The organism is Halorussus marinus (genome assembly GCF_004765795.1).
Taxonomy (GTDB): domain Archaea; phylum Halobacteriota; class Halobacteria; order Halobacteriales; family Haladaptataceae; genus Halorussus; species Halorussus marinus.
Genome location: NZ_SBIV01000001.1, coordinates 1 through 217359, shown reverse-complemented (window position 1 = coordinate 217359; position 217359 = coordinate 1). Strand labels below are relative to the sequence as shown.

The window sequence follows — 217359 nt, the reverse complement described above, 5'->3', positions numbered from 1 at the left end:
CCTCGTTTTCCCGGATCGCGATCAGCACCTTGCCGAACGGCGAGTGGATGATTCGTTGCATCGCGAAGTACGACGCCAGCACGACGAGCCCGATCATGTAGTACGACACCTCGGTCGCGGTGAACTCGAGCACGCCCAACAGCCCCTCGACGCTCTCGCCGGCGAGTTGGCCGATCGCGAGGTCCAGCGAGTCGACGCCCGGCACGCCGATCGAGAACGGCTCGGTGCGTCCGAGCACCGCGGGGCCGTCCCGGGGGTTCGACGCCAGATACCCCCAGTCGCGGACCAGCACGTACAGCACCTGCGAGAACCCGAGCGTGATCATCGCGAAGTAGACGCCGGTGAGCCGGAACGACACCGCGCCGATGAGGACCGCGAGCCCGACCGCGATCAGCCCGCCGATCACGAGCAAGGCGACAAACGACGTGTCCGGCCCGAGCAGGGGTATCTTGCCGTTGGCCGCGAGCACGACGAAGTACGCCCCGGTGCCGTAGAAGGCGGCGTGCCCGAACGAGAGATACCCCGTGTAGCCGCTGATGAAGTCGAACGACATCGCGAACAGGCCGAAGTAAAGCACCGCGACCATGGTCTCGACCTGCGGCAGGACCGTCTCCATCTCCGCGCCGACCGGGGAGTTCACCAGCACCGAGTAGAGCCCCGGATACGCCGCGAAGACGGCGATCACCGCGAGGTGCGCGAGGTGCTCGCGGAGGTACCGGACGGGCCACGACGCCGCCGTCTCCGAGTCGGTCTCGGGCGGGGCGTCCGCGGTTTCGGCGCTAATGGCCGCCCACCTCCTCGACGCCGAACAGCCCCTGGGGCCGGAGGATCAACATCACCACGAGGATGAGGAAGATGGTGATCTCGGGCAGTCCCGAGAACTCGATCTCGTTGACGAACCACCACGTCGTGACGGCGTCGGCCATCCCGACGATGAGGGCGGCGACCACGGTGCCCCGGAAGGTGCCGAGCCCACCGATGATGACCACGACGAACGCCGGCAGGAGCGTGTCGGCCGCGAGCGGGACGCTGGCGGCCCACGAGCCGTCCCACATCAGCAGGGTGCCGGCGACGCCGGCGACGCCCGCGCCGAGCGCGAACACCACCGTGAACACCCGGCGGACGTCGATCCCGAGCGCCTCGGTCATCTCGGCGTCCTCGCTACCGGCCCGGATCATCAGCCCGTACCGGGTCTTCGTGAGGAACGCCCACAGTCCCGCGACCGTGAGCGCGCCGATCGCGATCTCGAACAGGTCGAGGCCCGGCACCGAGACGAGTCCGAGATCGACCGACGAGTCGAGGACGCCGGGCTTGGTCGCGAGCGCGGCCTGCCAGTCGCTGGTGGGCTGCATCCCGTAGAACAGCACCACGATGCGGACGAGTTCGTCGAGCACGAGCGTGACCCCAAAGGTCAGGAGGATCTGGTACACCGGCGGCCGGTCGTAGAGCCGCCTGACAAGCCCGATCTCGATCGCGCCCCCGAGCCCGGCGAGGGCCGCGAACGTGACCGCGAGCGCGACGAAAAACAGCGCGAGCCGCGCCGCGTCGCCGGTGGCCTGCCCGACCGCCAACACCATCAGCAGGCCGCCCAGATACGCCCCGATCATCGTCATCGAGCCGTGGGCGAAGTTCAGGACGCCCATCAGGCCGAAGATGAGAGTGAGCCCGCCGGCGATCATCACGTACAGCGCGGCCTTCGCGAGGCCGTCGACGAACACCGACGCGAGGTTGCGCGGCCGGAGGAACTCCGCGAGCGCGTCGACGAAGCCCGCGAGCACGACGGGGTCGGCGAGCGCCGAGTCGAGCCCGACCGCGCCGACGGCGACCCCCGTCATGCCGAGAGATACCTCCTGAGCCGCTCGTCGTCGGCGGACGTCTCGGCGGCGTCCCCCTCGTCGACGACCGAGCCGTTGTCGATCACGTAAAAGCGGTCGGCCAGATCGAGCGCCAGCGGGAGGTTCTGCTCGACCAGCAGGAGGGTGGTGTCCTCGGCCGCGTCGGCCAGCGCCTCGGCGACGCGCTCGACGATCAGCGGCGCGAGCCCCTCGCTTGGCTCGTCGACCAGAAGCAGGTCGTTGTCTCCGACCAGCCCGCGGGCCAGCGCGAGCATCTGCTGTTGGCCCCCCGAGAGGGTGCCGGCGTCCCGGCTCCGGTGGTCCCGGAGGTCGGGGAACGTCTCGAACGCGCGGTCGAGCGCCGCGCCGACCGCCCGCCCGTCGGGGACCGCGACCCGGACGTTCTCCTCGACCGACAGCTGTGCGAAGATGCGTCGCTCCTCGGGGATCCAGCCGACGCCGCGGTCGGCGATCTCGTGGGTCTCCCGGCCGGTCACGTCCTCGCCGCGGAGCCGGACGGTCCCGCGCCGGGGCGGGGTGAGCTGGAGGACGGTTCGGAGCGTCGTGGTCTTGCCCACCCCGTTCCGGCCGACGAGCGCGACGACCTCGCCCTCCTCGACTTCGAGCGAGACGCCTTCGAGGATGTGGCTCTCGCCGTAGTAGGTGTGGGCGTCTTCGACTTCGAGCAGTGTCATTCGATCAGCTCCTTCGAGCAGTCGGTGGGTCCGTCTGCGCTCACGCCGTCCCCTCCTCCGGGTCGGTCCCGGCGGTTTCGCTTTCGGCCTCGCGGCGCAGACTCCCGGCCTCGTAGCCGCCGAGGTACGCCTCTTGGACCGCGGGATCGCCCCGCACGTCTTCCGGAGGACCGTCGGCGATGACCGCGCCCTGATTCAGGACCACGATGCGGTCCGAGACGTTCATCACGATGTCCATGTTGTGCTCGACCAGCAGGACCGCGTGGTCGGTCGCGACGTCCTCGATGAGCTCGATGATGCGGTCGACGCTCTCGGAGGAGACGCCGGCGTTCGGTTCATCGAGCAAGAGCACGTCGGGGTCGCCCGCGAGCGCGATGGCGACTTCGAGCTGGCGTTTCGCGCCGTGGCTCAGGCTGTCGGCGGTCGCCTCGGCCTCGTCGGCGAGCCCGACCCGGTCGAGGATGGCGCGGGCCTCCTCGATGTGGGCGTCGAACGCCCCGGCGTTGCGCCAGAGCTTCGCGCCGTCGGCGCTGGCGGCCTGAGCCGCGATCCGGACGTTCTCCAGCACCGTGCTCGTCGGGAAGACGTTGGTGATCTGGTACGACCGGTGGAGTCCGAGGTTCGCGGCCTCGTAGGGCGTCGCGTCGGTCACGTCGCGCCACCCCTCGTCGGCTCGGATCTCGATGGTTCCCCGCGTGGGGGTCAGTACGCCCGTCAGCAGGTCGAAGAACGTCGTCTTGCCCGCGCCGTTCGGCCCGATGAGCGAGCAGAGTTCGCCGTCTTCGAGTTCGAAATCGACGTCGTCGACGGCCGTGAGGCCGCCGAACTCCTTCGTCAGTCCGGCAGTCCGCAGCATGCCTACAGCGAACAGCCCATTTGGTTCCCCTCGGCGGGGATCGTGGTCTTGTCCTTCCCGATAGTCGAGAGGGGCTCGCTCGGCATCACGGCCGCGTCCCAGTTGTCGGCCCACTCGTCGCTCGTCGGCACGAGATCGGCCACGGTCATCGCCGACCGGGCCTGATTGTTGTACTCCTGGAACGTGTAGCCGCCCTCGCCCTTCGGGGTGTCTCGGACGGTCATCCCGCGCAGGGCCTGAGCGATGTCGGCGCCCTCGGTCGAGCCGCTCTCGGTGACCGCCTGCGAGATGGCCGACGCCGCGGTGAAACACCCCGACGTGAACAGGTCCGGCACCACGCCGTAGGTGTCGGTGTAGGTCTCGACGAACTCGGCGTTGATGTCGTTCTCGTACTGGTTCCAGTGGTACCGCGTCGTGAACGGGCCGAGTTTGGCGTCGGCGATCTTCTCGGCGGTCAGGTCCCCGAGCGCCTTCTGGAGGGTCTGGCCCACGACCTGATTGGTGATCCGGGTCGCGAGGCCGCCGAACACCCGGTAGTCGTAGTCGCCGTTGAGAAACGCGGTGAACAGTTTCGGGAGCGTCGCGACGGTGAACCCGCCGACGATGCCCTCCGCCCCGGCGTCCTGGGCGTTGTCGAGCAGTCCCTCCCACTCGGAGTACCCCTGCGGGACGAACTTCTTGTCGAGGATCTCGACGCCCTCCTCGCGGAGGACCTGCTCGTAGTTGTTCACGACCGCCCGGCCGAACGAGTAGTCGGCGCCGAACAGGTACACCGAGCTCACGTCGGTCTCCTCGGCGACGTACTTGCCGCCCGACCGGGCGTCCATCGCGGTGTTCTCGCTCGCGCGGAAGACGAGGTCGCCGCAGGTCTCGCCGCTCGCGGTCACGTCGGCCGACGCCGCGGGCCCGACCATGTACGGCACCTGGGCCTGCTTCGCGACCGTGTTGATGACGCGGTTGGCCGCCCCCGACGACGCACAGCCGAACAGCATGTCTACGTCCTCGCTCTGGACGAGATCGGTCGCGAGCGACTGGGCCCGATCGGCCGCGAACTGGGTGTCCCGTACCACGAGTTCGTAGTCGACGTCGCCGACCGACGTGGTGTAGGTCCCCGTGCTCGCGCTGTCGATCGGGTCGGTGTCGCCCTTGTACGCCAGCCCGGAGTAGAATCCCCACAGCGCCTGTTTCCCGTAGTACTGGAGGTCGCTGGAGGTCGGCTGGAGCACCCCGATCTTGACCGCGCCCGACGCGGTCGCCTGTTCGGTCGTCGTCGCCGTCGTTTCCGTCATGCCTGAGTCGCCTTCCGTAGTCGTCCCGTCGGTCGTCGTCTCCTGTTCGCCCTCGCCGCCCGTACAGCCGGCGAGTCCGGCCACACCGGCCCCGCCGAGTGCAGTGAGCCATCGCCGCCGTGAAACGCTGTCGTCCACCATGACGAGTCGAACAGAGGCGTTCTATCCGGCAAAGTTTGCGGGGTTAACATGTGAAGCACTGTCTCGCATTCATCAATTAACCCGCGGTTATTCACTGATTCGGTTCGCGTAGGGAGGTATGTCCGACGCCGACCACATCGACGTGCCGGAACTCTCGCTCGAGGACTTTCTCGTGCTCGAGGACGACCGATTCACCCCGGAGAACGTCTGTCTGGTGACGGGCGCGGCCTCCGGCATCGGGCGGGCGACCGCGCTCGCGATGGCCGCGAACGGGCTCACCGTCGTGGCCACGGACATCGACGAGGCCGGGCTCGACGGAACCGTCGAGACGGCCGCGGAACTCGGCGTCGAGGGCCGGGTCGAGACGGTCGCGGGCGACCTCCGGGAAGACGTTCCCGAGATCGTCGAGGCGGCCGCCGACCACGGAACCGTCGCCTTCCTCGCGAACGTCGCCGGGATGCAACACGTCGATCCCATCGAGGAGTTTCCGATGGACGTCTACGACGCGATGCAGGACGTGATGGTGCGCGCGCCGGTCGAACTCGCCAAGCACTGCCTGCCCCGGATGCGCGAGCGCGGGTTCGGCTGTGTCGGCAACATGGCGTCGGTCCACGGCCACTACACGACCGCCGACAAGGTCGCGTACAACGTCGCGAAGTTCGGACTTCGGGGGCTCACCCAGTCGATCGCGGCCGAGGGCGACGGCGACGTGCGGTCGTTCTCGGTCAGTACGGGCTACGTCAAGACGCCGCTCGTGACCGACCAGATACCGGAGACCGCCGACCAGCGGGGCGTCTCGGTTCGGGAGGTCGTCGAGGACGTGATGCTCGGCCAGTCGCGGACCGACGAGATGATGGCGCCCGCGGAGGTCGCGAACCTGTTCGCGTTCGGCTTCTCCCGGCACGCGAGTCACCTCAACGGCGGGGACCTGCGCTTCGACGGCGGGATGACGCTGACCTACGAGTAGGCTCACTCCAGTTCGTCCATCGCCTCGATGACTCGCTGGATCATCTTCTGTTGGCCCCGCCGGAGGTTCTTCGAGACCGCGGGCTTCGAGACGTCGAACTCGTCGGCGAGGTGGCCCAGCGTCGCCCCGCGGGGGCTCTCGAAGTAGCCGTCCGAGACCGCGGTCTCGAGGGTCTGGCGCTCGACGTCCGAGAGGTCCCGACACCCCTCGATGAGCGTCATCGCCGCGCCCGCGTTCTGGACGAAGTCCTGCATCTCGGGGAGCTCGGTGTTCTCGCGGTCGAGCACGTCGAACTCGTTGTCGCGTTCGAGCTCCGAGAGGGTGGTGTCGGCGGCCTCGACGTCGTCGAAGCCGACGTGCCAGATCTCGCTACCGTCCTCGATGTAGAACGGCCCCGTGATGTAGCCGCCGTTGTCCCTGATCGCGGCCATCGCGTCGGTCTCGCCGATGACGGTGCGGATGTGCGCGACGTTCCCCCGGCGGGTCAACAGCCCGTACTCGCGGACGTTCTCCCGGTCCCGGAGCGCCGAGAGTCCGACCGTGAGCGCCTCGCGGTCGTCGGCCTCGACGACCATCCGAGTCTCGAGTCGGTCTTCGACCCGGTCGAAGTCCCACTGGATGGCCGAGAAGCCGACGCCGTGCTCGTCGGTGGTGGCGATGAAGGGACAGTCGTACTGCTCGATGTCCAGCGTGGTGTCTATCATCGCTCTGACCTTGCTATTGAGCCACATACGGTAGCCGGGTTAAAAATATTTCCTTCGGTTCCGGCAGGTACTGCGAGCGGGCGCCGACGGCTCACGGCGCGGATTTCCGTTGTCGAAACCACTTTCCCCCGGCTGATCCAAGACCGGGACGCTATGGCTTCGACTGAACTCACCGACGACGAGATGTTAGACGAGATGCCGCGACTCGGTCTCGGAACGTGGCAGAACACCGAGGGCGACCAGTGTGCAGAGAGCGTCCGGACCGCGCTCGAAGCGGGGTACCGACACATCGACACGGCGCAGGCCTACGACAACGAGGAGTCGGTCGGCGAGGGGATCGCCGCCGCCGACGTCGACCGCGAGGACGTGTTCCTCGCCACCAAAATCTGGACGAGCAACCTCGCCCACGACGACGTGCTCTCGACGGCCGAGGAGAGCCTCGACAAGCTCGGGGTCGACTACGTCGACCTGCTGTACGTCCACTGGCCCGCCAACGAGTACGACCCCGAGGGCACCCTCTCGGCGTTCGATCAGCTCTACGAGGAGGGACTGATCGAGAACGTCGGGGTCTCGAACTTCGAGCCGCGCCACCTCGACGAGGCCCGCGAGATCCTCGACGCGCCCGTATTCGCGAATCAGGTCGAGATGCACCCCCTGCTCCCGCAGGACGAACTGGTCGAGTACGGCCGCGAACACGACATCAACCTCGTGGCGTACTCGCCGCTGGCCCGCGGCGAAGTGTTCGACGTGCCCGAGATTCAGGACGTCGCCGAGAAGCACGACGCCTCGCCCGCGCAGGTCAGCCTCGCGTGGCTCCTCCAGCGCGACGGCGTCGCCGCGATCCCGAAGGCGACCAGCGAGGAGCACATCCTCGACAACTGGGGCGCCCGCGACCTCGACCTCGACGACGAAGACGTCGCAAAGATCGAGTCGATCGACACCCGTGAGCGACAGGTCGACCCCGACTTCGGCCCCTGGAACTGAGCCGGAGGGTCGGACCGGTGACGGCTTTCGCACGCCGCGTTGCGTTTCCGCGGATTCAGTAAATCAACGCCGTTTGTGGACGTTTTGGGAATTCATCGCCGGGGGTAGCGCAGTCGCCGCCCTTTCTGTCCGAATCTCGCCTGCTCGTAGATCGTACGACAAACTGACGTGATTCCACCGAGGATGGTGTAGTGAAATGACAGACGACCGCCAGAACTATCGATTCCTCTCTTCGCTCGCGGCTTTTTTCGTCGTGTCCGTTCCACTGTTCTGGTACTTTCTCGGCGCCATCGCAGTACTGAGGCCGCGGTGGTGGCTTGCGATCGCTCTCGGGTATAGCGTGCTCGTCGGTCTGCTCTACACCCGCCGGTCGTACTCTCTTTCCCGATTGTGGGATCTGGCGTGGCGAGTCTGGAAAGGCCTCCTCGTCGCGTCCGTCGTGTTATCCGTCGTCGCCGGCCTCCTTTTCGACGTGCGTCTGCGACACCTGATCACGCCAACAAACGTCTCGGGCCGGATCTTCTTCGGGGGTCTCGGGTTCGTCCTGTTCGTTATCGTCTACGGGGCTTCGTATCACCATTCGTATCTCGAATAGGTGCGTCTGGCTCTGTTGGACCGCTTAGTAGGTGATCGGTTTGTATCCTCGATCGGTCGGTACAGACGAACCAATTAGCGACTCTACGCTGATCAGGGATGCTGATCCGAAGCCGTCTCGACAGCGTATTCATATCCGAGTTCCGCACGGAGCTGACGGAACGCATCCAGTATCCGTTCTCCGGCTTCACCAGTAGGTATCTCGACTCGTGCTGGTGGAGTAGCGCTCTCTGAATCTACGACTCGCCAAACCATTCGACCGAGTAACGACCCCTCGGATACCGGCTTCCAATCGAGACGGAGGACACCCGCAGAAAACAGTCCAATCACCTGCTTCAATCGTTCTAAATCGTACGACGCGCTCTTCTCGGTATCGGAGCAATAGAGCGAGTCCCATTTCAGATCGTACGTGGTACCGCCAGCAGTCCAAGAGGCGACCCCACCGAACGGAACAACAGCCGAACCTTGCACCTGAGCAAGTGTCTCGTTCAGTTTCTCAATCACTTCCTCCTGGCCCCCCGCGTTGATTTCTCGGATATGGGCCTCGTGGGGCACTGAGCGATACAGCCACGAGTGGTTGGTCAGAACTGCAAGTTCGACGACGGAGAACAGACGGTCCGTCCACCCATCAGTATCACCGTCCGGGATTTCGAGTAATGACTCGATCAACGGTCGGTCCTCGGGAAGCGACGCTCGAAATTCGTGCCCCGAACCGACAAAGATACGTTTCGAGTCGGGGACCTGCATGAGCTCCCGTTGTACCGTCTCAAATTGAGCGTGGTTTGGATCAAGCCCCAGATGGACGACGGTTCCGTAGTCCATCAGAACGCTAATCGCCCGGTTCTCGACTGTCACACTGCCGAGATCGTCCCAGTCCGTAACACCGGATAGATTCCGAGTGACGAGTCTATGTGTCGGTTCTGTAGCATCGAACCCCTCTGTAAACTCCATTGTTGTTCCGTATTTCCGGGACCGTTAAAATATTGAGCAGTGACATATTCTGATCCGGTTGCGGTCGATGCAGGATCGTAGTCTATCGGCACGTCTTATCGGTGAACTCGGATAAGTTCGTACGTTTCAGCGACCAGCTGTTTCGGACGAGAACGCATCTGAAGAAGATAATTTCGACAGGGACGTGGGGTTCTGTTAGCGACCCGCCCGCGCAGGCTCAGCAAACAGCGAGACCTCGTCGACTGCGCCCCGCGACTACTGGAACCGTCGGCGTTCGCGTCCGACCTCGTGGTTCGCCGGCCGGTGTGGCTCCCGCGCATCGGCACCGTCGACCGTCCGCCGCGGCGTTCACGACCCGCCCGCGCCGCCTCCAATCCCGAAACTTCATATCGGCCATCTCGTATGAAATGGTGGAGATGCACGGCGGAACCACCACGGGCTTCGCGGGGGCGATACGGTACGACCTGAAGCGACTGCACGAGAGCTGGATGGCGCTTTTCTTCCCGCGCCAGCGAGGGACCGAGACCGGCGTCCTCGGCAAGTGGGAGCCCTCGTCGACCTCGGGCAAGATCGCGTATCGGGCGTGGAGCGCGCTCGGCGCGCCGGTGGTCGCGGCGCTCTACCCCCTCGCTCTCGTCGGGTTCGCCGTCCGGTACTACACCCGGCGGATCGACGGCACCGCGACCCGGCTCGGCGCGCTCGGCGTGATTCTGGTCTCGATCCTGGTCTGGGGCGGGCTGACCGCGCTGGCCCGACTCCGGTTCTCGACGACCGGCTTTCTGGCGGTCGGGGCCGCCGGCGGGATCGCGACCGTCGCGGCCGCGCTGGCGTACCTCACCGGCACCCGAGGCGGCCGGGCGAGCACCGTCCTGCTCGCATACCCGTTCGCGATGAGCGCGCTGTTCCTGCCGCCGGTGGTGGCGGCGCTGTACTCGCCGACTCTCTCGTCGGTCGTGCTCGACAACAGCTACACGCTGGCGATCTGGATCCTCGACAACCCGCTCGACCTCTGGGGGCTCAACACCCTCCTGCGCGAGCAGTTCACGCTCGAAGGCGCCAACTACGTCGCGATGTGGTTCGGCATCTCGGTGCCGGTCGGGTGGCTGGTCGGCCTGCTGGTGACTCTGGCCGACGTGGTCCGGCCGAAGTCGGCGTAGAGCAACGTTTTTGGCGGTGTCGTCCCCACGTCCGGGTATGGAGTTCACGCTTGGCGCGACCGTCGGGGTACTGCTCGCGATCGTCGCCGTCGGGACCGCGGCGCTCATCGGGATGGGATTCATGGCGACGAGCACCGTGTTGATGATGGTGACCCCCTCGATGCTGGCGTTCGGCCTCGTGGCGCTGTTCGTCGGGGTCAAGCACGGCGAGTACCGGGCGACCCACTGACGAGCGGACCCGAGCTCAGCTTCTGTGGCCGCGCCCGACGCTGGCCGGATTCGGCCGGTCCCTCGGGAGCGAATTTCGAGAAGGAGGGCGTCGTGTATCGGGACGAAGAAATCGGAGCCGCTCTGGACGTTCGACGCGGTCTCACAACCGCCGCGAGCGAGGGCGTAGCCCGAGCGAGCGGACCGAGGAGCCCTCAAAATCACGCGCCTTGGCGCGTGATTGAGGGGGCGACGACGCGTTTTTCATGAACGTTTTGCAAGGGAGGCGCGTTTGTGCGCCGACCACTGCAAAAGGTTCTACATGTAGCCCAGATCGCGCAGGCGCTCCATCAGGTCTTCTTTGTCCTGGGCGCGGCCCGCCCGCTCGGTCGTGTCTTCGAGGTCCTGAAGCCACGCGGGCTCCTCGTCGGATTTCTCGGTGCTGACTTCGCTCCCCAGCGACCGGAAGCCGGCGAAGTACTTCGGACTGACCGGGATGTCGTCCTGAGTGAGTCCGTTGGGGAGGTCGTCGTCGGTCTGCGGGACGTAGCCTTCGTCGGGGAACTCCTCGACGGTGTCCGGCACGACGTAGTGCCAGAAGGTGTCCCAGACCGCCCGCTCGTCGAACTGGAGGATCGGCTGGACGCGGTCGTGGGGCGGGTAGATGTCGGGGTCGTGGCGCGGGCTGAAGAACGTCTCGTCGGCGCGGGCCTCCTGTTCGTCCCACCGGACGCCCGAGATGATGCCGTCGATGTCCTCGGCCTCGATGGCATCGTTGAGCGCGACGGTCTTCAGCAGGTGGTTGCCCACGTAGGTGTCGAGCAGGAACGGGAAGGTGTCTTCCTCGTACTCGAGGATCTCCCGGACGTGGTGTTGGTTGTGCTCGTTGAGCGCGTCGATCGGGATGTCGTCGCCCGGCGTCAGGTCGTTGGCCTCGACGTACTCGCCGACGTCCTCGTTGCGGGCGTAGACGACGTCGAGGTCCCACCGGTCGCCCCACTTCTCGACGAAGTCGTGGATCTCGTCGAAGTGCTGGTAGTGGTCGATGAACACCGCGGTCGGGGTGTCGTAGCCGTACTTCTCGGCGACTTCCTTGATGAAGTACAGCGTCAGCGTCGAGTCTTTCCCGCCGGTCCACATCACCGCGGGGTTCTCGTACTGTTCGAGCCCCTGGCGGGTGACTTCGATCGCCTTCTCGATCTTGTGCTCCATCGAGGCGTAGTCCTCGGGGTTCTCGCCTTCGCCGTCGGTGTAGTCTACGTCGACGTAGTCGGGGAAGTCTTCGGGCATCGTTCGTAATTACATCTAATTACGCGCCTAAAGTGCTTTTCGGCTCTCCGCGACGACAGGCCGAGCCTCCACCCCGTCAGGCCCCGTGTACTCGCATCTCAGGGTCTCTCTGTTGGGATGTCGGAACACGCTTTCGGCGCCGTTCGCACCCGAGAACGCGGCGGTAGTCGCGTGCGGTCGCGGCGCTGATGGTGTGGTCGCGGCGCTGATGGTGCGGTCGCGGCGCTGTTGGTGCAGTCGCGGCGCTGATGGTGCGGTCGCGATACTGCAAATGCGGTCGTAGTACTGAGCGGTGCAGTTGTCGGAAGCCGCTCTACCGCGAGCGAACGGCGAGAGAAGCGCCGGTTTTTGATCGAGCTTTTGCAAGGGCGGCGCGTTCATGCGCCGCCCCCAATAAAAGGTCGTCTTAGATGAACTCGTTGTCCCGCCAGTTGACGCCGCTGTCGCCCGAGGAGTTCGCGTTGGGGCCTTCGACGACCTCGATGGAGGCCGGACGGTCCTCGCCGTCGACGATCCGGGTCGCCTGAAGTTCGCCGTCGACCTCGGTGATCGCGGTGAGGGTGCCCTTCTCGGCCTGGCGCGCGAGGTCACAGAGCACGAGGAACATCGGGTACTGGACCGCGGTGTTCTGGAGGACGGTCTCGCGGTCGCCCTTGAACGCCGCGACCTCGATGAGTTCGCCGAGCGGTTCCTGATCTTCCTCGTCTTCGTCGAGGTCGTCGTTCCATCGGGGCCCGTTTCGAAGCTCCTGTTCTTCCTCGGTGTAGACGCGGGTCTCGGAGATGCTGGCCTTGAGCTGTGCGGTCGGCGTGTACTTGCTGATGGTCTCGTCGTCCGCGACGGCGCTGATGATCAGCGTGTTCTTGCGCCGCGTGATGTCGACGCTCGCGATCTCGGGCGGGAGGTCCGGGTCCTCCTCGAAGTAGTCGTATACGGTTTCTAGCGGCAGTTCGAGCGTCGAGTGAAGTCGATATACTTGCCCCGTCATTTGTAGTACTGAAGGTTCCCGGCTGACAACGCGGTACGCGGGTATGTAGGTGGTCCGAACATATATGAGCTACTCTTTTGGTCCCGTTTCTGGATCACGTAAAAACACTTACGCCGACAGCTCCGCCGCGAGTTCGCCGCGCTCGTCGAGTTCGGCCAGCACGTCGCTCCCGCCGACGAACTCCCCGTCGACGAACGTCTGGGGGATCGTCTCCCACCCACTGTGGTCTTCGAGGGCCGCCCGATAGGCGTCGAGCGCCTCGAGCACGTCGACGGTCTCGTAGTCGTCGCGGTGGGCCGAGATGAGCTCCAGGGCCTTCTGGGAGTAGCCACACTGGGGCATCAGCTCGTTGCCCTTCATGAACAGCACCACGTCGTTGTCGGCGATCGCCGAGTCGACGCGCTCGCGGACCTCTTCGTCGGTCAGGTCGCTCTCGGGTTGGAACGTCATGCGCTCCGATAGGTGCCCGGCGTGGAAAGAAGTTGCGACGTCAGTCGTCGTTGCCCACCCGGACGACGTTGATGAGCGAGTGGACCGGCACGCCCTCGATCTCGTCGACGCCCTGCTTGTCGACGAGGACACAGCACGCCACCGGCTCGCCGCCCTCCTGGCGGATCGCCTCGACGGTCTCGGTCATCGTCGTGCCGCTGGTGATGGTGTCGTCGACCACGTAACACTCCCGATCGCGGATCTGGGCGAAGTTCCGGGAGAAGGTGCCCCCGAGGTCGTCTATGTCGCCCTCCTCCCACTGGTGTTTGCGGGGCGCGTAGGTCCCGAGGTCCGTGTCGAGTTCGCGCGCGACCGACGTGGCGAGCGGCGCGCCCGCCTTCTCGACGCCGATGGTGAGATCGATCTCCTCGCCCTGCTTGGCGAGCAGATCGGCCATCGCGGCCGCGGCGTGGTGGAGCCGGGCGCTGTCCCGACCCAGCGCCGACCAGTCGACGTGGATGTCGTGCGGGCCGCCGCCCGCGGCGGGGCCGGGCTCGGACACCGATCGGGCGCCGTCCGCGCCCCCGCTTCGCTCGACCAGCCAGCTCGCGGTCTCTCGCGAGACGTTGAGCTCGTCGGCGATCTCGCCCTTCGACAGCCCCTGCTGGGCCAGCTCCGCCGCGCTCTCGATGAGGTCGTCGATGTTCTTCATATCTGATCGAATTGGACGGCGGTCTTTATTGTCGTTTCGTCGTGGTCCTCGAACGCGGTCTCGTACTCGTCGAGGTCGTAGACGCCGGTAACGAGGTCTTCGAGGAACCACTCGGGCAACTCCGCGAGCGTTTCGACCGCGGCGGCGAACTGCTCGCGGTTGGAGTTGACGCTCCCGACGACCGCCTTGTTGTGCATCACAAGCTCCTTGTGGAGGCGCCCGCCGTCGACCTCGAAGCGCCACGGCTCGGGGACCCCGAGCAGGGCCGCGACCCCGCCGGACGCGAGCGCTTGGACGCACTCGAAGGCGTGTTTCGCGTACCCCGTCGCCTCGTAGACGAAGTCCATCGGCTCGTGGGCCGCCGAGATCTCCGAGACCGGCGTCTCCCGGGAGTCGACGTACGTCCCGCCGAGCGCTTCGATGACGTCGATCGTCGGGTCGGGGCGGTCGCGCCGGCCGAGACAGTAGATGCGGTCGTACCCGCGCTGGTCGAGCATGGCGAGGGTGAGCAGTCCGAGGCTCCCGTTGCCGAGCACCAGTCCCGACTCGGGGGTCCAGTCGAACGCCGACCGCGAGGCCGCGGCGTGTGCGATCGCCTTCTCGGAGATGCTGATGGGCTCGATCAGAAAGCCCCACTCGGCGTACGAGTCGGGCATCGGGACGAGGTACTCGGCCGGGCTCGCGAAGTACTCGGCCATGAAGCCGTGAGCGCCGTCGATGCCGCGCTCGACGCAGGCCTCGGGCGGGGCCATGTCGGGCTCGCCGCGCTCGAAGTACTCGTTCGACCCCTCGGGCGGGGGCCGTCGGACCGTCGGGACGACGACATCGCCCTCCTCGAAGTCGGTGTCGTTCGGCTCGGCGACGACGCCGACCGCCTCGTGGCCGAGGACGAGGTGGTCCTCGCCCTCGGGGACCCCGCCGTGGCGGCCCTCGATGACCTCGTGGTCGGTCCCGTCGACGCCCACCCGCAGGGTCCGGACGAGCGCCTCGCCCGCCGAGGGGCTCGGACGGGGCTTCTCGACGACCGCGGGGGCGCTTTCGCCGCGGCGGATGACGACAGCGTGCATGGATAGCAGTTGGAACCCGGCCGGTAAAAGATTTATTCTATTACGAGTAAACGTTCGCCGTTCGGCTACTCCCAGAGGTCGTAGAGGTCGTCGCGGACGCTCCCGACGCGTTCGCCGTCGAGGTCGACGCCCGGAGCGTCAGTTTCGCGCGCGACGCCGATCTCGCTGGCCGCGACGCCCGCGTCGTCGAGCGCCGCGAGCGCGTCGTCAACCGCTTCCTCGGGGACCGCGGCCAACAGCGCCCCGGAGCCGAAAATCCGGAGGGGATCGACGTCCATCGTCGCGCAGAGCGCGGCGGTCTCCTCGCGGACCGGCACCGCGTCGCGGTCGACGTCGATCCGGACGCCCGAGGCGGTCGCCATCTCGACGGCCCCGGCGAGCAGGCCGCCTTCGGTCGGGTCGTGCATCGCGGTGGCGGTCCCCCGGAGGGCGGCGGCCTCGGGGACGACGCTGATCTCCTCGAAGAAGCCCTCGGCCCGCCGGAGCGTCGCCGCGTCGGCGCCGGTCGCCTCGCGGAAGTCGGTCGCGAGGATCGCGGTCCCCTCGATCCCCGCGCCCTTGGTCAGCAGGACGCGATCGCCCGGGTCGACGCCGCCGGTCGGGACGTACGCGTCGGCGGCCCCGAGCGCGGTCATCGACACCATCGGCCGGTCGAGCGCGGGGACGTACTCCGAGTGGCCGCCGACGATCGAGACGCCGAGCTCCCGGGCTTCGGCGTCGATCTGGTCGGTGAGCACGTCGAGAGTCTCGGGGTCGTCGTCGGGGAGGAAGACGACGTTCGTGAGCCACCGGGGGTCCGCGCCGCAGGCGGCCACGTCGTTGCACGCGACGTTGACCGCCAGCGTTCCGAGGCGCTCGCGGGCCAGCGAGAGGGGGTCGGAGCTGGCGACCAGCAGTCGGTCGCCGAACCGGATCGCGGCGGCGTCCTCGCCGTACGCCGGGCCCATCTCCACGTCGTCGTCGGGCGCGCCCGTCCGCGAGAGGACGAAGGCCGCCAGGTCGTCGGGGTCGAGTTTGCCGACCATAGTCGTGCTGAGAGGGCCGGGTACGTAAGTCCCCGCGAAGGGGCAGTCGCCGGCGCCGGCGGCTGGATCGGGCCGGCCGTCTCCGCCGAGCGTAGCGAGGCGGTTCCCCGACGGCTCGGCCTGCGGCCTCGCCGTCGGCTTTTTCGTCGACGTTTTGGCGGGGTCCTCGCTCGCTTCGCGCGCTCGAACCCCGTCAAAAACGTCGCGGTTCAAACCGCGTCACGGTCGGTGTAGGTCCACCGCTCGGCGATCCGGCCCTCCCCGTCGAACCGGTGGAAGTCCGCGAACCCGAACGACACCGCCTCGCCGTCCTGTTCGCCGGTGAAACTGCCCCGGACGGCGACCGTGTCGCCGTCGACCGCGAGGTCGTGGACCTCGTGGCTCCCGTCGTCGAGGGGCCGGTCTTCGAGGTAGAACTCCCGGAACGCCTCGATCCCGTCGAGCGACGCCTGACCGGGCCGCTCGTAGGTCACGTCGTCGGCGAACAGCGCGAACACCGCCTCGTAGTCTTCCTCGTCTACGTGGTCGTAGTAGTCCCGAACGACTTGCGGGTCGGCAGTTGCCATACCGGGAGATCGGACGGCGGCGGGGAGTCGCTTACGGAAGTGGCAAGCCGGACCGAGCGAAAGAAAGACTTGCTCGGCGTCCGAGGAGCCTGTATGGAGTACGACACGCCGCTGTTCTTCCGCGTGATGCAGTACGCGGCCGAGGCCGATCGCGACGTCGTGGACATGGTGAGCGGCAACCCCGACTGGGGGTCGCCCGACGCGATAAGCGAGGGCCTCCGCGAGTACGCCGACCTCGGAGGCGCCGACTTCCAGTACCCGCCGAGCGAGGGGCTGTTCGAGCTTCGAGAGGAGATCGCCCAGCGCCGGAACGTCGACCAGTCCCAGATCGTCGTGACCAACGGCGGCGGCGAGGCCAACTACCTCGCGATGGCCCGCGCCCTGGAGCGCGAGCGGGGCTCGGAGTTCCTGCTCACCGACCCCGTCTACCCCTACTACCCCGGCAAGACGACGATGCTGGGCGCGAGCGCCCGGTACGTTCCGGTCGCCGAGGACGGCACCCTCAACCCCGCGGCCGTGCGCGAGGCCGCCAGCGAGGAGACGGCCGCCATCGTCGTCAACACGCCGAACAACCCGACCGGCGCGGTGTACGACGAGGACACGATGGCCGAACTGGTGGCGATCGCCGAGGCCAACGACGCGTTGCTGATCAGCGACGAGGTGTACGACCACTTCGACTTCTCCGGGGAGTTCACCTCGGCGCTGGCGTTCGATTCGGACCACCGCGTGGTCACCAACTCCTACTCGAAGACGTTCGCCATCACGGGCTTTCGGGTCGGATACGCCGTCTTCCCCGAGTCGCTCGTCGACGTTGCCAAGACCCGTCACATGCTGACCAACGTCGCCACGACACGGCCGGGCCAGTACGCGGTCCTGGCGGCGCTCCGGAACACCGACCCGGCCTACTACGAGGCCAACCGCAAGCTCCTCGAAGAGCGCGTCGAGACGTTCACCGACGCGCTCGACGCGGCCGGCGCCGACTACTCCAGTCCCGACGGCGCGTTCTACGTGATGGCGCGGTTCCCCGAGTTCCCCGGCACGATCGAGAACGTCGAGGCGCTCATCGACGGCGCCGGCGTCGCCGGGATGCCCGGCGAGGCGTTCGGCGAGTCGCGGGCCGACTGGCTCCGGTTCGCGCTGGTGAGCCCGCGCGTCGAGGAGGCCGCCGACCGGCTGGCCGACTACTTCGGGTAGTCGCCGACGCCGGTGGCGGCGCTCCCGGCTACAACGCTTTTCAGCCCGTCCGACGCCCGTACTGTCGTGTCCGTCCCACCAGACCCGTCGGAGATTTTCGACCGGGCGGTCGAAGAGGGCGAGCGCCGACTCGACCAGTCGGCGCTCGAACTGATCTCGACGAGCTTCATCGCGGGGTTCACCGTCGTGTTCGGGATGGTCGCGCTCGGGATCGTCGAGGCCGCGGTCGAGCCCGCGATCGGCGAGGCCGCGAAGGTCGCGGGGGCGCTGGCGTTCGGCGTCGGCGTCGTGTTTCTGGTCGTCGGCCGGACCGAGCTGTTCAGCGAGAACTTCTTCGACCCGACCGCGTACGTGGCCGACCGGGCCGACTCGTGGCAGGCCGGCCCGCTCGTCCGACTGTGGACGCTCACCTTCGTGTTCAACCTCGTCGGCGGCGCGCCGTTCGTCTATCTCCTCTCGGTCGAGGGCGCGCTCCCGTCGGGCGCGCCGGCGGTCCTGCGAACGACGGGCGCCGAGATCGTCCACCGGACGGCCGCCGCCGAGTTCGTGAAGGCGCTCACCGGCGGGATGCTCGTCGCCCTGCTCTCGTTTCTGCTCTCGGCGGTCGACACCGTCGGGAGTCGGATGGCGCTCGCGTACGTCGTCGGGGTGCTGTTGACCCTCGGCCCCTTCGACCACGTCATCGTGACCGTGCTCCACGTCCTGTTCGGCGTCTTTCTGGGCGCGGAGGTGGGACTCGGGGCGCTGGCGGCGACGACCGCGGTCGTCACGGCGGGGAACCTCGTCGGCGGGCTCGGACTGGTCACGTTTAGCCACGTCGCGCAGGTGAAAGGCGCCCGCGAGTCCGGCGAGTGAGCGCCGCGACCGCCGTCCGGCGTCGGAAGAACCTTGACCGACGGCTCACAACCGCCACGCATGCAGGTAGACGCGGTCGTACTGGACATCGACGGCGTGGTCGTAGACGTGGCCGACTCCTACCGGCGAGCGATCGTGGAGTCGATCGAGCGCGTCCACGGCGACACCGTCGAGAAGGCCGACGTGCAGGCGTTCAAGGACGCGGGCGGGTTCAACAACGACTGGGAACTCACCTACGCCGCGGCCCTCTACGTCCTCGCGGGCCGGGAGGGGCTGGCGATGGACGTCGAGGCGTACACCGACCGGATCGAAGCGCGCGGCGGCGGACTCGCGGCCGCCGAGGCGGTCGTCGACGACGCCCTCCCGTCGGCGGCCCGCGAGCGCGCTCGCGCCGACTGGGACACCGACGCGCTCCGGGCGGTGTTCCAACAGCTCTACCTCGGCGCTGAGCTGTACGCCGACATCGAGGGCGAGGAGCCCGACATCGACGCGCCGGGATTCATCCACGACGAGCCGGTGATCCTCGAACGGGCGACCCTCGACGCGCTGGCCGACTACCCGCTCGGGATCGTCACGGGCCGACCCGCCGACGAGGCCGACATCGCCCAGCGCCGGGCGAACCTCGACGTGCCCGACGACCGACGGTTCACCATGGACGACTGGGAGCGGGGCAAACCCCACCCGCACGCCCTCGTGACGCTGGCCGAGCGCTTCGAGGCCGACGCCGCGAGCGCTTCGAGCGACCGGGGAGAGTCCGGCGGCGTCGAGACGGTCGTGTTCGTCGGCGACACCCTCGACGACGTGAAGACGGCGCGCAACGCCGCCGAGGCCGACCCCGACCGGGACTACTACGGCGTGGGCGTGCTGACCGGCGGCCTCACCGGCGAGGCGGGCCGCCGGAAGTACGAGGAGGCGGGCGCCGAGGCGGTCGTCGATTCGGTCAACGACCTGCCCGACCTGTTCGAATAGCGATCGCCCGCCGACGAGTCGTTCCCGGAGAACACAGGTGGTATCCGTCCCCGCGGACCGACCGAGCGGGCGTCGGAACGCTCGCCGCGGTGAGGAATACTTAATCCGTCCCCGGCCCGAACAGCCGGTATGCGAATCGCACTCCTCGGCGGGACCGGCGACATCGGACAGGCCCTCGCGTTGCGGTGGGCTCAGGACACCGACCACGAGATCCTGATCGGGTCTCGGGACGCGGGTCGGGCCCGCCAGAAGGCCGACGAGTACGTGACGGAACTCGACAGCCGCGGCGTCGACCGCGAGGTGAAGGGGTTCGCCAACGAGATGGCGGCCGACCGCGCCGACGTGGTGGTGCTTGCGGTGCCGGCCTATCACGTCCGGGACACGGTCGAGGCGGTCGCCGACCGGATCGGGGACGCCGACGCGCTGGTGAGCCCCGCGGTCGGGATGGACCGCGACGAGTCGGGCTTTCACTACAAGCCGCCCGGAGTCGGCTCGGTCACCGAACTGGTCGCCGAGACCGCGCCCGAAGGCGTGCCCGTGGTGGGGGCGTTCCACAATCTCTCGGCCGACCGGCTCGCGAACCTCGACGTCGAACTCGATCTGGACACGCTCGTGGTGGGCGACGACGAGGACGCCGTCGAGACGGTCGGGACCCTCGCCGACCAGATCGAAGGACTCCGAGCGCTGTCGGCCGGGCCGGCGGCCAACGCCGCCGAGGTCGAGAGCCTGACGCCGCTTCTGATCAACATCGCGATGGAGAACGAGGGGATGCACGACGTGGGCGTGACCTTCGAGTAGCCCAAGTAGCCTTATCTCGCTTCGGGACCTACCGACGGTCGAGATGACAAACTGGTACGCGGTCGCGGTCGGTTTCCTCGTCGAACTGGTAGTCGGCGGGATCGGCGCGCTGTTCCCGGGCGTCGGCCAGCTCGCGGCGGGACTGTTCGGCGGCCTCGTCGCGGGCGTGCTCGCGGGCGGCGGCTGGGCGAGGGGCGCGTGGCACGGCCTGCTCGCCGGCTCGATCGGCGGAATCGTCCTCGCGGTGATCCTCGGCGCGCTCGTCAGCGCGGTCGGCGCGGTGGGGCTCGGCCCGCTCGGGCCGATACTCGGCGGGAGCGTCTTCCTGTTCGCGCTGTTCGTCGCGGTCGTGATGGGCGTCGAGAGCGCGCTCGCCGGCGCAGTCGGCGGCTGGATCGCGACGAAGTAGTCCGACCCAACAGCTTTGCCGGTGGCGTCCCTCGAACCCGGTATGGTAGATCCGGACACGATCCTGCCGAACGAGCGGATGCGACAGGGCGCGCTGGACGGCGAGGTGACCCAGATCCACCGGGGTGACCAGTACGCCGACGAGGGCGATCGGTTCGAAATCGACGGCGAGGCGTTCGAAGTCGTCGCGGTCCGCGAGCGCCGGCTCGGCGACCTGACCGACGAGGACGCCCGCGCCGAGGGAATGCGGGATCTGGATCAGTACCGCGAGATACTCGATCGCGCCCACGACAACTTCGAGTGGGACGACGACAGCGAGGTCGTCCTCCACCGGTTCGAGCGCGTGGCGTAGCGCCCGACCGGCGGTCTTCTTCGGCGAGCGGATCAAGCGCCACCAGCGACGCCGCTGTCGGACCGGCGGGTACACTGTGACCGATAATCCGACGGACCAGTGTGTGACACGCCGACACGATCGCTCGGAGGGCCCGTTTCGGTCGCCGTCCCCGAGGCCGAGGACCGCCGCCGGTCGCCCCGCATTTCAGATATCCAAAAGAAATTTTTCCTTAAGGCAACCGAGACTACCCGAAATCACCTACTTTTTTGTAGTCGCGGTTCTCTTTTTGGAACGAGTGAAACCTACAAATGTCAGCAGATAATGCGAACCGCGAGCGCGACGAGGCTCGTTCGGACGACCTGACGGCGACCGACGAGACTGCGGAGGGCGATCTGTAATGGTGCGGAACAAAGACTGGTGGCCAGACCGGCTGGACCTCGACATCCTCGACCAGAACGACCGCGATCTGGGCCCCCACGACGAGGACTTCGACTACGCCGAGGCGTTCCAGAACCTCGACCTCGAAGAGGTGAAGGCGGACATCGAGGACGTGATGACGACGTCCCAGGACTGGTGGCCCGCCGACTACGGCCACTACGGACCGCTTTTCATCCGGATGGCGTGGCACAGCGCCGGTACGTACCGGACCTCCGACGGTCGCGGCGGCGCCTCCGAGGGCGCCCAGCGGCTCGCCCCGCTCAACAGCTGGCCCGACAACGCGAACCTCGACAAGGCGCGGCGACTCCTCGAGCCGGTCAAACAGAAGTACGGCCGCGAGCTCTCGTGGGCCGACCTGATCATTCTGGCCGGGAACGTCGCCATCGAGTCGATGGGCGCCCGGACGGTCGGCTTCGCCGGCGGCCGCGAGGACGCGTTCAAGTCCGATCAGGCGGTCGACTGGGGGCCCGAAGACGAGTGGGAGGCCTCCGAGCGCTTCGACGAGGAGGGCAAGCTCCACGAGGGGCTGGGCGCGACCGTGATGGGCCTCATCTACGTGAACCCCGAGGGGCCGGACGGTAACCCCGACCCGGAGGCGTCGGCGGAGAACATCCGGGAGTCGTTCAGCCGGATGGCGATGAACGACGAGGAGACGGTCGCACTCATCGCGGGCGGCCACACGTTCGGAAAGGTCCACGGCGCCGCCGACCCCGACGAGCACGTCGGCCCGGAGCCCGAGGCCGCCCCGATCGAGGCCCAGGGCCTCGGCTGGGAGAGCGACTACGGCTCGGGTAAGGGCCAAGACACCATCACCAGCGGCATCGAGGGCCCCTGGACGCAGGCGCCCACCCAGTGGGACACGGGCTACCTCGACAACCTAATCGACTACGAGTGGGCGGCCCAAAAGGGGCCGGGCGGCGCCTGGCAGTGGGTGCCGGTCGACGAGGAGATTCAGGACTCGGTGCCCGCGGCCCACGAGGACGGCGAGACGGTGACGCCGATGATGCTCACGACGGACATCGCGCTGAAGCGCGACCCGGACTACCGGGAGATCATCGAGCGCTTCCAGGACAACCCGATGGAGTTCGGCATCAACTTCGCGAAGGCCTGGTACAAGCTCACCCACCGCGACATGGGCCCGCCCGAGCGGTTCCTCGGTCCCGAGGTGCCCGACGAGGAGATGCTGTGGCAGGACCCGCTCCCCGACGCCGACTACGACGTGATCGGCGACGAGGAGATCGACGAGCTCAAAGCCGACCTCCTCGACTCCGAGCTGTCGGTCCCCCAGCTGGTCAAGACCGCGTGGGCGGCGGCGTCGACGTACCGCGAGAGCGACAAGCGCGGCGGCGCCAACGGCGCGCGCATCCGGCTCGAACCGCAGAAGAGTTGGGAAGTCAACGAGCCCGAACAGCTCGCGACCGTACTGGAGACGCTCGAAGAGATTCAGGCGGCGTTCAACGACTCGCGAGCCGACGACACGCGGGTCTCGCTCGCCGACCTCATCGTGCTGGGCGGCTGTGCGGCCGTCGAGCAGGCGGCCGCCGAGGCCGGCTACGACGTCGAGGTCCCGTTCGAGCCCGGTCGCGTCGACGCCACCGAGGACCAGACGGACGTCGAATCGTTCGAGGCGCTCAAGCCGAAAGTCGACGGGTTCCGTAACTACTTCGGCGGCCAGTACGACGGCCCCGCCGAGGACCTGCTGGTCGACAAGGCCGACCTCCTCGACCTGACGGCGACCGAGATGACGGTGCTGGTCGGCGGCATGCGCGCGCTGAACGCGAACTACCAGCAGTCCGAACTCGGCGTCTTCACCGACCGGCCGGGCACGCTGACCAACGACTTCTTCGAGAACCTGCTCGACATGAGCACCGAGTGGGAACAGGTCTCGGACTCCAAGGAGGTCTACGAGGGCTACGACCGCGAGACGGGCGAGCTCAAGTGGAAGGGCAGTCGCGTCGACCTCATCTTCGGGTCGAACTCCCGGCTCCGAGCCATCTCGCAGGTCTACGGCAGCGAGGACGGCGAGGAGAAGTTCGTCCGCGACTTCGTCGACGCGTGGAGCAAAGTGATGCACCTCGACCGCTTCGACCTCGAGTAACCGCCGATCCGGGCGACACCCGGGACGGCGACGACTCGATTTTTCCGTCCTCGGCTACGAGGCCCCCGCCGGGTCCGGATCGCCGATCCGTTCTCTCCGTATCGGGCGCAACCGACACTGAAAAATAGCGTAGCTCCCAACTCTCACTCGATGCTGGAGCTGGAGCACCGGTTTCGGGTGGTGGACGTTCACGCCCGCCTGAACGCGGACGCGGGCGGCGTGCAGACGCTCGGACGGGCCATCAGCCCCGACCGACTCGAACGAGAGATGCACCAGGCCGGCGTGGTGCGGTCGGTCGTGTTCCCGGGCGAGCGCCCCGACGGCGGGTACGTGAGCGCGAACAACGCGGTGGCTCGCCGGAGCGTCGAGCGACCGTTTCTCACCTTCGCCCGGATCAACGGACCGCGAGACCCCGGTGAGACGGCCTCCTCGCGGCTTCGAAACCTGACCGCGCGCCGAAAAGAACACCACACCTCGCCGGAGGACGTCGAGCAGTACGCCTACGACGACAGGTTTCACGGGTTCAAGCTCGACCCCGTCGCCGACGGCCTCCCGGACGAGGAGACCCTCGACCGGCTCGAGGCGGTCGACCTTCCGGTCCTCGTCCACGCCGGCGAGGGGTTCACGCCCGGTGCGGTCGCGGACACGCTCCTCTCGCGGTCGTTCCCGCTCGTGCTCGCACACTTCGGCGGCCACCCGCTGAACCGCGAACTCATGACCGAGGCCATCGACATGCTCGAACACCACGACGAGTGGTATCTCGACACCAGCTACGTCCGCTACCGGGACCTGCTGGAGCGGGCGGTGATGGAACACCCCGATCGGGTCCTGTTCGGGAGCGGTGCGCCGTCGGCCCACCCCAACGTGGCGGTGATGGAGATACTCACCCTCGACGTGCCCGAAGACGCGATGCGGAAAGTGTTCGACAAGAACCCCTCGCGAGTCATCGACGGCCTCTCGCCCGAGAGCGAGTGACTACGAGACTTCTCTGGAGGCGTGGTCGGCGACCGACCACTGTTCTACGTCGGGTTCGATCTCGCGGGGTCGGTCCAGAAACGGTTCGAGCACGGCGACGCCGTCGTCGGCCGCGACGAGGCCCGCCTCGCGTTCGTACTCGATCACGCCGGCGTCGGCGAGTTTCGGGAGGTGAGTGTGGACGAGCGACGCGGCCGCCCGTTCGGTGCTCTCGGCGACCCCCGACCGGGCGAGTCGCTCCGCGAGGCGGTCGACGGTGATCTCGTCGTTCGCCTCCAGCGCGTAGAGGACGCGTCGCCGGCGGACGTCGGCGAGAAGCCGATAGGACCGGTCGATTCGCTCGTGTGCATCTATATTTGCGAGCGCCATTCGATCGTATTTTCCCCGAGTGCGGACTTAACTTCGCGGTTCGTTCCCATTCGTTTCGTCACTTAAATCTTCGGTTCGTTTCGACCGTTTCACCCCGCGCAGTCGCTTCGAGAGACCCCGAAACGCCGCCGGGGTGTGGGCCGAATACCGGCGTTCGAGGCCGTCCGAGAGCGTCTCGACCGCCCGAACCGTCACTCAAAAGGCCGACTGCGCGGTCGGGTCGGTCCCGACCGCGTCACCGCCCGGACGCGTCGGACGCGACCGTCGAGGCGTCCGATCGATCCGACTCGCGCCAGTCGTAGCGCTCGACCGCCCGATCGGCCCGCGAGGAGAACCCGTAGGGGTTGTGGGTCTCGGTGCGGTCCCGGAGTCGGGCGACGAACCCGTCCTTCGAGCCGATGGCCGCGTTGACGAGCACGCGCTTGCCGTTGCCGAACCACGTCGACGGCGCACCGTCGCCCCGGACCACGTCGGCGGCGCTCTCGATCGCGTCGGCGGCCGCGTCGCGGCCGGTCCGCCCGAAGATTCCGGGACGGGGGCCGTAGTTCTTGACCAGGCGGTAGGCGAGCGCGCGGTACTTCCAGCCCCAGTCGCGGTCGTCTCGGTCGTCTTCCTCGTCCTCGCGGGTCACGCAGGCGGTCGGCGACCAGACGACCTCGTAGTCGGCGCCCGCCAGCCGGTGGGCGCAGTCGCGGGCGCCGCCGGTCGCCAGATACTCGTCGAACCCGTCGACGGCCTCGATCGCCTCCCGGGTGAACGCGACGTTGCCCCCGTCGAAGTAGGTGACCTCCCGGCCCCGGATCGTGCGGCGCTCGACGGACTCGGTCGTCATCCCCGCCCGCACCGCGCGGTGGACCGGGCCGGTGACGACCGCCGCGTCGGCCAGCGCCTCCCGGACCGCGTCGGCCCACGTCGCCTCGACGATCGTGTCCTGCCCGATCACCGCGATCGCGTCGCCGGTCGCCTCCGCGATGCCCGCGTTCCGAGCGACGTTCAGCTTCCTGTCTGCGACCTCCACGAGCACGTCGACGTCCTCGCGCTCCCGGACCATCCCGGTGGTTCCGTCGGCCGAGGGCCCGTTGGCGACGATGACCTCGGCGTCGGGGGCGTGGAGCGCCAGCGCGTCGAGGCACACCGCGAGGCGCTCGCGCCCGTTGAGCGTCGGAACCACCACGGATAGCTTCATACCACGCAACGTCCCGACGGAAGTTTAAAAACGGTTCGGCCTTCGTCGCGGGGTCGTCCCGACCGAACCGCGTCCGGCCAGAGAATGGCACACCGACCGCGGGACCGCGGGATCGCGGGTCACCGAACCCGAGCGGTCCAGTAGGAGACCGACGCGAACCGGTCCGCGAACGGGAGGTCGCCGATCGTCGTGTCGGCGTCGCGGATGGGGTCGGCGATCGACCCCGGAATCTTCCGGTAGAATCCGTAGGGGAGGATCCAGTCGTGCTCGGCGTTCACCAGTTCGAGGTTCGCGCCCTCGAGGAGCTTCTCGACCTCCGAGCGGGCGTAGAGCCGCGACCCCATCGGGAGCAACCAGTTGTAGATGCTTCGGGTGCTCGTCCCGTTGAACGTGTCGAAGACCACCCTGTCGGCGGCGACCCGGCACATCTCCGAGAGGAAGGCGGCGGGGGTGTCCGCGAGGTGGAAAAACCGCATCGCGAACACCGTATCGAAGTGGTCGTCGGGGAACGGGAGGCGCGCGGCGTCCCCGCGCATGAACTCGAGGTGGTCGGCGACACCGGCGTCGCGGGCCTTCTGGCGGCCCTGCTGGAGCATCGCCGCCGAGATATCGAGTCCGACGATGTCGGCGCCCCGCTCGGCGAGCATGACGGTAAATCGTCCGGTGCCGCACGCGATCTCGAGGACGTTCTGGTCGTCGACCGGCCCGATCGCGTCCAGAACGGCCTGCTTCTCACGGCGGTCGATGAGTCGCCCACCCCGAGAGAATCGCTTCTCCTCGTACTCCTCGGCGACCTCGTCGGCCTGGTACCACTCCTCTCCTTTCACGCTTCTCGTCTTCCCGTAGTCCACCGGGGGACTAAAACGGTAGGGATACGTCTCGACGCCGACCACTCCCGACGCCGACACCGGGGCCCGATCGGAGACGTCCCGAACGGGGCGCTCGCGGCGGCCGTCGGCGATTACTCCCCGCTCGTGACGACGCGGTCGGGGCGAATCCGGACGATCACTCGCGGCCCCGACTCCTCGCCGTGGTGGGGGTACTCTTCGACGTCCATGTACCGTCGGGCGAGGGCGTCGATGTGGTCGCCTGCGCCGTCCTCGGTCACCGCGACGACTTCGCCACGGACCGAGACGTACCGATACGGGTCGTCGGGGTCCAGCACGCAGACGCCCACCTCGGGGTCGCGCTCGACGTTGCGCTCTTTCCGGCGGCCGCGCGCGGTGTTGACGAGCAGGTGGCCGTCGTCCTCGTCGATCCAGACCGGCGTCACCTGCGGCGTCCCGTCCGGCATCAGCGTGGCGAAGCTCGCGAACGTCTCGCGCTCGAACAGGTCCGAGAACGCGTCGGGGATTTCCTCCATATCGGCTCTCGGGGTTCCGGCCACGTAGTTTTTGGTGGCGCCGATAGCGCCGGAACGAACGTCGCGGACGCCGATTCGTGTATTAGGTGTTTAAACAATACAGTCGGCCATATAGACAACATTTACTAGGGGTTCACGGAGTCGTGTCTGTATGAGCACGACCACGGACGAGCCCCCGGTCGCAGAACAGTCCGCAGACGAGTACCGCGAGCGCCTCCGCGACCTCCCCCCGAGCGCGAAACTGGTAGCGAAGGTCCTCGAAACGGACTCGCCGCTCTCGCAGGGCCAGCTCGCCGAGGAATCGCTGTTGCCCGACCGGACGGTCCGGTACGCGCTGAATCGGCTCGAAGAAGAGAGTCTCGTCGACTCGCGGTACAGCTTCCAGGACGCGCGCAAGCAGGTGTACTTCCTCGATCGGTAACGCCCACGCTTTTCTCTGTGCGGCCCCTCGCTCGGGACGTGAACGTCGAGCGCGTTCCGGTTCCGACCGAGACGCTGTCGCCATACGGTGTCACCAACGCCTACCTCGTCGGCCGCGAGCCGGCGGTGCTGGTCGACCCCGCCGGCAGGACCGACGCCCTCGACCGCGCGGTCGACGCGCGGGAGGTCGACCACGTCCTCGTCACCCACGCCCATCCCGACCACGTCGACGGGGTCGCCCACTACGCCGACGCCTGCGAGGCGACCGTCTGGGCGCGGGCGGGCCGCGAGTCGCGCTTCGAGCGTGCGACGGGCGTCGCGCCCGACCGGACGTTCCGTGAGGGGACCGGGGTCGGCCCCGCGACGGTGATGGAGACGCCGGGCCACGCGCCCGACCACGTCGCGCTCGTCGCGGGCGAGGCCGTCCTCGCCGGCGACCTCGTCGTCGCCGAGGGGAGCGTGCTGGTCGGCGCCGACGAGGGCGACCTCCGGGCGTACCTCGCGTCGCTCCGCCGACTCTACGCCCGGGACCCCGGCCGACTCCACCCGGGCCACGGTCCCGCGATCGACGACCCGCGGGCGAGGATCGAGCGACTGCTCGCCCACCGGCTCGACCGCGAGTCGAAGGTGCTGGCCGCGGTCAGAGGCGGCGCGTGCACGCTCGATGCGGTCACCGACGCCGCCTACGAGAAAGACGTCTCGGACGTCCGGGAGGCCGCCCGCCGGACCGTCGCGGCCCACCTCGAAAAGCTCGCCGTCGAGCGAGCGGTCCGCTGGGACGGGCGGCGGGCGGCGCCGCGATAGCACGGCTTTTGGTCGCGGGGCCCAAGTGTGAGGCGTGGAGAGTCTCGAAGCCGAACTCGAACGCGCCCGCGGGCTCGAGGTCGCCGAACTGGCCGACGCCATCGAGACGATCGGGTTCGAGTGTACGCGGTGTGGCGCGTGCTGTAAGTCCGAGGCCGACGATCCCCACACCGCGACCGTCTTCCCCGACGAGGTGCGGGCGCTTCAGGACGCCCCGAGTCGGGACCCCGACGGCTCGAACGATCTCCCGGACGCTCCCCGCGAGTGGCGAGACGTCGCCCGTCCCATGCCGTACGGCGTCGAGGACGGCGCGGGCGAGACGTTCGAGTGGGCGCTCCAGACCGACGCCTGCGGCGACTGCACGTTCTACGAGGAGAGCGAGGACGGCACCGGGGCGTGTTCGGTCCACGCCGACCGCCCGCTCATCTGCGAGACCTACCCCTTCTCGGTCGCGCTCGGGGGGACGAGCCAACCGATGGGCGAACCGGTCGACAGCGTCGCGCTGGGCGACCGGACGGACGCGACCGGGGACGACGAGGCCGGAGCGGTACGGGCCCACGAGTGTGAGGGGCTGGGCCGGGAGATCTCCCGCGAGGACGCCGAGGAGCTCGCGGCGGCGCTCAAGGCCCGAGCGGTCCGGGAGCTACGGGAGGCGATCGGCGTCCGGGACGCCTACGAGCCGATCGACCCCGACGGGGGCGTGGTCGTCCACGACTCGGAGGGCGCCAAACGACCGGACGGCTCGACCTACGACGGCTGAGAGCGATCGCCGATCGCCGTTCAACTCCGGCATCTGACAGTCCGGCCGCGAGTCTCGCCGGGTCGCGGAACTGCCGACAGGCGCTCGCTGGCCGCGGCTGGGCCGCCCGGCGGCGCTCGTTCGGCCAGATACTCTCGGGGATTTGAAAGGTCGGTGGTAAAGTTCTTTATGGCCTACTCCCTTGCGTCCGAACGGAGGCATATAACCTTGGAGATCTCTGACAAACTCCTGTGTCTGTTCAGTGCTGATGTCACTATCGAGGACGACAAGTACGTCGTAGAGGTGCCGCGTCGCGAGATCGAAACCGGCTCGGTCGAGCCGGGCGAGACCTATCGGGTCGCACTCATCGCGGACGACTCCGAGTCGTCGAGCGCCGAGTCGAGTTCGAAGAGCGAAAGCTCCGGCACTTCCACGTCGTCGGAACCGCAACCCCCCGTCGAGGAGGGCGAAATTCGCTACGTCGAGGTCGAAGACATCGGCAAGCAGGGCGACGGCATCGCCCGCGTCGAGCGCGGGTACGTCATCATCGTCCCCGACGCCGAGATCGGCGAGCGCGTGAAAGTCGAGATCACCGAAGTCAAGTCGAACTTCGCGGTCGGCGAGATCATCGAAGAAGAGTTCTAGGGCTCGCTCGCGATCGGAGCCGCGAGCGCGTCCCGGGGTTCTCTTTGGGACGCCCGTCGGAGAGCCACCGCCGACCTTCGCTCGCGGTCGGCCCGGTCGGACTCGTCGCCGACACCGAAACGACGCGTGGGACGCCGTCGCGGCCGATCTGGTCCCGACGGGCCGACGCCCCGTGGCGGGAAAGCATTGATAACGCTTCGCCCGGAACCTGTTGGTATGGCAACCGAATCGGCGGGGTGGACCGCACGCGACAAGCTCGCCGGGGTCGGCGCGCTCGTCATGCTGTCGGGGTACTTCGTGGATCCGATCGGGACCGCCGTCGGCGCCGGGATGCAGGCGGCGCTCGCGCCGGCGGCGTCGTTCGTCCCCTTCTCGGTGCTCGTCTTCCTGCTGGCGGGCACCGCGGGGCTGTCGTCGGCGCTACTCAACGCGAAGCTCCGGAACCAAGAGCGGATGGCGGAGCTTCGCGATCGGATGACCGAGATCCGCGACCGCGTCGAGAACGCCCGGGACCGCGGTGACGACGACGCCGTCGAGGAACTGCGCGCCGAACAGCAAGAGTTGATGGGCGACTGGCTGGCCCAGATGAAGACCCAGTTCCGGCCGATGGTCTGGAGCATGCTCGTCTCGGTGCCGGCGTTCCTCTACCTGCGGTGGGTGTTTCTGGCGCCGAGCGCCGCCGTCGCGCCCGCCGCGCTCGCGCTCCCCGTCGTGGGACACGTCGCGTGGACCGCGACGATCGTCGGCCCGCTCCAGGTGTGGCTCGCGTGGTACGTCGGCTGTTCGGTCTCGACCGGGATCGTCGCCAGAAAGATCGTCGCGCGAGTCGGGTAGTCAGTCCGCGCCTTCCGGGTTCTCCGCGGTCGCGAACGAGTCGAGATTCACGCTCACGTCCGCCGAGAGCTCGGTCGGCGACTCGTACGGCCGGTTCACGATGACGTTGCCCGCCCGCTGAGTGCCGAGTCCGGGGATCGCGGTGAGTTCGTCCATCGTCGCGCTGTTGAGATCGAGCGGATACGGCACGCCCGTCACCGACCGGTAGCCGTGGTCGACGACCGCCACGTCGATCGTCCGGCCGAGTTCGCGCTCGCCCGGGATGCCCACGAGCAGGGGGTAGGTGCCGAGCTGTCGACCGAACGTCCGGCCGTCGCGGTGGTATTCGAGGTGGACGTCGGGCAGGACGGTCCCCGCCGGCGCGAGCCGACGGAGCATCGGGTTGTCGATCTCCTCGCGGACCTCGGTCTTGTACTGCTTGAACAGCTTCTTGTGGTCCTTGGCGATGTCCGCGCCCACGTCGCTCATCTCGGTGCCGTCGAACGCCATCACCTGCCGGATGTTGACACGCCGGAGCATCAGGCCGGCGTCGTACACCCGTTCGAGAAACGCCTTGTTGTGCTCGAACGTCTCGCGGCGCTCGCCTTTCAGCCCGTGGAGGAGGTTGATGCCGGGCAGGAGCTTCGGGAGGCGGTTCGCGGCGTCCTCGCCGTGCGTCGGAGCGTTCTCGGGGTCCTCTCCAGGCCGCCACCCCGCTTCCTCGTTGACGATCTCCACTGCCCGGAAACACTCCTCGGCGGTGACGTTGAGGTTGTTCTCCTCCTGAACGAGGGGGTCGGCCGATTCGAGGCCGAACGCCGCGGTGTCGCCCGGCGTGTTGTGCTCGGCGATCACCCTGATGCCCTCCCGGGCCAGTTCGGGCCACTCCACCACGGTGATGGGGTTCATGTTGTCGAGGTGGAGGGTTTCGAGGTCGGGGGCGACCGACCGGATGCCGCCGTAGAGCTCGCGGAGGGCGTCGGGGTTGGGCTTCTCGCCGTCGCCGCCGTACGCGAGGATGTCGGCCTGCCGGCCGAGCCGGAAGTGGCGCGCCCCGCGGTCGTAGAGGGTCTCGACCTCCGCGACGACCGACTCGGGCCGCCGGAACGAGGGGTTGCCGTACAGGGGTTCGGTGCAGAACGAACACCGGTAGGGACACCCCCGGGAGGTCTCCATCTCGGCGATGAGGTAGTCGGGGTGGTTGGGGTGGTGTTCGATCACGAACGCCCCCTTCGCGGCCCACCGGTCGATCTCCTCGTTGTCGCGCATCCGGTTGTTGAACCCCTCGAACCCGCTGTCGAGCAAGTCGTAGGCGGCGGCCTCCACGTCGCCTTTCGCCACGAAGTCGAAGTCGAGGTCGTCGCGCTCGGTCTCGGTGCCGCCGGCGTTCTCGTCGCCGACGCCGAACTTGACGGGACCGCCCATCAGGCTGGTCCCGTCGGCGGTCCACGCCAGCTTTCGCACCTCGTCGGGTTCGGCGGGCGTGCCCCCGACGTACTTGCCGGGGACGGTCATGCCCCCGAGGTAGACGAACAGGTCGGCGTCCTCCACGTCGCGCCACCGCGCGCTGTCGTCGCGGAGTTCGTCGATGGTGTGATAGGTGACGTTGGCCTCGGGGACGCCGGCGTCCACGATCGCCCCGGCGGTGTATCGGGGGTACGTCGAGATGTACGGCGGGACGCCGAAGTGGGCGGGTTCGTCGACGTACCCGTCCACGAGCGTCACGTCGAGGTCCGCGAGGTCGGTCATGTAGTCACATTGCCCGCCGACGGGTAAAACAGTGACTACACGCTCGGGGCGCCGGGCCCGACGGGCGTCCCGACCGCGGACCGGCCCCGGGGCCGGAGCCGGCCGAGAGCAGCGTGGACTCGCCGAAGCCCGCGTGTTTATAGTCGCGCAGGCGTTAGGTTCAGCGTATGCCTGCCACCCTCGAAGTGAAGTGCACGAACGAGGACTGCGAACTCGACATGTTCGAACTGCACTACACCTACGACATGCCCGAGGAGACCGGCGTCTCCGACTTCCAGTGTCCGTACTGCGCCCAGACCGACTCGCTCGACGAAATCGAGCTATGAACGTCCGGGAACTCGGTCGGTCGGTCGGCGGCGCCGTCCTCCGCCGGGTCGGCCGCGGCGCGAGCAAGATCCACGAGTCCAAACCCCTCCCGGTCGACCTGCTCGAGAGCGACGACGCCTACCTCGTCGTGTTCGACGCGCCGGGCGCGACCGGTAGCGACGTGCAGGTCCGGTACGCCGACGGCTCGGTCCTCGTGCGCATCGACCGCTTCCGGGAGTTCCACGAGGGGTTCGAGATGGTGTTCCCGGGTCGCGGGCTCTCGCTCGACGGCGAGGCCGAACTCCCCGCAGACGCCGTCGTCGACGCCGAGGCCGCGACCGCGACGCTGGCCGAGAGCGGGACGCTCAAGGTCCAAGTCCCGAAGCGCGAGGCGTCGTCCGACGATTCGCCCACCGAGTCGGTCGAAGCCTGACCGGGCGGGTCAGTCGACCGCCATCCCCTCGACGATCTCGAACGCTTCGTCGCCGTCGAACCGCGTCGGATCGAACTCCGGGACCGGGCTGTCGCCGAGGACAGCCTCGGCGGCCGCCTCCCCGAGCGCCGGGGCTCGCATGAACCCGTGGCCCTGCCAGCCGGCCGCGACGAACACCCCGTCGCGGAGTTCGCCGACGAGCGGGTCGCGGTCGGGCGTCGCCACGCAGAGGCCGGCCCACGCGTCTTCGACCGGCCCGAAGTCGCCGACGCGGTGGTCGAGTCGCTCGCGGGTCGCGTCCACGAACGCCTCGTCGGCGTCTCGCTTCCACTCGTCGGGGTCGCTCTCGACCTCCTCGGTGCCGTCCCCGGAGAGCAGTCCGTCGGGATGGGGCCGGAGGTAGTACCCCTCGGTGGCGTCGTAGACCATGGGGAGCGAGCCCTTTTCGTCGTCGAAGCCCGCGGTGAGCGCCTGCACCCGGTAGGGCTTGAGCGGGACCGAAATCCCGGCCGCCGCGAGCAGTCGCTTGGTGTGGGCGCCCGCCGCGACCACCACCGCGTCGAACGACGCCGACCCCGCGTCGGTCTCGACGCTCGGGCCGTCGGGGTCGAGCCGGGCGGCGGTGTGTGTCCGGATCTCCGCGCCCGCCTCGCGGGCCTTCTCGGCCAGCAGGTCGGCGTACGCTCCCGGCAGGGTACAGCCGGCGTTCTCCGCGACGGCCGCGACGCCCACGTCGTCCCACTCGACCGCCGGGAACCGGTCGCGGAGCTCGTCGGGGTCGGCGAACGCCACCTCGCGGTCGGCCTCGCGCATCCGGGGCACCTGCTCGCGGATCGCATCGGCGCGCTTCCGGTCGCCCTCGCGGGCGAGCAAGACGTACGGCGTCTCGCGGAACTCGAACTCGCCCTCGCCGGAGAACGCCCGAAAGCGCTCGATCGCGCGGTCGCCGACGCGGGCGTCCTCGGGCGCGGCGAACGCGTCGTAGAGGACGCCCGCGGCCCGGCCGGTCGACGCGCCGCCGATCTCTCCCTTCTCGTAGAGGACCACGGACGCGCCGCGGTCGGCGAGGTCGTAGGCGGCGGTCGTGCCGACGGCGCCGCCGCCGACGACTGCGACTCTCATGGTCGCCTCCGGGGCGAGACGGCGGTCGCGCTCGGTGCTCGGTCTGTGTCTCGGACTCGGCGCATGGTCGAGCCGACGAAGTGCGGGCACTTAGGCGTACGCCCGCCGGAAAATCGGCTCTCGAGGCCGAACGCCCGAGCGGACGGCGTCGGTCAGTGTGAGTGGGGCCGGTCTCACTCCGGGGCGACCACGCGGTTCCGGAGCGTCCCGACGCCCTCGTAGGTGATCTCGACGGTCTCGCCGGGCTTGACCAGCCCGGGGTTGGCCGGGCTCCCGAACGCGACCACGTCGCCGGGCCGGAAGGTGAACCGCCGTGAGAGGTACGAGACGATCTCGTAGGGGTCGAACAGCATCAGCTCTGTGTTGGCCTCCTGTCGGCGCTCGCCGCCCACGTCGGTCCGCATGTCGACGTCCGTCGGGTCGATGTCCGTCTCGATCCACGGGCCGAGCGGCCCCGAGGCGTCGAAGGCCTTCCGGGCGGTCCGGCCCTGCTGGTCGAGGGCGTCGACGTCGTTCATCACGGTGTACCCTCGAACCACCTCGGGCACCGACTCGGGGGCGACCGCCCGACACCGCTCGCCGATGACCGCCGCGAGCTCGCCGGCGTAGGTCAGCTCGTCGGTGAACTCGGGGTACGGGATCGGTCTGCCGTGCCCGACCAGCGAGGCGGGCGGCTTCACGAAGAAGTCGGGCTCCTCGGGGCGCTCGTACTCCATCTGATCGAGCGTCTCGGCGTAGTTTCGCCCGACGCAGTACACCGCAGAGGGCTCGCAGGGCGGCAGGAGCCGGCCGTCGGTTCCGACCTCGTAGGTGCCGTCGTCGGCGCGGACGACGCCGTCGTCGTAGGTCCCACTCACCGGTCCGTCCGGCGTCAGCAGTCGTGCGAGTCGCATACGACCGCGTTCGAAACCGACCGCCAAAGGGGTACCGACCCGCGCCGGCGCTCGGCCCTAGTCGGGCCGATCGTCGACCGCCGATTCGAGCAGGAGTTCGGTCGCGGTCTGGGTCGGCGAGCCCGGCGCCGTCTCGCGGGCGAACCGGGCGATCGCCGCCTGGCCGTCCCGGACCGTCTCGTCCGCGCCGACCGCTTCCAGCAGGCGCCGATAGAGGCCGAGCTCGGCGTCGAGGGCGGTCAAAAGCTCCTCGCGAGCACCCTCGTAAGAGCGCTCCTCGTCGAGGAACACGTAGAGCTTCGTGCTGTACTCCCGGAGGCGCCGCTTGGTTCCGTCCGAGACCGCGGGGTGGGTGAGAAGGTCCTCGGCCGGGAGGTCGGCGGCGTCGTCTTCCCCGTCGCCGTCCTCGGCGACTTCGTCTCTGGCGAGCGACTTGGCGGTGTCGTACTTCGAGGCGAGTTCGGTCCTGGTCTCGCGGCTGGACTCGGTCCAGTCTTCGAGGACCGCGACCGCGTCGCCGACCGTCTCGATGCGTTCGGCGATGCGCCGTCGGAAGTCGGCGGGGTCGCCGACCGACTGGATCTCCGCGACGAAGGTGGGCATAGGGCGGGGTACGGGCTCGGGCCCCATCCGTGTTCGGAAACCCCCGCCAGCGTCAGGAGACCAACGCCTCGACGCCGCGGGCGGGGTAGCCGACCACGAGGTCGGCGCCGGCCTCCTTCAGCGCGGCGACCTGCTCGCCGACCGCCGTCGGGGTGCCGACCAGCGCGTAGTCGCGGGTCGCCGCCGTGAGGACCTCGCGGGCCCGTCCCGACGCCGTGTGGTCGGTCGCGGCGCCCTCGGGAAGCGCGCTCGCGACCGGCCCGCGCCGGGCCGCGTACGCGCCGACGGCGTCGAGCACCGCATCGTCGTCGTCGGTGAGGACCGTCGGGGCGTACACCGCGACCTCGCCGTCGAAGCCCCCTGCCCGGAGCGCCCGGAGGTCGCGCTCGGTCGACCGCGACAGGAGCTCGAACTGCGTCGCCCCGGTCGCGAGCGCCACGCGCTCGACGCCCTCGGTGCCGACCCACGCGTCGGGTGCGCGCTCGACAGCCGCCCCGAGCCGGGGCGCGACCGCCTTCGATCGCTCCTCGTCGGTGAGGTAGGCGGCGTGACCCGCGACCGCGACCCGTTTGACGCCCTCGGGGATGGCTCCGTAGAGGGCGTCGTCGCCGAGGGGATCGTACCCCGCGGCCCGGACCGGCGTGGTGAGCCGGACCGTCTTTTCGCTGGCGAGGGCCGCGAGCGTCTCCTCGCTCGGGCGGTGCTCGCGGCCCTCGTAATCTATCGTCACTCTCTCGAACGGGAGGTCGAGCGCGCGCGAGACGTCGCACTCGGCGGGCTTGAGCGCGACGGCGTCGAGCCCGGTCGTCGCGACGGACTCGCCAGTAGTCAGCACGCGCGACCACCGCCAGTAACAGTGAGAACTCTACGACCCGTGCGGAACGCGATCCATCGTCTGTGCGACCATGTACCCCACCGTACCCCGGGAGGACTCAAAAGCGTGTCGGCACTGTCGGTTCTTACCGGCCCGGCGGTGTCAGCGCCGCCCGACGTCGGCGTCGGGGTCGAGCACTCGGTCGATCGTCTCGGGCGCGCGCCAGTCGGTCGCAAGCTCCAGCAACTGGACGAGGATCCGGGCGGTCGCGCCCCAGACGGTGTAGCCATCGACCCGGAAGAAGTGGACGATCGCCTCGCCGTACTGGGGGTGCTCGCGGCGCTCGTTCTCGTAGTTGTCGGGATCGACCAGCCCCGAGACCGGCAGGACCGCGATCTCGGCGACCTCGCGCTCGTCGGGGGTGTACTGTCGGTCGGGCACCCGCGCGACGAACGGCGAGACCGCGTACCGGGTGGTCGTCCGGATGTCGTCGAGTCGCCCCACGACGTCGGCCTCGTCGGGCCCGAGTCCGATCTCCTCGTCGGCCTCCCGGAGCGCGGTCGCCAGCAGATCCTCGTCGCTGGGCTCGCGACCGCCGCCGGGGAAGCTCATCTGGCCGGCGTGTTCGCCGAGGTGGTCCGCGCGCTTGGTGAACACGAGGTGGGGCTCGCCGTCGCGGACCGCGACCGGCGCTAACACCGCCGCGTTGCGCTCCTCGTCGGTGACCGCTCGCGGGACGTACTCGGTCACGCGGCCCAGTTCCATATCCGGAACCTCGGACTCGCCGGCCTTAATTCGTGCGTTCGGCGCAGTCGGTGCCGGGCGACTCGAAGGCCCGATCCAGCGTCTCGCGCACGTCGGCGACCCCGACCGGCGCCCACGCTTCGAGGTCGTAGCTCACGTCGAGGAGTCGCTCGGCGCGGTCGGTCTCGCCCGCCGCGGCGACCGTCCGGCTCTCCTCGCGGAGGCGGTCGGCGACCGCCTCGCCGACCGCCTCGCGGTCGAGGTCGCGGTCGGGCACGTCCATGATGTGGGGCAGGTCCGGACCGTGTTCTGGCACCGCGGGGAAGGCGGCCGGGCCGGCGACCAGCAGGCGGTCGCCGTCGCGGTCGATCTCGACGAGGTGGTAGTCGGCGAGCGCACGCTCGATCTCGGCGGTCAGCGCCTCGTCGTCGACCGACTCGCCCCGCTTGAACGCGAGTTCCGAGAGCGCCTCCCGGAGTTCGTCGGCAGTCAGCGCGCCGAAGAGGTCGACCACCCCGGCGAGTTCGTCCGTCGTGTGGCTCATCCGTTGTCGGGTGAGGGTCCTCGCGGGGGCTTAGTTGTTCGGGAAGCGTCCGGCGGCGCCGGCTCTCTGTCCGGACCCACGCCGCGACCCAAACGTACATCCGGCGCCCCCGACACGGGGGAGTATGCTCGTTCGCGACGCGATGACGACCGACGTGGTGACGGTCCCGGCCGACGCGCCGCTCCGGCGCGCGGTGGGCGTGATGCTTCGGGAGGGCGTGGGGAGCGCCGTCGTCACCCGGGACGGCGATCCCGCCGGAATCGTGACCGAGACCGACGCGCTCAAGGCGGGCTATCGCTTCGAGCGGCCGTTCGGCGAGATCCCGGTGACGAAGGCCGGGAGCGACGGCGTCGTCACGATCTCGCCGGACGCGACCGTCCGGACGGCGGTCAGGCGGATGCGGGCCGAGGACGTGAAGAAGCTCCCGGCGGTCGAAGGTCTCGACGTGGTCGGCATCCTCACGATGACCGACGTGGTCCGCGAGCAGGAGACGCTCATCGACGAGGCGATCCGACTGGAGCAGGGCCGATCGGGATGGACGCCGGACCGGTAGCGGCCCCGAGCGACCGCGACTCACACCGATTCCGGTAGCCACCCGCCGTCGACCTCGACGTTCTCGCCGCTGATGTAGCCGCTGTCCTCGTCGAGGAAAAAGAGGACGGCCTGCGCGATGTCCTCGAAGCTCGCGGGTCGCCCGCGGGGGAGGTCGTCGGGGAACTCGTCGGAGTTCTCGACGACGTACGGCGACACCGCGTTCGCGGTGATCCCGTCGTCCCGGGTGTCGGCCGCCAGCATCCGGGTGAACATCAACACGCCCTGCTTGGCGATGAAGTACGGCGCGTTCTTCGGCGACATCAGCCCCTTCTCGGCGCTCGCGTAGCCGACGTTCACGATCCGGCCCCACGACTGGTCGCGCATCCCGGGGAGCGCGCGTTTACAGCACAGATACGTGCCGTTGACGTTCGCCTGCAGGACGGTGTTCCACTCCTCGTAGGAAAGGTCCTCCCAGTGGTCGGGCGCGAACGGGCCGACGTTGTTGACGAGCACGTCGACCGTCCCGAGGTCCGCCTCGACCGCCTCGAACATCGCCTCGACGTCGTCGGGATCGGCCACGTCGGCCTGCACGGTGGTCGCGTCGGGCGCGCCCCGCTCGCGGGCCGTCTCGGCGGTCGCCGCCGCGGCCTCGTCGCTCGTCCGATAGTGGACCGCGGTCGAGGCGCCCCGGTCGGCGAGCGCGAACACCAGTTCGCGGCCGACGCCCGTCGCGCTCCCGGTCACCAGCGCGGTCCGTCCCGACAGGTCAGGTCGTAGCATGGCCGTCGGTTGGGGCTCGATCCATATCGGTGTGCGGGAACCGGCTCGGGGTCGAGGACCGACTGTACTACTCGCCGGCGAGTAAACCGTCCCACACGCTTAATTGGTCGGGCCGCGGAGGAGGGCGTATGACGCTGGAAACGATACTGCTCGCGGTCGGACCCGGCGACGCCGACCGCACCGAGACGCTGGCGGACGCCGTCGCCGAGGTGGCCGAACCGACGGGCGCGACGGTGATCCTTGCTCATGTGTTCACCGACGAGGAGTACGACGAGGTCGTCGCGCGACTCGACTACGATCCGATGGGCGAGATCAACCCGGACGAGGTGGCCGCGCGCCACGCCACGATCCGCGAGCTAACCGACCGGCTCGCCGACGCCGGCATCACGTATCGGGTTCGGGGCGCGGTCGGCTCTCACGGCGAGACCATCGCGGACCTCGCCAGCGAGGTCGACGCCGACCGCGTGGTCGTGGGCGGTCGCACCAGATCGCCGACGGGGAAGGCCGTCTTCGGCTCGGTCGCCCAGACCGTGATGCTGTCCTCGCCGTGTCCGGTCACCTTCGTCCGGTCGGATTAGTCGCGTCGGCCCTTCCACTCGCGCTCCTGGCGGCGCTCGGCGACGTGGCGCCGGCCGTCCGAGACCGTCTCGCGGACGTCGGACTCGAACGCGGTCACGTCCGCGAGACAGCCGTCCTGAAACGTCTCGACCACGTCGTACGACCACGTCTGATCGAACACGCCGGTCGGGAGCAACTCCTCGCGGAGCCGGTCGGCCAGTTTGTCGTAGCCGCTCGCGCGCAACGTCGCCTCCGCGTCGGCGAGGTGGTCCATCGCGTGGCCCGTCGCGTGGTGGAATTCGACGAGACTGCCGTGGGCGCGGTGGAGCCACTCGAGGCCGAGTTCGACCTCGTGGAGCGCCTCGATCTCCGACTCCGAGAGGTCGCCGCCGGGTCTGTCGGGGTCGCGATCCATGACACTTACTAACATGCGCGAGGCCATAGGTCTGGCGTCTGCTCGAATCGCCCGTCCGGCGACCCGACGGTGTGAGGAAACCGCATACTCGATGCCGAGTAAATGATTGTTGTTAAGTGCGGCCGTCACGTCTTCCCGGCGTGAATGGCGTACTACGCGGGCGTTGACCTCGGTGCGACGAACGTCAGGGCGGCAGTCGCCGACGGGGACGGGGCGGTGGTGAGCGTTCACCGCGCGGACACGCCGAGGGGGCCGACCGGCATCGCGGTCACCGAGGCGGTGCTGTCGTGTCTCCGGGAGGCCTGCGGGGCCGTCGGCGTCGACCCCGACGAGATCGAGGCCGTCGGGATCGGTAGCATCGGGCCGCTCGACCTCGCGGAGGGGATCGTCGACGGCCCCGCGAACCTCCCCGACGCCGTCGGCCGGATCCCGCTTTCCGGACCGATCGGCCAGCTCGTCGACTCCGACCGGGTGTACCTCCACAACGACACCGTGGCGGGGGTCATCGGCGAGCGCTTCTACAGCGACCGCAATCCTGACGACATGGTGTATCTCACCATCTCGTCGGGCATCGGCGCCGGGGTCTGTGTCGACGGCGAGGTGCTGTCGGGGTGGGACGGCAACGCGGGCGAGGTCGGCCACATGGTCGTCGACCCCCGGGGACGGCGGACCTGCGGGTGCGGCCACGACGGCCACTGGGAGGCGTACTGCTCGGGCAACAACATCCCCGAGTACGCGACGATGCTGGCCGAGGACGACCCGGGACTGGACACCGCCCTCCCGATCGACGCCGCCGACTTCTCGGCGGCGGACGTGTTCGAGTACGCGGGTCAGGACGCGTTCGCCGACCACGTCGTCGAGCAGGTCGCCCACTGGAACACCCTCGGGGTGACGAACATCGTGCAGGCGTACGCTCCGCTGGTCGTCTACGTCGGGGGCGCGGTCGCGCTCAACAACGAGGAACTCGTCGTGGACCCGCTCCGCGAGCGCCTCCGGGAGACGGTGTTCAACAACGTCCCGGACGTCCAACTGACGAACCTCGGCGACGACGTGGTGTTGAAAGGCGCCATCGCCAGCGCGCTGACCGGCGGGACGGGCGACCGCTCGCGGGTCGCGTGAGGACGGCCGGGCCGGGGTCCGCCCCTTTTATCCCGCTGTGTCGCATCGGTAGACGCATGCGACGGCGCGAATTTCTGGGGGGCATCGTCGGGACGCTCGGTCTGTCGGCGGTCGGCACCGCCTCGGGCCACCCCGGCCCGTACCGGCCGTACGGGAGCGTCTCGGTAGCGAACGCGGCCGAAGCGGTCCCGGGTCCGGACGACGAGTACGTCTACGTCGCCGCGATGGACGGGTTCGCGGTCGTAGACGTGGCGCGCCCGGACGACCCGCAGGTCGTCGCGGAGCGCCGGGAACTGCTCGCCGACCGCGAGACCGGCCCGCTCCGGGGGCTCCAAGACGCGAAGGTCGAGGGCGACCGGCTGATCGTCGCCGGGCCCGCCGATCCGATCCCCGGCGACGTGCTTCGGGGCGTGCTGATCTACGACGTGAGCGAGCCGACCGACCCCGAGCGAGTCGCCTTCTTCGAGACCGACTACCCGATCCACAACTGCTTTCTCCGGGACGGGGTCGCCTACCTGACCGGCAACGACAACGCCGACAACCCCCTCGTGATGGTCGACGTGAGCGGCGACGACCCGACCGAGATCGGACGGTGGTCGATCCCCGGCCACGAGTCGGCGTGGACCGAGACCCCCTCGAACCTCCGGACGGTCCACGACGTGTGGGTCGGCGACGGACGGGCCTACCTCGCCCAGTGGGACGCCGGGACGTGGATCGTCGACGTGAGCGACCCCGCGGCCCCGTCGTTCGCCGGCCGGGTCGGGGGTCGGTCCCGCGAGGAACTCGCGGCCGTTTCCGACGAGTCGGTCCGGGCCCAGATACTCCGCAAGCCCGGCAACCACCACTTCTCGATGCCCAACGACGACGGCTCGCTACTCGGGATCAACAAGGAGGCGTGGGCCGTCGACGGCCGCGGGACCCCCGGCGAGCTCGAACTCTGGGACGTCTCGGACCTCGAGGACCCGACCCGGCTGTCGACCATCGACCCGCCGCCGACCCCCGACCCAAGCCTCAGCGGTACGTGGACCACCTCCCACAACTTCGACATCGTCGGCGACCGGCTGTTCTCCTCGTGGTATCAGGGCGGGGTCAAGATCCACGACATCTCCGACCCCGCGAACCCCGAGCTGTTGGCGTGGTGGCGCAAGCCCGACGAGGCGGCGTTCTGGACGGCGAGACCGGTCACCGACCGGTTTTTCGTCGCCAGCAGTGCGGGCCAACTGGAGGGGAGTCGAGGCGCGCTGTACACCTTCGGCAACCACGCCGGCGAGCAGAGGAATCCGCCGTCGCTGACGACGACCGCGGGGGGCGATACCGAGACCACGACCGCGACAGGAACCGAACAGGCCGCGCTCGCCGACGACGCCACGACCGACGACGGCGCCTCCTCGGGCGTCCCCGGCTTCGGCGTGCCGGCCGCCCTCGCGGGGCTGGTCGGGGCGGGCGCGTGGCGGCGGTTGCGGGACTGAGGTCGCCGGGGCCGAGAGCGAGAGAGTCGGCGATCGGGGAAACTTTTATATAGAAGTTCAATCATTTTTCGAACGGGGATACAGATGTCGGAGTCAGGATTCGGACAGCAGCGCATGGGCGGTCGACCGATGTTCGTCCTCGCGGAGGACACCGAGCGCACCCACGGACGCGATGCACAGACGTCGAACATCGACGCGGGCAAGGCGGTCAGCGAGGCCGTACGCACCACGCTCGGACCGCGAGGGATGGACAAGATGCTGGTGAGCGACACCGGCGACGTGACGATCACGAACGACGGGGCGACCATCCTGAACACGATGGACATCGACCACCCCGCGGCCCAGATGATCGTGGAGGTCGCCGAGTCCCAGGAGGCCGAGGTCGGCGACGGCACCACGACGGCCGCGGTGCTCGCGGGCGAACTCCTCGCGAAGGCCGAGGACCTGCTCGAGGACGACGTCCACCCGACGACGATCGTCGAGGGGTACGCCCGCGCCCGCGACATCGCGATCGAAGCCGTCGAGGAGCAGGTGCTCGACGCCGAGACCGACGACGAGTTGCTCGGGCAGGTCGCCGAGTCGAGCATGACCGGCAAGGGGACCGGCGACGTGACGACCGAGCGGCTCGCCGAGGTCGTGGTCGAGGCGATCCGCCACGTCGACGGCGAGGACGGCGTGGCCCGCGACGACGTCCGAGTCCACACCCAGACGGGGGCCTCCTCGTCGGCGACGGAGCTCGTCCCCGGAGTCGTCACCGACGAGGAGCCCGCCCACGCCAACATGCCCCGCGAGGTCTCCGACGCGACCATCGCGGTCGTCGACGAAGAGCTCGGGGTCCGCGAGGCCGAGATCGACGCCGAGTACAGCGTCGAGAGCGTCGAACAGCTCACCGCGGCGGTCGACGCCGAGCGGCGCGAACTGGAGTCGTACGCCGAGTCGCTGTCGGCGGCCGGCGTCGACGTGGTGCTGGCGACCGACTCGATCGCCGACGGCGCGGCGGCCGCGCTCGCCGACGCCGGCATCCTCGCGTTCGAGAGCGTCGACGACGACGAGGCCCGGGCGATCGCCTCCGCGACCGGCGCGAGCCGATCCGGCAAGGTCGAGGACGTGGAGGACGCGGATCTCGGTCGGGCCGAGACCGTCCGCGTCCGGACGTTCGGCGACGAGGACCTCGTGTTCGTCGAGGGCGGCGCGGCGGCCGAGTCGGTCACCGTCCTGATCCGGGGCGGCACCGAGCACGTCGTCGACGAACTCGAACGCGCCCTCTCGGACGCGCTCGACGTCGTGGCGGCCGCGCTCGACGCGGGCGGGGTCGTCCCGGGCGCGGGCGCGACCGAGATCGTCGTCGCCGACCGGGTTCGGGAGGCGGCCGCCGGCGTCGAGGGCCGCAGGCAACTCGCGGTCGAGGCGTTCGCCGACGCGGTCGACGTGCTCGCGCGCACGCTGGCCGAGAACACCGGGATGGACCCGATCGACGCACTGGTCGACCTCCGGGCCGAAAACGAGAGCCGCGACGGCCGGGCGGGCGTCATCGCCACCGGCCAGCACGGCGAGGTGGGCGACCCCGTCGAGGCGGGCGTCCTCGACCCGGTCGCGGTCAAGCGCGAGGCGTTCGAGTCCGCGACCGAGGCCGCGACGATGATCGCGCGCATCGACGACGTGATCGCCGCCGAGTAGGCGAGTCGTCGCGTCGAGACAGCAGTACTGTTTTCCCCGCCGCTTTCCCAAGATAGCCTAATGACCGAACGGCGCTCGTCGGAGACCGAGGACCGGAAAGACGACCACATTCAGATCGTGCAGGAACGAGACGTCGAGACCAGTGGAACCGGCTTCGAGGACGTCCGACTCGTCCACGAAGCGCTTCCGGAACTCGACCGCGACGCGATCGACACGTCCGTCGAGTTTCTGGGCCACGAGCTGTCGGCCCCGATCTTCATCGAGAGCATGACCGGCGGCCACCAAAACACCACCGAGATCAACCGAGCGCTGGCCCGGGCCGCCGGCGAGACCGGGATCGCGATGGGGCTCGGAAGTCAGCGAGCCGGCCTCGAACTCGACGACGAGGGCGTCCTCGAGTCGTACACGGTCGTGCGTGATGCCGCGCCAGACGCGTTCATCTACGGGAACCTCGGCGCCGCCCAGCTTCGAGAGTACGACATCGAGACGGTCGAGCGCGCGGTCGAGATGGTCGAGGCCGACGCGCTCGCGGTCCACCTGAACTTCCTCCAAGAGGCCGTCCAGCCCGAGGGCGACGTCGACGGGCGAAACTGCTTGAGCGCGATCGAACGAGTCGCCGCGGATCTCTCGGTGCCGCTCATCGTCAAGGAGACGGGCAACGGGATTTCCGGGGAGACCGCCCGGAAGCTGACCGCCGCAGGGGTCGATGCGATCGACGTCGCCGGAAAGGGCGGCACGACGTGGTCGGGGATCGAAGCCTACCGCGCGGCCACCGCGAACGCGCCCCGACAGGAGCGCATCGGGACCCTGTTCCGGGAGTGGGGGATCCCGACCGCGGCGAGCACGATCGAGTGCGGGGCCGAACACGACTGCGTGATCGCGAGCGGCGGCGTGCGCACGGGCCTGGACGTGGCCAAGGCGATCGCGCTTGGCGCGCGGGCCGGCGGGTTGGCGAAACCGTTCCTGAAACCCGCCACGGACGGCCCGGACGCCGTCGTCGAGCGGATCGAGGACCTGCGTGCCGAGCTGGAAACGGCGATGTTCGTCACCGGGTCGGGGTCGGTCCGAGCGCTTCGAGAGACCGACTACGTGTTGCAGGGAGCGACCCGCGAGTACGTCGACCAGCGAGCTATCGGCGAGTGACGCCCGGCTTCTCCGTCCCGCCGTGCTATCGGCTCCGTACGCTAATTCGGCGGTCGTAGACGAACAGCACGCGAGGAGCACAGACCGCGGTCATCGCAGGGACGCGCCGTCCGGACAGATTCGGGTCCGGTCGGGCAGTGTGCCCTCGACGCCGACCGCGAAGACGGTCTCGCCGACCATCGCCATGCTCGCGAGCCCGCCGGCGTTCTCGACCGACGCGACCGCCTCCCGGACCGCCGGCGTCGGGAGACCCGTCGCCTCGGCGAACGACCACGCCGCACGGGTCAGCTCCGAGAACGACGGGTCGGCCGGGAGCGCGTCGAGCGTTCGGGTCCCCGCCCGCTCGATCCGAGCCATCAGTTCGTCGTCGCCCAGCATCTCCTCGGTGGCGATCCCGCCGAACGAGTCGTACTCGATCGGCGCGTCGGTCCCGACCCGCCACCGGTCGCGCCCGTCGCCGACCACCAGCCCGCCCATCTCTTGGACGAACACGTCGCCGAGCCCGGTGCCGGCCGCCACCTCCGCGCGGTGGGCGACCGCGACCAGCTCCTCGCGCGTCCGCCCGAGATCGAACGCCTCGTTCGCCGCGAGGGCGGTCGCGAGCGTGGCGGCCCCGCTCGCGCCGAACCCGCACCCGATCGGGACCGACGAGGCGAGGTCGACCGCCGCCGCGACGTCGAGGGCGTCGAGCGCCAACTCGACGGGTTCGAAGTCGGTCGGCTCGCCGTCGACCGCGACCGCGGGTTCGTCGGCGGGACGGACGTCCGCGACCACGCCGTCCTCGATCGCGAAGCTCGCGCCCATCGACTCGTCGCCCGACTCAGCGGGCGCGAAGACGGCGGTGACGCTTCCGGGGGCGAAGGCCTTCATGGGTCGGTATGGGTGGCGGCGGCGTTTGAATCCTCTGAACGCGGCCGGCCGCGCCCTCGGGGTCACTCCCCGCGCTTCGGGAGGTCCTCGACCGCGGGGCCGTTCAGCACCTCGCCCTCCGGTGAGAACCGCGAGCCGTGACACGGACAGTCCCACGAACCCTCGGCGTCGTTCCACCGGACCAGACAGTCCAGATGCGTACAGACCGCCGACACCGCCCGGATGTCGCCGTCCTCGTCCCGAGAGACCGCCAGCGGCGTGTCCCCCCGCCTGAGGACCGTCCCCTCCCCGGGCGCGAGGTCCGCGCCGTCCGCGCTCGCGAGGGCGGCCGCGGTCCAGTCCCGGGCGAACTGCGCGCCGACGTCGACGTTCTCGGCGAGGAGGTCCCGGCCCGACGCCGCGGGGTCGAACCGCTGGGGGTCGAACGTTCCGGCCCACGGCCGCGACTCCCCCTGCGCGAGAGCCGCGAGTAACATCCCGGCCGCGGTGCCGTTGGTCATCCCCCAGCCGCCGAACCCGGTCGCGCCGTAGACGCGCTCGGACGTCGGACCGAGTCGCCCGACGAACGGCACGTCGTCGACCGAGACGAAGTCCTGGGTCGACCACCGGTACTCGACCGACTCGACGTCGAAGTGCTCGCGGGCCTGTTCGAGGAGCCGCCGGTAGCGCGCCGCCGTCGACCCGCCCTGTCCGGTCTTGTGGTTCTGGCCGCCGACCAGCGCCAGCGTGCCGTCGTCGGTCGGGTGCGGACGCACAGAGAAGTACGGCTCGGCGTCCCGGTAGAACAGCCCGTCCGGCGGGTCGTCGGCGAGCCGAACCGCCAGCACGTACGACCGCTTGGGGTACTGGCGCGCGAAGTAAAAGCCCGGGTCCTCGATCGGGAAGTGGGTCGCCACGATCACGTTCTCGGCGGTGACGGTCCCGCGCTCGGTCTCGACCTCGCAGGGCGAGCCGTCGTCGATCCCGGTCACCGCCGTCTCCTCGAGGACGTGCGAGCCCGCCTCCGGGATCGCCTCCGCGAGGTCGAGCAGGTACTTTCGGGGGTGAAACTGGGCCTGCTCGGCGAACTTCACGGCGCCGTGTGTCGCCCCGGGAAACGCCGGGTCGGGCACGTACGACGCCGGGAGCCCCAGACGCTCGGCGGCGGCCGCCTCGCGCTCGACGGCCCCACGCTGGTCCTCGTCGGCGGCGTAGGTGTAGGCGGGGACGCGCCGGAAGTCGCAGTCGATGTCGCGCTCGTCGACCCGGTCGGCGATCGCCTCGATCGCCGCCGCGTTGGCGTCGGCGTACCCCCGAGCGCGTTCGCGCCCGTGGGTCCGGAGCAGGTCGTCGTAGACGAGCCCGTGTAGGGCGGTGACCTTCGCGGTCGTCTTGCCCGTGACGCCCTCGACCACGCGATCGGCTTCGAGCAGCGCCACCTCCCGGCCCGCCTCCGCACACTCAAGCGCCGCGGTCACCCCGACGATCCCGCCGCCGACGACCGCGGTGTCGACCCGGCGGTCGCCGTCGAGCGGTGGGAAGTCGGTCCGCGGCGTCGTGCTCGTCCACAGCGATTCGTGTCGTCCCGGTAGCTCTCGTTCGTGCATGCCCGAACCCCCCAGAATGTGGGCGTGATTCGATCGGGGCGGCCTTATCCCCACCGGCCGGCGGGGTCTCACTCGGGCGCGGGGATCGTCTCGGGCGGGCCCGCCGCCGACTTCGCGTCCAGAAAGTCCCGTTCCTCGGCCGCGAGGTCCTCCCGTCCCCGGTAGGCGTCGAGGCCCGCCCGATAGGTCGCCGGCGAGCGGTCGCCGGGCCGCACCAACACCAGTTCGGCGAGCCCGGTCTCCTCGCCGGCGTACCCGAACCCGGCCTTGTAGAGGGCGTGGTAGGCGAAGGGGTTGTTGACCGCGATCTTCACCCGGTCGTACCCCCGCGCGTCGAGCCGGTCGGCCGCGAACGCCGCGAGCCGCGCGCCGATCCCCTCCCCGCGGCGGTCGGCCCGCACCGTGACGTACCGGAGCCACGCGGCGGCCGGGTCGGTGCGGTCCTCGTTGAACGCGATCGCCCCGAGGCGGTCGCCGTCGGCCCCGTCCTCGCGGGCGACCGCCTTCCCGGTGTTGGACATCACGAACTTCCCCGCGTAGCTGAACTCCCGGTGGTCGAGCCGGAGCTTGGGGTCGTCCTCGGGCCAGCCGACCAGCGCGTACTCCATGGCTTCGGGTTGGGGGGCCTCCGGCAACTGTCCTTCGCTCCGGCACCGGTCGGCGCGCACCGCGGGAATCATAACGCGTCGGCCCCAACCGCCGGCCATGAGCAACGCCGTCGACGGACTGTTCGGGTCGCGAGTCGAGCGCTCGACCGGGACGGTCGGCCTCGCGGTCGGGGATCTGCTCGTGCTCGCGAGCTTTCTCACGCTCGGATCGATCAACCACGGCGTCGACCCGGTCGCGATGCCCGGGCGAGTCGCGGGCACGATCGCGCCGTTCCTCGCCGGGTGGGTCGTCGGGGCGCTGGCGATCGGCGCGTACGCCCCCGGAACGACCCGACGGGTCCGCACCGCCGTGGTCCGCGCGGTCGGCGCGTGGATCGTCGCCGCGCCGATCGGCCTCGCGATCCGGTCGACCGCGTACTTCCACGGGAGCGCGCCGTGGACGTTCGCGCTCGTCGTGACGACCGTGGGCGCGGTCTCGTTCGCGGTCTGGCGGGCGGCCGCGGTGGGGCTTCGTTAGCCCGCGACGCGGCGGTGGACCAGATAGGAGTAGGCGGTCGCGTACGCCCCGACGGCGACGACCGGCACGACGATGAGGAGAATCGCGGCGGAGGGGACGACCGCCCCGAGCGCCGCCACGACGCCCGCGAGTTTGAACAGCGGGGCCGCGCGGTCGTGGGTCCGGCGCCACACCTCCTCGTCCGAGAGGGTCCAGGGGGTCCGGATGCCGACGAACCAGTTCTGCTCGGCGCGTTCTAACACGACGCCGGCGTAGTAGAAGACGACCCCCATCGCGGGCGCGAGCGCCTGGATCATCCCGAACTCGAAGCCGGCGTTCCAGGCGAGCACCAGGAGGTGGAGGTACGTCAGCATCCCGACGACCAACACGACGAACGCGTCGTACTGCTCGCGAAACGCCGCGACGTTCTCCCCGAGGGGGTCGAGCCGGGGGAGGACCGCGAACAGCGCGAGCAGTCCCGCCGACACCGCGGGGATGGTCGCGAGCGCGATGACCTTCGGAGTCCGGCCGTCGGCCACGCCCGCGGCGTTCCAGTGGGTCGCCATCCGCGCGGGCATCTCGGGGGACGCCAGCGCGCTCGCCACGACTCCGACCGCCACGAGCGCGAGGCCGACCGCGTAGCTCTGTCGGGTGTCCATAGCCGGGAGTTCTCCGTGGTCGAAGGTAAATGTGTGGCCGATCGCGAGGGTCAGATCCGGCCGCGGTCGCGCGTCGACTGCGCGTCGGTCGGATAACTCGTGAAAATATAGCGGCAATCGTGAGCTTCCCGGTATCGACGGTTTCGGATCAGGAGACGCTCGAAACACCCTCGTAACCAACTCATAACTTATGAGGACATTACAGGGAGAGTATTTCGAACCCACCAGAAATGCCCACCAGAGGTACGGGAAAGAATTATATACCCACGCCGCATAGAATGTAATAGATTATGACTGGGTACTACGACATCATTCTCGGACTCATCCCGCTCTCGCTGATCGGTATCACCGCCGCCATGAGCGCCATCGGCGTCTCGGTGACCGCCGCCGTCCCGGTCGCGGCGACCGTCCCGGTCGCGCTCATCGCTCACGCGCTGTTCGTCAACGGCCCCGTCGACCGGACGTCCGTCGCGACCACCCAGTCCGCGTCGGAGTCGAACGGCTTCGAGGCCGCCGACTGAACCGTCTCCCGACGACGCTATCCCCGTTTTTCTCCGGCGCCTCAACGGTTTTCAGGCTGGCCTGTGTTGGTTGGGCCATGAGCGACACGCTGTTTCTGACGAGCGAGGATGTGTCCGGACTCGCGAGCCCCGAGGAGTACGTCGAGGCGGTCCGAGAGGGTTACCGCCAGCGCGGCGAGGGCGCGCCCGCCGAACCCCGCACGAAGCTCCCCAACGCCGAACCGCCGGGGATGCTGACCGGCTACTCGGCGATCCTGCCCGAGACGGGCGCGATGGGCGGGTACATGTACGCCTCCGGGTTCGGCGCCAAGGACGCGTGGTTCGTGACGCCGGTGTTCGACGCCGAGTCGGGCGAGCCGATCGCGTTGCTCGACGGCGCGAGCATGAACCCGTTCAAGACCGGCGCGACCGGGGCGGTCGGCACCGACGCCCTCGCCCACGAGGACGCCGACACCCTCGGGATCGTCGGTAGCGGCTCGCAGGCCCGCGGGCAACTGCGCGCGATCGCGGCCGTCCGGGATCTCGACACCGTCCGGGTGTACTCCCCGACCAAGGCGTCCCGCGAGTCGTTCGCCGCCGAGATGAACGAACAGCTCGACGCCTCGGTGGCGGCGGTCGCCTCCAGCGCGGCCGCGATCGACGACGCGGGTATCGTGGTGACCGCGACCACCGCCAGCGACCCCGTCTTCGACGGCGACATGCTCGCCGACGGGGCCCACGTCACCGCGATGGGCCAGTACCACCCCGAAAAGCGGGAACTCGACGCGACGACGATCGAGCGGTCGACCTACGTCCCGGACCTCCGCGAGCGCGTCTCCCAGGACGCGGGGTCGTTCATCGCGGCGGTCGAGGCGGGCGTCGTCTCGGAGGACCACGTCCACGCCGAACTCGGCGAGGTCGTCGCCGGAGCGGCGCCCGGTCGGGAGACCGACGAGGAGATCACCGTCTTCGACTCCGGGGGCACCGCCATCGAGACGGTAGCGGCGGCCCACATGCTCTACGAGAAGGCCCGCGAGGAGGGACTGGGGTCGGAGATCTCGTTCGCGCCCGCGAGCGAGGCGCTCACCGGGAAGTAATCCGAGAGGCGTTCAGGCCGCGAGTACTATCGCGGCGACGAAGTTCGAGTCGGTGCCCGCTCTGGTCTCGTGTTGCTTGCGCTCGGCGTTCGACATGTTTCGGGGGTGCGTCCAGTTCATAGGCGGTTTAAATGTTTACTCGGGTTTGAGTATGTCGTTCCGGTGGCGCCCCGAGAACGGCTCCCGAGCCAGTCGCGGTGACACACCGCACCTTACAGTCCGAGCGCCTGGGTCAGCGTCAGCCCGCTCGCCAGCGCGCCGATCAGGTAGCCGCCGATGGCGCCGCCGTTCAGCAGGGGAAGCCCGGCGTGGGCCCGGCCTTTCAGCACCATCCAGAGCAGGACCAGCAGGCCGGCCATCGTCCCGAGCAGGGAGGTCAGTGCAGGGAGGTTCAGCGCGATGCCCGATACCAGCGGCTCGGCGTCGGCGAAGAAGGCCGCGCTGGCGACCATCACCGTCGGCATCACGGCGTCGCCGAGGCCGATGAACAGCGCGTCGCGGTCGGTGATGTCGGGGCGCTCGGCCTCGGGGTGGTCGGCGTCAGCGCCGTCGGGATTCGCGGCCGCGTCCTCGGCGTCGCCGACCGACGACTCCGTGTCCGCCGGGCCGTCGTCGTCGCCGTCGGAGTCGTCGCCGGCGTCGAGATACGAGTACGAGAGGGTCATCGGCACCACGAACACCACCGGAATCTTGAGATCCATCACGCCCGAGGCGAGCGTCAGCATGTGCTCGGTGCCGTAGACGCTGATCGCGTCGTAGATCGCGAGCACGCCCAACAGGAGGATGGCGGGCAACAGCCCGAAACTGATGCCAAAGAGGCCGGCCGCCCCCGCGCCGATGATGACCCCGGTGGCGTCGATGACGTACCACTCGGGGTGGACCAGCAGGGCGACCGACACCGCCAGCGCGGCGCCGATCGCGAGGACGTTCACGGCCGCGCCGTCGACGGTCACGGCGAGGCCGGCGGGCATCACCACCGAGAAGACGTACCACGACAGCAGGCCGCTGGTGAGGATGATCCCGCCCCGGAGGAGCCACTGCACGTCGAGTTTGATGATCGCGAGCATCGCCGCGGTCAGGACCAGCACCGCGCCGACGTACAGGAGGCTGTTGGTCGGGTCCGAGGGGTTCTCGACCTGCTGGTAGCCGGCGCGCTGGAACGGCTCGACCAGCGCCAGCGCGCCGAGTTGGACCAGCAGAAACATCGCGACGGTGAGCCCGACCGCCCCGAGCAGACGCGTTCTGTCTTCCATGTCGGGACGCTCGCAGGCCTCGGCCTTTGGGGTTGTGGATTGGGACGGTCAGCGGGCGTAGAGCTTCTCGCCCAACAGCGTCGGGAGCGCGACCCCGTCGTCGGGCGAGACCGCGACGTACGGGCGCGAGACCGGCCCGAACACGTCGACGACCCGCCCGACCGCGGTCAGCTGTTCGTCGACCGCCTCGGTCCCCACGTCGGGGTGGCGCTCGTCGCCGCACCGGACGATCGCCAGCCCCTGTGCGGTCCTGACGACCTCGCCGAGACGCTCCATCAGTCCCGGAGCGCCGCCGCGTACGCGGCGACCGCCTGTATCAGGTCGTTTTTCGTCGAGTCGTCGGCGTCTTTCACCAGCACCCGGCCCCGCTCGTCCCAGTTCTCCCGGGAGTAGGCCTTGTCGCGCTCGATGACCGCGTCGTACCCCACCTGCTGGACCGCCTTGGCGATCTCGTCGACGGTCGGCTCGGCGATCGCCATCTCGGCGGCGACCCGTCGCCCCTCGTTCCGGCTCTTGTCCGCGTCGAAGTACGCGGGCCAGAGGACTTTCTCGACCATACGTGGTCGGTCGGACCCGTCGGTTAAACACCTTTCCCGTTCGGAACTTCAGCGCCGGCCGGCGAGAAGCGCCGCCCCGGCGAGGGCCGCGAGCGCCGCGGGCACGCCGAATCCGGGCACGCCGCCCGACGCGCCGCCGGATTCCGTGGTCGTCTCCGTGGTCGCGTCGGCCATCGCGCTCTCGTCGGTCGTGAGCGCGGTAGTGGCGGTCTCGGCGGTTTCGGTCGTCTCTATCGCAGTCGTTTCGGTCGCAGTCGTTTCGGTCGCAGTCGTTTCGGTCGCGTTCGCCTCGGCGTACGCCTCGGGGTGGAACGCGTCGGCCATCCGGACGATCGCGTTGACGACCCGCGGCGCGGGCTGGCTGATGTTCTGGTTGCTGACGGTCATGACCTGCCCGTTCTGGACCGCGTGGGTCCCGTTGTAGGCGTCGGTCTTCGGGTACGCGCCGAACGCGCCGAGTTCGACGATCCACTCGGGGTCCTGCTGGACGATGATCTCTTCGCTGATCGTCTGGTAGCCCGAGACGTTGGCCTCGACCGCGACGTTGGTCCCGCCCGCGAGCTCCACCATGCTGTTGATGAAGGTCCCGTCGCCGGCGGTGTAGCCGCCCCCGACCGAGACGAACACGCCGGGCCGCTCGGAGTTCTCGACCGCCTCCTGAACCGTCGCGATGCGGTCGCGCATCGAGGTGACGGTCTCGTCGGCGGCTTCGCAGTTACCGGTGAGTTCGCCGGTCACCTCGGTCTTCGCGTAGATGTCGTCGATCGACGCGGCGAACCCGAACTTGTAGACGGTGAGTCCAGCCTCGCGGAGCTTGGTGACGGTGTCGTTCGAGATGACGTTCGGCGCGAGGACGAGGTTGGGCTGGGTCGAGACCACTTTCTCGACGCTGATCCGGCCCTCTCCGGCGGCCGAGACGTTCGTGCGCTCGGCCGCACCGTCGAGATACAGCGCGTGTTCGGACAGCCCGACGACCTGAGACTCGCCGCCGATCTCCCACATCGTCTGGGCCGCGCTCGGCGAGAGGGTGGTGACCCGCTCGGGGCGCTCGTCGACAGTCACTTCAGTTCCCGTCGCGTCGGTCGCGGTTACCGGGAACGAACACTCCGCCTGGGCCGTCCCGGCGGCTCCGACTCCCGTCGGGACCGCCGCGACGACCAGTAGTGCGAGCAGTGCGCTCGTGAGTTTCGCCTTCATGCGTCACCACCTCGGACAGTATCCAATAAGTATTTACCTAAAGCAAAGAGGCTTTCATACGATGCGATGGGGCGCTCGCGCGGCGTGGTGGTCGGCCGGACTGGTCGCCGCGCTGATCGGGGTCGTCGTGGTCAGCGCGGCGGTCGGGCCGGTGAGCCTCGACTACGTCGTCGTCGGAAAGGTGTTAGTGAACGCGCTCGCGGTTCCCGCGGGCGTGGCGCTCGACGAACACACCCTCCGGCTCGCCGGGGCGGCGCTCTCGATTCCCGTGCCCGCCGTGGAGTTCCGGTCGGCCTTCGACTTCGCGGTGCCCGAGACCGCCCGAACGATCGTGATGACCCTCCGACTGCCCCGGATCGCGCTCGGGGCGACGGTCGGGTTCGCGCTCGCCACCGCCGGCGTCGTGATGCAGGGGTTCTTTCGGAACCCGATGGCCGACCCCTCGATCATCGGCGTCTCCTCTGGGGCGGCGGTCGGGGCGGTCGCCACGATCGCGCTCCCGTTCGCGGTCCCCTTCGGACTGCCGACGGCCGCGTTCCTCGGCGCGGTCGTCGCGGCGTTCGGGGTCTACCTGCTCGGCACCGAGGACGGCCGGACGCCGGTCGCGACGCTGTTGCTCGCGGGCGTGGCCGTCCAGACGTTTCTCGGGGCGATCGTCTCGTTCCTGCTACTCCACGCCGGCGAGAGCCTCGAACGGGCCGTCTACTGGCTGATGGGCCACCTCCACCTGGCGTCGTGGGACGACGTGACGCTCACGCTCCCGGTCGCGGTGATCGGGTTCGCGGTGCTGTTCGCGTACGCACGGGACCTCAACGTCCTACTGCTGGGCGAGGAGGACGCCCACGCGCTCGGCGTCGAGGTCGAGCGCACCAAGCGCCTCCTGCTGGCGGTCGCCAGCGTGGTGACGGGCGCGGCGGTCGCGGTGTCGGGCATCATCGGCTTCGTCGGCCTCGTGGTCCCGCACGTAATGCGACTGCTCGTGGGGCCGGACCACCGCGTCCTCCTGCCGACCTCCGCGCTTGCGGGCGCGACGTTCCTCGTGGCGACCGACACGGTGGCCCGCTCGGGCGCCGCCGAGATCCCGGTCGGCATCGTCACCGCCTTCCTCGGGGCGCCGTTCTTCCTCTATCTGCTCCGGACGCGGGAGGTGCACGCGCTGTGAGCGACGGGGCGAGCGGCGACGACCGCCGATCCGCGATCGAGATCGACGGCGTGACGGTCGAACTCGGGGGCAACCGCGTCCTCGATTCGGTGAGCGCGAGCGTCCCGGAGGGGCGGTTCGTCGGGCTGGTCGGCCCGAACGGCGCGGGCAAGACCACGCTACTCCGGGCGATCCACGGAGCCGTCGGCCCCGACGCCGGCGAGGTCCGCGTGGCGGGCGATCCGATCGCCGACCTCTCCTCGAAGGAGGCGAGCCGCCGGATCGCGGTGGTTCCCCAGGACACCGGCCTCGCCTTCGACTTCCCGGTCGAGGAAGTGGTCGCGATGGGGCGCAACCCCTACAAGTCGCGGTTCTCCGGGCCCAGCGACGCCGGTCGCGAACACGTCGAGGCCGCGATGGAACGCACCGAGGTGGCTCGGTTCGCCGACAGGCCGATCACCGCCGTGTCGGGCGGCGAGCGCCAGCGCGTCCTGCTCGCGCGGGCGCTGGCTCAGGACGCGCCCGCGCTGTTGCTCGACGAGCCGACCGCCAGCCTCGACATCAACCACCAGGTCCGGACCTTGGAGTTGGTCCGCGAACTGGTCGACGACGACGGCAAGACCGTGATCGCGGCGATCCACGACCTCAACCTCGCGGCCCACTACTGCGACGAACTACTGTTGCTCGCCGACGGCGGAATCAGGGCGAGCGGCGACCCCGCGACGGTGCTCTCGGAGAGGCACCTCGAAGCCGCGTTCGACACGCGGGCGGTGGTCTCTCGCCACCCGGTGACCGGCTCGACGTACGTCACCGCCCTGCCCGAGCGTCCCGACCGCCCCGCGGGCCGCGTCCACGTCGTGGGCGGCGGCGGGACGGTCTCGCGGCTGTTGTACGTGCTCTCGGCCGCGGGCTACGAGGTGTCGGTCGGCGCGCTCAACGAGGGCGACTCGGACCTCGAGACCGCCCGGTCGCTCGGGGTCGAGGCGGTGACCGAAGAGCCGTTCGCCCCGGTCGGCGAGGCGGCCAGACGCGAGGTCGAAGACCGGATCCGGGCGGCCGACGCGACCGTGCTCGCCGACGTGGAGGTCGGGGCGGGCAACCTCGCCAACCTCCGGGCCGCCCGGGAGGCCGACGAGGTGGTCGTGGTCGAGGAGCGCCCGTTCGCCGAGCGCAACTTCGCCGGGAGCGAGGCCGCCGCGCTGTACGAGTCGCTGTCCGAGCGCGGCCGGGTGGTCGGTCCCGACGAACTCCTCTCGGCCGTCGCCGCCGCCGTCGAGCGCTCCGACCCGGTCGGCCGCGTCGACGCCGAGTGACTCAGTCGTCGTCGGCTTGGGCCGCCGGCGGGTCGATCCGTCGGTCGAGGAAGCCGTCGAGGAGTTCGAGCGACCGGATCTTCTGATCGATGTCCGACGAGCCGTGGCCCTCCTCGCCGAGTTCGTGGTACTCGAAGTCGCCGTCCTCGCCCTCCTCGTAGCCGAGGTCCAGTAGCGTCTCGCGGAAGATGCGCGCCTGCGAGACCGGGACGCGCCGGTCGTTGACGCCGTGGGTCATCAACAGCGGCGCCGAGAGGTTCTGGGCGTGCTCGACCGGACTGCGCTCGCGGTAGAGGTCGGGGTTCGTTTCGGGCGTCCCGAGGTTGGTCTCAAGTAGCGCGGTCCGGAAGTGAGGCATGGTGTTCTCGTACATGTCTTCGAGATCGGTGAGCCCCACCGAGGCGGCCGCGCCGGCGTAGAGGTCGGGGTACTGGACCGCCTGCCAGTAGGCGGAGTAGCCGCCGTACGACCCGCCGTAGACGACCACGCGGTCGCCGTCGAGCCACTCGCGGTCGTCGAGGACGTGCTCGACCGCGGTCGCGATGTCGCCCTGCTCGGCGCCGCCCCAGTCGTCGTAGATGGACTCGACGAACGCCCGGCCCCGACCGGTCGAGCCCCGGTAGTTCACCTGCAGGACCGAAAAGCCCCGGTGGACGAGAAACTGCGTGCGGTAGTCGAACGACTTCCGGTCGGCCGCCCGGGGCCCGCCGTGGGGGTTGACGACCAGCGGCGAGGGACGCTCGCCCGAGTCGTACAACAGCGCGCCGATGTCGAGGGTCTCGTAGGGGTCGAGGTCGACCGCTCGCGCGGGCGTCTCCGGGACCCCGTCGGACTCGAAGGTGAAGTACTCGGCGTCGGCGAAGTCCTCGCGCGAGAAGGGACCGTACTCGCGGTCGAAGCAACGCTCGTACTCGTCGGTCGCCAGATCGTAGTCGAGGAGTTCGGTTCGGCGGGTGGGCGTGGTGTAGCTCACGAGCACGCGGTCCTCGTCGATGACGCGCTCGCTGGTCCACCCGAACGAGGCCACCCCGTCGGGGAGGTCGAACTCCCGACACTCGCCGGTCGCGGCGTCGTAGACGACAGGGACGGTGGTCGCCTCGCGCATCCGGGTCGCCACGAACCGCTCGCCGTCGGGCAGGAAACACCGGGGGGACTCCTCGCGTTCGAGGTCGCCGTACCACTCCACCGCGTCGGCGTCGAGGTCGTAGATCCCACACCGACCGAGATCTTCGGTGTTGTCGGCGATCAGGAGTCGGTCGCCCTCCGGCCCCCAGTCGACCGGCAGGACCTCCGCGCCGGTCGCGCCCACGTCGAGGTTCCGCGGGTTCGACCCGTCGGCGTCGGCGACGTAGACGTCCTCGTTTGTGAGGTCGTCGGCCTCGTTGGTGGCGTACGCGACGCGCTCGCAGTCGGGCGAGAGGTGGCCCGCCCGCACCGCCCGGTCGTAGTCGGTGAGCTTCGTCGTCTCCCCGGCCGACAGGTCCCGGCGGTAGAGGTTCATCTGGCCGTCTTCGTTCGAGCCGACAAGCAGGGTCTCGCCGTCCTCGCCGACGTCCTGGAGGCTGGCCTGTCCCGCCGACTCGAACACCGGTTCGGTCGCGCCGGTCGCGTCGATGGCGTAGACGTCGTTTTGCTCGTCGCCGTCCTCGTCGCGATGGAAGAAGACGCGCTCGCCGTCGGCGGCCCACGCCACCGGCCACCGGTTGTTCCGGGGGACCTCACCGTCGCTCCAGCGCTCGCACTCGCCGGTCTCGACGTCGAGGACGTGGAGTTCGTTTCGCCCCGTCCCGTTGTAGTAGAAGGCGACGGACTCGCCGTCGGGCGAGACGGTCGGGTGGGCCATCTCCGGCAGGCGAGCCAGCGCTTCGAGCGGATCGGAGCCTGAGAGTTCTGTCATCCGGGCTACGTAATGGGCATGGGCGACAAAACCTTTTCCCCGGAGCCGGGGTCGCCGCCTCGGGACGCTGAGGGACTCAGAGCCCTCACAGCGGCGCGTACCGCCGAACGCCCGCGAGGACCTCCCGGGAGACCGTCGACCACTTGGGGTCGCTGACCGACTGGGAGAACCGGTAGGCCACCCAGACCAAAAGCACCGCGAACACGGCGTCGATGACCCAGTGGATGCCCAGATACAGCGTCGAGAAGACGATGCCGACCGTCAGGGCGGTCACGGTGTTGGCGTACCGGCCGTCTACCTTCCGGGCGTACAGCGCCGCCAGCACCGACAGGCCGGTGTGGAGGCTCGGGAACGCCTTCACCAGCGTGTCGGTCGAGAAGATACCGTACTGGATCGCGGGGCTGAGTTCGTACATCAGCGGATCGACCGTCGAGAGGTACAGCGACGACACCTTCACCGGGAAGAGGAGGAAAAACGGGACCGCGGTGACGACCAGCACCGTGTAGGCCAGCGCGTACCGGTGGGCCTGCTCCTCGTCGTGGGCCTTCACTTTGAAGTACGTGAACAGGACCACGAACGGGAACCCCACGAGGTAGATCCCGGTCGCGACGACGGTGAGGGGGGTGACGGCGATCGCCTGAAACATGGCGACGGTCGCGCCCTCGACGGCGTACACCATCCCCGTGAACGTCCGCGGGGCGTGAAAGTGCATCGCCAGCGTGTTCACGCCCTGCGTGACCACCCACGCGACCCCGAGGTACTTCCAGTCTGTCCGGACGAAGTCGCCGACGAGACGCCGGAACCCCACGTCCGGCAAGAAGAGTCGCTTGCCGACGAGCATGACCGCGACGCTCGGGACCGCGACGAGGAGGGTAAACTGGGTGCCCAGCGGGAGCGAGCCGAACCGGGCGGCCAGCTGTGCTGCGGGAGACATATTCGTGGGTGTTACGCCGCGCTTCGGTAAAGTATTTGACTATCTGGGCGAGCTACTCGTCGTCGGCGTGGTACATCGCGCGCCGGAGCACGCCCCGAAGCGTCCGGAGCTCTCGGCCGGTCGGGTGGGCTCGACCGAGCAGTCGCCGGGCGAGCCGCAGGGTCTTCTCGCGTTTCTCCTCGGGGTGGTCGATCGCGTCGAGGAACGAGCCGAAGTGGTCGTAGAACCCCTCGATCTCGGCCTCGTCGGCCCGCTCGCGCTCGACGTCGGGGAGCTGGGTCTCGGGGACGGTCAGCTCCCGGAGCTCGTAGAGGGTGACGGTGGCGGCCTGCCCGAGGTTCAGCGACGGGTAGTCGGCGCTGGCCGGGATCGAACACACCTCGTCGAGGCGCGCGACCTCCTCGTTGGTCAGGCCGTTGTCCTCCCGGCCGAAGACGAGGACGGTCGGGGCCGCCACGTCGCGCAGGCTGTCGGCGAGTTCGTCGGTGGTCTTGAACGGGAACCGCCGGTGCTTGCGGGCGTCCTCGTTGGTCGTGGCGGTCAGCCCGACGGTGTGGTAGTTCTCGACGAGATGGTCGAAGCTGACCTCGTCGTAGTTCGGGAGCACGTCCTCGCGGGCCTGGCCCGCGTAGCCGTACGCCTCGCTGTCGCGGCCGAACGCCGGGGGGTCGACCAGCTTCAGGTCGTCCATCCCGAAGTTCTTCATCGCCCGAGCGATGGTGCCGATGTTGCCCGGCGTCTTCGGCTCGACGATCGCGACGGCGGGCTTCATTTGGGGTAGTCCTGATTCAGATCGAGGTCGTCCTCGTCGATAGTCACGTCCTCGCGGTCGTCGGTCTCGTCGTCGTCCCGGCCCTCCTCGACGGTGGTGACCTCCATGTTCCGGAGGTCGATGCGCTCTCGCTCCGCGCCGGGGACCTCGACTTCGAGGTCCTCGGGGTCGGGGTCCGGCGGCTCGGGGATGTCGTCGGGGTCGGTCTCGACGTGCTCGATGCCGCCGTACCCCTCGGGCGCGCGCCCGCCGTCGAGAAACCACTCGTGGAACGCGTCTTCGAGTTCGTCGCTTCCCTTGTACCGGCTCCCGCCGGCCTCGGCGAACCAGTAGCGGAAGTCGGCCTCGTGCTCCGAGCAGAGCACGACCTCCGCGAGCGGTTCGCCGTAGACGACCTCGGTGACGTTGCACTCCTCGATGTTCTCGTCGCCGTGAATCAGCCAGCAGGCGTCGCACGGCGACCCCACCAGCGCCTGAAGCCGGAGCAGGCGGTCGCGGGGGTCTTGGGGGATCTCGTCCAGCGGCCGGAACTCCCCCTCGTCGGTGAACACCTCGTCCTCGTCGAAGCGCCAGCCCCGGAGGCCGATGCTGACCTTGCCCATATAATCGGGCGTAGTCGTCGCGGGGTCAAAAAGAGCGCGTTCTGCGCGCGGGTCCGACGGCGGCGACCGACCGCGCTCGCCGGCCGCTAAAACGCCGACTCGCCGGTCCGCTCCAGATACGTCGCGGTGCCGGTGTGGTCGGCGTCGTCGAACGACTCGACCCGGAGGAGCGCCCGGGCGTCGACCGCGTCGGCCGGCGCGTCCTCGACACGGAGCACGGTGTCGCCGATACGCGCGATCGGCGTGTCGCCGTCGTAGCCCGTGACGAACGCCGAAATCTCTTGGCCCGACTCGAACGCGGGCGTGTTGGTGCGGAAGCCGATTCCGGCGAGGTACTTCTCGAGGAGGCTCATACGCGAGCCACCTCCTCGGACTCGCGGTCAGAGACGTATTCGAGCCCGAACCCGGTCAGCGCCGAGACGAGGAACACGCCGAACAGCAGCCACCCGTGGAAGACGAACGGCCAGACCTCGGCGGGATTGACGAGGAGTTCGCGAGTGAACCACCCGAACTCCTCGGAGCCGACGAGACCCTGCATCTCGGTGTAGCCCACGAGGACGCCGCCCGCCCACGGGAAGATGTAGCCCAGCGCCGAGGTGTTGGCGTCGAGGATGTTCGCCCGGCGGTAGCCGTTGATGTTGAACCGCTCGCCGATTCGCGCGATGTACGGCGCGATCGCGATCTCGGCGGCGGTGTTGATCGTGATCATCGCGTTGACCGACGCGGTGCCAAGCACCATCGTGGTCTCGGCCCGCCGGACGTTGGTCGCGACCCGTTCGAGCAGGAAGTCCTGAATCGCCTCGAAGCCCCCGCCCCGGATCATGATCCGGGCGCCGGCTACGATGAGCAAGGTGAGTACGATCAGCGGGAAAAAGCCCGCCGCGCCCGTGTAGATGCTCCCGGCGACCCCGACCTGATCGGAGCCGGCCGGCACCGTCGTCAGGAACGGGAGCCACGACAGCGAGTCGGCGAGCGCGACGGAGTCGGGCGCGCGAAACAGGATCATGTCCGAGACCGCCGCGAGCCCGAACGCGACGTTCGCGATCGCCGCGACGATGATGCCCCACGAGACCGCCTCGACGATGTGGCGGCCCCGCACCGCGGTGAAGATGACCACGCCGATCGAGGCGAGGTGGATCAGCCCGAGCGGTTCGGCCTCGTCGCCGAGCACCGCGCCGCTGGCCGCGATGTCGGCGCCGGGCATCACCGAGCCCGCGACGAGGTAGCCGACGAACGCGAGCACCGCCGCCACGATCGCGTACTTGAACCGCGAGGCGACCACGCCGCCGATGTCGGAGTTCTGGGTGACCGCGCTCACGATGGTGGTGTCGCTGACCGGCGCGAGGTTGTCCCCGAACACCGCGCCCGAGAGGATGGCGCCGAACAGCAGGACGGGGTTCGCGCCGACGAGCAGTCCCGCCGGGAAGAACAGTCCGGTGAACGCGATGGTGGTCCCGTAGCCGGTGCCGATGCCGGTCGCGAGTAGTGCGGCCAGCACGAAGGTGATCGCGGGGAACAGCGTCCCGCTGACCGACAGCGCGTCGGCGGCCCACACGAGGCCGCTCACGAACTGGCCCGCCTGGATCGTGTCGGCGAACATGCCGGCCCAGAGCCACGCCACGATCGCGGTCGCGGCCACGCGCTGGGTCATCCCGTCGAAGATGGTGTTGGCGTAGGTCTTCCAGTCGCCCTTGGCGAAGAACATCCCGACGATGAGCGCGAGCAACATCCCCGCGACGAGGCCGGTCGTGTCCCCGATGCGGAACAGTCCGCTCTGGACGATCGCCCACACGATGAACAACGCGATGGGGATGGTGCTGGCGGCGGGGCCGCCGTAGAACTCGATCCGGGAGCCGCCGCGGGCGCGGCGGGCCTCCGCCAGTTCCTCTTCGACAGCTTCGTCAGGTGGCTCGTCGTCGACCATAGTAGGCCTCGGTCGAGAGTATCCGTGGGACCCTTAAGTAACCGTTCAATCTCGGGAGCGCACCTTGCCGGGCCTCAAGCACTTAAGGTCCGGGCGCGCCACGGGGCGGATATGAGCCAGCAGGCCGAACGCGACCGACTCATCGAACTCCGACGAGACCTCCACCGACACCCCGAGCCGGCGTGGCGGGAGTTCTACACCACCGCCCGCATCGTCGAGGAACTCGAACGGATCGGCGTCGACGAACTCCACGTCGGACGCGACGCCGTCGCCGAGGACGAGCGGATGGCGGTTCCCGGCGACGACGAACTCGAGACGTGGTACGAGCAGGCCCGCGACGCGGGCGCCGACGAGGAGATACTCGAACGGCTTGAGGGCGGCTACACCGGCGCGGTCGCGGTCGTCGAGGCCGGCGACGGGCCGACGGTCGGACTCAGAGTCGACATCGACGGGCTCCTCCGTGCGGAGTCGACCGACGACGATCACGCCCCCGTCGCCGAGGGGTTCCGGTCCGAACACGACGGCGCGATGCACGCCTGCGGTCACGACGCCCACGCGACCTTCGGCGTCGGCGTGATCGAGGCGATCGCCGACAGCGACTTCGAGGGCACCCTCAAGGTGTTCTTCCAGCCCGGCGAGGAGATGATCGCTGGCGGGAAGGCGATGGCCGAGAGCGACCACATCGACGACGTCGAGTACCTGCTCGCGGCCCACGTCGGGCTCGACCACCCGACCGGCGAGGTCGTCGCGGGGCTGGACGGCTTTCTCGCGGTCAGCCACTTCCGCGCGGAGTTCGAGGGCGAACCGGCCCACGCCGGCGGCCAGCCCAACGACGGCGAGAACGCCATTCAGGCGGTCGCGACCGCGATCCAGAACCTCTACGCGATCCCGCGCCACGAGGACGGTGCGACCCGGGTCAACGCCGGGAAGATCGGCGGCGGCACCGCGACGAACATCATCGCCGAGAGCGCCCACGTCGAGGGGGAGGTGCGCGGCGAGACGACCGAGCTCAAAGACTACATGAAAGCCCGGGCCGAGCGCGCGCTCGAATCGGCCGCCGAGATGCACGGCTGTACCGTCGAGCGCTCGACCAACGGCGAGGCCCCGAGCGCCGAGAGCGATCAGGAGCTCGTCGACGTGGTCGGCGACGTGGCCGGGACGACCGACGGCGTCGACACCGTCGTCGACCGCGACGAACTCGGCGGAAGCGAGGACGCGACGTACCTGATGCGGACGGTCCAGCAGAACGGCGGCCGGGCCGCGTACGTCGGGGTCGGGACCGACCACCCCGGCGGCCATCACACCGCGACCTTCGACGTCGACGAGGAGTCGATCCCGATCGGGATCGACGTGCTCGCGGGTGCCGTCCGCGAGATCGCCGAGCGCAGACCGTAATGTGATCGGCCTAATATATTCAATGTTATGCGGAGAGTTTTTATTCTTTGCACCGCCAACGCTAAACACTCCCGCTTGCGGAGGAGGACAACGAATGACCGAGAACCTGACCGAAAATCCAAACGAGACAGTCGCCACTACCGGGAAACCATCGAACGCGTCCCAGCGTCGGGACGAGCCGCTCAGCACCGCGGTGATAGACGCGGTCGCCGACGCGGCCGGCGTCGAACCCGCCGAGCTCGGGGCGTCGCTCTACGACCAGATCGACCCCGACGCCCTCGACAACCTGTTCAGCGACAGGCACAACGGACAGCCCCGCGGGACCGGCCATGTGGCGTTTACGCTCCTCGAATACGAGGTAACCGTCTACAGCGACGGTCAGGTCGTGGTCCACGACTGAGGCTCGCTCGCGGCGCGTGTCGGCTCGCGGGACGGGACCCGACGGCGGATCGCGGGCGGTCCGGGCGGGCCCCGCCGGCGCGGAACGCCGGCCGACGCGCTCGCGGTGAGAGGCCGTTCCGAAAGCTCTAATCGGGAGGACTCCGAATCGGCGGCCATGGCCGACGAAAACGAAGACGACGAGCCAGCCGTCGAACTCGGCGAGGGCGAACCGGTCGACGGCGCGCCGGTCGCGCGCCTCGCCTCCCGACTGCACTGGCCGATCCAGAAGAGCGAAGTCGCTCGGAGAGTTGGCGACGAGACCGTCCGGACCCCCGAGGGCCCCCGCGAGTTGGGCGACCTGCTGACCGACGTCGAGGAGACCTACTTCGAGAGCCAGCGGGATTTCCTCGGCGAGATCCGGGCGGTCACCGCCACCGGCGCGGTACCGACCGCCGACGAGTAACGTGTCGGTCGCGCGGACGGTCCGCCGACGGCTCGCCGGTCTGGGGTGGGTCCAGCGCGCGCTGGTCGCTGGCGGCGTCCTCACCGTCGCGTGGATGTCGTGGGACGTGGCCGGACTGCACGAGCGCCTCGTCCGCGACGTCACCGTCTACATCCTCGCGCCCGCCGTCCTCGCGATCACCCACGGCCGACACCTCGGCTTTCGCGTCGACCGGCGCGCGGTCCGGAACACGCTGTTGCTCTCGCTTTTCGTGGTCCCGTTCTACGTCGTCGGCTCGTCGCTCCCGACGATCCGGAGCTACTACCCCATGTGGGAGACCGGCGCCGCGCTCGGGGAGTTTCTGCCCCACGCGCTCAAGCAGTTCGTCATCGCGGCGGCCGCAGAGACTTATTACCGGGGACTGCTCTGTGTCGGCGTCCGCGAACTCGGGTTCAAGAGCGTCTTCATCAGCCCGGTCGTCTACGCGTTTCACCACCTCTACAAGCCGCCGATCGAACTGGCGCTGTCGGGACCGACCGACGTGCTGTTCGGCGCGGTCGACTACCAGAGCGACTCGATCCTCCCGTCGGTGGTCGCCCACGGACTGGGGTTGGCCCTGCTGGACTGGCTGGTGTTGCACCCGCCGATCATCGCGACCGAGCGCGTCCTGCGGTGGCTGTCGTGGCTCCCGGTGTCGCTCTGAGACCGCTCGTCCCGCGACCGCCGCCGTCCCGCCCCGACCGGGCGCGCACCTTTTTAGGGTCGGGCACGAAGGGAGTCTTGCATGAGTCTTCCAATTGACCCCACGGCACTCGACGGCGACGACGTCGGCGAGATGGAAGCGACCCTGGAGATGGACCACGAGACCGCGATCGAACACGTCCGGGAGGCGTTCGTCGACGCGGGATTCGGCGTCCCGGTCGAGTTCTCGCCCGCCGAGATGCTCAACGAGAAGGTCGACGCCGACCGCGATCCCTACTACGTGCTCGGCGCGTGCAACCCCGAGGTGGCCGATCGCGCGCTCGACGCCAGCGACGGTCGCATCGGCGCGCTGTTCCCGTGTAACGTGGTCGTCTGGGAGGAGCAACCGGGGCGACAGAAAGTCTACCACGTCAGCATCATGCGTGGGGCTCGCCTGCTCGGGCTCGCACCCGACGACGAGGAATGGGACGATATCGTCGCCGATACCGGCGAGTACGTCGACGAGGCGTGGTCGAACCTCGACACGGCGTAGTCGAACCTCGACGCGGCGGGGTTACGATTCGTCGTCCAGCCGCTCGACCTCCTCGCGCAGTCGCTCGACTTCCCGGCGGAGCGCCGCGAGCTCTTCGGTCTCCGAGCCGTCGGCGTTCGACCGACCGAAGAGGTAGACGCTCCCGCCGAGCAACACCAGCGGGAGCCCGAACACCACGAGCGCGATAAGGAGGATAACGGCCAGTTCCATTCCGCCGGGGACCGCCCCGAACAGGGGGATCATACCGGACGTCGCCGGAGCGTCAGAATAAGTCTTGTCACGAGAAGTCCGCGAGGTTAGCCTGCAGGCCCGAGAGCATGTCTGACTTGCGCCGGAGGTCCCCCAGCGCCACCGGGAGCTGTGGGGCCAGTTCGCGAACCGCGCCGTGGAAGGTCTCGGCCGCGCCGTACTCTCCCTCGAAGGCGTTCCGGACGCTCTCGCGGATCTGCCAGACGCCGACCGGCGCCCAGTAGTCGTCCGAGACCTCCCGGAGGACCAGACACTTGGCCTGCCGTCCGATGGATTCGAGGTGTTCGAGCACTGCCAGCCGGGAGGCGTAGTAGGCGCCGGCGGTCTCGTCGACGTAGCCGGTCCGACCGTCGAACCCCTCCGAGGCGCTGGCCATCCACGTCTCGCCGGTCGGGTCCTGATTCCAGATGCTACCCGGCGCTTTCATCTCGACGAGTTCGAACTCCCACTGACCGGGCGTGAGGATCACCCAGTAGCGGTTGCCGACGTACTCGTTCACCCAGACCTGCGTCTCGTCGACGCCGGGGTTCGTGGTGATCTGGCCCCGGAGGAACTGCCCGATGGTGTCGTCGACCGCGGTGATCGACCACCGGGTAGGGACCAGCCGCCGGTTCTGGCCGCGCCCGAGCGCGCCGGCCGAGAGGATGTCGTTGATCTCGTAGACGTCGAAGCCCCGGCGGTAGAGGTAGGTCATCGCGCCCTGGGCCTGCCAGTCGTCGTCTTCGAGGGTCTTTTTGACCGGGCGCGGGACGTGGGGGTTCTCGGTGAGGTCCGCGGAGGTCGCCCGCGCCGACGGGCCCGTCGGGGTCGTGATGTCGTCGACGTCCAGATCGAGGTCCAGCGAGTCCGAGAGCCCGATCTCGACGTCGACCGGTCGGTCGGCGATCGCGACCTCCCGCTGGGTGCCGACGAACCCGTCCCACGCCTCGGCGACGTTCTCGACGTCGGCCGAGTGGTTCGAGTTCAGGAGCCCGGTCCGATACTGGAGCACGTTGTCGATGTCGAGTCCGCGCTCGTACCACTCGCTGCTGGTGGCGAACTCGGCGGCCCGCTCTTCTTCGCCGACCGGCGAGAGGATGCCGGTCGAGACGTTGGGGTAGTTCGATCGGCCCACGAACACCGACGGGGAGGTGCTACCGACCAGCGAGTCGCCCTGCGCCACGTCGGCGAAGCGGTCTTTGACCTCGTCGACGTAGTCGAGGATCTCGTAGGATTTTTCTTCGGCGAGGCGTCGGCGGCGCTGGTCGGCGTCGGGTTCGAGGTCCTCGATGTACTCGTCGAGCCGCATTCGACTCCCCTTGGGACCGGACGGGTTTGAAGCTTACTCGCTTCGGGGCGACCGGACGGTCCGGCTCGCTCCGGCGCGAGGCCACCTAGCTGTGGATGCCCATCGCTTCGATCTGTTCCTGATAGCGATTGCGGATGGTGACCTCGGTCACCTGCGCGACGTCGGCGACCTCCCGCTGGGTCTTTTTCTCGTTGCACAAAAGCGAGGCGGCGTAGATGGCGGCGGCGGCGTAGCCGGTCGGGGACTTGCCAGAGAGCAGGCCCTCCTCGGCGGTCGTCTCGATGATCTCGTTAGCTTTCGTCTGGACTTCTTCGCTGAGTTCGAGTTCAGAACAGAACCGCGGGACGTACTTTTTGGGGTCGACCGGTTTCATCTCGAGTCCGAGTTCCTGAGAGATGTACCGATAGGTGCGGCCGATCTCCTTTCGCTCGACCCGCGATACCTCCGAAATCTCTTCGAGGCTTCGCGGGATGCCTTCCTTTCGACAGGCGGCGTACAGCGCGGAGGTGGCGACCCCTTCGATCGAGCGCCCTCGGATCAGGTCCTCCTTGAGCGCGCGCCGGTAGATCACCGACGCGACCTCCCGCACCGACCGCGGGACGCCGAGTGCCGAGGCCATCCGGTCGATTTCGCTCAGGGCGAACTGGAGATTGCGCTCGCCGGCGTCTTTGGTGCGGATGCGCTCTTGCCACTTTCGGAGTCGGTGCATCTGACTCCGCTTTTTCGAGGAGATCGACCGCCCGTAGGCGTCCTTGTCCTTCCAGTCGATAGTGGTCGTCAGTCCCTTGTCGTGCATCGTCTGGGTCGTCGGGGCGCCGACCCGTGACTTCTCCTGGCGCTCCTGGTGGTTGAACGCCCGCCACTCAGGACCCGGGTCGATCTGCTCTTCCTCGACGACCAGACCGCAGTCTTCGCACACGAGTTCCGCCCTGTCGGAACTCTTGACCAGGTTGTCGGAGTTACACTCCGGACACTCCCGTACACCCTCTTCCTCCTCCTGTTGCTCCGCCTCGGCTTGGCGCTCCCGCTGGCGAGTGGACCGTGTCATCGCACTTTTATAGTAGTACTTCCAACGCACTTAAACCCTCGGCCGAAACTTCCGACCGATCAGGTCCGACAGAATACGCCCCGCGACGCCAGCCCGACGAAATCGAGCCTTCCGCGCGAATCGCCCGACGAGACGGGTATCGGAAAGCGTAAATGCCGGTATCGTGGACGTGACCCCATGCCCGTCATCGAGTGCGACGTCGACGACGCCCGCGAGACGCTCGCCGACGCGGGCGCTCGGCTCTCGTCGGGCGACTCCGACCACGAACGCTGGCGCGCCGAGTACGGCGACGCGGTGGCGGTCGCCTACGACGGGAAGGTGGTCGTACAGGGGTCTAATCCGCAGGACATCGAGGCGCTCCTCCGCGAGGAGGGCGGTCACGCCTACGTCTACTTCGACGGCGCGAGCCGGGGAAATCCCGGGCCCGCGGCGGTCGGGTGGGTGCTGGTCACGAGCGACGGCATCGCGGCCGAGGGCGGCGAGCGCATCGGGCGCGCGACGAACAATCAGGCCGAGTACGAGGCGCTGATCCGCGCGCTCCGGGCGGCCCGCGACTACGGGTTCGACACGGTCGAGGTGAAAGGCGACTCCGAACTCATCGTCAGGCAGGTCACCGGCGCGTGGAACGCCAACGACCCCGAACTCCGCGAACACAGGGTGACGGTGCGCGAACTCCTCGCGGCGTTCGACGACTGGGAGCTCAGCCACGTCCCGAGAGAGATAAACGAACGCGCCGACAACCTCGCGAACGAGGCGCTCGACGATGGCTGAGGATCAACTCCCAGACGAGACCGCGGACCGAGCCGAACGACTCACGCGACTCGCCCGCGAGGCGGTCGACGACGCCGAAGCCGAGGCCTACCGCGAGGAACGGACCGACCTGCTCGCCGAGCACGGGTTCACCTCGCGGGTCCGCGAGGACGACGACGCCGAGACGCTGGTCCTCCACCCCGACGAGTGGACCGACGAGGGAACGATCCGCACCGATCGGATCGACGACACCGACCGGGCGGTCGAAATCCGACTCGCCGGCGCCGGCGACCCCGACGACTGGGACGCGGTCGCCGAACGCAACCGCGAAGTGGCGGCTCGGGTCCGTGCGGCCCACGGCGAGGTCCACGGCGACAACGCGGCGGCGTTCGCCGACTTCATGAGCAACCACTACGCGCGGCCGATCGAATCGGCGACCCCGGACGAAGCGAACGAGTTTCTAACGGAGTACTTTCCGCGGAACGCCTGGCCGTCGGAGAAACAGCGAGCGGTCGTGGGGGAGTCCGTCGAGCTCGCGCTCGAGGCGGCCGAGGAGTGACTACTCGGTGTCGGCGACGAGCTCCCGAACCTGCTCGGCGCGTTCGTCGTCGGTGACGAACTTCGAGAGGGTCCACTGGAGCGCGTCGACGACGACCGCGAGGCCCTCGTCGGTCAGCTCGTACTGGTTGGTCCGCTTGTCGAGCTCGCTCTTCTCGACGTAGCCCTTCTCGACGAGCGTGTCGAGGTTGGGGTACAGACGTCCGTGATTGACCTCTTCGCCGTAGAACTCTTCGAGTTCGCGCTTGATGGCGAGGCCGTACATCGGCTCCTCGGAGAGGATGGTCAGGATGTTCTGCTGGAACGCGGTGAGGTTGCGAGCGGTACTCGTCTCTGTGAGTGTCTGTGCCTCTGACATAGACTCTGACAGTCGATAATTTGTCACGCTCGTATTTAATCCTTCCCAACTCGGGCCGAGTTTCTGAAATTTACCCCCGAGTTGTAGTACCAGACGTTACGCAGTTTAAATACCAGTTCGTGGATTATCGGGAGCTGTCACGCGTCGTGACGATTCGGGAGACCCCGATAGATGCCGAAAGGACTTTGCCGACTTCGGACCGACTCACGAACTGCACATGACGAACCTCTGGGAAGACCTGGAAGCCGGACCGAACCCGCCCGAGGAGATCTACGCCGTCGTCGAGTGTCTCAAAGGCGAACGCAACAAGTACGAGTACGACAAGGACGTCCCCGGCGTCGTGCTCGATCGCGTCCTCCACAGCAACGTCCACTACCCCAGCGACTACGGGTTCATCCCCCAGTCGTACTACGACGACGAGGACCCCTTCGACGTGCTCGTCCTCGTCGAGGACCAGACGTTCCCGGGCTGTATCGTCGAGGCCCGCCCGGTCGCGCTGATGAAGATGGACGACGACGGCGAGCAGGACGACAAGGTCATCGCGGTGCCGACCGAAGACCCCCGCTACGACCACGTCGAGGACCTCGACGACATCCCCCAACAGACCCTCGACGAGATCGACGAGTTCTTCGCGACCTACAAGAACCTCGAGGAGGGCAAGGAAGTCGAGACGCTGGGCTGGGAGGACAAGCAGGCGGCCAAAGACGCGATCGAGCACGCGATGGACCTCTACGACGAGACGTTCGCGTAGTCGATCGGCCGCCCTCGGTCTGCAGAGTATTTTCACGTTCCGGACGGCCTCCCGAAAATATTTATCGCTGGAATCGGGACCCCGAAGCGATGGCGCTCGGGACCGGATTCGGGAACGCGGAGTTAGCCGCGATGGCAGCCACGGTGGTGGTCGCCGGTGGAGTCGTCCTCTACGCCGCCCGGTCGGTCACCGGCTGGCGACGCGATCGCGAGCCCGCACCGGTCGACGCGCTCAAGAACACGGTCGCCGGCCAGAACCGGGTCGCGCTGGTGGTGCCCGACGGCCCGAGCATCGACGCGCTCGCGGCGGCGGTCGGGCTCCGGGCACTCTGCAAGGAGTGGGGCGTCACCGCCCGACTGTTCGCGGAGGGAGAGATCACCGGCGAGGACACCAAGGCGTTCTCGAACATCTTCGACCTCGAGTTCGCGGTCATCGGCGACGGGAGCGAGGAGCTGACCGAGTTCGACGCCGCGATCGCGGTCGGCGGGGGCGGGGCGGTCCCCCGGCTCTCGAACAACCCGCCGGTGGTCGCGGTGGTCCGCCACCGGCCGACCGCCGCGGAGAACATCCTGACGGTGACGCCCACCGAAGACGGCTCGACCTCGACCACGGTCGCGCGATTCCTCCAGACCGAGAACGTGGTCCCCGACCAGCGGATCGCGACCGCGCTCCTTCACGGCATCCGGGCCGGCACGCGGGAGTTCCGCCGGGCGAACGGCCAGCAGGACTACGAGGCCGCCGGCTACCTCCACACCTACGCCGACCTCGGGCGCATCGAGGACCTCCGATCGCCCGGCATGAGCGGCGACACCTTCGACGTGATCGGCGACGCGATCGCCAACCGCGAGCGCCGGGCGAGCTTCGCGGTGACGAACGTCGGGTCGATCCCGGCGGTCTCGGCGCTCGAAGAGGCCGCCGACGCCATGCTCCGGCTCGAAGGCGTCTCGACCGCGGCGGTGTTCGGGATACACGAGGAGACCATCGTGGTGTCGTGTCGCGCCGAGGACGTCCGGACCAACGCGTTCGACATCCTCGACTCCGCGTTCGAGACCAGCGAGACCACCGGCGGCAACACCGACGCCGCGACGGCCCGGGTCCCCCTCGGACTGTTCTCGCAGGTCGACGACGATCAGGAAGAGACCCTCGACATGCTCATCGACGCGAGCACCCGGAAGGCGCTGTTCGAGGCGTTCGAGAGCTCCTGATCTTCTCGGTCGCGAGGTCTTTCATCATCGTTCGGGTCGAAGGCGGCGCTTACGAAAAGAAATTTCTTGTATGCGGTCCTCGTAGCCGGAAGCATGGGACTCTTCGATAAGCTCCGCGGCGACGACAAGCCCCGCGTCGCGTTCTTCGGTATCGACGGCGTGCCGTACAGTTTCCTCGAGGATCACTTCGACGAGTTCGAGAACCTCGCCGCGCTCGCCGACGAGGGGTCGGCCGGGCCGATAGACAGCATCGTCCCGCCCGAGTCGTCGGCGTGTTGGCCCTCCCTCACCACCGGCGTCAACCCCGGACAGACCGGCGTCTACGGCTTCCAAGACCGCGAAACCGGCTCGTACGACACCTACGTCCCGATGGGTCGGGACGTCCAGGCGACCCGAGTGTGGGATCGCGTCCAGAACGCCGGCCGGGACGCGACCGTGATGAACGTCCCCGTCACCTTCCCGCCCCAGCGCAACGTCCAGCGGATGGTCTCGGGCTTTCTCTCGCCGGGCATCGACAAGGCGGCCTACCCCGACGAACTCGGCTCGTACCTCGACTCGATCGACTACAAGATCGACGCCAACGCCAAGCTCGGCCACGACGAGGACAAAGGCGACTTCATCGAGAACGCCCACGAGACCCTCGACGCCCGCTACGAGGCGTTCAAACACTACCTCCAGCAGGACGACTGGGACCTCTTTTTCGGCGTGTTCATGACGACCGACCGGGTCAACCACTTCCTGTTCAAACACTACGAGGAGGACGGCGAGTACAGAGAGGAGTTCCTCGACTTCTACCGGAAGCTCGACCGATACGTCGGCGAGATCCGCCAGAACCTCCCCGACGACGTGACGATGCTGGTCGCCTCCGACCACGGGTTCACCTCCCTCGACTACGAGTTCTACGCGAACACCTGGCTCGAACAGGAGGGGTGGCTCTCCTACGAGGACGACGACCACGAGGAGCTCGGCGACATCACCGACGACACCGAGGCCTACTCGCTGATCCCGGGCCGGTTCTACATCAACCTCGAAGGCCGCGAGCCCCGCGGGAGCGTCCCCGAGAGCGAGTACGAGACCAAGCGCGACCAGCTCAAAGAGGCGCTCGAAGCCGTAGAGGGTCCCGACGGTCGGAAAGTCGTCGAGCGCGTGGTCGAGAAAGAAGACGCCTTCCACGGCGACCACGACGACATCGCGCCCGACCTCGTCGCAATCCCGAACTACGGCTTCGACCTCAAGGCCGGGTTCAAGGGCCACGAGGACGTGTTCGGTCAGGGCCCGCGCAACGGGATGCACAGCTTCGACAACGCGTCGCTGTTCGTCGACGACCCCGAAGCGACGGTTCGTGACGTCGATCTCTTCGACATCACCCCGACGATCCTCGACCTGCTCGAGGTCGAGTACGACGCCGCCGAGTTCGACGGCGCGAGCCTGGTCTGACCGAGGCGAGGCTCAGCCGTCGGCTCTGTGAGTTCGACGCCGTCGAAACGCGCGACCGAAGACGCCGGCCGCTAGATCAAATCGTCCAGCTCGTCGGTGCGGAACTGCTCGGCCGGGTCCTGTTTCGGTTCCTCGGCCCGCTTGCTCGCCTCTTTCGCGCGGTCGAGGAACGCCTCGATCCGATCCGAGCGCTCGACCCCGCCCAGCAGGATGAGCGACGCCAGTCGGCCGCTGTCGAGCGGGAAGTCCCCGCCCCGGACCTGCAGGCTCCCGGTCTCGTCTTCCATCCACTTGCGGGCGCGCTCGACGCCCTTCCGCGGGATCGCGTCCGGCTGGCCGGCGACCACCAGCAGTCCCGAGTCGGCCTCGACGGCGTTGGGCAGGCTGAGGTTGCTGAGGAGCGCCCGCCGGGTCGTGGAGGTGACGGTGTTGATGTTGGCCTCGGCGTCCTCGCCCGCCTCGGCGCTGGCGAACCCGAGCGTGGCGATGCCGCCCGACCGGAGAGTGTTGATGACCTCGCTGGAGTCGACGACGCTCTCGCCGACGCCCTCGACCGCCTCGCCCGAGGCGAACAGCAGGCCGACCCGCTGGGCGATGTTCTCGTTGATCTTGTCGAACGCCTCGCCGACGCTCTCGCCCGAGGTGTGCCACGCGTCGTTGTCGATGAGGAGGGTCGCATCGGCCTCCCGGACCAGCGTCATCAGCGACCGGCCGGCGTTGGCCTGATACATCGCGCCCTCGTCGCGGCCCGGCAACACGCCGAGGCCGTAGACCGGGATCTGGTAGACGCGGTTGAGTTCGCGGGCGAGCACCGGCGCGCCGCCCGATCCGGTGCCGCCGCCGAGGCCCGCGACGACGAATATCGCCTCGGCCTCGGCGGTGATGCGTCCGTCGAGCGCATCCATCACTTCGGTCGCGTCGCTCTGCATCACCTCCGCGCCGAGTTCGTTGTCGCCGCCGACCCCGTGGCCTTTCACCCGATCCTGTCCGATGAGCACCGTATCCAGATCGAGTTCGCGGAGGTCCGCCTTCGCGGAGTTGACCGCGAGGGCGCCCTTGACCGCGCCGAACCCCATCTTCCGGTCGTACTCGGCGAGCCGCTGGGTGAGTTTGCCCCCGGCCTGCCCGACACCAATCAGGACGACTTTCATGCACGGGGACTCGAATTGGAGGACAATCAACTTTCCGGCGCGCGGCGGCGTCCGCGCCGGGATCGAGGCGGTCGTCGGACGAACATTTAAGTATCGGAGCGGGACCACCCCGAGCCATGTCCGACCTCGAAACGCTCGACGAGCGACTCCGCGCGGTCGAGCGAGCGCTCACCGGCGAGGACCGCGACCTGACCGACCTCCGGACCGGCGCCGAACTCGCCGCCGAGACCGACGCGCTCGCCGATCGCCTCGACGAGGCCGAGAACCGACTCGACGAGCTCGACGCCGCCACGCAGGCGCTCAGAGGCTACGTCGGCAACGCACGGACCGTCAACGAGACGGTCGAGCGCCGGGCCGACGCGGCGCTGGCGAAGGCCGAGGCGCTCGAACGCGAACCGCCGACGGTCGAGCGCCCCGTCTGTGACTGCGAGCCCCGACGCGCCGGCGAGTGCGCCGACAGCGAGCGACCCGACCCCGATCGCAGTGGCGACGACGCGGGACTTCTCGCCCGGCTCGCGGAGGCGCTCGGGTGATACGGACGATGCTCTCGGTGACGCTGGCGGCGACGCTGGCGGCCGCGGCCGCCCCCGCGGTCGACGACGCTCGCACCGCCAGAACCGAGCGGCTCGTCGACGGCGAACTCGACCGCATCGAGGCGGCCGCCGAACGCCTCGTTCGCGAGGAGAGTCCCGCACCACCCGGCGCGCAAGGGCCGCGGCGCGCGCTGACCGTCTCGTTCCCGTCTGGGTCGGCGACCGCCGTCCCCGTCGCGTCGGTCGCGCTCGGGAGTCGGCTCGACGGCGCCGCGGCCGAACCGCCTTCGAACGCCGAGACCGACGCCAACGGTGTGGTGGCCGCCACGGTCGCGGGCGGCCGGCGGCGGGTCCGTCGGATCGGGGTCGAACTCCGGCCGGCCGAGTCGGTCGCCGACGGGGACGCGACCGCCGACCCACTGCTCCTCCGAGCGGGCACCCACCGGCTGGTGCTCCGGCTCGTCAACCTCGATGACCGCCCGGTCGTGCTCGTGACGCTGGCGTCCCGAGACGGCTCGTCGCTCCCCGACGGCAGACCTCCACGGAGCCGTGACGGCGGTTCGGCGCCGAAATGACACGAGGGCGCTATGTCCGCTGGAGACGATTTCACCGAAGCCAACAATTAACTCGGACGCGCCCTAAGTGCGGGTACCGCGGCGCCGTTGCACGGCCGGACTCTCACACAGGAGACACTGAATGGTCACAGACCGACAACTCCGACGCAGCAAGACGATACAGCAGCGAACTGGCAGAACCTTCCACTTCGCCACGCGACTCCTCCCCGAACGGGTGCGCAACCCGACCTACGTCCTCTACGCGTTCTTCCGCGTGGCCGACGAGGTCGTGGACGGCGCGACCGACCTGTCACCGGAGGAGGAACGCGAGCGACTGGAGCAACTGCGCGCCGAGGCGCAGGGCCGTCGTGAGACCGACGACCCCGTGCTCGCCGCGTTTCAGGAGATGCGCGAAGAGTACGACATCCCCGGCGACGAGATCGAGGAGTTCATCGACGCGATGGCGACCGACATCGACAAGAGTCGGTACGCGAACTACGAGGAACTGGAGTCGTACGTTCGCGGCTCGGCGGCCGCCGTCGGGGTGATGATGCAGGCGGTCATGGGCGTCGAGGAGCCCGACCGGGCGCGGCCCCACGCGGTCGCGCTGGGCGAGGCGTTCCAGCTGACGAACTTCCTGCGCGACGTGCGCGAGGACATCCGCGACCACGACCGCGTCTATCTCCCCGGGACGACCCGCGAGCGCCACGGCGTCACGGAGGCCCAGCTCCGGCGTTGCGACCCGGACGACGGCTTCCGAGCCACCATGGCCGAGGAGCTCCGACGCGCCGAGCGCAAGTACCGGGAGGGCGTGGCGGGCATCGAGTACCTTCCCGAAGACTGTCAGTTCGCGGTGCTTTTCGCCGCGGTACTGTACGCCGAGTACCACCGGCTCATCCGGGCGCGGGAGTTCGACGTGCTGACCTCGCCCCCGGAGCTGAGCGCGCCGCGCGCGGCGTGGCTCTGGGCGAAGACCCGGTGGCACTGGCAGTGGTCCGACGACCCCGAGACGGTGTTCCGCCGAGTCAGCGCCGTCCCCGACGGCGACGGCTCGCCCGGCGGCGCCGACGTTCCCGGCGGAACGCCCCAGTTCGAGTAGGGAGTCGTCGCACCGCTGTCGATCCGCTCTTCCGGTGTGTCCCCCACTATAGCGATCCGTGGAGCGGCGCCCACACGTTCGAACTACCCGGGACTGCCCCGGCCGAACACCGCGAAGTCGAAGCGGTCGGCCCGAATCAGCCCGGCGGCCAGCGCGGCCGCCAGCCCGACCGCGACCCAGTTGCCGAAGTAGGCGTTGGTCGCGCCCCACAGGACCACGAAGCTCACGAAGTCGTCGAGCGCGAACTCGCAGTCGGCGAGTCGGGCGGCCAGCGCGTCGGCGTCGAAGGCGTACTCGATCGCGGTGACGGCCACGAATCCGCTCAGCACCCACCCGACGTAGTTCGAGACCGGGACCCCGTAGTACGGGCCGCCGCCGTAGGTCCAGAAGCCGATCGCGACCGCCGCGGGGTCGAGCACGAGGTCGACGACCAGCACGACCGCCAGCGACGCGCCGATCCGGCCGACGGTCGACAGCCGCGGGGCCAGCAGTCCCACCAGCAGGTAGCTGTTGAGCACCAGCGGGAGGAAAAAGACCGGCAGTCCCACCGGCACGCCCGCGATCATCGGTCCCAGTTCGGTCTGGTAGTGGAACTCGCCGTAGGGCCAGCCGGTCGTCACGCCGACGAACTCGATGAGGTAGCTGTAGGCGGTCACCGCGACCAGGCCGGCGGCCGCCCGCCGGTCGACCAGCGGGGCGAGCGCGGCCGCCAGCGGGAGCCGCATCACGAGCGTCCCGAAAAGCACCGCCAGCGGGTTCATCGCGAGCCAGTCCGGGAGCAGTCCCTCGTGGCTCGTGACGAACAGCGCGGCGCCGACGACCGGGAACACCACCGCGATCGTGAAGCGGTTGTCCAGCACGACCTCGGCGAGCGTCGCCTCGACGGCGTCTCTACGCACGCACGACCCCCCAGAGGCCCCCGAGGGTCAGCACCATCCCGACGAGGCCGTTGATCGCCGGGAACCACCAGTACGCCCGGGCGACGTCGACGTCGGTCTCGGCGACGCCGACCGCGAGCGCGGGATACACCGCGAGCAACGCCCCCGCCCAGAGGTCAATCGCGCCGAAGGCGCCGGCCGCGAGGAGCCAGCACCCCGCACAGTACGCCAGCGTGGCTCGCTCGCCCAGCAGCGTCGCGGTCGTCCGGATACCGGCCCGACGGTCGGGCTCGATGTCGGGCACCGCCGAGAAGGTGTGCATCGCCATCGCCCAGAGCCAGCCGCCGGCCAGCGCGAGCACCGGGGGCTGGCGGCCCGCGACCGCGGCGAACGCCGCCGCGCCCGGCAGGACGTACAGCCCGTTCGAGACCGAGTCCAACAGCGGCGTCGTCTTGAATCGGAGCGGCGGGGCGCTGTACGCGAACCCGAGCGCGAGGAACCCGGCGACCCAGACCGAGGCCCCGAGCGGGAGGACGGCGACCAGCGCCGCGCCCGCGACCCCGCAGACCGCGACGACCGCGCCGACCGCGAGCCCGCCGCGATACCGGGCTTCGCGGTTCTCTTTTTTGGGATTTGTCTCGTCGATCTCGGCGTCGAAGGCGTCGTTGACCCCGTAGAGGTAGACGTTTGCGGGGACGAGGAAGTACGCGAACAGCGCGACCGCCTCCGGCGCGAACAGGTCGGCGGTCGTCGACGCGCCGAACGCGACCCCGACGACCACCGGTCCCGCCAGATAGAACCAAAAGCGGGGCCGCGAGAGCACCAGCAGGTACCGGAGCATGCTACTCGCCGCGGTCCTCCAGCACCGCGTCGGCGGTGTGCTGGCCGCCGATCAGACACATCGGCACCCCGATGCCGGGCGTGGTGTACGACCCGGTGAAGTAGAGCCCGTCGACCTCCGACGAGCGGCGACTCGGCCGGAGCGGGCCGGTCTGGCGGAGGGTGTGAGCGAGCCCGAGCGCGGTGCCCGCCCGGCTGTTGTACCGGTCGGTGAACTCGGAGACGGAGAAGCGCTCTTCGACCACGATGCGATCCCGGAGGTCGACGCCCGTGTTCTCGGCGATGTCCTCGAGCACGAGGTCGCGGTAGCGCTCGCGGGTCTCGGCGTCGTCGTCGAGCCCGGGCGCGATCGGTACCAGCGCGAACAGGTTGCTGTGGCCCTCCGGGGCGACGGTCTCGTCGGTCTCGCTGGGCACGCAGAGGTAGTAGGCCGGGTCGTCGGGCCACGCCGGCTCGTCGAAGATCTGCTCGAAGTGCTCGTGCCAGTCGGTCGGGAGCACGAGGGTGTGGTGTTCGAGGGAGTCGACCGATCCCTCGACGCCGAGATACAGCAGGAACGCGGAGGGCGCGTACGTCCGGGAGTCCCAGTAGTCCTCGTCGTACTGGCGGCGCTCGGGGGCCAGAAGCTCCTGTTCGGTGTGGGCGTAGTCGGCGTCGCTCACCACGAAGTCCGCCCGGAGGAACCCCTCGTCGGTCTCGACTTCGAAGTCGCCCGCCGACCCCTCGATCGCCTCGACCGGACTCCCGGTCCGGTACTCGACGCCAAGCTCCGAGCCGAGGTCGACGATGCCGTCGACCACGCCGCCCAGTCCGTCCTCGGGGTAGTGGACGCCGAGGTTGAAGTCGACGTGGCTCATCAGGTTGTAGAGCGCGGGCGTGTTGCTCGGCGACCCGCCGAGGAACACGAGCGTGTACTGCATGATCTGGCGGAGCTTCGGGTGGTCGAAGTAGTCGGCGACGTGGTCCTGCATCGACCCGAGGAACGTCAGACCGCGGGCGTGGCGGACCACGTCCCAGTCGACGTAGTCCCGGAACCGGGGCCGGTCGGTGTAGACGAAGTGCTCCATCCCGATCTCGTAGGTCTCCTCGGCCTCCGCGAGGTAGGCGTCGAGGGCCGCCCCGGCGCCGTCCTCGTACTCCTCGAAGATCGCTTTGGTCTCCTCCCGGTCGGCCGAGACCGTCACCTCGTCGCCGTCCTTGAAGAAGATCTTGTAGTGGGGGTCGAGATGCTCCAGCCCGTAGTAGTCCTCGGGCTCGCGGCCGAAGTGGCCGAAGAACCGCTCGAACACGTCGGGCATCAGGTACCACGACGGCCCCATGTCGAACCGGAAGCCGTCGCGCTCCAGAACGCTCGCGCGGCCGCCCAACTGGTCGTTTCGCTCCACGACTGTCACGTCGGCGCCGGCGTCGGCGAGATAACACGCCGTCGAGAGGCCGCCGAAGCCGCCACCGACGATCGCGACCGACCTGTCCGCGAGTTGCATACTCGGATCTGGGGACGCGACCGACATAAAACGATGCGGAGACGCGCTCGGCCGACGGCCGGCGCGGTCGTTCCGACCGTCCACCGATACACTTATTATCGGCTCGGCGACCGTTCGAAACAGAGAGCCATGAACGCCCCGAAGTTCGCCCTCCTGCTCGGCGTGGGTCTGCTGTCTTTTCTGTTCGTGACGGCGCTCTACGTCGTCTGGACCCGGATCGTCGGGCTCGATCCCACCCTCGCCAAGCGCTGTGTGGCGCTGTCTGACGTCTGGCGGTCGGCGCTCGCGGCGGTCTCGGGCGTGGCGCTCGGGACGTTGAGCCTCGCGGCGCCCTCCGTCCGGACGGGCGTCGCGGTCATGGTGTTGCTGGCCGCGAGCACGTTCGCCGCGCTGTTGGTGTTCGAGTTGGTCCAGCAACGACGCGCGGTCGCGGGGTGACGCCGAACATCGCGTCCGGCGTCGCGTCGAACCCCTGATCGCGGGCGCCCGGCACCGACTCCCACCGGGGTGGGCGCTCAGGCTCGCTTCTGGATCTCCTCGCGGAGCACCTCGCTCACGAGGTCGCCGTCGGCCTTCCCGCCGAGCGCGCCCATCGCTTCGCCCATCAGCCCGGAGAACGCCTGCATCCCCTCTTGTTCGACCTGCCCCTCGTTTCGCTCGACGACCTCGACGACGGCGCCCCGGACCTCATCTTCGCCCGCGCTCCCGAGTCCCTCCGCCTCGACGGCCTCGGCGGCACTGCGCTCGGGACGCTCGGCGAGCGCGGTCAGCACCGCGCCGACGTTGCCCTTCGCGGTCTCGCCGTCGGCGACCAGTTCGAGCGTCTCCAGCAGGTGGTCGTCGGTGAGGTTCTCGACCGCAACGCCGTCCCGGCGGAGTTCGGTGACCGTGCTCTCGAGGGTGCCGGCCGCGAGCGTGGGGTCGACCCCCGCCTCGACCGCGGTCTCGAACAGCGCCATTCGCTCGCCGTACGCCACCTGCTCGGCGAGTCCGGCGTCGAGACCGTACTCGTCCCGATAGCGCTCGACCTTCTCGGTCAGAAGCTCCGGGGGTTCGACCTCACTGGGGTCGGGGTCGACCGGCGGCACGTCGGTCTCGGGGTACATCCGGGCCGCACCCGGCAGGGGCCGGAGGTAGCGAGTGGTGCCGTCCTCGTTGGCGCCCCGGGTCTCCTCGGGGACGCCCTCCAGCGCGGTCTCGGCCCGGTCGGCCGCCGCCTCGATCGCGGCCTCGGCGGTCTCGGGGTCGGCCGCGACGATGGCGACCGCGTCCGTCTCGCCGGCGCCGACCGCCTCGCGGAGCGACTCGACCTCCGCCTCGGTGACGCCGTAGGCGGGCAGTTCGTCGGTGTGGAAGATGCCGCCGGCGCCGTGGCGCTTGGCGTGGTCCGACAGTTCGGTGCCGAGCCGGCGGTCGGGCTGGAGTTCCGCCCCGACGAGGCCGTCGAAGCCGTACAGCGCTACCGCGGTAACCGTGCCGCCCGAACTGAGCGCGCCGTCGATGACTCCCGAGTCCGTGTCCTCGAACACGTCGGTCACGTCGGCGACGTCGCCCACTTCGGCGTCGCGCTCGCGGAGTTCGTCGCGGACTTCGAGCAGTCGGACCTGCCGGTGGACCTCGTTTTCGACGAGGTCGTCGATGTCGTCGAGGCTCTGGACGCCCTTGACCTCGACCCGTGCGCCCTCCGCGATGGAGATGTTGACGTCCTGTCGGATGGTGCCGAGCCCGCGCTTTACCTTCCCGGTCGAGCGCAGGAGCATGCCGATGGTCTCGGCGGCCTCGCGGGCCTGCTCGGGCGAACGGATGTCGGGCTTGGTGCCGATCTCGACCAGCGGGATGCCGAGCCGGTCGAGCGAGTACCGCACCCCGTCGTCGGTCTCCTCGACGCGCTGGGCGCTCTCCTCTTCGAGCATCAGGTCCTCGATCCCCACCGGGCCGTCGTCGGTCTCGATCTCGCCGTCGGTCGCCATCAGGGTCGAGCGCTGGAACCCCGAGGTGTTCGAGCCGTCGACCACGATCTTGCGCATGACGTGGGCCTGATCGACCGGGTCCATGTCGAGCAGTTGGGCGATTTCGAGGACGACCTCCTGGGCCTCCCCGTCGAGCCGGTGGGGCGGCTCGTCGTCCTCCTCGACGAGGCAAGTGGTGTCGTACGCGAGGTACTCGAACTCGCGGTCGACCTGGCTCTCCTCTAGGGCGGCCTCGTCGAGTTCGCCCAGTTCGCTCTTGGTCGGGTGGAGGTACCGGCTGAACTGACGCTCGGACTCCTCGGGCTCGCGGAGCGCGGTCGGACAGTTACAGAACAGCTTCGTCTCGGTGTCGAGTTGCTGGTGTATCTCCAGCCCCGCGACGAGGCCGAGATCCTCGTAGTCGTACTCGGTCATTACACGCCACTCCGAGCGCGAGGAGTAAAAAACCGTTCAGTCTCGGCCGGCGGGGTCGCGTCGGCGACTCGGGCGTCCGCGAGGTTTATATCAGCCGTGCGTTAACTTCCGGGCATGGCATCCGAGCGCGACGGACCCGACCCGAACGAGGGGGTCCACGTCCGTCGGCTCGACGTGGTCGACACGCTCCGGTGGTCGTGGTACGCGCTCGGCGACCACCTCGAACTCGCGGCGGTCGCGTTCGCCGTCCAGCTCGTTGGGCTCGGCGCGTCGCTCGGGGTGACCTACGAGTCGCCGACCGACCCGCCGACGGTCGCCGACTGGGCGTGGCCGGCGTCCCTCGCCTTCGCGGTCGGGCTGGTCGTCGTCTGGGGCGTCTGCTATCTGACCGCGGCGGACGCGGTCGCCGAGCGAACGAGCCCGCTCGCCGAGCGACTCGTCGGGGCCACGAAGCGAGTGCCCGCGGTAATCGGGGCCTCCCTGCTGTTGTGGCCGCTGGTCTCGATCGGCTTCGCGCTGTTCGTGCTCCCGGGGCTGTATCTCGTCCACCGGCTCGTGCTGGCGTATCCGGCCTGCGTGATCGACGGGCGGGGGCCGCTCGCGAGCCTCAGATCGAGCTGGGCGGTCGCCGGCGGGGGCGTCTGGAAGATCGTCGGCGTCTCGCTGGTCTCCGTCGCGCTCACCTCGGTGTCCGTGGTCGTCTCGAGGACGATCGGGGCGGTGTCGGGACCGGCCGCCCTCGCGCTCAGTACGGGCGTCTCGTCGGCACTGCTCGCGCTGTTCGGACTCGCGGTCGGCCACCTCTACCTCGAAGCCAGCCGGAACGCCTGATCAGCGCCGTCCGGTCCGCTCGGTCCAGCGCTCGCCGAGCCGCTCGTGGAGTCGCCGCCCGACCAGCTCTCGGAGCCGCCGGGCGTCGGTCCGGTCGAGGTCGACCGCGCTGGCCTCCCGGCCGCCGAACCCGGCCGAACTCGCGGTGTCGATCACGACCGTCGCGAGCCGGCGGCGGCGCTGGAAGATGGTCCGGGTCTCGATCACGGTCTGGACCCGATCGTAGGCCACGATCTTCGTGGTGCGCTGCCAGAAGCCGTTGCGGGTCACGACGTGGCGGTCGGCCCGGGCGTACCCGCGATTCGCCCACTTCAGCTGGGCCGCGACGGGGGTGAGAACGACGAGCGCGAGCGGCGCGTACCAGAGGTCGGGGCGGCCGGCCAGCGCCCGGGCGCCCAAGAGGAGTCCCGCGACGCCCGCCAGCGCGAGCGTGTACCGGGCGACGTAGCGCGTCCGGGCGCGCTTGGGCGGGCGCTCGAATTCGGGCGGATCGAACGGCTCGACCTCCCGCGCCAGATCGAGGACGCGCTCGCGGGTCGCGAGCGGCACCGCGGCCTCCGACCCGCCAGACGGCGTCTGGCCCGGCGCGTACCCCGCGGTCTCGACCGCGAGCGCGGCGTACCCGAACCGCCGCATCAGGACGTTCTCGCGCACGGTCACCGTCTGGACCTTCTCCAGCGGGATCGAGCCGTCGTAGCGCTGGACCAGCCCCCGCTCGTACCGGAGCTCCTCGCCCACCTGCGAGAGCCGGAAGCCGTAGTAGCGCGCGAAGGTGAACACCGCACTGATCGCCCAGAGCCCGACCGCGAGCAGGCCGACGATCACGATGCCCCCGAGAAAAGCGAGGTCGGCGATGCCGGGGACGAACGGGAACGCGACCGGCCCGAACGCCAGCACCGAGACGTACCGCAGGTCGAACGAAAGGAGACTCAGCGCGACGAGTTCGGGCATCGAGAGCTCGAACAGCGTCTCCTCGGGGTCGTCGGGGCGGCCGACCGACTCACCGGCGTCGGTCGCGGCCCCGCCGCGTTTCAGCCGCTGGATCTCGCGCTGGAGGCGCTTTGCCTCGTCGTAGCCGACGTACCGCAGGCTCGCCTCGGTCTCGCCGCCGCCGGCGGTTTCGAGATCGAGCGCCGCGAGCCCGAGCGCGCGCTGGATCACGTTTCGCGAGATGTCGACGTTCTGGACCCGACGGAGCGGAATCTCGCGGTGGCGTCGCGAGACGACCCCGGAGGCGAGGTCGAGCCCGTCGTCGGTGAGTTCGTAGTCGAACCGCCGGTAGTAGGCGACCTCCCAGCCCGCGGTGACGAGCACGCCCAAGATTGCGAGCCCGACCAGCGCGGGGCCGATCAGATCGGGGATCGCGCCGGTGCCCGACAGCGTGATCCCGAGGAACACCACCGAGGTGCCGACGCTGATCCCCCGCGAGATCGCACGGTACGGGACCGAGAGCGGGTGGAGTTTCATACCGCGTCGAAGTCGCCTTCGCTCTCGATGGCGAGGCGGCGGAGTCGCTCCTGGAGGGCGTCGGCCCGGTCGGGGGTCAGCCCCGGAATCGTCACGTCCGCGCCCCGCGAGCCCGCGGTGTAGACGACCACGCTCGACAGCCCGGCCGCCCGTTCGATGGGGCCCCGCTGGGTGTCGACGTGCTGGACCCGAACGAACGGGACCACCGTGTGGACGCGGGTGAGAACGCCCCGTTCGAGGTAGAGGTCGTCGTCGCGCACCTCGAAGGCCCAGACCCGGTACTTGACCAGGACGTAGCCGACGCCGACGCCGAGGACGGCGACCGCGGCGACGACCGCGATCCACGCGCCGACGCCGAGCGCGAACCGGTCGGCGACGCCGACGCCGACCCCGAGGACCGCGGCGGTCACGAGCACGCCGACGCCCCAGACCAGTCGGATGCGCGGGTTCAGCGTTTCCATGTCGCGTGGAACTACCTCCTGCCCGATAAGTTCACTCATCCGGCGGGCGAGCAGGCCATCATCCGCCGACGGCGTCGGCGATTCGCCGGCGGACGGCCTCGGCGGTCCCGGCGTCCTCGTCGCGCTCGTCCAGTTCGAAGGCGGCGAGGGCGTCTCTCGCGGCGTCGGCGCCCGCCCGCGAGAGGGTGACCTCGGCCGTGTCGTCGGGGTCGAGTGGCCCATCCTCGTCGAGCCACTCGCCGGGGGACCACTCGTCGTCGGCCGTCTCGCCCCCATCGCCGGTGCGGTACTGATCGAACTCGAACGCGGCCGCGAGCCGGTCTTGAACCTCCTGAAGCCGGCGGCCCCGGTCGTCGGAGGCGGTCATCTCCTCGTCGGCCAGCGCGGCGACGACCACCCGGGCCTCGCCCCGCGTCAGATCGACCGTAACCGTGTCGGTGTTCTCGGCCATGCCAACGACAGACGGGCCCGGCAGTGAAACGGTTGACGGGCGGACCGATCGGCCGGTGGGCCGAGCGCCGATCAGTCGTCGCCGAGGATCCCGCGGTGGGTCATCGCTTCGGGGTCGATGACCTCGGCGGCCTCGTCCTCGCTGAGATACCCCTTCTCGACGACGACCTCTCGGACCGTCTTGCCCTCCTTGAGCGCGGCCTTGGCGGCCTCGCTGGCCTTGTCGTAGCCGATGTGGGGGTTGAGCGCGGTCGCGAGCGCCATGCTCTGTTCGACCTGGTCCTCGCAGTGGGCCTCGTTTGCCTCCAGCTTGCGGACGAACTTCTCGCCGAACACCTCCGCGGAGTTGGCGAGGAGTTCGGCCGACTGGAGGAAGTTGTGCGCGAGCACCGGCTTGTAGAGGTTGAGGTCGATCTGGCCCTCGGCGGCGCCCGCGCTCACCGCGGCGTCGTTGCCCACGACCTGCTTGTGGACCTGATTGACCGCCTCGGCGACCACGGGGTTGATCTTGCCGGGCATGATCGAGCTCCCGGGCTGGTTCTCGGGCTGTTCGAGTTCGCCGAGCCCGTTGCGCGGGCCGGAGGCGAGCAGCCGGAGGTCGTTGGCGATCTTGTTGAGCGAGCCCGCGACCGTCCGGAGCGCGCCGTGGGCCTCGCTCATCGCGTCGTGGGCGGCCTGGGCCTCGAAGTGGTTGTCGGCCTCGCGGAACTCGACGCCGGTCTCCTCGGAGATGTACTCGGCGGCCGTCTCGGGGAACTCCGGATGGGTGTTCAGCCCAGTGCCGACCGCGGTCCCGCCCAGCGCGAGCTCCGAGAGGTGCTCGCGGATGCGGTCGAGTCGGCCGAGTCCCTTCTCGACCTGCGTGCGGTAGCCCGAGAACTCCTGGCCGAGCCGGATCGGCGTCGCGTCCTGGAGGTGGGTCCGGCCGGTCTTGACGACGCCGTCGAACTCGGCCTCTTTGGCTTCGAGGGCCTCGCGCAGCGAGTCGAGCGCGGGCAGGAGATCTTTCTCGACGGCCTCCAGCGACGCGACGTGCATCGCGGTCGGGATCACGTCGTTGCTCGACTGGCCGTAGTTGACGTGGTCGTTGGGGTGGATCTCTCGGGTGCCCAGGTCGCCGCCGTAGATCTCGGTCGCGCGGTTGGCGATGACCTCGTTGGCGTTCATGTTCGAGGAGGTCCCCGAGCCGGTCTGGAACACGTCGACCGGGAACTGGTCGTCGTGGTCGCCCGCGATGACCTCGTCGGCGGCCTCGACGATGGCGTCGGCCTTGTCGTCGGGGATCTGTTCGAGGTCGCGGTTCGCCTGCGCGGCCGCTTTCTTGACGACGCCGAGCGCGCGGACGAATCGCCGCCCGAACGTGATGCCCGAGACGGGGAAGTTCTCCAGCGCGCGCTGTGTCTGGGCGCCCCAGTAGGCGTCCGCGGGCACCTGCATCTCTCCGAGGCTGTCCGATTCGGTCCGGTAGCTCTCCTCGTCGGTCATACGTTCGGCTCAAGGAGGGGCCGGGCGTAAAAGCCACCGGAACGCCGCCGGAGCGACCGGCGACCCCGGCGGGAGCTGTAGGAGCGAGTGACACTTTACTCGATTCTGCATTAATTTCAACAACGTTTAAGTGGCTGGTAGCCTCTTCTCAGTGTTAGGTCACAGATAGTATGACAGGCACCAACGATGACACCGACGTTTCGCGACGACACTACCTGAAGGCGGCCGGAGCGGGGACCCTCGGAGTCACCGGACTGGCCGGCTGTATGGGCGGCGACAGCGGTCAGGACGAAACGACCACGGCGGGCGAGGAGACGACCGAGAGCGACGCGACCGAGGAGACGACGACCGGGGGCGACTCCTCGACGGACTACAACACGCTCGAAGTCCAGCACTGGTGGACCGGCGGCGACGGCGAACCCGCGATCAAGGCGCTGTTCGAAGGCTTCGCCGAAGCGTATCCCGACATCGAGGTCAAGCAGAACCCGGTCTCTGGGGGCGCGGGCCAGAACCTCGAGACGGTCATCAAAAAGCGCGTGCTCAACGACAACCCGCCGAGCTCGTGGCAGGCGTGGCCCGGCGCGAACCTCCAGCCGTACATCGAGGCCGACAAGCTCGAAGACATCGGCGAGTCGGTGTGGGGCCAGAACGGGATGAAGGAAAACTACCTCGAGGGCCCGAAAGAGGCGGCTCGCCCCGACGGCACCTTCGTGACCGTTCCGCTGAACATCCACCGGATCAACAACCTGTTCTACAACGTCTCGGTCGTCGAGGAGGCTGGCGTCGACCCCGCCTCGATCGAGACGCCGGGCGACCTCGTCGACGCGATGGAGACCGTCGAGTCCGAGACCGACGCGGTCGGGATGGCCCACCAGACGTCGTCTGCGTGGTCGACCACCCAACTGTGGGCGACCGTACTGCTCGGCGAGACCGACGTCGAGACGTACAACGCGTTCGCGGAGGGCGAGGTCGCCGCCAACGAAGAGGCGGTCACCAGCTCGCTTCAGACGGTCGTCGACTACACCGACTACCTCAACGAGGACGCCGGCTCGGTGAGCTGGACCGAGGCCAACCAGAAGATCCTCAACGACGAGGCCGCGTTCTTCCACCAGGGCGACTGGGCGGCCGGGATGTACCGCAACCAGGACGGCTTCGAGTTCGAGGACGACTGGGACCACGTTCCGTTCCCCGGGACCGAGGGCGTCTACGCGCTCAACATGGACTCGTTCCCGTTCCCGACGAACAACCCCTCGCCCGAGGCGACCGCGAAGTTCCTGCAGTACGTCGGCTCGGTCGACGCCCAAGAGCGGTTCAACCCCCTGAAGGGGTCGATCCCGCCCCGGACCGACGTGCCGAGCGACGAGTTCGGGCCGTTCCTCACCCGACAGATGGACGACTTCCAGAACTCCGACTCGCAGGTCCAGTCGATCGAGCACGGGCTCGCGGTCCCGCCGAACCCCAAGAGCAACATCAGCGACGCGATGGCGGGGTTCATCTCGAACTGGAACGTCGACAAGACCTACGGCCAGCTCGAACAGGCGTTCAACTGACGCGGCCCCACCTTTCGTTTTCACATGCAACGACTCACAGACGTACTCCGACGACTCCGCCCCGGCGCGGGCGGGTCCGTACGCGGTTCGGGAGCCGGCGGCGAAGGCGAACCCGGACAGACGGCGTCCGGCGACGGATCGGACGCCGGCGACGAGCGCCTCCGCGCGGACGGCGGGGTCGCCGCGGCCGAGGAGACGGGGGGCCGACGGTCGCTTCTTTCGAGCGACTTCGTCCAGTCGATCCCCTTCTGGCTGCCGCCGTTCTTGCTGATGGGGTTTTTCGTCTACGGCGCCATCGGCTGGAACTTCGTGATCTCGCTGACCGACTTCAGCGGGCTCGTCCTACCGGAGTACGACGTTTCGAACTTCGACCTCGACATGTATCGGCAGGCGTTGAACGACCCCACGTTCTGGACCGCGGCCCAGAACACGCTGGTCCTGCTGGTGGTGTTCACCGCGCTGTGTCTGGTGTTCGGGTTGCTCCTCGCCATCCTCGTCGATCAGGGGATCCGGTTCGAGAACACGTTCCGGACGATCTACCTGCTCCCGATGAGCCTCTCGTTCGTGGTGACCGCGAAGTTCTGGGCGTGGATGTACAACCCGGAGATCGGGATGATCAACGTCACGCTCAGCCAGCTGGGGCTGGACGTTCTGACGCTCCAGTGGATCTCGAACCCCGACACCAAGCTGGCGGCGGTCATCTTCGCGCTCATCTGGCAGTTCTCGGGGTACGCGATGGTCGTGTACCTCGCGGGCCTGCGAGCGATCCCGGACGACCACTACGAGGCCGCGCGGGTCGACGGCGCGAGCACGCTCAAGATGTACTGGCGGGTGATCCTCCCCCAGCTCAGAGCCTCGACCATGAGCGCCGCGGTGGTGCTGATGGTGTTCGCGCTGAAGGCGTTCGACTTCCTCTACGTGATGTTCGGCAACAACCCCGGCCCGGCCGCCGACATCCTCGCGACGATGATGTTCCGGGAGGCGTTCGGGTCGAACCAGTGGGCGTACGGGTCGGCCATCGCCATCGTGCTGTTCGCGATGGCGCTCGCGGTCGTCGCGCCGTACCTCTACGCCGAGTACAGACGAGGTGAACTATGAGCAGTCCACCGGCCGGTCCGACGCCCGAATCGAACACGCGACGCGAGCGACTCGCCCGCGCCGCGCGAAACGCCGACCGAACGCGGATCGCGCTGTACGCGGTGCTAGGGGCGCTCGTCGGCTTCTACCTTGCGCCGCTCGAAGCGGGGCTGATGACCGCGTTCAAGACGACCGACGCGTTCAACCGGAGCGTGCCGTTCCTCCCGCCGATAGCGGAGGGGTTCACCCTCGAACCGTGGCGGGTCGCGTTCCGAGAGCTGTGGAACGGCCTGATAAACAGCCTGCTGTTGGCGGTGCCGGCGACGGTGCTGTCGGCTGGGCTCGGGAGCATCGCGGCCTACGGCCTGACGACGATCGACTGGAAGTACCAGATGCCGATCGTCGCGCTGTTCGTGGCTGGGATCTTCATCCCGTATCAGGCGGTGTTGGTGCCCCTCTCGCGGCTGTTCGCCATCGTGGACACCCAGTCGCTGCTGTCGGTGCTGTGGGGTCTGCCGCTGATGGAGGAACACTACGCGTCGATCCTCAACCTCATCGTGACTCACGTCGCGTACGGCATCCCGATCACGTTCCTGTTGTTCCGGGCGTACTACCAGTCGTTCTCGAACGAGATGATCGAGGCCGCGAAACTCGACGGCGCGAGCGTGTTCAGCATCTACCGCAACATCGTGCTCCCGCTGTCGAAGCCGATGTTTGCGGTCACGCTCATCTATCAGTTCACCCAGATCTGGAACGACCTGCTGTTCGCGCTGGTCATCCTGCCGTCGGGCGGCGGCGCCGCCGCGCCGGTGACCGTCGCGCTCAACGCCCTGTCTGGCGGCATCGTCCAGTCGTTCAACACCCAGATGGCGGGCGCGTTCGTCGCGGCGCTCCCGACGCTCATCGTCTACGTGCTGTTCGGCGAACAGTTCGCGAAAGGAGTCGCTTCCTAACCATGAGGAACCATTACCCACCCCGATCACGGAGGAACAGCCGATGGCCGAACTGACCCTCGACGGAGTCACGAAGTGGTTCGACGACGGCGGCGACCGCATCGTCGCGGTCGACGACGCCGACGTCGAGATCGAAGACGGGGAGTTTCTCGTCCTCGTGGGACCGTCCGGCTGCGGGAAATCGACCACGCTCCGGATGGTCGCCGGGCTCGAAACCGTCTCGCAGGGCGACATCCGGCTCGGCGACCACTCGATCACCGACGAGCCCCCGACGACCCGGGACATCGCGATGGTGTTCCAGAGCTACGCGCTGTACCCCCACATGACCGTCCGGGAGAACATGAGCTTCGGGCTCGAAGAGTCGACCGACATGCCCGACGACGAGATCCGCTCGCGGGTCGCCGAGACCGCCGAGATGATGGGCATCGCCGACCTGCTTGACCGCAAACCTCGCGAGCTGTCGGGCGGCCAGCAACAGCGGGTCGCGCTCGGACGGGCCATCGTCCGGGACCCGGAAGTGTTCCTGATGGACGAGCCCCTCTCGAACCTCGACGCGAAGCTCCGGGCCCAGATGCGCACCGAGCTCCAGCGCATCCAGGAGGACCTCGACGTGACGACGATGTACGTCACCCACGACCAGACCGAGGCGATGACGATGGGCGACCGGATCGCGATTCTCGACGACGGCCGGCTCCAGCAGGTCGGCACCCCGCTGGAGTGTTACCACGAGCCGGCGAACCAGTTCGTCGCCGGGTTCATCGGCGAGCCGTCGATGAACTTCCTCGACGTCGAACTCGCCGGCGGGAGCCTGGTCGGCGACGCCTTCGAGTACCCCCTCTCCGAGGAGACGCTCGCGGATCTGGAGGGCCACGACAGTCTCGTGGTCGGAATCCGACCCGAGGACATCGAACTCGACGGCGCGGCCGACGCGTCCCACAGCTACCCCACGACCGTCGACGTGGTCGAACCGATGGGCAACGAGAACAACGTCTATCTCACCTTCGACGACGACGCGTCGGCCCAGACCGTCGTGGTCACCGTCTCGGGCATGCGGAAGGTCGACGCCGGCCAGCAGGTCGCGGCGCGGATCCCCGAGGAGGCGATCCACGTCTTCGACCGAGAAACCGGACGGGCGCTCCACAACCGCACGCTCGATCGGGCCGAGGTCACCGAGCCGAACGTCTGAGCGCCCGGCGAGCAGTCTTTCTCCGCCGGTCGGCGAAATGAGTCCGGCCGCTCGCGAGGTATGAAGCAACCTTCTACGCCACTAATCTACGCACAGTCAGCATTTAATCAAAGATTTTATACCGGTAAGATAGCAACGTGCGGTCGGATGACAGATTGTAGCAGGCAAACGCTTCTCACGGCGGCGAGCGCTATCACGGCGCGGGCCACCTCGACCTCCGGCGACTCGTCCGTCGGGCCCGGTGAACGGCGCGCCGATCAGTCGTCTCTGGCCTCGTACTCCTCGGGCGTGTAGGTCTTCAGCTCTACCGCGTGGATGTCGGTGGTCATGTGCTGGCCCAGCGCGTCGTAGACCATCTCGTGTTGGTCGACCAGCGACTCGCCCTCGAAGGCGGGCGAGACGACGGTGGCCGCGAGGTGGTCGTCGTCGTCGACGCCCCGCGGGCGCGTGACGGTGGCCTCGGCGCCGTCGAGGTTCGATTCGATGAGTCGCTGTACGTCCGCGGCGTCCATGGGCGCGTCTTCGTCGTCCTTCATGTGAGTGGCCGTGAGTACGGAGTCCCGGCTGAAAGGCGTATGGATACCGCACCGGCGCGGACGCCGACCGGAGTCGGGGCCGGGCCACCGTCGCGTTCGACGGATTGCGAGCGTCTGACGCAACGTTTACTTGATGGCGTGCGATGGCCCGCACATGACGAGTCTCGCGGAGGCCTACGAGGAGAACGTCGGCGAGGTGGGGAGCCTCCGGCGACTCTATCTCGGCGTCGGGCTGTTCGTCGTGGGCGCCCTGCTGGTCGTCGTCGGCATCGTCGTCTCGACGACCGGCGTCCACGCCGCGCTCGGACTGGAGTGGTGGCAGGGCCGGGAGGTCGCGGGCGTCCTCGCGGGACTGGGCGTCCCGTCGGTGTTCGTCGGCGTGTTCACCGTCCTGCCCGCGAGCCAGCGCGTCCGGGCCGCGGCCGCCATCGGCGCGGGCGTGGCGGTGCTCGGGGTCGCGCTGTTCGCCCACGCCTACCCCTACATGTGGGCGGGCGCGGGCAACGGCGCCGACCTCACCGCGCAGGTCGCCGCGACGTACTTTTTCGGCGTCCTGGTGACGTGCTGGTGTCTGTTCGTCGCGGTCGCCAACTTCAAGACGCGCAACGACCCCGGCGGGACGGTCACCCTCGAAATCTCGCGGGAAGGGGAGGTCCGGACCGTCGAGGTCGACCGCGAGGACCTCGAAGAGTTCGACGACCTCGACGACCTCAGCGCGGTTCGGACCCAGCTCGCCGGGGCCGACCGTGCGGACGGTGCCGACGACCGGCCCGCCGAGACCGGACTCGGCGGCGTCGGCTTCTTCGGCGACGCGCCCGACGGCGAGACGCCCACCCAGACGAACCGGGGCGGGACGGCGGGCCGCGGCGGCGAGCAGACGCTCGGTCTGGGGGCGTCGTCGGACCCCCAGTCCGACGGCGGGACCGCCGCCAACGACATCCGGTCGCCGCTCGACGGCGCGCCGACCGACCGGCCCGACCGGACCACCGACACCTACTGTGGCAACTGCCGGCACTTCGAGTACGTCCGGACCAACGACGGGATGGTGCCCCGCTGTGGCTACTACGGCCGGACGATGGAGGACATGGACGCCTGCGAGGAGTGGGAGCCCAACCGGTAGCGCTTATATTCCGCGAGCCCCGAACGATCGACAGTGCCAGACGTGTCTCTCGCCTTCGAGGAGGGGACGCTGCGGGTCGAGACCGACCGCCAGCTCCCGTACACCGACGCCGACGCCCGGTCGAAGACCCGGCGAGCGCCCGCGTTCCGGTACGCCGCCGTCCGGGCGTACCTCGACGAGCAGGCGATCGGCTACGAGGACGCGGTCCTCGACGCCCCGGAGGTGCCCGAGCTCGCCTCGACTTACGAGCTTCGAGAGTACCAGCGCGAGGCCCTCGACGCGTGGGACGAGGCCGGCCGACGGGGCGTGCTGGAGCTTCCGACCGGGAGCGGCAAGACCGTCATCGGGCTGAAGGCTATCGAGTCGCTCGGGACCGCGACGCTCGTGGTCGTCCCCACCATCGACCTGCTCGAGCAGTGGCGCCGCGAGCTCGAATCGGAGTTCGCGGTTCCGGTGGGGCAGTTGGGCGGCGGCGAGCAGACCGTCGAACCGCTCACGGTCTCGACCTACGACTCGGCGTACCTCCGAGCCGACGAGCTGGGCGACCGATTCGGGCTCGTGATCTTCGACGAGGTCCACCACCTCGGCGGCGAGGGGTACCGAGAGATCGCCCGACTGCTGGCCGCGCCCGCCCGGATGGGGCTGACCGCGACCTTCGAGCGCCCGGACGGCGCCCACGAGGTCGTCGCCGACCTCGTCGGCGAGAAGGTCTTCGCCATCGACCCCGAGGCGCTGGCGGGCGAACACCTCGCGCCCTACGACATAAAGCGCGTCGAGGTCGAGCTTACCCCCGCGGAGCGCGAGCGCTACGAGGCCGCAAACCAAGTGTTCACCGACTACCTCGCGCGGTCGGACATCCGGATGCAAAGCGGGAGCGACTATCAGGAGTTGGTCAAGCGCTCGGGGTCGGACCCGCGGGCCCGCGAGGCGCTGTTAGCCAAACAGCGCGCCCGCGAGGTGATGATGAACAGCGACGCGAAGGTCGAGGCCTTGGCCCGGATCCTGGACGACCACCGCGGCGATCGGATCATCGTGTTCACCGCCCACAACGACCTCGTCTACCGGCTCTCCGAGCGGTTCCTGCTCCCGGCAGTGACCCACCAGACCGGGGCACCAGAACGCCGCGAGATCCTCGAACGGTTCCGGGAGGGCGAGTACTCGCGGGTCGTCACCTCGAACGTCCTCGACGAGGGCGTCGACGTCCCCGACGCGAACGTCGCGGTCGTGCTCTCGGGCAGCGCGAGCGAGCGGGAGTTCACCCAGCGGCTCGGCCGAATCCTCCGGCCGAACGACGACGGCCGGCCGGCGCTGCTGTACGAGGTCGTGAGCGCCGAGACCGCCGAGGAGAGCGTCGCTCGACGCCGCAAGTGACCGAGTCGGGCGAGTTCAGTCGGTTCGGAGGTCGAACGAGAGGCTCCCGCCGCTCCGGAACCGCTCGTAGGCGAACCCGACCTCGATCTCGACCGTCGTCGATTCGCCGGCCGCGACGGTCACCGCCCGGGACTCGCGGGTGACGTCCTCGCCCGCCTCGACGGTGACGTAGAGAGTTCCGGATCCCTCGGCGTCGCCGGCGTTCTCGACGGTCGCGGTGACGAGGAGGTCGCCCGAGTCGCTCTCGGCGTGGTCGAACTCCGCGAGTTCGAGGGCGACCGACCCCGCGTCGGATTCGGCGTCGTCGCCGCTCGAACACCCCGCGAGGGCCGCGAGGCCCGCGACCGACCCAGCCGCGCCGCAGGTTCGGAGAACGTCACGGCGTCGCATACCAGCCGGTGGTCGGCCGGACGGTATGAGTCTTCTGCCTTCCGACCGCTTTTGTCGGTCCGGCCCGGAGCCACTGGTATGCTGACCAAGGACCTGCTTCGGGTCTCCCGGGCCGGCGGGGGCTATCGGCCGGCATTCGCCGACCGGAGCCACCGCCCGCTGGCCGCGCGGGTCCTGGGCACGTTTCAGGGCCACGTCGGCGAGCCCCGGTCGGCGCTCGACGCGGCGCTCGGAGACCTCGAAGCCGACGCCGACCACTTCAAGCTGGTCAGGGGGTTCGCCAAGCTCCTCGAACGCGAGGCCGCCTTCGAGACCCGAGCGCCGGTCGACCCCGAGCGCGCCAGACGGGCCGCCTTCGAGGCCGCCGAGCGGGTGGGCGTCGTCGCCGAGGCCGACCGCGAGGCGGCGCTCGGCGAGGCGGGCGAGCGCCTCGGTGTCGAGTCCGACGCGCTCGCCGACGCGCTGTACGCCGACCTCGACGAGCGCCAGGTCCTCGCGTCGTTCGACGCCCGGTGGGACCCCGACGAACTGCTGGCCCAGTACAATCTCTCGCTGGCTCAGACGGCGCTGTTCGACGCGACCGAGCTTCGGGTCCGGACCGCCGACCCGAAGGCGCTGGTCTCTGCGGTCAAGCGCCTCCGACTGATGTACGAGATCCGGACGGTCGAGGGCGGCCCCGAGGGCGTCTCGGACCGCGAGGTCGTGGTGACCGGCCCCGACGCGCTCTTCCGGTCGACCCGGCGGTACGGCACCCGGTTCGCGCGACTGCTCCGGACCGTGGCGAGCGCCGAGGCGTGGACCCTCTCGGCGACGATCGACGACTACGGCACCGACCGGACCCTCTCGCTGTCCGACGACGACCCGGTGGCGGTGCCGGGCACCGAGCCGGTCGCGTCGGTGAGCTTCGACAGCGGCGTCGAGGCCGACTTCGCCGGCCGGTTCGGGGCGCTCGATCTCGACTGGGAGCTCGTCCGCGAGCCCGAACCGCTCGAAACCGGCGCGCGGGTGATGATCCCGGACTTCGCGTTCGAGTACCGCCCCGCGAACTCGACAGGCGAGACCGCTGGGGACGCCGGGGGCGGCCACGCCGACTTCCGGGTGTTTTTCGAGATCATGGGGTTCTGGACGCCCGAGTACGTCGAGAAGAAGCTCTCGCAACTGGAGACCGTCGAGGACGTAGAGCTCCTCGTGGCGGTCGACGAGAGCCTCGGCGTCGGCGAGGAGATCGCGGCCCGCGACCACCGCGCGATCCCCTACTCCGGGACCGTCCGGCTCAAGGACGTCCGGGACGCGCTCCGGGGCTACGAGGACGACCTCGCGGCCGAGAGCGCCAGCCGACTCCCCGACGAACTCGTCCCGGACGCCGACGCCGTCGGCCTCGATGCGCTCGCGGCCGAGTACGGCGTCAGCACAGACGCGATCGAGGGCAAGTCGTTCCCGGACCACGACCGGGTCGGACGGACCCTCGTCCGGCCGGGGGTGCTCGAGGACCTCCGGAGCGAGATCGAGGCCGGGATGGCGTTCGCGGCGGCCGAAGAGCGGCTCGCCGAGCGCGGGATCGACGACGCGAGCGCGGTGCTGTCGGAACTGGGGTACGCCGTCGAGTGGGAGGGGCTGACCGGCGGGACCGTCCGGCCGAAGGCCTAGAGGTCGCGCTGGCGGCCCTTCGGCACCGGGCTCCGGAGTTCGCCGTGGACGTAGAGACCGACCCCGAGCGGCGCCTCACCCCCGGCGAGGTCGTGAGTCACCACGAGATACCCCCAGTCGCCGTCCCAGTCGAGTTCCTGATCGTCGCCGCGGGCGAACCGGCGGGCCTGCTCGCGCGTGAGTTCGACGACGTTCCGGGTGGCTTCGGCGCCGAACCGCTGGACCGCGTTCATCGTCGGCTTCCAGTGTTTCTGGCGGGTCCGCAGGAACGTCATGCCCAGCGCCTCGACGTCGACCGGGGACGCGAGGTCCCCGCGGAGGAGCCAGATCTTGCCCTTGCCCTTCTCCCAGAGCGAAAAGTCCTCGAACGTCTCGGGCGGGACGCCGAACCGCTCGTCCCACCAGTCGAGGACCTCCCGACGGCTCGCCCGGCCCTCGACCTCGCGGTCGGCGGGCGTCGCGGGCAGGCGGTCGAAGCGCTGGCCGTCGTTGGTGGCCGAGCCGTCGGTCATGCGTCCACCTCCAACTTCGCGCAGAAGAACCCGCCGGTGTCGTTGTGGTGTGGGTAGAACCGCCGGGCCTTCCGAACGCTGTCGTCGTAGCGCTCGCCGTCCCACTCGGTGACGCCGGGCCGCGAATCGAGGTCGACGTCGAACTCGACGAGGTGACAGTCCTCGGCGTCGAGGACGTGGTCGAGCACCGCCTCGTTCTCCTCGGGAGCGAACGTGCAGGTCGAGTAGACAACCGTTCCGCCCTCGCGGGTCGCCTGAACCGCCCGCCGGAGGATCCCCTTCTGGACGCCCGCGACGCTCCGGACGTGGTCCATGGTCCACTCGTCGAGCACAGTCGGGTTCTTCCGGATGGTCCCCTCGCACGAACAGGGGACGTCGACCAGCGCCTTATCGAAGGCGTCGAAGTTCTGGGACCGCGCCTCGGAGCCCGATGCGTTTCGCTCGTCGGCGTCGAACGGCTTCAACGAGAAGTGCCGGGCGTCGCTGTTGACGACCACCGTGTTGGTCACGCCGAGGCGTTCGGTGTTGAACCGGAGCGCCGAGAGCCGCCCGAGGTTGTTGTCGTTGGCGACGACCAGCCCCTCGTCGTCCATCAGCGCCGCGAGCTGGGTGGTCTTGCTCCCGGGCGCGGCGCAGGCGTCCCAGACGCGCTCGCCGGGTTCGGGCGCGAGCACCGTCGCCGGGATGGCCGAGACCTCCTCTTGGCCGTGGATCCAGCCGTGGAAGGAGGCCCACGTACTCCCGGGGCTGTCGGTGTCGACCGAAAGCACCTCGTCGGACCACTCGCGGTCGGTCCACTCGACGCCGTCGGCTTCGAGCGCGCGCTTGGCGCGCTCGACGGTCGCCTCGATGGTGTTGACCCGGACCGCCGTCGGGAGCGGCCGCTCGCAGGCCGCCCGGAAGGCGTCGAAGTCGTCGACGATCGGTTCGTAGCGCTCCAGTGGCTCCATCGACGGGACGTTCGCGCGAGCCGCGCTTGTGGGTTTCGGAACGCCGGACCGGCGCGGCGACGGGAGACGGCCGTAGCTGTTACCCGTCGATGGCCCGTCGTCTGTGGCATGGCAGACACCGACGCGCCCGACACCGACTGGGAAGCGGCCGTGCGCATGGATCTGGAGCCCGACGCGCTCCACGAGAGCGAGAGCGGCTACTACTTCGATTGCCCGGAGTGTGGCTCGCCCGCGACCGTCGAGAACCTCGTCCAGCACGGCCGGTGCAACGGCTACCTCGACGAGCAGGTCGAGGGGCTGGACTTCGACGTCTCGAACGTCTCGTGTACCGCGCGGCTCCGACTCGAACTCGCCTACACGTCCGACGCGGAGAACGAGGCGTAGCCCGTCGCACCCGAGGAGAGTGGCGCCCTCACTCTCGGTCGCCGCGCTGGCGCCACGCGAGACACCCGAACCCGACGAAAAACAGGCCGACGGACGCGGGCAGTCCGAGCCGGAAGGCGACCGCCGGAATCGCCGGATGGGACGTCCCGAAGAGGACCGCTAGTAGCCAGACGCCGAAGACGACCGTCGCGAGGTCCCACCACGTCCGCCAGTGGGCCAGCAGGCCGACGAGTCGCTCGCGATCCATGTTGTAGTTACATACCTAACACTTTTTAAGCGTTCGTACTCGGCGGTCGTTCGATCGCCCGAACCCTCCCACCCACTACTAAGCCCTCCGGGTTCTTAGGTCCGGACGAATGCGAATCGCCATCCTCGGCGCGGGGTACGCCGGACTGAGCCTCGCCCGAAAGCTAGAGCGCACCGTTCCCGACGACGTCGAACTCGTGGTGGTCGAGCGGACGGGGAGCCACCTCGTCCAACACGAGATCCACCGCGTGATCCGCCGGCCCTCGCTGGCCGACGACATCGAGGTCCCGCTGGAGGCGGTGCTCGACCGCGCCCGACTCCGGAAGGCGGAGGTCGCCGACGTGGACCCCGAGGCCGGCGTCGTCACGTTCGCCGACGGCGACGAACTGGCCTACGACTACGCCGCGGTGTGTCTCGGCGCCGAGACGGCCTTCTACGACCTGCCGGGCGTCGAGGACCACGCCACCCCGCTGAAGTCGATTCCCGACGCCGAGGCCATCCGCGCGGAGTTCCTCGCCGCGCTCGAGGCCGGCGGCCGGGTCGTGGTCGGCGGCGCCGGGCTGTCGGGCGTGCAGGTCGCCGGCGAACTCGCGGCGTTCGCCGACGAGGAGGGCGCCGGCGACGACGTGACCGTCACCCTGCTCGAACAGTACGACACCGTCGCCCCGGCCTTCCCCGAGAACTTCCAGCGGGCGGTCCGGGAGGCCCTCGAAGCCCGCGGGGTCGAGATCCGGACCGGAACCGCGGTCGCGGAGGCGACCGACGACGCGATCGACCTCGAGTCGGGCGCGTCGCTGGCGTACGACCAGTTCGTCTGGACCGGCGGCATCCGGGGGCCGGCCGCCCTCGACGGCGAGCGCCCCGAGGTCCAGAACAACCTCCGGGTCTCGGACTCGACGTTCGTCGTCGGCGACGCCGCCCGCGTGGTGGACGCCGACGGCGAGCCCGTCCCGGCGAGCGCCCAGTCGGCGATCCGGGAGGCCCGGACGGTCGCCGAAAACATCGGCCGGCTCGTCGACGCCGATCGCGACGGCGGCGACATCTTCGAGCCCCGGCTCGAACCGTTCGCGTTCGACTCGCCGGGATGGCTGGTGTCGATCGGCGACGGCGCGGTCGCGCAGGTCGGCCCGACCGTCGTCACCGGGGCGGCCGCGAAGACGCTCAAGGCGACCGTCGGCGCCGGCTACCTCTCGTCGGTGGGTGCGATCCGCAACGCCGCCGAACTCGTCAACAAAGAATTAGCCGACTGATCAGAGGAACGGGACCCCGAGCGCACCCGCCTCGACGAATCCGATCCCTTCGAGCAACACGAGCACGACCCAGACCGACAGCCACGCAACGAGTCCGATGCCGATGGCCGTCCCCCACCCGCCGGGGTAGCGCGCATTGATCACCCAGACCCACGCGAGGAGGCCGAGAACCGCGCCGATGAACGACCCGACGAACGGAATAAGTCCGAACAGTCCGGCGACGACCCACCAGACCAGCGCGCCGACGATAGCGGTGAGCACTGCGTATTCGTAGTCGTCACGGTCAGCGATGACTCTCGCACCGACGTAGATACCGAACGCGCCGATGAGGAGGCTCACGACGAACCCCACGAGGTAACTCAGGAACTCTACCATGGGTAGTAACTGTCTCGACCGGTTTTTATATGTGGCGTCTGTCAGCCGCTCGAAACCGGCCCCGAACTCACTCGCGCTCGCGGACGCGTTCGCCCCCGCGCTCGCGGGCGACGTGGTCGCGAGCGCTCTCGGGCGTCTCGGTTTCGAGCAGTCGCTCGACCTTCCGCTCGAACTCCGCGTCGCTCAGGTCCCCTCGGGCGTAGCGGTCCCGCAAGGTGTCGAGCGCCTCCTGCTTTGACTCCGGGGCCTCGACCGACGCGTCGGGATCGGCCGACGCCTCGTCGTCGCCCAACAGCGTGTCGACGAGCGGGACGACCACGGCGAACCCGATGACGAACACCAGCCAGAACCCCTCGATCCCGGCGAACAGCCCGAGCAGGCCGAGTCCGACCACGAGCAGCGACGCGACCTGGGTCGCGGTGTTGTCGCCGCTCTCGTCGGATTCGACGCCGGTGCTCGACAGCGAGTCGACCATGCACCCGGGTAAGTCGACGATCGCCAAAAAGTTTCACCCCCGCCGGATCGAATTCTGTCGGGTCGTGCGCGTCAGTGGCTTTAAGGTTCTGGCCGAACCTCCCGAGCGCATGGCACGCGATACTGCGCTGTTCGACAAGACGTTGGCGGGGGTGGTCGGCGTCGCCGCCGGCGCCGCGATCGGGCTCGGCGCGCTTCGACGCTACCGAACGACGCCGTCCGCGAGCGTCGTCTGTACCGAATGTGGCGAGTCGATGCCGGTCGACGACGTGCTCGATCCGGCGGTGACCTGCGGCTGTGTCACCCCGCGAGACTCACAGGACTTCCGGTAGCCACTACCGCCTCGACCCCGAACGGGGACCCATGGACCCCGAGGATCTCCGCGAACGACTCGAAGCGCGACTGATGAGCCACGGCGTCTACGTGACCTCCCTGGAGCGAACCGACGCCGGCCTCGCCCTCGACTACGAGACCGCGACGCCCGGCGAGGCGGTTCCGGACCGCGAGATCGGGCGGGTGCTCAACCTCCTGCTCGACGCGCTCGCCGACGGCGAGTGGGAGCCCGTCGACGTGCGGGCGACGGTCCACGACATCGACGACCCGGAGCCGTCGGCCGACGGGGAGCCCGACCCCGCCGCGGGCGTCCGCGGGAGCTGGCGGGCCGACGCCGAGTGGCTGGCGGCCCACGACGACGGCGACATCTCGGACGTCGAACTCTCCCAGCGCGTCCTCGACACGGTCGAGGAGGCGTGAGGGTCCGAACCCCGATCGCCCCGGCCGAATCGGGACGGTCGTACCCGGTTGTCTCGGGCGCCCGTAACCCATAAAATCAAGTCACCGGGGTATCGACTGTCGGACAGCTCGAATGATAGACGTCGACAGCCTGCGGAAAGAGTACGGCGGCTTTACCGCTGTCGAGGGAAGCACCTTCTCGGTCCCCGACGGCGAGGTGTTCGGCATCATCGGCCCGAACGGCGCGGGCAAGACGACGACCCTGAAGATGCTCGCGGGGCTCATCGAGCCCACGAGCGGGTCCGCGACCGTCGCCGGCTACGACGCCCAGGACGCCGAGATGCGCAACTACCTCGGCTTTCTCCCCGAGGAGTCGCCCCTCTACGAGGACATGACGCCGGTCTCGTACCTCGAGTTCTTCGGGGATCTCTACGACGTGCCCCGGGCGACCGCCCGCGAGCGCATCCACGACACCCTCGATCGGCTCGATCTCGACCACCGCGACCGCAAGCTCGGCGACATGTCGAAGGGGATGGGCCGAAAGGTCGCCATCGCGCGGTCGCTGGTCAACGACCCCGAGGTCCTGATCTACGACGAACCGGCAAGCGGGCTCGATCCGCTCACCACCAACTACATCATCGAGTTCACGCGCGAGCTCGCCGAGTCGGGCAAGACGGTGGTGTTCAGCGCGCACAACCTCTTTCACGTCGAGAGCATCTGCGACCGGGTGGTCGTGATGAACGACGGTCGGATCGTCGCGCGGGGCGCCGTCGAGGAGATCCGCGCCGAACACGGCCGGACGGAGTACCACGTCTACACCACCGTCGACATCGAGGGCGCGGTCGCGGAGAACGGCGCGTACCGCCGGATCGTCGAGAGCATGGACGGCGTCGAGGAGACCCGCGAGCTGGCGGCCGCGTCCGGCGGCGAAGTGACCGACATCCAGACTCACACCCCGAGCCTGGAGGACATCTTCCTCGATCTCGCCGAGGAGTCGCCCGACGTGGAGGGCCGGCCGTGAAGGCCGACAAGACCCTCCGAATCGCCCGATGGGAGGTCTCGAAGAACGCGGGCCAGCTCGACCGCCGGACGCTGGCGGCGATCGGGGTCGTGCTCGTGTTGGTGGCCGCGCTCACGCCGCTGGTCGCCAGCAAGGGCATCGCGCTCGACGACGGTATCTATCAGGTCGGCGTCGCCGACGACAGCCCGTACCGCGGCCCCGTCGCGAACGACTCGACGTTCGTCGCGGTCGAGCCCGACGCCCGCGCGTTCCGCAACGGCGAGATCGACGTGCTGATCCTGCCCGGCCGACCGCCGGTCCCGGCCCCGACCCAGAAGGGGCAGGCGGCGATCTCCGAACTGCGCGCGACGGTGCAGGCGTACAACGACGACCTGATGGGCTTCGAGCGAAACCGGACCGCCGCGTTCCCGGTGAACGTCTCGCTCCGGTACGTCGCCCAGAACGTCTCGACGACCGGCGCCGGGACCGACGACTCGGAGCCTCCGGCGACCACCCGGCCGACCGACGAGGACGAGGTCGGACTCGGCGGCGGCGAATCCGGCGGGGGCGACACCGGTGGCGAGACTGACGACGCGGATCTTCAGGCGACCAGCCGACCGACCGACAATGGAGACGAGATCGATAGTGGCGAGTCCAACAGCGATGGAGCCGGCGGCGAGTCTGGCGGGGGCGACACCGTCGGCGCCACCGATAGGGATGCCGGAGGCGACGACGGCGGCGCTGTCGGCGACGGGCCGGCCGGCGCGCCGTCGGTCGGGAGCGGCTCGTCGCTGTTCACCGACCAGACCCGAGGCGGCACGCCCGCCGACATCGCGCCGCCGTTCCCCTTCGAGTCGCTGGTGCTCGCGTTCGCGTTCGTGCTCCCGATGAACTTCGTGATCCAGGCGTACGCGTCGAGCATCCTGAACGAGCGGATCAACGACCGCGGCGAGCTCCTGCTCGTCTCGCCGGTCTCGCGGGGCGACATCGTCGCGGGCAAGACCCTCCCGTACCTCGTCGGGATGATCGCCATCGCGACCCTCACCGCGCTCGGGATCGCGGGGCTGACCCCGGCCGGCGGCGACGCGCCGCTCGAAATCGTGTCGACCGCGGCGGTGTCGGTCGCGGCGGTCGCGCCCATCGCGTTGCTGTTTCTGGCCTGCGCGTTCGTCGGCGGGATGTTCGCCCGGTCTTTCAAGGAGCTCACCTTCGTCACCGTCACCCTCTCGGTGCTTCTGACCTCCTACGCGTTCATCCCCGCGATCTTCACCGACGTCCACCCCATCGCGGCCATCTCGCCGCTGACGCTGGTGGTCCGGGCGCTCGGGGGCGGGGCGGTCCCGCTCGCCGACTACGCGTTCTCGACGCTCCCGCTGTTGCTGACCGCCGGGACGCTGTTCGCGCTGGGCGCGGGCGTCTACCGCGAGGAGGACATGTTCACCCAGCGGTCGGTGCCGCTCAAGTTCCTCGACGCGCTCGACAGCCAACTGTCGAGCCCCCGGAGCCTCGCGAAGCTGAGCGCCCTCTCGATCCCGTTCGTCTTCGTCGCCGAACTGCTGGCGGTCGCGCTCCTCTTTGCGCTCCCGGTCTCGGTGTCGATCCCCGCGCTGTTGGTCGCGATCGCGCTCGTCGAGGAGGTCGCCAAGAGCGTCGGGATCTACGCCGGGTTCGCCCACGAGCGGTTCGGCCGGTCGGCCCGGTCGATCGGGTGGCTCGGGTTCCTCTCGGGGCTTGGCTTTTTCGTCGGCGAGAAGGCGACCGCGGTCGCCCAGCTGGTCGGGCTCCCGAACCTCGAACTCGGCCGGGCGGCGTTTGGCACCGTCACGGGGCTCGGGATCCAGTCGTCGCCGCTGGTGCTGGTAGGGCTGTTTTTCGCGCCGCTGGCGCTCCACGCGGTCACCGCGACGATCACCGCCGCCGGCGCGAGCAGGGATCGGCGGTGGTACTTCGGGACCCTCGCTGTCGCGACGCTGGTTCATGCCGGCTACAACCTAACGGTGGTGAGCTACCTTGGGTAAGCGCCTGACGGTCGCGCGCCGGGAGCTGGCGTCGCTCCGGAGCGAGAAGACCATCGTGCTCGCGATCCTGATCCAGCTTTTCATCGCGGCGTTCTCGTCGTTCCTCGCGGTCGGGCTCGTCTCGCTGTACGACCCCGGGTCGGTCTCGGAGGGGTTCGTCGTCGAGTTCGCGGTGACCGGTGAGGCCGGCGACGATATCGCGCCCGTCATCGAGCGCGAGGGCGGCTGGCGGGCCGTCGAGTACGGCAGTTACGGCTCGGCGATGGACGCGTTCCGCGGTGGTGAGGTTCACGCCGTCCTCTACGTCGACCGGCTCCCGAGCGGACAGGCCGACGTGGAGGCGGTCGTCCCCGACGGCAACATCCGGACCACGCTGGTCGTGACGCAGGTCCGAGACGCCCTCGACGCCTTCGAGCGCGCCGAGCGGAAGCGCCTCCGGGCCCAACTCGAACGGACGCCGATCGATCTGCCCCGCGACGGCGAGTCGAGCCCGTACTTCGGGTTCACTTACACCGTGTTGCTCCCGCTGTTGATGTTCCTGCCGGTGTTTCTCAGCGGGAGCGTCGCGGTCGACGCCATCGCCGAGGAGTACGACCGCGGGACGCTCGAACTCCTCCGGGTGACGCCGCTGACCGCCACCGACATCGTCGACGGGAAGCTGGCGGCGATGGGCGCGCTCGCGCCGCTCCAGGCGGGCGCGTGGCTGGCCCTGCTGTCGCTCAACGGGACCGACATCTCGAACGTCGCTGAGATTCTGCTGGTCGTAACCGGCTTCTCGGTCGGCGTGGTCGCGATGGGGGCGTTCGCCGCGCTCCGGTTCCGCGACCGCAAACAGGCCCAGTTCCTCTTCTCGATGGGGATTCTGGTCGTGTTCAGCGCCACCTACCTCCTGCCCGAACCGCCCGCGAACACCGTGGCGAAACTCGCCATCGGCAGTCCACAGCCGCTCACCCGCGCGATGGTGGCCGCCTACGTGGTCTGTGGGCTCGCCGGCTACGCCGCGCTCCGGCGGCTGGTCGCGACTCGGGGGATCGGCGAATGAGTCACGAAACAAATCGATGCGTCGGCGACGCGGCTACCCCCGCGACAGCGGCGTCGTCATGCAGTGGACCCCGCCGCCGCCGGCGGTGAGCGCGCTCGGCAGGAGGCCGGTACCGTCGGGCAACACCTCGACGCCTCGTTCTTTCAGCGCCTCGATGGTGTGGTTGCGCTCGGGGCGGTACTCGCCGGTCCCCTCGGCGTCGTCGCGGTAGATCGCGACCACCGTCCCGTCGTCGACGGTCAGGAAGTTCGTCGGCCAGCGTTCGAGCCAGTCGGGATTGATCGTGTCGTAGCCCTTCTCGTCGAGGTACGACAGCACCGTCGTGGTTTCGCGCCGGCGGTACTCGTCGCCGCGGCGCTCGTAGACGTCGACCTCGGCGGCGGCCGCGAGGCGCTCGCGGGTGACCGCCAGCCCCTCAGCCGCGACGTTGAGCCACCCGTCGAGGTGGAGGACCCGCGAGCCGGTGCCGTACTCCTCGGCCATCGCCCGGCCGGCTTCGAGGGGCGCACGCACCAGTCCGACCTCCTCGAACCCGATCGCCCCGGCGTCGAGCAACTGTTCGCCGGCGGCGTAGCTGGTCCGGAGGATCTCCTCCTCGCCGTCGACCACCGCCGAGGTGCCTACCAGCGCGAAGTCGCCGGCCGGTACGAAGTCCCCGCCCTCGATTGGTTCGTCGGTCACCTGATGGGCGACGTCGGCCCCGACGCCCTCCCACGCGGTCCGGACCAGCGGGATCTCGGGCTGGCGGACCGCGTCGTACATGTTGGCGACGATCGGCCCCTCGTCGCCGAGCAGGTTGTGGTCGCGCTGGAAGTACATGTTCGAGATCGGGCGCTCGAAGCGGACGTCGGCGACCGTCGACTCGGCCGACCGGCCCCACCAGTTGGCCTCGCCCGCCCCGGCGTCGCGGTCGAGCAATCGCGGGCGGCTCAACACCAGCCCGAGCTTCTCGCGGGCGTCGAACGCATCGAGGACGGCGTCGACGTCCGGAATCGGGCGGACGTCCCCCGGCGTCGACTCGGTCGCGGCCGCGACCTCTCGGACCAGCTCGTCGAGCGCTCCGGCCGCGGCGAGGTCGTCGGCGAGCTGGTGGACCTCGACGCCCGCACGCTCGAAGGTCTCGATCAGGCGTCGGTGTTCCCGGCGGGCACGTTCGGGCGCCACCGGCTCGAAGAACAGCGATCGCTCGGGGTCGAGGCTCCCGGTCAGCAGTTCGGGGCCGGGCGTGTGGACCCGGACCGCGTTCAGCGCGTCGTACTCGGCCGTTGCGGAGTGGTGTGTCACGATGGGCGTACGTGTCCGTAGGATGGCATAAATCTATGCGTCGCCCCGGTAGGCGTCCGGTTTTCCCGGACCGTCGCCGACTCAGTGGTCCGCCAGCGTCGACTCGGTCGCTCGGGCCAGCGCCCGGATTCCCCGCTCCATCTCGTCGAGCGAGACGTGGCTGAACGAGAGCCGGAGGCAGTTCTCGCCGCCGTCGTCCGGGAAGAACTGCTCGCCCGGGAGGTAGGTGACCCCCTCGTCGGCGGCGGTCGGGAGCAGCGCCTCGGCGTCGATCCCCTCGGGGAGTTCGACCCAGACGAAAAAGCCGCCGTTTGGCTCGGTCCATTCGGCGCCCGGCGGCATGTGTTCGTCGAGCAGGTCGAGCATGTGATCACACCGGCGCTCGTAGGCCGCCCGGAGCTCCTCGACGTCGGCCTCGAAGCGACCCTCGGCGCAGTAGCGCCCGAGCACGCTCTGGGTGAACGTGTTGGTCCCGCCGGCCCGCATCCGGGTGATCTCGGCAAGCGGTTCCGCGTCGGCGAGCACCCATCCCGTCCGGACCCCGGGCGCGATGGTCTTCGAGAACGTGTTGACCCGGACCACCCGGCCGGAGTCGTCGAGCGCCGCGAGCGGCGCCACGGGCTCGCCGCGGTACCGCAGGTCGTCGTAGGCGTCGTCTTCGAGCACGACGAAGTCGTACTCCTCGGCCAGCTCCAGGAGGCGCTCGCGGCGCGGGCGCGACATGGTGGTCCCGCCGGGGTTCTGGAAGGTCGGGATGGTGTACAGCAGTTTCGGGAGGGGCCGGCCGTCGGCCCGCCGGGCGTCTAGCTCCGCCGCGAGCGCGTCGACGTCGAGGCCGTCGGCGTCGGCCTCGAAGCCGGTCACGTCGACGCCGTAGTTCGCGAACAACTTGAGCGCGCCCATGAACGTCGGCGCCTCCACGAACACCTCGTCGCCGCGTTCGAGGAACGTGTGACAGACCACGTCGATCGCGTGGGTCGAGCCGTTCGTCAACAGGACGTTCTCCTCGTCGCAGTCGATGCCTCGCTCGCGCTCGCGCTCGACGACCGTTTCGGTGAGACGGTCGACGTACTCGCCGCCGCCGTACTGGAGCGCGCGCTCGCCCTCTTGTTCGAACACGGCCTCGGCGGCCGCGACGAGCTGGTCCTCGGGGAACGATTCGGGGAATGGAAAGCCGAAGCTCAGCGACACCGCACCGGGGGCCTTTATCGACCGCCAGCTTCCGTACCCCTCTTCGTTCAGTCCGTCTCGTACAGTCTCGGTGAACAGGTGATCGAACGCACCCGTCCGCTCGTTGTCTTGCATGTGTGTAGTTCAGAAGTCGACCGGTATCTCGACGACCGTCGGTCGGTCGCGCGCGAACGCCGCCTCCAGCGCGGCGGGCAACTCCGTCTCGACCGCGTCGGCGTCGACCCGCTCGGCGGCGGCGCCGAACGCCCGGGCCAGCGGGACGAACTCGGGGTTCTCGATGTCGGTCCCGACGATCCGGCCGTCGTAGTCTCGCGCCTGGATCTCTTCGAGGACGCCGTAGCAGTCGTCGTTGACGACCACGATCGGCACCGCGAGGTCGTGCTTGACTGCGGTCGCGAGCGCCTGTACCGTGAACAGGAACCCGCCGTCGCCGACCAGCCCGACGACCTGCGTGTCGGGCGAGCCGACCGCCGCGCCGAACGCCGCGGGCGGCCCGAACCCGAGCGTCCCGAACCCCCGGGGGAACAGAAAGGTGTCGGGCTCGCGGACGGGGAACTCGCTCGACGCCGCGTACGACACCTTCGTCATGTCGTTGACGACCACCGCGTCGTCGTCGAGCGCCGCCCGGAGCGCCGCGAGGATCCGGTGGCGGCCGTCGCGGTCGTCGGGCCCCAACTCGATACGCGCCCGGAGGTCGGCGACCGCCTCGCGCTGGTCGTCGCCGAACTCGACGCCCCTCGATTCGACGCGGTCGGCGAGCTCGGGGACCGCCGCCGCCGCGTCGGCGACGATGCCGACCTCGGTCGGGTAGGTCTTGCCGAGGGTTCGGTAGTCGATGTCGATCTGGACGAGGGTTTCGGGCAGGTCGACCGACTCGAACTCCCGGGGACTGAGTTCGGTGCCGATCGCGATCGCGAGGTCCCGGGACTCGACGAACTCGGCGACCGGCTCGCGACCGGTGGTCGCCCCGAGCGCGAGCGGGTGGTCGGCCGGGACGACGCCCTTGCCCGCGACCGTCGAGACGACCGGGACGCCGGCGGCGTCGACGAGCCGGCGGACCGCGTCGGCCGCACCGGACGCGCCGCCGCCGACCACGAGTAGCGGCCGGTCGGCCTCCGCGAGCCGGTCGACCGCCGCCGCGAGCCGGGTCTCGTCGACCGGGTCGGGAGACGGCTCGCCGACAGGCGCCGCGAGTTCGACCCGTTCTTCGCGGGCCAGCACGTCGGTCGGGATCTGGACGTGGACGGGACGGGGCCGACGGGTCCGGAGGTACTCGACAGCGTCCGAGATCGCCTCGGGGACGTCGGCGACCCGCGTCACCTGCTCGCTGTAAGCCGCGATGCTTTCCATCGCGCCCTGCTGGTCTTTGAGCTCGTGGAGGTAGCCTTTCCCCCGCCCGTCCTCGTTGGTCTCGTTCTGGCTGGAGACGACGAGCAACGGCGAGGAGTCCGAGTAGGCCTGCCCGATCGGCGTCGCGGCGTTCGTCAGCCCGGGGCCGGTGATGACCAGCGCGACCCCGATCCGTCCGGTCGTTCGGGCGTACCCGTCGGCCATGAAGCCGGCGCCCTGTTCGTGGCGGGTCGTGACGTGGTCGATGTCGCTGTCGAGGAGCGGGTCGTAGACGTCGAGCGTGTGCACACCCGGGATCCCGAACGCGACGTCGACGCCCTCCCGCTCGAGCTGTGCGACGACCGCCTCTCCGCCGGTCAGTCGCGGCATGTGGTACTCATCCTCAATCGTTCGTGAAACAGGCAGGCATTCGGACATATTCCTTTCGGTGGCGGCAGTCGGCGACTCCGAGGCGTCGCGGCGAATCCGACGCGAGGCAACGAGAAGTCGTCCGGCACGTCGCTCGGGATCCCAGATACGGGGCGTCCGCCAGCGAGATCCGATCGACGGCGAACTCGACCGGTTACTCGTCGGTCTCGTCGACCAGTTCGGCGGCGTTCGTCAGTTCGGCCTGGATGTCGTCGATGACCTCGTGCTGGTACTGGCTCGCCTCGTAGATCATCGTCGAGTCCGAGGCGAGGCTGGCGGTCGTCTCCGATAGCTCGTCGACCACCGCCGCGACCTGCTCGATCGAGGTAGCCTGATCCTCGGTCACCTTCGAGACTTCCGTGACGCCGTCGGCGGTCTTCTCGGTCGCGTCGACGATGTCCGTGAGCCGATCCATCACGGTCTCGGTGCTTTCGATCCCCTCTTCGAGTTCGCTGTAGGTCTCGGTAACGCCCTCGATCGTGTTCGCGGCCTTCGTTTCGACGTCGGCGATCAACTCTTCGATCTCGGCGGCCTGTTCCTGGGACTGCTCGGCGAGCGACTTCACCTCCTCGGCGACGACCGCAAAGCCCTCGCCGGCCTCCCCCGCACGCGCGGCCTCGATCGAGGCGTTGAGCGCGAGGACGTTCGTTCGGTCGGCGATGTCGTTGATCACTTCGAGCACCGAGTCGATCTCGTCGACCGTCTCGTTCAGACGTTCGACGTCCTCGACCATCTCCCCGCCCGAGTTCCGGACCGTGTTCAGGACGTCGATCACCTCGTCTGCCTCCTCCCGGCTCTCGACGGCGAGGTCGCGGGTCTCCTGGCTCGTCGAGGCCACCTGATCGGTCGTGGCGGCCACCTCCTCGACGCTCGCGCTGAGCGTCGAGATCTCGTCGCTGATCTGGCCCATCTTGTCGTTCTGTTCGTCGGTCGTGGCGGCCGTCGATTCGAGGTGGTCGACGACCTCCTCGAAGTCCTCCTCCAATCGCTCGACCAGGAACGGGATCTCGTCGACCATCAGTTCCACCGCGTCGGCGGCCCTGTCTCGGTTCTCGACGAGCTCGGTGACCTCCGGGGCGATCTGGACCGCGCCGACCGACTCCCCGTCGAGGGTCTCCAGCGGGACCGCCACCGGCCGCACCCAGCGGTCGCCCGTCGGGTCCGAGACCTTCCGGGCCGCGTCGCACCTCGCCGCCGCCCCGGTGTCCAGAGCAGTCTCGACGAGCGTCTCGCTGTCGTCGCCTTCGTCGGGGCCGCCGTCTGGGCGAGTCGTGGCGTCGACCAGTGTCTGAACGTCACCGTCCTCGGTGGCGTGCTGAAACGTCGTGTCGGCGGCGTCGTTGGACTGGCGAACCACGCCGTCCGTGTCGACGCTGCACACCGGTTCGGGCAACTGTTCGAGCAGTTGCGAGAAGAGGTGACGCCACTCGTCGCGCTCGCGGCGTAACTGGTCGCGGCTCTTTTCCCCGTCTGAGTCCCCACGATCCGCCACGTCCAAAAAGTAGGTCGCACGCTCACCGCTTGTTGCCTCTGACATTCTGTTTAGTAGGAAGCAAACGCGTCGCATAAGAATTGGGTGCAAGTATCACCTGGTATAATCGGACCCGAGTTTTTATTTGAAGTTGCGCACGACACCCGTGTGATGGGAGACGTAGATTACAGCCACGAGGAGCGAAACGGCGTGCTGATTCAGGACATCACCGACTGGGACGGCGATCCGGACGAGTCCGAGGAGTTCGAGGCCGAGTGGATCGACCTCGCGGGACAGTCCCATATCCACGGGGCCGTGACGAAGTTCGGCGACGGAATCCTGCTCGACGACGAGAGCAAAGAGCACTTCGCCGAAGTGTGGGCACAGGCGGCCGACGACGTCGGCGTGGACCGCCTCGCGCTCGTCGCACCGGGAATCAAGTCCAGAGCGATCAACGCGAACCTCGACGCGAACCAGGCCGACGTTCGATCGTTCAGCGACCCCGACGAGGCGTTCGACTGGGCGGTCGAAGCGTAGTCGTCCGGTAGGTTCCTCGTTCGGGTGGCGTCACTCGGCGCCGTCGGACCAACGAGTGACTCTTTCGGCACCCGGCTGTACGCGCCCACCGGCGGTTCGCGGCGTCAGCGCGAGTGACGCCGAGCGACGATCGAGTGGTCTCGACGTGACGGGGTGTACTACTCGACAATTTTATATGGGATCTATTAATAAGGGCGTCTAAGTGGTCCGGCCAATCGAGTCACTTTCGATAGTTCAAATTACCGTCCCCGCTCTCGGAAGCGCGAGCGTTCGGGAGTTGGTCTACAGATGAGCAAGGCGAGTGCCTCGGGGCTTGACCCCGAGGCGGTTCACTACAGCGGCGAAACGACCGAAGACTGGCGGGGCGACATCGATGCGATGGAAAAGCGAGTCTCGTCGGACGACGTGATCGTGGTCCAGCCAAACTGGATCGAATCTCGAAACCTCGTCGACTACTACTACGACGGCCCGTCGGTCCGGGTCGTGCCGATCGCGCCGAGCGGCAGTCTCGAACAGCGCCACACCGAACAGCTCGACGTGATCACGCGGACCGATACGACGGTCTGGTTCGTCCGGTTCAAGGAGGCGGGACCCGACACGTTCCCGGCGCAGTTCGGCAACTACTCGGTGCGATCGTTCGACGAGGACGGACTGGTCGTCGTGTATCGGCTCGACCCGCCCGATTCGCGAAACCGGACCGACACCACAGGAGCCGACTCGATCTCCGACGTCGCCGGACTCACGACTCGTCCGGGGAGTCGACAATCTGGCGTCGCGGTCCGGCGGCCCAGTGTCGTCCGCAGATTGCGGTAGTGACGGCTATCGCCGATCGGGCGGACGATGAGTTTCAGGAGCCGGTGGATGGCCCTCCGCGACGTTAGTCGGTGCGCGTCGAGTAGAGCCCGCCCGGGAGAATCAGGACGCCGCCCCGATCGCGAGAAACGGCTTGCCGGTGGTCGTGTGCTTGAGAAACGCCTCGCCGGGCGAGTCCGGTGGGACGTACGCCGTGACGGTGTCGCCCGGCCCGTCGTCGGCCAGTTGGGCTCTGGCCTCGTCTTCGTTTCCGAACTCCCTCGGAAGTTCGCCGGGGTAGACGTTCGTGGAGGTGTACGACCCTCCCTCGTAGGTGTAGTCGAACGTCACACGAGGCCTGTATCTACTCCCCTTGCTCGCTTTCTGTTCTGTCACCGCGGTCGAAGCGATAGTCGCGTCCACCTAGACCGCGGAGGCCAGCGCCGAGGACTGGGTGGTGTAGCTGTACGCCCCGTACCCGATCGTGGCGACCCCGACGAGTAGCATCACGACGAGCCGAACCGTTCCGGAGGGGACCGTCGAACTCCATAGCGAGTAGAAATGTACAACGTGGGTATATTTTTAGCACTCTACATCTCTCCGACTCCTCCACCTATCTGACCGATTCGCTACGTCCGGTAGAGAACGTAGAGGAGATAGAGGCTCGATCCGGTGACGAGCGCGCCGCCGAGAACGTAGCCCGCGATCGCGAGCGGCGACAGCGCGTAGAGCGCGAGCTGGAACAACTGGAGGCCGACGAGAAGCGCGACGACCGACAGCCCCGTCCAGAGTGCGGTCGCGACCAGACTCCGGCCCGTGTCGATCACCTCGTCGCGGACGATCTCGCGAACCCGCTCCTCGGTGAGTCCGTCGGAGGGCGCCATAGCCGGGTGTACGACGCCCAACTGGAATAAAATGTCGACTGGTCGGCTCGAACCCAACTGCCAGCAGGTCGCGACCGCCACGACGGCCACTACGGACGAGGTGTCCCGTTCACTCTGGGTCGTCCGCTCGCTCCGCTTTCAGCGCTTCAGAAAAGACGTCCGTGAGGATGTCCGATAGCCGCTCGACGCCGATTTCGTCGATCGCTTCCGCCACCCGTTCAGCGTCCCCGGATTATCTTGCTCGTCGCTCATACGACGAGACTCTCGTTCGTGTCGAATGTACGTGCCGGTGACTCGCCTGTCCCGACCGCCGCGCCAGAACGTGGCGCGTTCGAGGGCGTCGACAGAGCAGACCCAACCACTCCGAGGACTCACGTACGACTCAGACGGGCGATCGCCAAAAGTATTCAAATTCCGATAGTTGTCGGGGCCGGATGCGGTGGATGACAAAACGGAGTCTACCGCGACTCGAAGCGGGCGGCCTCCCGTTTTATCCGGCCGCTGACCGTAGGCATCACATGATCTCACGAATCCTCGTTCCGATGGACGACTCGGAGATGGCCGAGAGAGCGCTCGAATACGCCCTCGAAAACCACCCCGACGCCGAGATCACCGTCATGCACGTCGTTGGCGAACCGTCACCGATGGGGGGAACGGCCACGGCGCTCGCCGTCGAAGACGACCTCGAAGAAGCCGCCGAGGAGCGCGCGAAGGAGGTCTTCGACCGCGCGAGGGATCTCGCCGCCGACCGCGACGTCGAGATCACCACCGACGTTCGACTGGGACAGCCGGCTCGGGCGATTCTGAACCGCGCCGACGACTTCGACGCGGTCGTGATCGGGAGCCACGGCGGATCGGTCGCCGACCGACTGTTCGTCGGTAACGTCGCCCAGAAAGTGTTCCGACAGTCTCCGGTGCCGGTGATCGTCGTTCGGTGAGTACCTCCCGCGACGGCCCAGATGGACGTGGCTGGACAGAGTCGGCGAACGAACTGCGATCGACGAGAGGACGACTGTCGGTTCAGGTCAGTTCCGTCCGAGCGGTATCGGGATACTCATCAGGCGTTATCGAGTGGAGAGCCACGTAAAACACCTTCGTCGAAAGCTACTGATCTCTGTTCGGTATGCGGCGTGATGGGCGCTGCAGGATTTGAACCCGCGACAGCTTGGTCCGAAGCCAAGTACTCTGTCCAGACTGAGCTAAGCGCCCGCGAGATATCGTACTGCCTCGCTGGTTTTAAACGCCGCGATTCGAGTCCGACGTGTGACCCGGTGGCGATCGTCACTCGGCGACGGCACCGTCCCAGTGGGACGGCAAGCCATCCCTACCGAGACGGGAACGACGGAGGCCATCCCGCCGATACGCGTTACCGTCACGGTCGCGGGTCCGCCCCCGACGACGAGTCGGGTGCCGTCGCGACCGCAAACTGGGCCGGCGAGACGCCGTCGGGAGCAGGAACCCCAGTGGCGTCGGCGAGCAGCGAGACGACCGCTCGGCGGACGAGCGCGTCGTCGTCGGGCGCGAGGGCGATCGCGTCGTCGAGCCACGGCGCGTCGCGGTCCGCGAGGCGGCGACGGATCGTCCCCGGCGTCGAAACGTCGCCCCGCAGGTCGTCGGCGAGCGCTCGGACCCCGAGAGAGACCCGCACTGTCGCGCCGAGATAGCGCGTGGCGAGCCGTTCGGGGTCTTCGACCGACGGGATCGTCGCGAGGTACGACGCGGCGGCCGACTCCCCGACGTCCAGGCGGTCTCGGACCCACTCGGTGGCCGCCGACGCGGTGGCTTCGGCGTCGAGGTCGGTCGCCGCCGCGCACAGGTCCGCCTCCTCGTCGGCGATCCGGTGGAAGACGTCGCCGACGACCACCGCGTCGGCGCCGGCTTCGAGCATCGCCGCGGCGTGCTCCCGAGAGTCGAGGCCGCCGCCGTACCAGAGCCGCGACCACGTCAGTCCGTCGTCGATGGCCGACAGGGCCTCGGCGGCGGTCTCGCCGCCGTACGTCCCCGAGTATTCGAGGTAGACGAGTTCGCTCCCGAGGTGGCGCTCGGCCGCCATCGCCCGGCGTTTGGCCGCCCGAGCCGCCAGCAGATCGTCCTCGCCGACGTTCGCCTCCCGGGCGGCGGCACTGTCGGGGTTCTGGATGATGTACGCCTCGAACACCGCCTCGGCGAGGAGCCACGACGTCGCGAAGTCTGCGACGGCGTCGGCGACCGACTCGGGAGCGAGCGGGAGCCTGTCGGCCACCATCTCGGGGAGCAGTTCCTCGCGGATGTACTCGGTGCCGGCCCCGAGCCGGCCGATCAGCGACGCCGAGTCGCCGTTCAGCACTTCGGGGATCGCGAGCAGGTCGGCCCGCTCGCGAGTCTTCGGGGTGACGTGGCGGGGGTCGCTGGGTTCGTGGAAGGTCGGCACCGAGGCGGGCGCCAGCGCGTCGAACGTCGCCTCCGTGTTCGCGGCGGTCACGTCGGCCGAGCCGCCGACCGACACCGCGCTCGTGTGCTGGAGGTAGCACGGGAACAACACCGGGAGCCGCTTTTCGCGCTCCGGGTCGACCTTGGTTACGTGGGTCCACTCGGCGGGCACGGGGTTCGTGTCGAGAGGCAACACCGTGCGCGCGCCCAGCGAGGCGGCCCGGCCGAGACGGCCGAGCAACCCGGCGACCTCGTCGCGGGTCGTCATACCTCCGAGGGGTCGCTTGACCCACATAAGTCGCTCGCTCCCCGATCGGCTCCGCGTGACGCTGGGCTCGCGACCGGCGTTCCACAATACTCATGTGACGGCGCGAGCGACTCACGGACGTGACACAGGGTTTGGTCGAGACCGTCGGGCGACGGGTCCCGGCGGTGGCGCGGGCGCTGGCGAACCACCTCGCGGAGTCGCCCGACCCGCGGGTGGCCTCGGTCGTGTTGCTCCGCAGCGAGGTCGAGTCGGAGATCGAGTCGATGACCGAGGAACTGTTTCTGGGCGTCGAGCGCGCGCTCGATCGGGCGCGCGAGGCGGGCGAACTCGAGCCCGTCCCCGGCGCGGCGGGCGAGTCCGCCCGGTTCGACTACGACACCAGACTGGTCCTGCCCGCACTCCTCACCCTCGGGCGAATCCACACCGCCGCCGGCGACCTCCCGGTCGCGCGACTCGTCAGGGACGTGGACCGCGACTTCGTCGCGCGCGGCCGCGAGACGACGCGAAACGTGGTCCGGGCCCTGCTCGACGGCGACATGCGCGATGCGATCAACGACGACGAGTACGAGGACTTCGAGTCGAACCTCCGGCCGACCGAGACGGTCGCCGAGGTCGCCCAACGGCACCTCGAAGCCGGCGTCGAACGGTGGCTGGACCGTTCGGACACCCCCGAGGCGGTCCGGTCGTCTTACGACCACGCCGTCGAACTCTCCGAACGCCACCAGGACGAGGACGACGCCTTCCGTTCGCTGCTCGACGACTATCTGTCGGCCGACGGTCCCGACGCCCGGGCGGCGGCCGGCGACGCTATCCGGGAGCGTTACCGCGACGCCGAACTGGCGGACGGCGATCTGTTCGAGGCCGACGCCGACCTGCCGTACTTCGCGACCCAGTACGCGCGGGTGGGCATCCTCTACGAGGACATGCTCAACATGTACGAGGCCGACCTCGGGACGGCGCTGGGCGAGGGGTTCAAGCGCGCCGTCGTGTTGATGGTGATCGGCGCCCAGATCGGCCTCGACGACACCGACGACTACCCCGAGGACAGGGGGACCCAGCTCACGCCCGTGACTGCCGAACTCAACCTCGCCGACGACGCCGAGTCGGGGGTCGAGCGGGTCCGGGCGATCGTCGAGGCATACCTCGACAGGGCCGATGCCTGCGCCGACCCCGACGACCACCTGACCCGGATCGCGATCGAGTACATCCGCCAGCAGTCGCTCGACCGGATCGGGTCGCTGTCGACGCGACCCGGCGACCCGGCCAACTAATCAAAAAGAATATAAGCGGAACACAGTATCTTATTGGCAGGCACTATCGGGGACGCCGCCGCGGCGCTCCCGGCGTTTCGGCCACGAGAAACCGCCATGTACGAACTGGGTGACGCCTGTCCGGAGGTCGAGGTCGATCCGGGGACGAATCTCCTGGTCGCCGGCCCCCCGATGACGGGTAAACGACGGCTCGCTCTGGAGGTTCTCGCATACGGTAGCCGTCGGGGCGACGGGTCGATCGTCGTCACCACGAAAGACGACGGCGAGGACATACGCGCGTCCCTCCGCGAGTTACTCGGCCGCGAGGAGGGTGGACCGATCGGGATCGTCGACTGCGTCTCCAAACAGCAGGGGACGAACCCGACCCCGTCCGAGGAGATCGCCTACACCTCCTCGCCGGTCGACATGACCGGGATCGGGATCCAGCTCTCGGAGTTCCTCCAGTCGTTTTACTCCGAGCGAGGGGTCAAGCGAAACCGAATCATGCTCCACTCGCTGTCGACCCTCCTGATGTACTCGAACCTCCAGACCGTGTTTCGATTTCTCCATGTGTTCACCGGACGGGTCCAGAGCGCCGACGCGCTCGGCGTGTTCGTCATCGACTCGACCGCCCACGACCAGCAGACGATGAGCACGCTCCAGCAACTGTTCGACGGCAAGATAACCGTCCGGACCGACGACGACGGCGAGTCGGAGCTCAAACTGTCTGGCATCGGCCGCGAGACCGACTGGCGACCCGTCCCGGAGTAGGGTCGCGGGGTCGCCGGGCGCTCACACCCACTCGAGGCCGGGATCGACCGGCGAACGGGGCGGCTCGCCTTCCAGCACGCGCGCGACGTCCTCGGCGACCCGACGGCTCAGTTCGTGTCTGGACTCCTCGGAGTACCACGCGGTGTGTGGAGTCACGACGACCCGATCGAGATCGAACAGCCGCGAGTCGCCCGGCGGCTCCTCGGCCATCACGTCGAGGGCCGCGCCCGCGATGTCGCCGTCGGCGACCGCGTCGGCCAGCGCCGCCTCGTCGACGACCGCGCCGCGGGCGGTGTTGACAAGTAGGGCGTCCTCGCGCATCGCGTCGAACGCCGCCCGGTCGAACAACCCCCGGGTCGCCTCGTACAGCGGGGCGTGGACCGAGACGAAGTGGGATCGGTCGAGCAGTTCGTCGAACCGGACGCGTTCGACCCCGAAGTGGGCCATCTGGGTCTCGGTGACGTTGGGGTCTGTGGCGATCACGTCGAGGCCGAACCCGTCGACTTTCCGAGCGAGTCGCCGGGGGATCTTGCCGAAGCCGACCAGCCCGAGGGTCCGGCCCCGAAGGCGGTGGATCGGCCGGCCCGCCTGCCAGTCCCAGCCGCCGTCGCGGGTGTCTCGGTCGTAGGTCTGGACGTTTCGGGCCACCCCGAGCAACAGCGCCAGCGCGTGGGTCGAGACCTCGTCGACGCAGTAGTCCGGGACGTGGATCGCCGTGACCCCGTGGTCGGCCGCGGCCTCGACGTCGATGTTGTCGACGCCGATGCCGGCGCGCCCGACCACGGTCAGGTCGCTCTCGGCGAACACGTCCCCGGGGACCGGGGTCGCCGCGTCCGCGATCAGCCCGTCGGCGTCGGCGACGGCCGCGATCACCCCATCGACGGTCTTCTCGTCGAGCACCGACAGCGAGGCGTCGACGTCGGCGAGCACCTCGTCTTTGGTGGGTTCGTCGAGCGTCTTGTCGTCGCTGATGACGATCTCGTGTGACACAGTCACTACCGAGGAAACGCGGGTAGTAATAGCTTGGCGGGGCCGGGCGCGTCGCCGACCGCGGCGGCGTTCTCGGCGACCCACACGCTTTTGGCCGCACGCTCCGTCGTTGCGGTCGCATGCCAGTCGAGAGCGACCCCGAACTCCGCGAAATTCTCGGGCTGGAGACGATCGCGGTCGTCGGCTGTTCGTCCACGCCGGGCAAAGACGCCCACGAGATCCCGAAGTACCTGCGCGAGCACGGCTACAAGGTGATCCCGATCAACCCCCACGCCGACGAGATCTTCGGGCGGGAGGCCTACGACTCGCTGTCGGACGTCGACGAGCGGGTGGACATCGTGGACGTGTTCCGGCCGAGCGAGGAGGTCGCGGACATCGTCGACGAGGCGCTCGAACGCGACGACGTGAGGGTGATCTGGACCCAGCTCGGCATCGCCGACGACGAGGCGGCCGAGCGCGCGGAGGCCGCCGGCAAGCGCGTCGTACAGGACCGGTGTCTCAAGGTCGAACACGGCCGACTGGTCGGGTGACCGGGCGCTTTTAGCCGTCGGGCGCGTAGGGAACTCGATGAGCGTCTCTACGGTCCTCCTCGATCTCGACGACACCATCTGTGCGCATCCCGGGTCGCCCGAGGCCCGACTCGCCGACGCCTTCGGGCGGGCCGGCGTCGAGCCGTTTTTCGACGTCGCTGACGTCCGCCCGTGGCTCGCGCGGGTGACCGCCGAGACGGAACTCGAACTCCGCGAGCGGTGCTTCGGAGGGATCGCCGACGAACTGGGTCGCGACCGGGCGGACGCGCTCGCGGTGGCCCGCGCCTACGAGGACCCCGATCCCGAGGCCGTCGGATTCCTCCCGGGCGCCGAGGCGGCCCTCGGCGCGCTCGGGGCGAACTACGACCTCGCGCTGGTGACAAACGGCGGCCGCGAGACCCAGACCGCGAAGCTGGCGGCGCTCGGGATCGCCGACCGCTTCGAGGCGACCACGTTCGCCGAGCCCGGCCGCCCGGTCAAGCCCGACCCCGACCCGTTCGACCGGACGCTGGCGACGATGGGGGTCTCGGCGTCCGAGGCGGTCCACGTCGGCAACTCCCTGCGCTCGGACGTGGCCGGCGCTCAGGCCGCGGGCGTCGAGGCGGTGTGGCTCTCGACGGCCGACGAACCCGTCGCGGTCACCTCCGAACACACCATCAACTCGATGGGCGAACTCCGGACGCCGCCGTGGACGTGACGGCTCAGCTCGGGTGCTGATGGCGGAGCTTCTCGGCGGTCTGTCCGGGCACCGGCGTCCCGCAGTCCCCGCACTTCCACCGCGGGCGGGTCGTCGCCTGCTCTTTGGCGAGGTCCTGTCTGAACCGGAGGGTCGCCCCGCAGGGACACCGGTAGGTCGACAGCGACATACGCGAGCGTAGCCGCTCGGGACCGAAAAATGGCGCGCCGGCCGCGTCGCCCCGGCGATCGACCGGGGTCGCCGCCCCTACCCGTCCCACTCCTCGAACGACCGGTAGATGCCCTTCGAGAGGTAGCGCTCGCTGGAGTCGGCGAACACCGTCGCGACGCTGTCGTGGGGCGCGTCGATCTCGCCGTCTCTGATCCGCTCGGCGACGTGGAGCGCCGCGGCGCTGGCCGCCCCCGCGCTGGAGGCGACCAGTTGGCCCTCCTCGCGGGCGAGCCGGCGCAGTTCCTCGTGGGCCCGCCGGTCGGGGACCTGAACCACCTCGTCGACGAGGTCGGGATCGAACAGCTCGTTGGTCGCGGGATCGTGGGTCCCGATGCCCTCGATCTTGTAGTCGGCCTCCTCGGGGTCCTCGCCCTTCGTCTCGGCGTACAGCGACCCCTCGGGCTCGACCGCGGTGACGTGGACGTCCGGGTCCTGTTCGAGGGCGTATTCGGCGATCCCCATCAGGGTGCCCGCGGTTCCACACCCCGCGACCACCGCGCCGACCTCGCCGTCCAGCGCCTCGAAGATCTCCGGGCCGGTGGTCTCGTAGTGGGCCTCGACGTTCAGGGGGTTCGAGAACTGCTGGGGGACCACCGCATCGTCCAACTCGGCGGCGAGTTCGTGAGCGCGCTCGATCGCCCCGCCCATCCCCTCGTCGGTGGGCGTGTTGATGACTTCGGCGCCGAGCGCCGCCATCAACTGCTGTTTCTCGACGCTGAACCGCTCGGGAACGACGAACACCGCGTCCACGTCGAGCTGGCCCGCCGCGACGGCGAACCCGATGCCGGTGTTGCCCGCGGTCGGCTCGATGACCGTCCCGCCGGGCTCTAACTCGCCGCGGTCGAGCATCGTTTCGACCATGTACTTGCCGATGCGGTCTTTGATGCTCGCGCCCGGGTTGAACGATTCGAGCTTGGCGTACACCGGCACCTCCGGCGGTGCGGCCTGCACGCGAACCAGCGGCGTCTCGCCGACCGTCTCCAGCACGGAGTCCAGCGGCGTGCGGTAGTCCGTCATCGTCTGGCCAAAAGTTGCTGTCGCTGTTAACGCTTTTTATGCGTCGGCGGCGTCGGCCGCGTCCGACTCGTCGGCTCCGCCGGCCCCAGTTGTGTCCGTTTCGGTCGTGTCGGCCGGATACTCGACGTCGACGTCGTCGACGTCGACGCCCTGCTGTCGGGCGATGGCATCGAGGAGCGCGCGCTGTTCGGCCATCTCGCGTTCGAGGGTCTCGACGCGCTCGGTCGTGGCGTCGACCGACTCGCGCATCTCGACGACCTGCTCGCGGAGCTCGTTGAGCTTGCTGTACAGCTTCTCTGCGGTGTCGGCGAGCTTCTGGACCTTCTTGGCCGTGCTTCCGAATCCCATACCCTACAGTGCGTTCGGCGATACGTGACTTTTCCGACTCGACCGCCGGCCTTTTTAAGAGCCGGCCGGAACTCCCGGGTATGTCGAGCGAACGCTCCCCCGAGACGGCCGCGCCGACCGCGGGCGTCCTCGCCGCGCTTGCGGTCCTCGCGGCCGTGGTCGCACCGTACTTCCTCATCTCGCCGTCCGAGGCGAGCGTCTACTACGGCGTCCCGGTCCCGGTGCCGATCCACCTCGTCGTCGGACTGTTCGCCGCCGTGGCGGTCATCGTCTTCGCCGCCGGCCGGAACGACCGCACGGACCCGCAGACCGCCGCGGGTGTGGCGGTCGTGCTCGGGGGCTTCATGGCCGTCCTCTCGCTGTGGTGGGCGATCGCCGCCGGCGACGTGGTCGGAAGCTTCCCGACCGACGCCGCCTTTGACTACCACCGGTGGGCCCTGTTCGGCGCCGCGCTCGCGGTCGCGGGAAGCGCCGGCTGGTACGCCGGCCAAGTGGTGTAACCGACGGTTACGCCGACGACAGCCGCCCCATAACAAAGCCCCGGGCGGCCGGAGATGGCGGCGTGAGACGAAACGACGCGACCGACCCCGCCGACGCCCCCGGCCCGGACGCGCTCGGCGACCGCGAGACGGCGTCCGGCGAGCCCTGGGTGCTCCGCGACGAGGAGTTCCTCTCGGAGGCGGACCGCGAGTACGTCGTCCGCGACGACGGGTGGCCGTGGCTCTCGTCGCTATCGGCGCTCGCGGTCGGGGCGCTCGTCGGTCTGCTGGTCGCCGACGTGACCGCGATCCTCGCCGCGACCGCGAGCGGACGGGACGCGCTCGCGTTCCTCCCGCCCGCCATCGCGGCGGTCGGGCTCCGAGGCCTGCTCGCCGCGAAGGTGGGGGTCGCCGCTGTCCTCGTGGTGGCGACAACCGGGACCTGTTCGGGACGCCACCGCCGAGCGGGCGCCCTTCCGGACGCGCTCGTCGGGGTCGCGGGGTTCATTGCGGTCGTCGGTGGCGTCGCCCTCGTCTGATTTGCGAAAGGTCCTTAAGTCCGGGGCGACTACTCCGAGATGGACTAGGTCGGGCAGTTAGGCCCTGCTCTCCACCCGCACTATGGTCTTTAGCGGGGGCCGAACCCCGGAGGCGTCCGGTCAGACCGCGCCGGGCCCCGGAAGCCGACTTCGAAGCCTCGTCCTGCGGGGATAGCGGTCCTCGGCGGACGCTCGCAGGAGCGTCGCAGTCGAGGTTAGCCGGTGGCAATCCGTCAGGCACGGAAGTGAGCACCGGACCACTGGACAGCTATCGCTCGCAGGGTTGCGGGGTGGAGGACGCGACCGGGACTCCCCGACGCGGAACGCCGGGCAACGCCGGCCGTCCACCTATTCATACAACCTTTTACTGCGCTCGGGAGGGCGAGCCGTCGGCTCGTCACTCCCTCGCTTGGAAAACGTTGATGAAAAACACGGCGCTCCTCCCTCCGCTTCGCTCCGGTCGTCGCTTTGTCCGCTCGCTCACTGCGTTCGCTCGCGGTACAGCGACTCGTACTCTACCGCAACGGAACGCGACACCAGCCGAGACGCATCCTACTCTCGCTTGGCTCGTCCCTTCTCCGTCGTACACGGTCATCCGCCGCGAGCGAAGGCGAAGCCCGAGCGAGCGGACCGAGGAACCCCCGAAGGAGCGAAGCGACTGAAAGGGTGACGCAGGTTTTTCATCAACGTTTTCCAAGGGAGGCGCGTTCACGCGCCGACCGCTGCAAAAGGTTGTGTTAGTCGTCGGTGGGCTCGATCTGTCCCTCGACGTTCGTCAGCTCCAGTCCGCCCTCGAGTGTGCGGTTCGGGTACGGAATGTCGATTCCCTCCTCGTCGAACCGCTCTTTGACGCTCGTGACGTACTCGCCGCGAGTCTTGACGTAGTCGGCCCGGCTCGGATCGTCGATCCAGATGCGCGACTGGAGGCCGACCGACGAGTCGCCGAGTTCGGTCAGTCGGACCGACGGCGCGGGGTCGTCCAAGATGTCGGGGTGAGATCGTGCCTCCTCGACGATGATCTCGGTCGCACGATCGATGTCGTCGTCGTACCCGATCCCGAACAGGAACTTCAGCCGGAGGCGCTCGCCGTCGACCGGGTTCTTGATCACGCCGTCTGTGAGCTGGGAGTTTGGCACCGTCAGCAGTTCGTTGTCGAAGGTCCGGACCCGGGTGACCCGGAGGCCGATGTCCTCGACGACCCCCGAGTAACTGCCGTTGTCCCACTCGATCCAGTCGCCGATCTTGAACGGCCCGTCGGTGTAGATGAACACGCCCGCGACGAAGTTGGCGATGACGTCCTGCATCGCGAAGCCGATGGCGAGGGTGGCCGCGGCCGCGATCGTCGCCAGCGAGGTGAGGAAGTTGCCGTAGTCGGCGAACCCGAAGGCCACCGAGACCGCGACGAACACCACGGCGAACTTCGTCAGCTTCACCAGCGGTCGCCGTGCGTGCCTGTCGAGGTCGCGCCGATCGAGAAAGCGCCCGACCAGCGGCACGACCGTCAGCCGGCCGGCCAGATAGATCGCGGCGAACGAGACGACGAAGTAGAGGGCTTGGGTCACCGCGAGCGCGTAGCTTCCGAGCGCGGATTCGAGGAACGGGAGGGCTTCGACCATCAGTGGAGCGTCGCGGTGTTCCCGCGCGTCTCGATCAGGTCGGCGTTCACCGCGTCCGCGAGCTCCTCGGCGAGGTCGTCGGTCGTCGTGCCGCCCCGAGCCGCCCGGAGGAACTTGACTTTCACGAGCTCGCGGTCCTGGAGTTGGTCGGCGAGTTCGTCTGTCACCGAGTCGATGCCGGCCTTGCCGACCCAGACGGTCACGTCGAGGTCGTGGGCCTGTTTACGGAGGTCCTCGTCGGTCATACCCCGTTCTGGGAAACGAAGCGGCTTAAAGGGCATGGAACGGGTGACGACCGCGACGCGACGGCGCGAACTCAGGAGTCGTAGGGGTATCGGGCGTGGGACCCGCAGTCGCAGGTGAGGACGACGTGGCCGTCCTGGAGGCGGACCCGGGCGTTTTTCCCGGGGCGGAGGTAGGCGTCGCAGGCGTCGCAGGCGAACCGCTGGAAATCGCGGGGGAGCGAGAGGCGATTGCGCTCGGCGAGTCGGCGGGCGAGTCGGACGTACTCCCGGGCGCGGTCGTCGCGACACTCGGCGGCGGCGTCGCGAGCGAGGCCGGCGAGGCGCTCGATGCGTTCTTCGGCTATGGACATGTGGGAATGGGGGGTGGGGGTTTCCGGGGCGAACCAGGACAAGGATAGAAGGTATCCTGAGTTGCCCCATGGGGGTCATCCTACGAACAACGTAAATAGTTTTCGATTTCTTCCGGGTCGGGCGGGTGCGTTCCGGTAGGATTTTGGCCGGGCCGCGTCTTCGCCCCCACACCGACGGCCGGTTCGCCGGCCGCGAACGACTATGAAGGTGAGCCACTACTTCGAGTGGGAGGCGTACATCACCGGCGGCCACGCCCAGTCGGTCGCGAACCAGCGCGAGATCATGGACCGCCGGGGCGTCGCGTACACCACCGAGCCGACGCTCGACGCCGACCTGCTCCACCTCAACAACATGGGCCCGAAGTCGATCTACTACGCGCGGAAGGCCCGACAGCGCGGCGTCCCCGTCCTCGTCCACGCCCACCAGACCGCCGAGGACTTCCGGGAGAGCTTCGCGTTCTCGAATCTCCTCGCAAAGCCCATGGGGCCGTATCTGGAGTACGCCTACTCGCTGGCCGACCACCTCGTGTGTCCCTCCGACCACAACCGCGAGGTCGTCGCGGGGTACGCGGACGCCCCGAAGACGGTCATCAGCAACGGGTTCGACCCCGACGCGCTCGCGGGGTTCGAGGACCTCCGCGAGGAGTATCTCGACCGCTACGACCTCGATCCGCCGGTGGTGTTCAACGTCGGCCACGTCATCAAGCGCAAGGGACTGGAGGCGTTCGTCGAGACCGCGCGGGCGATGCCCGACCTCGACTTCGTGTGGTTCGGCTATCTCAACCCCGCGGGCGGCGAACTCGATCGGGTCCTCAAGAGCCGCGACACCAAGCGGCTGGTCGAGAGCGCGCCCGACAACTGCACGTTCACCGGCTACATCGAGGACGTCCGGGGCGGGTTCGCCGCGGGCGACGTCTTCTTCTGGCCGTCGAAAAACGAGAACGAGGGCATCGCGCTCCTCGAAGCGATGGGCTGTGGCAAGCCGCTCGTGATCCGGGACATCCCCACCTACGACTGGCTCGAAGACGGGACTCACTGCCTGAAGGCGACCGGGGACTTCGAGGCCGAACTCGACGCCATGCGCGATCCGGACCTGCGCGAACGCATCGGGGCCAACGCCGCGGCCAAAAGCGAGGCGTTCACCATCGAAGCGGTCGGCGACGACCTCGTCGAACTGTACCGCGACCTCGCTGGCGACTCCGGCGCCGGCCAGACTTCATAAGGTCTTAACTATCGGTTCCCAAAGAGGCCGACAATGGAACAGGTCGCCGCGTTCACCGACACCTATCTCCCGACCGTCAACGGCGTGACCTACACGATCGCGTCGTGGCGCGACCGCTGGGAGCGGGCAGGCGGGCGGATGGACGTGGTTTACCCGAGCGCCGACGGCCACCGACCGACCGACGGCGAACACCCCGTCGGGAGCCTCCCGTTCCCGTTCTACGAGGGGTTCCGACTCGGCACGCCCACGATTCCCGAGGCGGTCAGGGACGCCGAGGTCGTCCACGCTCACACGCCGTTCAGCATCGGGCTGGGCGGGCTCCGGCTCGCGCGCGACCGGGACGTCCCGCTGGTGGCCTCGTACCACACGCCGACCAGCGAGTACGCCGAGTACGTCGCCCCGACCGAGACCGTGGCGTCGCTGGTCGGTCGGCTCTCGGAGGTGTACGAGCGGTGGTTCTTCGGCCGCGCCGACGCGGTGCTTGCGCCCTCCGGGTCGACCCGCGACCACCTGCGCGAGGAGGTCGGCGTCGACACCCCCGTCGAGGTGGTCCCGAACGGCGTCGACACCGAGCGGTTCCGCCCCGTCGAGACCGATGACTTCCTCGACAGCTACGACCTCCCGGGCGACGACGACCGCCCGCTGATCGGCTACACCGGGCGCCACGGCTACGAGAAGCGCCTCTCGGAGCTCGTGATGGCGGCGGCCGACATGGACGTGACCGTCGTGTTCGGCGGCGACGGGCCGGCCCGCGACGACCTCGAAGCACAGGCCGAGAGGCTGGGTGCCGACGCCCGGTTCCTCGGCTTTCTGGACCGCGAGGACCTCCCCGCGTTCTACTCGGCGCTCGATGCCTTCGCGTTCCCGAGCCCGGTCGAGACGCAGGGGCTGGTGGCGCTCGAAGCCAACGCGTGTGGCACGCCGGTCGTCGGCGCGAACGCGGGCGCGCTCGCCGACACGATCCGGGAGGGCGAAACCGGATTCCACTACGAGAGCGGCGACATCGAGGGGTTCCGGGCGGCGATCCGTCGGACACTGGGGGCCCGCGAGGAGCTCCGAGAGACGTGTCTCGACCGACGCGAGGCGACCAGCGTCGAGCGAGCGGTCGAACGGCTCCGGAGCGTCTACGAGTCGGTCCGCTAGAGTTCGACGCGCTCGACCAGTTGGTTGCCGTCCTCGCGGATGTTGACCGCGACGATCCGGATCAGTTCTTCGAGCCCGGAGTCCTGCAACTTCGCCTTCAGGAGGTTGTCGACCTGGAAGACGCCCGCGGCGTTCAGCATCTCGATCTCGACGAGCACCGGGACCGACCCGCCCTCCATCAGCGACACCCGCTGGATGGCCTGGCTCGAGACGGTGTTGATCCCCCGGCCGCCCTGTTCGTAGGGGATCCGCGAGCGGCCCATCTCCATGTCGAGGGCGTCTGCGACCCGGAGCACGCCGGCCTCGGTCGTCAGGGGGTCTTCCTCGGTGTGGTGACACAGGATCGCGTGGAGGATCTCGCCTTTCACGCGGACGGTCTCCTCGGTGTCGTAGAAGCCGAGTTCGGGCAACACGCGATCGAGCAGGTCCGCGGCGAGCGGGATCGACCAGTAGGCGTGGTCGTCGCGGTGGACGACGTGGCCGATGTCGTGGATCGTCGCCGCCAGTGCGATGATCACGCTCTCGTCGGCCTCGGTCAGGCCCTGATCGGCCGCGCCGTTGAACTCCACGCCGCCGTCCTTGAGGAGTTCGTAGAGAGCAAGCGCCCGGTCGCGAACGATCTCGATGTGCTTGCTCCCGTGGTCGTTGTACCCCTTCCGATCGACCGGATTGACGTTCTGGGCGCGGAGGTAGGTCTGAATCTCGGGGTCGTCGTCGATGAACGCCAACACCTCGTTGAGTCGCTCGTCCGGGAACGGGTGGTCGTCCTCGGGGTCGTACACCCGCCGCCGGTCGTCGGTCTCGTCGATTTCGCTCATACGGTGCATCTCGGTCGCCAGCGGATAAAAGCTCTCGGCCCGCGGCCGGCGACCGGTCGGGGCGGCTACTCCGCGGCGTCGGCGGCGGCCGCCTCGACCGCGTCGTAGTCGGGTTCGACGCCCGGGTCGTCGCTGACCCACCGGTAGGTGACCGTTCGGTCCCCGTCGACGACGAAGACGGCGCGCTTGGCGACCCCGTAGTAGCCGAGGTCGGCGAAATCCATCACGACGTCGTAGTCGTCGACGATCCCCTTGTTGGAGTCGCTGACCAACCCGAAGCTGAGTCCCTCCCGATCGCGGAACTCGTTCAGCGCGAACGGCGAGTCGACGCTGATGCCGTACACCGTCGCGCCGACGTCCTCGTAGGCGGCGAGCTCGGACTCGAACGTACAGAGCTCCGCCGTGCAGACGCTGGTGAACGCGCCGGGGAAGAACGCCAGCACGAGCGGCGCTTCGTCGAGGTGGTCCGAGAGGGTGAACTCCGAGACGTCGCCGTCGGCGAGCGGTGCGGTGAAGTCGGGTGCGTGATCGCCTACGTCTACCATCGTGTGTAGACGTCTCGGTGTCGGAGACAAGACAGTTCCGGAGTCGACGCCGCGGGGTCGGTTCCCGAGGCGCTACACCGAGCAAAAAGCATATAGTCCAGAATCGGCTATCTCCGAACAGAGATGGTACAGATGATTCCACTGTTCGGCCCGATTCCCGGCGGGATGGAGATGATGGTGATCCTCCTCATCGCCGTCCTGCTGTTCGGCGCGAACAAGATTCCGAAGCTCGCCCGCTCGACCGGCGAGGCGATGGGCGAGTTCAAGAAGGGGCGCCAGGAAGTCGAGGAGGAGCTCAAGGAGATGCAGGAAGGCGGCGTCGACGCCGAGACGACGACGAGCGAGACCGACGCCGAGCGGACCACCGAATAACCGATTTTTCGCGGGGCGTGTGGCCTAGTGGAGAGGGCGGGAGGTTCCTAACCTCCCGACCGCGGGTTCGAATCCCGTCACGCCCGTTCTCGTGTCGAGCAACGCGAGACCGAGAACGAAGCGTGCGGGTTCGAACCCCACAAGCCACAGCCCGGAACGGCCCGCAGGGCCGCACGCCCGGACCGTCTTGCTCCGGTTCCGAATCCCGTCACGCCCGTCGACCTTTTAGTGCGCTCGCGCCCCGAGCGGCGCTCGCTTGTAAAACGTCGATGAAACCCGCGCTCCTCGCACCGTTCGCTCCGCTCACTGCGTTCGCTCGCGGTACAATGTCTCGTGCGCAACCGCCCCGCCACCGCACAGCCACCGCACTACCGCCACTGCACAGCCACCGCACTACCGCCACTGCACAGCTACCGCATTGGGTTGGGTTCGGGTTCCAGAACACCGCCGTATTTCCCAGTCACTTCAGAAGTCGCCACGGAAGTCGTTGACAACAGCAACTATCGAAGGGGGGGTGAACGACACCCGAATACGTATAGCGACCAGCGTTACGCAACCACCGTGCCTACGAAGAAGCGATGACGACGAACTCTCTCGATACGACGGCGATGGGACGACGATCTGGCAAGACCTCGTCTTTCTGGCCGGAAGCGCCTTTTCGATCGTCGTGCTCGCGCCGACGCTGACCGACCGGACCGCCCGCATCCCGCTCGGAACGAGCCTCCCGTCGGCGCTGACCGCGGCCGGCGGGGGGCCGCGAGAGATCAGTGACTTACCCGTCGCCGTTCTCGTCGACGATGACGACCTCGCCGTCCCGGACGTCGACGTTGATCAGCGTCTTGACGTCGTAATCGGTGTCGTCGAGCTCGTTCGGACCCTGTTTTTTGATGACCGCGACGACGTCGGCCACGTCCGCGCCGATGTGTTCGAGCGCCTCCGTGATTGCCTTCATCGTCCCGCCCGTGCTGAGAACGTCGTCGAGCAACAGCACGCGATCGCCGTCCTCGACGTTGTTGACGTACATCTCGTTCTCGGAGTAGCCCGTCTGCTGGGAGAGGGCGACTTCGCCGTCGAGACCGTACTCGCGTTTCCGGATGACGACCAGCGGAATGTCGGTCATCAGCGACACCGCGGTCGAGATGTGGATCCCCATCGCCGCGGGCGTGACGATCTTGTCCACGTCCTCCAGTTCGGCCTTCCGGATGATCTTGATGACGATCTCGCGGAGGAGCCCCGGTTCGAGCATCGGGATGCCGTCGCTGATGGGGTGGACGAAGTAGTGGTAGCCGTCCTTCTCGATGATCGGCGCGTCGAGCAGCGATCGCCTCAGCTTATCCATGTCGGAGGTACTCGACCTGCGAATAAAAGGTGACGGTCTGGGGCCGGCCGTGGTCGAGGGTTTCACGGGAGCCGTTCACGTAGCCCGGGCGTGACTCGGCGTTCGCGAGGCGGGGCGCTCGGCGGCGCGTTCGGACCTCGAAAAAATGCCGGCCGGCTCAGAGCACGACGACCAGCGTGGCGACCAGTGCCACGATGATGAGGAGCACGCCGTTTCGGATGTCGGTCCGGGCCTCGACCGGACGGCCCCCGACCACCGCGACGACGCCGCCGCCGAGCCGCTGGACCGCGCTCGCCGACCCGGTCGCGAGTCCGACCGCGAGCCGATCGACCGCGGCGTACAGTTCGGTGACCCCGACGACAAGACCGCGGGTGCCGTAGAACGCCGCGGGGTTGTAGATGGCGTCGACGTCGGGGACGTCCCCGCCGTACCGTTCGAGGGGCTTCTTGATGAGGACGAACCCGACGAGGCCGATGACCGCCAGCGCCACCCCTTCGACGACGTGGGGAACGGTGTAGGTGTGGTAGACGTGCGAGACGACCGCCTCGCTGGTCACGTCGAACGGCAGGATCGCGAACAGCGCGCCGTCGAAGATGCCGTAGAAGACACAGAGCGCGGCGACGGCGACCATCGCGACGGTCTGGCCGCGGTTGGCGTCGGCGACGCTGCCGTCGTACTCGCCGTGGAGGAAGGCGTAGTAGCCGAACTTGATAAACGAGAGGAACGTGCCGACGCCCCCGACGAGGAGGAGGAGTTCGAGAGTGTGGAAGTCGCCGACTGCGACGGGTCCGGCCGGGAAGTCGTAGTGGCTGGCCGAGATGACGATGCCCTTGCTGACGAAGCCGTTGAACAGCGGGAACCCGGCGATCGAGAGTGCGGCGACCGTGAACGCGACGGCCGTGACCGGCATCTCCCGGCCGAGTCCGCCCAACTTCTTCAGGCTCTCCTTGCCGGTCCGGTAGACCACGACGCCGGCGGTCATGAACAGCAGGCCCTTGTAGAGAATGTGGTTGAAGACGTGGGCCATCGCGCCGGCCTGACCCAGCGCCGTCCCGATGCCGACGCCGGCGATCATGTAGCCGACCTGCGACTGAATGTGGTAAGACAGCAACCGGCGCATGTCGTTCTGGAACAGCGCGTACGTCGCGCCGAACACCGCCATGATGCCCCCCATATAGGCGATGGCGACGTTGCCGTCGGGGAACGCCCGGTACATGCCGTAGACACCGGTCTTGGTGGTGTAGACACAGAGGAAGACGCTCGCGGCGATATGCGGGCGCGGGTAGGTGTCGGGGAGCCACGCGTGGAGCCCGACGAACCCGACGTTGACGCCGATGCCGATGCCCGCGAGCACCGGCGCGACCGGCCCGGCCATCCCGTCGCCGGTGAACAGGAAGGTGCCGGCCGCGACGTAGTGCCAGACCACCGCGCCGAGCAGGAGCGTGCCGCCGACGCCGTGGAGCAGGGCGTACCGGTAGCCGGCCCGGATCGCGCGCCCGCCGTAGTACCACACCAGCAGGGTGCTGGTGACCGCCATCAGCTCCCAGAAGAAGATGAGGGTGAGCCAGTCGCCGCCGAAGACGGCGCCGAGGCTGGTCCCGACGTACGAGAGCGCGAACGCGGTCTGGAGGCTGTCGGCGTCGCTCGCCCACGAGTACACCACCCCGACCGCGCCGATGAAGCCGAAGATGAGCCCCATCAGCTGGGAGAACGGATCGAGGTTGAACAGCACGGCGTCGAAGCCGAACAGCCGCGTCGCCAGATGGGTGCCTTCGGGGACGAGCCAGACGTACGGGACCACGACCGCGGTCGCCAGCACGCCGAGCGCGTGGCCGAGCCGCCGGCCGACGAACGGGAGCACCAGCGCCGCTAACAGCACGGGGACGAACGGGGGAACGACGGGGTCGACCATCAGACGCTCACCCCCGTCGCGCCCGCGACGACGAGACGCACGATCCGGAGGAACACCGCGGCGTCGGGAACGACGCCGAGCGTGAGCGATCCGGCGGCCGCGAACAGGATCGGTCCGAGCATGAACCACGTCGACTCCTCGCCGGTCCAGCCGCGGTGCTCCCACTCGGGACGGTAGTCGGGGCCGTGCTCCCGGTCGATGTGTTCGGCCGCCGCCGCGCTGTCGACCGGGCCCTGCCCCTCGTGGTCGTCGGCGTAGCCGTGGTCGTCGGTGGGATCGCCGTCACGCCCGCCGGCGCCGCCGTCGGACGCGAGCCACTGGTCGGCGCCGTCGCGGGCCACCCAGCCGCCGAGCGCGGCCCCGATCACCGGCTTCTCGTCGCTCCGGTCGGGGGTCTCGAAGAACGCCGCGTAGACGACCGGCCAGAAGTACGCGATGTTGAGCACGCCCGAGACCAGCAGAGCGGCCGTGAACACCATCTGGCCCGCCGAGACGGTGCCGATCAGCAGGAAGTACTTGCTGACGAACCCCGCGACCAGCGGGATGCCGGCCATGCCGAGCGCCGCGATCCCGAACGCGGTCATCGTCAGGGGCATCCGCTTGCCGATGCCCGCCATGTTCGAGATGTCGTCGGTGTGGGTCTCGACGTGGATCGCGCCCGCACAGAAAAACAGCGTGAGCTTCATGAACGCGTGGGCGGGGATGTGGAGCAGTCCCCCGGTCAGCGACATCGGGTGGAGCACCGCCAGCCCGAGCACGATGTACGACAGCTGGCTCACGGTCGAGAACGCGAGCCGGCGCTTGAGGTTGTCCTGGCGGAGCGCGATGACGCTGGCGATCACGAGCGTGAGCGCCGCGACGACCGCGAGCGGGAGCCCCATCCCGAGGTCGCCCACGAGGTCGGGGCCGAACACGTCGAGCACCACGCGGGCGATGCCGAACACGCCGGACTTGACGACCGCGACTGCGTGGAGTAGCCCCGAGACAGGGGTGGGCGCGACCATCGCGTCGGGGAGCCACGAGTGCATCGGCATCAGCGCCGCCTTCACGCCGAAGCCCGCGACCAGCAGTCCGAACGCCGCCCGCGCGAGGGCGGGGTCGGCGCCCGCGAGTCCGGCGATGCCGCCCGCGGTGAAGTCGGTAGTCCCGGTGAGAACGAACACCAGCAGGATGCCCGCCAGCACCGCGACGCCGCCGCCGAAGGTGTACGCGAGGTACTTCCGGCCGGCCGCGCGGGCCTCGTCGGTCTCGTCGTGGGCGACCAGCGGATAGGTCGCCACGGTCAACAGCTCGTAGAAGACGTACAGCACGATGAGGTTGTGCGCGAACGCGACGCCGACCGCAGACGCCACGCTCCCCGCGAACGCCGCGAAGTACCGCGTCTGGTCGTGTTCGTCGAGCCCGCGCATGTACCCGATGCTGTAGAGGCTGGTCACCACCCACAGCGTGCTCGCGAGCAGCGCGAACAGGATACCGAGCGGGTCGGCCCGGAGCGCGAACGACACCTCGGGGACGAACGTCCCGAAGTCGGTGACGTACGTGTCGCCGGCGAGCACGCCGGGGACCATGCTCGCCACGACCCCGAACGTCCCCAGTGCCGCCAGCATGGTCCAGGTCTCCCGGACGTTCGGGCGCCCGCGGGACGCGAGGATGGGGACGGTTGCGAGGAGCGAAATCAACACCGCTGCGACCGGTCGGAGAGAGTGTATCTCTGTCATTGTTCAGGAGAGGAGACTGGTCACGGTCGGTTCGACGAGCGCTGCGTACTCGAAGACGGCCGCGCCGAGCGCGACCGCCAGCGCGGCCGCCGCGACGACGACCGCGTACATCCCGAGCGAGACGGTCCCCGGAGCGGGCAGTCGGTCGCCGCCGTCGGCGGCGGTCACGTCGGCGCCGACGTCTGCGTCGTCGCGGGCCGCCTCCGCGTCGCCGGCGGCGACCGGGGTCTCGCGGAAGAACATCCGCTCGACAAGTCGGGCGAAGTACGCCAGCGTCAACAGCGTGCTCCCGACGATGACCGCGGTCAGCACCCACGACTCGGTTTCGACCGCGCCGAGCGCGATGTACCACTTGCCGACGAAGCCGACCGCGGGCGGGATTCCGACCATCGCGAGCGCGAGCACGCCGAACGCGGTCGCGCCCGCCGGGAGCCGCTCGGCCAGCCCCTCGTAGTCGTCGACCGTGCGCGCGCCGGTCGCGGTCGCGACCAGCCCCGCGGTCAGAAAGAGCCCGCCTTTCATGATCGCGTGGCCGACGAGGTGGACGAGCGCCCCGATCATCGCGGTCTCGTTGACGAGCGAGACGCCCGCGATCACGAGCCCGTACTGGGCGACCGACGAGTAGGCCAACATCCGCTTGACCTCGGTCTGGGCGACCGCGAGCACGCTCCCGGCGACGATGCTGACCGCCGCGGCGACCCCGAGCAGGTCCCGCGCGAGCGGGTTGGCCGCGAGGAACTCCGGGGTGAAGACGGTGTAGACCACCCGGATCAGCGCGTAGGCCGACACCGTCGACACCAGCGCCGAGATCAGGCCGCTGACCGAGTCCGGCGAGGCGGCGTACGCTTCGGGCTGCCAGGTGTGGAGCGGGAACACCGCGATCTTGATGAGCAGGCCGACCACGACGAACGCGAACGCCGTCTGGACGAGCGTCGTGGTGTGGCCGTACTCGGCCAGCAGGGTCGCGAGGTCGCCCATGTTGAGCGTCCCGGTGGCGATGTAGGCGTAGCCGAGCCCCAGCAAGAACAGCGACGCCCCGACGGTGCCGATCAGCAGGTACCGGAGCGCCGCGACCGCCGACCGGCCGCCGTCGCCGCTGGCGACGACCACGTACGCCGCCAGCCCCGTGATCTCGAGGAAGACGTACATGTTGAACAGGTCGCCGGTGATCGTCAGCCCGGTCAGCCCCGCGACCAACAGCAGGTAGGCCGCGTAGAAGGGGTTCGAGCGAGGCCCCGCGACGCGGGCGTAGGCGAGTACGCCCAGCGAGACCACCGCCACCAGTCCGAGCACCGTCGCCGACAGCCCGTCGACGACGAGTTCGATGCCGTAGGGGACTTCGAAGCCGCCGACGACGTATCTGACCGTCCCCTCGAAGAGCGCGCGCCGGGCGAGTTCGGCCGCGACGCCGACGTGGACGGCCGAGGCGACGACCGCGACGGGCCACCCGCTTTTCGATCGGACGAGTCCGGCGAGCAACGCGAGCACCGATCCGACGATCGGTACGGCGACCGCGAACGGAACGAGGTCACTCATCGGCTCGCACCTCCCAGAGGGTGTCGGCGTCGAGGGTGCCGTACTCGTCGTAGATGCGCACGACCAGCCCCAGCGCGACCGCGGTGAGGCTCACCCCGACGACGATGGCGGTCAGGATGAGGACGTGGGGCAACGGGCTGACGTGGGGCGCCTCGGTCGTCAGCACCGGCGGGTTCGCGCCCTCGAGGTACGCCGACGCGATGAAGAACAGGAAGATGCCGGTCTGGAAGATGTTCACGCCGATCACCTTCTTGACGATGTTGCGGTTGCCGATCATCATGTACGTACCGACGCCCAACAGCAGGAACGTCGCCAGATAGTAGTACCGGGTGGCGATCACGTCGATCACGCCGACTCACCTCCCTCCATCCCGCCGGCGATGGCGAAAAACAGCCCGGTGATGATGCCGGCGACGATGACGCCGATGAGCAGTTCCACGAGTTCGATGCCGTACTTGCTCGCGTGATGGATGCCGAACGCCGGGTAGTCGAGGAAGGCCCCGCCCAGCGCGACCGTCGCGACGCCGATCGAGACGAACCCGAGCGTCCCGACCCCGACGATCGCCACCAGCGTCGAGGGGTCGACCCACTCGCGGGTCGGCTCGATGCCGAACGCGATGCCGAGCATCAGGATGACGGTGCCGACGATGACCCCGCCCTGGAAGCCCCCGCCCGACGAGTCGGCGCCGTGGAACATGATGAACAGCCCGAACGTGAACACGAACGGCGCGACGACTCGCACCGTCGCCATGATGATCGGACTCTCGACGTAGGCCCCCCGTTCGGTCGGCTCCGCCTCGGCGTCGGCCTCGGTCGGGTGGGCGTCGCTCATGCGAACACCTCCCGCTGGAGCACGACCAGGATTCCGACCCCCGCCGAGTAGACCACGACCGCCTCGCCGAGGGTGTCGAACCCTCGATAAGCCGCAAGCACCGCGGTGACGGCGTTTTTCACGCCGGCCTCCTTGTAGGCGTGTTCGAGGTAGTAGCCGGTCACTTCGGAGGTGGCGACCGGGGTCTCGGCGCCGCCGATCGGTGGGAGCGCCCCGAGCGTGGTCGCGAGCACGCCAACCAGCACGACGGAGACGCCAAGCGCGGGCAGGTCGAGACGTTCGAGCGTGCGCTCGCCCGACGGCCGCACGGTCTTGGTGATCGTCAGCAAGAACAGGACCGTGGTCACGCCCGCACCGACCGCGGCCTCGGTGAGCCCGACGTCGGGGGCCTGCAACACGACCCAGATGATCGCGATCCCGAGGCTGTACGCCGCAAACGCGATGATGGAGCCGAGCACGTCCCGCAACACCGCGGTCGCGAGCGCGCAGGCGAAGACGAATCCGAGCAGCGCAAACTCCAGGCCGATCATTCGTCCACCTCCTCCTCGCGGGTCCACGGCTCGATACCTTCTTCGGCGGCCGCCCGCGCGATGGCGTGGGCGGCGGTCGGGTTCGTGATGAACATGAACAACAACAACAGCAGTGCCTTGATCGTCGAGAGGTCGGAGCCGAACGTCAGCGCCACCGCGGCCAGCGAGAGGCCGGCCGCGAGGGTATCGCTCTTCGAGGCGCTGTGCGAGCGGGTGTAGAGGTCGGGCAGTCGGAGGATGCCGACGGCGGCCACGAACGCGAAGAACACCCCGCCGGCCGCGAGCAGGGCGATCGCGATCTCTCGGGGCGTCACAGCACACCACCCCGCTCGACCGTGAACTTCGAGATGGCGATGCTCATCAGGAAGTTCAACAGCGCGTAGACGATCGCGATGTCGAGCGCCGACGACTCGCCGAGGGCGGCCGCGACGAGCGCGATCACGATGACGGTGTTCGTGCCGATGACGTTGACCGCGATGACGCGGTCCTGCATCGTCGGCCCCCGGACCAGCCGGTAGACGACCGCCAGCGAGACGAGGACGAACGCACCGGCGGCCGTCAACAGCGCGGTACTGATGAACGTCACGCGTTCTCACCTTCCGTCGGTCGCTCGGCGTCGTCCGAGTCGGCGTCGCGCTCGGCGGGGCTCGGGATGCGAGCTGCCGACCGGCCGTAGAAGACGAACCGGACCGCCCGCTCTAGGGTCCCGCCGAGCAGGTCCTCGCGCGCGCCGTCGGTGAGCGCGTGTACCGTGAAGTGGCGCCGGGAGACGTCGATCGTGAGCGTCCCCGGGGTGAGGGTGATGCTGTTCGCCAGCGTCGTCACCGGGAGCTCCGACCACACCGCGGCGTCGAACTCGACGACCTCGGGGTCGATCGGGAGGTCCGGGTGAAGGACGACGTACGCGATCTGGAAGTTGGCCTTCGCGATCTCCCACAGCAGGAACGGCGCGTACACCACCAGACGTCCGAGCCGCCCCGCGAGCCGCGACACGTCGACGAACCCGCTGAGCGAGATCCGCCAGAGGAGCCCGGCGACTACGAGGCCGCTTATCGCGCCGGTCGCCAGATCGAAGGTCGACAGCGTTCCCCCGACGAGCAGATAGAAGCCGTACGCCCACCCGAACAGCACCGCGAACTGGCCGAGCCCCGCGCGGCGGGCGAGCGGGAACCGCCGGGTCGGTCGCTCGACCGGCGCGATCTCGACCGCGAGGCCCGCGCGTTCGAGTTCGGTCTCCAGGGGCGGCAACAGCGGCGTCATCCCCGAGGGGTTGAATTCGGGGTCGAGCACCACGGTTTCGACGTCGTTTTCGGCGGCGTACCGGCCCAACACGTCGGCGTAGTCGCCGGGGTTGAACAGGTACTCGTCGGGGCCGACCAGCGCGGTCTCGACGCCGATCGACGCCGCGTTGTCGCCGAGGTCCTCGGCGACCCACGCGCGGACCCGATCGAGCAGCTCGGTCGCGTCCTCGGGCGGGTCACCGACCGTGACCCGCTCGGAGACCGGATAGACGAAGTGAAGCGTCGGGGCCGCGCCCGGCTCGGCGTCGACGGCGCTCTCGGCGGCGTACGCCACCGTGTTGCGGAGCGTGACCGAATCCCGAACCGGGACCAGAATCTGGGTCCCCGTCATCGGAGTGGGCCGCTCGAACTGATTCGTCCGGAACGACGATACACCGGTAGGTGGCCGACCATCGTGAGAGTCCTATCTGAAAAGGGTAGCCAGTGTATAAAGATTGCTTCGGTTTCCCGAGACCCGGTGGCACGGCCGGATCGCGAATCGCGCGACCGGACCGGGCCGCCGGCAGGTCAGTCGAGTTCGGCGGCGATCCCGTCGGCGACCGCCCGACCCAGTTGGGCCTTCGAGCCCTCGTAGGTCCGGACGCTGTGCTCGCGGACGAAAAGCGCTCGGGTCTCGTCGCCGCCCATCACGCTGGCGTCGTTCGCGACCACGAACGAGAGGTCCGCGCGCCGGAGCGTCTCGCGGGCGCGCTCGACCATCGCGGCGTCGTCGCCGGCGGTCTCGGCCTTGAAGCCGACGATCGGGAGGTCGCTGTCGGCCCGGATCTCGTCGATGAGCTTCGGCGTGGGCGCGAGATCGAGCGATCGCTCTCGACCCGAGCGGAGCTTCTCGTCGGCGGGGTCGACGGTGTAGTCGGCGATCGCGGCCGCCGAGACGAGCGCGTCCGTGCCCTCGGCGACCGACTCCCGGACCGCCCCGAGCATCTCCGCGGCGGATTCGACCGAGACGAGATCGGCGTACGGGATCGGGCCGCCGATCGTCTCGCGGTCGACCGGGTGGGGGCCGACCGGGCCATGGACCAGCGTCACGTCCGCACCGAGCGCGTAGCAGGCGCGGGCGACCGCCCGGCCGGTCTTGCCCGACGATCGGTTGGTCAGCACGCGCACGGGGTCGATCGGTTCGGCGGTCGCCCCGGTAGTGATCGTTACGTGCGCGCCCGAGAGGGCGTCCGGGGCGGCCGCGCGTGCGACCGCCAGCGCGATCGCGTCGGCAGTCGCGATCTTGGCCTTTCCCTCCTCGATCCGAGGGGCGACGAACTCGACGCCCCACGACTCGACGCGCTCGATCGCGTCGAGCACGCCCGGATGGTCGTACATCGGTTCGTGCATCGCGGGCGCGACGACGACCGGCAGATCCGCGCCGAGCGCGGTGGTCGCGGTCGTCGTGACCGGCGTATCGTCGATCGCGGCCGCCACCTTGCCGACGGTGTTGGCGGTCGCTGGCGCGATCAGGAACACGTCTGCCCACCCGTCGCGTCCGCAGAGGTCGACGTGCTCGACGCCGCCGGTGATCTCGGTGACGACGGGCGCGTCGGTCGCGAACTCGACCGCCCACGGGTGGACGATTCCGGCGGCGCTGTCGGTCATCACCGCCCGGACAGCGGCGCCCCGCCTCCGGAGTTCGTGGGCCAACTCGACTACCTTCACCGCCGCGATACTGCCGGTCACGCCCACCGCGACGTTGACTCCCGCGAGCATGGCGGATCTTGGGGCCGGCCCACGTTAAATGGGAGGGGGTTCGGGTCGGCGACTCCCGAATCGGGGCGCTACGCCGCGGAAACAGAGAGATAATAAACTGAAAGGAATCCTTGAAACGGTTGCAACGGTCCGGCAGAACGCACCGAACGCACCGGGAACGTGGACCCAGTTGATATACCCTCGGCGTCACCGTCACACTGTATGCCCGAATACGCCCTCGCCGACGAACGTGCCGACGACGTAAGCGCGGCTTTCGAACTGCTGTCGAGCGCCCGCCGCCGGGGCGTCCTCTACGCGGCCGACCGGGGGACGGAGACGTCCGTCGAAGCGCTGGCCGAACGCATCGCGACCTGGCTGGGCGACCCCGACGCCTCGACCGTCGCGTTATCCCTGCGCCACACCCACCTGCCAAAGCTCGCGGACGCGGGCGTCGTCGAGTACGACTCCGAGCGCGGCACGGTCGAACTCACCGACGGGGTCAGCGACCTCGAACCGTATCTGGCGTCGATCTCGGACTCCGACGCCGGTCGGACCTCGGGGCGACGGGCCTCGGAGCTGAACGCCTGAGTCGCGGTCCCCCGCCGCCGATCCCCGCCGCTCGCCGGAACTTTTAGGCTCCGCTCACCCGAAGGCCCCAGCGTGGACAGCGTCGAAATCAGCACCGTCGTCTACGTGCCGCCCGAGGAGGCCTACGATTTTCTCGCGGACTTCGAGGGGTACGCCGATTACTCGAACCACCTCGACGGCGTCGATCGGCACGGCGACGGCGGTCCGGGAACCGAGTACGACATCCGCCTCTCGTGGTGGAAACTCGAATACACCGTCCGGTCGGCGGTGACCGAACTCGACCGCCCGAACACCATCGATTGGCGGCTCGTCAAGGACCTGAACGCCCACGGGCGCTGGGTCGTCGAACCCGCGCCCGACGAGGCGCCGCCCGACCGCGGGTCGGCCTCGCGGGTCCGGCTCGTCATCCGGTTCGACGCCGACTCGGCGAGTTCCGACATGCTCGATCTGCCGCGGCTCGTCTCGCTGAGTTGGGTCGTCGAGAAGGTGAAACCGATCGTGTTACAGGAAGCAGAGCGGGTGGTCGAGCGCATCGTCGCGGACCTCGAAGGCGAGCCCCGAGCGGTCGAGCTGACGCTTCACGAGGCCCCCGACGCCGTGTGATTACTCGCCGGCGTCGCCGTAATCGCCGCCGTACTTGAGGAAGAAGTACGCGAGTCCGAGCGTGAACACCATCGCGGCGGTCGTCGCGACGCCGAGGGTCTTGGCTGTCGACGGGATGGCCGGCCCGGCCGCCTCGCCGCCCCCGCCCGCGTCGGGCGACACCGTGATCGTCCCGACCATGCCCGCGCTCCGGTGGGGCGTACAGTAATACTCGTAGTCGCCTTCGATCTCGAAAGTGTGGCTGTACTCGTGGCCGGTGTTGTACGTCTCGCTGTCGCCGCCTTCGGTCCCCTCCCAGTCCGCGCCCTCGGGCGTCGAGTCGGCGACCACGTTGTGGTTGTCCGAGTCCCAGACCCACTTGACGGTCGTCCCGGGCTGGATCTCGATCTCGGCGGGTTCGAACACGAGGTCGCCGCCGGGGCCGACGGTCACTTCCTTCGTGGCCCCGCCACCGCCGCCGCCGCCCGATTCCTCGCCGCCCTCGTCTTGCGCCGCTGCGGTTCCGGCCGCCCCCGCGGCCGCCGCTGCGCCCGTGGCGGTCCGCATGAAGCCGCGGCGAGTGACCGACTCGCTCGATTCCGTGTTCGTCATGCGTGATGGTAGCGGTGGCGGGTACTCTATACTTTCGATCCGACCTTTCGGCGCCCGACCGCGTCGTCCCTCGAAACGAGCGCCGGCGCCGGCGACCTGCTACGTTCGCACCTCCCCGGTGTCCGAAATCGAGATCGCATGTGTGGTCGCGTCCGCGGGCGCGTCCGCGTCGAACTCGAACTGTGCTTGCTCGCCGCCCGCAAGGGCGAACTCCGGCCCCCGGACCGACTCCACCTCGGCGGCCCGATCGTCGTAGAACGTGACGATCGGGACGATTTCGGTGTCCGCGCCCGTGTTGGCGACGGTGACGGCCACCGTTACCTCCCCGACCGGGACCACCTCGTCGGCACCGGGACCGCCAGAATCCCGGACGGTCGAATCGACGACCGCGAGGTTCGCGTCGGTCTGCTGGCGGCTCTCGCGGTAGATGTGGAGCCGATTGCGCGCCGACTGCACCGCGCGGGCGGCCGCCTCGTCGTCGAGTCGTTCTTCGACCCGGAGCAGTTGATTGTCGACTTCGTCGACGATGCCGCCGCGGTCGGCGCGGTCGCGCTCCTCGAAGGCGTCGAGCCGGTCGCTCACCGTCCGAAGCTCCGATCGCAGGTCGTCGTCCCCGTCGGTCTCCTCGATCGCTCGTGCGAGGTCGTCGCGGATGTCGATGAGTGCAGGTAGCGGTGTCACGGTCCCACCCGCCGACACCTACCGGCCAGACCGAGAAGTGTCCACTGGCCGCGAACCCACACGGGGCAGGCGGCCCGTCGACGAATAAACACACAATGAGTTTTCGGTTGTTCCGGAACGTTTTTGCCCGGAACGACACATTGGACGGGTATGGCAGACGAAACCGAAGCCGAGCTCCGGTCGCAGTTCACAGACGCCTTCGAGGGCGCAGACTACCCGGTCACCAATCCGATGGATCTGGTGCCCGCGCTCCCCGACGGGCCGGGCACGAAGTTCGAGGCCGGCGACGTGAGCTTCACCGCGATGGAGCTGTCCACGAAGATGTCCGACGCGCAGGACTTCCCCTACGACGACGTCGACACGCTGGTCGAGGACCTGATTCAGGGCCTGAAAGACAAGGAGATGCTGTAGCTACTCGTCGTCCTCTTCCTCGGGAAGCGCGACTAACAGCACTTCCCACACGTCGTACTGCTCGTTGAAGTGGCTGTCCAGCACGCGGTCTTTCTCGCCGATCGGGATCGGCTGTTGGGGATGGGACAGTTCGAGCCACGTCACTGTGGGCTCGGTGATGTCCATCTCCGCGATGTCCTCGGGCTGGGCCGGCTCGGTCGGATCGTGCTGGCCTCGCTCGTCTGGTCCTGTCGGTGTGCCTTGACGTTCCACGATAACCCCCACGCCTCGTACCACCCCGTCCGGTAAAACCTTGCCGGCGCCCCGGTGCCGTCTGGGAGTCGGAAGCTCCAAGTTCGCCTCGGCCCAAGCGTCGGTCATGAGAACGCGGTGGCTCCGGCGCGGCCTCGGCGTCGCGCTCGCGACGACGGTCGGGTTCGTCGGGCGGGCGCTCGCCCACGGCGGGAGCTTGCGGGCGGCCACGGGGTCGCTCTCGATCCCGACGTGGCTGTTCTTGCTGACCGGCGGCGGGGTGGTGGGCGCGTCGTTCCTGCTCGCCAGCTTCGTGACCGACCGGGCGTTCATCCGGGCGGTCCACGAGTGGCGCCGGGTCGCGGACGCCCCGCTGGCGGTCGCCCGGCGCGCGACCAGAGCGGTGTCGGTGGTCGCGCTGTTCGGCGTCGTGGCCGTCGGCTTCCTCGGCCCGACCGACCCGCTCCGCAACGCCGCGATACTGGTAGTGTGGGTCGGCTGGTGGGCGGGCTACGTCGCGACCGTCTACCTACTGGGCAACAGTTGGCCCGCGCTCAACCCCTGGCGGGCGCTCGCCGAATGGCTCCCGTCGCTCGACCGCGCGTACCCCGAGCGGTTCGGCGCGTGGCCAAGCGTGGTCGGACTGCTCGCGCTCATCTGGCTCGAAGTCGTGAGCCCGCTGGCCGACGAGCCGCGACTGCTCGCGGGCGTCGTCGTCGGCTACTCGGTCGCGACGCTCGCCGGCGCCGCCGTCTACGGCTCGGACGCGTGGTTCGACCGCGTCGACCCCGTCTCGCGGGTGTTCCGGTACTACGGCCGGGTCGCCCCGCTCCAGCGCACCGACGACCGCCTCGAACTCCGGCCGCCCGGCGCGGCGCTGACCGAGCCCCGTCTCGTCGACGGCCGCGACGAGATCGCGTTCGTCGTCGCGCTCCTGTGGGTGACCACCTACGACGGCTTCGTCGGGACGCCCGTCTGGGCCGACCTCGCCCGCGGCGCCGTCGGACTCGGGGTGCCCGCGGTCGCGGTCTACCCCGCGGGGCTGTTGATCGGGTTCGCCGCGTTCCTCGGCGCCTACCGCCTCGCCTCGCGGTCCGCGCGCGAGACCGCCGAGACCTACCTCACCCCCGACGCGATCGCACGCCGGTTCGCACCCTCGCTGCTCCCGATCGCGGCCGGCTACCACCTCGCGCACTTCCTCGGATACTTCCTCTCGCTATCGCCCGCGCTGACCGCCGCGGTGACCAGCCCGCTGTCGCCGCCGCTCAATCCGGTGTTGATCGTGCTCCCCGGCTGGTTCGGCGGGCTCGCGGTGGCGTTCGTGCTCGTCGGCCACCTCGTGGCGGTCTGGGTCGCCCACGCGACCGCCTACGAGGTGTTTCCCGGCCGCCTGCAGGCGGTCCGGAGCCAGTACCCGTTCGTCGTCGTGATGGTCCTCTACACCATGAGTAGCCTCTGGATCGTGTCCGCGCCCGACGTCACACCCCCGTTCGTATGAGCTCAGAGACAGCCACCCACGAGACCCGCGTCCCGCCGGACGAATCGCCCGCGGAGTGCCCGTACTGTCAGCGCCCGCTGGAGAGCGCCGAGTTGCTCACGCTCCACAAGGGCCTCGACCACTGGGAGCGACTCGACGACGACGAGCGCGAGCGGTTCCGCGAGACCTACGCGGCCGAAAGCGAGAGCCTTCGGAGCTTCCGGCTCAAGCTCTTGGGCCTGCTGGTGGTGCTTTACTTCGCGTTCCTATTCGTCTACTCGTACGTGACGACCGACCCCATCAGCGCCGGGATGGTCGCGACCGCTCGCGGGCCGATAGTCGGAGCGCTTTAGTCGGCGCCGTCCGCAACTACTGGTATGGACGAGCAACCGGGACTGAGCGACGAGTATCGCAAGGCCAGCCCGTGGCCGGTGTTCGTGGCGTTCGGACTCGCAATCTTCGAAGTGGGCATCGTCATGGCGCTGTTCCCAGTCGCGGTCGGCGGTCTCTTGCTGTTCGTCGGGAGCGTCGTGGGCATCCTGCGCGAATCCGGGTACGTCGCGGACCCGTGGAAGGGGCTGGTCACGGCGTCGGTGATCTGTCTCGCGGTCGGCGGCGCGGTCGCGTTGACCACGACGAACGCCGTCCGTCTCCGGGGGATTGCCGTGCTGGTCGGCGGGCTGTTAGTGTTGCTCGCGGGCGTGTTCGGCTCGTTCTGGGAGCCGGCCGCCGCCTGACCCGGACGAATCGGCAATTTATTTGAGACCCCGCTCGTAACACCCGAGCATGGCAACACCGCTGTTCGAACGCGAGACGTGGCTCGACATCTCGGTCAACATCATCCCGCTTCTCATCATCGGGTTCTTCATCGCGCTGTTTACGGTCGCCACGCCCTGGGAGATTGAGGGGCTGACCTCCGTCATCGGCTACGGCCTGCTGATCGTCCCCTTCCTGTTGCTGGCGTATCTCACTTACATCGCGGCCTCGCTCATCGAGGGCGCCGAGGCCTGATCGCCGCGTCGACGCGACCGCTCTAGGTTCGCGAGTCTACGACCTGACGGACGAGCGAGCGATCTACTCGATCGGATACCGTCCGTGCTCTTTCATCTCGTAATCGCCCGCCGCACTGGCGGCGACGGAACCTAACCTTTCTTTACGTTGTAGTCCTGACTCTGCGGTATGGTAGAAGCCGGGCAAATAGCACTTACCGTCGTCATGGGGGTGTTCCTCCTCGCGGTCGCCGCGTTCCTCACGCGCTTCGAGGACTGGCGGTCGTACGCCCCCATCGCGAGCGGTGGCGGCTACGTCGGCGAACAGACTGGGCAAGCACACCAAGAGAAGCCATCCGGGATCAGCCGTTGGCTGACCACGGTCGACCACAAGGACATCGGCATTCTCTACGGGCTCTACGGCCTCACCGCGTTCGCGTGGGGCGGCATCGCGGTCCTGCTGATGCGGACCGAACTGGCCACGCCGACCGAGGCCATCATCGGTGCGAACTTCTACAACGCCCTGCTGACGACCCACGGGATCACGATGCTGTTCCTGTTCGGAACGCCGATCATCGCGGCGTTCGGCAACTACTTCATCCCGCTTTTGATCGGAGCCGACGACATGGCGTTTCCCCGGATCAACGCCATCGCGTTCTGGTTGCTCCCGCCGGCCGCCATCCTCATCTGGATCGGCTTCCCGCTGGCGGCGACCGACATCGGCATCGCGCCCGCCGAGACCAGCTGGACGATGTACACGCCGCTGTCGGTCGAGCAGGCCAACCCCGGGGTCGACCTGATGTTGCTCGGACTCCACCTCTCTGGAGTGTCGGCGACGATGGGTGCGATCAACTTCATCGCGACCATCTTCACCGAGCGCGGCGATGAGGTCGGCTGGGAGCGCCTCGACATCTTCTCGTGGACGATGCTGACCCAGTCGGGGCTCATCCTGTTCTCGTTCCCGCTGCTGGGGAGCGCGCTGGTGATGTTGCTCCTCGACCGGAACTTCGGGACGATGTTCTTCGCGGTCGAGGGCGGCGGCCCGATGCTGTGGCAACACCTGTTCTGGTTCTTCGGCCACCCCGAGGTGTACATCCTCGTGTTACCGCCGATGGGACTGGTGAGCCTGATCTTGCCCAGATTTGCGGGCCGGAAGCTGTTCGGATTCAAGTTCGTGGTCTACTCGACGCTGGCGATCGGCGTCCTCTCGTTCGGGGTGTGGGCCCACCACATGTTCTCGACCGGGATGGACCCCCGGATCCGGGCGTCGTTCATGGCGGTGTCGTTGGCGATCGCGGTGCCGTCGGCGGTCAAGACCTTCAACTGGATCACCACCATGTGGAACGGCCGGCTCCGGCTGACCGCCCCGATGCTGTTTTGCATCGGATTCGTCCAGAACTTCATCATCGGCGGGGTGACCGGCGTCTTCCTCGCGTCGGTCCCCGTCGACCTCGTGCTCCACGACACCTACTACGTGGTCGGGCACTTCCACTTCATCGTGATGGGCGCGATCGCTGTCGCCGGGTTCGCGGGTATCTACTACTGGTTCCCGCTTTTCACCGGCCGGATGTACCAGAAGACCCTCGCGAAGGTGCACTTCTGGACCACCATGATCGGTTCGAACCTGACGTTCTTCGCGATGCTGTTCCTGGGGTACGGCGGGATGCCCCGGCGGTACGCCACCTACCTCCCGCAGTTCACCGACTGGCACCTCGTCGCGACCGTCGGCGCCTTCATCATGGCGTTCGGCCAGCTGGTCTTCGTCTGGAACCTCGTGACGTCGTGGCTCGAAGGCCCCCGCGTCGGCTCGGGCGACCCGTGGGACCTCGAAGACGACGGGCTCAAGACCAAGGAGTGGACGTGGTTCGAGCGCAAGCGCGAGACCGCCATCGCCACCGACGGCGGCGAACCGAACGAGCAGGACGTCCGCACCGACGGCGGCGAGCCGAGCGGCGAGGAGACCGGCTCTCGCTCCGGTCGGCGTAGCGAAGAAGAGTAACGCGGCCGCGTTTTTCCGTCGTTTCAGTTCGTCTCGTCTCGCCGCTGGTCTCCACCGGCGACCGGGAGGCTCACGTCACCGCGAGGATGATCCCCATGGCGAACATGAGGATCGCGAGTCCCCCCAACAGCAGGGCGAGGAGGTCTTTTTCGGTCACGTTCGTGCTACGCGCCGACCGGATGAAAAGGCTAATCCTTCCGCCCGCCCGACGTTCGGCCGTGACTGGGACGCTCCGCGGGCGGTCGATCGTGGTCGCGCTCTACGCCGTCATCGTCGGGATCACCGGCGTCGTCGGCGCGATACTCGGCGCGTTCGGACCCGACGACCTCACCCCGGTCGCGCTGTTCGGACTGGTCGACATCCAGCCCACGCCGCTCGGGCTGGCGGTCTACGGCGCGACCACCATCGGTCTGATACTCGGAGTCCTGCTGGGGCTGGTCGCGTACGTCTCGCGACGGGTCGACGCCGAACGGGCCGGCGAACAGAGCTGAGAGGCCCGCCCCGGCCGGCGAACCGCTCGGGATAACCTTTTCACCGGCCGGCACAACGTTGCGGTATGGACGTGTCGGCAGTGGCAGACGGCGGCCTCTCCGGGAGCAAACCGAAGGTCAAAGACTACATGACCCGCGACGTGGCGACGGTCACGCCCGACGACAGCGTCGAGGAGGTATCCCGTCGCATCGCCGAGAGCAACGAGCACAACGGCTTTCCGGTGTGTGACGGACGGCGCGTCGAGGGGTTCATCACCGCCCGCGACATGCTGCTGGCCGACCCGCAGGAGCCGATCTTCAAGGTGATGAGCCAGGAGCTCATCGTCGCCCACCCCGACATGGACGTCAACGACGCCGCCAGAGTGATCCTCCGGTCGGGCATCCAGAAGCTCCCGGTGGTCGACGACGCGGGCAACCTCGTCGGGATCATCTCGAACACCGACGTGATCCGCTCGCAGATCGAGCGCGCGACCCCCGAGAAGGTCGGAAAGCTGATGCGGACCCTCGAATCGATCCACGACACCGAGGTCGAACAGACCCGCCGCGAGATCCCGCTCGACGAACTCACTCCCACGCAGGGGAAGGTGTACGCCGACGAGCTCGAAGGTCGGTCCTACGAGCTCGAACGCGGGCTCGCCGAGCCGCTGGTCGTCATCGAACACGCGACGCGCGAGGGAACCGATTTCCTGTTGGCCGACGGCCACCACCGGGCGCTGGCGGCCGACCGCCTCGACATCGAGGAGATGGACGCGTACGTGATCGTGGTCGACGAGGTGGTCGAGCTCGGGATGGAGAAGACCGCCGAGAAGGAGGGTCTCGAAACGATCGACGACGTGAAGGTGGTCGACTACGCCCGCCACCCGCTGGTCGAGACGACCAAGCGCCTCCAGTAGCGGCCGGCCACCGGCTGTGTTCCGCGACGCCGACGGACCGCAACGACCCACTCATATTAATTAGCCCTCGGGCAAATGTTGACGTATGTACGACGAGGACGACCTCGCGGAGATACGCGACGCGAAGGACGAGTGGGAAGACGAGACCCTCGGTCCGGTCCTCGACGCGTACGGCGAGCGCAAAGACCGGTTCGCGACCGTCTCGAACCTCGAAGTCGACCGGCTGTACACGCCCGACGACGTCGCCGACCTCGACTACGAAGAGGATCTGGGCTTTCCCGGCGAGGAGCCCTACACCCGGGGGCCGTACCCGACGATGTATCGGGGCCGGACGTGGACGATGCGACAGTTCGCGGGGTTCGGCACCGCCGAGGAGACCAACGAGCGGTTCCACTACCTGATCGACGAGGGCCAGACCGGCCTCTCGACGGCGTTCGACATGCCGAGCCTGATGGGCAAAGACTCCGACGACCCCCTCTCGGACGGGGAGGTCGGCAAGGAGGGCGTCGCGGTCGACACCCTCCGGGACATGGAGATTCTGTTCGACGGCATCGACCTCTCGGAGGTCTCGACCTCCTTTACGATCAACCCCTCGGCGCCCGTGATCTACGCGATGTACATCGCGCTTGCCGACCAGCAGGGGATCCCCCGCGAGGAGCTCCGGGGCACCATGCAAAACGACATGCTCAAGGAGTTCATCGCCCAGAAAGAGTGGGTGATTCCCCCCGAGCCCTCGCTTGACATCGTGACCGACACCGTCGAGTTCGCGGTCGAGGAGACTCCCAATATCAAGCCGATCTCCATCTCGGGCTATCACATCCGGGAGGCGGGCTCGACCGCGGTCCAGGAGCTCGCGTTCACGCTCGCCGACGGGTTCGCGTACGTCGAGGACTGTCTGGACCGCGGGCTCGACGTCGACGAGTTCGCGCCCCAACTGTCCTTTTTCTTCAACTCCCACAACGCCATCTTCGAGGAGGTCGCGAAGTTCCGGGCCGCCCGGCGGATCTACGCGACCGTGATGGGCGAGTGGTACGGCGCCGAGGCCGAGGCGAGCAAACAACTCAAGTTCCACACCCAGACCGCCGGCCAGAGCCTGACCGCCCAACAGCCGCTCAACAACGTCGTGCGAGTGACGATTCAGGCGCTCGCCGGGGTGCTGGGCGGCACCCAGAGCCTCCACACCAACAGCTTCGACGAGGCGCTGGCGCTCCCGTCCGAGAAGGCGGTCCGGGTCGCGCTCCGGACCCAGCAGATAATCGCCGAGGAGTCGGGCGCCGCCGACATGGTCGACCCGCTCGGCGGGTCGTTCGCGGTCGAGAGCCTGACCGACGAGGTCGAGGAGAAGGCGATGGCGTACATCGAGGAGATCAAAGAGATGGGCGACGGGTCGGTCCGGGACGGCGTGCTCGCGGGCATCGAGCAGGGGTACTTCCACCGCGAGATACAGGACGCCTCCTACGAGTACCAAGAACGCGTCGAGGACGGCGAGGAGACGGTCGTCGGGGTCAACAAGTACGAGATCGACGAGGACACCCGGCCGGACATCCTCAAGGTCGACGAGACGGTCCAACAGCGCCAGCGCGAACGGCTGGCCGCGGTCAAAGACGAACGCGACGACGAGGCGGTCGAGGCGGCGCTGGCCGACCTGCAGGACGCGATCGACGACGATCGCAACGTGATGCCGTCGATCGTCGACGCCGTGAAGGCCTACGCCACGATGGGCGAGATCATGCAGGTGTTCGAGGCCGAGTACGGGAGCTATCAGGAGACCGTCAACGTGGCCTGACAGTCCAAACGGTTTTCCGAGGCGGCGATCACAGTCTCGGTGTGAGCTACACCGTCCAGTACTACGATCTCGTGCTCGTCGCCATCATCGCGACGATGGCCGGCGGCGCCGCGGTCGGCTACCTGACCGCGCTGGCGCTGCCGACCGCGATCACCCTCGCAGGCCTGCTCGCCGCGGCGCTGATCGGGCACGGGCTGTTCGTCAGGGGGCCGGTCGACGGCCCCGAAGACCTCACCGAGGAAGTGGACGCGCTCAACTGAGCGACGCGCAACCGCCCGTTTCCCGCGACCGGCGGCTCGAAGCCGGCCCCCTCCGACAGTGTGGCACTTCTCGGCAAGCTTTATTACTCTCCTTAGAGAGGTTTAGGACGACCCTATGTCTGACGATACCGTGGAACTCGAAGCGCGACTGGCAGAACAGGACGCGTTCGAGCCGCCGGCCGAGTTCGTCGAGCAGGCGAACGTCGCCGACGAGTCGATCTACGAGGAGTTCGAACAGAACTGGCCCGAGTGCTGGGAGCGGGCCGCCGACCTCCTCGACTGGGACGAGGAGTACGATACGGTACTCGACGACTCGAACCCGCCGTTCTACGAGTGGTTCACCGGCGGGGAGCTGAACGCCTCCGCGAACTGTCTGGACCGGCACCTCGAGGAGCGCGGCGACGAGCCCGCGATCGAGTGGGTCGGCGAGCCCACCGACGAGGACGACCGCACCTACACCTACGAGGAGCTTCACCGGGAGGTCAACGAGTTCGCGGCCGCGCTTCGCGACCTCGGGGTCGGCGAGGACGACGTCGTGACGATGTACATGCCGATGATCCCCGAGCTCCCGATCGCGATGCTGGCGTGCGCTCGCATCGGCGCGCCCCACAGCGTCGTGTTCGCGGGGTTCTCCGCCGAAGCGCTCGCGACCCGGATGGAGAGCGCCGACTCGGAGTATCTGGTCACCGCAAACGGCTACTACCGGCGGGGCGACCCCCTCGACCACTACGAGAAGACCCGCGAGGGGCTCGCCGACGTCGGCCACGAGGTGTCGGACATCGTGGTGGTCGACCGACTGGGCGAGGACGACCACGGCCACGAGCTGGCTGACGGCGAACGTTACTATCGGGACCTCGTCGCCGACCACGAGGGCGCGACGGTCGAGCCGGTCGCCCGCGACGCCGAAGACATGCTGTTCTTGATGTACACCTCGGGCACGACCGGCAAGCCAAAGGGCGTCAAGCACACGACCGGCGGCTACCTGTCCTGGGCCGCCTGGACCTCCCAGGCCGTACTGGACATCAAGCCCGAGGACACGTACTTTTGCTCGGCGGACATCGGCTGGATCACCGGCCACTCGTACATCGTCTACGGCCCGCTCGCGCTGGGGACGACGACGATGATGTACGAGGGCACCCCGGACTACCCCGAGCGCGACCGCCTCTGGGAGATCGTCGAGGAGTACGAGGCGACCCAGCTGTACACCGCGCCCACCGCCATCCGGGCGTTCATGAAGTGGGGCACCGAGTACCCCGACGACCACGATCTCTCGTCGTTGCGCTTGCTCGGGACGGTGGGCGAACCCATCAACCCGCGGGCGTGGAAGTGGTACTACAAGCACATCGGCGACGAGTCGTGTCCCATCGTCGATACATGGTGGCAGACCGAGACCGGCGGCATGATGGTGACCACGCTGCCCGGCGTCAAAACGATGAAGCCCGGAAGCGCGGGCCCGCCGCTCCCGGGCGTCGACGTCCGGATCGTCGACACCGAGGGCGAGGAGGTCGAGGCGGGCCGCGCGGGTTATCTCACCGTCAACAAGCCCTGGCCCGGCATGCTCCGCACCCTCTACGACAACGACGAGCGCTACGTCGACGAGTACTGGGCGGAGTACTCGGACACCGACTCCGAGGACCCCGACGACTGGGTGTACTTCCCGGAGGACGGCGCGAAGATCGACGACGACGGCTACATCACGGTACTGGGCCGGGTCGACGACGTGCTCAACGTCTCGGGCCACCGGCTGGGGACGATGGAGATCGAGTCGGCGATCGTCGGCGTCGAGGGCGTCGCCGAGGCCGCGGTCGTCGGGGGCGACCACGAGATCAAAGGCGAGGCCGTCTACGCGTACGTGATCACCGAGGACGGCTACGAGGGCGACGAGGAGATGCGCTCGCGGATCGTCGAGGGCGTCGAGGACGCGATCGGTCCGATCGCCCGCCCCGAACAGGTCGTGTTCACGCCCGAACTGCCGAAGACTCGATCGGGCAAGATCATGCGCCGACTGCTCGAAGACATCGCGAACGGCGAGGAACTCGGCAACACCTCGACGCTACGCAACCCCGACGTCGTCGAGGACATCCAGACGAAGGTCGGCGACTGATCGCTCGGGCGCCGGGCCGGCTCAGTCCTCGGGTTCGGCGACCGGGGTGTCGAACCGCATCTCGCCCTCGCGGGCGTACTCCCCGTCATCTTCGGGGATCGAACGCACCGTCTCGAAAAAGCGGTCGGTGATCACCTCGCTGACCACCTCGGTCAGCGACGACTCTTCTTCGTCTTCGACTTCCCCGAGCAGTCCCAGCGGGATCTGGGCGCCCGCCATGTCGGCGTGACCACCGGCGCTCCCGATCTGGCCGAACGCCGCCCGCACCGTCTCGCCGAGATCGATGTCGGTCCCCCGCGAGCGCGCGGAGACGAACACCGTCCCGTCCATAAAGCCGTAGACGAGGGTGGTCGTCACCTGTTCCATGTCGAGCAGTCGGTCGGCGGCTTGGGCCAGCGCGTCCCGATCGGAGAGCGACCCGACGCAACTCGCGAGCACGGTGCCCTCGATGCGTCGATTTCGAATGGCTCGGGCGATCGTCTCGAAGGTGTCGGCGCTGACCGAGGGGCTCTCGACGCGGTCGAGGACGCCGGTGTCGGCGTGGGGCAACAGGAAGGAGGCGGCCTCGAAGTCCGCGATCGAGACCTCGCGGGCGAAGTCCTTGGTGTCGACTCGGATACCGTACAGCAGTCCCGTCGCGACGTCCTCGGTGAGTTCGATCCCCAACCGCTGGACGTGCTCGGCGAGCAGGGTCGAGGTCGCGCCCACGTTGCGCCGCAGGTCGACGAACGTCGCCTCGACCGGCTCTTTCGGCGGGTGGTGGTCGACGACGATGTCGACGGGGGTGTCGGCCGGAAGCTGATCGTTGACCCCCGGTCTGGAGTGGTCGACCAGCGCGATCCCCCCGAACTCCGAGCGGTCGAAGTCCTCGGGGTCGAGGTGCCGGAGGTCGATCTCGAGGAGATTGACGAACGCCCGGTTCTCCTGGTGGGAGATCTCTCCGAAATAACAGAGCTCCGCGTCGACGCCGAGCGCCGCCGCGATCCGCCCGAGCGCGACCGCGCTGGCGATGGCGTCCGGGTCGGGGTTGTCGTGCATGAACACTCCGAGCGTCCCGTCGATGCCCCGGAGGGTCCGCTGGAGGTTCGCGGTGCGGTCGGCGCTCTCGCCCAGCGACACCGACAGCACCCGCGCTGCCAGCGCGTCGGTCGGATCGACGAGCCGATCCGCGACCGCCGCCATCGCCGCTCGGTCGCGCTCGGCGGCGTCCCGGCCGACGTACACCACGAGGTAGGCGTCGGGGAAGTAGTTGGCCGCGAGCGAGGCGGCCTCGCGGTTGGCGACCGGATCCTCGTCGGCGATCACCACCATCTCGGGGGCGTCGACCGCCTCGAGGACCGCCGCCGAGTCGGTGGGGTCCTCGCAGTTCGCAGACACCTTGTCGTCGCGGAGGGTCTCGACCCTGTTCTCGCTGTCGTCGACGACCAACAGCTCGCCCGACATGCCGGCTAACGCGTCGACGAGGGTCTGGCCGACGGTGCCACAGCCCAGGACGAGCCGGGAGACCATTGTAGCCCGCGATTTCGCTTGCTCGGCCTAAAGTCTACCGTCTACGCGACGACCCGCCCGCCGGCCGTGTGACTCGCGGTCGGGCCCGTTGTCAGGACTACCCGCCGCCGCCGGCGACGCCGCTACCGATCGCGGCGCCACAGTCGTTGCACGCGACGACGTAGAAGCGCTTGGACGACCGGAAGAGGCCGGCCATCTTCGCGTCGAGGTCGAGAAATTCGACGTCCGATTCCTCCGCTATCTCTCCGTCGCATTCCGGGCAGTGTACCATGCCGCCGAACCTACCGGCGGCCGCGGTAAGTGTTTTCCGTCTAACGGTATCCGGCGCCCGACCGAATCGGGGACTCCGCCTCGACGAACGAGAAAATGGAAAGACCGACCGGATCGCGTGTTACGCGGCGGTCGTCGTCACGCCACGAGCGCCGCGGCGGCGCTCTGGGCGTACTCCCAGACCGGGGCGAAGCCCGGCAGGAGCAGGACGGTCGCGACCGCGGCCGCCGCGATGGCGGCGTAGAGTCCGACCGGCTTCGACTCGATGGCGAACTCCGAGGACGGCTCCTCGATCCACATCGCCTTGACGACCCGCGAGTAGTAGTACAGCGACAGCGCGCTGTTGATCGCGCCGACCGCCGCGAGCCACCAGAAGCCCGCGCCGACCGCGCCGGCGAACAGCAGGTACTTGCTCGCGAACCCGCCGAACGGCGGGAGGCCGGCGAGGCTGAACATGAACACGGTCATCGCGGCGCACGCGAACGGCGCCCGGGTGGCGAGACCGTTGTAGTCCTCGAACGTGCGACCGACCGACCAGTACTCCGCCAGCGCGATGAACAGGAACGCGCCGGTGTTCATGAAGCCGTAGACCAGCAGGTGGGCCATGCTCGCACCCAGCACGAACTGGTCGTTACCGCCGGTCAGCGCGGCCAGCCCGATGAGGGCGTAGCCGGCGTGGCCGACCGACGAGTACGCGAGCATCCGCTTTACCGTGTCCTGGGTCGCGGCGGCGAAGTTGCCAAGCGTCATGGTGACGACCGCCAGAATCTGGACCGCCAGCACCCAGTCGATGCTCGCGGCCGCGGTCTGGACGTACGTCTCGACGGGGAACGCCACCGTGAACACGCGGAACGCGACCGCGAAGCCGGCGGCCTTCGACGCCGAGGAGAGGAACGCCGAGACGGGCGCGGGCGCGCCCTCGTAGGCCTCGGGCGCCCAGAAGTGGAACGGGACGCTCGCGGTCTTGAACGCGAACCCGCCAAGCACCATCAACACGCCGATGCCGAGCACGCCGGTCAGCCCCTCGACGCTCGCGGCCTCGGCGACCTGCGGGAGCAACAGCGAACCGCTGACCGCGTAGACGAGGCTGATGCCGTACGCCAGGATCGACGACGACAGCGCGCCGATCAGGAAGTACTTCAGCCCCGCCTCGACGCTCCCGCGGTTACGCTTGAGGATCGCGACGAGCGCGTAGGACGGCAGGCTGGAGAGTTCGAGGCTGATGAACACCACCGCGAGGCTGTTGGCGGCGGGCATCAGGGTCATCCCCGAGGCGGCCAGCGCGACGAGCGCGTAGTACTCGGCCTGATAGGAGTGATCGCGCATGTAGTCGTAGCTCGCCACGACCACGAGCGCGGTGACGCTGGCGAACACGAACGCGAAGAACAGGCTCATCGTGTCGACGACGAGCGTGTTCTGGAACAGCCGGATCGGTGCCTCGCCCGTGCCGGCGAGCAGGTACCACACCGAGACGCCGGCGGCCGCCAGCGACCCGGCGGTCGCGGTGGCCGCGAGCAGGAGGCGGTTCTCGGTGTCGGGGTTGATGCTGTCGATCACGAACAGCACGAGCGCCACCGCCACGAACAGTAGCGTCGGTGCGAGCGCCGCCCACGGCGGGAGCTGGTACACCATCTATACACCACCTCCCGCGGCCGGGGCGAGCGGATCGACCGCGTTCTGGATCATCTCGAAGAAGATGTTCGGATCGACGCCGAGCAAGACAACTAGCAGGATGAGCACCACGAGCGGCGCCACGTCGTGGAACGCCGCCGGGCTGACCTCGTAGTCGGTCTCGATCTCGAACGGTCCGAACAGGGTGCGCTGCATCGCCAACAGCAGGTAGCCCGCGACGATGACGATGCCGAACATCGCGGCCGCGGTGAACAGTACCGACCCCTCGAACGCGCCGAACGCGCCGAGGAAGATGAACAGTTCGGCCGCGAACCCGGCCATCAGCGGCAGGCCCATGTAACCGAACGCGCCCGCGACGAACACCGCGACGGTGATGGGCATCTTGCTCGCGAGCCCGGACATGTCCGAGACCATCCGGGTGTGAGTCGTGTTGTAGATGACGCCGACCGCCATGAACATCAGCCCCGAGATGAGGCCGTGTGCGACCATCTGGAAGGTCGCACCGCCCATCCCGTAGACGGTGTAGGCGACCAGTCCGAGGATGACGTACCCCATCGAGGAGACCGAAGAGTACGCCACGATGCGCTTGAGGTCGGTCTGGGCCAGCGCGAGCATCGCGCCGTAGATCACGCTGATCACCGCGAACAGCGCGATGAGCTGAGCGTTCTGCTGGGCGATGTCCGGCAGCATCGTGAAGTTGAACCGGAGCAACGCGTAGGTGCCCATCTTCAGCAGGACGCCGGCCAGCATGATCGAAACCGGGGTCGGGGCTTCGACGTGGGCGTCCGGGAGCCACGTATGGAACGGGACGACCGGCACCTTGACCGCGAAGCCGACGAACATGGCGACAAACGCCACCAGCTTCAGGGTCCCGGCGCCGATCGGACCGAGCGCACCGAGCTCGCCGGCCCGGAGCGCTTGTGCGACCGCGGCCATGTCGAAGGTGTTGACCGCATCGCCCAAGCCGAACACCAGCGCCGTGAAGCCGATGAACAGCGCGAGGCTCGCGATGTTCGTGTACACGAACATCTTGATGGCCGCGTACTTCCGACGGGGGCCGCCCCAGACGCCGATGAGGACGTACATCGGGACGAGCACCATCTCCCAGAAGACGAACCAGACGAAAAAGTCGAGCGCCGAGAAGACGCCGAGCAGGCTCGCTTCCAGGAACAGCATCAGGCCGTAGAACTGGCTCTGGCGCTCGTCGATCGGCGTCCACGACGCCAGCAGCGCCAGCGACGTGAGCACCGTGGTGAGCGCGATCAGCGGCATGCTGATGCCGTCGAGCCCGACGTGCCAGTTCAGGCTGTACGGGCCGGCGACGATCCAATCGGCGTTCGTCTCGAAGGCCAGGGTGCTCCCTTCAAGGAGCGCGTTCCCGCTGGCCTCGTACGTGCTGTACATCCAGAGGCTCCCGCCGACCGGGAGCAGGCTGAGCACGAACGCGATCTTCCCCGCGACCTTGTTGGGCGAGAGGAAGACCGCGCCCGCGCTGGCCAGCGTCACCGCGATGAGTGCTTCGATCCACATTCAGAACCAACCTCCGATGAGTCCGATCGCGACGAGCAAGACGACGAGACTCGCCGTCAGCAGGAAGGCGTAGTTCGTGACCACGCCGCTCTGGATCCGCTTGACCCGGCTCCCGCTCAGCAGGCTCACGCTGGAGACGCCGTTGACCACGCCGTCGATGACGCCCTGGTCGAACTTGTCGGCGGCCCGCGCGAGCGGCAGAGTGAGGCCGGTCGCGATCCAGACCTGATACTCGTCCTGATAGTAGTTGTTGAACAGCACCGTCTTGGCGCTCCCGAGCTTGTCGGTGTGCTCGTCGGGGTCGGCCACCGCGTAGAGCTTCCACGCGAGGCCGGCGCCCGCGAGCGCCAGTCCGAGCGAGACGCCCGCGCTGAGGAGCACGGTCGTCAGCTCGGTCCCGATCGTCCCCGACGAGTAGGGAAGCAGGTCGCCGTAGTGGTGGGCGGTCAGCGCCTCCGGACCGGCGTCAAGCCAGTCGTGGAGGAACTCCAGATGAGCGCCGGTCAGTTCGGCGACCGGCACCATGTTGACCAGCCCGGCGACCGCGGCGAGGGTCCCCAGCACGACGAGCGGGAGCTTCACGTTCCAGCCGACGCCGTGGGGGTCCCGGGCGGTGTCGGTCCGGGGGTCACCGTGGAAGGTCAGCGCGACCATCCGGAAGGTGTAGAACCCGGTGAAAAACACCGCGAGGAGCCCCATGGCGTACGCGCCGAGCAACAGCGGGCTGTCGAGGCCGTGGACGAGCGCCTCGTAGAGGACCTCGTCTTTCGACCAGAAGCCCGAGAACGGCACGATGCCCGCGAGCGCGAGCGATCCCGAGAGGAACGCGTAGTAGGTCACGGGCATCTTCTCTTTGAGCCCGCCCATGTCCCACATGTTCTCGTTGTGGTGCATGGCGATGATGACCGAGCCGGCGCCGAGGAACAGCAGCGCCTTGAAGAACGCGTGGGTCATCAGGTGGAAGGTCGCGGCGACGTAGCCGCCAGCGCCCAGCCCGAGCATCATGTACCCGTACTGGGAGATGGTCGAGTACGCGAGCACCTGCTTGAGCTCCTTCTTGACGACGCCCATCGAGGCGGCAAACAGCGCGGTGAAGCCGCCGACGAACGCGATGAACGCGAGCACCTGCGGAAGCAGGGCGTAGAAGCCGTACATCCGCGCGACGAGGTAGACGCCGGCCGCGACCATCGTGGCCGCGTGGATCAGCGCCGAGACCGGAGTCGGACCCTCCATCGCGTCGGGAAGCCAGGTGTGAAGCGGGTACTGGGCGGACTTGCCGACGACCCCGCCCAGCACGAGCAATCCGAGAACGGCGAACCACGCCTGGGGGTCGAGGCCGAGGAACGTGGTCGCGCTCGCCTCACCGGCGAGCACCTGCTCGGCGAGGTGCGGGAACGACTCGCTGCCCGCGAACGCCGTCGTCCCGAACGTCGCGAAGACGCCGACGACGCCGACGAGGAAGAAGTAGTCCCCGAACCGCGTGACGAGGAACGCCTTCTTTGCCGCGCTCGGCGGACCGGGCTCGCGGAAGTGGAACCCGATCAGGAGCCACGAGCAGAGCCCGACCAGCTCGAAGAACATGAACGCCATCAGCAGGTTCGACGCGAACACGAACGAGAGCATGCTCGCGGTGAACAGGCCGAGGCCGGCGTAGTACCGCGGCAGGCCGGTCTCGCCCTCGTCGTTCATGTAGCCGAGGCTGAAGACGTGGACCAGCACGGCGACCAGCGAGACGATGACGAGCATCATCGTCGAGAGGGGGTCCAGCAGGATGCCAAAGTGCAGGTCGAAGGCCGCGTCGCCCACGCCCGCGACCCACGTTATCGACTCGTGGTAGACGCCCTCGGAGCTGTTCCAGACCGCCAGGGCCGCCCACGCAGACAGCAACAGCGAGCCGGCGGTGGCGGCGATGCCGGGGATCGCGCCGCCCTTCGGCAGGAGCCGCGGGGCGAACGCGCCGGCGAGCAGTGCGATCAAAAACGAGACGAACGGCAGGGCCGCGATGACCGGAGCCAGTTCGAAGGAGAGTGCTGCCATCGTTTCACCACCTCATAGTCGTCGCGTTGGTCACGTCCACGTCCGCGAAGTTGCGGTACAGCACGAGGATGATGCCGATGCCGATGGCCACCTCCGCCGCCGCGACCGCGAGCGTGAACAGGCTGAACATCTGTCCCGTCAGGTTCCCGTGGAACCGCGAGAACGCCACGAGGTTGATGTTCGCCGCGTTGAGCATCAGCTCGACGCTCATCAGGAACACCAGGGCGTTCCGGCGGGTCAGGATGCCGAACACGCCGATACAGAACACGGCGGCCGACACCAGGAGGTAGTACTGGACAGGCACCATCAGCCGGTCACCTCCTCGGAGTCGTCGGACGCGACGACGCCGCCGTCAGCGGCGGCGACGGGTTCGCTGGTCGCCTCGTCGTCGGCCGCGTTCGACCGCAGGGCGGTCGTGATCTCGCCGTTCTCGTCGCGGCGCGCGAGCAGCACCGCGCCGTCGAGCGCGGCGTCGAGCACTACCGCGATCAGGAGCAACGCGACCAGAAAGCCCTCGCTGGGGATCGCGTCGGGGTGCTGGATGTTCAACAGCGCGTAGCCGATGCTCGCGACCACGCCCTCTCCGCCCGTGAAGCCCGCGGCGTCGCCGAACGACGCCCGGACGAACACGACGGCGAGCACGCCGAACAGCGCGACGGCCGCCAGCCCCGGTACCAAACTGCTTCGGTCGTCAGTGTTGTTTGTCATACCTCTGCCACCTCCTCGGTCGTTGCCTGGCGCGTCAGCATCACCGCGAACGTGATGAGGATGAGGACCCCGCCGACGTAGACGAGGACCTGCATCGCCGCGAGGAACTCCGCCTCCAGCATCACGTAGTGGACGGCGACGGAGAGGAGCGCGACACCCAGCAGTAACGCCGAGTGCCACACGTCCCGCACCAGGACGACGCCCAGACTGCTCGCTACCGTCACGAGCGCGAACAGTCCGAACGCGAGCATTTCGTACACCATTTGAGTCACCTTGAAATTCTCGGAATCGCCCTTTTAACGTTTCGAGATGGGCGTCTCGTCACTGGTAGTCCAACTCTCCTTCGCCCTCGCCGATCCACGCGCCCCGATCGGGCTCGCGGGATTCGAGCGGGTCGATGTCCTTGTACCACGGGACGTTTTTCAACTGCTCTTTGTTGTACACCAGATCGTCTTTGGTGTCGCCCGTGAACTCGAAGTTCTGGGTGAGCAGGATGGCGTCCACCGGACAGACCTCCTCGCACAGCCGACAGTAGATACACTGTCCGATGTGGAGGTTGTACTGCTCGCCGTTGCGCTGGTCGTCCTGCACGATCTGGATCGTGTCGTTCGGACAGACGTTCTCGCACTGGCGACACCAGATACACCGCTCCTGGCTGAACTTGTGGACCCCGCGGAACCGCGGACTTACTTCGGGCGCCACGTCCGGATACTCGACCGTGAACGTGGACCCGTCCAGTGCGTGCTTCAGCGTCGTCGCCATTGATTTGAGGACTCCGATCATTAGAGCATCACCCCGACGATGACGGCCGTGAGGATGAGATTGGCGAACGAAAGGACGAGCATGCCCTTCCAGCCGATCTCGATCAACTGGTCGATGCGGACGCGCGGCACGGCCGACCGCGCCCACTGGGTGAACAGGAAGATCGCCCAGATCTTGATCACGAACCAGACGAACCCGGGCAACACCGGACCCGACGGACCGCCGAGGAACAGCGTCGTGACGATGGCGCCGCCGAGGAAGATGTGGATGAACTCGCCCATGTAGAACAGGACGAAGTAGATGCTGGAGTACTCGGTCATGTACCCCGCGACGATCTCGGTCGGGGCCTCGGGGATGTCGAACGGGTTCCGGCCGACCTCCGCGAGGTTCGCCACCATGAACAGCACGAACGCGAACGGGTTGACGAACGCGAACCACGACGGGATCGAGACGCCCGCGATCGTCACCAGCGGCTCGGCCTGCTGGGCGACGATCTCGCTGGTCTGGAGCGTACCGGTGAAGATGATGACCGACGCGCCCGTGACGATGAGCGGGATCTCGTAGGCGATGTTCTGGGCGATCGCGCGGAGTCCGCCCATCAGCGAGTACTTGTTGTTCGACGCGTAGCCCGCCATCGTGAGCGCGAGCGTCGCGATCGACGCGGCCGCGAAGACGTACGCGACTCCGCTCTCGGGGTCGGCGATCTGGAGGTTGATGCCGAAGATCGAACCCATCGGGATCACCGCGAAACCGATGAGCGCCGAGAACGCGAGCAGAATGGGAGCGAGGTCGTAGGCCGGCCGATCGACGCCGTCGGGGATGATGAGCTCTTTGGCCATCAGCTGGACGGCGGCGGCGGGGATGATGAGCAGCCCCGCGGGGCCGTGGCGGTTGACCGCGATCCGGTCGGTGAACGCCGCGGTGATCTTCCGCTTGGCCCACGGACCCGCCACGCCGGCCTGCGCCAGCATGACGTTCGCGACGACGAACGCCGCGAGGAACGCGGCGATCATCTCCTGCCAGATCGCCATCTCGGAGCCGAAGAGGAATCGCCCGATCGTCTCCGGGAGCAGGGTGGGCTCGGCCTGCAACGGCGCGAACATCAGCGGTCCACCTCCCCGAGGATCACGTCGAGGCTACCCAGCGTCGCCACGAGGTCGGGGACGTACTCGCCCTCCGACATCGATTCGAGCGCCGAGAGGTTCGAGAAACACGGGCTCCGGATCTTGAACCGGCCGGGCTTGTCGGTGCCGTCCGACCGGACGTAGATGCCGAGTTCGCCCTTCGCGCCCTCGACCGCCCGGTAGGTCTCCGTGTCGGGCTCTGGTTTCAGCGTCCGGGGGACGTTCGACTGGATCGTCCGCTCGTCTTCCGGCCAGTCTTCGAGCAGGTCGACACACTGCTCGATGATCCGGGCGGACTGTTCGACCTCCTGCATCCGGACGAGGAACCGCGAGTAGTTGTCCCCGCCGTTCTCGGTGATGACGTCCCAGTCGAGCTCGTCGTAGTAGCCGTAGGGGTCGTCCCGGCGGAGGTCGTAGTCGATGCCCGACGCCCGGGCGACCGGCCCGGTACAGCCGTAGGACTTGGCGTCCTCGGGGTCGAGTACGCCCGTGTCGATGACTCGCTTCTGGAAGATCTCGTTGTTCGTGATGAGGTCGTGGTACTCCTCGAGGGTCTCGGGCAGGTCGTCGAGGAAGTCCCGAGTCTGCTCGAAGAACTCCTCGCGGGGCTCCGGGAGGTCCCAGACGACCCCGCCGAGCCGGAAGTAGTTGAACATCATCCGCTGGCCCGTGAGGTCTTCGAGGATGTTCTGGACCTTCTCGCGGTCGCGCATCGCGTACATGAAGATGGCGGTGAAGTCGCCGTAGATGTCGAGCGCGAACGTCCCGACCGCCAGCATGTGGGCCGCGATCCGGCAGAGCTCGGCGCCCATCGTCCGGATGACTTGGGCGTACTCGGGCACCTCGATGTCGTTGAGGTCCTCCGCCACGCGCGCGTACGCCCACTCGTTGAGCAGGCCGGCCGACGCGTAGTCCCACCGGTCGGGGTAGGGCATGATCTGGTGGCGGTAGGTGCCCTGTTGGGCCATCTGCTCCTCACACCGGTGGAGGTAGCCGATGTCGGGGTCGACGTCGGCCACCTGCTCGCCGTCGAGGGTGGTCTTGAGGTGGAGCACGCCGTGAGTCGCCGGGTGGTGGGGACCGATGTTGAGGAACATCGTGTCCGACTCGGCGTCGTGGTGGTCGTCCTCGAGGGGGTTCTTGTGCTCTTGGAACGGGACGAGCTGGGGCCGGTCCTGGTGGTAGTCGTTCGCCAGGGGGTGGCCCTGCCACGTCTCGGGGAGCAGGATCCGACGGAGGTCCGGGTGGTCGTCGTAATCGACGCCGACGAGGTCGTAGGCCTCACGCTCGTGCCAGTTGGCCGTCTCGTAGACGCCGGCGGCCGACTCGCTCACCGGGTCCTCCGGATCGGCCGGAACGACGACGCTGAGCTCCTGGGTCCGGTCGTCGTACTTCGTGAGGTGATAGATGCTCTCGTAGCGGTCCTCGTACTCCTGGGCCGTGAGACACGAGAGGTGGTCGAACCCCGCCTCGTCGCGGAGGAGTTCGAGCGTCTCCTCGACGTCCGTCGGCCGGACGACGAACCCCTCGGCGTTGAGGTGGTGCTCTCGGCCGATGACTCGATCGCCGAGCAGGTCGGCGAGCGCGTCGTAATCGAGCCCGTCTTCGGTCACGCCGACGGGCTGGCGTTCTTGGAGACTCATGGCGAATCAGCCCAGTTGTACCGCATCACGAGGTCCTCTTCGTCGATCTCCGCCGCGAGCTTGTCGACGAGCTCGTCCTGTTCGAGGTCGCCGAACTGCTCGAGCTCGTAGGGCTTTACCGTCACCGGACTGCTCTCGCCGTTGGCGATCCGCTCTTGTAGCTTGACGACGCCGTAGACGAGCGCCTCGGGGCGAGGCGGACAGCCGGGGACGTGGATGTCCACCGGGATGACCTCCTCGGCGCCCTTGATGACGTTGTACCCCTCCTGGAACGGCCCGCCGGAGATGGCACACGAACCCATGTTCACGACGAACTTGGGCTCGGGCATCTGGTCGTAGACGCGCTTCATCCGCGGCGCGAACTTCGAGACGATCGTGCCGGGCACGATCATCACGTCTGCCTGCCGGGGCGAGGCCCGCGGCACGCCCGACCCGAAACGGTCGAGGTCGTGTTTGACCGCGTAGGTGTGCATCATCTCGATGCTGCAGCAGGCGATCCCGAACTGCAGCATGAACATCGACGACCCCCGAACCCAGTTCATGAACTTGTCGAACTTCGTGAGGATGAACGGCGAGGAGCCGAACGCCTCCCGGAGCTTCGAGTTGAACCGGTTGTCGAGGTCCGGACCGATTCGGGCCTCGCGGGTCTTCGTTTGTGGGTCTGTGCTACCGCTGATTGCGTCCCGTGGTTCGTTGCTCATTATCTCTCCACGCTCCGTTGTGAGTCGGTGGGGTTGCGGACCCATTCGATGGCGCCCTGCCGCCACGCCCACGCGAGGCCGACGACGAGGATGCCGACGAACGCGAGCATCGGGTACAGCGCACCTGAGAGCCCGACGCCGTCCATCGAGACCGCCTCTCGGTAGATGACCGTCCAAGGGAAGATGAGGAGGGTCTCGATGTCGAAGACGAGGAACAGCAGCGCGACCATGTAGTACTGAATGTTAAAGCGGACGCGCGTGCCACCCGTCGGGATCTCACCGCTCTCGTACACGGTGGTTTTGCCTTTCTCGGGCACGGTGGGCCGGAGCAGGCTGGACACCGACATCATCCCGAGCGGTATCAACAGCCCCACCAGCGCCAACGCGCCAATAGCTATCCATGGATTCATGCCGATATTCTCCTACCATCCGGGAGTTACGAGCGCACCCCTATAAACGTTGATTCTTGTTGTTCTCGCGTGTTTCGGCGGCTCAAGCACGCGTAATCGCTCTGACGGTTGCTGTCGGGAAACGGGACGTTTCGGTTCGGTGAATAGTGACGGAGTCGCACGCACCGATCGCCGCGGAACCCCCTCCGGGCGCGGGCGTGCGGGCCGGTAAGTCGGACTTATTCGCAGAAACGTGTCGAATCGGCCGCGCTACTCGCTGGCGCCGTCGCGGAACCGATCGATGCCCCGCTCGTGGAGCCGCCGGGAGACGTCCGCGACGCCGGCCTGCAGGTCGTCGTGGTAGTCGACGAGCGCGTCCCGGAGCCGGTCGTGCTCGCGCGCGAGGATTTGGACCGCCGACAGCCCGGCGTTGAACGACTTGCCCGCGTCGACCGCCACGATGGGCGCGCCGGTCGGCATCCCGATGACCGAGGGCACCGACTTCTCCTGGACCGGGACGCCGACCACCGGCAGGGGGTAGGCCAGCGACGCGGTCATGTTCGGCAGGTCCGCAGACTTCCCGCCCGCGCCGGCGATGATCACGTCGAGGCCGCGGGCCTCCGCGGTCTCAGCGTAGGCGTACATCAGACCGGGCGTGCGGTGGGCCGACACCACGTAGCTCTCGAACGTGAACCGCGCCTCGGGCGGGTCGTCGTAGTCGGTCAGCTCCGCGAACCCGAGTTCTTCGAGCGCCTCGTAGGCGCCCGCCATCATGTCGAGGTCCGAGTCGCTCCCCATGACGATGCCGACTTCGGGAGTGTCCTCGGGGTCGCGGTCGCGCTGTGCCTCGGCTCGGAGATCGTCGATGAGTGCCTGTAACTCGGTCATTCGAAGGTCACCTCCGCCCGCAGTTCCCGGGCGTCATCGAGCAGGCGGTCGAAGTCGGTCTCGTCGCTGTCGCCGTCGCCCGCGACGGTGAGATGGCCCATCTTCCGGAGCGGGTACACCTCGCGCTTGCCGTACCAGTGGAGGCTCGCGTCGGGGTGGGCCAACGCCGCCTCCTCGCCCGCGGGCTCGGCGGGCCGGCGCTCGTCGCCGTCGCCGAGCAGGTTCGCCATCGCGATCGGACTCCGGAGTTCGGTCGAGCCGAGCGGCCGACCCGTGACCGCGCGGGCGTGTTGCTCGAACTGCGAACAGAGCGCGCCTTCGATCGTGTAGTGGCCGGAGTTGTGCGGGCGGGGCGCGATCTCGTTGAGCAGGATCTCGCCGTCGGCGGTCTCGAAGAGTTCGATCCCGTAGGCGCCCCGGCCCGAGAGCAGGTCGAGCACGTCGTCGGCCACTTCGCGGGCGCGGTCGGCCACTGCCGGGTCGGTCCGGGCGGGCACGACGGTCTCGCGCAGGATCTCCTCGCGGTGGAAGTTCTCGCCGAGCGGGAACGTCGCGGTCGCCGTCTCGCCTTTGACCCCGATGACCGAGACCTCTCGCTCGAAGTCGACGAACCGCTCGGCCATCGCCGGTCCGGCCAGTTCGTCGAGCGCGTCGAGGTCGGCCTCGCTCTCGACCGGGACGTTGCCCCGGCCGTCGTAGCCGCCCTCGCGGGCCTTGAGCATCAGGGGGTAGCCGAACTCCGCGGCCGCGGCTTCGAGGTCCGCCCGGTCGTCGACGCGCCGGAACTCCGGGACCGGAACCCCGGCCTCGCGCAGGCGCTCTTTCTGGACCAGTTTGTCCTGAATCGTCCGGAGCGTCGCCGGGTCCGGATGGACCGGCACGTCGAACTCCGAGGCGGCGGCTTCGAGCAGGTCGGGATCCGCCAGTTCGATCTCGAACGTGAGGTAGTCCGCCCGCGAGGCGAGTTCGCGGACGCCGTCCTCGTCGTCGAAGTCGCCGACGATCTGATCGCGGGCGACCGGCGATGCCGGGCAGTCCGGCGTCGGGTCGAGGACGACCACCTCGATGCCGAGCGGCGCGGCCGCCTCCGCGAGCATCCGCCCGAGCTGACCGCCCCCGACGACGCCGAGCGTCTCCGTGTCGTTCATCTACGCCGAGGTTATGGGCGCACCTGCATAAAATTTCCCAACCGCGGTGCTCGATATACACGAACGTGGTTACATCCGCGCGTCCGTGTCGGGGCTACCGCGCGAGCCGGCCGCCGACGCTCCGTCGTCGAGCGACGACGCATCGACGAAGAAGACGGTCTCGCTCCCGTAGATCGTCAGTTCGTGTTCGAACGCGCGATAGCCGTCGAGCGCCTCGCCGACTTGTTCCCGATCGGCGGCGCGCGCGATCACGATCGGCGGCGGGTCCGCGCCCACCGCCTCGCGCTCGACGGTGCTGTCGACGTCTGCGCCGTAGAGTTCGGTGTACCACGGGATCGGCAACCGGTCGTACCACCCGCCGCCCGCGGCCCAGTCGTCGTTTTCGGACTCGTCGGCCACGTAGAAGTCCGACCCGTACCAGAGCACGTCGGTGCCGTCGTTCGCGGCGATCACGCGTTCTATCGTCTCCAGGGTGGGTCGGAGTCCCTCCGCGGGCTGACCGTACTGGACGAGTCGGTTGGGCGTCTCGGCGTCGTCCAGATACCGGTCCTGCGGGTGGACGAACGACGCGGCGACCGCCGTTGTCGCGGTCTGGCCCACGACGACGAGGACCAGCAAGACCGCGAGGGCGGCGCTGAGTCCGTCGCCGTCCGCACTCGCGTTCGCCGCCAGCGTCACCAGCGCGCCAAGCGCGACCGCGGCGGGGACCGCCAGCGGCACGACGGCGTGGACGACCTCCCACGGGAACGGGTTCTCCACGATGACGGGGTAGCCGACCACCGTCACGGCCCCCCAGTAGAACGTGAACGCGACGAGGTCGCGGGGTCGGTCGCGCCGGTACCGATCGAACAGGAAGCCGGCGGCCGCGAGCGCGAGCGTGAGCGCCCCGCCTTCCCAGAGGACCCGCCCGAGCGCCTCGAAGGTGTCGAGGTACGCCGTCTGGTTGCCCTCGCCCCACTTGCCGAGGAACTTCTCCCACGAGCCGACGGTCGCCTCCTCGATCACCGCCGGGAACATGCCGGGATTCGCGAACGCTTTCCAGAGGCCGGGGTCCGGGGTTGTGCGCGCCCGCGGCGCGTAAAAGAAGATCACGACCGCGAAAAAGAGGCCGATCGCGAGGCCGGCGTGGACGAGCCAGCCGCCCGATCGGAGCGACCGGAGCGACGACACGACGTACTCCTTTCGGTCGTCGGCGTCCGCCGCGAGGACCAGCCGGTGATCGACCAACAGCGCCGCCGCGCCGAGCCACGTCACCGCGTACACCAGCACGTTCTCTTTGGTGGTGAACGCCAGCGCGACCAACAGCGTCCCGAGATAGAGGTATCGCGGCCGTCGGGTGTCGAACAGTCGGACGTAGAACGCCAGCGCGTGGAGCATGAACGCCGCCAGCAACACGTCGTTGCGCATGAACCGCGAGTAGTAGAGCACGATCGGATCGAGCGCGAACAGCACTCCGAGCGCGACCACCTCGACGCGGTTCAGTCGCTCGCGGAACAGCCACGCCGACGCCGGGAGGAGCCCCGAGACGACCGCGACCGGGACTCGCGCCAGAAAGTCGCTCGCGCCGAACAGCCCGAAGAGGTACTTGTTGACGTGGTAGAAGAAGGGGCCGTGGATGACCGCGCGGTACTCCCAGACGCCGGTCTCGGCGTACCGCAGGATCCAGTAGCCGACCCGCCCCTCGTCCCAGTGGAACACCCGCGCTCCGAGCCCGAACAGCCTGATCGAGAGCGCCAGCACCACCACCGCGAGAATCGCGGCCGCCGTCCGCGTCCGGGCGTCGCGAAAGAGCCCCGACAGGCGGTCGTCGGCGACCCGACCCGCGTCCGCCGTCGGCTCGTCGGTTCCCATCGTTCCCGGGAACTATCCGGGCGCACACAAGTTTTCCGGAGAGCGGTAGTTCTTTCACTCGCCCAAGCCACCCTTGCGGTATGACTGCACTCGGCCTCGTCGTCTCGCGGTTCAACCGCGAGGTGACCGAGCAGATGGAGGAGCGCGCCCGCGAGGCGGCCGCCGACCGGGGTGCGGAGATCGTCGAGACCCTCCGCGTGCCCGGCGCGTACGACTCGCCGCTGGCCGCCGACCGACTCGCCCGCCAAGAAGAGATCGACGCCGTGGCGGTCGTGGGCACGATCGTGACCGGAGACACCGACCACGATCGGGTCATCGCCGACGCCGCCGCCCAGGGGCTGACCGACGTGAGCCTCGATCGGGACACCCCGGTCGCCTTCGGCGTCAGCGGTCCCGGGATGTCGGGCGCGGAGGCCCGCGAGCGCGTCGACAAGGGAGCGGAAGCGGTAAACGCCGCGGTCGAGATGGTACAAGCGCTATGAACTTCAGCGAACGCATCCGGCGGGTCGAACCGAGCGCGACGCTCGCGATCAGCAACCTCGCGGCCGAGCTGGAGGCCGACGGCGCGGACGTCGTCGACCTGAGCGTGGGCGAGCCCGACTTCCCGACGCCCGAGAACGTCGTCGACGCCGGGAAGGCGGCGATGGACGCGGGCCACACGGGCTACACCTCCTCGAACGGCATCCCCGAGCTTCGGGAGGCGATCGCGGCGAAGCTCCGGGAGGACGGCCTCGATCACGGCCCCGAGAACGTCATCGTCACCCCCGGCGCGAAGCAGGCGCTCTACGAGACGATGCAGACGCTCGTCGACGACGGCGACGAGGTCGTCCTGCTCGACCCGGCGTGGGTCTCCTACGAGGCGATGGTGAAGCTCGCGGGCGGAGAGCTGAACCGGGTCGACCTCGCGCCCCACGACTTCCAGCTCGAGCCCGCGCTGGACGAGCTGGCGGGCGCGATCTCCGAGGACACCGAACTGCTCGTGGTCAACTCCCCGAACAACCCCACGGGCGCGGTTTACTCCGACGCCGCCCTCGAAGGGGTCGCCGACCTCGCGGTCGACAACGACGTGACCGTCCTCAGCGACGAGATCTACGCCGAGATCACCTACGGCGAGGAGCCGACCAGCCTCGGCACGTTCGACGGGATGGCCGACCGGACCGTCACGGTCAACGGCTTCTCGAAGGCCTACTCGATGACCGGCTGGCGGCTCGGCTACGTCGCGGGCCCCGAGGAGCTCGTCTCGGAGGCCGGCAAGCTCCACTCGCACTCGGTGTCCTGTGCGACCAACTTCGTCCAGCGGGCGGGCGTCGAGGCCCTCGAAAACACCGACGACGCCGTCGACGAGATGGTCGAGGCGTTCGCCGAGCGCCGGACGTTCCTGCTCGACCGCCTCGACGAGGAAGGGGTCGGGGCCCCCGAGCCAGACGGCGCGTTCTACCTCATGATCCCTGTCGACGAGGACGACCAGCAGTGGTGTGAGTCGGCTCTGGAAGACGCCCACGTCGCCACCGTTCCGGGGAGCGCGTTCGGAGCGCCCGGCTACGCACGCATCTCGTACGCCAACAGCAAAGAACGCATCGGCGAGGCCGTCGACCGACTCGTCGACGCCGACCTGCTGTAAGTTCGGCCCACGCTGTTTTCGACGCCCGAACTCCGTCCCGCCCGTCCCGACGTCGCGCGATCGCCGCCGGGATTTCATAACGATTAACTATTTACTACCATCGTAGTAAGAATGCAAAAGGTTCCTTACCGACCGCGGGAAACCGACCGGATTAGAGCGTTATGTCCACAATCGATACTGGGGGTAGCATCCGCGGTCGCGATCGGTTCGTGTACGTGACGGCCGCGCTCGCCGCCCTCAACGGGCTGTTGTTCGGGTTCGACACCGGAATCATCTCGGGAGCGTTCCTCTACATCAAACAGACGTTCGAGATGTCGCCGCTCGTCCGGGGGATCGTCGTCAGCGGGGCGATGGCGGGCGCCGCGGCGGGGGCGGCGCTCGGCGGGAAGCTGGCCGACGAGATCGGCCGGCGGCGGCTCATCCTGCTCGGCGCGGGGGTCTTTTTCGTCGGGTCGTTCACGATGGCGGTCGCCCCGAACGTCCCCGTGCTGGTCGCCGGGCGGCTGATCGACGGCGTGGCGATCGGGTTCGCCTCGATCGTCGGGCCGCTGTACATCTCCGAGATCGCGCCGCCGAAGATCCGCGGGGCGCTCACCTCGCTCAATCAGCTCATGGTGACGGTGGGCATCCTCGTCTCGTACTTCGTGAACTACGCGTTCGCGGACGCGGGCGCGTGGCGGCTCATGCTCGGCGCGGGGACGGTGCCGGCGGTCGTTCTCGCGATCGGCATGCTCAAGATGCCCGAGAGCCCGCGGTGGCTGTTCGAGCGGGGCCGCCGCGAGGAGGCCCGCGAGGTCCTCGAACGCACCCGGCAGGGCGGCGTCGACGAGGAGCTCACCGGGATCGAGGAGACGGTCGCCGAGCAGTCGGCCGCCGGGCTCGGGGACCTGCTCGCGCCGTGGCTCCGGCCCGCGCTGATCGTGGGACTCGGGCTGGCGGTGTTCCAGCAGGTCACCGGCATCAACGCGGTGATGTACTACGCGCCGACCGTGCTCGAATCGACCGGCTTCGGGAGCACGACCTCGATCCTCGCGACGGTCGGCATCGGGCTCATCAACGTCCTCATGACCGTGGTCGCCATCGCGGTCATCGACCGGGTCGGGCGCCGCGCGCTCCTGCTGGTCGGCGTCTCGGGGATGGTCGTCACGCTCGCGATCCTCGGGGGCGTGTTCTACCTGCCGGGGTTCTCGGGCGCGCTCGGCTGGTTCGCCACCGGGAGCCTGATGCTGTACGTCGCCTTCTTCGCGATCGGGCTCGGGCCGGTGTTCTGGCTACTCATCTCCGAGATCTACCCGCTCGAAGCCCGCGGGACCGCCATGGGGCTGGTGACGGTCGCCAACTGGGGGGCGAACCTCGCGGTGTCGCTGACCTTCCCGATTCTGACGGCGAACGTCGGCACCTCCGTGACGTTCTGGCTGTTCGGCGGGTTCAGCGCCGCCGCGCTGGCGTTCACCTACTACTTCGTCCCCGAGACGAAGGGGCGGTCGCTGGAGGCGATCGAAGCCGACCTCCGAGAGAACGTCGGCGAGCACGTTCGAGGCGGAGTCGACGCCGTTCCGGACGCCGACGACTGACGGCGCTTACTCCAACTGGAGACCGGGGTGCCACCGATCGACGCCTGCCTCGGCCTTCCGTTCGTCCATCTCGGCCAGCAGTTTCACCGCGAGGCTCGCGGTCTCGGCCGCTCGGTTCTCGCCCTCGGTGCGGAACTCCCCGGTCTCGCGGTTAGCGTAGACCGAACACACCGCGCCCGCCCGCAGACCGTAGACGTTCGCGAGCGTGAGGATGGCGCTGGCCTCCATCTCGATGTTCTTGACGTTGGCCCGCTTGAGTTCGTCGACGAGGTCGTCGCTCCCCGCGGCCTCGAACCCCTCGAAGCCGGGCCGGCCCTGCCCGGCGTAGAAGCTGTCGGCGCTCATCGTGAGCCCGGTGTGGTAGTCGTAGTCGAGCCGCTCGGCGGCCGCGACCAGCGCCGACACCACCTCGTAGTCGGCGACCGCAGGGTAGTCTTCCCGGACGTACTCGTCGCTGGTCCCCTCCTGGCGGACGCCGCCGGTCGTGATGACCAGATCGCCGACGTCCATCTCGGGCTGGATCGCGCCACAGGAGCCGACCCGGAGGAAGGTGTCGACGCCGACCCGCGCGAGCTCCTCGACCGCGATGGCGGCCGAGGGACTCCCGATCCCGGTCGAAGTGACGCTGATCGGCGTCCCCTCGTAGTCGCCGGTGACGGTGCGGTACTCGCGGTGGCGCGCGACCTCCTCGGCGTCGTTCCAGAACCGGGTGATCTTCTCGATCCGCTCGGGGTTCCCGGGCAGGAGCACCGCGTCGGCCACGTCGCCCTCGCCGACCTCGACGTGATACTGGACCTCGTCGTTCGGGTCTTCGCTGTCGCCGGTCATGCCGATGGCTGACTCGGTCGGCGGGTATAAAGGGTTCGTCGCGCCGGCGTCCGAGAGCCAACGCTTATCGGACCGCTCGGAGAACTCCGGACGATGCCCTCCAGACGACAGCTACTCGCCGCGGTCGGGAGCGCGACGGCGGTCGGCCTCGCCGGCTGTGGCGGCTCCGGGTCGGGCGGATCGGCCACCAGAGACTGCCAGACGGGCGCGGTCGACCACGGCGACGGCGACCTCCTCGACGCCGGCGCGCAGGCGTTCGTCGACGGCGAGGACGTCCGGCTCGGAGTCGCGCTCGCGGTCGAGGACGTGCGAACACACGACGTCGACGCGCTCGAACTGTCCGACGCGGACGGTCGGTTAGCCCACTTCGTCCCGGTGTCGCCGGGCGACGCCGACGTGATGGCGAACAAGGGCCGGGCCGGCGACGGTCAGCTCTACTACGAGCAGTATCTCGGCGAGCGTCCGCTCCACGGCCGATACCGCATCGAAGCGGTCGCCGGCGACCGGACGGTCGACTCGCTGACGATCGAGTTCAACTGCTTCGCCGACGTGGACGGGTAGTCACTCCAGCATGTCCTCGCTGATGGTGTCGGGCAACAGTTCGCCGAGGGCGTACGCCGAGGGCTCTCGGCTCTCGCCCTCGTCGCAGTACACCCGCAGGTCGTCGTCGCAGAACTCCGCGAGCGTCTGGCGACACATCCCGCAGGGGGTCACCCCGTCCCGGGCCGCGGAGCTCACCGCCAGCGCGTCGAACTCCCGGTGGCCCTCCTTGACCGCCTCCGCGATCGCGACCTCCTCGGCGTGGAGGCTGTTGCTGTAGTTGGCGTTCTCGATGTTGCACCCGACGTAGACGGTGCCGTCGGCCGTCCGGATCGCGGCCCCGACCGGGTAGTCCGAGTACGGGACGTGGGCCTTGATCTGTACGTCGCGGGCGGCTTCGACGAGGTCGTCCATGGTGGCGGACGTTGGCGGGCGGCCGGCATATATCTCCCGCTGTCGGTCGGTGGAGGATCGAACTCGCCCGGCCGAACACGGGAGGATTGAGCTACCCCAATCAAGCATCAAGGGACGTTGTCCCCGCGAGCGAGGGCGAAGCCCGAGCGAGCGGACCAAGCGAGGACCGAAGGGACGAGCGCAGGTTTTTGATCGGGCTTTTGCAAGGGTGGCGCGCGTATGCGCCGCCCGCAGCAAACGGTCGCGCTTAGTCCTCGCCCGAGTCGTAGTGCTCGCCCGCGGCGTCCGGAATCTGGGTCCGGCCGACGAACGCGAGCACGACGACGACGGTCACGTACGGGATGATCCCGATGAGTTCGCTCGGAATACTGTACCCCAACTGCTGGAGTCGGATCTGGAGCGCGTCGAGGCTCGCGAAGAGGAACGACGCGCCGAACGCCCCGAGCGGGTTGTAGTTGCCGAACAGGTAGGCGGTGATGCCGATCCACCCGCGGCCGTTGATCATCGTGGTGCCGCCGCCGATGAACTGGCCGACGCGACCGAGCGCGAGCCCGGCGCCACCGATCCCCGAGAACAGTCCCGAGAGCAGGACGCCGGCGTACCTGACCTTCCGGACGTCGACGCCGACGGTGTCGAGCGCCTTAGGGTTCTCGCCGCTGGCCTCGATCCACCGGCCGAACGCGGTGCGGTTGAGCGTGTACCACGACGCCGCGACCGCGACCAGCAGCATGTAGACGGTGGGGTTGGCGTCGAAAAGCACCGGCCCGAAGAACGGGATCTCCGAGAGGACGGGCACGGTCCAGTCGTTGAGCGTCGCGATCGGCGGGCTGTTGACCTGCCCCCAGATGACCTTGCTGGCGAACGGCGCGAGCCCGAGCGCGATCAGCCACACCGCCAGCCCCGCGATGATCTGGTCGGCCTTGTACTCGATGCAGACCACCGCGAACAGCAGCGCGAACAGGACGCTCGCCAGCACCGCGACGCCGAACGCGACCCAGAGGTCGAACTGACTCGGGGTGCCCCCGCCCAGCGTCGCCGCAACCGCGATCGAGGTGAACGCCGAGATGATGAGCAGGCCTTCGAGCCCGATGTTGATGACTCCGGACTTCTCGGCGAAGATCCCGCCGAGCGCCGCGAACGCGATCGGAACGGTCAGCCGGAGCACCGAGCCGACGTAGTTGGGGTCGGTGACCAGCGTGAGCAACACGACCGCGAGCCCGGTGAACGGGTTGGCAGGGAACAGCACCTCGATCGCGATCAGCGCCGCGACCACCAGTCCGACCGCGCCGAGGAGCCACCGCCGTTTGCGCGAGGTGTCGGCGTAGCTCATTCGGAGTCACCTCCGTCGTCGGCGCCGCCCTCCCGAGGCGTCCCGCCGTCGGTCGCGACCGCCGGCTCGTCGTCGCCGTAGCCGTAGCGGATTCCCGCCATCCGGAAGAACTCCGGCATGGCGACGAACAGGATGACCAGCCCGCGGAGCACCCCCACGAGCTGTTGGGGGACCGCGAGGTCGAACTCGATGACGAGGCTCCCGCCCTTCAGCGCACCGAACAGGAGCGCGGCCGGGACCACGCCGATCGGGTTGTTGCCCGCCAGAATGGAGACGGTGATGCCGTCGAACCCGAGCGACGGGATGCCGCTCTGCCACTGGCCGGCGACCATCAGCACGTACACCGCGCCGCCGACGCCGCCGAGCGCGCCCGACAGCGCCATGCTGGAGACCATCGTCTTCTTGGCGTCGACGCCGCCGTACTCGGCGGCGTCGGGCTGGACCCCGCTGGTCCGGAGATCGTAGCCGAAGCTGGTCCCCCGAAGCACCCAGTAGACGAGTCCGGCGAGCGCCAGCCCGCCGACGAGCGCCAGCATCGAGAACCCGTCGATCCCGAGGACCAACGCCGGGAGCTGGGCGTACTCGGGGACGAACCGGGTCTGGACCGTCTGGCTCCCGGGGTCTTTGAACACCTCCGAGACGAGGGTGAACGCGATGCCCGTCGCGACGAAGTTGAGCATGATCGTGGTGATGACCTCGTTGGCGTCGGCGTACGCCTTCAGCGCCCCGGGAATCGCCCCCCAGAAGCCGCCGACCGCCGCCCCGACCAGCAGGCCGACCGCGACGAGGACGACCCCGCCGACCAGGCCGGCCGGCACGACCGGCGCGACCCACAGCACCGACAGGCCGGTGCCGAGCGCGCCCAGCACGAGCTGGCCCTGCGTCCCGATGTTGAACATGCCCGCCCGAAATGCGACCGCGACCGACAGCCCGGTGAACAGCAACAGCGTCGTCTCCTGGAGCGTGGTCGCGAGGTTGAACGTCGAGCCGAACGCTCCCTTCAGGAGGACCCAGTACACCTCGATCGGGTTGTAACAGAACTCACCGAGGCCGCCGAGCGTGGCGAACGGCGCGGACGGACACGGCGACAACACCCACCCGGAGATCAGCACGACCACCGCCCCGACCACGACCGACAGCCCGAGCGCGGCGAGGCTGATCAGGATGCGCTCGATCGCCGAGGCGTCGACCAGCCCGCCGAGCGCGCGACCGATCGTCGAGTCGTCGCCGCTCATCGGTCACCACCCGGGGGGTCGGCGATGCTCGGGGCGTCCTCGGGGGTCTCGCCCGCCATCAGCAGGCCGAGCTCCTCCTCGGTCACCCGATCGGGATCGACCACGTCGACGAGTTCGCCCTCGTGCATGACGCCGAGCCTGTCCGAGAGCTGCTGGACCTCGTCGAGCTTCGAGGAGACGAGCAACACCGTCTTGCCCGCCCGCCGGAGGTCGAGCAGGCGGTCGTGGATGAACTCGATCGAGCCCACGTCGACCCCGCGGGTCGGGTGAGAGGCCACGATCACGTCCGGGTCGCGGGCGAACTCCCGGCCCACGATGAACTTCTGCTGGTTTCCCCCCGACAGCGACGCCGACTCGGCGTCGGCGTTCGGCGGGCGCACGTCGTACTCCGCGATGATCTCCTCGGCGTGCTCGCGGGTGTGCTCCCAGTCGATGCGGCCGCCGGCGGCGAACTCGCTCGTGTGCTGGCTCCCGAGCAGTCCGTTCTCCACGAGGTCGAACTCCATCACGAGCCCGCGCTCCTGGCGGTCCTCGGGGATGTAGGCCATCCCGGCGTCGATGCGCTCGCGCCGAGACCGGTCGGTCACGTCCTCGCCGCCGATCTCGACCCGCCCCGACTCGGGCGTCCTGAGCCCGGTGACGGCCTCGACGAGTTCGGACTGGCCGTTGCCGTCCACGCCCGCGATCCCGAACACCTCGCCCTCTCTGGCGTCGATGTCGACGCCGCGGACCTGCTCGACCCCGCGGTCGTCTGTGACTCGGAGGTCCGAGACCGCGAGCCCCACCGCGCCGGGGTCGGCGGGCTCCTTGTCGGCTTCGAGCAACACCTCCCGGCCGACCATCAGCTCCGCGAGCTCCTCGCGGGTGGTGGCGTCGGCGTCGACGGTGCCGACGTTCTTCCCGTTCCGGAGGACGGTGATGTCGTCGGCGGCCTCCATCGCCTCCCCGAGCTTGTGAGTGATGAAGATGATCGTCTTGTCCTCGGCCGCCAGTTCGTCGAACACCTCGAAGAGGTCCGCGACCTCCTGTGGGGTCAACACCGCGGTCGGCTCGTCGAGGATCAGCACGTCGGCGCCGCCGTACAGCGCCTTTAGAATCTCGACGCGCTGTTGGACCCCGACGCTCACGTTCTCGACCCGGGCCTCCGGGTCGACGTCGAACCCGTAGCGCCGACTCAGCTCCCGGACCTCCCGATCGGCCCGGACGCGATCTATCGCGAGCCCGCCCCACTTGCGGGGCTCGTGACCGAGGACGATGTTCTCGGCGGTGGTGAGCGTGTCCACGAGCATGAAGTGCTGGTGAATCATCCCGACCCCCGCGTCGATGGCGTCCCGCGGCGTTTCGAACTCCCGGGGTTCCCCGTCGAGGTGGACGGTCCCGCCGTCCGGCTGATACAGTCCGTAGAGGACGTTCATCAGCGTCGTCTTTCCCGCGCCGTTCTCACCGAGCAGGGCGTGGATCGAGCCCTCCTCGACTTCGAGGTCGACCTCGTCGTTGGCGACCACGCCGGGGAACCGCTTTGTTATCCCCTCGAGATAGACGGCTGCGCTCATCTGTCTCGGTGTTCCGGGCCGGCGTGCTTAAGGAACCCGGAATTATTTTCCGGAGTCTCGGACGGCCGACACGACGGTTACAGCTCGCTGATCTCGGTCGGCACTTCGATCTCGCCCGCGACGATCGCCTCCCGGGACGCCGCGAGGCTCTCGGTGACCGACTCGGGGATGGCGTCGCCGAGTTCGGCGCCGTACACCGCCGCGACACCGTCGCGTTCGAGCCCCAGGACGTTGGTCGCGCCATCGAACTCGTCGTCGACGACGCTCTCGATCGACCGGAACACGGCCCGATCGACACGCTTTACCATGCTCGCGAGGATCACGTCGGCGTACTCGGGCAGGCTCTCGGACTGGTCGGCGTCGACACCGATCGCGAATCGGCCCACCTCCTGGGCCGCCTGAAACACCCCGCTCCCGGTGCCGCCCGCGGCGTGGTAGACGACGTCTGCACCCTCGTTGTACATCGACAGCGCGATCTCTTGGCCCTGTGCCGGGTCGTTCCACGCGCCCGCGTACGCGGTCCGGACTTCGATGTCCTCGTCGGCGTGGGCGACGCCCGCCTTGTACCCCGCCTCGAACTTCTCGATCAACGGCACCTCCCGGCCGCCGACGAACCCGACGACCGCGTCGTCGTTCGTCTCGCCGGCGCCCGCGCTGAACTCCATCTGGGTGAGTAGCCCCGCCATGTGGCCGACCTGAAACGACCCCTCCTGCTCGCGGAACGTGTAACTGGCGACGTTGTCGGCGTCGACGGTGGTGTCGACGACCATGAACCGCTGGTCGGGGAACCGCTCGGCGTTGCGCCGGAGCGGTTCCTGCTGGACGAACCCGATACAACAGAGCAGGTCGTAGTCGGGACTGCTCGACTGGGCGAACCGTTGCTGGAGGTTCGCGACCTCGCTCGGACTCCCGGGCTCGGCGTTCGTGAACGCCACGTCGTACTCGTCGGCGGCGTTCTGGACGCCCTGATGGGCCATGTCGTTGAACGAGTTGTCCCCGAGCCCGCCGGTCGCGTACACCATCCCGACGTTCGTCACGTCGTCCTGTACGAATCCGGCGGTGCCGAGCGCCGCGACACCGGCGATTCCCCCCAAGAAGCGTCGTCTCGTGTGTCTCCCCCGCATACCGGTACCATCACCATCGTCCGTGATGAAATCGACGCTTTGTTGCTCGACCGGCCGCCCCGACGAAAGACCGTTACAGGTCGCTGGGGTCGGTCGGCACCTCGATGTCGCCCTCGACGATGGCGGTCTCGGACTCTTCGAGCGCCGACCGTACGTCTTCGGGGACCTCCGAGCCGATGTTGTTGCCGTAGACGACCGAGACGCCGTCCTGTTCGAGGCCGAGCGTCTCGGTGCTCCCGCCCTCGAACTCGCCGTTGACCACGTTCTCGATCGACCGGTACACCGCCTCGTCGACCCGCTTTACCATGCTCGCGAGGATCACGTCGTCGTACTTCGCGAGGCTCTTGGACTGGTCGGCGTCGACGCCGATCGCGAACCGGCCCGCCTCCTGGGCGGCCTTGAAGACGCCGTTGCCCGTCCCGCCCGCGGCGTGGTAGACGAAGTCTGCACCCTTGTCGTACATCGACAGCGCGATCTCCTGGCCCTGCGCGGAGTCGCTCCACGACCCGGCGTAGGCGGTCCGGACCTCGACGTCCCCGTCGGCGTGGGCGACGCCCGCGCGGTATCCCGCCTCGAACTTCTTGATCAGCGGGGTCTCTTTCCCGCCGACGAAGCCGACGACCGCGTCGTCGGTGGTCTCGCCCGCGCCCGCGCTGAAGTCCATCTGGGTGAGTAGCCCCGCCATGTGGCCGGCCTGGAACGACCCCTCTTGTTCTTTGAACACGTAGTTGGCGACGTTGTCGGCGTCGACGGTGGTGTCGACGACCATGAAGTTCTGATCGGGGAAGTTCGCGGCGTTCTGCGAGAGGGAGTCCTGCTGGACGAATCCGATGCAGGGGATGAGATCGTAGTCGGGGTCGGTCGACTGGGCGAACCGTTGTTGGAGGTTCGCGACCTCGCTCGGACTCCCGGGTTCGGCGTTCGTGAACTCCACGTCGTACTCGTCGGCGGCGTCCTGGACGCCCTGGTGGGCCATGTCGTTGAACGAGTTGTCGCCGAGCCCGCCGGTCGCGTACACCATCCCGACGTCGGTGACTCCGCCGCTCTCGGTGGTCTCTCCGTTTCCGTCGGCGTCGTCGGCCGCGGTGGTCTCCTCGTTCCCGTCGCCGCCGCCGAGACAGCCGGCGAGGCCGAGTCCGAGCGCGCTCGCACCGCCGACTTTCACGATCTGCCGTCTCCGGTCGTCGATCTTCGTCATCTTACGGTATCGGTTCCGTCACCTACGCATAAACCCGTCGCTTCGGGGCTGAAACCCGAATACTCAGCGGTTTGAGAATTCAGCGAAGCGACTACTTCGCGGCGTCGATCGCCGCCTCGACCGCCGCGACCGCCGACCCCACCAGTTCGTCGACGTCGTCGCTCTCTGCGTACACTCGCACGTACGGTTCGGTGCCGCTGGGGCGGACCAGCACCCACGACCCGTCGGGCAGGGTCGCCCGGACGCCGTACTCGGTCTCGACCGACGCCTCGGGGTATCGTTCGGGGATCGCCGTCTCCAGTCGCCCCATCGCCGCGGTCTTGGCGTCGTCGGGACAGGCGACGCTCTGCTTGCGGTACGGGCGCTCGGTCACGGGGTCACGGAGGGGCCCGAGCCCGCCGGCGGCCGCGACCAGTCGGGCGATCACCGCCGCGCTCGCGACGCCGTCGATCCACCCGCCGAACCTGGTGTGGACGTGCTTCCACGGCTCGGCCGCGAACGCGACCTCGGTCCCCTCGGCGCCCGCCGCCCGGGCCGCCCCGATCCCCTCGTGGAGCGCGCCGAGTCGGACCCGCTCGACCCGCCCGCCCGCGGCCTCGACCTGCTCGTCGATGCGGCCCGAGGCGTTCGGCGTCGTCACGACCACGGGGTCGTCGGCGTCGCTGGCCGCGGTGTAGTGGGACGCCAGAATCGCGACCACGGTGTCTTCGTGGACGACCTCGCCGTCGCCGTCGACGACGACGATGCGGTCGGCGTCGCCGTCGTGACCGATCCCGAACGCCGCCTCGTCGGCCGCGACGAACTCCCGGAGGTCCGCGAGCGTCTCGGGCGTCGGCTTGCTCTCCCGGCCGGGGAAGTGGCCGTCGACGTTGGCGTTGAGCGCGACCACGTCGGCCCCGAGCGCCCGAAGCACCTGCGGGGTGGCGACCGCCGCCATCCCGTTGCCACAGTCGACCGCGATCCGGAGCCCGTCGAGAGGCGCGCCGTGACCGATCGCGTAGTCGGTGACCGCGTCCCGGTAGGCGTCGAGCACGTCGGTGCGCTCGCCGCCGCCCCACTCGTCCCACGCGACCGGCGGCTCGTCGGCCTCGACCCGGTCGTTCACCGTCAGCTCGGCGTCGCGGTCGTACTCCTGTCCGTCGACGAACAGCTTGATGCCGTTGTCGGTCGGGGGGTTGTGGCTCGCGGTGAGCATCGCGCCCCGCCGGCCGCGCGAGGCGAACGCGAGCGCGGGGGTCGGGAGCTGGCCGGCCCGGCGCACGTCCGCGCCCGCACTCTCCAGTCCCGCTTCCATCGCGGCCGCCAGCGCGGGGCCGGTCTGGCGACCGTCGCGGGCGACGACGAACGCCGTCCGGTCGGCGTCGGTCCCGGCGCGCTCGACCGCCTCGCGGCCGGCCGCGCGGCCGACCGCGAGCGCGAGCTCCGGGGTCACGGTCTCGACTGCGCTGCCGCGGATACCCGCGGTTCCGAACAGATCCATGTGGCCTATCTCGCGTCCGGGACCACTTAGCTTTCCGCGGTTCGGGGCGCGACCCTCCGGGCGCTGACAGATCGGCCGGCGACCGGCCGGGCCGGCCTGAGCCGGAGCGGGCCGAATCGGTGACCCGTGAAACCTAAACCGTCGACTTGCGTACGGGAGCACATGGAACTACCGAGTCCGACCACGCCGGAGGGACTGTTCGACTATCTACTGTGGGGAATCGTGGCGCTGTCGGCGCTCATCGGGATCGCGCTGTTGGCGTTCGGAACGTACTGATCGACCGGGCCGAGGGCTCAGAGCTCGACGCCGCTCGGGATCAGGCTGTGCTGGCGGAGGAGGTTCCCGTCGCGGTTGTAGACGAGGAACGTCTCCTTGTCGTACTCGACGAGGTCCTCGCCGTTGATGCTGATCTCGACGTGGTACCGGCCGTCGGGGTCGCCGGTGGCCTTGCCGTACTCGCGGGCGGCCCGGATGAACTTCAGCACGTCGTCGGCGTCCTGATTGAGTTCGAGCACGAAGTCTCCGGTGATGCGGTTGGTGACGCTCACCACCCCCGTGGTGTCCTCGCCGTCGACCGGCCCCTGCAGCCGGAACGCGACGTCGGTCTCACCCGCGTCGAGCAGGTCGCCGTCGGTCCCGCTGAGGCGCTCTCGGAGCGTCGAGGACGGTCCCTCGAAATCGATGAGTACCGTCGGCTTCCGAGCGTCGTCGCCCTCCTCGACCCAGTCGACGTTCCGAACGTCCAGCGTGAAGTAATCGCGCCTCATTCCGTACTTCGACGTACGGTCCGACGCGTCATGAACGTAACGCCGCCGGACCGTCGATGTGGCGAGCCCTCGCCGCGGGAGAGTCGACCCGTGATTTAAGTACCCCCGATTCGATTTGCCGGGTGAACCCGACGGCGGGCGCGCTCGCCGTCACTCGCCTATCCATGCCCGAGCTTACCGCCGACGACGTTCGGATCCGAATCCGGGAGTTCGAGCGCAGGCTCCGCCGGACCGCCGAGGTGCTCCGGGGCTCGTCGGTCGAGGTCGACGGCTACGATCCCGACGACCACGGACCGCTGGTCTCGTTCTCGGGGCTCGACGGCTACGAGGAGGTCGACCGCTACTGGGTCGACGCCCCGTTCGCGTTCGTCTCGGTCAACTACGACGACGTCGAGAACGAACACCTGTATCAGGTGGTCGAGCCCGACCTCGACGACCTCGAAACCGAACTGCTCGACCGGCTGATCGACGACATCCGCGACTCGCTCATCCACCGCGGGGAGACCGCCGACGAGGGCGACCCCGACGCCGAGGCGACCGCCGAGCGCGTGGCCGAGACCGCGCTGAAAGAGGAGCTCCGCGAACTGCTGTCGGTGTACGGCGTCGAGGTCGAGCCCGCGAGCTTCTATCGGCTCTTCTACTACCTCCACCGGTCGTTTCGGGGGTTCGGGAAGCTCGATCCGCTGTTGGCCGACCCCCGCATCGAGGACATCTCCTGTGACGGCTACGACCTCCCGATCTTCGTCTACCACGACGACTACACCGACATCGAGACCAACATCGCGTACGGCCAGCGCGAACTCGACAACCTCGTGATGCGGCTGGCCCAGCGGTCGGGCAAGCACGTCAGCATCGGCGACCCCGTCGTCGAGACCACGCTACCCGACGGCTCGCGCGCCGAACTCGCCCTCGGCGAGGAGGTCACGCCCCGCGGGTCGGCGTTCACCATCCGGAAGTACGCCGACGAGCCGTTCACGCCGGTCGACCTCATCGAGTACGGTACGTTCAGCCTCGACCAGATGGCGTACCTCTGGCTGGCCATCGAGTCCAACAAGTCGCTGATCTTCGCGGGCGGGACCGCCTCGGGCAAGACCACGTCGATGAACGCGATCTCGATGTTCATCCCGCCGCGCTCGAAGGTGCTCACAATCGAAGACACCCGCGAGCTGGCGCTGTACCACGACAACTGGCTGTCGTCGGTCACCCGCGAGCGCCGGGGGTCGGCCGCCGACATCACGATGTACGACCTGCTTCGGTCGGCGCTTCGCCACCGCCCCGAGTACATCGTGGTCGGGGAGGTCCGTGGCGAGGAGGCGATGACGCTGTTTCAGGCGATGAACACCGGCCACACCACCTACTCGACGATGCACGCCGACTCGGTCCAGACGGTCATCAATCGACTCGAGAACGACCCCATCAACGTCCCCCGGGCGATGATCCAGAGTCTGGACATCCTGTCGGTCCAGACGCTGACGTACGTCGGCGACGAGCGAGTCCGCCGGAACAAGGTGCTCGCCGAGATCGAGGGGATCGACCAGCGCACCGGCGACCTCGACTACTCGACGACCTTCTCGTGGAACGCCGGCGAGGACACGTTCCGGCGCAACGACAGCTCCGTCCTCGACGAGATCCAAGACGAGCGGGGCTGGTCGCGTAGCGAACTCCTCAAAGAGATCCGGAATCGCAAGCGAGTCCTGGAGTATCTCCGCGATCGGGGGGTCACCGACTACCGCCGGTTCACCGCGATGATAAACGAGTACTACGCCCACCCCGAGCGCGTGCTCGACGCCATCGACCTCGACACCGAGATCGACGCCGGGTTCGAATGATGCTCGAATACCTCCCGCTCGCGGTGGTCGCGATCGTCGGCGTCCCGCTCGCGCTCGCGGCGCTGACCCGCCGGGGCGATCGGGCGCTCACCCGGCTCGCGCTGGCGCTGTTCGACGGGTGGGTCGCCGACCGCGGGCGGCGCCAGCGCGAGCGCCGCGAACTACTCTACGAGGTCCACCTCGAAGACACCTACCGGATGTACGCCTCGAAGACCCTGCTGTACGCGGGGCTGGTCGCGCTCGCCGGGAGCGTCGTCGGGGTGTATCTGGCGGCGGGCGTGCTCGCGCTGTTCAAGATCTCGCCCGAAACAGTGCGGGCGACGCTCCCCCAACAGCTCTGGTTTCTCGCGGACCTGCTCGTGTTCCCGGATCTCTCGCTCGGGGAACTGTTCACCCTGCTGGCGTTCAGCAGCGCGACCCTCGGGGTGGCGGGCGGGGCGATCACGTACTGGATCCGGTGGGAGAACCTCTCGTACCGGGCGAACGCCCGCGCCCGCCAGATCGACGAGAGCATCGCCCGGACGGTGGCGTTCTTCTACGCGCTGTCCCGGAGCGGAATGGCGTTTCCCGAGATCATGCGGAGCCTCGCGCGCAACCGCAGCGTCTACGGCGAGACCGCCGAGGAGGTCGCGGTCGCGGTCAAGTCGATGGACTACGCCGGCCTCGACATGCTGTCGGCGATCGAACGCCTCGCCGACCGCACGCCGAGCCAGAAGTTCCGGGAGTTCACCGACAACCTCGCCAGCGTCCTCCAGAGCGGCCAGTCGATCCCGGCGTACCTCGACGACCAGTACGAGCGCTACCGCGAGGACGCCGAAGCCGAACAGGAGGCGTTCCTCGAACTGCTCGCCACGCTCGCGGAGGCGTACGTGTCGGTGTTCGTGGTCGCGCCGCTCCTTTTCATCACGATCCTCGTCATCATGGGGCTGATGGCGATCGGCCGGACCCTGCCGTTGCTCCGGGTCATCGCGTACTTCGCCGTCCCGCTGGCGAACGTCGGCTTCATCATCTACCTCGACAGCATCACCGAGTCGCTCCGGGCGACCCGAGAGGCCCGCGAGATCGACGCCGCGCCCGGGCTGTTGGCGGGGGTCCGGCGGACCGACGACCCCGACGCCGACCGGACCGGGACCGAGCGCCCGGCGGTCGAGGGGTCGGCGGTCCGGAGCGACGGGGGCGAGCGCCCCGCTGCCGACTCGTCGGCCGGGCTCGCCTTCGAGCGTCTCGCGGCCTTCGAACGGGTCCGGTGGCTCCGGGACCTGCTGTCGAACCCGGCCCGCACGCTCCGGGAAAACCCCGTGTACGTGCTGTACGCGACCGTCCCGCTCGGGGTGCTCTCGGTGGTGCTCCGGGCGTGGCCCCACCTCGTGGCCGGGACGCTCACCGTCGAGACGCTCGACGACTTCGTGGTGCAGGCCGCGCTCGTCGTGGTCGGCTCGTTCGCGGTCGTCCAGGAGCTCCACCGCCGGCGGATCGACGCGATCGAGGCCGCGGTGCCCGACTTCCTCGATCGGCTCGCCAGCGTCAACGAGGCGGGCATGTCGATCGTCGAGAGCCTCGAACGAGTCGCCGACACCGAACTCGGGGCCCTCGACGCCGAGGTCGAGCGTCTCCGGACCGACATGGCGTGGGGCGTCGAGGCCCGGACCGCGCTCTACCGGCTCGAAGACCGGATCGACGCGCCGGTGATCACGCGGGTCACCACGCTACTCGGTAACGCGATGCACGCAAGTAGCGACCTCGCGCGCGTGCTCCGGATCGCGGCCGACGAAGCGCAGGACACCCGCCGGCTCAAGCGCAAGCGCCGCCAGGAGATGGTGACCTACGTCGTGATCATCTACCTCGCGTTCGTGGTCTTTCTGGTCATCATCGGCTCGCTCAACAGCATCCTCATCCCGAGCCTCCCGACCGGCGCGGCCGCACCGGACACCGGGGGCGCGATCAGCGGCGGCCCGCTCGCGGGCATCTCGGAGGTCGACGTCGAAGCCTACACCCTCCTGTTTTTCCACACCGCGCTGGTACAGGCGCTTTTCTCCGGGCTGGTCGCCGGCCAGATGGGCGAGACCAGCGTGAAGAACGGCGCGAAACACGCCGCGGTCATGCTGGCGATCGCGTACGCGGTGTTCCTGCTGTTGCCGTGACCGGCCCCGAGCCGGCGCACGGAACCCGGAGCGGTTTTCCCGCCGGGACGCCCACCGTCGGGTATGGACGGAGCGGACGAGCGCCGCGAGGTGCGAGCGACCTACGACCGCATCGCGGCCCACTTCTCGAAGACCCGCGAACACGCCTGGCCCGAGATCGAGGCGTTTCTGGCGGACGCGCCGCGAGTCGGGGTCGCGCTCGACCTCGGGTGCGGTAACGGCCGCCACGCCGAGCTACTGGCGGAGTCGGCCGACCGCGTGGTCGGCGCCGACGCGAGCGGCCGGCTCCTGCGCGAGGCCCGCGACCGCGCCGCGGATCGGGGGTTCGACGCCGACCTCCTGCAGTGTGACGCCGCCGGGGTTCCGCTCGGCGACGACGCCGTCGGCCGGGCGGTGTACGTCGCGACCCTCCACCACCTGCCGAGCCGGGACGCCAGAGTCGCGAGCCTGAACGAACTCGCCCGCGTCCTGACCCAAGACGGCCGGGCGCTGGTGAGCGCGTGGTCGACGGCCCACGACCGGTTCGACGAGGAGGCGGGCTTCGACACCGAGGTCGACTGGACGCTCCCCGGCGGCGAGACCGTCCCGCGGTTCTACCACATCTACGCTCCCGCCGAGTTCGAGGCCGACGTGGCCGACAGCGACCTCGATCCGATCGAGTTCAAGGTGTCGTCGGGCAACTGCTACGCCACCGTCCGCGGCGCGAAACAGTAAGGCCCTTAACGTCGGCTGGGGAATTTAGGAGTGCGAGCGCCGATGGTGAGACGGACGAAGTCCGTCGATGCGCGGCGCGAGCGACTAACGAGAGTGAGCGCCGATGGTCTAGTGGTAGGACCTGAGCCTTCCAAGCTCATGGCCCGGGTTCAAATCCCGGTCGGCGCACTTTCTGGCGAGTGAAGCGAGGCGAAAATCGCTACGAGGATTTGAATCAGCGAATGGGAGGTGAGAGAGCGGAGCGAGCGAACGGGAACGACCGTGGTTCAAATCCCGGTCGGCGCATTCTTCGAAGGACGCAAACGAGAATAGAGAGCGTCGACTCCCGACCGGCCCTCCCCTTCGCGACGCGACCGGGAGCGTGCCGGCCGGGCCGACTCCCGGTCGCCGCCGGGGTCCGTCCGAACTGAGCCCGCGACTCAGTACGGCGGCCGCTGTGCCCGGATGACGTCCGCGAGGTGCTGTTGTTCGTCGGCGATGAGTTCCGAGAGGTCGTCGGCGGTGATGATGCCCGTCAGCTCGCCGTCGGCGTCACAGACCGGCAAGCGTCGGACGCCGTTGTCGCTCATCAGGTCCGCGGCCTCGTAGAAGCCGTGATCGCGCTCGATCGTGACGAGGTCTTCTGACATCACCGCCTCGGCCGTCGAGTCGGCCGCCGCGTCGCCGTCGGCCAGCACGCGCATCGCGAGGTCCCTGTCCGTGACGATGCCGACCGGCGTCGCGCCGTCGGTGATAACGATACTCCCCACTCGTTCGTCTCGCATCGTCGTCGCGAGGTCCGAAACTGTCGTTTCGGCGCCGGCGCTGACGACGTCGTCGCGTGCGAGGTCTTCGATTGGCATTGGTTTTCCCCCGTACGAGACTTGGACACTGAGACGGAAAGCAGTAGTGGGACGTTACCGCGACCCGAGAATTGTCGGGTGGATTCGAGTGTCGCCGACGCCGACCACCGAGAACGCACGCCCGACCGCCACCAGAGCTTTCGCGCCCGGCGTCGAGACGCGAACCGATGAGCCAGCAACGCCGGGACGCGCTCGACGACGCGTACGAACCGACCGACGCCCGCCCGACGAACCGCCGCGAGCTCGGACTGGGAGCGATCGGCGGCGCCGTCGCGACGGTCGCGATGACCGCGTTCCGGATGCCGATCAGCAGGTCGCTCCCGCCCACCGGACCGTTTCTGGCGAAGTATCTCGGGGGCGAGCCCGGCGACTACGGCTGGGAGGCGCTCGCGCTTCACCTCGGCTACGGGACGGCCGCCGGCGGCGTCTTCGGCGGACTCGCCGCGCGAGCGCTCGGCGCGACGACTCCGGACGGCGACTGCGGTTCGGAGGCGGGCCGCGAGGCGCGCGCGACCGCGCTGGGGGTCGCCTACGGGCTGGCGCTGTCGGCGTTCGGCGTCCGGGTCCTACTCGGCCGCGCGCTCGGCGTGGACCTCGACCCCGACGAGCGACTCGTCTTCCACCTCAGCCACGTCGTGTACGGGCTCACGCTCGGGACGTGGTTCGGATCGAACGTCTGAGCCGTCGCGAGGCCGGAGCCCGGTAGCCGGTGTTATTTTACCGTCCCAGTCATTGGTTCCGGTACGAGACGCCGGCAGTGCGCCACCGAAACGATCCCCACCTAACGGATGACTGACCTCGCCCGCGTACTCTACGTCGCACCGACCCCCGAGCGGGGGGACGCCGTCGAGTCGTACCTCGCGGCCGGCCCCTCGGGGGTCGACGTCTCGGTCGCGACGACCGCCGCCGAGGCGCTCGCCGCGATCGACGACCGGGATATCGACCGGGCGGTCGTCGACGAACACGTCGCGGACGCGGCCGCAACGCTCCGGGCGGCCGACCCCGATCTGCCGGTCGAGACGCTGGCCGCGCCCCCGGAGGCGTCAACCGACGTCGCGGCGCGCGCGCTCGCCGACCGGATCGCCCGCGCGGCGACCGCGAACGGCGATCGACCGATGTCACCCGAACCCGAGTTCGGCGCGGTCGCGCGGGCGGCGTCCGACGCCGTGCTCGTCGTCGACGCCGACGGCGTCGTCCGCTTCGCGAACGACGCGGTCGAGGGCGTGTTCGGGTACGAGCCGGCGGAGCTGATCGGCGAACCGCTGGCGCGGCTCGTCCCCGAGCGCCACCGCGGGGCGATGGCACGCTCCCTCCGGGAGGGCGATCGGACCCTCGACCGGGAGTACGTCGAGTTCCCCGGTCGTCACCGCGACGGCCGCGAGCTCGCGCTCGGCGTCTCGTTCAGCGAGTTCACCCGCGGCGGGGAACGCCGGTTCGCGGGCGTGATCCGAGACGTGACCGAGCGCGAGCGCCGGCTCGAACCGTACGAGGCGATGGTCGAAGCGGTCGACGACGGCATCTACGCGCTCGACGCCGACTCGCGGTTCATCGCGGTCAACGACGCCTACTGTCGACTGACGGGGATCGACCGAACCGAACTGCTCGGCGAGCGCGCCGCGAGCGTCTTCGGAGAGTCGCTCGCCGGGAGCCCGGATCGCCTCCGGGAGATCGCCGACGGGTCGGGCGGCCCCGCGACGATAGAGACGACAGTACCGAGCGCCGACGGCGAGTCGCGCCCCGTCGAGATCCGGCTGTCCCGGTGCCCGCTCGAGGGCGGCGAGACGGGGCGGGTCGGGATCGTTCGGGACATCTCGGCCCGCAAGCGACGGGAGGCGAAGCTCACCTCGCTCCACGATCTGGTGCAGTCGCTGGCGGACGCGGAGACGGACGCCGAGGTGTACGACACCGCCGTCGACGCCGGCGTGGGGACGCTCGGGTTCGAGAACGTGGCGATCGTCAGCTACGAGTCGGGCGCGCTGGTCCCGGCGGCCCGCGAGTGGGCCGGAGGTGAGATCGACGACGCGCTCGTGGGGCGGCGCGGCGACGGCGTCGCGTGGGAGGCGTTCGCGGCGAGCGAGAGCCGGAGCGTCGACGACCTCCGGGTCGAGCGGGGCGACGAGGCGGCGATGGCGAGCGTGCTGGCAGTCCCGCTCGGGCGCCACGGCGCGTTTCTCGCGGGCGACCCCGAGCCCGGCGCGTTCGACGAGACCGACCGCTCGCTCGCGGAACTACTCTGTGCGACCGTCACCGCGGCGCTCGACCGGGCCGAACGCGAGGAGACGCTCAGACGCCGCCGGGACGAACTCGAAGCCAAAAACCGCGAGCTCGAGCGCGCGAACAGGCTGAACGAGGTGATTCGGAAGCTGACCCGGGCGCTGATCGAGGCCGCGACCCGCGACGAACTGTTGCGGTCGGTGTGCGAGCGCCTGACCGAGAGCGGCCCTTACCGGTTCGCGTGGTTCGGCGAGTACGATCGGGCGACCGGGGAGGTCGTCCCGGCCGCGACGGCCGGCGTCGAGGAGGGGTATCTGGAGAGCGTGACCGTCCGGGCCAAGTCGGACGATCCTGAGAGTCAGGGACCGTCGGGTCGGGCGATCCGGACCGGCGAGCCACAGGTCCAAAACGACATCTTCGGCGACCCGCCGTTCGAGCCGTGGCGCGAACAGGCGCTCAAGCGCGGCTATCGGTCGAGCGCGGCGATCCCGGTCGTCTACGACGAGAACCGCTACGGCGTGCTCAACATCTACGCGGGCGAGCCCGACGTCTTCGACGAGACCGAACGAATCGTGCTCGCCGAACTCGGCGACATCACCGGCTACGCGCTCAACGCCCTCGAACGCAAGCAGGCGCTCGTGAGCGACCGGTCGATCGATCTCGACTTCCGGGTCCGAGGGTCCGAGTACCCGATACTGACGTTCGTCACCGAGACCGACGGGGAGTTCGAGTTCGAGAGCGTGGTCCAGCGCGGCGACGGCAGTCTCCACCTGTTTTTCACCGTGCGAGGGGCCGAGCCGACGGAGACGCTGACGTTCGCCGAGGCGCTGACCGAGATCGAGAACACCCGGCTCGTCGCCGAACGCGACGGCGAGTACCGCTACGAGGGAGAGCTGGTCGCGTCGTCGTTCCTGGCGTCGCTTGTGAATCGCGGCGCGGTCCCCCAGTCGCTGACCGCGAGCGACGGTGAGGGCCGAGTCGTGGTCCGAATCCCCGAGAGCGCGAACGTCCGGACGTTCGTGGAGCTGTTCGAGTCGGCGTTCGAGGAAGTCGAACTGGTCGCGCGCCGCGAGCGCGACGAGCCCGTGCTGTCCGAGCAGGCATTCGCCTCGAAACTGGAGGGCCGGCTGACCGAGCGACAGCGCGAGGTGCTCGAAGTCGCCTACTTCGGCGGCTTCTTCGAGTGGCCCCGGGACGCCACCGCCGAGGACATCGCCGAGATGCTCGGAGTGTCCCAGCCGACCGTGAGCCGACACGTCCGAGCGGGCGAGCGCGCGCTGTTCTCGCTGTACTTCGAGGACGCGGAGTGAGCCCCATCGAACGCCGACCCGCCGGAAACCCCGACGCGATCTACTGTGTCACTATATCACACACGAGATCGGTTCGGACCCGTCCGGAGACAATTTATACATATAACCCCACCGGGATCGACTCGCGTATACACCTACCGGGAACCGATTTTTACGTACGGTACCTCCGATGGGACAGAGAATGAGCCAGACAGCAACTCCGACCACGTTCGAAGCCGCGACCAGCGAGCGAGTCATCGAGGCCGTCGCCGACGCCACCGACAGCGATCCGACCGACGTCGGCCCGCTCTACCACGTCGTCGATCCCGACGCGCTCGACCGACTGTTCGCGCCGACCAACCGGGGCGCCGTCAGGGCCGGCCACGTCACGTTCACCTTCGGCGGCTGTGACGTCGTCGTCCGGGGCGACGGCGAAATCGAGGTCGAGCGCCTCGACTCGGCGACCGACGGCGGCGTCGATACCGACCGCGACCGGACGTAGGTCCGACCTCGAACAGTGAGACGGAAACGACGTCGAGCGACGGCGAGCCGATAGCGATGACCGACCGGTTCGATCACACGTCGAGGGAGTCTCGCGAACGCGGGAACGACAGCGCATCGATCGGGTGTCACTGCTGTGGCGACCCGATAGACACCGACGACTGGCATCCGGTCGCGACCCGACGCGACGAGGACGGCCGGATACAGATACACGACTTCTGCTGTGAGGACTGCCGGAGCGCGTGGGTCCGCGAGCGCGACCGGAACTCCGACTACACCGCCGACTGATTCACCTCGTAGACGACCACCCCGTCGTTCCGGAACGCCGGTTCGATGCCGGGATACCGCCCGAAGTCGAGGTTCTCGTCGGCGTAGGCCTCGCGTTCGAGCGGGCCGACGTAGACGTACTCGACATCGTAGCGCTTCAGCAGTTCGGCGCGGTCGCTCCACTGGCCCCGATAGATGAGATCGACGTCCTCGGCCCGGCGTTCGGCGACGGTCGACCCGCGGTAGACGCCCTCCTGGTACACCCAGCCGACGACCGCGGGCAGACCGGTCAGCGACGGGACCGGGCTCGACCACGAGTAGGGGCTCCGACCCGGCGCGGTGACGACGTGGGGCTGGCCCGACTTGCGGTCGAGCCACCGGATCGCCTCGCCCTCGTCGGCGTGGCGGTCGTCGAGATAGGCGAGGCCGTCGAGGGTCGCCCCGTCGGCGCCGGTCGACTCGAAGTGGTTCTCCAGCGCGAGCCCGCCGTACATGCCGGTCGAGAGCACGAGCGCGACGGCGACGCCGGTCGCGACGTCGCCCCGCGAGACGTCGAAGCCCGGCACCGACCACTCAAAGTCGGCTCGCTGGCTCATCAGAGTCGCCAGCGCGGCCCCGGCGGCCGGGCCCCAGAGCACCCACACCTGCATGTACACCTTGAACACGGTGTTGAACCGACCGGAGATTGCGCTGTCTTCGACGTAGACGAACTCCACGAGCGTGACCAGCCCCGCGCCCGCGATTACCAACACGGTCTCGTAGCCGACGTCGCCGTCGGCCCGGAGGACGAGCCACCCCGCGACCACCAGCGGGACCACGAGGACGACGACCGGGTACCCGAGCCACCACCCGACCGCGACCAGCGCGGCCGCGAGGACGCCGAACCGGCCGGGGTCGACCGACAGCGACTCGCGGGCCCGCGGCCAGAGGAACAGCGCGAACGCGAGCAAAAAGGCGCCGTGGACGAGCAGGAGGCCGGTCGCGGTGGTCGGGGTCGGCAGGACGCCGAGGCTCCGGTTGCTCGCCGACTGGAGCAACACGCCCACGACGAACGGCGAGAGCCAGACGACCGCGAGCGCGCCGACCGCGGCCGCCCCGACGAACGCCGCGCCGATCCGGCGGGCTTCGGCGGCGACAGCGGCCCCGGGCGAGGCCGTCCCGCCGTCCGGAACCGAGGCGCTCCGGGCCCCGGTCGCGACGCCCGGCAGGAGGGTGAGGGGATCGGCGGGACCGAACGCGAACGCGAGCCACGCCACCCCGAGCCCGGTCGGGAGGCTCCAGACGTTGACGAGCGTGAGGAGAGCGACCACCGGCGGGAGCGCGACGAGCGCGAGGACCCGACGCCGTCGGCGGTTCCCGGGGTCGGTCCGGTAGTAGGCGAACCCCAGCGCGGCGATCACCAACAGGAACTGGGTGCTGAGCATGTGGCCGTGCAGGTCGCCGTTGAGGAACGCGAACAGCGGGAACTCGTTGATCGTGCCGGGGATCACGCGGCTCGGCGCCCAGTAGCCAAACTCCGAGAGTCCCGAGGCGACGAGGTCGCTCGCCGAGCTCCCGTCGATCGCTCCCGAGAGGCGGTCGGCGATCCCCGACGCGATCGGGTCCGGAACCAGCCAGACCAGCCCGGTCACGGGAACGACGAGGTTGCTCGCCACCCCCACGAAGAAGGCCCCGAGAGCGCCCGCGGTCGTCCGCGAGGCGCCGCGAGCATCGCCGAGCGCCGCGGCCAGCCCGTAGGCCGCGGTGACGAGCGAGGCGTAGAACCCCGAGAGCGCGAGGTTGTAGCCGTACTCGGGCGCGGTGCCGGTGAGGTGGGTGAGGACCGCCGCCATCAGGTGGCCGCCGTAGTAGTAGCGGACGTGGTCGCCGGCCCACCACATGTCGGCCGGCGGCAGGGCGTCGGCCCGGAGTAACGACCGGTAGATGCCGTAGTCGAGGAACTTCTCGCCGCCCCCGGGGACGATCGCGGGATCGACCGCACGGACCGCCACCAGCAACAGGAAAGCGACGGTGAAGACGAGCGCGGCCTCGGCGTACCCGCGGGGGCGGATCACCCGCGAGTCCGTCTCGCGCCGGAGGACGACCAGCGACAGCCCCGCGAGCACCGCCACCCCGAGGAAGGCGGTCCACCGACCGAACCCGACGTGTCCGACCAGAAAGACCGCGGTGGTCGTGACCGCCAGCCCGACCGGGACCGCGAAGCTCGCGCCCCGGTCGGGAAACCGGACGAACAGCCGGGCGGCGATCGGCAGCGCGGCGAACGCCAGCGCCTGAAACGCGGCGAGCCACAGCACGACGAGCGCGTACTCCATCGACAATAGGCGGGCCGCGAACCGATAAACCTCTTGGGGTTTCTGGGAGTCTCGACGGACGTAGCGGCCCCGAGACCCCGGGACCGTCGGGGTCGAGCCGGGGTGGTTCACCGCCACAAACCCACACAGGGCGACCGAATCACAATCCTTATCCGTCAAACGGGGTTACGAGATAGTAGCGGGATGGGATAGCCAGGAGATTCCGGCGGGCTCATAACCCGCAGATCGGTAGTTCAAATCTACCTCCCGCTATACTTTTGCCGAACTCAGTTCCGCGAGACGCTTCGTCGCCGAGCGTCCCCGTCGAGTTCGGCACTCTCGCGCGAAGTAGATTCGAACGAGAGTGGAGCGTCCCGGAGCGGCCGTCGTTCGAATCTACCTCCCGCTGTTTTGTGCGACCTACTCGACGCGGGGCTCCACGACGGCGACATCTTCCGGAAGCGGCAAGCCGGTGAGAGGCCACGCCGCTTATTGAACTACGGGGCCTACCACTGGTGATGACATCAGCACTGTTCGTCGTCAGCGAGGAGGGCTACTGGGCAGAGGAATGTGTCGATCCGCTGGAGGCGCTTTCGGACGCCGGCGTCGACGTCGACGTGGCGACCCCGAGCGGGGACGTGCCGGTCGTCGACGAACGGTCGATCGACCCCGAGAACGTCGGCGAGGAGACCGCCGAACGGGTGAGGAAGGCCCACGAGAACGACGAGCGACTCCAGAATCCGATGGCGGTCGCGGACGCCGACGCCGACGCGTACGACGCCCTCGTGATTCCGGGCGGCCACGGCACCGCGTGGGACGTCAACCAGGACAAGCACGCCCGCGCGCTCCTCCGGGAGGTCGTCGAGCGCGAGGACGGCGGGAAGGCGCTGGTCGTCTGTCACGCGGTCGGAATCCTCGGATTCGCGCGGCGTAGCGACGGCGGCTTCCTCGTCGAGGACCGCGAGGTGACCGGGTTCCCCAACGAGTGGGAACAAGACATCGTCGACGAGAAAGACCGCATGCCCGACGGGCGCAAGCTCCCCTACTGGACCGAGGACGAAGTGATCGCGGCGGGCGGCGACTGGGACGCCGAGCTCGATTCGGACACCAGCGTCACCGTCGATGGCGACCTCCTCACCGCGCGTGGCCCCGAGTCGTCTCACGCCGGCGCGGACGCGCTGCTCGAAGCGCTCGGCGCTACCCAGACCGCCTGATCGGTCGCGGGTCGTCGGCGTCGGACGCGGAGTCGGCGCTTCTATCGTGTCAGTTTAGAAATCTTTGGCCGAAACATTCATTACCTTCTCATTTACGATGTAACGTACGTTATGAAGAAACGTATTTTATATCTTCTGTCGTTTCTTCGGCGATCCCGCGAGGGGATGAGCGATGAGTGAGGAAGACGCCCCGGTCGAGGGAGGCGACGACGAGCGCGACGGGGGCGAGGCGACCGGAGGGTCTTCGGGGGTGGACGAACTCGACGTCCCGGACGAGACGCTCGCGTCGGACCGCGTGACGGTCGGCGAGTACGACTGGGAGGCGTTCAAAGACGAGTACTTCTACGAGGACGGGGACCCGCCGACGAACTGGCGGGGGAAGGCCCGGCAGTTCGACCGCGAGGCGTACCTCGGTCACACGCCCGAGGAGACGCCCGCGCGGGTCGAGACCGCGGCCGAGCGCGCGGCACGACTGAGCGCGTCCTTCGAGGCGTTTCTCGACCCCGAGCAGACGCCGGTCGCGCTCGGCGAGTACCGCTGGGAGCACTTCAAGTACGAACACTACTACGAGGAGACCGGCGAGGCGCTCGCGCGCCCGCGAGACGAAGACGGCGAGGTCGTCGCGTTCGATCCCAGCGAGTGGACCGGCCACGACGACGTGGGCGCGAGCGTCTTCGAGGCCGGCGTCGCCGTCACCGACCTGAGCGCGGACTTCGAGTCGTGGCTCGACCCCGCGACCACGCCCGTACGGAAGGGCGAGTACTACTGGGAGCACTTCAAGTACGAGTACTACTATCAGGACACAGACACCACCGCGCCCGAGCGCCCGCGCGACGAGGACGGCGAGATCGAGCGCTTCGACGAGGCGGAGTGGCTCGGCTTCCCCGAAGAGGACCTCGAAGCCCGACTCGCGCAGGGGGCGGCCGACGCCGAGCACATGCTGGCGGTCGAAGACGAGCGCACCCTCGACGTGCCCCCGGAACTCGACGAGGACGCGTTCTTCTCGACGGTCGAGGGCCACACGACGCTGGTCAACAGGTACGACCTCGAGAAGGCCGTCTCGCTCCCGAAGAAACAACACTTCCGGGAGGTCGATCGCTACTGGGTCAACAAACCCTACGCGTTCGTCGTGCTCTTTCACTCCACGAAGGAAAACGAGACCAAGTACTACCTCGTGGAGCCGTACCGAACGCCGATCGAGGCCGACCTGACCGAGTTCCTGACGGGAAAGCTCCGGGCCGCGATCAAGTACTCCAGCGACGACGTGGTGGTCGACGCCGAAGCCGAGGATCGGGCGGCGGTCATCGAGCGCGAGACCCTCGACCTGCTGGCGCGTTACGACCTCTACGCCGAGAACGACGGCGAGCGCGCCGAACAGCTCCGGGAACTGCTCGACCGCTACGACGAGACCAGAGACGTCGTTTCGGAGTATCTCGCGCGCGCTCGGGAGGGCGCCGACGCGGCGATCGAACCCCTCCGGGAAGCGCTCGCGGAGGGGCGGTCTTACCCGAGTGAAGCGGGCGCCGCCGACTCGGAAGCGGACGCCGGCGACCGGGACGACGACAAGAGCGACGAGCGCGAGGACGACGACGAACCGAGCCCCGACGGGGACGCCGAGAAGGCGGTCGCGGACGGCGGCGCGGTGGGCGAGGACACGACCGCGACCGACTCGCCCGGCGGCCCGGAGTCGCCGGCCGATCCCGAACTCGCGGGCGAGGACGACCCGCCGGGCGAGACCCACCCAGATTCCGATTCGGACGACGAGCCGCTGGTCCGACTCGACGAGCACCTCGATCTGGAGTTCGACGCCTCGGGGAGCCTCCGCGAGCAGGTCCGGGCCGCGATCGAGGCCGAGATCGAGGCGCTCGAACCCGACGAGTCGGGCGGTCTCGACGGCATCGCGGCCCGCCCCGAGCCCGCCCTGCTCGAAGAGGACGACGACAGCCTCTCTGAGTACCAGACCGAGAAGCTCCTGTACTTTCTCGAACGGGACTTCATCGGCTACGAGCGCATCGACGGCATCAAACACGACATCAACGTCGAAGACATCTCCTGCGACGGCTACAACGCCCCGATCTTCGTCTACCACACCGACTACGAGCAGATCATCACCAACGTCCACCACGGCGAGTCCGAACTCGACGACTTCGTGGTGAAGCTCGCCCAGCGCTCGGGCAAGGGCATCAGCAAGCGCCAGCCCCAGGTCGACGCCACCCTGCCCGACGGCTCGCGCGCCCAGCTCACGCTCGGCCGGGAGGTCAGCGACCACGGCACCAACTACACCATTCGACAGTTCAAGGACGTGCCGTTCACCCCGATCGATCTGGTGAACTGGAACACGTTCTCGCTGGAGGAGATGGCGTTCATGTGGCTCGCCATCGAGAACCACAAGTCGCTGATCTTCGCGGGCGGGACCGCCTCGGGCAAGACCACCAGCCTGAACGCCGTCTCACTTTTCATCCCGAGCAACACCAAGATCGTCTCCATCGAGGACACCCGGGAGGTCGAACTCCCCCAGCGCAACTGGATCGCGAGCGTGACCCGACCCTCGTTCTCGGACGACGACAAGGGCGACGTCGACGAGTTCGACCTGCTGGAGGCGGCGCTCCGCCAGCGCCCCGACTACATCGTGATGGGCGAGATCCGCGGCGAGGAGGGCCGGACGCTCTTTCAGGTCATGTCGACGGGCCACACCACCTACACCACCTTCCACGCCGACACGGTCGGCGAGGTGCTCAAGCGGTTCACGACCGAGCCCATCAACGTCTCGAAGACCCTGTTCACCGCGCTCGATCTGGTGTCGATCCAGACCCAGACCCGGGTCCAGGGGAGCAAGGTGCGTCGGAACAAGTCGCTCACCGAGATCAACGAGTACAGCGCCGAGAACGACGAGATAAACGTTCAGGACATCTTCCAGTGGCGCGCCGAGGACGACGAGTTCATGCGGCTGTCGGGGTCGTCGACGATGGAAGATATCATGTTCGACCGGGGGTGGTCCCGCGAGCGACTGGAAGACGAGATTCTCAAGCGCCGGGTCATCCTCGCATACCTCATCACCAACGGGCTCAACGAGTACACGCAGGTCGCGGCCACCGCCCAGGCGTTCATCAACGACCCCGACACCATCCTCACGCTGATCGCCAACGGCGAACTCGAAGCGAGTCTGGCGGACCTCCGGGAGATGGAGAGCGTCCACATCGACATCGACCCAAAAAAAGAGGAGATGGTGCCCCGGCCCGACCCCGACGAGGAGACTTACGAGCTCGCACAGGGTATCCTCGCGGAAGCCGACGAGCGCATCCTCGACGACTACCGCGGCGCCGACGCCGACGTCGAGGGACTCGCGGTCGCGCTCGCCGAGAGCGCCGAACCCGCCGATACCCCGGCCGAGTCGTATCCGGACGCGGCGGGCGACCGCCCCGATACCGGTCCGCCGGAGGGCGAACGAGTCCGCGACACCGAGTCGGTCGGTCCCGAAGACAGCGTCCGGGAGACCCACGAGGGCGGCGAACTGGGGAGCTTCCCCGAGGCCTACGACGAAGCCGACGACGACTCGTTCGGCGGCTTCGAGGCCGCCTTCGACGGGGAGGACGAAGAGGCCGAGCGCGAGGCGAGTGACGACGACACCGACGGCGACCGGGAGGACCGAGAATGAGCCACGGCACCGCGACCGGGACCCGCCGGTCGGGCGACGCGCTGGCCGACGCCTTCTACCCGGTGTTCGACTACCTGTTCGACGCCGAGGGCGACTTCGTGGCCGACGTCGAGCGAAAGCTCGCGGAGGCCCGGATGGCCGACACCGTCGAACTGTACCTCTCGCGGGGGCTCGCGATCGGCGCGATCCTCGGGGGCGTCCTCTGGGTGCTCGGCACGCTGGTCGGCTACGCGCTGTTCGCCACGGGCGTCGTCGGCGTCGACGTCCTCATCGGCGTGCCGGTGCCGAACGACGCGGCGCTCGCGCTCGTCGAGACTCTGAAGGTGCCGGCGCTGGTCGCGGGAAGCGGGCTGGTCTTCGGCGCGATCGGGATGGGAGCCGGGTTCGGGACGATCGCCGCGATCCCCTACTACCGGGCCGGCGAGCGCGAGCGCGAGATCAACATGCTGCTGCCCGACGCGGTCTCGTTCATGTACGCGCTGTCGGTCGGCGGACTGAATCAACTCGAAATACTGGAGGCGATGGCCAAAGCCGACGACACCTACGGCGAGGTCGCCCGGGAGTTCCAGTCGATCGTCCAGGAGACCGAGTACTTCGACACCGACTACCGGACCGCCATCCGCAAGCGCTCGCTGGAGACTCCGAGCGACGAGTTCGGGCAGTTTCTGACCGACATGCTCTCGATCGTCAACTCCGGCGGCGACATGAGCGCGTTCCTGGACGACAAGAAGGACAAGCACATGCGGACCGCCAAGCAGGAACAGGAGATGACCCTCGAGACCCTCGAACTGTTCGGGGAGATGTACATGACCCTCTCGCTGTTCCCGCTGTTGCTCATCATCATCCTCGTGATCATGTCGATGCTCGGGCAGGCCCAGGAGCGACTGCTGTACGCGACCGTCTACGGGCTGATCCCGCTGACCGGCGTCGGCTTCCTCGTGTTGGTCTCGACGGTCAAGCAGGACGACCCCGGCGACGGCTACCTCGACCCCGAGGCGGGCGGCGACCGACTCGCGGCCCGGACCGGCGCCGGCCTGCTCCACCTCGGGCTGATCGAGCGCTACGTCGGGGAGTTTTCGGTGTTCGACCGCATCAAGAGCCGGGAGGGAACCCACGAGACGGTGTCGCTGCTCAAGCGACCCCACGTCTTCTTTCGGGACCGACCGCTTTTCACGCTGGGGCTCACGGTGCCGGCCGCGCTGGTGCTCGTGGGCAACGCGGTCTGGTCGGGGGCGGCGCCCCGGACCGTCGACGGGATGATAGAGAACCCGGTGTGGGGGACGTTCGTCTACGTGTACGTCCCGATATACGTGATTTTCCTCCCGCTTGCGGTGTTCCACTCGTGGAACCTCCGGTCGCGACGCGCGATCGTCACGAAGCTCTCGGACAGCCTCCGGAAGCTATCGAGCGCGAACGACACCGGGCTGACCCTGCTCGAATCGATCCGGACGGTCGCCGACACCTCCTCGGGGAAGCTCGCCGAGGAGTTCGACGTGCTCCACGCCAAAGTCGAGTACGGCATGGGGCTCAGGCCCGCGCTCATCGAGTTCAACAACCGGTATCACGTCCCGCGGCTCGCCCGGACGGTCAAGCTCGTCTCGAAGTCCCAAGAGGCCTCGAGCCAGATCTCGGCGGTGCTGTCGACCGCGGCCCAGGCCAGCGAGAACCAAGACGACATCGACCGCGAGCGCCGGTCGCGCGCCCGGATGCAGGTCGTCATCATCGTGATGACCTACCTCACCCTGCTCGCGGTGATGGCGATCCTGAAAGTGAAGTTCCTCGACGTGATGACCGGTCTTTCCGGGCAGGCCGCCACGAGCGGCGGGGAAGCCGTCGGATCGGGCGGGATGGACTTCGGTGGGGGCGTCGACAGCACCCTGCTGTCGATGCTGTTTTTCCACGCCGTCACCCTTCAGGCGATCCTCTCGGGGTTCATCGCGGGGTACATCCGCGACGCCTCGCTCTTGTCGGGCGTGAAGTTCGCGGTCGCGCTCCCGACGGTCGCGCTCGTCGTCTTCAGCTTCATCTGACCATGAGAGGACAGACAACCATCGACTTCGCGCTCGGAGTCAGCGTCTTCGTGCTCACGGTCGCGTTCGCGTTCGGGCTGATCCCGTCGCTTTTCGCCCCGTTCAACGCGCCCATCGACGACGGGCTGACGACGCGGGCCGACCGGACCGCGGCGACCGCGCTGGCGGACCTCTCGACCGGGGGCAACGCGCTTGACCCCGATCGGGCCGCGAACCGATTCGACGCGACCAACGGGACCGAGACCGCGCTCCGGTCGTCGTACGGGCTGTCGGCGACGACCCGGATCAACGTCACCGTCACCGATCCCGAGACGGAGTCGGTGGCGACCGTCGACGGGGAGTCGCTCCGGGGCGGTGGCGCGCTCGGCGACCGGCCCGCCGCCGCCTCGTCCAGAATCGTCACGATACGCGACGAGACCTACCGATTCACGGTGTACCTATGGTAGGCGACGATCGCGGGCAGGCGTTCGCGCTCGAGGGGATCGTCGCAAGCATCGTGGTGCTGACCGCGGTGCTGTTCGCGCTACAGGCGGTCGTCCTCACGCCGACGACCGCGGGCACGGTCGACCAGGACGTGAAGGCCCAGCTCCGCGTAGAGGCCGAGGACGCGCTCGCGGTCGCGGCCGAGAAGCGCCAGCTCCGCCCGCTCGCTCGGTACTGGAACAACTCCTCCAGAACCTTCGCCTACGCCTACAGTCGGGACCGCGGGTACGGCTCGGACCCGCCCTGCACCCGCGGCCCGCCGGGGCGAGCCGAGGTGTGTGACGGTCTCGGCGAACTGCCGAACGAGACGTTCGCCTCGGAGGGGTACGTCTACAACCTCTACGTCGACTACCGGAACGCCTCGGCGCCCCGCCGGACCGAGACCGAGCGCGTCGTCTACCGGGGCGTCCCGTCGGACAACGCGGTGATCGCGACCCACACCGTCGTCCTCTACGACGACATGGGACTCACCGCCCCGGAGGACGCCGACGGGCGGACGCTCGCGGAGCTCGACGCCGACGACGAGCGCCACTTCTACGCGGCCGACGCCGACCCCGGTCCCGTGTTCAACGTCGTGGAGGTGCGACTCGTCGTATGGTGAGCGACGACCGCGGACAGCTCCTTTTGATCGGTGCGGTCGTGCTGGCGATCGCCGTCGTCGGGCTGGTCGTCGTCCTCAATACGGTGCTGTACACGCAGAACGTCACGAACCGCGAGGCGCTCGACGCGACCGCCGACGCCGCGGCGCTCGAAGCCTCCGTCGTCGCCGAGATCCCCGGGCTCGTCGGGCGGGCCAACCGGAACGCCACCTATGCGAGCGCCGGCGCGGTCAGGGACGCGATCAACGAGACCGTCGCTCGGTACGGCGCGCTGGTCGGCACGTCGGTCACCCGCCGACGGCCGGCGTCGATCGGCACGCGGGTCGCCGGACGCGAGTCGGTCGGACTCGTCGTCGGTCACGACGACGACGGCAGGCCGTTCACCGACCGGGACGGCGACGCCGAGTGGACCGTCGCCGACCCGGCGACCGTCCAGCGCTATCGGATGCGCGTCGACGCCGGGTCGCTGGCGACGAGCGACGAGGAGGCGTTCCGGGTCCGGGTCGCGTCGGGCGGCGACGAGTGGACGATGCGGATTCACGCCGACGGGAGCGACGTGGCCCTCGACCGAGTCGCGCCCGACGGCTCGGTGTCGACCTGCACGGTGTCGCCCGCCGACGGCGCCGTCGACGTCGACTTCGTCAACGGAACCGCCGCCGAGGGCTGTGAGTTCGAGTTCGGCGCGGGCGTGAGCGAGCCATACGAACTCGGCTACGCGAACGCGACCAACGCGACCGGCCGGTACCGACTCGTCCTCGACGGGACCGACGCCTCGCTGGGCGCGGTCGAGACGGCCGCACCGTGGGCGTCGCCGTACCGCAGTTACGCCGTCGACGCGCTCGCGGTGAACGTCACGTACGCGACCCCCGAACTGCGCTACAGAACCACGACCAACCTCACGATCGAGAACCCATGACCGACGAACGCGCCGTCACGACCACCGTCACGTACACCATGGCCATCGCCGTCACGACGGTGCTGGTGAGCGGGCTGGTCATCGCCGCCGGGAGCGCCGTCTCCGATCAGCGCGAGCGAGCGGTGCGAAACGAACTCGGCGTCGTCGGCGAACGACTCGCGGCGGAACTCGAAGGCGCCGACCGACTGGTGGCCGACCGCGAAGCGGAGCTTCGGCTCCGGACGACCCATCCCGCCCGACTCGCCGGCGCCCGATACACGGTCGCGCTAGTGGCGGGTCCATCGGGACCGTGCGACCGCTCGCCCTGTCTCGCGCTGAACGCGTCGAACCCCGAGACGAGCGTGACGATTACGCTCGCGAACGCGACCCCGGTCCGGTCGACCGCGGTGTCGGGCGGAGACGTCGTCGTGGCGTACGAGCCAGAGAACGGAACGCTCGCGCTGGAGGGGACGGCGTGAGCCGCGGCGTCAGCAACGTCGTCGGGTTCGTGCTCGTGTTCGCCGTGGTGGTGGTCTCGATCGGCGCCCTCTACGGGTCGGGGATCGGGTCGCTCGAAGGGGTTCGGGACGCCGAACAGGTCAACAACGCCGAGCGAGCCGTCGCGGCGCTCGCCCAGAACTTCGAGGCGGTCCACCGCGGTCGCGCGCCCGGTCGTGCGGGCGAGGTCCGACTCAACGGCGGCACGCTGAGCATCAACGAGACGACCGGGTTCCGGGTGACGGTCGCTCACGACGGCGACGTCGTCACCGAGGACGTCGGGGTCGGCGCGCTCGTCTACCGGTACGACGACACCGCGATCCGGTACGAGGCGGGCGCGGTGTTCCGGCAGGCCGACGGCGGGAGCGTACTCGTCAGACGGCCCGCGTTCGAGTGTTCGGACGACCGGGCGCTCGTCTCGACCGTCTCGGTCCGCCCGACCGCCGACACCGCGTCGGTGACGAGCGACGGGACGGTCGTGGTCGTCGGTCGGCGGGCCGAGGCGTCGACGGTGTTCCCGCGAACCGCGACGGCCCAGACCGACGACGAGGACACGGTCGTCCGGTTCGAGGTCGCCTCGTCGGCGAACCGCGACGCGTGGGACCGGTATCTCACCGACAACGGGTGGGTCCGGTCGGGCGACCGCTACGAGTGTACGACCGCCCGGGCGTTCGTTCGGCGGACCGTCCTCTCGGTGGCGATCCGCGTTTAGCTCTCGGAGTCGGCCGTGACCTCGACGTGGTTGGTCGAGACGTGGACCGCGAAGCTCTCGGGGTCCTCGACGCCGTTGTCCTCCTCGATGGTCAGCAACACGACCGCGTCGTTGTAGTCGGGGTCGTCGGCGTCGTCGGCGTTGTCGGGGTCTGCGTCCGCTTTCGACAGTTCGTAGAGGAAGACGACCTCGTTGGCCGACAGTTGGACGTGTCCCGTGTCGTTGATCCGGTCGCCGAGGACCTCGGTCAGGTTTCGCTGCTCGGGGCCCGCCTCGCCGAAGTCCGGCACCCGCTCGCCGTCCTGAAGCAACACGAGGTTGTCGGAGTTCGAGTCGGAGTCGATGGCGATGCGCTCGTCGGTGACCGCCCCACACCGGTACTGGTCGAGGTCGCCGTACCCCTCGACGTAGCGGTCCTGCCCGGTGTCCTCCCAGTACCACGACGAACACTCCCACGAGGTGGCTCCGACGGTGATCGTCGTCCCCGACGAGCGGTTCCGCAGGTCGTAGACGAACTGTTCGCCCGCCGTCGGGTCGTTGAGGTCGTCCTCGGCGGGGTCGGCCGCGAGTCCGTCGTCGGGGTCGCCGTCCGGCCAGGGAGTGAGTTCGGTCCCGTTCACCGTCACGTCGAAGGTCGTCGGCCCGTACAGGATCGAATCGCCGCTGATCCCCGACAGTTCGGTCCCCAGCACCTCGACGGTCGCCGAGAAGTCCGACGACGACTCGACGGTGTTGTTCTCGCCAGAGATCGACACCGAGGAGCCGACGCTGATCAGTTCGACCGACGCGGTGCCGTCGGCGGGGTCGGTCGAGACGTTGCCGCCGACGTACTCCCGGAAGTAGTCGCCCCACGCGCGGTAGTACTTGCTGTCGACGGTGACGACGACCTCGTCGGGCGGATTGCACGCCGGGTCGCCGAACGTCCGCCGAAGCTGTTCGCTCTGATCCCGGGACGCCTCGGCGTTCCTGTTGGCTCGGAGCGACTCGACCGGTCCCTCGACCGACCCGCTGACGTTGACCAACTGGAAGCTGAACGTCCCGTTTCGATACTGCATGTCCGGCGGCGAGAGCATCACGCTCCCGCCGTCGACCCGCTTCCAGACGCCGCCCGCCTGGTACGTGACGAGGTCGCCGTTCCGGTTCTGGTACTCTATCGAGCCGAACCCGATCTGGGCGGTGCAGGTGTCCGAGCCGTTGACGACCGTCACCGTCACGTTCCCGCTGTCGGTCACCCGAACGTCGCCCGCCTGTCCGCTGAAGTCGATCGTGTGGGCGTCGTTCGTGCTGAACGCGACCTGACTCAGCCGAGCGTCGGCCTCGCGCATGCTGTTTTCGGCCTGCTGGAGGGACGCCGACCCCTCCAGAGCGTCCATCGCGGTCCCGCCGACGAGAACGACCCCGACGGCGGTCAACAGCGTGAACCCGAACAGCAACGCGAGACCGACGATCTCCGACTGACCGCGCGGATCGCCTCCGGTCGCCGGTCCACGCCCGAACATACGGTGGGCGAAGAACTACACCAGTATAAATCACCTAGTAAATGGTAGGAGTTCTTTCGTTTCGGGGGGTCGCGCTCGGAAGCGAATCCGAACGCGACCCGGGAGCGACGGCCGGGTCCTCGGTCGCGTGGCGCGTTCGGTGTGGCGAGAGATTGAGATTCCGGCACCGATTATTTCCACCGGAAGGGCTATGTACGGTCCAGCCTGAGAACGCGTACCAACGAGATGAACATGCCGAACGAGAACATCGATCCGGTCCAGATCGAAGTGGCGGCCGCCGACGGCGACACGAGCTCGACCTACATGCTCGACCTGACCGACTACATGCTCTCGGGCGAGGTGTGCACGGGAATCGCGCTCGCGCTCGCAGAGGTCACCGACCAGCCCGCAGACCACATGACGCCGCTCGCGTCGGTCGTCGACTGCGACGCCCTCCAGTTGCTGTTTCAGCCCCGGCGGTACGGCGATCTACGCGACGACGTTTCGGTGTCGTTCCCCTACGACGTCTACACCGTCATCGTCCATTCGAGCGGCCGCGTGGTCGTCCAGACGTAGCGGAGCGCGGCGTGAGAACGATGTGTCTCGGGCTCGTAGCCGACGGCCATGACCGGATTTTCCCGACTCTCTTCTCGCGACCTCGCCGCGCTGGCGGTCGGCGCCGGACTGATCGGCGCGGCGTCGTGTCTCTCCCTCGGTCCGCCCGTTCGATACGCGGCGTGGCTCGGCGCCTTCGCCGTCTGGATGGCGTGGTTCGTGGCGGTCGCCCGCGAGTGGATCTCCCGGGCGGAGTTCTGAGGCCGGCGCCGCGAACCGGACCTCACGGATCGGGGTCACGCTCCCCTGAGCTCACGAGCCGAGATCACGCTCCCCGGAGTCGGCGTCGTCGGTTCGGATTACGACCCGCCCGTAGCCTTTGACCGTGACGCGGTGGCCGCGATAGTCGAACGACACCGTCGCGTTCCGCTCGGCGCCGCCGGGCGTGGGCCGAAACAGGTCATCGAGCGAGTCGGGGTCGACGCCGGCGGCCTCGTACATCGGAGTCAGTTCGGTCGGCGACGTCCGGGTGAGCGCGCCGAGCGCGATCGGGACCGCGATCGAGGGCGGCTGAGACGGGTAGCTGTACGTGGTCCGGAGGGTCCCCGAGTCGAGGTCGTAATCGAGGATCTCGCGGGTCGAATCGATCATACCCACCGCTTCGGTCCCCGTCCTTTTGAACGACCGAGTCCGTCCGTAGCGTTCCGCCGCGTCGGTACGGATTCGAATTTCGTACGCTCGCGTTTACGCCGCCGAGCGCATCAGACTCCCAACACCGCTTCGGGCACTCCCGACGGGGGTATTGGCCGCGAGTGGTAGCGGGTCGGTCAGGTAACGGCCCCTTGAGCCGTCCGACGTGCGACGGCGTCGCTCCCGGCGATGCGCCTCGAAGCTCCGCGAATCGCTATGCGTAGCCGGCCTGTCGCCGGACAGTCCGACGGGCGGAGCACGGAGTGACGAAATGAAGGGACACGACGGGTATCGCGCGAGCGTGATGTCGGCGAAAAAACGGAGCGAGTGCAACGAGGGGAGTGGACTCGCCGGGTAGTGAACTTCTCGGGGATAGCGCGGGTTCTGATTCCATGCCGAGTCTCGCTCGTCGTGGTGGGAGAATTGCTCGAAATCATGCGTCTTCGAGGAACTCGCGACGGAGCTCCATTTTCTCGCGTTCCGTTCGCTGATCGTAGTGCTGGTCGAGAACGTCACTGCTCACGTTGCATCGATCCGTGACGATCTCTTCGGGGGTGCCGTCGCGGAGATGCTTCGTGATCGCGCCGCGTCGGATACCGTGAGGTGACCGCGACGAAGGACACTGGCTCGCGCGGTCGCGGATCATGTACACACACTCCTCCGGGTCCTCGTCGTGCGGACAGTCCGCGACCATGCACGGCCGCGTCCACTGGTACACCGTCCGGCGGATCGGGGTCTCCGTAAGTCGGCCCTGACTGCTCGTGATCAGTGGCTCGCGGCCGTCCTCGTCGGTCACATCGTGGCGGTTATGCGCGATGTAATTCTGGAGTACCTCGGCGTAGTGCTCGCCGACCGCGATCGTCCGGTTCGCGGCCTGCCCGTTCTTCAACGGCGTTCCCGACTCCGGACGATGACGGAGTTCGAGGCAGGGGGAGTCCGGGTCGAAGTCGTCCACGTCGAACGCGCGCAGGCTTCCCAGACGGATGCCCGTGTGCCACAGCAGCGCGAGGATCACGTGGTCGCGGCTCGCGTAGTGGAATCGGTTAACGTGTTCGAGGATCGCTTCCGCGCGGTCCTCGGACACTCTCTCCTCCTTCGCTTCCTCCTCGGGGTCGAGCTCTGGGAGAAGAACGCGCTCGCGCATCCCCTGCTCGACCGCGTCAATCCCCGCGCAGAACTCCAAGAAGACGCGGAGCGTAGCGAGATTCGTCCGAAGCGTCGTCTTCGAAACGCCATCGTCGTCGTACCCGTCACCTTCTCCGTTCCGACGCCAGACACGGTACCGGTGGAGATCGCGGCCGGTCAACTCGTTCATGTTCTCGATGTGCTCCTCTTGGCAGAATGCGATGAACGCGTCCAGCCGGTAGCGCTGGTTCTCCACCGACTTCTCCGACAGTTCCGGCTCGCGGTGGTTCAGGTACAAGTTCACCGCCTGCGCCGGCGGGAGCGGTTCCAGGTCTTCACTCACCGAGCATCGCCTCCTCCGCGTCGACAACCTGCTTGAACCGCGATTCGTCCCCACCCGCATCCGGGTGGTGCTTCTTCTTCAGCTGGCGCGCCGCAGCCTCGACGACCGCCTCGTCAGCGTCCGGCGCGACGTCGAGGACCTCGTGGAGCGGTTCGCGAGCCACGACCGCGTCGGCCTCGGAATCGCCCGACGGCAGCCGAGCCGCCGCAAACTCGTCCTCACCGGTCTGAACTGTCCGCTGGTTCCGCATCCGCGTCTCGTGAACCCACAGATAGACCGTCCGAACGTTATCTCGCAGTCGCGGCGACTCGTCGCAGGCGACCGCGAACTCCTCGCCGTCCATGCGCCACCGCAGGACGAAGCCGGGATCGTCCGGGTTCGCATTGTGCAGCGGGAGCCCGTTCGACTTGGTGTGCTGGTTCCCGATCTCCGCTCGCCAGTCGTCGGGATCGAGGCGCTCCATCTCGGTCGCGAGGTCTTCCGTCGTCTGACCGAGCGTCGCCTGAAAGCTGTGGTTCCGCTCGCGCTCCACCGACGGCGTCCGATCGAATCCCGCAGGCCAGTCAAGCGTCACGCCGACTCACCTCCCGGCCCTTGGTCCTCGGGCTGGGTGTCGTAGAACCCGCCGCCAATCTGGCGCAGCATCTTCTCGTTGACCTGCGTGACTTGGAACACGTCGAGGCCGTCCTCGTGAGCCTTCTCACGGGCTTCCTGCTTGATCGTCCCGAGCGGTAGCCCACCGTCGAGCTCGATCTCGTACTCGCGGGATGCGAGCGGTCCCATCCGCCGGACCGTGATCGTCGCCGTCTCGCCTTCGATGATCTGATCGTCGCCGTCGCTGTCGTCCTGGTCGATAGATTCAGGCATTGTTCATCCTCCATGTCGTTTCGCACCCGCACTCCAGACACTCAGCCACCCGATACGGCTCGCGCGAGAATATCGAAGCGCCCTCCGCCCGCATCTCGATCGTCACCGAGTGCGGCATCTCGCCTTCGCAGTCGTCGCACGCCTCGACGCGGTCGACCGTCATCCGCGGGTCGCCCGTTGGCCGCGTCGAACTCACGTCGACTCACCACCGAGGACATCGAGGACGTCCCGGAGCATCTCCTCGTCCGCACGCTCCGCCCGAGCGACGATCTCCCGCTGAAGGTCGTGACGCGAATCCTCACGGCTCGGCCACGGCACGTTGTGAACCTCGGTCCAGAGCTCGTACATCGAATCCTCCTCGAGTCGGACCACCACGCGCTCGCCGTCCTCCGACGTGAACCGGAGCGCCCACTCGCCAGAATTAGCTCCGGCAGGACCGTAGGCGACCGTCCGCGCCGGGCCGACGCGAAGCCTCCGCGTGTCAAGACCGCCATCGGTTCGAGTCTCGTCAGATTCGGCCTCCGCACTGGACTCATCGCCAACTACTTCGAGGTCGAAGGAACTACCGCGGCGGTCGACATGTTCCTGAAGTTCTGTGTCGCACTCGGTGCACTCCCAGCCGACGATGTGGCCGTCGTGTTCGTCGGTGTGGGCAGTCCCGAGATACCGTGCATCAACGGCGTCCTCGCAATTGGGACAGTCAAGCCGCGTAAGTTGGTCGGCGGTCTCTTCCCCGCCGTCGGTCATTGCCCGCCGCCCGTCGCTCCCCCGCGCCGCCGACAGCGCGTTCTTGATCAGCACCACGTCGAGTTCGCCCGCGTCGAGCTGGTCGACCACCTCAGGCACCTTGATCGTCTCGTGGAGCGCGCAGAACCGGTCGGTCGCTCCACACCCCGTCGTGCAGCGGTCGCCGTCGTGCTCGATCGCCCGGCACCGCGCCGGAAACGTCTCCGACACCTCCCGGATCAACGTCTCCGGGTCGCTGTCAATGGTCACCGGTGAGCTTTCGAGTGCGTGCGTCGCGCACAGCGACCCGGTCGGACCGTGTCCCGCCGAGTTCCGGCACCGTCGCCCTGCCGCCTTCGAGATCCCACGGCACCGGCCGTTCGGGTAGTTCTTCGCCGCAGTCGGCTCGGAGTGACCGCGCGCCACACCGCCGTCGGTCATCACGCGCGGCCTGCTGTCGCCGAGCTCGCGCGCTGTCGTCTCGCCCGTCGAGCACCCGCACGGTTCGAAGCTGTGCGCGTCCGGCCCCTCCGAGTTGAGACCCGACACTGTGCGGCCACAGAAAGGACAGTTGAACTCCGATCCGTCGCCGTCTCGTTCGGGGCTTTCAAGACCCCGGAAGATATTGTCGTACATGGGTTCCGTACCACGGATACGGGACCTAACGCGGACCCGATGCCACCAACATCGGGGACCGCTTCGTTTTCGAGATGGACCCATCGGCGAGCGACGGGTCCGCGTGTCGGTTCCGTGATGATATGATTGTATTCTACGGGGTATTATAGTTTTCCCAAGTGGTTCTATAGTCGGATGGGAAATTATTATCGTATCCTCAACCCCGCATATAACACCCTTGCCCGATACTTCGATAGTATGCGCGTCTCTCCGCGATGGATGATTCTTCTTGACGATAGGATTCTGGAACTTATTTCTGAGGAAGGCCCACTGATTCCCTCGAAGATTGCTTCGGATGAACGAATCCCATACGGTTCTCAACATGTCGGAAACCGATGTCGTGTGCTCACAAACCACGGCCTTTTGGAGAACATCGGGAATGGAGTCTACGTCTTGACTGATAGAGGGAAAGCGTATCTCAAGGGGGAGCGGGTATTTACCGAGCTTGAGGTTGAGAGCTAAGCAAATCACGCGTCGAATCCCTCCAGCCCGATCTCGTCCAGAACGTAGGGCATCCAGTCGGGGATCGGGACGGTCGCGAGGTCGCCGCGCTCGTTGTAGGTCGCGAGCAGCTCGGCGTACCGATCGTCGTCGACGCCGAACACCCACTCTCGGTCAAGCGAGACGCTGACCCGCGCCGAGTAGCTCGACCGCGTGTTCTTTTTCTCGACGGTCGCCTTCCGATCGTTGGGGAGCCGAACAGTCGCCGTGTCTGTCGTTTGTACCGGCATACGCGAAGCGAGAAACCACTGTTATATAGCGCTGGGGCGGTCATTATCGGAAGTAAATCGAAAGCGACCTATTTACCGCTACACGGAGGGAAGAGCGCCTCTATCATCGTTGTCGGAAATTATCGGAAATTATCGGAAGTACAGCCCTCTGTCGATTATCGAATTATCGGAAATCAATGATCGATGAGCCGGTACCGTCGCCCACGGCCCTCGCCCTCTTTCTCGATTAGATCCTCGCGGCTCATCGACTGGAGATACTTCCGGCGCATCGACTTCCCTTTCGGCTCCGTCGCTCGGTGCTCGTACTTCGAGTGCAGGTCGCCACCGCTAATCTCGCCCGCGTCCGCGATGATCTCGTAGAGAATCCGCTGATGTGTTGAGAGCTTCTCGACGTACCGTGTAGCGATGTCCGCCTTCGCATCGTCGGCGATGCGGTTTACGACGCCGACGGTAATCCGGTCCTCGATGTCCGTGTCCTCGACGTACCGTGCGGACTGCCGGAGCAGCGCGATCGCGAGCCGAGCGTCGCCCGCGGCAATGTCGGCGATGTAGTTGATGGTCTTGTCGTTGATCGCGCCGAACTCCAGGCCCGCCTCGGCGCGGCCCCACAGGATGTCGGCGAGTTCGTCATTGTCGTAGGGATCGAGTTCGACTTTCTGGGCCGACCGGAGCCGAGAGTCCACACGGATGTCGAGGTCGCGGAAGAGTCGATCCTCGTCGACGCAAATCAGGACCATCGTGACGTTCGACAGCTCGTAGAGCGAGAGTAGCGTAGTCATATCGTCGACGACGTCGACCTCGTCGAGGATCGCGACGAACTGACCGTCGATCTCTTGGAGACGATCAAGGAACGTCGACGCCGAGGTACCCTCCTTTCGGAGATCCGCGCCTCGGTCGGTGTCTCGGAGCAACGAGTAGAGAATATCGGTTTTCGACGCGTTCGAGATGCAATTCGTGTACCCCCACTCGACATCGAGGGTTTCGCGCTTGAGATGATCGAGAACGTACTTCGCGATAGTGGTTTTGCCAGTCCCACTCTTTCCATGGATCAGGATGTCTTCACCAGGATCGTCGTTTGATACGGGCTTGAGGGCAGACGAGATCTCGTCGATTTTCCCTTCCCGATGATGCAGCTCTTGGGGGACGTGATCTTGGCGAAGTGCTCGGGCGTCCGTGATCATATACGGGCCGGTACTAACGACTTACTTATAAATCCCTGCGCAGATATTAACTTATCCTACGATTCAGGTGGAAGTCCAAACTCAGGATTCATCTAATAATTCCAGTGGTGCATGAACATCCTCTAAGATAAAATTCAAGTCAAAATACTGCTAGGTGGGTCGTATGCGGAAGGACATGTTTGAGGGTGGCCGAACCACCCGCATTGAAAGCGAGAGCTACCAGTCCCGTCAATCTTGCGTTCGTCGGAGGGCGGCACGATGATTGAACTGACCGACCTCCAGGAGGACATTCTCACGCTCGCGGTAGAGAACCCCGAGATGACCAACGAGGAGATCGCCGAGATACTCGACTGCTCGGAGGAGTGGGTCGGCGAAGTCCGCCGGAAGTACGAGCAGAAGGTCAGCGAAAGCAAGGTCAGCCAAGAACTACAGACTGTGGCAGGGACCGCGAAGAATCCTCCTCAACCCGGGAACAGCGTACTCGATACCGACGAAATCGACACATTTGACGTAGTCATGGTCCTGTTTCTCCTTCTGATCATTGGTAGGTGGGCGATGAACCAGGGCCTCATCTGATCCCGCGCATAATGCGCGTGGCCGAACGTTTTCTTACTCTTCGCCGACAGACCAAGTGGCGGGCTCGTACTCGATCGGGAGTTCGTCAGTCGCAAGGATTTCGGCGATTTCCTCTGCATTCAGGCTCCCACGTTCATCGGCGGTCGCCAGTAGTTCCTCAAACGCGCCTGCGCCAGAGGTAACCGCGTTCTGCCCGGTCAACCGGAGGTAGCCGAGGACGGCCCGCTCCAGTGCCTTTGCTTTGGTGTTCTCTCCGGTTGCATCCTCCAAGTCCTCCAAAAGGAGGTCTCGGTTTCCAGACAGTCGCCAGCGATATGAGTCGGCCATTTTTGAACACACCTCGTGATTCCAGGGGAATCTGGAACAACTGAAAGCTTCGCTATTTATAAAAGAAGTGGGTGATCCACCCTGGTCGGCGCGACAAAGAGGGTCTATGCAATTGGTCGCGGTCGAAAATTGAACACGTCCGTCGTCAAAGGTCAGAGAGATGTGTTCAATTTTCGGCAATGGATTCTATAGATGTGCAACCCCATGTGGTCGCGTCGAAACCGGGTCACACGCTGATCATGCGATCGTCCGCGACCTCGTCGAGCGTCTCGGCCGCGAGCATCTCCTCAACTAACGCCTGAACGTCCTCTCGATCGAGGTCGTCCTCAGCCTCGACTGTCCGCGCAACGACCTGCTCGCGCGGCGCGCCGTAGTCCGCGCCCTGAAGCGTGAGATCGTCGACGACCTCGGTGATGGTCGCGGTCGGCGTCGACCCCGCGAGGTCGAGCCCACCCTCGTCACCGTCCTCGTCGTCCGCAACGACCTCGACGCCCGGGTCGAGCCCAAACTCTGCGAACGACCGGCCCTTCAACCGCGTCGCCCGCTCGACATCCACCATCTCTATCTCGTCTGAGAGCCGCGCCTTCGCCGACGCCTCGGCCAGCCGCGCGATGTCCCCAACCGCGCGCGGGGTCACCGGATACTCCCGACCGTCCTCGTCCTCCTGGCGGACGATCCGCGTTTTCACCTCAACGTACCAGTCCCGGAGCGTCTGGCGTACCTCGTCGCTCCCGAACACCGGCCGTTTCTCCCGCGCCGCCGCCAAGTACGCCCGGAGTTCCTCGGTCGACAGCTCCGGCTCGACCGCGTCCGCCGACTCGGGGACGTTCTTGTCGAGCTCCCGGCGTTGCGCGGCGTCACGACCAGCGGTGATGTGGTCCGCGATCGCCTCGACCGCGTCCGGATCGGTCTTCTCCTCGGGACAGAAGATCAGGTCGAACCGGTCGAGCAGCGGCGACAGCACGTTCGTCTGCTCCGCGGGCGACCGCTCCGGATCGAAGTGCCCGCCCGACGGGTTGCCCGCCGCGAGGATCGCCGTCTCGGCCTCCAGTGTGGCCTTCTGCCCGGCCTTCTCGATGTTGATCACGCCCGACTCCATCGCCTCCAACAGCGCGTTCTGCTCCTGGTCGCCAGCGCTGTCGAGTTCGTCCAGGAACAGCGCCCCGCCAGAACACTTCGGGATCGCGCCCGCCGTCACCGTGAACTCCGCGTCCGAGAAATCGTCGCGAGTGATCGCCGCCGTCAACCCGGCCGCCGACGTCCCCTCGTTCCCGCTCGACTTCTGCGAACGCGGCGCCAGCCGCACCAGCGCCTCCCCGAAGTCGGTCTTGCCCGCGCCGGGATCACCCAGCAGGAACATGTGAATCTGCCCGCGGTAGTCCTTCCCGTCGGCGCCCGTCGGCGCGTTCGCCCCGACCAGCTGGCAGATCAGCGCCTCCTTGATGTGACGATCGCCGAGATGGCTCGGTGCGACCGACTCAACCAGCACGTCCACCGGGTCGTCGCGGCTCGCGACCGCGTCGATGACCTCACGGTACGGTTCAACGTCGAACTCCCCCGGATCGGTGTCCTCGACGAGGACATCCTCGGCGTCGAACGCCTTGTCGAACACCGTCGACCCGCCATCCTGGAGCGGGAGGTACTCCGCGATCAGCGAGACGCACCGCCCGC

General features: G+C 68.4%; 237 protein-coding genes, 4 tRNA genes and 1 other RNA gene (1 of these 242 only partly in view). 112 read left to right on the top strand and 130 right to left on the bottom strand.

The features are described from left to right. The 5 genes from EPY72_RS01210 to EPY72_RS01190 form a co-directional block, all read right to left on the bottom strand. Nucleotides 1–616, bottom strand: partial view of a branched-chain amino acid ABC transporter permease gene (locus EPY72_RS01210; RefSeq protein ID WP_210423485.1) — the 5' portion only. Its footprint begins 509 nt before the window's first position; the window shows 616 of its 1125 coding nt (coding positions 1–616); the start codon lies at nt 614–616; its stop codon lies off the left edge, out of view. A 163-nt stretch (nt 617–779) separates the two neighbouring features. Then, nucleotides 780–1835 carry a branched-chain amino acid ABC transporter permease gene (locus tag EPY72_RS01205; protein ID WP_134670794.1) on the bottom strand — a complete coding sequence of 352 codons (1056 nt, stop codon included), beginning with the start codon at nt 1833–1835 and terminating at the stop codon, nt 780–782. Further along, a complete protein-coding gene (locus EPY72_RS01200) occupies nt 1832–2530 on the bottom strand; it encodes an ABC transporter ATP-binding protein (RefSeq protein ID WP_135805314.1) in 699 nt (232 codons plus the stop codon). The genes EPY72_RS01205 and EPY72_RS01200 overlap by 4 nt, the downstream gene beginning before the upstream one ends. Nucleotides 2531–2570: 40 nt before the next feature. After that, on the bottom strand, nt 2571–3386 hold the full coding sequence (locus EPY72_RS01195) for an ABC transporter ATP-binding protein (RefSeq protein ID WP_135805313.1): 816 nt from the start codon (nt 3384–3386) through the stop codon (nt 2571–2573). Between the two features lie 2 nt (nt 3387–3388). Then, nucleotides 3389–4813 (bottom strand): ABC transporter substrate-binding protein, encoded by a 1425-nt coding sequence (locus EPY72_RS01190; RefSeq protein ID WP_209019601.1) that lies wholly within the window; start codon nt 4811–4813, stop codon nt 3389–3391. Between the two features lie 121 nt (nt 4814–4934). Here EPY72_RS01190 and EPY72_RS01185 point away from each other — a divergent pair, with 121 nt between their 5' ends. Beyond that, a complete protein-coding gene (locus tag EPY72_RS01185) occupies nt 4935–5783 on the top strand; it encodes an SDR family oxidoreductase (RefSeq protein WP_135805312.1) in 849 nt (282 codons plus the stop codon). Between the two features lie 2 nt (nt 5784–5785). Here the strand turns inward: EPY72_RS01185 and EPY72_RS01180 are convergent, their stop codons facing one another. After that, nucleotides 5786–6487 carry a helix-turn-helix domain-containing protein gene (locus EPY72_RS01180; protein ID WP_135805631.1) on the bottom strand — a complete coding sequence of 234 codons (702 nt, stop codon included), beginning with the start codon at nt 6485–6487 and terminating at the stop codon, nt 5786–5788. Between the two features lie 153 nt (nt 6488–6640). Here EPY72_RS01180 and EPY72_RS01175 point away from each other — a divergent pair, with 153 nt between their 5' ends. Together EPY72_RS01175 and EPY72_RS01170 are read left to right on the top strand one after the other, a co-directional pair. After that, nucleotides 6641–7471 (top strand): aldo/keto reductase, encoded by an 831-nt coding sequence (locus EPY72_RS01175; RefSeq protein WP_368280622.1) that lies wholly within the window; start codon nt 6641–6643, stop codon nt 7469–7471. A 196-nt stretch (nt 7472–7667) separates the two neighbouring features. Beyond that, entirely contained in the window at nt 7668–8066 is a 399-nt protein-coding gene (locus EPY72_RS01170; protein ID WP_135805311.1) for a hypothetical protein, read from the top strand. A 92-nt stretch (nt 8067–8158) separates the two neighbouring features. Here EPY72_RS01170 and EPY72_RS01165 read toward each other — a convergent pair whose 3' ends face one another. Beyond that, nucleotides 8159–9016, bottom strand: a complete 858-nt coding sequence (locus tag EPY72_RS01165) for a hypothetical protein (RefSeq protein WP_135805310.1) — start codon at nt 9014–9016, stop codon at nt 8159–8161. A gap of 416 nt (nt 9017–9432) precedes the next feature. On the opposite strand from EPY72_RS01165, the gene EPY72_RS01160 reads away from it, so the two are divergent. Together EPY72_RS01160 and EPY72_RS01155 are read left to right on the top strand one after the other, a co-directional pair. After that, entirely contained in the window at nt 9433–10173 is a 741-nt protein-coding gene (locus tag EPY72_RS01160; protein WP_135805309.1) for a hypothetical protein, read from the top strand. Nucleotides 10174–10210: 37 nt separating this feature from the next. Continuing rightward, the gene (locus tag EPY72_RS01155; protein WP_134670802.1) at nt 10211–10402 is read left to right on the top strand and encodes a DUF7333 family protein; all 192 of its coding nucleotides are present in this window, start codon (nt 10211–10213) and stop codon (nt 10400–10402) included. Nucleotides 10403–10698: 296 nt separating this feature from the next. Here the strand turns inward: EPY72_RS01155 and EPY72_RS01150 are convergent, their stop codons facing one another. The 7 genes from EPY72_RS01150 to EPY72_RS01120 form a co-directional block, all read right to left on the bottom strand. Further along, the gene (locus EPY72_RS01150; protein WP_134670803.1) at nt 10699–11670 is read right to left on the bottom strand and encodes a phosphoadenosine phosphosulfate reductase family protein; all 972 of its coding nucleotides are present in this window, start codon (nt 11668–11670) and stop codon (nt 10699–10701) included. Nucleotides 11671–12076: 406 nt separating this feature from the next. Continuing rightward, complete coding sequence (locus EPY72_RS01145) at nt 12077–12658, bottom strand: DUF7110 family protein (RefSeq protein WP_134670804.1); 582 nt, start codon at nt 12656–12658, stop codon at nt 12077–12079. Between the two features lie 108 nt (nt 12659–12766). Beyond that, nucleotides 12767–13108: a glutaredoxin family protein gene (locus tag EPY72_RS01140; protein ID WP_135805308.1), complete on the bottom strand. Its 342-nt coding sequence runs from the start codon at nt 13106–13108 to the stop codon at nt 12767–12769. A 40-nt stretch (nt 13109–13148) separates the two neighbouring features. Continuing rightward, on the bottom strand, nt 13149–13799 hold the full coding sequence (gene gfcR / locus EPY72_RS01135; protein WP_134670806.1) for a transcriptional regulator GfcR: 651 nt from the start codon (nt 13797–13799) through the stop codon (nt 13149–13151). Further along, nucleotides 13796–14866 carry a glucose 1-dehydrogenase gene (locus EPY72_RS01130; protein WP_135805307.1) on the bottom strand — a complete coding sequence of 357 codons (1071 nt, stop codon included), beginning with the start codon at nt 14864–14866 and terminating at the stop codon, nt 13796–13798. The genes gfcR and EPY72_RS01130 overlap by 4 nt, the downstream gene beginning before the upstream one ends. A 65-nt stretch (nt 14867–14931) precedes the next feature. Beyond that, nucleotides 14932–15891 (bottom strand): AIR synthase family protein, encoded by a 960-nt coding sequence (locus EPY72_RS01125; protein WP_135805306.1) that lies wholly within the window; start codon nt 15889–15891, stop codon nt 14932–14934. 209 nt (nt 15892–16100) lie between these two features. Further along, a complete protein-coding gene (locus EPY72_RS01120; RefSeq protein WP_134670809.1) occupies nt 16101–16457 on the bottom strand; it encodes an ester cyclase in 357 nt (118 codons plus the stop codon). 93 nt (nt 16458–16550) lie between these two features. Here EPY72_RS01120 and EPY72_RS01115 point away from each other — a divergent pair, with 93 nt between their 5' ends. The 8 genes from EPY72_RS01115 (at nt 16551) to EPY72_RS01080 (ending at nt 24526) form a co-directional block, all read left to right on the top strand. Next, the gene (locus tag EPY72_RS01115) at nt 16551–17651 is read left to right on the top strand and encodes a pyridoxal phosphate-dependent aminotransferase (RefSeq protein WP_135805305.1); all 1101 of its coding nucleotides are present in this window, start codon (nt 16551–16553) and stop codon (nt 17649–17651) included. Nucleotides 17652–17717: 66 nt separating this feature from the next. Further along, nucleotides 17718–18506 (top strand): formate/nitrite transporter family protein, encoded by a 789-nt coding sequence (locus tag EPY72_RS01110; protein ID WP_134670811.1) that lies wholly within the window; start codon nt 17718–17720, stop codon nt 18504–18506. Between the two features lie 60 nt (nt 18507–18566). Continuing rightward, nucleotides 18567–19475 (top strand): TIGR01548 family HAD-type hydrolase, encoded by a 909-nt coding sequence (locus tag EPY72_RS01105; protein WP_135805304.1) that lies wholly within the window; start codon nt 18567–18569, stop codon nt 19473–19475. Nucleotides 19476–19604: 129 nt separating this feature from the next. Continuing rightward, entirely contained in the window at nt 19605–20273 is a 669-nt protein-coding gene (gene npdG / locus EPY72_RS01100; protein ID WP_134670814.1) for an NADPH-dependent F420 reductase, read from the top strand. A 43-nt stretch (nt 20274–20316) separates the two neighbouring features. Then, on the top strand, nt 20317–20682 hold the full coding sequence (locus EPY72_RS01095; RefSeq protein WP_134670815.1) for a DUF5518 domain-containing protein: 366 nt from the start codon (nt 20317–20319) through the stop codon (nt 20680–20682). Between the two features lie 42 nt (nt 20683–20724). Then, nucleotides 20725–21033, top strand: a complete 309-nt coding sequence (locus EPY72_RS01090; RefSeq protein ID WP_135805303.1) for an ASCH domain-containing protein — start codon at nt 20725–20727, stop codon at nt 21031–21033. A gap of 379 nt (nt 21034–21412) precedes the next feature. Then, on the top strand, nt 21413–23551 hold the full coding sequence (gene katG, locus EPY72_RS01085) for a catalase/peroxidase HPI (protein WP_135805302.1): 2139 nt from the start codon (nt 21413–21415) through the stop codon (nt 23549–23551). Between the two features lie 150 nt (nt 23552–23701). Beyond that, entirely contained in the window at nt 23702–24526 is an 825-nt protein-coding gene (locus tag EPY72_RS01080; protein ID WP_134670818.1) for an amidohydrolase family protein, read from the top strand. On the opposite strand, the gene EPY72_RS01075 is transcribed toward EPY72_RS01080, so the two are convergent. The 4 genes from EPY72_RS01075 to EPY72_RS01060 form a co-directional block, all read right to left on the bottom strand. Then, entirely contained in the window at nt 24527–24895 is a 369-nt protein-coding gene (locus EPY72_RS01075; protein WP_209019595.1) for a DUF7344 domain-containing protein, read from the bottom strand. A 235-nt stretch (nt 24896–25130) separates the two neighbouring features. Further along, nucleotides 25131–26081: a glycosyltransferase family 2 protein gene (locus EPY72_RS01070; protein WP_134670819.1), complete on the bottom strand. Its 951-nt coding sequence runs from the start codon at nt 26079–26081 to the stop codon at nt 25131–25133. 119 nt (nt 26082–26200) lie between these two features. After that, nucleotides 26201–26908: a class I SAM-dependent methyltransferase gene (locus EPY72_RS01065; RefSeq protein ID WP_134670820.1), complete on the bottom strand. Its 708-nt coding sequence runs from the start codon at nt 26906–26908 to the stop codon at nt 26201–26203. Between the two features lie 134 nt (nt 26909–27042). Then, nucleotides 27043–27444: a PPOX class F420-dependent oxidoreductase gene (locus tag EPY72_RS01060; protein WP_135805301.1), complete on the bottom strand. Its 402-nt coding sequence runs from the start codon at nt 27442–27444 to the stop codon at nt 27043–27045. A gap of 151 nt (nt 27445–27595) precedes the next feature. Here EPY72_RS01060 and EPY72_RS01055 point away from each other — a divergent pair, with 151 nt between their 5' ends. From EPY72_RS01055 to EPY72_RS01035, 5 genes are all read left to right on the top strand, one after another. After that, nucleotides 27596–27865 (top strand): MarR family transcriptional regulator, encoded by a 270-nt coding sequence (locus EPY72_RS01055; protein ID WP_134670822.1) that lies wholly within the window; start codon nt 27596–27598, stop codon nt 27863–27865. Nucleotides 27866–27903: 38 nt separating this feature from the next. Continuing rightward, a complete protein-coding gene (locus EPY72_RS01050; protein ID WP_135805300.1) occupies nt 27904–28668 on the top strand; it encodes an MBL fold metallo-hydrolase in 765 nt (254 codons plus the stop codon). A gap of 34 nt (nt 28669–28702) precedes the next feature. Next, nucleotides 28703–29428 carry a YkgJ family cysteine cluster protein gene (locus tag EPY72_RS01045; protein WP_134670824.1) on the top strand — a complete coding sequence of 242 codons (726 nt, stop codon included), beginning with the start codon at nt 28703–28705 and terminating at the stop codon, nt 29426–29428. Between the two features lie 207 nt (nt 29429–29635). Continuing rightward, complete coding sequence (locus EPY72_RS01040) at nt 29636–30052, top strand: TRAM domain-containing protein (protein WP_134670825.1); 417 nt, start codon at nt 29636–29638, stop codon at nt 30050–30052. Between the two features lie 216 nt (nt 30053–30268). Continuing rightward, a complete protein-coding gene (locus EPY72_RS01035) occupies nt 30269–30886 on the top strand; it encodes a DUF106 domain-containing protein (RefSeq protein WP_135805299.1) in 618 nt (205 codons plus the stop codon). Here the strand turns inward: EPY72_RS01035 and EPY72_RS01030 are convergent, their stop codons facing one another. Further along, nucleotides 30887–32614 (bottom strand): radical SAM protein, encoded by a 1728-nt coding sequence (locus EPY72_RS01030; RefSeq protein ID WP_135805298.1) that lies wholly within the window; start codon nt 32612–32614, stop codon nt 30887–30889. It abuts the gene before it with no gap. 167 nt (nt 32615–32781) lie between these two features. On the opposite strand from EPY72_RS01030, the gene EPY72_RS19140 reads away from it, so the two are divergent. Further along, nucleotides 32782–32940: a DUF7559 family protein gene (locus EPY72_RS19140; protein ID WP_167599440.1), complete on the top strand. Its 159-nt coding sequence runs from the start codon at nt 32782–32784 to the stop codon at nt 32938–32940. Next, nucleotides 32937–33353, top strand: a complete 417-nt coding sequence (locus EPY72_RS01025) for an Hsp20 family protein (RefSeq protein WP_134670828.1) — start codon at nt 32937–32939, stop codon at nt 33351–33353. Before EPY72_RS19140 ends, EPY72_RS01025 begins: the two co-directional genes overlap by 4 nt. A 9-nt stretch (nt 33354–33362) precedes the next feature. On the opposite strand, the gene EPY72_RS01020 is transcribed toward EPY72_RS01025, so the two are convergent. The 6 genes from EPY72_RS01020 to EPY72_RS00995 form a co-directional block, all read right to left on the bottom strand. After that, on the bottom strand, nt 33363–34475 hold the full coding sequence (locus EPY72_RS01020) for an NAD(P)/FAD-dependent oxidoreductase (protein ID WP_134670829.1): 1113 nt from the start codon (nt 34473–34475) through the stop codon (nt 33363–33365). A 173-nt stretch (nt 34476–34648) separates the two neighbouring features. After that, a complete protein-coding gene (locus tag EPY72_RS01015; RefSeq protein WP_135805297.1) occupies nt 34649–35368 on the bottom strand; it encodes a fumarylacetoacetate hydrolase family protein in 720 nt (239 codons plus the stop codon). Nucleotides 35369–35425: 57 nt separating this feature from the next. Further along, the gene (locus EPY72_RS01010) at nt 35426–35971 is read right to left on the bottom strand and encodes a hypothetical protein (protein WP_134670831.1); all 546 of its coding nucleotides are present in this window, start codon (nt 35969–35971) and stop codon (nt 35426–35428) included. 52 nt (nt 35972–36023) lie between these two features. Beyond that, nucleotides 36024–36806: a DUF7388 family protein gene (locus EPY72_RS01005; protein ID WP_135805296.1), complete on the bottom strand. Its 783-nt coding sequence runs from the start codon at nt 36804–36806 to the stop codon at nt 36024–36026. 141 nt (nt 36807–36947) lie between these two features. Continuing rightward, the gene (locus EPY72_RS01000; protein ID WP_134670833.1) at nt 36948–37550 is read right to left on the bottom strand and encodes an NUDIX hydrolase; all 603 of its coding nucleotides are present in this window, start codon (nt 37548–37550) and stop codon (nt 36948–36950) included. A gap of 25 nt (nt 37551–37575) precedes the next feature. After that, nucleotides 37576–38073, bottom strand: coding sequence for a DUF7109 family protein (locus EPY72_RS00995; RefSeq protein WP_134670834.1), 498 nt, complete (start codon nt 38071–38073; stop codon nt 37576–37578). 124 nt (nt 38074–38197) lie between these two features. Here EPY72_RS00995 and EPY72_RS00990 point away from each other — a divergent pair, with 124 nt between their 5' ends. Further along, the gene (locus EPY72_RS00990; RefSeq protein ID WP_244605499.1) at nt 38198–38626 is read left to right on the top strand and encodes a CBS domain-containing protein; all 429 of its coding nucleotides are present in this window, start codon (nt 38198–38200) and stop codon (nt 38624–38626) included. Between the two features lie 20 nt (nt 38627–38646). Here EPY72_RS00990 and EPY72_RS00985 read toward each other — a convergent pair whose 3' ends face one another. Then, complete coding sequence (locus tag EPY72_RS00985) at nt 38647–39387, bottom strand: SDR family oxidoreductase (protein WP_135805295.1); 741 nt, start codon at nt 39385–39387, stop codon at nt 38647–38649. Between the two features lie 128 nt (nt 39388–39515). Between EPY72_RS00985 and EPY72_RS00980 the strand changes: the two genes are divergently transcribed. Then, nucleotides 39516–39965: a universal stress protein gene (locus tag EPY72_RS00980; protein WP_135805294.1), complete on the top strand. Its 450-nt coding sequence runs from the start codon at nt 39516–39518 to the stop codon at nt 39963–39965. Here the strand turns inward: EPY72_RS00980 and EPY72_RS00975 are convergent. Then, a complete protein-coding gene (locus EPY72_RS00975; protein WP_210423474.1) occupies nt 39962–40360 on the bottom strand; it encodes a hypothetical protein in 399 nt (132 codons plus the stop codon). The two genes, EPY72_RS00980 and EPY72_RS00975, sit on opposite strands and share 4 nt — an antisense overlap. Nucleotides 40361–40504: 144 nt before the next feature. Between EPY72_RS00975 and EPY72_RS00970 the strand changes: the two genes are divergently transcribed. The 4 genes from EPY72_RS00970 to fni all read left to right on the top strand — a co-directional run bounded on the left by EPY72_RS00970 (nt 40505) and on the right by fni (nt 45768). Then, complete coding sequence (locus EPY72_RS00970) at nt 40505–41479, top strand: ROK family protein (RefSeq protein WP_134670839.1); 975 nt, start codon at nt 40505–40507, stop codon at nt 41477–41479. A gap of 56 nt (nt 41480–41535) precedes the next feature. Next, nucleotides 41536–42948 carry a hypothetical protein gene (locus EPY72_RS00965; RefSeq protein ID WP_134670840.1) on the top strand — a complete coding sequence of 471 codons (1413 nt, stop codon included), beginning with the start codon at nt 41536–41538 and terminating at the stop codon, nt 42946–42948. 114 nt (nt 42949–43062) lie between these two features. Next, entirely contained in the window at nt 43063–44625 is a 1563-nt protein-coding gene (gene thsA, locus EPY72_RS00960) for a thermosome subunit alpha (RefSeq protein ID WP_135805628.1), read from the top strand. A 60-nt stretch (nt 44626–44685) separates the two neighbouring features. Continuing rightward, the gene (gene fni / locus EPY72_RS00955) at nt 44686–45768 is read left to right on the top strand and encodes a type 2 isopentenyl-diphosphate Delta-isomerase (RefSeq protein WP_135805292.1); all 1083 of its coding nucleotides are present in this window, start codon (nt 44686–44688) and stop codon (nt 45766–45768) included. 90 nt (nt 45769–45858) lie between these two features. On the opposite strand, the gene EPY72_RS00950 is transcribed toward fni, so the two are convergent. The 3 genes from EPY72_RS00950 to EPY72_RS00940 all read right to left on the bottom strand — a co-directional run bounded on the left by EPY72_RS00950 (nt 45859) and on the right by EPY72_RS00940 (nt 48832). Further along, nucleotides 45859–46638 carry a GHMP family kinase ATP-binding protein gene (locus EPY72_RS00950; RefSeq protein ID WP_135805291.1) on the bottom strand — a complete coding sequence of 260 codons (780 nt, stop codon included), beginning with the start codon at nt 46636–46638 and terminating at the stop codon, nt 45859–45861. 62 nt (nt 46639–46700) lie between these two features. Further along, nucleotides 46701–48224, bottom strand: a complete 1524-nt coding sequence (locus EPY72_RS00945; RefSeq protein ID WP_135805290.1) for an FAD-dependent oxidoreductase — start codon at nt 48222–48224, stop codon at nt 46701–46703. 68 nt (nt 48225–48292) lie between these two features. Beyond that, nucleotides 48293–48832 (bottom strand): GNAT family N-acetyltransferase, encoded by a 540-nt coding sequence (locus tag EPY72_RS00940; RefSeq protein WP_134670844.1) that lies wholly within the window; start codon nt 48830–48832, stop codon nt 48293–48295. A gap of 97 nt (nt 48833–48929) precedes the next feature. On the opposite strand from EPY72_RS00940, the gene EPY72_RS00935 reads away from it, so the two are divergent. Next, complete coding sequence (locus EPY72_RS00935; protein WP_167599441.1) at nt 48930–49349, top strand: DUF3054 domain-containing protein; 420 nt, start codon at nt 48930–48932, stop codon at nt 49347–49349. Here EPY72_RS00935 and EPY72_RS00930 read toward each other — a convergent pair. Continuing rightward, the gene (locus EPY72_RS00930) at nt 49346–49987 is read right to left on the bottom strand and encodes an SdpI family protein (protein WP_134670846.1); all 642 of its coding nucleotides are present in this window, start codon (nt 49985–49987) and stop codon (nt 49346–49348) included. The genes EPY72_RS00935 and EPY72_RS00930 overlap by 4 nt on opposite strands. A gap of 290 nt (nt 49988–50277) precedes the next feature. Between EPY72_RS00930 and EPY72_RS00925 the strand changes: the two genes are divergently transcribed. Together EPY72_RS00925 and EPY72_RS00920 are read left to right on the top strand one after the other, a co-directional pair. After that, nucleotides 50278–50508, top strand: a complete 231-nt coding sequence (locus EPY72_RS00925; protein ID WP_134670847.1) for a DUF8015 family protein — start codon at nt 50278–50280, stop codon at nt 50506–50508. Nucleotides 50509–50585: 77 nt separating this feature from the next. Further along, the gene (locus tag EPY72_RS00920) at nt 50586–51584 is read left to right on the top strand and encodes an ornithine cyclodeaminase family protein (protein WP_135805289.1); all 999 of its coding nucleotides are present in this window, start codon (nt 50586–50588) and stop codon (nt 51582–51584) included. Nucleotides 51585–51796: 212 nt separating this feature from the next. Here EPY72_RS00920 and EPY72_RS00915 read toward each other — a convergent pair whose 3' ends face one another. Genes EPY72_RS00915 through EPY72_RS00900 form a run of 4 tightly spaced genes read right to left on the bottom strand, consistent with a single transcriptional unit; the run spans nt 51797 to nt 54591 of the window. Beyond that, nucleotides 51797–52837 carry a presenilin family intramembrane aspartyl protease PSH gene (locus EPY72_RS00915; RefSeq protein WP_135805288.1) on the bottom strand — a complete coding sequence of 347 codons (1041 nt, stop codon included), beginning with the start codon at nt 52835–52837 and terminating at the stop codon, nt 51797–51799. Between the two features lie 48 nt (nt 52838–52885). Beyond that, nucleotides 52886–53113, bottom strand: a complete 228-nt coding sequence (locus tag EPY72_RS00910) for an H/ACA ribonucleoprotein complex subunit GAR1 (protein ID WP_135805287.1) — start codon at nt 53111–53113, stop codon at nt 52886–52888. Continuing rightward, complete coding sequence (srp19, locus tag EPY72_RS00905) at nt 53113–53394, bottom strand: signal recognition particle subunit SRP19 (RefSeq protein WP_134670851.1); 282 nt, start codon at nt 53392–53394, stop codon at nt 53113–53115. Before srp19 ends, EPY72_RS00910 begins: the two co-directional genes overlap by 1 nt. 48 nt (nt 53395–53442) lie before the next feature. Further along, entirely contained in the window at nt 53443–54591 is a 1149-nt protein-coding gene (locus EPY72_RS00900) for a PGF-CTERM-anchored ABC transporter substrate-binding protein (RefSeq protein WP_135805286.1), read from the bottom strand. Nucleotides 54592–54652: 61 nt separating this feature from the next. Between EPY72_RS00900 and btuC the strand changes: the two genes are divergently transcribed. Together btuC and EPY72_RS00890 are read left to right on the top strand one after the other, a co-directional pair. After that, nucleotides 54653–55753 (top strand): vitamin B12 ABC transporter permease BtuC, encoded by a 1101-nt coding sequence (btuC, locus tag EPY72_RS00895; RefSeq protein WP_135805285.1) that lies wholly within the window; start codon nt 54653–54655, stop codon nt 55751–55753. Next, nucleotides 55750–57045, top strand: a complete 1296-nt coding sequence (locus EPY72_RS00890) for a heme ABC transporter ATP-binding protein (protein ID WP_168215986.1) — start codon at nt 55750–55752, stop codon at nt 57043–57045. The genes btuC and EPY72_RS00890 overlap by 4 nt, the downstream gene beginning before the upstream one ends. 1 nt (nt 57046) lies before the next feature. Here EPY72_RS00890 and EPY72_RS00885 read toward each other — a convergent pair whose 3' ends face one another. From EPY72_RS00885 to EPY72_RS00860, 6 genes are all read right to left on the bottom strand, one after another. Continuing rightward, nucleotides 57047–58942 carry a S9 family peptidase gene (locus tag EPY72_RS00885; RefSeq protein ID WP_135805284.1) on the bottom strand — a complete coding sequence of 632 codons (1896 nt, stop codon included), beginning with the start codon at nt 58940–58942 and terminating at the stop codon, nt 57047–57049. An 85-nt stretch (nt 58943–59027) separates the two neighbouring features. Next, the gene (locus tag EPY72_RS00880; RefSeq protein WP_134670855.1) at nt 59028–59876 is read right to left on the bottom strand and encodes a phosphatase PAP2 family protein; all 849 of its coding nucleotides are present in this window, start codon (nt 59874–59876) and stop codon (nt 59028–59030) included. Nucleotides 59877–59928: 52 nt separating this feature from the next. Beyond that, a complete protein-coding gene (locus tag EPY72_RS00875; RefSeq protein WP_134670856.1) occupies nt 59929–60648 on the bottom strand; it encodes an RNA methyltransferase in 720 nt (239 codons plus the stop codon). Further along, nucleotides 60645–61250: a DUF8114 family protein gene (locus tag EPY72_RS00870; protein WP_135805283.1), complete on the bottom strand. Its 606-nt coding sequence runs from the start codon at nt 61248–61250 to the stop codon at nt 60645–60647. The genes EPY72_RS00875 and EPY72_RS00870 overlap by 4 nt, the downstream gene beginning before the upstream one ends. Nucleotides 61251–61336: 86 nt before the next feature. After that, nucleotides 61337–61603, bottom strand: a complete 267-nt coding sequence (locus EPY72_RS00865; protein WP_134670858.1) for a DUF7513 family protein — start codon at nt 61601–61603, stop codon at nt 61337–61339. Beyond that, a complete protein-coding gene (locus tag EPY72_RS00860; protein ID WP_134670859.1) occupies nt 61600–63174 on the bottom strand; it encodes a Na+/H+ antiporter NhaC family protein in 1575 nt (524 codons plus the stop codon). The genes EPY72_RS00865 and EPY72_RS00860 overlap by 4 nt, the downstream gene beginning before the upstream one ends. A 111-nt stretch (nt 63175–63285) precedes the next feature. Between EPY72_RS00860 and EPY72_RS00855 the strand changes: the two genes are divergently transcribed. The 5 genes from EPY72_RS00855 (at nt 63286) to EPY72_RS00835 (ending at nt 66626) form a co-directional block, all read left to right on the top strand. Continuing rightward, nucleotides 63286–64569, top strand: coding sequence for an amidohydrolase (locus tag EPY72_RS00855; protein WP_134670860.1), 1284 nt, complete (start codon nt 63286–63288; stop codon nt 64567–64569). 94 nt (nt 64570–64663) lie between these two features. Further along, nucleotides 64664–64969, top strand: coding sequence for a HalOD1 output domain-containing protein (locus EPY72_RS00850; RefSeq protein ID WP_168215985.1), 306 nt, complete (start codon nt 64664–64666; stop codon nt 64967–64969). A gap of 156 nt (nt 64970–65125) precedes the next feature. Next, nucleotides 65126–65413 carry a DUF5789 family protein gene (locus tag EPY72_RS00845; RefSeq protein ID WP_134670861.1) on the top strand — a complete coding sequence of 96 codons (288 nt, stop codon included), beginning with the start codon at nt 65126–65128 and terminating at the stop codon, nt 65411–65413. Nucleotide 65414: 1 nt separating this feature from the next. Then, complete coding sequence (locus tag EPY72_RS00840; protein WP_244605498.1) at nt 65415–66095, top strand: CPBP family intramembrane glutamic endopeptidase; 681 nt, start codon at nt 65415–65417, stop codon at nt 66093–66095. 81 nt (nt 66096–66176) lie between these two features. Beyond that, nucleotides 66177–66626 (top strand): DUF302 domain-containing protein, encoded by a 450-nt coding sequence (locus EPY72_RS00835; RefSeq protein WP_134670862.1) that lies wholly within the window; start codon nt 66177–66179, stop codon nt 66624–66626. A gap of 21 nt (nt 66627–66647) precedes the next feature. Here the strand turns inward: EPY72_RS00835 and EPY72_RS19750 are convergent, their stop codons facing one another. The 3 genes from EPY72_RS19750 to EPY72_RS00820 form a co-directional block, all read right to left on the bottom strand. Beyond that, nucleotides 66648–66869, bottom strand: a complete 222-nt coding sequence (locus EPY72_RS19750; RefSeq protein WP_134670863.1) for a hypothetical protein — start codon at nt 66867–66869, stop codon at nt 66648–66650. A 34-nt stretch (nt 66870–66903) separates the two neighbouring features. Continuing rightward, entirely contained in the window at nt 66904–68163 is a 1260-nt protein-coding gene (gene nreA / locus EPY72_RS00825) for a DNA repair protein NreA (protein WP_134670864.1), read from the bottom strand. Nucleotides 68164–68248: 85 nt separating this feature from the next. Then, nucleotides 68249–69211: a transcription initiation factor IIB gene (locus EPY72_RS00820; protein WP_134670865.1), complete on the bottom strand. Its 963-nt coding sequence runs from the start codon at nt 69209–69211 to the stop codon at nt 68249–68251. 177 nt (nt 69212–69388) lie between these two features. Between EPY72_RS00820 and rnhA the strand changes: the two genes are divergently transcribed. Both rnhA and EPY72_RS00810 read left to right on the top strand, forming a co-directional pair. Next, a complete protein-coding gene (gene rnhA, locus EPY72_RS00815; RefSeq protein WP_135805282.1) occupies nt 69389–69982 on the top strand; it encodes a ribonuclease HI in 594 nt (197 codons plus the stop codon). Further along, nucleotides 69975–70520 carry a DUF7108 family protein gene (locus EPY72_RS00810; protein WP_135805281.1) on the top strand — a complete coding sequence of 182 codons (546 nt, stop codon included), beginning with the start codon at nt 69975–69977 and terminating at the stop codon, nt 70518–70520. The genes rnhA and EPY72_RS00810 overlap by 8 nt, the downstream gene beginning before the upstream one ends. Here the strand turns inward: EPY72_RS00810 and EPY72_RS00805 are convergent, their stop codons facing one another. Next, entirely contained in the window at nt 70521–70877 is a 357-nt protein-coding gene (locus EPY72_RS00805) for a PadR family transcriptional regulator (protein ID WP_134670868.1), read from the bottom strand. It abuts the gene before it with no gap. Nucleotides 70878–71094: 217 nt separating this feature from the next. Here EPY72_RS00805 and EPY72_RS00800 point away from each other — a divergent pair, with 217 nt between their 5' ends. The 3 genes from EPY72_RS00800 (at nt 71095) to EPY72_RS00790 (ending at nt 74270) form a co-directional block, all read left to right on the top strand. Further along, the gene (locus tag EPY72_RS00800) at nt 71095–71628 is read left to right on the top strand and encodes an inorganic diphosphatase (RefSeq protein ID WP_134670869.1); all 534 of its coding nucleotides are present in this window, start codon (nt 71095–71097) and stop codon (nt 71626–71628) included. An 89-nt stretch (nt 71629–71717) separates the two neighbouring features. Then, nucleotides 71718–72833: a DHH family phosphoesterase gene (locus tag EPY72_RS00795; protein ID WP_134672527.1), complete on the top strand. Its 1116-nt coding sequence runs from the start codon at nt 71718–71720 to the stop codon at nt 72831–72833. Between the two features lie 93 nt (nt 72834–72926). Then, on the top strand, nt 72927–74270 hold the full coding sequence (locus tag EPY72_RS00790) for an alkaline phosphatase family protein (protein ID WP_135805280.1): 1344 nt from the start codon (nt 72927–72929) through the stop codon (nt 74268–74270). 71 nt (nt 74271–74341) lie between these two features. On the opposite strand, the gene EPY72_RS00785 is transcribed toward EPY72_RS00790, so the two are convergent. Continuing rightward, nucleotides 74342–75421 carry a tubulin/FtsZ family protein gene (locus EPY72_RS00785; RefSeq protein ID WP_134672525.1) on the bottom strand — a complete coding sequence of 360 codons (1080 nt, stop codon included), beginning with the start codon at nt 75419–75421 and terminating at the stop codon, nt 74342–74344. A 116-nt stretch (nt 75422–75537) separates the two neighbouring features. On the opposite strand from EPY72_RS00785, the gene EPY72_RS00780 reads away from it, so the two are divergent. The 3 genes from EPY72_RS00780 (at nt 75538) to EPY72_RS00770 (ending at nt 77607) form a co-directional block, all read left to right on the top strand. Next, nucleotides 75538–75954 (top strand): DUF7310 family coiled-coil domain-containing protein, encoded by a 417-nt coding sequence (locus tag EPY72_RS00780; protein ID WP_134672524.1) that lies wholly within the window; start codon nt 75538–75540, stop codon nt 75952–75954. Continuing rightward, nucleotides 75951–76529 carry a DUF7311 family protein gene (locus tag EPY72_RS00775; protein ID WP_135805279.1) on the top strand — a complete coding sequence of 193 codons (579 nt, stop codon included), beginning with the start codon at nt 75951–75953 and terminating at the stop codon, nt 76527–76529. Before EPY72_RS00780 ends, EPY72_RS00775 begins: the two co-directional genes overlap by 4 nt. Before the next feature lie 121 nt (nt 76530–76650). After that, nucleotides 76651–77607: a phytoene/squalene synthase family protein gene (locus EPY72_RS00770; protein ID WP_135805278.1), complete on the top strand. Its 957-nt coding sequence runs from the start codon at nt 76651–76653 to the stop codon at nt 77605–77607. A gap of 83 nt (nt 77608–77690) precedes the next feature. On the opposite strand, the gene cruF is transcribed toward EPY72_RS00770, so the two are convergent. Genes cruF through EPY72_RS00755 form a run of 3 tightly spaced genes read right to left on the bottom strand, consistent with a single transcriptional unit; the run spans nt 77691 to nt 80809 of the window. After that, complete coding sequence (gene cruF / locus EPY72_RS00765) at nt 77691–78506, bottom strand: bisanhydrobacterioruberin hydratase (RefSeq protein WP_135805277.1); 816 nt, start codon at nt 78504–78506, stop codon at nt 77691–77693. Further along, nucleotides 78499–79326: a prenyltransferase gene (locus tag EPY72_RS00760; protein WP_135805276.1), complete on the bottom strand. Its 828-nt coding sequence runs from the start codon at nt 79324–79326 to the stop codon at nt 78499–78501. The genes cruF and EPY72_RS00760 overlap by 8 nt, the downstream gene beginning before the upstream one ends. A 1-nt stretch (nt 79327) precedes the next feature. Further along, on the bottom strand, nt 79328–80809 hold the full coding sequence (locus EPY72_RS00755; protein WP_135805275.1) for a phytoene desaturase family protein: 1482 nt from the start codon (nt 80807–80809) through the stop codon (nt 79328–79330). 129 nt (nt 80810–80938) lie between these two features. Here EPY72_RS00755 and EPY72_RS00750 point away from each other — a divergent pair, with 129 nt between their 5' ends. Next, nucleotides 80939–81247, top strand: coding sequence for a hypothetical protein (locus EPY72_RS00750; RefSeq protein ID WP_134672518.1), 309 nt, complete (start codon nt 80939–80941; stop codon nt 81245–81247). Between the two features lie 77 nt (nt 81248–81324). Here the strand turns inward: EPY72_RS00750 and gatE are convergent, their stop codons facing one another. Then, on the bottom strand, nt 81325–83193 hold the full coding sequence (gatE, locus tag EPY72_RS00745) for a Glu-tRNA(Gln) amidotransferase subunit GatE (RefSeq protein WP_135805274.1): 1869 nt from the start codon (nt 83191–83193) through the stop codon (nt 81325–81327). A 114-nt stretch (nt 83194–83307) separates the two neighbouring features. Here gatE and EPY72_RS00740 point away from each other — a divergent pair, with 114 nt between their 5' ends. Beyond that, nucleotides 83308–84024 carry a hypothetical protein gene (locus tag EPY72_RS00740; protein ID WP_135805273.1) on the top strand — a complete coding sequence of 239 codons (717 nt, stop codon included), beginning with the start codon at nt 83308–83310 and terminating at the stop codon, nt 84022–84024. Here EPY72_RS00740 and EPY72_RS00735 read toward each other — a convergent pair whose 3' ends face one another. The 4 genes from EPY72_RS00735 to EPY72_RS00720 all read right to left on the bottom strand — a co-directional run bounded on the left by EPY72_RS00735 (nt 84025) and on the right by EPY72_RS00720 (nt 87887). Then, on the bottom strand, nt 84025–85491 hold the full coding sequence (locus EPY72_RS00735) for a PH domain-containing protein (protein ID WP_135805272.1): 1467 nt from the start codon (nt 85489–85491) through the stop codon (nt 84025–84027). Then, complete coding sequence (locus EPY72_RS00730; RefSeq protein ID WP_135805271.1) at nt 85488–85952, bottom strand: PH domain-containing protein; 465 nt, start codon at nt 85950–85952, stop codon at nt 85488–85490. Before EPY72_RS00730 ends, EPY72_RS00735 begins: the two co-directional genes overlap by 4 nt. Nucleotides 85953–86010: 58 nt before the next feature. Beyond that, complete coding sequence (locus EPY72_RS00725) at nt 86011–86403, bottom strand: hypothetical protein (protein ID WP_135805270.1); 393 nt, start codon at nt 86401–86403, stop codon at nt 86011–86013. Between the two features lie 71 nt (nt 86404–86474). Beyond that, complete coding sequence (locus EPY72_RS00720) at nt 86475–87887, bottom strand: class II fumarate hydratase (RefSeq protein ID WP_134672513.1); 1413 nt, start codon at nt 87885–87887, stop codon at nt 86475–86477. 170 nt (nt 87888–88057) lie between these two features. On the opposite strand from EPY72_RS00720, the gene EPY72_RS00715 reads away from it, so the two are divergent. The 4 genes from EPY72_RS00715 to EPY72_RS00700 are packed head-to-tail and all read left to right on the top strand — an operon-like array spanning nt 88058 to nt 92653. After that, nucleotides 88058–89437, top strand: coding sequence for an extracellular solute-binding protein (locus EPY72_RS00715; RefSeq protein WP_134672512.1), 1380 nt, complete (start codon nt 88058–88060; stop codon nt 89435–89437). A gap of 24 nt (nt 89438–89461) precedes the next feature. Then, nucleotides 89462–90535 carry a carbohydrate ABC transporter permease gene (locus EPY72_RS00710; RefSeq protein ID WP_209019665.1) on the top strand — a complete coding sequence of 358 codons (1074 nt, stop codon included), beginning with the start codon at nt 89462–89464 and terminating at the stop codon, nt 90533–90535. Beyond that, nucleotides 90532–91467, top strand: a complete 936-nt coding sequence (locus tag EPY72_RS00705; RefSeq protein ID WP_134672511.1) for a carbohydrate ABC transporter permease — start codon at nt 90532–90534, stop codon at nt 91465–91467. The genes EPY72_RS00710 and EPY72_RS00705 overlap by 4 nt, the downstream gene beginning before the upstream one ends. Before the next feature lie 43 nt (nt 91468–91510). Continuing rightward, complete coding sequence (locus tag EPY72_RS00700; RefSeq protein WP_134672510.1) at nt 91511–92653, top strand: ABC transporter ATP-binding protein; 1143 nt, start codon at nt 91511–91513, stop codon at nt 92651–92653. 257 nt (nt 92654–92910) lie between these two features. On the opposite strand, the gene EPY72_RS00695 is transcribed toward EPY72_RS00700, so the two are convergent. Continuing rightward, a complete protein-coding gene (locus EPY72_RS00695) occupies nt 92911–93165 on the bottom strand; it encodes a BolA family protein (protein WP_135805625.1) in 255 nt (84 codons plus the stop codon). Nucleotides 93166–93343: 178 nt separating this feature from the next. On the opposite strand from EPY72_RS00695, the gene EPY72_RS00690 reads away from it, so the two are divergent. Together EPY72_RS00690 and EPY72_RS00685 are read left to right on the top strand one after the other, a co-directional pair. Then, nucleotides 93344–94309, top strand: a complete 966-nt coding sequence (locus tag EPY72_RS00690; protein WP_135805269.1) for a cell division protein CdpA domain-containing protein — start codon at nt 93344–93346, stop codon at nt 94307–94309. A gap of 33 nt (nt 94310–94342) precedes the next feature. Next, on the top strand, nt 94343–95680 hold the full coding sequence (locus EPY72_RS00685) for a DEAD/DEAH box helicase (protein ID WP_135805268.1): 1338 nt from the start codon (nt 94343–94345) through the stop codon (nt 95678–95680). 15 nt (nt 95681–95695) lie between these two features. On the opposite strand, the gene EPY72_RS00680 is transcribed toward EPY72_RS00685, so the two are convergent. Continuing rightward, complete coding sequence (locus tag EPY72_RS00680) at nt 95696–96070, bottom strand: hypothetical protein (RefSeq protein WP_134672507.1); 375 nt, start codon at nt 96068–96070, stop codon at nt 95696–95698. A 78-nt stretch (nt 96071–96148) separates the two neighbouring features. On the opposite strand from EPY72_RS00680, the gene EPY72_RS00675 reads away from it, so the two are divergent. Then, nucleotides 96149–97717 carry a DUF790 family protein gene (locus EPY72_RS00675; protein WP_134672506.1) on the top strand — a complete coding sequence of 523 codons (1569 nt, stop codon included), beginning with the start codon at nt 96149–96151 and terminating at the stop codon, nt 97715–97717. Here EPY72_RS00675 and EPY72_RS00670 read toward each other — a convergent pair. Both EPY72_RS00670 and EPY72_RS00665 read right to left on the bottom strand, forming a co-directional pair. After that, a complete protein-coding gene (locus EPY72_RS00670) occupies nt 97714–98229 on the bottom strand; it encodes a DUF7122 family protein (protein WP_135805267.1) in 516 nt (171 codons plus the stop codon). The genes EPY72_RS00675 and EPY72_RS00670 overlap by 4 nt on opposite strands. Then, nucleotides 98226–99179 (bottom strand): RsmB/NOP family class I SAM-dependent RNA methyltransferase, encoded by a 954-nt coding sequence (locus EPY72_RS00665; protein WP_134672504.1) that lies wholly within the window; start codon nt 99177–99179, stop codon nt 98226–98228. The genes EPY72_RS00670 and EPY72_RS00665 overlap by 4 nt, the downstream gene beginning before the upstream one ends. Before the next feature lie 108 nt (nt 99180–99287). Between EPY72_RS00665 and EPY72_RS00660 the strand changes: the two genes are divergently transcribed. Further along, nucleotides 99288–99563: a hypothetical protein gene (locus EPY72_RS00660; protein ID WP_209019664.1), complete on the top strand. Its 276-nt coding sequence runs from the start codon at nt 99288–99290 to the stop codon at nt 99561–99563. 28 nt (nt 99564–99591) lie between these two features. On the opposite strand, the gene EPY72_RS00655 is transcribed toward EPY72_RS00660, so the two are convergent. Further along, the gene (locus EPY72_RS00655; protein ID WP_135805266.1) at nt 99592–99810 is read right to left on the bottom strand and encodes a hypothetical protein; all 219 of its coding nucleotides are present in this window, start codon (nt 99808–99810) and stop codon (nt 99592–99594) included. Nucleotides 99811–99919: 109 nt separating this feature from the next. Here EPY72_RS00655 and EPY72_RS00650 point away from each other — a divergent pair, with 109 nt between their 5' ends. Beyond that, the gene (locus EPY72_RS00650; RefSeq protein WP_135805265.1) at nt 99920–101059 is read left to right on the top strand and encodes an NAD(P)/FAD-dependent oxidoreductase; all 1140 of its coding nucleotides are present in this window, start codon (nt 99920–99922) and stop codon (nt 101057–101059) included. On the opposite strand, the gene EPY72_RS00645 is transcribed toward EPY72_RS00650, so the two are convergent. Next, entirely contained in the window at nt 101060–101434 is a 375-nt protein-coding gene (locus tag EPY72_RS00645) for a hypothetical protein (RefSeq protein ID WP_134672501.1), read from the bottom strand. A 67-nt stretch (nt 101435–101501) separates the two neighbouring features. Continuing rightward, entirely contained in the window at nt 101502–101909 is a 408-nt protein-coding gene (locus tag EPY72_RS00640) for an SHOCT domain-containing protein (RefSeq protein ID WP_134672500.1), read from the bottom strand. Nucleotides 101910–102018: 109 nt separating this feature from the next. On the opposite strand from EPY72_RS00640, the gene EPY72_RS00635 reads away from it, so the two are divergent. From EPY72_RS00635 to EPY72_RS00615, 5 genes are all read left to right on the top strand, one after another. Continuing rightward, nucleotides 102019–102240, top strand: coding sequence for a hypothetical protein (locus EPY72_RS00635; protein WP_134672499.1), 222 nt, complete (start codon nt 102019–102021; stop codon nt 102238–102240). A gap of 31 nt (nt 102241–102271) precedes the next feature. Continuing rightward, nucleotides 102272–102661 (top strand): DUF8159 domain-containing protein, encoded by a 390-nt coding sequence (locus EPY72_RS00630; RefSeq protein WP_134672498.1) that lies wholly within the window; start codon nt 102272–102274, stop codon nt 102659–102661. 112 nt (nt 102662–102773) lie between these two features. After that, complete coding sequence (locus EPY72_RS00625) at nt 102774–103661, top strand: ABC transporter ATP-binding protein (protein WP_135805264.1); 888 nt, start codon at nt 102774–102776, stop codon at nt 103659–103661. Beyond that, nucleotides 103658–105658, top strand: a complete 2001-nt coding sequence (locus tag EPY72_RS00620; protein WP_135805263.1) for an ABC transporter permease subunit — start codon at nt 103658–103660, stop codon at nt 105656–105658. Before EPY72_RS00625 ends, EPY72_RS00620 begins: the two co-directional genes overlap by 4 nt. Beyond that, on the top strand, nt 105651–106700 hold the full coding sequence (locus EPY72_RS00615; protein ID WP_168215984.1) for an ABC transporter permease: 1050 nt from the start codon (nt 105651–105653) through the stop codon (nt 106698–106700). Before EPY72_RS00620 ends, EPY72_RS00615 begins: the two co-directional genes overlap by 8 nt. A gap of 33 nt (nt 106701–106733) precedes the next feature. On the opposite strand, the gene EPY72_RS00610 is transcribed toward EPY72_RS00615, so the two are convergent. From EPY72_RS00610 to EPY72_RS00595, 4 genes are all read right to left on the bottom strand, one after another. After that, nucleotides 106734–107984 (bottom strand): arginine deiminase family protein, encoded by a 1251-nt coding sequence (locus EPY72_RS00610; protein ID WP_168215983.1) that lies wholly within the window; start codon nt 107982–107984, stop codon nt 106734–106736. 81 nt (nt 107985–108065) lie between these two features. Next, entirely contained in the window at nt 108066–109289 is a 1224-nt protein-coding gene (locus EPY72_RS00605; RefSeq protein WP_135805261.1) for an aminotransferase-like domain-containing protein, read from the bottom strand. Between the two features lie 9 nt (nt 109290–109298). Beyond that, nucleotides 109299–110894, bottom strand: coding sequence for a thiamine pyrophosphate-binding protein (locus EPY72_RS00600; RefSeq protein ID WP_168215982.1), 1596 nt, complete (start codon nt 110892–110894; stop codon nt 109299–109301). Between the two features lie 193 nt (nt 110895–111087). Then, nucleotides 111088–112470: a methyl-accepting chemotaxis protein gene (locus EPY72_RS00595; RefSeq protein ID WP_168215981.1), complete on the bottom strand. Its 1383-nt coding sequence runs from the start codon at nt 112468–112470 to the stop codon at nt 111088–111090. A gap of 105 nt (nt 112471–112575) precedes the next feature. Between EPY72_RS00595 and EPY72_RS00590 the strand changes: the two genes are divergently transcribed. Together EPY72_RS00590 and EPY72_RS00585 are read left to right on the top strand one after the other, a co-directional pair. Continuing rightward, nucleotides 112576–112941 (top strand): hypothetical protein, encoded by a 366-nt coding sequence (locus EPY72_RS00590; protein ID WP_135805258.1) that lies wholly within the window; start codon nt 112576–112578, stop codon nt 112939–112941. Between the two features lie 288 nt (nt 112942–113229). Continuing rightward, a complete protein-coding gene (locus EPY72_RS00585; RefSeq protein ID WP_135805257.1) occupies nt 113230–113754 on the top strand; it encodes a hypothetical protein in 525 nt (174 codons plus the stop codon). Nucleotides 113755–113856: 102 nt separating this feature from the next. Here EPY72_RS00585 and EPY72_RS00580 read toward each other — a convergent pair whose 3' ends face one another. After that, a complete protein-coding gene (locus EPY72_RS00580; RefSeq protein WP_244605518.1) occupies nt 113857–114129 on the bottom strand; it encodes a DUF3592 domain-containing protein in 273 nt (90 codons plus the stop codon). 233 nt (nt 114130–114362) lie between these two features. After that, the gene (locus EPY72_RS00575; protein ID WP_135805255.1) at nt 114363–114617 is read right to left on the bottom strand and encodes a hypothetical protein; all 255 of its coding nucleotides are present in this window, start codon (nt 114615–114617) and stop codon (nt 114363–114365) included. 518 nt (nt 114618–115135) lie between these two features. Here EPY72_RS00575 and EPY72_RS00570 point away from each other — a divergent pair. Further along, entirely contained in the window at nt 115136–115555 is a 420-nt protein-coding gene (locus EPY72_RS00570) for a universal stress protein (RefSeq protein WP_135805254.1), read from the top strand. Nucleotides 115556–115751: 196 nt separating this feature from the next. Here the strand turns inward: EPY72_RS00570 and EPY72_RS00565 are convergent. Beyond that, nucleotides 115752–115826 (bottom strand) — tRNA-Arg (locus EPY72_RS00565). Nucleotides 115827–115989: 163 nt separating this feature from the next. Beyond that, nucleotides 115990–117294, bottom strand: a complete 1305-nt coding sequence (locus tag EPY72_RS00560; protein ID WP_135805253.1) for a geranylgeranylglyceryl/heptaprenylglyceryl phosphate synthase — start codon at nt 117292–117294, stop codon at nt 115990–115992. A gap of 119 nt (nt 117295–117413) precedes the next feature. Between EPY72_RS00560 and EPY72_RS00555 the strand changes: the two genes are divergently transcribed. Then, on the top strand, nt 117414–118565 hold the full coding sequence (locus EPY72_RS00555; protein ID WP_135805252.1) for a hypothetical protein: 1152 nt from the start codon (nt 117414–117416) through the stop codon (nt 118563–118565). Nucleotides 118566–118661: 96 nt separating this feature from the next. Beyond that, the gene (locus tag EPY72_RS00550) at nt 118662–119315 is read left to right on the top strand and encodes an RAD55 family ATPase (protein ID WP_134672083.1); all 654 of its coding nucleotides are present in this window, start codon (nt 118662–118664) and stop codon (nt 119313–119315) included. 21 nt (nt 119316–119336) lie between these two features. Here the strand turns inward: EPY72_RS00550 and EPY72_RS00545 are convergent, their stop codons facing one another. Further along, entirely contained in the window at nt 119337–120305 is a 969-nt protein-coding gene (locus EPY72_RS00545; protein WP_135805251.1) for a C-terminal binding protein, read from the bottom strand. 119 nt (nt 120306–120424) lie between these two features. On the opposite strand from EPY72_RS00545, the gene EPY72_RS00540 reads away from it, so the two are divergent. Together EPY72_RS00540 and EPY72_RS00535 are read left to right on the top strand one after the other, a co-directional pair. Beyond that, entirely contained in the window at nt 120425–120835 is a 411-nt protein-coding gene (locus EPY72_RS00540) for a CoA-binding protein (protein ID WP_135805250.1), read from the top strand. Between the two features lie 37 nt (nt 120836–120872). After that, entirely contained in the window at nt 120873–121532 is a 660-nt protein-coding gene (locus EPY72_RS00535) for an HAD family hydrolase (protein WP_135805249.1), read from the top strand. Nucleotides 121533–121536: 4 nt separating this feature from the next. Here EPY72_RS00535 and EPY72_RS19135 read toward each other — a convergent pair whose 3' ends face one another. The 3 genes from EPY72_RS19135 to EPY72_RS00525 form a co-directional block, all read right to left on the bottom strand. Further along, nucleotides 121537–121701, bottom strand: coding sequence for a hypothetical protein (locus tag EPY72_RS19135; RefSeq protein WP_168215980.1), 165 nt, complete (start codon nt 121699–121701; stop codon nt 121537–121539). Nucleotides 121702–121778: 77 nt separating this feature from the next. Continuing rightward, nucleotides 121779–122759 carry a PLP-dependent cysteine synthase family protein gene (locus EPY72_RS00530; RefSeq protein WP_135805248.1) on the bottom strand — a complete coding sequence of 327 codons (981 nt, stop codon included), beginning with the start codon at nt 122757–122759 and terminating at the stop codon, nt 121779–121781. 36 nt (nt 122760–122795) lie between these two features. Next, complete coding sequence (locus EPY72_RS00525; protein WP_135805247.1) at nt 122796–123107, bottom strand: DUF5798 family protein; 312 nt, start codon at nt 123105–123107, stop codon at nt 122796–122798. Between the two features lie 80 nt (nt 123108–123187). Here EPY72_RS00525 and EPY72_RS00520 point away from each other — a divergent pair, with 80 nt between their 5' ends. The 3 genes from EPY72_RS00520 (at nt 123188) to ffs (ending at nt 124475) form a co-directional block, all read left to right on the top strand. Next, complete coding sequence (locus tag EPY72_RS00520; protein ID WP_135805246.1) at nt 123188–123607, top strand: DUF7548 family protein; 420 nt, start codon at nt 123188–123190, stop codon at nt 123605–123607. Nucleotides 123608–123669: 62 nt separating this feature from the next. Continuing rightward, on the top strand, nt 123670–124125 hold the full coding sequence (locus EPY72_RS00515) for a hypothetical protein (RefSeq protein ID WP_134672076.1): 456 nt from the start codon (nt 123670–123672) through the stop codon (nt 124123–124125). Nucleotides 124126–124162: 37 nt separating this feature from the next. Beyond that, nucleotides 124163–124475, top strand: an RNA gene (gene ffs, locus EPY72_RS00510) — signal recognition particle sRNA. 387 nt (nt 124476–124862) lie between these two features. Here the strand turns inward: ffs and EPY72_RS00505 are convergent. The 3 genes from EPY72_RS00505 to EPY72_RS00495 all read right to left on the bottom strand — a co-directional run bounded on the left by EPY72_RS00505 (nt 124863) and on the right by EPY72_RS00495 (nt 126336). Further along, nucleotides 124863–125744 (bottom strand): mechanosensitive ion channel family protein, encoded by an 882-nt coding sequence (locus tag EPY72_RS00505; protein WP_394346141.1) that lies wholly within the window; start codon nt 125742–125744, stop codon nt 124863–124865. After that, nucleotides 125741–125986, bottom strand: coding sequence for a YhbY family RNA-binding protein (locus EPY72_RS00500; protein WP_134672074.1), 246 nt, complete (start codon nt 125984–125986; stop codon nt 125741–125743). Before EPY72_RS00500 ends, EPY72_RS00505 begins: the two co-directional genes overlap by 4 nt. A 71-nt stretch (nt 125987–126057) precedes the next feature. Next, a complete protein-coding gene (locus tag EPY72_RS00495) occupies nt 126058–126336 on the bottom strand; it encodes a ribonuclease P protein component 4 (RefSeq protein ID WP_134672073.1) in 279 nt (92 codons plus the stop codon). A 202-nt stretch (nt 126337–126538) separates the two neighbouring features. Between EPY72_RS00495 and EPY72_RS00490 the strand changes: the two genes are divergently transcribed. Both EPY72_RS00490 and EPY72_RS00485 read left to right on the top strand, forming a co-directional pair. Continuing rightward, nucleotides 126539–127558 (top strand): glycosyltransferase family 4 protein, encoded by a 1020-nt coding sequence (locus EPY72_RS00490; RefSeq protein ID WP_134672072.1) that lies wholly within the window; start codon nt 126539–126541, stop codon nt 127556–127558. A 33-nt stretch (nt 127559–127591) separates the two neighbouring features. After that, on the top strand, nt 127592–128701 hold the full coding sequence (locus EPY72_RS00485; RefSeq protein ID WP_134672071.1) for a glycosyltransferase: 1110 nt from the start codon (nt 127592–127594) through the stop codon (nt 128699–128701). On the opposite strand, the gene EPY72_RS00480 is transcribed toward EPY72_RS00485, so the two are convergent. Together EPY72_RS00480 and EPY72_RS00475 are read right to left on the bottom strand one after the other, a co-directional pair. Beyond that, on the bottom strand, nt 128698–129519 hold the full coding sequence (locus EPY72_RS00480; RefSeq protein WP_134672070.1) for an HD domain-containing protein: 822 nt from the start codon (nt 129517–129519) through the stop codon (nt 128698–128700). The two genes, EPY72_RS00485 and EPY72_RS00480, sit on opposite strands and share 4 nt — an antisense overlap. 65 nt (nt 129520–129584) lie before the next feature. After that, nucleotides 129585–130064, bottom strand: a complete 480-nt coding sequence (locus EPY72_RS00475) for a redoxin domain-containing protein (protein ID WP_135805244.1) — start codon at nt 130062–130064, stop codon at nt 129585–129587. 123 nt (nt 130065–130187) lie between these two features. On the opposite strand from EPY72_RS00475, the gene EPY72_RS00470 reads away from it, so the two are divergent. Continuing rightward, the gene (locus tag EPY72_RS00470) at nt 130188–130436 is read left to right on the top strand and encodes a Sec-independent protein translocase subunit TatA/TatB (RefSeq protein ID WP_134672068.1); all 249 of its coding nucleotides are present in this window, start codon (nt 130188–130190) and stop codon (nt 130434–130436) included. A 13-nt stretch (nt 130437–130449) separates the two neighbouring features. Beyond that, nucleotides 130450–130522: transfer RNA gene (locus tag EPY72_RS00465), tRNA-Arg, on the top strand. Nucleotides 130523–131208: 686 nt separating this feature from the next. Here the strand turns inward: EPY72_RS00465 and hpt are convergent. From hpt to coaBC, 11 genes are all read right to left on the bottom strand, one after another. Next, a complete protein-coding gene (hpt, locus tag EPY72_RS00460) occupies nt 131209–131775 on the bottom strand; it encodes a hypoxanthine/guanine phosphoribosyltransferase (RefSeq protein ID WP_134672066.1) in 567 nt (188 codons plus the stop codon). A gap of 157 nt (nt 131776–131932) precedes the next feature. After that, nucleotides 131933–133687: a Na(+)/H(+) antiporter subunit D gene (locus EPY72_RS00455; protein ID WP_134672065.1), complete on the bottom strand. Its 1755-nt coding sequence runs from the start codon at nt 133685–133687 to the stop codon at nt 131933–131935. Next, the gene (locus EPY72_RS00450; RefSeq protein ID WP_135805243.1) at nt 133687–135405 is read right to left on the bottom strand and encodes a cation:proton antiporter; all 1719 of its coding nucleotides are present in this window, start codon (nt 135403–135405) and stop codon (nt 133687–133689) included. Before EPY72_RS00450 ends, EPY72_RS00455 begins: the two co-directional genes overlap by 1 nt. A gap of 3 nt (nt 135406–135408) precedes the next feature. Next, the gene (locus tag EPY72_RS00445) at nt 135409–136941 is read right to left on the bottom strand and encodes a monovalent cation/H+ antiporter subunit D family protein (protein ID WP_134672063.1); all 1533 of its coding nucleotides are present in this window, start codon (nt 136939–136941) and stop codon (nt 135409–135411) included. Continuing rightward, nucleotides 136934–137290, bottom strand: a complete 357-nt coding sequence (locus tag EPY72_RS00440; RefSeq protein WP_134672062.1) for a cation:proton antiporter subunit C — start codon at nt 137288–137290, stop codon at nt 136934–136936. Before EPY72_RS00440 ends, EPY72_RS00445 begins: the two co-directional genes overlap by 8 nt. Beyond that, entirely contained in the window at nt 137287–137772 is a 486-nt protein-coding gene (locus tag EPY72_RS00435; protein WP_134672061.1) for an MnhB domain-containing protein, read from the bottom strand. Before EPY72_RS00435 ends, EPY72_RS00440 begins: the two co-directional genes overlap by 4 nt. Beyond that, nucleotides 137769–138302 (bottom strand): DUF4040 domain-containing protein, encoded by a 534-nt coding sequence (locus tag EPY72_RS00430; protein ID WP_134672060.1) that lies wholly within the window; start codon nt 138300–138302, stop codon nt 137769–137771. Before EPY72_RS00430 ends, EPY72_RS00435 begins: the two co-directional genes overlap by 4 nt. Then, nucleotides 138299–138616, bottom strand: a complete 318-nt coding sequence (gene mnhG, locus EPY72_RS00425) for a monovalent cation/H(+) antiporter subunit G (RefSeq protein WP_134672059.1) — start codon at nt 138614–138616, stop codon at nt 138299–138301. The genes EPY72_RS00430 and mnhG overlap by 4 nt, the downstream gene beginning before the upstream one ends. Beyond that, on the bottom strand, nt 138613–138888 hold the full coding sequence (locus EPY72_RS00420; RefSeq protein ID WP_134672058.1) for a cation:proton antiporter: 276 nt from the start codon (nt 138886–138888) through the stop codon (nt 138613–138615). The genes mnhG and EPY72_RS00420 overlap by 4 nt, the downstream gene beginning before the upstream one ends. Then, on the bottom strand, nt 138885–139934 hold the full coding sequence (locus EPY72_RS00415) for a monovalent cation/H+ antiporter subunit E (protein WP_135805242.1): 1050 nt from the start codon (nt 139932–139934) through the stop codon (nt 138885–138887). The genes EPY72_RS00420 and EPY72_RS00415 overlap by 4 nt, the downstream gene beginning before the upstream one ends. A 176-nt stretch (nt 139935–140110) precedes the next feature. Continuing rightward, nucleotides 140111–141301, bottom strand: coding sequence for a bifunctional phosphopantothenoylcysteine decarboxylase/phosphopantothenate--cysteine ligase CoaBC (coaBC, locus tag EPY72_RS00410; RefSeq protein ID WP_135805241.1), 1191 nt, complete (start codon nt 141299–141301; stop codon nt 140111–140113). A gap of 201 nt (nt 141302–141502) precedes the next feature. Between coaBC and EPY72_RS00405 the strand changes: the two genes are divergently transcribed. Beyond that, nucleotides 141503–141868 carry a DUF7344 domain-containing protein gene (locus tag EPY72_RS00405; protein ID WP_135805240.1) on the top strand — a complete coding sequence of 122 codons (366 nt, stop codon included), beginning with the start codon at nt 141503–141505 and terminating at the stop codon, nt 141866–141868. A 72-nt stretch (nt 141869–141940) separates the two neighbouring features. Further along, a complete protein-coding gene (locus EPY72_RS00400) occupies nt 141941–142471 on the top strand; it encodes a type II toxin-antitoxin system RatA family toxin (RefSeq protein WP_134672054.1) in 531 nt (176 codons plus the stop codon). Here EPY72_RS00400 and EPY72_RS00395 read toward each other — a convergent pair whose 3' ends face one another. Then, on the bottom strand, nt 142472–143062 hold the full coding sequence (locus tag EPY72_RS00395) for a plastocyanin/azurin family copper-binding protein (RefSeq protein ID WP_135805239.1): 591 nt from the start codon (nt 143060–143062) through the stop codon (nt 142472–142474). 99 nt (nt 143063–143161) lie between these two features. Next, nucleotides 143162–143743: a DUF7553 family protein gene (locus EPY72_RS00390; RefSeq protein WP_135805238.1), complete on the bottom strand. Its 582-nt coding sequence runs from the start codon at nt 143741–143743 to the stop codon at nt 143162–143164. Nucleotides 143744–143893: 150 nt separating this feature from the next. Here EPY72_RS00390 and EPY72_RS00385 point away from each other — a divergent pair, with 150 nt between their 5' ends. After that, the gene (locus tag EPY72_RS00385; RefSeq protein WP_134672051.1) at nt 143894–144154 is read left to right on the top strand and encodes an MTH865 family protein; all 261 of its coding nucleotides are present in this window, start codon (nt 143894–143896) and stop codon (nt 144152–144154) included. Here EPY72_RS00385 and EPY72_RS00380 read toward each other — a convergent pair whose 3' ends face one another. After that, the gene (locus EPY72_RS00380) at nt 144155–144406 is read right to left on the bottom strand and encodes a hypothetical protein (RefSeq protein WP_135805237.1); all 252 of its coding nucleotides are present in this window, start codon (nt 144404–144406) and stop codon (nt 144155–144157) included. It lies immediately after the preceding gene. A 106-nt stretch (nt 144407–144512) separates the two neighbouring features. Between EPY72_RS00380 and EPY72_RS00375 the strand changes: the two genes are divergently transcribed. The 10 genes from EPY72_RS00375 (at nt 144513) to acs (ending at nt 154384) form a co-directional block, all read left to right on the top strand. Next, on the top strand, nt 144513–145883 hold the full coding sequence (locus EPY72_RS00375; protein WP_135805236.1) for a hypothetical protein: 1371 nt from the start codon (nt 144513–144515) through the stop codon (nt 145881–145883). Then, nucleotides 145880–146215, top strand: a complete 336-nt coding sequence (locus EPY72_RS00370) for a DNA-binding protein (RefSeq protein ID WP_244605497.1) — start codon at nt 145880–145882, stop codon at nt 146213–146215. Before EPY72_RS00375 ends, EPY72_RS00370 begins: the two co-directional genes overlap by 4 nt. A 24-nt stretch (nt 146216–146239) precedes the next feature. After that, nucleotides 146240–146599: a DUF7541 family protein gene (locus EPY72_RS00365; RefSeq protein ID WP_134672048.1), complete on the top strand. Its 360-nt coding sequence runs from the start codon at nt 146240–146242 to the stop codon at nt 146597–146599. Between the two features lie 49 nt (nt 146600–146648). After that, nucleotides 146649–146873: a DUF6684 family protein gene (locus EPY72_RS00360; RefSeq protein WP_134672047.1), complete on the top strand. Its 225-nt coding sequence runs from the start codon at nt 146649–146651 to the stop codon at nt 146871–146873. Between the two features lie 168 nt (nt 146874–147041). Further along, nucleotides 147042–148850 (top strand): cytochrome c oxidase subunit I, encoded by a 1809-nt coding sequence (ctaD, locus tag EPY72_RS00355; RefSeq protein WP_244605496.1) that lies wholly within the window; start codon nt 147042–147044, stop codon nt 148848–148850. A gap of 218 nt (nt 148851–149068) precedes the next feature. After that, entirely contained in the window at nt 149069–149341 is a 273-nt protein-coding gene (locus EPY72_RS00350; RefSeq protein WP_244605495.1) for a DUF7520 family protein, read from the top strand. A 65-nt stretch (nt 149342–149406) separates the two neighbouring features. Further along, complete coding sequence (locus tag EPY72_RS00345) at nt 149407–150234, top strand: CBS domain-containing ParB/RepB/Spo0J family partition protein (RefSeq protein WP_134672045.1); 828 nt, start codon at nt 149407–149409, stop codon at nt 150232–150234. A gap of 85 nt (nt 150235–150319) precedes the next feature. Next, entirely contained in the window at nt 150320–152020 is a 1701-nt protein-coding gene (locus EPY72_RS00340; RefSeq protein ID WP_134672044.1) for an acyl-CoA mutase large subunit family protein, read from the top strand. A 41-nt stretch (nt 152021–152061) separates the two neighbouring features. Further along, the gene (locus tag EPY72_RS00335; protein ID WP_134672043.1) at nt 152062–152280 is read left to right on the top strand and encodes a DUF8015 family protein; all 219 of its coding nucleotides are present in this window, start codon (nt 152062–152064) and stop codon (nt 152278–152280) included. 115 nt (nt 152281–152395) lie between these two features. Continuing rightward, nucleotides 152396–154384, top strand: a complete 1989-nt coding sequence (gene acs, locus EPY72_RS00330) for an acetate--CoA ligase (RefSeq protein ID WP_135805234.1) — start codon at nt 152396–152398, stop codon at nt 154382–154384. 21 nt (nt 154385–154405) lie between these two features. Here the strand turns inward: acs and EPY72_RS00325 are convergent, their stop codons facing one another. The 16 genes from EPY72_RS00325 to EPY72_RS00255 form a co-directional block, all read right to left on the bottom strand. Beyond that, nucleotides 154406–155893, bottom strand: a complete 1488-nt coding sequence (locus EPY72_RS00325; RefSeq protein ID WP_135805233.1) for a DHH family phosphoesterase — start codon at nt 155891–155893, stop codon at nt 154406–154408. A 97-nt stretch (nt 155894–155990) separates the two neighbouring features. Further along, nucleotides 155991–156164, bottom strand: a complete 174-nt coding sequence (locus EPY72_RS19130; protein ID WP_167599492.1) for a hypothetical protein — start codon at nt 156162–156164, stop codon at nt 155991–155993. A 137-nt stretch (nt 156165–156301) separates the two neighbouring features. Further along, on the bottom strand, nt 156302–157795 hold the full coding sequence (locus EPY72_RS00320) for an NADH-quinone oxidoreductase subunit N (RefSeq protein WP_134672040.1): 1494 nt from the start codon (nt 157793–157795) through the stop codon (nt 156302–156304). Continuing rightward, nucleotides 157796–159325, bottom strand: coding sequence for a complex I subunit 4 family protein (locus EPY72_RS00315; RefSeq protein ID WP_135805232.1), 1530 nt, complete (start codon nt 159323–159325; stop codon nt 157796–157798). Next, nucleotides 159326–161362 carry an NADH-quinone oxidoreductase subunit L gene (gene nuoL, locus EPY72_RS00310; protein WP_135805231.1) on the bottom strand — a complete coding sequence of 679 codons (2037 nt, stop codon included), beginning with the start codon at nt 161360–161362 and terminating at the stop codon, nt 159326–159328. It lies immediately after the preceding gene. Between the two features lie 4 nt (nt 161363–161366). Beyond that, nucleotides 161367–161669 (bottom strand): NADH-quinone oxidoreductase subunit NuoK, encoded by a 303-nt coding sequence (gene nuoK / locus EPY72_RS00305; protein WP_134672037.1) that lies wholly within the window; start codon nt 161667–161669, stop codon nt 161367–161369. Then, nucleotides 161669–162070, bottom strand: coding sequence for an NADH-quinone oxidoreductase subunit J (locus tag EPY72_RS00300; RefSeq protein WP_135805230.1), 402 nt, complete (start codon nt 162068–162070; stop codon nt 161669–161671). Before EPY72_RS00300 ends, nuoK begins: the two co-directional genes overlap by 1 nt. Then, nucleotides 162067–162333 (bottom strand): NADH-quinone oxidoreductase subunit J, encoded by a 267-nt coding sequence (locus EPY72_RS00295; protein ID WP_134672094.1) that lies wholly within the window; start codon nt 162331–162333, stop codon nt 162067–162069. Before EPY72_RS00295 ends, EPY72_RS00300 begins: the two co-directional genes overlap by 4 nt. Before the next feature lie 58 nt (nt 162334–162391). Then, nucleotides 162392–162853, bottom strand: a complete 462-nt coding sequence (locus tag EPY72_RS00290) for a NuoI/complex I 23 kDa subunit family protein (RefSeq protein WP_134672035.1) — start codon at nt 162851–162853, stop codon at nt 162392–162394. Beyond that, entirely contained in the window at nt 162853–163935 is a 1083-nt protein-coding gene (locus tag EPY72_RS00285) for a complex I subunit 1/NuoH family protein (protein WP_134672034.1), read from the bottom strand. The genes EPY72_RS00290 and EPY72_RS00285 overlap by 1 nt, the downstream gene beginning before the upstream one ends. Further along, nucleotides 163935–165599: an NADH-quinone oxidoreductase subunit D gene (locus tag EPY72_RS00280; protein ID WP_134672033.1), complete on the bottom strand. Its 1665-nt coding sequence runs from the start codon at nt 165597–165599 to the stop codon at nt 163935–163937. Before EPY72_RS00280 ends, EPY72_RS00285 begins: the two co-directional genes overlap by 1 nt. After that, the gene (locus EPY72_RS00275; protein WP_134672093.1) at nt 165596–166303 is read right to left on the bottom strand and encodes an NADH-quinone oxidoreductase subunit B; all 708 of its coding nucleotides are present in this window, start codon (nt 166301–166303) and stop codon (nt 165596–165598) included. The genes EPY72_RS00280 and EPY72_RS00275 overlap by 4 nt, the downstream gene beginning before the upstream one ends. After that, on the bottom strand, nt 166300–166710 hold the full coding sequence (locus tag EPY72_RS00270) for an NADH-quinone oxidoreductase subunit A (RefSeq protein WP_134672032.1): 411 nt from the start codon (nt 166708–166710) through the stop codon (nt 166300–166302). The genes EPY72_RS00275 and EPY72_RS00270 overlap by 4 nt, the downstream gene beginning before the upstream one ends. Before the next feature lie 249 nt (nt 166711–166959). Next, entirely contained in the window at nt 166960–167577 is a 618-nt protein-coding gene (gene purE / locus EPY72_RS00265) for a 5-(carboxyamino)imidazole ribonucleotide mutase (RefSeq protein ID WP_135805229.1), read from the bottom strand. Next, nucleotides 167574–168725 (bottom strand): 5-(carboxyamino)imidazole ribonucleotide synthase, encoded by a 1152-nt coding sequence (locus EPY72_RS00260; RefSeq protein ID WP_135805228.1) that lies wholly within the window; start codon nt 168723–168725, stop codon nt 167574–167576. The genes purE and EPY72_RS00260 overlap by 4 nt, the downstream gene beginning before the upstream one ends. Nucleotides 168726–168794: 69 nt before the next feature. Further along, complete coding sequence (locus EPY72_RS00255; protein WP_135805227.1) at nt 168795–170576, bottom strand: flippase activity-associated protein Agl23; 1782 nt, start codon at nt 170574–170576, stop codon at nt 168795–168797. 80 nt (nt 170577–170656) lie between these two features. Here EPY72_RS00255 and ribH point away from each other — a divergent pair, with 80 nt between their 5' ends. From ribH to EPY72_RS00240, 3 genes are all read left to right on the top strand, one after another. Continuing rightward, nucleotides 170657–171058, top strand: a complete 402-nt coding sequence (gene ribH / locus EPY72_RS00250; RefSeq protein WP_135805226.1) for a 6,7-dimethyl-8-ribityllumazine synthase — start codon at nt 170657–170659, stop codon at nt 171056–171058. Next, nucleotides 171055–172197, top strand: coding sequence for a pyridoxal phosphate-dependent aminotransferase (locus EPY72_RS00245; RefSeq protein ID WP_135805225.1), 1143 nt, complete (start codon nt 171055–171057; stop codon nt 172195–172197). The genes ribH and EPY72_RS00245 overlap by 4 nt, the downstream gene beginning before the upstream one ends. A gap of 161 nt (nt 172198–172358) precedes the next feature. Continuing rightward, on the top strand, nt 172359–173771 hold the full coding sequence (locus tag EPY72_RS00240) for a sugar porter family MFS transporter (protein WP_135805224.1): 1413 nt from the start codon (nt 172359–172361) through the stop codon (nt 173769–173771). Nucleotides 173772–173777: 6 nt separating this feature from the next. On the opposite strand, the gene EPY72_RS00235 is transcribed toward EPY72_RS00240, so the two are convergent. Beyond that, nucleotides 173778–174599: a nucleoside phosphorylase gene (locus EPY72_RS00235; protein WP_135805223.1), complete on the bottom strand. Its 822-nt coding sequence runs from the start codon at nt 174597–174599 to the stop codon at nt 173778–173780. 93 nt (nt 174600–174692) lie between these two features. On the opposite strand from EPY72_RS00235, the gene EPY72_RS00230 reads away from it, so the two are divergent. Then, entirely contained in the window at nt 174693–175160 is a 468-nt protein-coding gene (locus EPY72_RS00230) for a hypothetical protein (RefSeq protein WP_134672025.1), read from the top strand. Here EPY72_RS00230 and cdd read toward each other — a convergent pair whose 3' ends face one another. From cdd to EPY72_RS00190, 8 genes are all read right to left on the bottom strand, one after another. Next, nucleotides 175161–175553 (bottom strand): cytidine deaminase, encoded by a 393-nt coding sequence (gene cdd / locus EPY72_RS00225; protein WP_134672024.1) that lies wholly within the window; start codon nt 175551–175553, stop codon nt 175161–175163. 247 nt (nt 175554–175800) lie between these two features. Next, nucleotides 175801–176883, bottom strand: a complete 1083-nt coding sequence (locus EPY72_RS00220; protein WP_134672023.1) for an ABC transporter permease — start codon at nt 176881–176883, stop codon at nt 175801–175803. After that, nucleotides 176880–178118 (bottom strand): ABC transporter permease, encoded by a 1239-nt coding sequence (locus EPY72_RS00215; protein ID WP_135805222.1) that lies wholly within the window; start codon nt 178116–178118, stop codon nt 176880–176882. Before EPY72_RS00215 ends, EPY72_RS00220 begins: the two co-directional genes overlap by 4 nt. Next, entirely contained in the window at nt 178115–179671 is a 1557-nt protein-coding gene (locus EPY72_RS00210; RefSeq protein ID WP_134672021.1) for an ABC transporter ATP-binding protein, read from the bottom strand. The genes EPY72_RS00215 and EPY72_RS00210 overlap by 4 nt, the downstream gene beginning before the upstream one ends. Before the next feature lie 77 nt (nt 179672–179748). Then, nucleotides 179749–180765 carry a BMP family lipoprotein gene (locus EPY72_RS00205; protein ID WP_244605494.1) on the bottom strand — a complete coding sequence of 339 codons (1017 nt, stop codon included), beginning with the start codon at nt 180763–180765 and terminating at the stop codon, nt 179749–179751. Nucleotides 180766–180868: 103 nt separating this feature from the next. After that, nucleotides 180869–181993 (bottom strand): BMP family lipoprotein, encoded by a 1125-nt coding sequence (locus EPY72_RS00200; RefSeq protein ID WP_135805220.1) that lies wholly within the window; start codon nt 181991–181993, stop codon nt 180869–180871. Nucleotides 181994–182084: 91 nt separating this feature from the next. Further along, entirely contained in the window at nt 182085–183473 is a 1389-nt protein-coding gene (locus EPY72_RS00195) for a phosphohexomutase domain-containing protein (RefSeq protein ID WP_135805219.1), read from the bottom strand. Between the two features lie 293 nt (nt 183474–183766). Next, nucleotides 183767–184240: a DUF5793 family protein gene (locus EPY72_RS00190; RefSeq protein WP_134672017.1), complete on the bottom strand. Its 474-nt coding sequence runs from the start codon at nt 184238–184240 to the stop codon at nt 183767–183769. 164 nt (nt 184241–184404) lie between these two features. Between EPY72_RS00190 and EPY72_RS00185 the strand changes: the two genes are divergently transcribed. From EPY72_RS00185 to EPY72_RS00170, 4 genes are all read left to right on the top strand, one after another. Beyond that, on the top strand, nt 184405–186069 hold the full coding sequence (locus tag EPY72_RS00185) for a type II/IV secretion system ATPase subunit (protein WP_134672016.1): 1665 nt from the start codon (nt 184405–184407) through the stop codon (nt 186067–186069). Next, a complete protein-coding gene (locus EPY72_RS00180) occupies nt 186066–188210 on the top strand; it encodes a type II secretion system F family protein (protein ID WP_135805218.1) in 2145 nt (714 codons plus the stop codon). Before EPY72_RS00185 ends, EPY72_RS00180 begins: the two co-directional genes overlap by 4 nt. A 63-nt stretch (nt 188211–188273) precedes the next feature. Beyond that, nucleotides 188274–188924 (top strand): class I SAM-dependent methyltransferase, encoded by a 651-nt coding sequence (locus tag EPY72_RS00175; protein ID WP_135805217.1) that lies wholly within the window; start codon nt 188274–188276, stop codon nt 188922–188924. Between the two features lie 97 nt (nt 188925–189021). Beyond that, a tRNA-Gly gene (locus tag EPY72_RS00170) sits at nt 189022–189092 on the top strand. 251 nt (nt 189093–189343) lie between these two features. Here the strand turns inward: EPY72_RS00170 and EPY72_RS00165 are convergent. After that, complete coding sequence (locus tag EPY72_RS00165; RefSeq protein ID WP_135805216.1) at nt 189344–189766, bottom strand: CBS domain-containing protein; 423 nt, start codon at nt 189764–189766, stop codon at nt 189344–189346. 167 nt (nt 189767–189933) lie between these two features. Between EPY72_RS00165 and EPY72_RS00160 the strand changes: the two genes are divergently transcribed. From EPY72_RS00160 to EPY72_RS00145, 4 genes are all read left to right on the top strand, one after another. Further along, nucleotides 189934–190446: a hypothetical protein gene (locus EPY72_RS00160; protein WP_135805215.1), complete on the top strand. Its 513-nt coding sequence runs from the start codon at nt 189934–189936 to the stop codon at nt 190444–190446. A gap of 108 nt (nt 190447–190554) precedes the next feature. Beyond that, nucleotides 190555–193290 (top strand): PAS domain S-box protein, encoded by a 2736-nt coding sequence (locus EPY72_RS00155; protein WP_135805214.1) that lies wholly within the window; start codon nt 190555–190557, stop codon nt 193288–193290. Nucleotides 193291–193471: 181 nt separating this feature from the next. Further along, on the top strand, nt 193472–193771 hold the full coding sequence (locus EPY72_RS00150) for a DdfA family disk-determining factor (RefSeq protein ID WP_134672010.1): 300 nt from the start codon (nt 193472–193474) through the stop codon (nt 193769–193771). A 56-nt stretch (nt 193772–193827) separates the two neighbouring features. After that, nucleotides 193828–194058: a DUF7576 family protein gene (locus EPY72_RS00145; RefSeq protein WP_135805213.1), complete on the top strand. Its 231-nt coding sequence runs from the start codon at nt 193828–193830 to the stop codon at nt 194056–194058. On the opposite strand, the gene EPY72_RS00140 is transcribed toward EPY72_RS00145, so the two are convergent. Then, entirely contained in the window at nt 194043–196349 is a 2307-nt protein-coding gene (locus EPY72_RS00140) for a DUF2298 domain-containing protein (RefSeq protein WP_135805212.1), read from the bottom strand. The two genes, EPY72_RS00145 and EPY72_RS00140, sit on opposite strands and share 16 nt — an antisense overlap. A 177-nt stretch (nt 196350–196526) precedes the next feature. Between EPY72_RS00140 and EPY72_RS00135 the strand changes: the two genes are divergently transcribed. The 9 genes from EPY72_RS00135 (at nt 196527) to EPY72_RS00095 (ending at nt 206414) form a co-directional block, all read left to right on the top strand. Further along, a tRNA-Met gene (locus EPY72_RS00135) sits at nt 196527–196601 on the top strand. A gap of 245 nt (nt 196602–196846) precedes the next feature. After that, on the top strand, nt 196847–197542 hold the full coding sequence (locus tag EPY72_RS00130; RefSeq protein WP_134672007.1) for a DJ-1/PfpI family protein: 696 nt from the start codon (nt 196847–196849) through the stop codon (nt 197540–197542). A 172-nt stretch (nt 197543–197714) separates the two neighbouring features. Continuing rightward, a complete protein-coding gene (locus EPY72_RS19745; protein ID WP_244605493.1) occupies nt 197715–201197 on the top strand; it encodes a type II/IV secretion system ATPase subunit in 3483 nt (1160 codons plus the stop codon). Next, nucleotides 201194–203227 (top strand): type II secretion system F family protein, encoded by a 2034-nt coding sequence (locus EPY72_RS00120; protein ID WP_135805211.1) that lies wholly within the window; start codon nt 201194–201196, stop codon nt 203225–203227. Before EPY72_RS19745 ends, EPY72_RS00120 begins: the two co-directional genes overlap by 4 nt. 2 nt (nt 203228–203229) lie before the next feature. Then, on the top strand, nt 203230–203673 hold the full coding sequence (locus EPY72_RS00115; RefSeq protein ID WP_135805210.1) for a DUF7287 family protein: 444 nt from the start codon (nt 203230–203232) through the stop codon (nt 203671–203673). Beyond that, complete coding sequence (locus EPY72_RS00110; RefSeq protein WP_135805209.1) at nt 203667–204311, top strand: DUF7288 family protein; 645 nt, start codon at nt 203667–203669, stop codon at nt 204309–204311. Before EPY72_RS00115 ends, EPY72_RS00110 begins: the two co-directional genes overlap by 7 nt. Then, nucleotides 204305–205225: a DUF7261 family protein gene (locus tag EPY72_RS00105; protein ID WP_135805208.1), complete on the top strand. Its 921-nt coding sequence runs from the start codon at nt 204305–204307 to the stop codon at nt 205223–205225. The genes EPY72_RS00110 and EPY72_RS00105 overlap by 7 nt, the downstream gene beginning before the upstream one ends. Beyond that, nucleotides 205222–205683 carry a DUF7266 family protein gene (locus EPY72_RS00100; RefSeq protein WP_134672002.1) on the top strand — a complete coding sequence of 154 codons (462 nt, stop codon included), beginning with the start codon at nt 205222–205224 and terminating at the stop codon, nt 205681–205683. Before EPY72_RS00105 ends, EPY72_RS00100 begins: the two co-directional genes overlap by 4 nt. Continuing rightward, on the top strand, nt 205680–206414 hold the full coding sequence (locus EPY72_RS00095) for a DUF7289 family protein (RefSeq protein WP_135805207.1): 735 nt from the start codon (nt 205680–205682) through the stop codon (nt 206412–206414). The genes EPY72_RS00100 and EPY72_RS00095 overlap by 4 nt, the downstream gene beginning before the upstream one ends. On the opposite strand, the gene EPY72_RS00090 is transcribed toward EPY72_RS00095, so the two are convergent. Next, complete coding sequence (locus EPY72_RS00090; RefSeq protein WP_135805206.1) at nt 206411–207913, bottom strand: DUF7289 family protein; 1503 nt, start codon at nt 207911–207913, stop codon at nt 206411–206413. The two genes, EPY72_RS00095 and EPY72_RS00090, sit on opposite strands and share 4 nt — an antisense overlap. Before the next feature lie 231 nt (nt 207914–208144). On the opposite strand from EPY72_RS00090, the gene EPY72_RS00085 reads away from it, so the two are divergent. After that, nucleotides 208145–208468 (top strand): HalOD1 output domain-containing protein, encoded by a 324-nt coding sequence (locus tag EPY72_RS00085; RefSeq protein ID WP_135805205.1) that lies wholly within the window; start codon nt 208145–208147, stop codon nt 208466–208468. A gap of 48 nt (nt 208469–208516) precedes the next feature. Then, entirely contained in the window at nt 208517–208708 is a 192-nt protein-coding gene (locus EPY72_RS00080) for a hypothetical protein (RefSeq protein WP_134671998.1), read from the top strand. A gap of 51 nt (nt 208709–208759) precedes the next feature. Here EPY72_RS00080 and EPY72_RS00075 read toward each other — a convergent pair whose 3' ends face one another. From EPY72_RS00075 to EPY72_RS00050, 6 genes are all read right to left on the bottom strand, one after another. Continuing rightward, nucleotides 208760–209098: a HalOD1 output domain-containing protein gene (locus tag EPY72_RS00075; protein ID WP_134671997.1), complete on the bottom strand. Its 339-nt coding sequence runs from the start codon at nt 209096–209098 to the stop codon at nt 208760–208762. 472 nt (nt 209099–209570) lie between these two features. Then, complete coding sequence (locus EPY72_RS00070) at nt 209571–210605, bottom strand: tyrosine-type recombinase/integrase (RefSeq protein ID WP_135805622.1); 1035 nt, start codon at nt 210603–210605, stop codon at nt 209571–209573. Further along, nucleotides 210598–211179, bottom strand: coding sequence for a J domain-containing protein (locus EPY72_RS00065; protein ID WP_135805204.1), 582 nt, complete (start codon nt 211177–211179; stop codon nt 210598–210600). Before EPY72_RS00065 ends, EPY72_RS00070 begins: the two co-directional genes overlap by 8 nt. After that, complete coding sequence (locus EPY72_RS00060) at nt 211176–211472, bottom strand: hypothetical protein (protein ID WP_135805203.1); 297 nt, start codon at nt 211470–211472, stop codon at nt 211176–211178. Before EPY72_RS00060 ends, EPY72_RS00065 begins: the two co-directional genes overlap by 4 nt. Further along, the gene (locus tag EPY72_RS00055; RefSeq protein ID WP_135805202.1) at nt 211465–211668 is read right to left on the bottom strand and encodes a DUF7835 family putative zinc beta-ribbon protein; all 204 of its coding nucleotides are present in this window, start codon (nt 211666–211668) and stop codon (nt 211465–211467) included. Before EPY72_RS00055 ends, EPY72_RS00060 begins: the two co-directional genes overlap by 8 nt. Then, nucleotides 211665–212639: a hypothetical protein gene (locus EPY72_RS00050; protein ID WP_168215979.1), complete on the bottom strand. Its 975-nt coding sequence runs from the start codon at nt 212637–212639 to the stop codon at nt 211665–211667. The genes EPY72_RS00055 and EPY72_RS00050 overlap by 4 nt, the downstream gene beginning before the upstream one ends. 432 nt (nt 212640–213071) lie before the next feature. Between EPY72_RS00050 and EPY72_RS00045 the strand changes: the two genes are divergently transcribed. Next, nucleotides 213072–213335, top strand: a complete 264-nt coding sequence (locus tag EPY72_RS00045) for a MarR family transcriptional regulator (RefSeq protein ID WP_135805200.1) — start codon at nt 213072–213074, stop codon at nt 213333–213335. A gap of 5 nt (nt 213336–213340) precedes the next feature. Here the strand turns inward: EPY72_RS00045 and EPY72_RS00040 are convergent, their stop codons facing one another. Beyond that, nucleotides 213341–213604, bottom strand: coding sequence for a hypothetical protein (locus EPY72_RS00040; protein WP_135805199.1), 264 nt, complete (start codon nt 213602–213604; stop codon nt 213341–213343). Nucleotides 213605–213777: 173 nt separating this feature from the next. Then, nucleotides 213778–214785, bottom strand: a complete 1008-nt coding sequence (locus tag EPY72_RS00035) for a Cdc6/Cdc18 family protein (protein WP_135805198.1) — start codon at nt 214783–214785, stop codon at nt 213778–213780. Nucleotides 214786–215043: 258 nt separating this feature from the next. Here EPY72_RS00035 and EPY72_RS00030 point away from each other — a divergent pair, with 258 nt between their 5' ends. Continuing rightward, nucleotides 215044–215361: an Lrp/AsnC family transcriptional regulator gene (locus EPY72_RS00030; protein WP_135805197.1), complete on the top strand. Its 318-nt coding sequence runs from the start codon at nt 215044–215046 to the stop codon at nt 215359–215361. A 33-nt stretch (nt 215362–215394) separates the two neighbouring features. On the opposite strand, the gene EPY72_RS00025 is transcribed toward EPY72_RS00030, so the two are convergent. Together EPY72_RS00025 and EPY72_RS00020 are read right to left on the bottom strand one after the other, a co-directional pair. Continuing rightward, nucleotides 215395–215688, bottom strand: a complete 294-nt coding sequence (locus tag EPY72_RS00025; RefSeq protein ID WP_135805196.1) for a hypothetical protein — start codon at nt 215686–215688, stop codon at nt 215395–215397. Nucleotides 215689–215914: 226 nt separating this feature from the next. Beyond that, nucleotides 215915–217359, bottom strand: a 1445-nt coding sequence (locus tag EPY72_RS00020; protein ID WP_168215978.1) for an ATP-binding protein, incomplete at its 5' end; no start/stop codon positions are given.

What these genes read in the sequence shown, in the direction of transcription:
- EPY72_RS01205 (WP_134670794.1), bottom strand. Translation starts at nt 1,835, where the DNA reads ATGACGGGGGTCGCCGTCGGCGCGGTCGGGCTCGACTCGGCGCTCGCC.
- EPY72_RS01200 (WP_135805314.1), bottom strand. Translation starts at nt 2,530, where the DNA reads ATGACACTGCTCGAAGTCGAAGACGCCCACACCTACTACGGCGAGAGC.
- EPY72_RS01195 (WP_135805313.1), bottom strand. Translation starts at nt 3,386, where the DNA reads ATGCTGCGGACTGCCGGACTGACGAAGGAGTTCGGCGGCCTCACGGCC.
- EPY72_RS01185 (WP_135805312.1), top strand. Translation starts at nt 4,935, where the DNA reads ATGTCCGACGCCGACCACATCGACGTGCCGGAACTCTCGCTCGAGGAC.
- EPY72_RS01180 (WP_135805631.1), bottom strand. Translation starts at nt 6,487, where the DNA reads ATGATAGACACCACGCTGGACATCGAGCAGTACGACTGTCCCTTCATC.
- EPY72_RS01175 (WP_368280622.1), top strand. Translation starts at nt 6,641, where the DNA reads ATGGCTTCGACTGAACTCACCGACGACGAGATGTTAGACGAGATGCCG.
- EPY72_RS01170 (WP_135805311.1), top strand. Translation starts at nt 7,668, where the DNA reads ATGACAGACGACCGCCAGAACTATCGATTCCTCTCTTCGCTCGCGGCT.
- EPY72_RS01165 (WP_135805310.1), bottom strand. Translation starts at nt 9,016, where the DNA reads ATGGAGTTTACAGAGGGGTTCGATGCTACAGAACCGACACATAGACTC.
- EPY72_RS01160 (WP_135805309.1), top strand. Translation starts at nt 9,433, where the DNA reads ATGCACGGCGGAACCACCACGGGCTTCGCGGGGGCGATACGGTACGAC.
- EPY72_RS01155 (WP_134670802.1), top strand. Translation starts at nt 10,211, where the DNA reads ATGGAGTTCACGCTTGGCGCGACCGTCGGGGTACTGCTCGCGATCGTC.
- EPY72_RS01150 (WP_134670803.1), bottom strand. Translation starts at nt 11,670, where the DNA reads ATGCCCGAAGACTTCCCCGACTACGTCGACGTAGACTACACCGACGGC.
- EPY72_RS01145 (WP_134670804.1), bottom strand. Translation starts at nt 12,658, where the DNA reads ATGACGGGGCAAGTATATCGACTTCACTCGACGCTCGAACTGCCGCTA.
- EPY72_RS01140 (WP_135805308.1), bottom strand. Translation starts at nt 13,108, where the DNA reads ATGACGTTCCAACCCGAGAGCGACCTGACCGACGAAGAGGTCCGCGAG.
- gfcR (WP_134670806.1), bottom strand. Translation starts at nt 13,799, where the DNA reads ATGAAGAACATCGACGACCTCATCGAGAGCGCGGCGGAGCTGGCCCAG.
- EPY72_RS01130 (WP_135805307.1), bottom strand. Translation starts at nt 14,866, where the DNA reads ATGCACGCTGTCGTCATCCGCCGCGGCGAAAGCGCCCCCGCGGTCGTC.
- EPY72_RS01125 (WP_135805306.1), bottom strand. Translation starts at nt 15,891, where the DNA reads ATGGTCGGCAAACTCGACCCCGACGACCTGGCGGCCTTCGTCCTCTCG.
- EPY72_RS01120 (WP_134670809.1), bottom strand. Translation starts at nt 16,457, where the DNA reads ATGGCAACTGCCGACCCGCAAGTCGTTCGGGACTACTACGACCACGTA.
- EPY72_RS01115 (WP_135805305.1), top strand. Translation starts at nt 16,551, where the DNA reads ATGGAGTACGACACGCCGCTGTTCTTCCGCGTGATGCAGTACGCGGCC.
- EPY72_RS01105 (WP_135805304.1), top strand. Translation starts at nt 18,567, where the DNA reads ATGCAGGTAGACGCGGTCGTACTGGACATCGACGGCGTGGTCGTAGAC.
- npdG (WP_134670814.1), top strand. Translation starts at nt 19,605, where the DNA reads ATGCGAATCGCACTCCTCGGCGGGACCGGCGACATCGGACAGGCCCTC.
- EPY72_RS01095 (WP_134670815.1), top strand. Translation starts at nt 20,317, where the DNA reads ATGACAAACTGGTACGCGGTCGCGGTCGGTTTCCTCGTCGAACTGGTA.
- EPY72_RS01090 (WP_135805303.1), top strand. Translation starts at nt 20,725, where the DNA reads ATGGTAGATCCGGACACGATCCTGCCGAACGAGCGGATGCGACAGGGC.
- katG (WP_135805302.1), top strand. Translation starts at nt 21,413, where the DNA reads ATGGTGCGGAACAAAGACTGGTGGCCAGACCGGCTGGACCTCGACATC.
- EPY72_RS01080 (WP_134670818.1), top strand. Translation starts at nt 23,702, where the DNA reads ATGCTGGAGCTGGAGCACCGGTTTCGGGTGGTGGACGTTCACGCCCGC.
- EPY72_RS01075 (WP_209019595.1), bottom strand. Translation starts at nt 24,895, where the DNA reads ATGGCGCTCGCAAATATAGATGCACACGAGCGAATCGACCGGTCCTAT.
- EPY72_RS01070 (WP_134670819.1), bottom strand. Translation starts at nt 26,081, where the DNA reads ATGAAGCTATCCGTGGTGGTTCCGACGCTCAACGGGCGCGAGCGCCTC.
- EPY72_RS01060 (WP_135805301.1), bottom strand. Translation starts at nt 27,444, where the DNA reads ATGGAGGAAATCCCCGACGCGTTCTCGGACCTGTTCGAGCGCGAGACG.
- EPY72_RS01055 (WP_134670822.1), top strand. Translation starts at nt 27,596, where the DNA reads ATGAGCACGACCACGGACGAGCCCCCGGTCGCAGAACAGTCCGCAGAC.
- EPY72_RS01035 (WP_135805299.1), top strand. Translation starts at nt 30,269, where the DNA reads ATGGCAACCGAATCGGCGGGGTGGACCGCACGCGACAAGCTCGCCGGG.
- EPY72_RS01030 (WP_135805298.1), bottom strand. Translation starts at nt 32,614, where the DNA reads ATGACCGACCTCGCGGACCTCGACGTGACGCTCGTGGACGGGTACGTC.
- EPY72_RS19140 (WP_167599440.1), top strand. Translation starts at nt 32,782, where the DNA reads ATGCCTGCCACCCTCGAAGTGAAGTGCACGAACGAGGACTGCGAACTC.
- EPY72_RS01025 (WP_134670828.1), top strand. Translation starts at nt 32,937, where the DNA reads ATGAACGTCCGGGAACTCGGTCGGTCGGTCGGCGGCGCCGTCCTCCGC.
- EPY72_RS01020 (WP_134670829.1), bottom strand. Translation starts at nt 34,475, where the DNA reads ATGAGAGTCGCAGTCGTCGGCGGCGGCGCCGTCGGCACGACCGCCGCC.
- EPY72_RS01015 (WP_135805297.1), bottom strand. Translation starts at nt 35,368, where the DNA reads ATGCGACTCGCACGACTGCTGACGCCGGACGGACCGGTGAGTGGGACC.
- EPY72_RS01010 (WP_134670831.1), bottom strand. Translation starts at nt 35,971, where the DNA reads ATGCCCACCTTCGTCGCGGAGATCCAGTCGGTCGGCGACCCCGCCGAC.
- EPY72_RS01000 (WP_134670833.1), bottom strand. Translation starts at nt 37,550, where the DNA reads ATGGAACTGGGCCGCGTGACCGAGTACGTCCCGCGAGCGGTCACCGAC.
- EPY72_RS00995 (WP_134670834.1), bottom strand. Translation starts at nt 38,073, where the DNA reads ATGAGCCACACGACGGACGAACTCGCCGGGGTGGTCGACCTCTTCGGC.
- EPY72_RS00990 (WP_244605499.1), top strand. Translation starts at nt 38,198, where the DNA reads ATGCTCGTTCGCGACGCGATGACGACCGACGTGGTGACGGTCCCGGCC.
- EPY72_RS00985 (WP_135805295.1), bottom strand. Translation starts at nt 39,387, where the DNA reads ATGCTACGACCTGACCTGTCGGGACGGACCGCGCTGGTGACCGGGAGC.
- EPY72_RS00980 (WP_135805294.1), top strand. Translation starts at nt 39,516, where the DNA reads ATGACGCTGGAAACGATACTGCTCGCGGTCGGACCCGGCGACGCCGAC.
- EPY72_RS00975 (WP_210423474.1), bottom strand. Translation starts at nt 40,360, where the DNA reads ATGGATCGCGACCCCGACAGACCCGGCGGCGACCTCTCGGAGTCGGAG.
- EPY72_RS00970 (WP_134670839.1), top strand. Translation starts at nt 40,505, where the DNA reads ATGGCGTACTACGCGGGCGTTGACCTCGGTGCGACGAACGTCAGGGCG.
- EPY72_RS00965 (WP_134670840.1), top strand. Translation starts at nt 41,536, where the DNA reads ATGCGACGGCGCGAATTTCTGGGGGGCATCGTCGGGACGCTCGGTCTG.
- thsA (WP_135805628.1), top strand. Translation starts at nt 43,063, where the DNA reads ATGGGCGGTCGACCGATGTTCGTCCTCGCGGAGGACACCGAGCGCACC.
- fni (WP_135805292.1), top strand. Translation starts at nt 44,686, where the DNA reads ATGACCGAACGGCGCTCGTCGGAGACCGAGGACCGGAAAGACGACCAC.
- EPY72_RS00950 (WP_135805291.1), bottom strand. Translation starts at nt 46,638, where the DNA reads ATGAAGGCCTTCGCCCCCGGAAGCGTCACCGCCGTCTTCGCGCCCGCT.
- EPY72_RS00945 (WP_135805290.1), bottom strand. Translation starts at nt 48,224, where the DNA reads ATGCACGAACGAGAGCTACCGGGACGACACGAATCGCTGTGGACGAGC.
- EPY72_RS00940 (WP_134670844.1), bottom strand. Translation starts at nt 48,832, where the DNA reads ATGGAGTACGCGCTGGTCGGCTGGCCCGAGGACGACCCCAAGCTCCGG.
- EPY72_RS00935 (WP_167599441.1), top strand. Translation starts at nt 48,930, where the DNA reads ATGAGCAACGCCGTCGACGGACTGTTCGGGTCGCGAGTCGAGCGCTCG.
- EPY72_RS00930 (WP_134670846.1), bottom strand. Translation starts at nt 49,987, where the DNA reads ATGGACACCCGACAGAGCTACGCGGTCGGCCTCGCGCTCGTGGCGGTC.
- EPY72_RS00925 (WP_134670847.1), top strand. Translation starts at nt 50,278, where the DNA reads ATGACTGGGTACTACGACATCATTCTCGGACTCATCCCGCTCTCGCTG.
- EPY72_RS00920 (WP_135805289.1), top strand. Translation starts at nt 50,586, where the DNA reads ATGAGCGACACGCTGTTTCTGACGAGCGAGGATGTGTCCGGACTCGCG.
- EPY72_RS00915 (WP_135805288.1), bottom strand. Translation starts at nt 52,837, where the DNA reads ATGGAAGACAGAACGCGTCTGCTCGGGGCGGTCGGGCTCACCGTCGCG.
- EPY72_RS00910 (WP_135805287.1), bottom strand. Translation starts at nt 53,113, where the DNA reads ATGGAGCGTCTCGGCGAGGTCGTCAGGACCGCACAGGGGCTGGCGATC.
- srp19 (WP_134670851.1), bottom strand. Translation starts at nt 53,394, where the DNA reads ATGGTCGAGAAAGTCCTCTGGCCCGCGTACTTCGACGCGGACAAGAGC.
- EPY72_RS00900 (WP_135805286.1), bottom strand. Translation starts at nt 54,591, where the DNA reads ATGAAGGCGAAACTCACGAGCGCACTGCTCGCACTACTGGTCGTCGCG.
- btuC (WP_135805285.1), top strand. Translation starts at nt 54,653, where the DNA reads ATGCGATGGGGCGCTCGCGCGGCGTGGTGGTCGGCCGGACTGGTCGCC.
- EPY72_RS00885 (WP_135805284.1), bottom strand. Translation starts at nt 58,942, where the DNA reads ATGACAGAACTCTCAGGCTCCGATCCGCTCGAAGCGCTGGCTCGCCTG.
- EPY72_RS00880 (WP_134670855.1), bottom strand. Translation starts at nt 59,876, where the DNA reads ATGTCTCCCGCAGCACAGCTGGCCGCCCGGTTCGGCTCGCTCCCGCTG.
- EPY72_RS00875 (WP_134670856.1), bottom strand. Translation starts at nt 60,648, where the DNA reads ATGAAGCCCGCCGTCGCGATCGTCGAGCCGAAGACGCCGGGCAACATC.
- EPY72_RS00870 (WP_135805283.1), bottom strand. Translation starts at nt 61,250, where the DNA reads ATGGGCAAGGTCAGCATCGGCCTCCGGGGCTGGCGCTTCGACGAGGAC.
- EPY72_RS00865 (WP_134670858.1), bottom strand. Translation starts at nt 61,603, where the DNA reads ATGAGCCTCCTCGAGAAGTACCTCGCCGGAATCGGCTTCCGCACCAAC.
- EPY72_RS00860 (WP_134670859.1), bottom strand. Translation starts at nt 63,174, where the DNA reads ATGGTCGACGACGAGCCACCTGACGAAGCTGTCGAAGAGGAACTGGCG.
- EPY72_RS00855 (WP_134670860.1), top strand. Translation starts at nt 63,286, where the DNA reads ATGAGCCAGCAGGCCGAACGCGACCGACTCATCGAACTCCGACGAGAC.
- EPY72_RS00850 (WP_168215985.1), top strand. Translation starts at nt 64,664, where the DNA reads ATGACCGAGAACCTGACCGAAAATCCAAACGAGACAGTCGCCACTACC.
- EPY72_RS00845 (WP_134670861.1), top strand. Translation starts at nt 65,126, where the DNA reads ATGGCCGACGAAAACGAAGACGACGAGCCAGCCGTCGAACTCGGCGAG.
- EPY72_RS00835 (WP_134670862.1), top strand. Translation starts at nt 66,177, where the DNA reads ATGAGTCTTCCAATTGACCCCACGGCACTCGACGGCGACGACGTCGGC.
- EPY72_RS19750 (WP_134670863.1), bottom strand. Translation starts at nt 66,869, where the DNA reads ATGATCCCCCTGTTCGGGGCGGTCCCCGGCGGAATGGAACTGGCCGTT.
- nreA (WP_134670864.1), bottom strand. Translation starts at nt 68,163, where the DNA reads ATGCGGCTCGACGAGTACATCGAGGACCTCGAACCCGACGCCGACCAG.
- EPY72_RS00820 (WP_134670865.1), bottom strand. Translation starts at nt 69,211, where the DNA reads ATGACACGGTCCACTCGCCAGCGGGAGCGCCAAGCCGAGGCGGAGCAA.
- rnhA (WP_135805282.1), top strand. Translation starts at nt 69,389, where the DNA reads ATGCCCGTCATCGAGTGCGACGTCGACGACGCCCGCGAGACGCTCGCC.
- EPY72_RS00810 (WP_135805281.1), top strand. Translation starts at nt 69,975, where the DNA reads ATGGCTGAGGATCAACTCCCAGACGAGACCGCGGACCGAGCCGAACGA.
- EPY72_RS00805 (WP_134670868.1), bottom strand. Translation starts at nt 70,877, where the DNA reads ATGTCAGAGGCACAGACACTCACAGAGACGAGTACCGCTCGCAACCTC.
- EPY72_RS00800 (WP_134670869.1), top strand. Translation starts at nt 71,095, where the DNA reads ATGACGAACCTCTGGGAAGACCTGGAAGCCGGACCGAACCCGCCCGAG.
- EPY72_RS00795 (WP_134672527.1), top strand. Translation starts at nt 71,718, where the DNA reads ATGGCGCTCGGGACCGGATTCGGGAACGCGGAGTTAGCCGCGATGGCA.
- EPY72_RS00790 (WP_135805280.1), top strand. Translation starts at nt 72,927, where the DNA reads ATGGGACTCTTCGATAAGCTCCGCGGCGACGACAAGCCCCGCGTCGCG.
- EPY72_RS00785 (WP_134672525.1), bottom strand. Translation starts at nt 75,421, where the DNA reads ATGAAAGTCGTCCTGATTGGTGTCGGGCAGGCCGGGGGCAAACTCACC.
- EPY72_RS00780 (WP_134672524.1), top strand. Translation starts at nt 75,538, where the DNA reads ATGTCCGACCTCGAAACGCTCGACGAGCGACTCCGCGCGGTCGAGCGA.
- EPY72_RS00770 (WP_135805278.1), top strand. Translation starts at nt 76,651, where the DNA reads ATGGTCACAGACCGACAACTCCGACGCAGCAAGACGATACAGCAGCGA.
- EPY72_RS00760 (WP_135805276.1), bottom strand. Translation starts at nt 79,326, where the DNA reads ATGCTCCGGTACCTGCTGGTGCTCTCGCGGCCCCGCTTTTGGTTCTAT.
- EPY72_RS00755 (WP_135805275.1), bottom strand. Translation starts at nt 80,809, where the DNA reads ATGCAACTCGCGGACAGGTCGGTCGCGATCGTCGGTGGCGGCTTCGGC.
- EPY72_RS00750 (WP_134672518.1), top strand. Translation starts at nt 80,939, where the DNA reads ATGAACGCCCCGAAGTTCGCCCTCCTGCTCGGCGTGGGTCTGCTGTCT.
- gatE (WP_135805274.1), bottom strand. Translation starts at nt 83,193, where the DNA reads ATGACCGAGTACGACTACGAGGATCTCGGCCTCGTCGCGGGGCTGGAG.
- EPY72_RS00740 (WP_135805273.1), top strand. Translation starts at nt 83,308, where the DNA reads ATGGCATCCGAGCGCGACGGACCCGACCCGAACGAGGGGGTCCACGTC.
- EPY72_RS00735 (WP_135805272.1), bottom strand. Translation starts at nt 85,491, where the DNA reads ATGAAACTCCACCCGCTCTCGGTCCCGTACCGTGCGATCTCGCGGGGG.
- EPY72_RS00730 (WP_135805271.1), bottom strand. Translation starts at nt 85,952, where the DNA reads ATGGAAACGCTGAACCCGCGCATCCGACTGGTCTGGGGCGTCGGCGTG.
- EPY72_RS00725 (WP_135805270.1), bottom strand. Translation starts at nt 86,403, where the DNA reads ATGGCCGAGAACACCGACACGGTTACGGTCGATCTGACGCGGGGCGAG.
- EPY72_RS00720 (WP_134672513.1), bottom strand. Translation starts at nt 87,887, where the DNA reads ATGACCGACGAGGAGAGCTACCGGACCGAATCGGACAGCCTCGGAGAG.
- EPY72_RS00715 (WP_134672512.1), top strand. Translation starts at nt 88,058, where the DNA reads ATGACAGGCACCAACGATGACACCGACGTTTCGCGACGACACTACCTG.
- EPY72_RS00710 (WP_209019665.1), top strand. Translation starts at nt 89,462, where the DNA reads ATGCAACGACTCACAGACGTACTCCGACGACTCCGCCCCGGCGCGGGC.
- EPY72_RS00705 (WP_134672511.1), top strand. Translation starts at nt 90,532, where the DNA reads ATGAGCAGTCCACCGGCCGGTCCGACGCCCGAATCGAACACGCGACGC.
- EPY72_RS00700 (WP_134672510.1), top strand. Translation starts at nt 91,511, where the DNA reads ATGGCCGAACTGACCCTCGACGGAGTCACGAAGTGGTTCGACGACGGC.
- EPY72_RS00695 (WP_135805625.1), bottom strand. Translation starts at nt 93,165, where the DNA reads ATGGACGCCGCGGACGTACAGCGACTCATCGAATCGAACCTCGACGGC.
- EPY72_RS00690 (WP_135805269.1), top strand. Translation starts at nt 93,344, where the DNA reads ATGACGAGTCTCGCGGAGGCCTACGAGGAGAACGTCGGCGAGGTGGGG.
- EPY72_RS00680 (WP_134672507.1), bottom strand. Translation starts at nt 96,070, where the DNA reads ATGCGACGCCGTGACGTTCTCCGAACCTGCGGCGCGGCTGGGTCGGTC.
- EPY72_RS00675 (WP_134672506.1), top strand. Translation starts at nt 96,149, where the DNA reads ATGCTGACCAAGGACCTGCTTCGGGTCTCCCGGGCCGGCGGGGGCTAT.
- EPY72_RS00670 (WP_135805267.1), bottom strand. Translation starts at nt 98,229, where the DNA reads ATGACCGACGGCTCGGCCACCAACGACGGCCAGCGCTTCGACCGCCTG.
- EPY72_RS00665 (WP_134672504.1), bottom strand. Translation starts at nt 99,179, where the DNA reads ATGGAGCCACTGGAGCGCTACGAACCGATCGTCGACGACTTCGACGCC.
- EPY72_RS00660 (WP_209019664.1), top strand. Translation starts at nt 99,288, where the DNA reads ATGGCAGACACCGACGCGCCCGACACCGACTGGGAAGCGGCCGTGCGC.
- EPY72_RS00655 (WP_135805266.1), bottom strand. Translation starts at nt 99,810, where the DNA reads ATGGATCGCGAGCGACTCGTCGGCCTGCTGGCCCACTGGCGGACGTGG.
- EPY72_RS00650 (WP_135805265.1), top strand. Translation starts at nt 99,920, where the DNA reads ATGCGAATCGCCATCCTCGGCGCGGGGTACGCCGGACTGAGCCTCGCC.
- EPY72_RS00645 (WP_134672501.1), bottom strand. Translation starts at nt 101,434, where the DNA reads ATGGTAGAGTTCCTGAGTTACCTCGTGGGGTTCGTCGTGAGCCTCCTC.
- EPY72_RS00640 (WP_134672500.1), bottom strand. Translation starts at nt 101,909, where the DNA reads ATGGTCGACTCGCTGTCGAGCACCGGCGTCGAATCCGACGAGAGCGGC.
- EPY72_RS00635 (WP_134672499.1), top strand. Translation starts at nt 102,019, where the DNA reads ATGGCACGCGATACTGCGCTGTTCGACAAGACGTTGGCGGGGGTGGTC.
- EPY72_RS00630 (WP_134672498.1), top strand. Translation starts at nt 102,272, where the DNA reads ATGGACCCCGAGGATCTCCGCGAACGACTCGAAGCGCGACTGATGAGC.
- EPY72_RS00625 (WP_135805264.1), top strand. Translation starts at nt 102,774, where the DNA reads ATGATAGACGTCGACAGCCTGCGGAAAGAGTACGGCGGCTTTACCGCT.
- EPY72_RS00605 (WP_135805261.1), bottom strand. Translation starts at nt 109,289, where the DNA reads ATGCAAGACAACGAGCGGACGGGTGCGTTCGATCACCTGTTCACCGAG.
- EPY72_RS00600 (WP_168215982.1), bottom strand. Translation starts at nt 110,894, where the DNA reads ATGCCGCGACTGACCGGCGGAGAGGCGGTCGTCGCACAGCTCGAGCGG.
- EPY72_RS00595 (WP_168215981.1), bottom strand. Translation starts at nt 112,470, where the DNA reads ATGTCAGAGGCAACAAGCGGTGAGCGTGCGACCTACTTTTTGGACGTG.
- EPY72_RS00590 (WP_135805258.1), top strand. Translation starts at nt 112,576, where the DNA reads ATGGGAGACGTAGATTACAGCCACGAGGAGCGAAACGGCGTGCTGATT.
- EPY72_RS00585 (WP_135805257.1), top strand. Translation starts at nt 113,230, where the DNA reads ATGAGCAAGGCGAGTGCCTCGGGGCTTGACCCCGAGGCGGTTCACTAC.
- EPY72_RS00575 (WP_135805255.1), bottom strand. Translation starts at nt 114,617, where the DNA reads ATGGCGCCCTCCGACGGACTCACCGAGGAGCGGGTTCGCGAGATCGTC.
- EPY72_RS00570 (WP_135805254.1), top strand. Translation starts at nt 115,136, where the DNA reads ATGATCTCACGAATCCTCGTTCCGATGGACGACTCGGAGATGGCCGAG.
- EPY72_RS00560 (WP_135805253.1), bottom strand. Translation starts at nt 117,294, where the DNA reads ATGACGACCCGCGACGAGGTCGCCGGGTTGCTCGGCCGTCTCGGCCGG.
- EPY72_RS00550 (WP_134672083.1), top strand. Translation starts at nt 118,662, where the DNA reads ATGTACGAACTGGGTGACGCCTGTCCGGAGGTCGAGGTCGATCCGGGG.
- EPY72_RS00540 (WP_135805250.1), top strand. Translation starts at nt 120,425, where the DNA reads ATGCCAGTCGAGAGCGACCCCGAACTCCGCGAAATTCTCGGGCTGGAG.
- EPY72_RS00535 (WP_135805249.1), top strand. Translation starts at nt 120,873, where the DNA reads ATGAGCGTCTCTACGGTCCTCCTCGATCTCGACGACACCATCTGTGCG.
- EPY72_RS19135 (WP_168215980.1), bottom strand. Translation starts at nt 121,701, where the DNA reads ATGTCGCTGTCGACCTACCGGTGTCCCTGCGGGGCGACCCTCCGGTTC.
- EPY72_RS00530 (WP_135805248.1), bottom strand. Translation starts at nt 122,759, where the DNA reads ATGACGGACTACCGCACGCCGCTGGACTCCGTGCTGGAGACGGTCGGC.
- EPY72_RS00525 (WP_135805247.1), bottom strand. Translation starts at nt 123,107, where the DNA reads ATGGGATTCGGAAGCACGGCCAAGAAGGTCCAGAAGCTCGCCGACACC.
- EPY72_RS00520 (WP_135805246.1), top strand. Translation starts at nt 123,188, where the DNA reads ATGTCGAGCGAACGCTCCCCCGAGACGGCCGCGCCGACCGCGGGCGTC.
- EPY72_RS00500 (WP_134672074.1), bottom strand. Translation starts at nt 125,986, where the DNA reads ATGACCGACGAGGACCTCCGTAAACAGGCCCACGACCTCGACGTGACC.
- EPY72_RS00495 (WP_134672073.1), bottom strand. Translation starts at nt 126,336, where the DNA reads ATGTCCATAGCCGAAGAACGCATCGAGCGCCTCGCCGGCCTCGCTCGC.
- EPY72_RS00490 (WP_134672072.1), top strand. Translation starts at nt 126,539, where the DNA reads ATGAAGGTGAGCCACTACTTCGAGTGGGAGGCGTACATCACCGGCGGC.
- EPY72_RS00485 (WP_134672071.1), top strand. Translation starts at nt 127,592, where the DNA reads ATGGAACAGGTCGCCGCGTTCACCGACACCTATCTCCCGACCGTCAAC.
- EPY72_RS00480 (WP_134672070.1), bottom strand. Translation starts at nt 129,519, where the DNA reads ATGAGCGAAATCGACGAGACCGACGACCGGCGGCGGGTGTACGACCCC.
- EPY72_RS00475 (WP_135805244.1), bottom strand. Translation starts at nt 130,064, where the DNA reads ATGGTAGACGTAGGCGATCACGCACCCGACTTCACCGCACCGCTCGCC.
- EPY72_RS00470 (WP_134672068.1), top strand. Translation starts at nt 130,188, where the DNA reads ATGGTACAGATGATTCCACTGTTCGGCCCGATTCCCGGCGGGATGGAG.
- hpt (WP_134672066.1), bottom strand. Translation starts at nt 131,775, where the DNA reads ATGGATAAGCTGAGGCGATCGCTGCTCGACGCGCCGATCATCGAGAAG.
- EPY72_RS00455 (WP_134672065.1), bottom strand. Translation starts at nt 133,687, where the DNA reads ATGGTCGACCCCGTCGTTCCCCCGTTCGTCCCCGTGCTGTTAGCGGCG.
- EPY72_RS00450 (WP_135805243.1), bottom strand. Translation starts at nt 135,405, where the DNA reads ATGACAGAGATACACTCTCTCCGACCGGTCGCAGCGGTGTTGATTTCG.
- EPY72_RS00445 (WP_134672063.1), bottom strand. Translation starts at nt 136,941, where the DNA reads ATGAGTGACCTCGTTCCGTTCGCGGTCGCCGTACCGATCGTCGGATCG.
- EPY72_RS00435 (WP_134672061.1), bottom strand. Translation starts at nt 137,772, where the DNA reads ATGAGCGACGCCCACCCGACCGAGGCCGACGCCGAGGCGGAGCCGACC.
- EPY72_RS00430 (WP_134672060.1), bottom strand. Translation starts at nt 138,302, where the DNA reads ATGATCGGCCTGGAGTTTGCGCTGCTCGGATTCGTCTTCGCCTGCGCG.
- EPY72_RS00415 (WP_135805242.1), bottom strand. Translation starts at nt 139,934, where the DNA reads ATGACGGGGACCCAGATTCTGGTCCCGGTTCGGGATTCGGTCACGCTC.
- coaBC (WP_135805241.1), bottom strand. Translation starts at nt 141,301, where the DNA reads ATGCTCGCGGGAGTCAACGTCGCGGTGGGCGTGACCGGCAGTATCGCG.
- EPY72_RS00405 (WP_135805240.1), top strand. Translation starts at nt 141,503, where the DNA reads ATGCCCGAATACGCCCTCGCCGACGAACGTGCCGACGACGTAAGCGCG.
- EPY72_RS00395 (WP_135805239.1), bottom strand. Translation starts at nt 143,062, where the DNA reads ATGACGAACACGGAATCGAGCGAGTCGGTCACTCGCCGCGGCTTCATG.
- EPY72_RS00385 (WP_134672051.1), top strand. Translation starts at nt 143,894, where the DNA reads ATGGCAGACGAAACCGAAGCCGAGCTCCGGTCGCAGTTCACAGACGCC.
- EPY72_RS00375 (WP_135805236.1), top strand. Translation starts at nt 144,513, where the DNA reads ATGAGAACGCGGTGGCTCCGGCGCGGCCTCGGCGTCGCGCTCGCGACG.
- EPY72_RS00370 (WP_244605497.1), top strand. Translation starts at nt 145,880, where the DNA reads ATGAGCTCAGAGACAGCCACCCACGAGACCCGCGTCCCGCCGGACGAA.
- EPY72_RS00365 (WP_134672048.1), top strand. Translation starts at nt 146,240, where the DNA reads ATGGACGAGCAACCGGGACTGAGCGACGAGTATCGCAAGGCCAGCCCG.
- EPY72_RS00360 (WP_134672047.1), top strand. Translation starts at nt 146,649, where the DNA reads ATGGCAACACCGCTGTTCGAACGCGAGACGTGGCTCGACATCTCGGTC.
- ctaD (WP_244605496.1), top strand. Translation starts at nt 147,042, where the DNA reads ATGGTAGAAGCCGGGCAAATAGCACTTACCGTCGTCATGGGGGTGTTC.
- EPY72_RS00345 (WP_134672045.1), top strand. Translation starts at nt 149,407, where the DNA reads ATGGACGTGTCGGCAGTGGCAGACGGCGGCCTCTCCGGGAGCAAACCG.
- EPY72_RS00340 (WP_134672044.1), top strand. Translation starts at nt 150,320, where the DNA reads ATGTACGACGAGGACGACCTCGCGGAGATACGCGACGCGAAGGACGAG.
- acs (WP_135805234.1), top strand. Translation starts at nt 152,396, where the DNA reads ATGTCTGACGATACCGTGGAACTCGAAGCGCGACTGGCAGAACAGGAC.
- EPY72_RS00325 (WP_135805233.1), bottom strand. Translation starts at nt 155,893, where the DNA reads ATGGTCTCCCGGCTCGTCCTGGGCTGTGGCACCGTCGGCCAGACCCTC.
- EPY72_RS19130 (WP_167599492.1), bottom strand. Translation starts at nt 156,164, where the DNA reads ATGGTACACTGCCCGGAATGCGACGGAGAGATAGCGGAGGAATCGGAC.
- EPY72_RS00320 (WP_134672040.1), bottom strand. Translation starts at nt 157,795, where the DNA reads ATGGTGTACCAGCTCCCGCCGTGGGCGGCGCTCGCACCGACGCTACTG.
- EPY72_RS00315 (WP_135805232.1), bottom strand. Translation starts at nt 159,325, where the DNA reads ATGTGGATCGAAGCACTCATCGCGGTGACGCTGGCCAGCGCGGGCGCG.
- nuoL (WP_135805231.1), bottom strand. Translation starts at nt 161,362, where the DNA reads ATGGCAGCACTCTCCTTCGAACTGGCTCCGGTCATCGCGGCCCTGCCG.
- nuoK (WP_134672037.1), bottom strand. Translation starts at nt 161,669, where the DNA reads ATGGTGCCTGTCCAGTACTACCTCCTGGTGTCGGCCGCCGTGTTCTGT.
- EPY72_RS00300 (WP_135805230.1), bottom strand. Translation starts at nt 162,070, where the DNA reads ATGACAAACAACACTGACGACCGAAGCAGTTTGGTACCGGGGCTGGCG.
- EPY72_RS00295 (WP_134672094.1), bottom strand. Translation starts at nt 162,333, where the DNA reads ATGGTGTACGAAATGCTCGCGTTCGGACTGTTCGCGCTCGTGACGGTA.
- EPY72_RS00290 (WP_134672035.1), bottom strand. Translation starts at nt 162,853, where the DNA reads ATGATCGGAGTCCTCAAATCAATGGCGACGACGCTGAAGCACGCACTG.
- EPY72_RS00285 (WP_134672034.1), bottom strand. Translation starts at nt 163,935, where the DNA reads ATGTTCGCGCCGTTGCAGGCCGAGCCCACCCTGCTCCCGGAGACGATC.
- EPY72_RS00280 (WP_134672033.1), bottom strand. Translation starts at nt 165,599, where the DNA reads ATGAGTCTCCAAGAACGCCAGCCCGTCGGCGTGACCGAAGACGGGCTC.
- EPY72_RS00270 (WP_134672032.1), bottom strand. Translation starts at nt 166,710, where the DNA reads ATGAATCCATGGATAGCTATTGGCGCGTTGGCGCTGGTGGGGCTGTTG.
- purE (WP_135805229.1), bottom strand. Translation starts at nt 167,577, where the DNA reads ATGACCGAGTTACAGGCACTCATCGACGATCTCCGAGCCGAGGCACAG.
- EPY72_RS00260 (WP_135805228.1), bottom strand. Translation starts at nt 168,725, where the DNA reads ATGAACGACACGGAGACGCTCGGCGTCGTCGGGGGCGGTCAGCTCGGG.
- EPY72_RS00255 (WP_135805227.1), bottom strand. Translation starts at nt 170,576, where the DNA reads ATGGGAACCGACGAGCCGACGGCGGACGCGGGTCGGGTCGCCGACGAC.
- ribH (WP_135805226.1), top strand. Translation starts at nt 170,657, where the DNA reads ATGACTGCACTCGGCCTCGTCGTCTCGCGGTTCAACCGCGAGGTGACC.
- EPY72_RS00245 (WP_135805225.1), top strand. Translation starts at nt 171,055, where the DNA reads ATGAACTTCAGCGAACGCATCCGGCGGGTCGAACCGAGCGCGACGCTC.
- EPY72_RS00240 (WP_135805224.1), top strand. Translation starts at nt 172,359, where the DNA reads ATGTCCACAATCGATACTGGGGGTAGCATCCGCGGTCGCGATCGGTTC.
- EPY72_RS00235 (WP_135805223.1), bottom strand. Translation starts at nt 174,599, where the DNA reads ATGACCGGCGACAGCGAAGACCCGAACGACGAGGTCCAGTATCACGTC.
- EPY72_RS00230 (WP_134672025.1), top strand. Translation starts at nt 174,693, where the DNA reads ATGCCCTCCAGACGACAGCTACTCGCCGCGGTCGGGAGCGCGACGGCG.
- cdd (WP_134672024.1), bottom strand. Translation starts at nt 175,553, where the DNA reads ATGGACGACCTCGTCGAAGCCGCCCGCGACGTACAGATCAAGGCCCAC.
- EPY72_RS00220 (WP_134672023.1), bottom strand. Translation starts at nt 176,883, where the DNA reads ATGAGCTACGCCGACACCTCGCGCAAACGGCGGTGGCTCCTCGGCGCG.
- EPY72_RS00215 (WP_135805222.1), bottom strand. Translation starts at nt 178,118, where the DNA reads ATGAGCGGCGACGACTCGACGATCGGTCGCGCGCTCGGCGGGCTGGTC.
- EPY72_RS00210 (WP_134672021.1), bottom strand. Translation starts at nt 179,671, where the DNA reads ATGAGCGCAGCCGTCTATCTCGAGGGGATAACAAAGCGGTTCCCCGGC.
- EPY72_RS00200 (WP_135805220.1), bottom strand. Translation starts at nt 181,993, where the DNA reads ATGACGAAGATCGACGACCGGAGACGGCAGATCGTGAAAGTCGGCGGT.
- EPY72_RS00195 (WP_135805219.1), bottom strand. Translation starts at nt 183,473, where the DNA reads ATGGATCTGTTCGGAACCGCGGGTATCCGCGGCAGCGCAGTCGAGACC.
- EPY72_RS00190 (WP_134672017.1), bottom strand. Translation starts at nt 184,240, where the DNA reads ATGAGGCGCGATTACTTCACGCTGGACGTTCGGAACGTCGACTGGGTC.
- EPY72_RS00185 (WP_134672016.1), top strand. Translation starts at nt 184,405, where the DNA reads ATGCCCGAGCTTACCGCCGACGACGTTCGGATCCGAATCCGGGAGTTC.
- EPY72_RS00180 (WP_135805218.1), top strand. Translation starts at nt 186,066, where the DNA reads ATGATGCTCGAATACCTCCCGCTCGCGGTGGTCGCGATCGTCGGCGTC.
- EPY72_RS00175 (WP_135805217.1), top strand. Translation starts at nt 188,274, where the DNA reads ATGGACGGAGCGGACGAGCGCCGCGAGGTGCGAGCGACCTACGACCGC.
- EPY72_RS00165 (WP_135805216.1), bottom strand. Translation starts at nt 189,766, where the DNA reads ATGCCAATCGAAGACCTCGCACGCGACGACGTCGTCAGCGCCGGCGCC.
- EPY72_RS00160 (WP_135805215.1), top strand. Translation starts at nt 189,934, where the DNA reads ATGAGCCAGCAACGCCGGGACGCGCTCGACGACGCGTACGAACCGACC.
- EPY72_RS00155 (WP_135805214.1), top strand. Translation starts at nt 190,555, where the DNA reads ATGACTGACCTCGCCCGCGTACTCTACGTCGCACCGACCCCCGAGCGG.
- EPY72_RS00150 (WP_134672010.1), top strand. Translation starts at nt 193,472, where the DNA reads ATGAGCCAGACAGCAACTCCGACCACGTTCGAAGCCGCGACCAGCGAG.
- EPY72_RS00145 (WP_135805213.1), top strand. Translation starts at nt 193,828, where the DNA reads ATGACCGACCGGTTCGATCACACGTCGAGGGAGTCTCGCGAACGCGGG.
- EPY72_RS00140 (WP_135805212.1), bottom strand. Translation starts at nt 196,349, where the DNA reads ATGGAGTACGCGCTCGTCGTGCTGTGGCTCGCCGCGTTTCAGGCGCTG.
- EPY72_RS00130 (WP_134672007.1), top strand. Translation starts at nt 196,847, where the DNA reads ATGACATCAGCACTGTTCGTCGTCAGCGAGGAGGGCTACTGGGCAGAG.
- EPY72_RS19745 (WP_244605493.1), top strand. Translation starts at nt 197,715, where the DNA reads ATGAGTGAGGAAGACGCCCCGGTCGAGGGAGGCGACGACGAGCGCGAC.
- EPY72_RS00120 (WP_135805211.1), top strand. Translation starts at nt 201,194, where the DNA reads ATGAGCCACGGCACCGCGACCGGGACCCGCCGGTCGGGCGACGCGCTG.
- EPY72_RS00115 (WP_135805210.1), top strand. Translation starts at nt 203,230, where the DNA reads ATGAGAGGACAGACAACCATCGACTTCGCGCTCGGAGTCAGCGTCTTC.
- EPY72_RS00110 (WP_135805209.1), top strand. Translation starts at nt 203,667, where the DNA reads ATGGTAGGCGACGATCGCGGGCAGGCGTTCGCGCTCGAGGGGATCGTC.
- EPY72_RS00105 (WP_135805208.1), top strand. Translation starts at nt 204,305, where the DNA reads ATGGTGAGCGACGACCGCGGACAGCTCCTTTTGATCGGTGCGGTCGTG.
- EPY72_RS00100 (WP_134672002.1), top strand. Translation starts at nt 205,222, where the DNA reads ATGACCGACGAACGCGCCGTCACGACCACCGTCACGTACACCATGGCC.
- EPY72_RS00090 (WP_135805206.1), bottom strand. Translation starts at nt 207,913, where the DNA reads ATGTTCGGGCGTGGACCGGCGACCGGAGGCGATCCGCGCGGTCAGTCG.
- EPY72_RS00085 (WP_135805205.1), top strand. Translation starts at nt 208,145, where the DNA reads ATGCCGAACGAGAACATCGATCCGGTCCAGATCGAAGTGGCGGCCGCC.
- EPY72_RS00080 (WP_134671998.1), top strand. Translation starts at nt 208,517, where the DNA reads ATGACCGGATTTTCCCGACTCTCTTCTCGCGACCTCGCCGCGCTGGCG.
- EPY72_RS00075 (WP_134671997.1), bottom strand. Translation starts at nt 209,098, where the DNA reads ATGATCGATTCGACCCGCGAGATCCTCGATTACGACCTCGACTCGGGG.
- EPY72_RS00060 (WP_135805203.1), bottom strand. Translation starts at nt 211,472, where the DNA reads ATGCCTGAATCTATCGACCAGGACGACAGCGACGGCGACGATCAGATC.
- EPY72_RS00050 (WP_168215979.1), bottom strand. Translation starts at nt 212,639, where the DNA reads ATGACCGACGGCGGTGTGGCGCGCGGTCACTCCGAGCCGACTGCGGCG.
- EPY72_RS00045 (WP_135805200.1), top strand. Translation starts at nt 213,072, where the DNA reads ATGCGCGTCTCTCCGCGATGGATGATTCTTCTTGACGATAGGATTCTG.
- EPY72_RS00040 (WP_135805199.1), bottom strand. Translation starts at nt 213,604, where the DNA reads ATGCCGGTACAAACGACAGACACGGCGACTGTTCGGCTCCCCAACGAT.
- EPY72_RS00035 (WP_135805198.1), bottom strand. Translation starts at nt 214,785, where the DNA reads ATGATCACGGACGCCCGAGCACTTCGCCAAGATCACGTCCCCCAAGAG.
- EPY72_RS00030 (WP_135805197.1), top strand. Translation starts at nt 215,044, where the DNA reads ATGATTGAACTGACCGACCTCCAGGAGGACATTCTCACGCTCGCGGTA.
- EPY72_RS00025 (WP_135805196.1), bottom strand. Translation starts at nt 215,688, where the DNA reads ATGGCCGACTCATATCGCTGGCGACTGTCTGGAAACCGAGACCTCCTT.